At 67.5% G+C, this 225895-nt stretch carries 221 protein-coding genes, 7 tRNA genes and 4 pseudogenes (2 of these 232 only partly in view); 121 read left to right on the top strand and 111 right to left on the bottom strand.

The annotated features are described in order from the left end of the window. Positions 1-172: the 5' portion of a glutaredoxin family protein gene (locus tag KHB019_RS07815; RefSeq protein ID WP_230101617.1), read on the bottom strand. The gene continues 92 nt to the left of window position 1, outside the view; 172 of the gene's 264 nt are visible here — the first part of the coding sequence; the start codon lies at positions 170-172; the stop codon falls past the left edge of the window. 73 nt (positions 173-245) lie between these two features. On the opposite strand from KHB019_RS07815, the gene KHB019_RS07810 reads away from it, so the two are divergent. The 8 genes from KHB019_RS07810 (at position 246) to KHB019_RS07775 (ending at position 6190) form a co-directional block, all read left to right on the top strand. Then, the gene (locus KHB019_RS07810; RefSeq protein WP_337458587.1) at positions 246-647 is read left to right on the top strand and encodes an SIP domain-containing protein; all 402 of its coding nucleotides are present in this window, start codon (positions 246-248) and stop codon (positions 645-647) included. 58 nt (positions 648-705) lie between these two features. After that, on the top strand, positions 706-1926 hold the full coding sequence (locus KHB019_RS07805) for a glycosyltransferase (protein ID WP_443193198.1): 1221 nt from the start codon (positions 706-708) through the stop codon (positions 1924-1926). 126 nt (positions 1927-2052) lie between these two features. Then, a complete protein-coding gene (locus KHB019_RS07800) occupies positions 2053-3051 on the top strand; it encodes an intradiol ring-cleavage dioxygenase (protein WP_337458586.1) in 999 nt (332 codons plus the stop codon). Positions 3052-3082: 31 nt separating this feature from the next. Next, entirely contained in the window at positions 3083-3298 is a 216-nt protein-coding gene (gene tatA, locus KHB019_RS07795; protein ID WP_337458585.1) for a twin-arginine translocase TatA/TatE family subunit, read from the top strand. Further along, positions 3295-4071, top strand: a complete 777-nt coding sequence (gene tatC / locus KHB019_RS07790; protein WP_230101613.1) for a twin-arginine translocase subunit TatC — start codon at positions 3295-3297, stop codon at positions 4069-4071. The genes tatA and tatC overlap by 4 nt, the downstream gene beginning before the upstream one ends. Before the next feature lies 1 nt (position 4072). After that, complete coding sequence (locus KHB019_RS07785; RefSeq protein ID WP_230101612.1) at positions 4073-4471, top strand: Sec-independent protein translocase subunit TatA/TatB; 399 nt, start codon at positions 4073-4075, stop codon at positions 4469-4471. Positions 4472-4683: 212 nt separating this feature from the next. Further along, the gene (locus KHB019_RS07780) at positions 4684-4953 is read left to right on the top strand and encodes a hypothetical protein (RefSeq protein ID WP_230101611.1); all 270 of its coding nucleotides are present in this window, start codon (positions 4684-4686) and stop codon (positions 4951-4953) included. A gap of 208 nt (positions 4954-5161) precedes the next feature. Further along, the gene (locus KHB019_RS07775; protein WP_414684090.1) at positions 5162-6190 is read left to right on the top strand and encodes a fatty acid desaturase family protein; all 1029 of its coding nucleotides are present in this window, start codon (positions 5162-5164) and stop codon (positions 6188-6190) included. Between the two features lie 13 nt (positions 6191-6203). Here KHB019_RS07775 and KHB019_RS07770 read toward each other — a convergent pair whose 3' ends face one another. Beyond that, positions 6204-6689, bottom strand: coding sequence for a hypothetical protein (locus KHB019_RS07770; RefSeq protein ID WP_337458584.1), 486 nt, complete (start codon positions 6687-6689; stop codon positions 6204-6206). Positions 6690-6760: 71 nt separating this feature from the next. Here KHB019_RS07770 and KHB019_RS07765 point away from each other — a divergent pair, with 71 nt between their 5' ends. Continuing rightward, positions 6761-8170, top strand: coding sequence for an amidase (locus tag KHB019_RS07765; protein WP_337458583.1), 1410 nt, complete (start codon positions 6761-6763; stop codon positions 8168-8170). A 36-nt stretch (positions 8171-8206) separates the two neighbouring features. On the opposite strand, the gene KHB019_RS07760 is transcribed toward KHB019_RS07765, so the two are convergent. From KHB019_RS07760 to KHB019_RS07745, 4 genes are all read right to left on the bottom strand, one after another. Next, positions 8207-9607, bottom strand: a complete 1401-nt coding sequence (locus tag KHB019_RS07760; RefSeq protein ID WP_325472323.1) for a threonine/serine ThrE exporter family protein — start codon at positions 9605-9607, stop codon at positions 8207-8209. A gap of 59 nt (positions 9608-9666) precedes the next feature. Beyond that, positions 9667-10083 carry a DUF1631 domain-containing protein gene (locus tag KHB019_RS07755; protein ID WP_230101607.1) on the bottom strand — a complete coding sequence of 139 codons (417 nt, stop codon included), beginning with the start codon at positions 10081-10083 and terminating at the stop codon, positions 9667-9669. A 64-nt stretch (positions 10084-10147) separates the two neighbouring features. After that, complete coding sequence (locus KHB019_RS07750) at positions 10148-11191, bottom strand: hypothetical protein (RefSeq protein ID WP_337458582.1); 1044 nt, start codon at positions 11189-11191, stop codon at positions 10148-10150. Positions 11192-11289: 98 nt separating this feature from the next. Beyond that, positions 11290-12099 carry a class II glutamine amidotransferase gene (locus tag KHB019_RS07745; RefSeq protein WP_290368234.1) on the bottom strand — a complete coding sequence of 270 codons (810 nt, stop codon included), beginning with the start codon at positions 12097-12099 and terminating at the stop codon, positions 11290-11292. Between the two features lie 128 nt (positions 12100-12227). Between KHB019_RS07745 and KHB019_RS07740 the strand changes: the two genes are divergently transcribed. Beyond that, on the top strand, positions 12228-13412 hold the full coding sequence (locus KHB019_RS07740; RefSeq protein WP_337458581.1) for a carboxylate-amine ligase: 1185 nt from the start codon (positions 12228-12230) through the stop codon (positions 13410-13412). Between the two features lie 78 nt (positions 13413-13490). Here the strand turns inward: KHB019_RS07740 and KHB019_RS07735 are convergent. The 3 genes from KHB019_RS07735 to KHB019_RS07725 form a co-directional block, all read right to left on the bottom strand. Continuing rightward, a tRNA-Phe gene (locus KHB019_RS07735) sits at positions 13491-13563 on the bottom strand. A 72-nt stretch (positions 13564-13635) separates the two neighbouring features. Further along, positions 13636-13709, bottom strand: a tRNA-Asp gene (locus KHB019_RS07730). A gap of 26 nt (positions 13710-13735) precedes the next feature. Then, a tRNA-Glu gene (locus KHB019_RS07725) sits at positions 13736-13808 on the bottom strand. A 231-nt stretch (positions 13809-14039) separates the two neighbouring features. Here KHB019_RS07725 and KHB019_RS07720 point away from each other — a divergent pair. After that, the gene (locus KHB019_RS07720; RefSeq protein ID WP_443193207.1) at positions 14040-15401 is read left to right on the top strand and encodes a M23 family metallopeptidase; all 1362 of its coding nucleotides are present in this window, start codon (positions 14040-14042) and stop codon (positions 15399-15401) included. Between the two features lie 78 nt (positions 15402-15479). On the opposite strand, the gene KHB019_RS07715 is transcribed toward KHB019_RS07720, so the two are convergent. Genes KHB019_RS07715 through KHB019_RS07705 form a run of 3 tightly spaced genes read right to left on the bottom strand, consistent with a single transcriptional unit; the run spans position 15480 to position 17639 of the window. Continuing rightward, positions 15480-15971: an inorganic diphosphatase gene (locus KHB019_RS07715; protein ID WP_230101602.1), complete on the bottom strand. Its 492-nt coding sequence runs from the start codon at positions 15969-15971 to the stop codon at positions 15480-15482. A 42-nt stretch (positions 15972-16013) separates the two neighbouring features. Then, the gene (locus KHB019_RS07710; RefSeq protein ID WP_337458579.1) at positions 16014-16646 is read right to left on the bottom strand and encodes a TMEM175 family protein; all 633 of its coding nucleotides are present in this window, start codon (positions 16644-16646) and stop codon (positions 16014-16016) included. 9 nt (positions 16647-16655) lie between these two features. After that, on the bottom strand, positions 16656-17639 hold the full coding sequence (locus KHB019_RS07705; RefSeq protein WP_337458578.1) for a LysR family transcriptional regulator: 984 nt from the start codon (positions 17637-17639) through the stop codon (positions 16656-16658). A 145-nt stretch (positions 17640-17784) separates the two neighbouring features. Between KHB019_RS07705 and KHB019_RS07700 the strand changes: the two genes are divergently transcribed. Both KHB019_RS07700 and tilS read left to right on the top strand, forming a co-directional pair. Then, positions 17785-19155 (top strand): MFS transporter, encoded by a 1371-nt coding sequence (locus KHB019_RS07700; RefSeq protein WP_230101599.1) that lies wholly within the window; start codon positions 17785-17787, stop codon positions 19153-19155. A 23-nt stretch (positions 19156-19178) separates the two neighbouring features. Next, positions 19179-20171 (top strand): tRNA lysidine(34) synthetase TilS, encoded by a 993-nt coding sequence (gene tilS / locus KHB019_RS07695; protein ID WP_337458577.1) that lies wholly within the window; start codon positions 19179-19181, stop codon positions 20169-20171. 86 nt (positions 20172-20257) lie between these two features. Here the strand turns inward: tilS and KHB019_RS07690 are convergent, their stop codons facing one another. Next, entirely contained in the window at positions 20258-20860 is a 603-nt protein-coding gene (locus KHB019_RS07690) for a DUF937 domain-containing protein (protein WP_230101597.1), read from the bottom strand. Positions 20861-20944: 84 nt separating this feature from the next. Between KHB019_RS07690 and hpt the strand changes: the two genes are divergently transcribed. The 10 genes from hpt (at position 20945) to KHB019_RS07640 (ending at position 29353) form a co-directional block, all read left to right on the top strand. Next, the gene (hpt, locus tag KHB019_RS07685; RefSeq protein WP_230101596.1) at positions 20945-21496 is read left to right on the top strand and encodes a hypoxanthine phosphoribosyltransferase; all 552 of its coding nucleotides are present in this window, start codon (positions 20945-20947) and stop codon (positions 21494-21496) included. A 66-nt stretch (positions 21497-21562) separates the two neighbouring features. After that, positions 21563-23578 carry an ATP-dependent zinc metalloprotease FtsH gene (gene ftsH / locus KHB019_RS07680; RefSeq protein ID WP_337458576.1) on the top strand — a complete coding sequence of 672 codons (2016 nt, stop codon included), beginning with the start codon at positions 21563-21565 and terminating at the stop codon, positions 23576-23578. A gap of 2 nt (positions 23579-23580) precedes the next feature. After that, complete coding sequence (gene folE, locus KHB019_RS07675; RefSeq protein ID WP_337458575.1) at positions 23581-24174, top strand: GTP cyclohydrolase I; 594 nt, start codon at positions 23581-23583, stop codon at positions 24172-24174. Beyond that, a complete protein-coding gene (folP, locus tag KHB019_RS07670) occupies positions 24171-24965 on the top strand; it encodes a dihydropteroate synthase (protein WP_337458574.1) in 795 nt (264 codons plus the stop codon). Before folE ends, folP begins: the two co-directional genes overlap by 4 nt. Further along, on the top strand, positions 24966-25331 hold the full coding sequence (folB, locus tag KHB019_RS07665) for a dihydroneopterin aldolase (RefSeq protein ID WP_230101592.1): 366 nt from the start codon (positions 24966-24968) through the stop codon (positions 25329-25331). It begins immediately after the preceding gene. Positions 25332-25342: 11 nt separating this feature from the next. Then, positions 25343-25855, top strand: a complete 513-nt coding sequence (folK, locus tag KHB019_RS07660; protein WP_337458573.1) for a 2-amino-4-hydroxy-6-hydroxymethyldihydropteridine diphosphokinase — start codon at positions 25343-25345, stop codon at positions 25853-25855. Then, positions 25852-26334, top strand: a complete 483-nt coding sequence (locus KHB019_RS07655; protein WP_337458572.1) for a DUF3180 domain-containing protein — start codon at positions 25852-25854, stop codon at positions 26332-26334. The genes folK and KHB019_RS07655 overlap by 4 nt, the downstream gene beginning before the upstream one ends. Next, the gene (locus KHB019_RS07650; protein ID WP_443193197.1) at positions 26291-26875 is read left to right on the top strand and encodes a PH domain-containing protein; all 585 of its coding nucleotides are present in this window, start codon (positions 26291-26293) and stop codon (positions 26873-26875) included. The genes KHB019_RS07655 and KHB019_RS07650 overlap by 44 nt, the downstream gene beginning before the upstream one ends. After that, on the top strand, positions 26872-28674 hold the full coding sequence (locus KHB019_RS07645) for a PH domain-containing protein (RefSeq protein WP_337458571.1): 1803 nt from the start codon (positions 26872-26874) through the stop codon (positions 28672-28674). The genes KHB019_RS07650 and KHB019_RS07645 overlap by 4 nt, the downstream gene beginning before the upstream one ends. Beyond that, complete coding sequence (locus KHB019_RS07640) at positions 28664-29353, top strand: DUF2520 domain-containing protein (RefSeq protein ID WP_337458570.1); 690 nt, start codon at positions 28664-28666, stop codon at positions 29351-29353. Before KHB019_RS07645 ends, KHB019_RS07640 begins: the two co-directional genes overlap by 11 nt. A gap of 4 nt (positions 29354-29357) precedes the next feature. On the opposite strand, the gene KHB019_RS07635 is transcribed toward KHB019_RS07640, so the two are convergent. After that, on the bottom strand, positions 29358-31154 hold the full coding sequence (locus tag KHB019_RS07635) for a DUF2207 domain-containing protein (RefSeq protein WP_337458569.1): 1797 nt from the start codon (positions 31152-31154) through the stop codon (positions 29358-29360). 106 nt (positions 31155-31260) lie between these two features. Between KHB019_RS07635 and lysS the strand changes: the two genes are divergently transcribed. After that, a complete protein-coding gene (lysS, locus tag KHB019_RS07630; protein ID WP_337458568.1) occupies positions 31261-32814 on the top strand; it encodes a lysine--tRNA ligase in 1554 nt (517 codons plus the stop codon). Between the two features lie 3 nt (positions 32815-32817). Here the strand turns inward: lysS and KHB019_RS07625 are convergent, their stop codons facing one another. Next, a complete protein-coding gene (locus tag KHB019_RS07625; RefSeq protein WP_337458567.1) occupies positions 32818-33936 on the bottom strand; it encodes a DUF4192 family protein in 1119 nt (372 codons plus the stop codon). A 118-nt stretch (positions 33937-34054) separates the two neighbouring features. Between KHB019_RS07625 and KHB019_RS07620 the strand changes: the two genes are divergently transcribed. From KHB019_RS07620 to KHB019_RS07610, 3 genes are all read left to right on the top strand, one after another. Then, a complete protein-coding gene (locus KHB019_RS07620; RefSeq protein WP_337458566.1) occupies positions 34055-34228 on the top strand; it encodes a hypothetical protein in 174 nt (57 codons plus the stop codon). Positions 34229-34308: 80 nt separating this feature from the next. Further along, on the top strand, positions 34309-35763 hold the full coding sequence (cls, locus tag KHB019_RS07615; RefSeq protein WP_325470982.1) for a cardiolipin synthase: 1455 nt from the start codon (positions 34309-34311) through the stop codon (positions 35761-35763). Between the two features lie 21 nt (positions 35764-35784). After that, positions 35785-36528: a hypothetical protein gene (locus tag KHB019_RS07610; protein ID WP_230101582.1), complete on the top strand. Its 744-nt coding sequence runs from the start codon at positions 35785-35787 to the stop codon at positions 36526-36528. 23 nt (positions 36529-36551) lie between these two features. Here KHB019_RS07610 and KHB019_RS07605 read toward each other — a convergent pair whose 3' ends face one another. Continuing rightward, positions 36552-37550 (bottom strand): diacylglycerol/lipid kinase family protein, encoded by a 999-nt coding sequence (locus tag KHB019_RS07605; RefSeq protein ID WP_337458565.1) that lies wholly within the window; start codon positions 37548-37550, stop codon positions 36552-36554. Positions 37551-37609: 59 nt separating this feature from the next. On the opposite strand from KHB019_RS07605, the gene serS reads away from it, so the two are divergent. The 4 genes from serS (at position 37610) to KHB019_RS07585 (ending at position 41119) form a co-directional block, all read left to right on the top strand. Further along, positions 37610-38890, top strand: a complete 1281-nt coding sequence (gene serS / locus KHB019_RS07600; RefSeq protein WP_337458564.1) for a serine--tRNA ligase — start codon at positions 37610-37612, stop codon at positions 38888-38890. Next, positions 38887-39714 carry an HAD family hydrolase gene (locus tag KHB019_RS07595; RefSeq protein WP_230101579.1) on the top strand — a complete coding sequence of 276 codons (828 nt, stop codon included), beginning with the start codon at positions 38887-38889 and terminating at the stop codon, positions 39712-39714. The genes serS and KHB019_RS07595 overlap by 4 nt, the downstream gene beginning before the upstream one ends. Before the next feature lie 47 nt (positions 39715-39761). Then, positions 39762-39846: transfer RNA gene (locus KHB019_RS07590), tRNA-Ser, on the top strand. A gap of 19 nt (positions 39847-39865) precedes the next feature. Next, positions 39866-41119, top strand: coding sequence for an LCP family protein (locus tag KHB019_RS07585; RefSeq protein WP_337458563.1), 1254 nt, complete (start codon positions 39866-39868; stop codon positions 41117-41119). Between the two features lie 36 nt (positions 41120-41155). On the opposite strand, the gene nagE is transcribed toward KHB019_RS07585, so the two are convergent. Next, positions 41156-43075: an N-acetylglucosamine-specific PTS transporter subunit IIBC gene (gene nagE, locus KHB019_RS07580; RefSeq protein WP_337458562.1), complete on the bottom strand. Its 1920-nt coding sequence runs from the start codon at positions 43073-43075 to the stop codon at positions 41156-41158. A 145-nt stretch (positions 43076-43220) separates the two neighbouring features. On the opposite strand from nagE, the gene KHB019_RS07575 reads away from it, so the two are divergent. The 7 genes from KHB019_RS07575 (at position 43221) to KHB019_RS07545 (ending at position 50034) form a co-directional block, all read left to right on the top strand. Continuing rightward, positions 43221-44225, top strand: coding sequence for a LacI family DNA-binding transcriptional regulator (locus KHB019_RS07575; RefSeq protein WP_337458561.1), 1005 nt, complete (start codon positions 43221-43223; stop codon positions 44223-44225). Positions 44226-44397: 172 nt separating this feature from the next. Continuing rightward, entirely contained in the window at positions 44398-46032 is a 1635-nt protein-coding gene (locus tag KHB019_RS07570) for a glycoside hydrolase family 13 protein (protein ID WP_337458990.1), read from the top strand. Positions 46033-46105: 73 nt separating this feature from the next. Beyond that, the gene (locus KHB019_RS07565; protein ID WP_337458560.1) at positions 46106-47470 is read left to right on the top strand and encodes an extracellular solute-binding protein; all 1365 of its coding nucleotides are present in this window, start codon (positions 46106-46108) and stop codon (positions 47468-47470) included. 7 nt (positions 47471-47477) lie between these two features. Continuing rightward, positions 47478-48461, top strand: a complete 984-nt coding sequence (locus KHB019_RS07560) for a carbohydrate ABC transporter permease (protein WP_337458559.1) — start codon at positions 47478-47480, stop codon at positions 48459-48461. Further along, a complete protein-coding gene (locus tag KHB019_RS07555; protein WP_337458558.1) occupies positions 48458-49339 on the top strand; it encodes a carbohydrate ABC transporter permease in 882 nt (293 codons plus the stop codon). Before KHB019_RS07560 ends, KHB019_RS07555 begins: the two co-directional genes overlap by 4 nt. A 73-nt stretch (positions 49340-49412) precedes the next feature. Next, positions 49413-49504: transfer RNA gene (locus KHB019_RS07550), tRNA-Ser, on the top strand. A 404-nt stretch (positions 49505-49908) separates the two neighbouring features. Further along, positions 49909-50034 carry a hypothetical protein gene (locus KHB019_RS07545; RefSeq protein ID WP_337458557.1) on the top strand — a complete coding sequence of 42 codons (126 nt, stop codon included), beginning with the start codon at positions 49909-49911 and terminating at the stop codon, positions 50032-50034. 63 nt (positions 50035-50097) lie between these two features. Here KHB019_RS07545 and KHB019_RS07540 read toward each other — a convergent pair whose 3' ends face one another. Genes KHB019_RS07540 through KHB019_RS07530 form a run of 3 tightly spaced genes read right to left on the bottom strand, consistent with a single transcriptional unit; the run spans position 50098 to position 52047 of the window. Beyond that, positions 50098-51249: a tyrosine-type recombinase/integrase gene (locus tag KHB019_RS07540; protein WP_337458556.1), complete on the bottom strand. Its 1152-nt coding sequence runs from the start codon at positions 51247-51249 to the stop codon at positions 50098-50100. Beyond that, on the bottom strand, positions 51246-51464 hold the full coding sequence (locus KHB019_RS07535) for a hypothetical protein (RefSeq protein ID WP_337458555.1): 219 nt from the start codon (positions 51462-51464) through the stop codon (positions 51246-51248). Before KHB019_RS07535 ends, KHB019_RS07540 begins: the two co-directional genes overlap by 4 nt. After that, entirely contained in the window at positions 51457-52047 is a 591-nt protein-coding gene (locus tag KHB019_RS07530; RefSeq protein ID WP_337458554.1) for a hypothetical protein, read from the bottom strand. Before KHB019_RS07530 ends, KHB019_RS07535 begins: the two co-directional genes overlap by 8 nt. A 134-nt stretch (positions 52048-52181) precedes the next feature. Here KHB019_RS07530 and KHB019_RS07525 point away from each other — a divergent pair, with 134 nt between their 5' ends. Beyond that, entirely contained in the window at positions 52182-52451 is a 270-nt protein-coding gene (locus tag KHB019_RS07525) for a glutaredoxin family protein (RefSeq protein WP_337458553.1), read from the top strand. Between the two features lie 183 nt (positions 52452-52634). On the opposite strand, the gene KHB019_RS07520 is transcribed toward KHB019_RS07525, so the two are convergent. Next, positions 52635-53855, bottom strand: coding sequence for a zeta toxin family protein (locus KHB019_RS07520; protein ID WP_337458552.1), 1221 nt, complete (start codon positions 53853-53855; stop codon positions 52635-52637). A gap of 187 nt (positions 53856-54042) precedes the next feature. On the opposite strand from KHB019_RS07520, the gene KHB019_RS07515 reads away from it, so the two are divergent. The 6 genes from KHB019_RS07515 to KHB019_RS07490 all read left to right on the top strand — a co-directional run bounded on the left by KHB019_RS07515 (position 54043) and on the right by KHB019_RS07490 (position 63934). Next, positions 54043-55611, top strand: a complete 1569-nt coding sequence (locus KHB019_RS07515; RefSeq protein ID WP_337458989.1) for a type I restriction-modification system subunit M — start codon at positions 54043-54045, stop codon at positions 55609-55611. Beyond that, positions 55608-56867, top strand: coding sequence for a restriction endonuclease subunit S (locus tag KHB019_RS07510; RefSeq protein ID WP_337458551.1), 1260 nt, complete (start codon positions 55608-55610; stop codon positions 56865-56867). Before KHB019_RS07515 ends, KHB019_RS07510 begins: the two co-directional genes overlap by 4 nt. Next, positions 56864-59974, top strand: a complete 3111-nt coding sequence (locus KHB019_RS07505; RefSeq protein WP_337458550.1) for a type I restriction endonuclease subunit R — start codon at positions 56864-56866, stop codon at positions 59972-59974. Before KHB019_RS07510 ends, KHB019_RS07505 begins: the two co-directional genes overlap by 4 nt. Positions 59975-60217: 243 nt before the next feature. Next, complete coding sequence (locus KHB019_RS07500) at positions 60218-61132, top strand: phosphoribosyltransferase-like protein (RefSeq protein ID WP_337458549.1); 915 nt, start codon at positions 60218-60220, stop codon at positions 61130-61132. Further along, on the top strand, positions 61132-63012 hold the full coding sequence (locus KHB019_RS07495; protein ID WP_337458548.1) for an ORC-CDC6 family AAA ATPase: 1881 nt from the start codon (positions 61132-61134) through the stop codon (positions 63010-63012). The genes KHB019_RS07500 and KHB019_RS07495 overlap by 1 nt, the downstream gene beginning before the upstream one ends. Beyond that, positions 63002-63934 (top strand): hypothetical protein, encoded by a 933-nt coding sequence (locus KHB019_RS07490; RefSeq protein ID WP_337458547.1) that lies wholly within the window; start codon positions 63002-63004, stop codon positions 63932-63934. Before KHB019_RS07495 ends, KHB019_RS07490 begins: the two co-directional genes overlap by 11 nt. Positions 63935-65297: 1363 nt before the next feature. Here the strand turns inward: KHB019_RS07490 and KHB019_RS07485 are convergent. Continuing rightward, positions 65298-65471, bottom strand: a pseudogene (locus KHB019_RS07485) (transposase); the annotation flags it as partial. Positions 65472-65943: 472 nt separating this feature from the next. On the opposite strand from KHB019_RS07485, the gene KHB019_RS07480 reads away from it, so the two are divergent. From KHB019_RS07480 to KHB019_RS07470, 3 genes are read left to right on the top strand one after another with little or no spacing between them, the layout of a single operon-like run. Then, on the top strand, positions 65944-69024 hold the full coding sequence (locus tag KHB019_RS07480) for an AAA family ATPase (RefSeq protein WP_337458546.1): 3081 nt from the start codon (positions 65944-65946) through the stop codon (positions 69022-69024). After that, positions 69024-69284, top strand: a complete 261-nt coding sequence (locus tag KHB019_RS07475; RefSeq protein WP_337458545.1) for a hypothetical protein — start codon at positions 69024-69026, stop codon at positions 69282-69284. The genes KHB019_RS07480 and KHB019_RS07475 overlap by 1 nt, the downstream gene beginning before the upstream one ends. 6 nt (positions 69285-69290) lie before the next feature. Further along, positions 69291-70550 (top strand): hypothetical protein, encoded by a 1260-nt coding sequence (locus KHB019_RS07470; RefSeq protein ID WP_337458544.1) that lies wholly within the window; start codon positions 69291-69293, stop codon positions 70548-70550. On the opposite strand, the gene KHB019_RS07465 is transcribed toward KHB019_RS07470, so the two are convergent. The 14 genes from KHB019_RS07465 to KHB019_RS07400 form a co-directional block, all read right to left on the bottom strand. Beyond that, entirely contained in the window at positions 70527-70880 is a 354-nt protein-coding gene (locus tag KHB019_RS07465) for a hypothetical protein (RefSeq protein WP_337458543.1), read from the bottom strand. The genes KHB019_RS07470 and KHB019_RS07465 overlap by 24 nt on opposite strands. Before the next feature lie 196 nt (positions 70881-71076). Beyond that, entirely contained in the window at positions 71077-71337 is a 261-nt protein-coding gene (locus KHB019_RS07460; RefSeq protein ID WP_337458542.1) for a hypothetical protein, read from the bottom strand. An 84-nt stretch (positions 71338-71421) separates the two neighbouring features. Beyond that, on the bottom strand, positions 71422-72522 hold the full coding sequence (locus KHB019_RS07455; RefSeq protein WP_337458541.1) for an ATP-binding protein: 1101 nt from the start codon (positions 72520-72522) through the stop codon (positions 71422-71424). A 174-nt stretch (positions 72523-72696) separates the two neighbouring features. Then, entirely contained in the window at positions 72697-73143 is a 447-nt protein-coding gene (locus tag KHB019_RS07450; RefSeq protein ID WP_337458540.1) for a single-stranded DNA-binding protein, read from the bottom strand. A 38-nt stretch (positions 73144-73181) separates the two neighbouring features. Then, on the bottom strand, positions 73182-73661 hold the full coding sequence (locus KHB019_RS07445) for a hypothetical protein (protein WP_337458539.1): 480 nt from the start codon (positions 73659-73661) through the stop codon (positions 73182-73184). Continuing rightward, entirely contained in the window at positions 73658-74047 is a 390-nt protein-coding gene (locus KHB019_RS07440) for an HNH endonuclease signature motif containing protein (protein WP_337458538.1), read from the bottom strand. Before KHB019_RS07440 ends, KHB019_RS07445 begins: the two co-directional genes overlap by 4 nt. Continuing rightward, positions 74044-75894: a type IV secretory system conjugative DNA transfer family protein gene (locus KHB019_RS07435; RefSeq protein WP_337458537.1), complete on the bottom strand. Its 1851-nt coding sequence runs from the start codon at positions 75892-75894 to the stop codon at positions 74044-74046. Before KHB019_RS07435 ends, KHB019_RS07440 begins: the two co-directional genes overlap by 4 nt. Positions 75895-75908: 14 nt before the next feature. Next, a complete protein-coding gene (locus KHB019_RS07430) occupies positions 75909-77213 on the bottom strand; it encodes a MinD/ParA family ATP-binding protein (protein WP_337458536.1) in 1305 nt (434 codons plus the stop codon). Continuing rightward, a complete protein-coding gene (locus KHB019_RS07425; protein ID WP_337458535.1) occupies positions 77210-78835 on the bottom strand; it encodes a hypothetical protein in 1626 nt (541 codons plus the stop codon). The genes KHB019_RS07430 and KHB019_RS07425 overlap by 4 nt, the downstream gene beginning before the upstream one ends. Then, the gene (locus KHB019_RS07420) at positions 78835-80328 is read right to left on the bottom strand and encodes an SCO6880 family protein (RefSeq protein WP_337458534.1); all 1494 of its coding nucleotides are present in this window, start codon (positions 80326-80328) and stop codon (positions 78835-78837) included. The genes KHB019_RS07425 and KHB019_RS07420 overlap by 1 nt, the downstream gene beginning before the upstream one ends. Beyond that, on the bottom strand, positions 80325-81788 hold the full coding sequence (locus KHB019_RS07415; protein ID WP_337458533.1) for a hypothetical protein: 1464 nt from the start codon (positions 81786-81788) through the stop codon (positions 80325-80327). Before KHB019_RS07415 ends, KHB019_RS07420 begins: the two co-directional genes overlap by 4 nt. Further along, positions 81788-82075, bottom strand: a complete 288-nt coding sequence (locus KHB019_RS07410; protein WP_337458532.1) for a hypothetical protein — start codon at positions 82073-82075, stop codon at positions 81788-81790. Before KHB019_RS07410 ends, KHB019_RS07415 begins: the two co-directional genes overlap by 1 nt. Before the next feature lie 33 nt (positions 82076-82108). Next, a complete protein-coding gene (locus KHB019_RS07405; protein WP_337458531.1) occupies positions 82109-82729 on the bottom strand; it encodes a M23 family metallopeptidase in 621 nt (206 codons plus the stop codon). Further along, on the bottom strand, positions 82729-83463 hold the full coding sequence (locus KHB019_RS07400; RefSeq protein WP_337458530.1) for a hypothetical protein: 735 nt from the start codon (positions 83461-83463) through the stop codon (positions 82729-82731). Before KHB019_RS07400 ends, KHB019_RS07405 begins: the two co-directional genes overlap by 1 nt. Positions 83464-83742: 279 nt before the next feature. Between KHB019_RS07400 and KHB019_RS07395 the strand changes: the two genes are divergently transcribed. Next, on the top strand, positions 83743-84060 hold the full coding sequence (locus KHB019_RS07395; RefSeq protein WP_337458529.1) for an ArsR/SmtB family transcription factor: 318 nt from the start codon (positions 83743-83745) through the stop codon (positions 84058-84060). A gap of 69 nt (positions 84061-84129) precedes the next feature. On the opposite strand, the gene KHB019_RS07390 is transcribed toward KHB019_RS07395, so the two are convergent. From KHB019_RS07390 to KHB019_RS07350, 9 genes are all read right to left on the bottom strand, one after another. Beyond that, entirely contained in the window at positions 84130-84876 is a 747-nt protein-coding gene (locus KHB019_RS07390) for an SDR family NAD(P)-dependent oxidoreductase (RefSeq protein WP_337458528.1), read from the bottom strand. Then, positions 84873-86216 (bottom strand): histidinol dehydrogenase, encoded by a 1344-nt coding sequence (gene hisD, locus KHB019_RS07385; RefSeq protein ID WP_337458527.1) that lies wholly within the window; start codon positions 86214-86216, stop codon positions 84873-84875. Before hisD ends, KHB019_RS07390 begins: the two co-directional genes overlap by 4 nt. Positions 86217-86260: 44 nt before the next feature. After that, on the bottom strand, positions 86261-87238 hold the full coding sequence (locus KHB019_RS07380) for an NAD(P)H-dependent flavin oxidoreductase (protein ID WP_337458526.1): 978 nt from the start codon (positions 87236-87238) through the stop codon (positions 86261-86263). A 126-nt stretch (positions 87239-87364) separates the two neighbouring features. Further along, positions 87365-88192, bottom strand: coding sequence for an ABC transporter ATP-binding protein (locus KHB019_RS07375; protein ID WP_337458525.1), 828 nt, complete (start codon positions 88190-88192; stop codon positions 87365-87367). Next, a complete protein-coding gene (locus tag KHB019_RS07370) occupies positions 88182-88991 on the bottom strand; it encodes an ABC transporter ATP-binding protein (protein WP_337458524.1) in 810 nt (269 codons plus the stop codon). Before KHB019_RS07370 ends, KHB019_RS07375 begins: the two co-directional genes overlap by 11 nt. Continuing rightward, positions 88988-90106, bottom strand: coding sequence for a branched-chain amino acid ABC transporter permease (locus tag KHB019_RS07365; RefSeq protein WP_337458523.1), 1119 nt, complete (start codon positions 90104-90106; stop codon positions 88988-88990). The genes KHB019_RS07370 and KHB019_RS07365 overlap by 4 nt, the downstream gene beginning before the upstream one ends. After that, positions 90099-90977, bottom strand: a complete 879-nt coding sequence (locus KHB019_RS07360; protein WP_337458522.1) for a branched-chain amino acid ABC transporter permease — start codon at positions 90975-90977, stop codon at positions 90099-90101. The genes KHB019_RS07365 and KHB019_RS07360 overlap by 8 nt, the downstream gene beginning before the upstream one ends. Positions 90978-91062: 85 nt before the next feature. Continuing rightward, complete coding sequence (locus KHB019_RS07355; protein WP_337458521.1) at positions 91063-92286, bottom strand: ABC transporter substrate-binding protein; 1224 nt, start codon at positions 92284-92286, stop codon at positions 91063-91065. A 241-nt stretch (positions 92287-92527) separates the two neighbouring features. Then, a complete protein-coding gene (locus KHB019_RS07350; protein ID WP_337458520.1) occupies positions 92528-93193 on the bottom strand; it encodes a TetR/AcrR family transcriptional regulator in 666 nt (221 codons plus the stop codon). Between the two features lie 181 nt (positions 93194-93374). On the opposite strand from KHB019_RS07350, the gene KHB019_RS07345 reads away from it, so the two are divergent. Together KHB019_RS07345 and KHB019_RS07340 are read left to right on the top strand one after the other, a co-directional pair. Beyond that, on the top strand, positions 93375-95351 hold the full coding sequence (locus KHB019_RS07345; RefSeq protein WP_337458519.1) for a flavin-containing monooxygenase: 1977 nt from the start codon (positions 93375-93377) through the stop codon (positions 95349-95351). A 6-nt stretch (positions 95352-95357) separates the two neighbouring features. Beyond that, positions 95358-96119 carry an SDR family oxidoreductase gene (locus KHB019_RS07340; protein ID WP_337458518.1) on the top strand — a complete coding sequence of 254 codons (762 nt, stop codon included), beginning with the start codon at positions 95358-95360 and terminating at the stop codon, positions 96117-96119. 72 nt (positions 96120-96191) lie between these two features. On the opposite strand, the gene KHB019_RS07335 is transcribed toward KHB019_RS07340, so the two are convergent. The 4 genes from KHB019_RS07335 to KHB019_RS07320 form a co-directional block, all read right to left on the bottom strand. Continuing rightward, positions 96192-96968 (bottom strand): enoyl-CoA hydratase-related protein, encoded by a 777-nt coding sequence (locus KHB019_RS07335; protein WP_337458517.1) that lies wholly within the window; start codon positions 96966-96968, stop codon positions 96192-96194. A gap of 2 nt (positions 96969-96970) precedes the next feature. After that, positions 96971-97477 carry a nuclear transport factor 2 family protein gene (locus KHB019_RS07330; protein ID WP_337458516.1) on the bottom strand — a complete coding sequence of 169 codons (507 nt, stop codon included), beginning with the start codon at positions 97475-97477 and terminating at the stop codon, positions 96971-96973. 83 nt (positions 97478-97560) lie between these two features. Further along, positions 97561-100680 (bottom strand): carboxyl transferase domain-containing protein, encoded by a 3120-nt coding sequence (locus tag KHB019_RS07325; protein WP_337458515.1) that lies wholly within the window; start codon positions 100678-100680, stop codon positions 97561-97563. 28 nt (positions 100681-100708) lie between these two features. Beyond that, entirely contained in the window at positions 100709-102250 is a 1542-nt protein-coding gene (locus KHB019_RS07320; protein WP_337458514.1) for a class I adenylate-forming enzyme family protein, read from the bottom strand. 117 nt (positions 102251-102367) lie between these two features. On the opposite strand from KHB019_RS07320, the gene KHB019_RS07315 reads away from it, so the two are divergent. The 4 genes from KHB019_RS07315 (at position 102368) to KHB019_RS07300 (ending at position 106007) form a co-directional block, all read left to right on the top strand. After that, a complete protein-coding gene (locus KHB019_RS07315) occupies positions 102368-103165 on the top strand; it encodes an enoyl-CoA hydratase/isomerase family protein (protein ID WP_337458513.1) in 798 nt (265 codons plus the stop codon). A 1-nt stretch (position 103166) separates the two neighbouring features. Further along, the gene (locus tag KHB019_RS07310) at positions 103167-103811 is read left to right on the top strand and encodes a carboxymuconolactone decarboxylase family protein (RefSeq protein WP_337458512.1); all 645 of its coding nucleotides are present in this window, start codon (positions 103167-103169) and stop codon (positions 103809-103811) included. After that, positions 103808-104269: a MaoC/PaaZ C-terminal domain-containing protein gene (locus KHB019_RS07305; protein WP_337458511.1), complete on the top strand. Its 462-nt coding sequence runs from the start codon at positions 103808-103810 to the stop codon at positions 104267-104269. The genes KHB019_RS07310 and KHB019_RS07305 overlap by 4 nt, the downstream gene beginning before the upstream one ends. A gap of 76 nt (positions 104270-104345) precedes the next feature. After that, positions 104346-106007 (top strand): class I adenylate-forming enzyme family protein, encoded by a 1662-nt coding sequence (locus KHB019_RS07300; RefSeq protein WP_337458510.1) that lies wholly within the window; start codon positions 104346-104348, stop codon positions 106005-106007. A gap of 41 nt (positions 106008-106048) precedes the next feature. Here the strand turns inward: KHB019_RS07300 and KHB019_RS07295 are convergent, their stop codons facing one another. Genes KHB019_RS07295 through KHB019_RS07285 form a run of 3 tightly spaced genes read right to left on the bottom strand, consistent with a single transcriptional unit; the run spans position 106049 to position 108521 of the window. Further along, on the bottom strand, positions 106049-106555 hold the full coding sequence (locus KHB019_RS07295) for a LeuD/DmdB family oxidoreductase small subunit (protein ID WP_337458509.1): 507 nt from the start codon (positions 106553-106555) through the stop codon (positions 106049-106051). Next, entirely contained in the window at positions 106552-107826 is a 1275-nt protein-coding gene (locus KHB019_RS07290; protein ID WP_337458508.1) for a 3-isopropylmalate dehydratase large subunit, read from the bottom strand. Before KHB019_RS07290 ends, KHB019_RS07295 begins: the two co-directional genes overlap by 4 nt. Then, positions 107823-108521 carry a carboxymuconolactone decarboxylase family protein gene (locus KHB019_RS07285; RefSeq protein ID WP_337458507.1) on the bottom strand — a complete coding sequence of 233 codons (699 nt, stop codon included), beginning with the start codon at positions 108519-108521 and terminating at the stop codon, positions 107823-107825. The genes KHB019_RS07290 and KHB019_RS07285 overlap by 4 nt, the downstream gene beginning before the upstream one ends. Before the next feature lie 138 nt (positions 108522-108659). Here KHB019_RS07285 and KHB019_RS07280 point away from each other — a divergent pair, with 138 nt between their 5' ends. Together KHB019_RS07280 and KHB019_RS07275 are read left to right on the top strand one after the other, a co-directional pair. Continuing rightward, entirely contained in the window at positions 108660-109634 is a 975-nt protein-coding gene (locus KHB019_RS07280; protein ID WP_337458506.1) for a cyclase family protein, read from the top strand. 10 nt (positions 109635-109644) lie between these two features. Then, entirely contained in the window at positions 109645-110658 is a 1014-nt protein-coding gene (locus tag KHB019_RS07275; protein WP_337458505.1) for a D-2-hydroxyacid dehydrogenase family protein, read from the top strand. Between the two features lie 12 nt (positions 110659-110670). On the opposite strand, the gene KHB019_RS07270 is transcribed toward KHB019_RS07275, so the two are convergent. Continuing rightward, positions 110671-111261, bottom strand: a complete 591-nt coding sequence (locus tag KHB019_RS07270) for a VOC family protein (protein ID WP_337458504.1) — start codon at positions 111259-111261, stop codon at positions 110671-110673. Between the two features lie 51 nt (positions 111262-111312). After that, entirely contained in the window at positions 111313-112365 is a 1053-nt protein-coding gene (locus KHB019_RS07265; RefSeq protein WP_337458503.1) for an MBL fold metallo-hydrolase, read from the bottom strand. A gap of 202 nt (positions 112366-112567) precedes the next feature. Between KHB019_RS07265 and KHB019_RS07260 the strand changes: the two genes are divergently transcribed. From KHB019_RS07260 to KHB019_RS07250, 3 genes and pseudogenes are all read left to right on the top strand, one after another. Beyond that, on the top strand, positions 112568-113404 hold the full coding sequence (locus KHB019_RS07260; RefSeq protein WP_337458502.1) for an enoyl-CoA hydratase-related protein: 837 nt from the start codon (positions 112568-112570) through the stop codon (positions 113402-113404). Next, positions 113401-115008, top strand: coding sequence for an AMP-binding protein (locus tag KHB019_RS07255; RefSeq protein ID WP_337458501.1), 1608 nt, complete (start codon positions 113401-113403; stop codon positions 115006-115008). Before KHB019_RS07260 ends, KHB019_RS07255 begins: the two co-directional genes overlap by 4 nt. Positions 115009-115079: 71 nt before the next feature. Further along, a pseudogene (locus KHB019_RS07250) lies at positions 115080-115421 on the top strand (NIPSNAP family protein); the annotation flags it as partial. Positions 115422-115430: 9 nt separating this feature from the next. Here the strand turns inward: KHB019_RS07250 and KHB019_RS07245 are convergent. From KHB019_RS07245 to KHB019_RS15120, 3 genes and pseudogenes are all read right to left on the bottom strand, one after another. Then, entirely contained in the window at positions 115431-116546 is a 1116-nt protein-coding gene (locus KHB019_RS07245) for a CaiB/BaiF CoA transferase family protein (protein WP_337458500.1), read from the bottom strand. Positions 116547-116613: 67 nt separating this feature from the next. Beyond that, positions 116614-116871: a hypothetical protein gene (locus tag KHB019_RS07240; protein WP_337458499.1), complete on the bottom strand. Its 258-nt coding sequence runs from the start codon at positions 116869-116871 to the stop codon at positions 116614-116616. A gap of 65 nt (positions 116872-116936) precedes the next feature. Further along, positions 116937-117200, bottom strand: a pseudogene (locus tag KHB019_RS15120) (aldolase/citrate lyase family protein); the annotation flags it as partial. Here KHB019_RS15120 and KHB019_RS15115 point away from each other — a divergent pair. Continuing rightward, complete coding sequence (locus KHB019_RS15115; RefSeq protein WP_443193196.1) at positions 117199-117321, top strand: hypothetical protein; 123 nt, start codon at positions 117199-117201, stop codon at positions 117319-117321. The pseudogene KHB019_RS15120 and the gene KHB019_RS15115 sit on opposite strands and share 2 nt — an antisense overlap. Before the next feature lie 338 nt (positions 117322-117659). Here the strand turns inward: KHB019_RS15115 and KHB019_RS07230 are convergent, their stop codons facing one another. From KHB019_RS07230 to KHB019_RS07215, 4 genes are all read right to left on the bottom strand, one after another. Continuing rightward, entirely contained in the window at positions 117660-118169 is a 510-nt protein-coding gene (locus KHB019_RS07230; protein ID WP_337458497.1) for a nuclear transport factor 2 family protein, read from the bottom strand. 94 nt (positions 118170-118263) lie between these two features. Then, on the bottom strand, positions 118264-119931 hold the full coding sequence (locus tag KHB019_RS07225; RefSeq protein ID WP_337458988.1) for an FAD-dependent oxidoreductase: 1668 nt from the start codon (positions 119929-119931) through the stop codon (positions 118264-118266). Positions 119932-120003: 72 nt separating this feature from the next. Next, entirely contained in the window at positions 120004-120996 is a 993-nt protein-coding gene (locus KHB019_RS07220; protein WP_337458496.1) for an aldo/keto reductase, read from the bottom strand. A gap of 42 nt (positions 120997-121038) precedes the next feature. Beyond that, on the bottom strand, positions 121039-121713 hold the full coding sequence (locus tag KHB019_RS07215; RefSeq protein ID WP_337458495.1) for a TetR/AcrR family transcriptional regulator: 675 nt from the start codon (positions 121711-121713) through the stop codon (positions 121039-121041). 109 nt (positions 121714-121822) lie between these two features. Between KHB019_RS07215 and KHB019_RS07210 the strand changes: the two genes are divergently transcribed. Further along, entirely contained in the window at positions 121823-123232 is a 1410-nt protein-coding gene (locus KHB019_RS07210; RefSeq protein ID WP_337458494.1) for an FAD-binding oxidoreductase, read from the top strand. A gap of 11 nt (positions 123233-123243) precedes the next feature. On the opposite strand, the gene KHB019_RS07205 is transcribed toward KHB019_RS07210, so the two are convergent. Then, positions 123244-123693 carry a hypothetical protein gene (locus tag KHB019_RS07205; protein ID WP_337458493.1) on the bottom strand — a complete coding sequence of 150 codons (450 nt, stop codon included), beginning with the start codon at positions 123691-123693 and terminating at the stop codon, positions 123244-123246. 60 nt (positions 123694-123753) lie between these two features. Next, complete coding sequence (locus KHB019_RS07200) at positions 123754-125109, bottom strand: MFS transporter (RefSeq protein ID WP_337458492.1); 1356 nt, start codon at positions 125107-125109, stop codon at positions 123754-123756. Between the two features lie 135 nt (positions 125110-125244). On the opposite strand from KHB019_RS07200, the gene KHB019_RS07195 reads away from it, so the two are divergent. Together KHB019_RS07195 and KHB019_RS07190 are read left to right on the top strand one after the other, a co-directional pair. Continuing rightward, complete coding sequence (locus tag KHB019_RS07195) at positions 125245-126009, top strand: SDR family NAD(P)-dependent oxidoreductase (RefSeq protein WP_337458491.1); 765 nt, start codon at positions 125245-125247, stop codon at positions 126007-126009. Further along, positions 126009-127592 (top strand): class I adenylate-forming enzyme family protein, encoded by a 1584-nt coding sequence (locus KHB019_RS07190; protein WP_337458490.1) that lies wholly within the window; start codon positions 126009-126011, stop codon positions 127590-127592. Before KHB019_RS07195 ends, KHB019_RS07190 begins: the two co-directional genes overlap by 1 nt. Positions 127593-127627: 35 nt before the next feature. Here KHB019_RS07190 and KHB019_RS07185 read toward each other — a convergent pair whose 3' ends face one another. Beyond that, on the bottom strand, positions 127628-128797 hold the full coding sequence (locus KHB019_RS07185) for an acetyl-CoA C-acetyltransferase (protein ID WP_337458489.1): 1170 nt from the start codon (positions 128795-128797) through the stop codon (positions 127628-127630). Positions 128798-129071: 274 nt separating this feature from the next. Between KHB019_RS07185 and KHB019_RS07180 the strand changes: the two genes are divergently transcribed. From KHB019_RS07180 to KHB019_RS07155, 6 genes are all read left to right on the top strand, one after another. Next, a complete protein-coding gene (locus KHB019_RS07180) occupies positions 129072-130259 on the top strand; it encodes an MFS transporter (RefSeq protein ID WP_337458488.1) in 1188 nt (395 codons plus the stop codon). A gap of 160 nt (positions 130260-130419) precedes the next feature. Then, a complete protein-coding gene (locus KHB019_RS07175; RefSeq protein WP_337458487.1) occupies positions 130420-131922 on the top strand; it encodes a CoA-acylating methylmalonate-semialdehyde dehydrogenase in 1503 nt (500 codons plus the stop codon). 2 nt (positions 131923-131924) lie between these two features. Further along, entirely contained in the window at positions 131925-133073 is a 1149-nt protein-coding gene (locus tag KHB019_RS07170; RefSeq protein ID WP_337458486.1) for an acyl-CoA dehydrogenase family protein, read from the top strand. Next, positions 133070-134137 carry an enoyl-CoA hydratase/isomerase family protein gene (locus tag KHB019_RS07165; protein WP_337458485.1) on the top strand — a complete coding sequence of 356 codons (1068 nt, stop codon included), beginning with the start codon at positions 133070-133072 and terminating at the stop codon, positions 134135-134137. Before KHB019_RS07170 ends, KHB019_RS07165 begins: the two co-directional genes overlap by 4 nt. 30 nt (positions 134138-134167) lie before the next feature. Next, entirely contained in the window at positions 134168-135082 is a 915-nt protein-coding gene (gene mmsB, locus KHB019_RS07160) for a 3-hydroxyisobutyrate dehydrogenase (protein WP_337458484.1), read from the top strand. 14 nt (positions 135083-135096) lie between these two features. Continuing rightward, positions 135097-135873, top strand: a complete 777-nt coding sequence (locus tag KHB019_RS07155; RefSeq protein WP_337458483.1) for an enoyl-CoA hydratase — start codon at positions 135097-135099, stop codon at positions 135871-135873. Between the two features lie 10 nt (positions 135874-135883). Here the strand turns inward: KHB019_RS07155 and KHB019_RS07150 are convergent, their stop codons facing one another. Next, positions 135884-136423: a MarR family winged helix-turn-helix transcriptional regulator gene (locus tag KHB019_RS07150; protein WP_337458482.1), complete on the bottom strand. Its 540-nt coding sequence runs from the start codon at positions 136421-136423 to the stop codon at positions 135884-135886. Between the two features lie 246 nt (positions 136424-136669). Between KHB019_RS07150 and KHB019_RS07145 the strand changes: the two genes are divergently transcribed. After that, a tRNA-Ser gene (locus KHB019_RS07145) sits at positions 136670-136783 on the top strand. A 50-nt stretch (positions 136784-136833) separates the two neighbouring features. On the opposite strand, the gene KHB019_RS07140 is transcribed toward KHB019_RS07145, so the two are convergent. Next, positions 136834-137997: an IS481 family transposase gene (locus KHB019_RS07140; RefSeq protein ID WP_337458481.1), complete on the bottom strand. Its 1164-nt coding sequence runs from the start codon at positions 137995-137997 to the stop codon at positions 136834-136836. 339 nt (positions 137998-138336) lie between these two features. Here KHB019_RS07140 and KHB019_RS07135 point away from each other — a divergent pair, with 339 nt between their 5' ends. Then, positions 138337-138765 carry a VOC family protein gene (locus KHB019_RS07135; RefSeq protein ID WP_337458480.1) on the top strand — a complete coding sequence of 143 codons (429 nt, stop codon included), beginning with the start codon at positions 138337-138339 and terminating at the stop codon, positions 138763-138765. A gap of 11 nt (positions 138766-138776) precedes the next feature. On the opposite strand, the gene KHB019_RS07130 is transcribed toward KHB019_RS07135, so the two are convergent. The 9 genes from KHB019_RS07130 to rhaI form a co-directional block, all read right to left on the bottom strand. Next, positions 138777-140195, bottom strand: coding sequence for a rhamnulokinase (locus KHB019_RS07130; protein WP_337458479.1), 1419 nt, complete (start codon positions 140193-140195; stop codon positions 138777-138779). After that, complete coding sequence (locus KHB019_RS07125; RefSeq protein ID WP_337458478.1) at positions 140192-142228, bottom strand: bifunctional aldolase/short-chain dehydrogenase; 2037 nt, start codon at positions 142226-142228, stop codon at positions 140192-140194. The genes KHB019_RS07130 and KHB019_RS07125 overlap by 4 nt, the downstream gene beginning before the upstream one ends. 27 nt (positions 142229-142255) lie before the next feature. Beyond that, positions 142256-142600 (bottom strand): L-rhamnose mutarotase, encoded by a 345-nt coding sequence (locus KHB019_RS07120; protein ID WP_325470767.1) that lies wholly within the window; start codon positions 142598-142600, stop codon positions 142256-142258. A 2-nt stretch (positions 142601-142602) separates the two neighbouring features. Continuing rightward, positions 142603-144048, bottom strand: a complete 1446-nt coding sequence (locus KHB019_RS07115) for an L-fucose/L-arabinose isomerase family protein (RefSeq protein WP_337458477.1) — start codon at positions 144046-144048, stop codon at positions 142603-142605. Between the two features lie 76 nt (positions 144049-144124). Further along, positions 144125-145183 (bottom strand): rhamnose ABC transporter substrate-binding protein, encoded by a 1059-nt coding sequence (rhaS, locus tag KHB019_RS07110; RefSeq protein ID WP_325470769.1) that lies wholly within the window; start codon positions 145181-145183, stop codon positions 144125-144127. 26 nt (positions 145184-145209) lie between these two features. After that, positions 145210-146313, bottom strand: a complete 1104-nt coding sequence (locus KHB019_RS07105) for an ABC transporter permease (RefSeq protein WP_337458476.1) — start codon at positions 146311-146313, stop codon at positions 145210-145212. Beyond that, positions 146306-147334, bottom strand: a complete 1029-nt coding sequence (locus tag KHB019_RS07100) for an ABC transporter permease (protein ID WP_337458475.1) — start codon at positions 147332-147334, stop codon at positions 146306-146308. The genes KHB019_RS07105 and KHB019_RS07100 overlap by 8 nt, the downstream gene beginning before the upstream one ends. Beyond that, a complete protein-coding gene (locus tag KHB019_RS07095; protein WP_325470772.1) occupies positions 147331-148866 on the bottom strand; it encodes a sugar ABC transporter ATP-binding protein in 1536 nt (511 codons plus the stop codon). Before KHB019_RS07095 ends, KHB019_RS07100 begins: the two co-directional genes overlap by 4 nt. After that, positions 148863-150026, bottom strand: a complete 1164-nt coding sequence (gene rhaI, locus KHB019_RS07090; RefSeq protein ID WP_325470773.1) for an L-rhamnose isomerase — start codon at positions 150024-150026, stop codon at positions 148863-148865. The genes KHB019_RS07095 and rhaI overlap by 4 nt, the downstream gene beginning before the upstream one ends. A gap of 149 nt (positions 150027-150175) precedes the next feature. Between rhaI and KHB019_RS07085 the strand changes: the two genes are divergently transcribed. Then, a complete protein-coding gene (locus tag KHB019_RS07085) occupies positions 150176-151168 on the top strand; it encodes a LacI family DNA-binding transcriptional regulator (protein WP_325470774.1) in 993 nt (330 codons plus the stop codon). Positions 151169-151199: 31 nt separating this feature from the next. Here KHB019_RS07085 and KHB019_RS07080 read toward each other — a convergent pair whose 3' ends face one another. Continuing rightward, positions 151200-152582, bottom strand: coding sequence for an FAD-binding oxidoreductase (locus KHB019_RS07080; RefSeq protein ID WP_337458474.1), 1383 nt, complete (start codon positions 152580-152582; stop codon positions 151200-151202). A 70-nt stretch (positions 152583-152652) separates the two neighbouring features. Here KHB019_RS07080 and KHB019_RS07075 point away from each other — a divergent pair, with 70 nt between their 5' ends. The 4 genes from KHB019_RS07075 to KHB019_RS07060 all read left to right on the top strand — a co-directional run bounded on the left by KHB019_RS07075 (position 152653) and on the right by KHB019_RS07060 (position 155765). Continuing rightward, positions 152653-154281: a sodium-dependent transporter gene (locus tag KHB019_RS07075; RefSeq protein WP_337458473.1), complete on the top strand. Its 1629-nt coding sequence runs from the start codon at positions 152653-152655 to the stop codon at positions 154279-154281. Then, complete coding sequence (locus KHB019_RS07070; RefSeq protein WP_337458472.1) at positions 154278-154412, top strand: methionine/alanine import family NSS transporter small subunit; 135 nt, start codon at positions 154278-154280, stop codon at positions 154410-154412. The genes KHB019_RS07075 and KHB019_RS07070 overlap by 4 nt, the downstream gene beginning before the upstream one ends. Before the next feature lie 144 nt (positions 154413-154556). Next, positions 154557-155183, top strand: a complete 627-nt coding sequence (locus tag KHB019_RS07065) for a flavodoxin family protein (protein ID WP_337458471.1) — start codon at positions 154557-154559, stop codon at positions 155181-155183. A gap of 15 nt (positions 155184-155198) precedes the next feature. Continuing rightward, the gene (locus tag KHB019_RS07060; RefSeq protein ID WP_337458470.1) at positions 155199-155765 is read left to right on the top strand and encodes an NADPH-dependent FMN reductase; all 567 of its coding nucleotides are present in this window, start codon (positions 155199-155201) and stop codon (positions 155763-155765) included. Positions 155766-155771: 6 nt separating this feature from the next. Here KHB019_RS07060 and KHB019_RS07055 read toward each other — a convergent pair whose 3' ends face one another. From KHB019_RS07055 to KHB019_RS07045, 3 genes are read right to left on the bottom strand one after another with little or no spacing between them, the layout of a single operon-like run. Further along, positions 155772-156044 (bottom strand): DUF7218 family protein, encoded by a 273-nt coding sequence (locus tag KHB019_RS07055; RefSeq protein WP_230101559.1) that lies wholly within the window; start codon positions 156042-156044, stop codon positions 155772-155774. 15 nt (positions 156045-156059) lie between these two features. Then, complete coding sequence (locus KHB019_RS07050) at positions 156060-156551, bottom strand: CinA family protein (protein WP_337458469.1); 492 nt, start codon at positions 156549-156551, stop codon at positions 156060-156062. Continuing rightward, positions 156548-156973: a CBS domain-containing protein gene (locus KHB019_RS07045; protein ID WP_337458468.1), complete on the bottom strand. Its 426-nt coding sequence runs from the start codon at positions 156971-156973 to the stop codon at positions 156548-156550. The genes KHB019_RS07050 and KHB019_RS07045 overlap by 4 nt, the downstream gene beginning before the upstream one ends. A gap of 270 nt (positions 156974-157243) precedes the next feature. Between KHB019_RS07045 and KHB019_RS07040 the strand changes: the two genes are divergently transcribed. After that, the gene (locus tag KHB019_RS07040; RefSeq protein WP_230101557.1) at positions 157244-157921 is read left to right on the top strand and encodes a DUF6766 family protein; all 678 of its coding nucleotides are present in this window, start codon (positions 157244-157246) and stop codon (positions 157919-157921) included. A gap of 12 nt (positions 157922-157933) precedes the next feature. On the opposite strand, the gene KHB019_RS07035 is transcribed toward KHB019_RS07040, so the two are convergent. Next, a complete protein-coding gene (locus tag KHB019_RS07035; RefSeq protein ID WP_337458467.1) occupies positions 157934-158455 on the bottom strand; it encodes an FHA domain-containing protein in 522 nt (173 codons plus the stop codon). 75 nt (positions 158456-158530) lie between these two features. Continuing rightward, a complete protein-coding gene (locus tag KHB019_RS07030; RefSeq protein ID WP_230101555.1) occupies positions 158531-158854 on the bottom strand; it encodes a DUF7882 family protein in 324 nt (107 codons plus the stop codon). 18 nt (positions 158855-158872) lie between these two features. Between KHB019_RS07030 and KHB019_RS07025 the strand changes: the two genes are divergently transcribed. Beyond that, positions 158873-159208, top strand: coding sequence for a DUF7882 family protein (locus KHB019_RS07025; RefSeq protein ID WP_230101554.1), 336 nt, complete (start codon positions 158873-158875; stop codon positions 159206-159208). A gap of 18 nt (positions 159209-159226) precedes the next feature. Here the strand turns inward: KHB019_RS07025 and surE are convergent, their stop codons facing one another. Continuing rightward, complete coding sequence (gene surE, locus KHB019_RS07020; protein WP_230101553.1) at positions 159227-159973, bottom strand: 5'/3'-nucleotidase SurE; 747 nt, start codon at positions 159971-159973, stop codon at positions 159227-159229. Then, positions 159970-160968, bottom strand: a complete 999-nt coding sequence (locus tag KHB019_RS07015) for a 1-phosphofructokinase family hexose kinase (protein ID WP_337458466.1) — start codon at positions 160966-160968, stop codon at positions 159970-159972. The genes surE and KHB019_RS07015 overlap by 4 nt, the downstream gene beginning before the upstream one ends. Positions 160969-161093: 125 nt before the next feature. Between KHB019_RS07015 and KHB019_RS07010 the strand changes: the two genes are divergently transcribed. Both KHB019_RS07010 and KHB019_RS07005 read left to right on the top strand, forming a co-directional pair. After that, positions 161094-161978 (top strand): SDR family oxidoreductase, encoded by an 885-nt coding sequence (locus tag KHB019_RS07010; protein WP_230101551.1) that lies wholly within the window; start codon positions 161094-161096, stop codon positions 161976-161978. Further along, positions 161975-162298, top strand: coding sequence for a hypothetical protein (locus tag KHB019_RS07005; protein ID WP_337458465.1), 324 nt, complete (start codon positions 161975-161977; stop codon positions 162296-162298). The genes KHB019_RS07010 and KHB019_RS07005 overlap by 4 nt, the downstream gene beginning before the upstream one ends. Here KHB019_RS07005 and helR read toward each other — a convergent pair. Continuing rightward, positions 162291-164429, bottom strand: a complete 2139-nt coding sequence (gene helR, locus KHB019_RS07000; RefSeq protein WP_337458464.1) for an RNA polymerase recycling motor ATPase HelR — start codon at positions 164427-164429, stop codon at positions 162291-162293. The genes KHB019_RS07005 and helR overlap by 8 nt on opposite strands. Before the next feature lie 126 nt (positions 164430-164555). Between helR and KHB019_RS06995 the strand changes: the two genes are divergently transcribed. The 6 genes from KHB019_RS06995 (at position 164556) to KHB019_RS06970 (ending at position 168866) form a co-directional block, all read left to right on the top strand. Beyond that, positions 164556-164894, top strand: coding sequence for a DUF6804 family protein (locus KHB019_RS06995; RefSeq protein WP_230101548.1), 339 nt, complete (start codon positions 164556-164558; stop codon positions 164892-164894). 130 nt (positions 164895-165024) lie between these two features. Next, complete coding sequence (locus tag KHB019_RS06990) at positions 165025-166017, top strand: endonuclease domain-containing protein (RefSeq protein ID WP_337458463.1); 993 nt, start codon at positions 165025-165027, stop codon at positions 166015-166017. Positions 166018-166161: 144 nt separating this feature from the next. Next, complete coding sequence (locus KHB019_RS06985; RefSeq protein WP_230101546.1) at positions 166162-166347, top strand: hypothetical protein; 186 nt, start codon at positions 166162-166164, stop codon at positions 166345-166347. Between the two features lie 52 nt (positions 166348-166399). Then, complete coding sequence (locus KHB019_RS06980; RefSeq protein ID WP_337458462.1) at positions 166400-167749, top strand: aminotransferase class V-fold PLP-dependent enzyme; 1350 nt, start codon at positions 166400-166402, stop codon at positions 167747-167749. Further along, positions 167746-168189, top strand: coding sequence for a Fe-S cluster assembly sulfur transfer protein SufU (gene sufU, locus KHB019_RS06975; RefSeq protein ID WP_230101544.1), 444 nt, complete (start codon positions 167746-167748; stop codon positions 168187-168189). Before KHB019_RS06980 ends, sufU begins: the two co-directional genes overlap by 4 nt. A 35-nt stretch (positions 168190-168224) precedes the next feature. Then, a complete protein-coding gene (locus KHB019_RS06970) occupies positions 168225-168866 on the top strand; it encodes an NADPH-dependent F420 reductase (protein WP_337458461.1) in 642 nt (213 codons plus the stop codon). Positions 168867-168914: 48 nt separating this feature from the next. Here KHB019_RS06970 and KHB019_RS06965 read toward each other — a convergent pair whose 3' ends face one another. After that, positions 168915-169751 carry an SDR family NAD(P)-dependent oxidoreductase gene (locus KHB019_RS06965; protein ID WP_325470785.1) on the bottom strand — a complete coding sequence of 279 codons (837 nt, stop codon included), beginning with the start codon at positions 169749-169751 and terminating at the stop codon, positions 168915-168917. A gap of 126 nt (positions 169752-169877) precedes the next feature. Between KHB019_RS06965 and KHB019_RS06960 the strand changes: the two genes are divergently transcribed. The 6 genes from KHB019_RS06960 (at position 169878) to KHB019_RS06935 (ending at position 174400) form a co-directional block, all read left to right on the top strand. Further along, complete coding sequence (locus KHB019_RS06960) at positions 169878-170438, top strand: asparagine synthase (RefSeq protein WP_230101541.1); 561 nt, start codon at positions 169878-169880, stop codon at positions 170436-170438. A 72-nt stretch (positions 170439-170510) separates the two neighbouring features. Further along, positions 170511-170583, top strand: a tRNA-Arg gene (locus KHB019_RS06955). 77 nt (positions 170584-170660) lie between these two features. Beyond that, a complete protein-coding gene (locus tag KHB019_RS06950) occupies positions 170661-172214 on the top strand; it encodes an L-serine ammonia-lyase, iron-sulfur-dependent, subunit alpha (RefSeq protein WP_337458460.1) in 1554 nt (517 codons plus the stop codon). Between the two features lie 19 nt (positions 172215-172233). Next, positions 172234-172821, top strand: coding sequence for a TetR/AcrR family transcriptional regulator (locus KHB019_RS06945; RefSeq protein ID WP_325470787.1), 588 nt, complete (start codon positions 172234-172236; stop codon positions 172819-172821). 41 nt (positions 172822-172862) lie between these two features. Then, positions 172863-173669, top strand: coding sequence for an ABC transporter ATP-binding protein (locus tag KHB019_RS06940; RefSeq protein ID WP_325470788.1), 807 nt, complete (start codon positions 172863-172865; stop codon positions 173667-173669). Beyond that, the gene (locus KHB019_RS06935; protein ID WP_325470789.1) at positions 173666-174400 is read left to right on the top strand and encodes an ABC transporter permease; all 735 of its coding nucleotides are present in this window, start codon (positions 173666-173668) and stop codon (positions 174398-174400) included. The genes KHB019_RS06940 and KHB019_RS06935 overlap by 4 nt, the downstream gene beginning before the upstream one ends. 37 nt (positions 174401-174437) lie before the next feature. On the opposite strand, the pseudogene hrpB reads toward KHB019_RS06935, so the two are convergent. From hrpB to KHB019_RS06910, 5 genes and pseudogenes are all read right to left on the bottom strand, one after another. Then, positions 174438-177022, bottom strand: a pseudogene (gene hrpB, locus KHB019_RS06930) (ATP-dependent helicase HrpB). A gap of 96 nt (positions 177023-177118) precedes the next feature. Then, positions 177119-178765: an SPFH domain-containing protein gene (locus KHB019_RS06925; protein ID WP_337458459.1), complete on the bottom strand. Its 1647-nt coding sequence runs from the start codon at positions 178763-178765 to the stop codon at positions 177119-177121. A gap of 97 nt (positions 178766-178862) precedes the next feature. Next, entirely contained in the window at positions 178863-179291 is a 429-nt protein-coding gene (locus KHB019_RS06920; protein ID WP_325470791.1) for a MarR family winged helix-turn-helix transcriptional regulator, read from the bottom strand. A 212-nt stretch (positions 179292-179503) separates the two neighbouring features. Then, on the bottom strand, positions 179504-180469 hold the full coding sequence (locus KHB019_RS06915) for a VOC family protein (RefSeq protein ID WP_337458458.1): 966 nt from the start codon (positions 180467-180469) through the stop codon (positions 179504-179506). 61 nt (positions 180470-180530) lie between these two features. Next, positions 180531-181355: a phospholipase gene (locus KHB019_RS06910; RefSeq protein ID WP_230101532.1), complete on the bottom strand. Its 825-nt coding sequence runs from the start codon at positions 181353-181355 to the stop codon at positions 180531-180533. 234 nt (positions 181356-181589) lie between these two features. Here KHB019_RS06910 and KHB019_RS06905 point away from each other — a divergent pair, with 234 nt between their 5' ends. The 5 genes from KHB019_RS06905 (at position 181590) to KHB019_RS06885 (ending at position 184698) form a co-directional block, all read left to right on the top strand. Beyond that, complete coding sequence (locus KHB019_RS06905) at positions 181590-181937, top strand: PadR family transcriptional regulator (protein ID WP_230101531.1); 348 nt, start codon at positions 181590-181592, stop codon at positions 181935-181937. A gap of 2 nt (positions 181938-181939) precedes the next feature. Beyond that, complete coding sequence (locus tag KHB019_RS06900) at positions 181940-182317, top strand: DUF1048 domain-containing protein (protein ID WP_230101530.1); 378 nt, start codon at positions 181940-181942, stop codon at positions 182315-182317. Further along, on the top strand, positions 182314-183072 hold the full coding sequence (locus tag KHB019_RS06895) for an ABC transporter ATP-binding protein (protein WP_337458457.1): 759 nt from the start codon (positions 182314-182316) through the stop codon (positions 183070-183072). The genes KHB019_RS06900 and KHB019_RS06895 overlap by 4 nt, the downstream gene beginning before the upstream one ends. A gap of 1 nt (position 183073) precedes the next feature. Continuing rightward, the gene (locus KHB019_RS06890; RefSeq protein ID WP_230101528.1) at positions 183074-183838 is read left to right on the top strand and encodes an ABC transporter permease; all 765 of its coding nucleotides are present in this window, start codon (positions 183074-183076) and stop codon (positions 183836-183838) included. 62 nt (positions 183839-183900) lie between these two features. Next, positions 183901-184698, top strand: coding sequence for an alpha/beta fold hydrolase (locus KHB019_RS06885; RefSeq protein ID WP_230101527.1), 798 nt, complete (start codon positions 183901-183903; stop codon positions 184696-184698). A 65-nt stretch (positions 184699-184763) separates the two neighbouring features. Here the strand turns inward: KHB019_RS06885 and KHB019_RS06880 are convergent, their stop codons facing one another. Further along, positions 184764-185186, bottom strand: a complete 423-nt coding sequence (locus KHB019_RS06880; RefSeq protein WP_414684007.1) for a VOC family protein — start codon at positions 185184-185186, stop codon at positions 184764-184766. A gap of 103 nt (positions 185187-185289) precedes the next feature. Beyond that, positions 185290-187020 carry an L-aspartate oxidase gene (locus KHB019_RS06875; RefSeq protein ID WP_337458456.1) on the bottom strand — a complete coding sequence of 577 codons (1731 nt, stop codon included), beginning with the start codon at positions 187018-187020 and terminating at the stop codon, positions 185290-185292. Between the two features lie 71 nt (positions 187021-187091). On the opposite strand from KHB019_RS06875, the gene KHB019_RS06870 reads away from it, so the two are divergent. Continuing rightward, positions 187092-188030, top strand: coding sequence for a LysR family transcriptional regulator (locus KHB019_RS06870; RefSeq protein WP_230101525.1), 939 nt, complete (start codon positions 187092-187094; stop codon positions 188028-188030). Here KHB019_RS06870 and KHB019_RS06865 read toward each other — a convergent pair. The 4 genes from KHB019_RS06865 to KHB019_RS06850 are packed head-to-tail and all read right to left on the bottom strand — an operon-like array spanning position 188014 to position 190717. Continuing rightward, positions 188014-188418, bottom strand: coding sequence for a hypothetical protein (locus KHB019_RS06865; protein ID WP_230101524.1), 405 nt, complete (start codon positions 188416-188418; stop codon positions 188014-188016). The genes KHB019_RS06870 and KHB019_RS06865 overlap by 17 nt on opposite strands. 39 nt (positions 188419-188457) lie before the next feature. Beyond that, the gene (locus KHB019_RS06860) at positions 188458-189474 is read right to left on the bottom strand and encodes an FUSC family protein (RefSeq protein WP_337458455.1); all 1017 of its coding nucleotides are present in this window, start codon (positions 189472-189474) and stop codon (positions 188458-188460) included. Between the two features lie 47 nt (positions 189475-189521). Continuing rightward, a complete protein-coding gene (locus KHB019_RS06855) occupies positions 189522-190268 on the bottom strand; it encodes an SDR family oxidoreductase (RefSeq protein WP_337458454.1) in 747 nt (248 codons plus the stop codon). Further along, positions 190265-190717 (bottom strand): hypothetical protein, encoded by a 453-nt coding sequence (locus KHB019_RS06850; protein ID WP_337458453.1) that lies wholly within the window; start codon positions 190715-190717, stop codon positions 190265-190267. Before KHB019_RS06850 ends, KHB019_RS06855 begins: the two co-directional genes overlap by 4 nt. Before the next feature lie 106 nt (positions 190718-190823). Between KHB019_RS06850 and sigJ the strand changes: the two genes are divergently transcribed. Genes sigJ through KHB019_RS06835 form a run of 3 tightly spaced genes read left to right on the top strand, consistent with a single transcriptional unit; the run spans position 190824 to position 194558 of the window. Then, a complete protein-coding gene (gene sigJ, locus KHB019_RS06845; protein WP_337458452.1) occupies positions 190824-191705 on the top strand; it encodes an RNA polymerase sigma factor SigJ in 882 nt (293 codons plus the stop codon). A 32-nt stretch (positions 191706-191737) separates the two neighbouring features. Then, positions 191738-193072 carry a M20/M25/M40 family metallo-hydrolase gene (locus KHB019_RS06840; RefSeq protein ID WP_337458451.1) on the top strand — a complete coding sequence of 445 codons (1335 nt, stop codon included), beginning with the start codon at positions 191738-191740 and terminating at the stop codon, positions 193070-193072. Positions 193073-193097: 25 nt separating this feature from the next. Further along, a complete protein-coding gene (locus tag KHB019_RS06835) occupies positions 193098-194558 on the top strand; it encodes an MFS transporter (protein ID WP_230101916.1) in 1461 nt (486 codons plus the stop codon). Between the two features lie 87 nt (positions 194559-194645). Here the strand turns inward: KHB019_RS06835 and KHB019_RS06830 are convergent, their stop codons facing one another. Continuing rightward, complete coding sequence (locus KHB019_RS06830; RefSeq protein ID WP_230101518.1) at positions 194646-195410, bottom strand: siderophore-interacting protein; 765 nt, start codon at positions 195408-195410, stop codon at positions 194646-194648. An 85-nt stretch (positions 195411-195495) separates the two neighbouring features. On the opposite strand from KHB019_RS06830, the gene KHB019_RS06825 reads away from it, so the two are divergent. From KHB019_RS06825 to KHB019_RS06810, 4 genes are all read left to right on the top strand, one after another. Next, positions 195496-196482: an ABC transporter substrate-binding protein gene (locus KHB019_RS06825; protein WP_337458450.1), complete on the top strand. Its 987-nt coding sequence runs from the start codon at positions 195496-195498 to the stop codon at positions 196480-196482. Between the two features lie 70 nt (positions 196483-196552). Then, entirely contained in the window at positions 196553-197593 is a 1041-nt protein-coding gene (locus KHB019_RS06820; RefSeq protein WP_337458449.1) for an ABC transporter permease, read from the top strand. Further along, a complete protein-coding gene (locus KHB019_RS06815; RefSeq protein WP_337458448.1) occupies positions 197583-198632 on the top strand; it encodes an iron chelate uptake ABC transporter family permease subunit in 1050 nt (349 codons plus the stop codon). Before KHB019_RS06820 ends, KHB019_RS06815 begins: the two co-directional genes overlap by 11 nt. After that, positions 198629-199384 (top strand): iron ABC transporter ATP-binding protein, encoded by a 756-nt coding sequence (locus tag KHB019_RS06810; RefSeq protein ID WP_337458447.1) that lies wholly within the window; start codon positions 198629-198631, stop codon positions 199382-199384. The genes KHB019_RS06815 and KHB019_RS06810 overlap by 4 nt, the downstream gene beginning before the upstream one ends. Before the next feature lie 6 nt (positions 199385-199390). On the opposite strand, the gene KHB019_RS06805 is transcribed toward KHB019_RS06810, so the two are convergent. From KHB019_RS06805 to KHB019_RS06790, 4 genes are all read right to left on the bottom strand, one after another. Continuing rightward, on the bottom strand, positions 199391-199600 hold the full coding sequence (locus KHB019_RS06805; protein ID WP_337458446.1) for a hypothetical protein: 210 nt from the start codon (positions 199598-199600) through the stop codon (positions 199391-199393). A 35-nt stretch (positions 199601-199635) separates the two neighbouring features. Further along, entirely contained in the window at positions 199636-200046 is a 411-nt protein-coding gene (locus tag KHB019_RS06800; protein ID WP_230101512.1) for a VOC family protein, read from the bottom strand. A 21-nt stretch (positions 200047-200067) separates the two neighbouring features. Next, positions 200068-201054: a DNA-3-methyladenine glycosylase family protein gene (locus KHB019_RS06795; protein ID WP_337458445.1), complete on the bottom strand. Its 987-nt coding sequence runs from the start codon at positions 201052-201054 to the stop codon at positions 200068-200070. An 83-nt stretch (positions 201055-201137) separates the two neighbouring features. Beyond that, a complete protein-coding gene (locus KHB019_RS06790) occupies positions 201138-201869 on the bottom strand; it encodes a winged helix family transcriptional regulator (RefSeq protein ID WP_230101510.1) in 732 nt (243 codons plus the stop codon). A gap of 326 nt (positions 201870-202195) precedes the next feature. Between KHB019_RS06790 and KHB019_RS06785 the strand changes: the two genes are divergently transcribed. From KHB019_RS06785 to KHB019_RS06770, 4 genes are all read left to right on the top strand, one after another. Next, on the top strand, positions 202196-202504 hold the full coding sequence (locus KHB019_RS06785; protein ID WP_230101509.1) for a GNAT family N-acetyltransferase: 309 nt from the start codon (positions 202196-202198) through the stop codon (positions 202502-202504). Positions 202505-202648: 144 nt separating this feature from the next. After that, the gene (locus tag KHB019_RS06780; RefSeq protein WP_337458444.1) at positions 202649-204115 is read left to right on the top strand and encodes an MFS transporter; all 1467 of its coding nucleotides are present in this window, start codon (positions 202649-202651) and stop codon (positions 204113-204115) included. Between the two features lie 81 nt (positions 204116-204196). Then, positions 204197-205351 (top strand): exonuclease SbcCD subunit D, encoded by a 1155-nt coding sequence (locus tag KHB019_RS06775; protein ID WP_337458443.1) that lies wholly within the window; start codon positions 204197-204199, stop codon positions 205349-205351. After that, entirely contained in the window at positions 205351-208329 is a 2979-nt protein-coding gene (locus KHB019_RS06770) for an SMC family ATPase (protein ID WP_337458442.1), read from the top strand. Before KHB019_RS06775 ends, KHB019_RS06770 begins: the two co-directional genes overlap by 1 nt. 38 nt (positions 208330-208367) lie before the next feature. On the opposite strand, the gene KHB019_RS06765 is transcribed toward KHB019_RS06770, so the two are convergent. Further along, on the bottom strand, positions 208368-209318 hold the full coding sequence (locus KHB019_RS06765; RefSeq protein WP_337458441.1) for an aldo/keto reductase: 951 nt from the start codon (positions 209316-209318) through the stop codon (positions 208368-208370). 107 nt (positions 209319-209425) lie between these two features. Here KHB019_RS06765 and nadE point away from each other — a divergent pair, with 107 nt between their 5' ends. Together nadE and KHB019_RS06755 are read left to right on the top strand one after the other, a co-directional pair. Further along, the gene (gene nadE, locus KHB019_RS06760; protein WP_325470814.1) at positions 209426-210244 is read left to right on the top strand and encodes an ammonia-dependent NAD(+) synthetase; all 819 of its coding nucleotides are present in this window, start codon (positions 209426-209428) and stop codon (positions 210242-210244) included. Positions 210245-210402: 158 nt separating this feature from the next. Further along, the gene (locus KHB019_RS06755; protein ID WP_337458440.1) at positions 210403-213870 is read left to right on the top strand and encodes a TM0106 family RecB-like putative nuclease; all 3468 of its coding nucleotides are present in this window, start codon (positions 210403-210405) and stop codon (positions 213868-213870) included. Between the two features lie 6 nt (positions 213871-213876). Here the strand turns inward: KHB019_RS06755 and upp are convergent, their stop codons facing one another. Further along, on the bottom strand, positions 213877-214509 hold the full coding sequence (gene upp, locus KHB019_RS06750; protein ID WP_230101502.1) for a uracil phosphoribosyltransferase: 633 nt from the start codon (positions 214507-214509) through the stop codon (positions 213877-213879). 42 nt (positions 214510-214551) lie between these two features. Between upp and tadA the strand changes: the two genes are divergently transcribed. Continuing rightward, on the top strand, positions 214552-215007 hold the full coding sequence (gene tadA / locus KHB019_RS06745) for a tRNA adenosine(34) deaminase TadA (RefSeq protein WP_414684008.1): 456 nt from the start codon (positions 214552-214554) through the stop codon (positions 215005-215007). 5 nt (positions 215008-215012) lie between these two features. Here tadA and KHB019_RS06740 read toward each other — a convergent pair whose 3' ends face one another. Then, positions 215013-215324 carry a hypothetical protein gene (locus tag KHB019_RS06740; RefSeq protein WP_230101501.1) on the bottom strand — a complete coding sequence of 104 codons (312 nt, stop codon included), beginning with the start codon at positions 215322-215324 and terminating at the stop codon, positions 215013-215015. 79 nt (positions 215325-215403) lie between these two features. On the opposite strand from KHB019_RS06740, the gene proC reads away from it, so the two are divergent. Next, on the top strand, positions 215404-216243 hold the full coding sequence (gene proC, locus KHB019_RS06735; protein WP_337458439.1) for a pyrroline-5-carboxylate reductase: 840 nt from the start codon (positions 215404-215406) through the stop codon (positions 216241-216243). Here proC and KHB019_RS06730 read toward each other — a convergent pair. The 3 genes from KHB019_RS06730 to KHB019_RS06720 form a co-directional block, all read right to left on the bottom strand. Further along, entirely contained in the window at positions 216240-217313 is a 1074-nt protein-coding gene (locus tag KHB019_RS06730; protein WP_337458438.1) for an alpha/beta hydrolase, read from the bottom strand. The genes proC and KHB019_RS06730 overlap by 4 nt on opposite strands. Positions 217314-217427: 114 nt before the next feature. Then, complete coding sequence (locus KHB019_RS06725; RefSeq protein WP_230101498.1) at positions 217428-218099, bottom strand: potassium channel family protein; 672 nt, start codon at positions 218097-218099, stop codon at positions 217428-217430. Beyond that, positions 218092-219522, bottom strand: a complete 1431-nt coding sequence (locus KHB019_RS06720) for a TrkH family potassium uptake protein (protein WP_230101914.1) — start codon at positions 219520-219522, stop codon at positions 218092-218094. Before KHB019_RS06720 ends, KHB019_RS06725 begins: the two co-directional genes overlap by 8 nt. Positions 219523-219616: 94 nt before the next feature. Between KHB019_RS06720 and KHB019_RS06715 the strand changes: the two genes are divergently transcribed. Further along, positions 219617-220033, top strand: a complete 417-nt coding sequence (locus KHB019_RS06715; protein WP_230101497.1) for an ArsR/SmtB family transcription factor — start codon at positions 219617-219619, stop codon at positions 220031-220033. Between the two features lie 203 nt (positions 220034-220236). On the opposite strand, the gene KHB019_RS06710 is transcribed toward KHB019_RS06715, so the two are convergent. Together KHB019_RS06710 and KHB019_RS06705 are read right to left on the bottom strand one after the other, a co-directional pair. Further along, positions 220237-221049, bottom strand: a complete 813-nt coding sequence (locus KHB019_RS06710) for an ABC transporter permease (RefSeq protein ID WP_230101496.1) — start codon at positions 221047-221049, stop codon at positions 220237-220239. After that, complete coding sequence (locus tag KHB019_RS06705; RefSeq protein ID WP_337458437.1) at positions 221046-221942, bottom strand: ATP-binding cassette domain-containing protein; 897 nt, start codon at positions 221940-221942, stop codon at positions 221046-221048. The genes KHB019_RS06710 and KHB019_RS06705 overlap by 4 nt, the downstream gene beginning before the upstream one ends. Before the next feature lie 102 nt (positions 221943-222044). Between KHB019_RS06705 and KHB019_RS06700 the strand changes: the two genes are divergently transcribed. The 6 genes from KHB019_RS06700 to KHB019_RS06675 all read left to right on the top strand — a co-directional run bounded on the left by KHB019_RS06700 (position 222045) and on the right by KHB019_RS06675 (position 224446). Beyond that, positions 222045-222962, top strand: coding sequence for a TetR/AcrR family transcriptional regulator (locus tag KHB019_RS06700; RefSeq protein ID WP_337458436.1), 918 nt, complete (start codon positions 222045-222047; stop codon positions 222960-222962). A gap of 103 nt (positions 222963-223065) precedes the next feature. Continuing rightward, a complete protein-coding gene (locus tag KHB019_RS06695) occupies positions 223066-223257 on the top strand; it encodes a helix-turn-helix domain-containing protein (protein WP_230101493.1) in 192 nt (63 codons plus the stop codon). Positions 223258-223390: 133 nt separating this feature from the next. Next, positions 223391-223489, top strand: a complete 99-nt coding sequence (locus tag KHB019_RS06690; RefSeq protein WP_003792170.1) for a 30S ribosomal protein bS22 — start codon at positions 223391-223393, stop codon at positions 223487-223489. A 98-nt stretch (positions 223490-223587) separates the two neighbouring features. Beyond that, entirely contained in the window at positions 223588-223890 is a 303-nt protein-coding gene (locus tag KHB019_RS06685) for a rhodanese-like domain-containing protein (protein WP_230101492.1), read from the top strand. Further along, the gene (locus KHB019_RS06680) at positions 223887-224150 is read left to right on the top strand and encodes a glutaredoxin family protein (RefSeq protein ID WP_230101491.1); all 264 of its coding nucleotides are present in this window, start codon (positions 223887-223889) and stop codon (positions 224148-224150) included. Before KHB019_RS06685 ends, KHB019_RS06680 begins: the two co-directional genes overlap by 4 nt. Beyond that, a complete protein-coding gene (locus KHB019_RS06675) occupies positions 224147-224446 on the top strand; it encodes a Dabb family protein (protein WP_230101490.1) in 300 nt (99 codons plus the stop codon). Before KHB019_RS06680 ends, KHB019_RS06675 begins: the two co-directional genes overlap by 4 nt. Position 224447: 1 nt before the next feature. On the opposite strand, the gene KHB019_RS06670 is transcribed toward KHB019_RS06675, so the two are convergent. Further along, positions 224448-225623: an exo-beta-N-acetylmuramidase NamZ family protein gene (locus KHB019_RS06670; protein ID WP_230101489.1), complete on the bottom strand. Its 1176-nt coding sequence runs from the start codon at positions 225621-225623 to the stop codon at positions 224448-224450. 3 nt (positions 225624-225626) lie between these two features. Then, positions 225627-225895, bottom strand: partial view of a MurR/RpiR family transcriptional regulator gene (locus tag KHB019_RS06665; RefSeq protein ID WP_230101488.1) — the 3' end only. Its footprint extends 598 nt past the window's final position; 269 of the gene's 867 nt are visible here — the last part of the coding sequence; the start codon falls outside the window, past its right edge; it ends in the stop codon at positions 225627-225629.

Genomic DNA, 225895 nt, shown 5'->3' with positions numbered 1-225895 from the left:
TGTTCGTGCGGCCCGAGATCTCCTTCGCCACGTCGGCGGCGGCAGGCTCCTCGACCAGGTTGATGTAGGTGTACTCGATTCCGAGTTCGTCGAGCTGCTTCTTCGTGCGGAGGCAGTCGCGGCACCAGTCGGCGCCGAACATCGTGATGGTGTCAGGAGCGGTTGAAGTCATGCATCCAGGATATTCGTCCCCAGCTGGATGGGCTTCGTTGCTTAGTTAGGTAAGCCTTACCTATAGTGGAAGGGTGACTTCTGCGTTTGAACATCTGCACGATCCGGATTGGCCCAACCTCGACGGCCCCGTGCTCATCGCGGGCGATGCGCGTGACGTCCCCGCGATCATCGAGGTGTGTCGGCAACTGCCGTGGGATGCGATGGGCACGGTGCTGCTCGAGGCGGTGGCGCCGATCCAGATGTGCCGCATCGATGCTCCGGACGGGGTGTCGGTGCGGTGGCTCTTCCGAGGGGATGGCGTTCAGGCGCGTGTGCGAGGCGAGCGTCTGGGGCTGGCCGTCCATGCGTGGTGCCTGGAGTGGGCGTGCGCCGAACCCCACGTGCAATGGACGGTCTGGCTCGGCGCCCATACCCCGCCCCGTGTCGCCCAGTCGGCGCGCAGCCTCCTCGGCGTGCACGGCCCGCCTTCCTGATCCGTCCCGTATCGCCGGGATCCGGCGCGCGTGAACACAGCTGAGCATGGGACGATGGATGCCGTCATTTCAGCGTGTACGGAAGGGGACGCACGTGGGCATCGCCGTCACGGTCATCGTCCCCACCTTCAACGAGCGGGGCAACGTCGCCGAGCTTGTCGAGCGCACCGCCGCCGCGCTCGCCGGACGCGATGCCGAGATCCTCTTCGTGGATGACAGCGCCGATGACACGGCAGCCGAGGTCGAGCGCGTCGCGGTCGGAGCGACGCTGCCCGTGCGAGCCATCCACCGCACGGCGAACACCGGTGGTCTCGGGGGAGCCGTGGTCGTCGGGCTCGCGGCGGCCCAGGGAGACATCTGCGTGGTCATGGACGGCGATCTGCAGCATCCGCCCGAACTCATCCCTGCCATGCTCGACCGCTTCGCGCAGGGCGACGCGGATGTCGTCGCGGCATCCCGCTATGTCGGCGGCGGCGACTCGGCCGGCCTCGGAACCACGCTGCGGTTCGGCGTCTCGCGCGGGTCGACCTGGCTGACCAAGGCCATGTTCCCTCGGCGCCTCGCGGGGGCCACCGACCCGATGACCGGCTTCTTCCTCGTCGACCGCACCCGTCTCGACCTCGCGGCGCTGCGCCCGCAGGGGTTCAAGATCCTGCTCGAGATCCTCGCCCGCACCGACATCCGCATCGCCGAGGTGCCGATGGAGTTCTCCGAGCGTCGCAGCGGCACCTCGAAGGCGTCGCTGCGGCAGGGGGCGACCTTCATCGCCCACCTCGCCCGGCTGCGATTCGGCAAGATGTCGCTGTTCGCACTGATCGGCGCGATCGGCGCCCTGGCGAACCTCGGCATCATGTGGCTGCTGACGACCGCCGGGATGCCGTACGTGTGGGCGGCGATCATCGGCGCCGAGGTCACGATCATCGGGAACTTCCTGCTGCAGGAGCGGTTCGTCTTCGGCGACATGCGTCGGGATGCCCGGGGGGTCTGGGCGCGGTTCGCGGCCTCCTTCACGTTCAACAACGTCGAGGCCGCCCTGCGCATCCCGATCATGGTGCTCATGGTGGAGAGCTGGCACATCTCGAGTGTGCTCGCGACGGCCATCTCGCTCGTGGTCGCGTTCTTCGCACGGTTCCTGTTCCATTCGCTGTTCGTCTACGCCCCGCGCGGTGATCGACGGCGCGCAGGTGTGCGGGATGCTGCCGAACCGAAGGCGGATACGACGGCCGGGCGCATCATCCGTGCGATCGACGCCGAGGCGATGCGGCCGGGCGAGCTCTGAGTGTCGACGGTCATAGAGAGTCGATAGCTGCTCGACAGCAACGCCATCGAGCAGGCACAGGTTCCACTCGAACCCGCCGGTCATTCTGGGTTCACCACCGAACCAGATCGACCGAAGGGCCAGAGCATGAGCCGCATTCCCGAACCCCAGATCACCCCCGACGGTCCCGCGTACGAGGGCCGCCTGCTCGACCGACCCGAGGAGGAGGTCGTCGACCAGGGCGCGCCGTTCGACATCGGCACGCTCTTCACCCGCCGCGGCGTCATCAGCATCGCCGCGCTCGGCGTCGGTGCCGCCGTCCTCGCCGCCTGCGCACCGGCCACGAGCTCCGACGGCACGAGTACCGGAGGCTCCGGAACCAGTGGCGGCGAGACCTCCGGATCATCCGACGGCGGATCCGCCACCGCGACTGCGGACGGCGAGATCCCCGACGAGACGGCGGGGCCGTACCCCGGCGACGGCTCGAACGGGCCGGACGTGCTGGAGGAGTCGGGCATCGTACGACAGGACATCCGCTCGTCCATCGACGGCTCGGCGACGGCCGACGGCGTCCCGCTCACGTTCCGGCTCGAGGTGCTCGACATGGCGAACGGCGATGCACCCTTCGCGGGCGTCGCCGTGTACGCCTGGCACTGCACCGCCGACGGCGAGTACTCGATGTACTCGTCGGGGCTCGAAGACGTCACGTACCTGCGGGGCGTCCAGATCGCGGATGCCGACGGCTCGGTGTCGTTCACCTCGATCTTCCCCGGATGCTATTCGGGCCGCTGGCCGCACATCCACTTCGAGGTGTACCCCGATGAGGGCTCCATCAGCGACTCGGCGAACACCATCGCCACCTCGCAGATCGCTCTGCCCGAGGACGTCTGCAGTGCCGTCTACGCGGACTCCCGCTACAGCGGATCGACGAAGAACCTCGCCGGGGTGAGTCTCGACAGCGACAACGTCTTCGGCGACGACGCAGGCTCCCTGCAACTGGCGACCGTCACGGGCGATGCGACCAACGGCTACACGGCCACGCTTCAAGTGCGCATCGACACGACCACCACGCCGTCCGCCGGCTCCTCGCCCTCGGGCGACGGACCGGGCGACGGCGGAGGGCCCGGCGACCGCCCCGGCTCCTGAACCCACATCCTCGACAAGGAAGAGACCCATCATGTTCCAGAACCTCACCGGATGGCATGCGCTGATCATCCTCGGCGTCATCCTGCTCATCTTCGGGGCGGCCAAGCTGCCCGCCCTCGCCCGCAGCGTCGGCCAGTCCATGCGCATCCTCAAGACGGAGGCCCGAACCGTCGAGTCGGAGGCGGCGCAGTCCGTCGACGCGGTCGCACCCCGCACTGTCGCATCCGAAGCAAGGGCTGACACGTGACCACCGCGGCTGTCGCTCCGCGCGCAGCTCCCATGCCGCTGTCCTCGCACCTGCGAGAGGCGCGGCGGCGGGCCGCCAGGGCGATGGTCGCGGCCATCGTCGCCCTCGTCTTCGGGTACATCGCGGCACCGCAGGTGCTCGACGTCCTGCGTGCTCCCATCGAGGAGCTCGCGGCCTCGCGAGACGCGAGCCTGAACTACGACAGCATCACCGGCGCGTTCGATCTGCGGCTGAAAGTCGCGCTCTATGCCGGGATCGTGCTGTCGAGCCCGGTCTGGCTGTACGAGGTCTTCGCGTACCTCGCACCCGGCCTCACCGGCCGTGAGAAGAAGCATGTGTTCGGGTTCCTCGGCGCAGCCGTGCCGCTGTTCGCGGCGGGGTGCGCGGCCGGGGCGCTGCTGTTCCCGCGCATGGTGGAACTGCTGGTGGGTTTCGCCGACGCCGAGGACAGCACGTTGCTGCAGGCATCCGACTACGTCGACTTCGTGCTCAAGATCGTCGTGGCGACCGGCATCGCCTTCGTCCTCCCCGTGCTCCTGGTGGCACTGAACATGCTCGGAGCTCTTCCCGCCGCGACCATCGCACGCAGCTGGCGGATCGTCCTCGTCGCGATCGTCGTGTTCAGCGCCGTGGTGACGCCCGCGGCGGATGTACTCTCCATGTTCCTCATCGCAGTGCCGATGGCGCTGCTGTTCGCTGCGGCCCTGGCCGTCGCCTGGCTGCGCGAGCGGTCGATGCGACGACGTGAGCGGGCGCTGGACGAAGAGGTGTGACATGCTCGGCCTGAGCATCGAGAAGCTCGTCCTGGTGGCGATCTGCGCCGCCGTGATCATCGGTCCGCACCGGCTGCCGGATTATGCGCAGCGGTTGTCCGCCGCCGTTCGCCGCCTGACGCTCGCGGCGTCGGAGGCGCGCAGGCGCACGGTGGACGAAACAGGGGTCGCGCTCATGCGCGAGGACTGGCGTACGCTCGATCCCCGGCAGTACGACCCGCGGCGGATCATCCGGGACGCGCTGCGCGATGCGGATGCCGATGCCGGAGCAACGGTCTCCGAGCAGGAGACCCCGGCGTTCACGCCGTCTGCAGGGCGCTGGGTGCTGTCAGGATCCTCCGCTCATCCGCGACGCGTCTGGGTGCCTGACGAGGAGACGATCGCAGCGGCCTCGAGCTGACTATCGAGCCGATGTCGCCATCACTGCTACAATGGGTGATGCAACGTGAATGATTCGCCGCGATTTCGGCGCGCACGATGCCACTGATCAGGGCCCATCCAAGGACCGCGCACACCGACGCGCGCGGCATCCGCTCTCGATCTCCAGAAATTCTGGATGCGCTTCGAGCGCGTCCGCACAGCAATGTGTGACACCAGGCAATGAGCATGACCATGAGCAACACCACCACCACCCATCCATCAGTACCCCTTACCTGGAAGCAGGCCGACGACGACGTTCACGTCGCAACGCGAGCCGGCGAATACGCCGGATTCGTCGAGCTCGACGTCGAAGGTCACGTCGTCCGTGACAACCACGGCACCGAGCTCGGATCGTTCGCGACCCTCGCCGACGCGCGCCGCGCTCTCGAGGGATCGACCCAGCGTCGCACCCGTTCGTTCGTGCAGACCGTGCGCCGGCACCTGAGCATGGTGCGCGGCTGACCATCGACTGAGCATCCTCGATGTATACGTTGTCTCGTATACGGCCGGGGTTAGCCTGGGACGAAGCGATCGGCAACTGCCCTTGGCTTCACAGCTCAAGGGCTCCGATCGACAGGAGAGCACCATCTCCATTGCACAGGTCGAACAGACCACAAGCACTCTCGGCCGCGTACGTCAGACCTACGCCGGCAACGCCGACTTCCCTCCGATGGCCAAGGCGTATCAGAACGTCTCGCAGGTCGTCCGCGAGATGGGGTTGCTGCAGCGCGCGCCCCGTTTCTACAGCTTCGTCGCCGCCGGAATCGCCCTCGCCCTCGGCGGGGCGATCACCGGCTTCATCCTGCTCGGAGACAGTTGGTTCCAGCTGCTCATCGCGGGCGCGCTCGGGCTCATCTTCACGCAGATCGCCTTCCTCGCTCACGAGGCGGCGCATCGCCAGATCCTGTCGTCCGGGCCCGCGAACTTCCGCCTCGCCCGGATCCTCGCCGGTTCGATCGGCATGAGCTATTCCTGGTGGGACTCCAAGCACACCAAGCATCACGGCAACCCGAACATGGTGGGCCGCGACCCCGACATCGAGGTCGACACCATCTCGTTCCTCGAAGAGGATGCGGCCAAGTCGCGCGGAATCATCCGCCTGATCACCCGCAAGCAGGGCTGGCTGTTCTTCCCGCTGCTCACGCTCGAGGGCCTCAACCTCCACTACCTCAGCATCAAGTACCTCCTCACCGAGAAGAAGGTCAAGGGTCGCTGGATCGAGCTTGGCATCATCGCGCTGCGTTTCGCTCTGCTGCTGACCCCGATCTTCCTGTTCCTTCCGCTGGGGATGGCTTTCGCCTTCGTAGGCGTGCAGATGGCCGTCTTCGGCGTCTACATGGGCGCCTCGTTCGCCCCCAACCACAAGGGCATGCCGATCATCGAGCCCGGCGCACGGCTGGACTTCTTCACGAAGCAGGTGCGCACCTCGCGCAACATCTCCGGCGGATGGTGGGCGACCTGGCTGATGGGCGGCCTGAATTACCAGGTCGAGCACCACCTGTTCCCGAGCATGCCTCGCCTGCACCTGTCGCAGGCCCGCGGCATCGTCCGCGACTACTGCGCGGCGAACGACGTGCCGTACACCGAGACCTCGCTCATCCGCTCCTACGGAATCGTCATCGAGTACCTCAACAGGGTGGGACTCGCCGCCGGCGATCCGTTCGACTGCCCTGCGGTCGCGCAGTTCCAGCGGGCCTGACGCGCGCTTCTGGTCAGTCGTAGAGATCGTCCGGCCAGACCGCGGGGTAGCCGCCGTCCTCAGCGGGAAGCACCTGCTGCCACGGCGTGATGCCCTCCCACCCGTCGTCGGTGCTGCGCAGGAACACGACCACCTGATCCTCTGGCGAGAATGCCTTCATGCTGTCGTCGGCGTCGCCGCAGCTGCGGGGGAGCGAGACGACGTCGACGGTGTCGTCGCCCTCGCCCTTCAGCCATTGGTCGACCTCGACGGTCCAGACGTTCGCCGTCATTCCCTCGTACGACGTCGACCCGCTCTGCCCGGTGATCGACCCGAGTACGACCGCCTCGGCATCGGCTGCGGCATCCGCCGGAGACTCGAAGTACACCCAGTCGATGCAGCTCGAACTCGTCACGAGCCCGGGGGCCGCGCAACCGACGAGTGCCAGCAACGAGGCCATCGCGGTCACGGCCATCCCCGCGATCGTCGCGCGGCGCACGCACGCACCGTGATCGGTCATGCGCTCGATCATCGCACCCGCCAGCGGTCTGCGGGCGGATCGTTACCGCAAAGCGGCCATAGGCTCGAAGCATGCCCGAACTGCATGAGCTCACCGCGATCGACCAGCTCGCCGCTCTCCGCAGCCGCGAGATCAGCCCGGTCGAGCTGACCCGGCACTACCTCGACCGGATCGCGCGCATCGATGACGGGCTCGGCGCCTTCGTCGAGGTGACGGCGGATGCTGCGCTCGCACACGCAACCGCGCTTGAGGATGCAGAGCCGACCGGAGTGCTGTGGGGACTGCCGTTCGGCGACAAGGACCTCGTGCCGCGCGCCGGGGTGCCGACCAGGTTCGGCTCGCGGCTGCATCAGGGTTTCATTCCGGATACCACGGCCGATCAGGCCGCCGTGCTCGATGAGGCCGGGGGCATCAGCCTCGGCAAGACGAACACCCCGGAGTTCGGACTCACCGGCTATACCGAGACGCAGATCGGTCCCCCGGCCCGTGACCCGTGGAATCCCGCGAACGGCGCAGGCGGATCGAGCGGCGGGGCCGCCGTTGCCGTCGCCGCCGGGCTCCTGCCTCTTGCCCCGGCATCCGACGGCGGAGGGTCGATCCGCATCCCGGCCGCGACCGTCGGGGTCGTCGGCATCAAGCCGTCCCGCGGGCGCGTGCCCTTCGCATCAGGACTCGACAGCCCTGGCGGGCTTCCCGTCGCAGGGCCCATCGCCCGCACCGTCGCGGACGCGGCGCTGCTGCTCGATGTGCAGGTCGCCGGTCGCCCGCATCCGTACGCGACGACCGCGCTGGGTTCCGGCCCGTTCCTCGATGCCGCGACGACGACCGGCCCGGCATCCGCCCGCGTCGGCGTGACGACGGTCTCGCCGTGGGATGACGCCGACGACATCCGGCTCGATCCGGAGGCGGCGCGCGCCGTGCGCGTCGCAGCGGATCTGCTCGCGGATGCGGGCGCGGCCGTCGACGCGTTCGACTGGCGCCCTCGTGGCTACGCCGAGCTTTTCACGACGATCTGGCGCACGAGCGCTGCACGCATGGCGCTCACGGATGCCGACCTCGAGCTGGTCGAGCCCATCACGGCGTGGCTGGTGCGCGAGGGCCGTCGGCTCACGGGAGCACAGGTGCTCGAGGCTCTCGCCGCGGCGACGGTGTTCGAGCGCGAGACGATCACGGCGTTCGCGCCGTTCGATGCGGTGCTGACACCGGCACTGGCGCTGCCGCCGCAGCCGATCGGCTGGTTCGATGCCGAGGATGCGGCGCGGAACTTCTCGCAGCAGGTGCAGTACGCGCCGTACTCGAGCTTCGTGAATGTCGCCGGGCTGCCCGCGATCGTCGTGCCGGTGACGCGGGATGCCTCCGGCCACCCGGTGAGCGTGCAGCTGATCGGGCGGCCGGGCGGAGAGGCGGCGATCATCGCGCTCGCCGCGATGTTGGAGCAGCGGGCCGGGCCCCTGCCGCACCCGTCCGCCTGGCGCGCTTAGCCCGCTCACTCCCTCCCGGCGTGGTCGGCGCGGGGCTCAGCGCCTGAGGCGGGCGCGCGACTTCGAGACGCTCGTGAGCGTGGCGCGCAGCGGCGTGCCGAGGTAGAGGCCGAGCGAGGCGCCGGCGGCGAGACCGATGCCGATGGAGCCTGCGAGCACGAGCGGGCCGATGCCGTCCAGCATCCCCTGGGCCGTTCCGTCCGAGTCGACCACGCCGAGCAGGCCGCGGAAGACCGCGGTACCGGGGACGAGGGGAACGATAGCGGCCGTCGTGACGGCGACGGACGGCACGTGCACACCGCGGGCGGTGAGGATTCCGACGAAGCTCGCCAGCAGCGCGCCGATCGCGCTGGCGGCGCCGGCCTGGATGCCGAGCGTGAGGCTGAAGCTGTAGAAGACGATGGCGATCGTGCTGAGGACGGCGCTGACGAGGATGATGCGGAGTCCTGCGCCGTTGAACAGCGCGACGGCGACCGAGATGATGATCGCGCCGCCGATCTGGGCCGGCAGCGATCCGAACGGGATGGCATCGGTGGGCAGCGGGATGCTGACGCCGACGAGACGCGAGAGCTCGAGGCCGATGAGGATTCCGAGCACGACGCCGAGCGTCTGCATCGTCAGGTCGAGGATGCGTCCGCCGGCGGTCAGTGCGAACCCGTCGATCGCATCCTGCGCTGCACCGACGACGGTGAGCCCCGAGAGCATGAGGACGATTCCGGATGCCACGATGATGGAGGGCTCGACGTCGATGAACGGCGCGATGCCTGCGGCGCCGAGCGCCGAGACCCCGGTCGTGACCGCGGTGATGACGAATCCTCCGGCGATCTGGCTGAAGAACAGCGGCACCTGCAGGCGGGCGAGCCCCGCCTGGGTGTAGGCAGCACCGAGGGCCGCGAGGAAGCTCAGCAGGATGATCAGGGGCGACGCGTCGTAGAGGATCGCGACGCCGACGGCCAGCAGTGCCCTGGCGAAGATCGTGACGGTGGGCCGGTAGAGGAACGGTGTGCGGCGGATGACGCGGAACGCCAGACGGGCCTCGTCGAGGTCCATGCCGTCGCTGATGTCGACGAGCAGCGCTTGAAGTCGCTGCAGCTTGGCGTGATCGGGCGACACCGCACGAACGACGCGGATCATCGTGGTCGGCCAGTCCTCTTCGCCGCGGTGGTACGAGACGCTGATGGCGTTGAAGGTGACGTCCACGTGCACGCCGGTGAGGCCGTAGACCTTGGCCACGCGGATGATCGCGAACGTGGCGTCGTGAGCCGAGGCTCCGACCGCGAACATCGACTCGCCGATGCGCAGAGCGAGGTCGAGGATCTTGACGATGACCGTCTCGTTCAGGACGGTGTACGCCTCGGTGAGGGCGATCTGGCCCGGGTCGGTCCGGATCACCCGGCGCACGGAGTTCAGCAGTCGTGAGCGTCGTTCGGTGGCCATGTCTCCATTGTCTCGAGTCGTGGCGGCGGGGCCGGCATCCGATCGGGGGAGGCCGCGGATCAGGGCGTCAGGCGGCCGATCAGGGCCTGGATCTCGTCGACGTTCGCGGCGAGGACGGCGACCAGAGGGTGCGCGTCCTCGTCTTCGGGGTCTTCGATGTGGATGAGGCGCAGGAGGTGCGACGCGAGGAGCTCGTTCGCCTTCGCGATCGCGGCATCCAGGTCGTCGACGTCGCCGACCTCGTCAAGTTCGACATCGGCGCGGAAGACGCGGGGCAGTGCCGCCAGGGCATCGACGAGCTCGACGCCCGTGTCGCCGCGGTCGAGATAGGCGAGGGCGCCGGCGTCATCGAGCGCATCGATGAGAGCATCCCAGGGGTCGTCGCCGTGTTCGATGGCGTCGCGGACGGCGGGCGCGAGTTCCGGGTCGTCATCCAGCAGGTCGCAGAGGCGGGTCCAGTCTTCGATCGTGCTCATCGCGTTGCTCCTTCGGGAATCACGGATGGGGAGTGGCCAGCGTATCGCGGGTCGCCTCGCCGCGTCAGACGCGGGGGCGGTTCGCGGCGGTCGTGACACCGCCGTTCGAGCCGTCCTGGCGGGTCCATTCGTCGGCGTTCTGCGGCCGAGCCCAATGCTGGCGCGGCTCATCCCATTCCCGGGCGCCGTCGGTGAGCCAGATGGTCGAGTCGGGCGCCCAGCCGCCGATCACGGAGGCGTACTCGTCGTCGATCTCGATCAGGGTCGTGGCGCAGCGCAGGTACGCGAGCGTGCTCAGGTGCACGGCATCCCAGCCCCCGGCCACGCGGGCCCAGTCGGGGATCAGCCAGCGTCCGTCGCGTCCCGTGACGCGGAACCAGTCCTGGCGAGTGGATGCCGTCACCTCCAGCGGATACTGACGGCACAGCTGCGCCCAGTCCTCGTCCGTACGGATCTCGAGAGTGCGGCCGGATCCGCGTACCGGGATGATCGTCGCCTCCTCCCATCCCATGGAGTCCTCGACGAGCTCCAGGGCGTCGGCGATGACGCCGCGGGTGAGGAGGAGCTCCGTCGGCACGGACCACCAGGTGCCGGACCATCTCGCGTACGGATCGGCGGGGCGCTCGAGCCCGGCTCGAACCTCTTCGGCGCGTCGCTGCTCGCTCCATGCGGTGAGGAGCGCGCGGGAGTCAGAGGGGAGCGGCGCGCGGTCGTCGGGAGAGCGCCAGTCGACGGCCCACTGCTCAGCCCCTCGCGGGGCGTCCCATCCGCGGGTGGCCTCGGATGCCATGATCAGCTCGGCGATGGGGTCAAGGACGGCGATGACATCGGGGTGGGATGCGATGACATCCGTGCCGTCTGGCTCCTGCCAGTACATGGCGGTGTCGACGGAAGCTTGAAGCGCTGCGCGGAGCGCTGCCGCGTCGATCGTGGCCGTGTCGACGGTGCGAAGCCGCGCGACGAGGTCGGCTGTCGAAGGATCGGGGTCTTCGTACTCGGCATCCTCATCGCCCTCATCGCCGTCCGAAGTGAACCGTATGAGCGTGCCCGGACTCGGGTCGGCGCGGTGGGCGAGCCAGAACAGCGGCTCATGGACGTCCGACGACATCTGTCGCGCGTATTCAAGACACAGCCGTCGGCCACGCGGACCGACGAGAAGCGGACTCGCAGCATCGTCGGTCATACGTCCATCATGCCTGCCGGACGTCACCGCGCGAGCGGCACCGGATGCAATCGTGTGATCTCACGAGTCGCGAGGTCGATCATCACCGCGGTGTCCTCTGGGATCCGGGTCCAGCCATCAGCGTCGACGCCGCTCGACATGACATGCACCGCATCGTCGGTGATGCGGTAATCCATGGCGTAGTACTCGGTCGCATGGCTCGCCGGCATCGCCTCCTCCGATTCGAAGAGCTCGCGCAGGGACTCGACAGGGGAATCCACTCGGCTGTTGATGTGGACGGCGAACATCTTGCCGGGCGTCAGGAGCAGAGCATTCAGGCTCGAGTTCGGGAACTCGCGCACGAGGATCTCGAGCGCGCGCGTGACGCCTGCTGCCTCGTCGCCGGCAGCATCCTCGATGCACTGCATGATCAGGCGGAAGTAGCGCTCGCTGTCGGTGTCGCCGACGAGTTTCGCTCGCGAGGAAGCGCTGAGCTGAGCGTCGAGGTGGTCGATCGGCGCGATGTGGCCGTTGTGAGCGAACGCGTACCCCGCATCGGTGAACGGGTGGGTGTTCGCCGGCGACACCGGCAGGCCGCCGGTCGCCCAGCGCAGGTGCACGAGCCCGCAGCATCCGAGCGCCTGTTCCGAGAGTTCGACGTACAGCGGATCGATCGACGCGTTTCGCGGTGACGAGATCGCCTCGGTCTCGTCACCGAGCGACCGGTGCCACGCCATGCCCCATCCGTCACTGTGCACCTCGGTGAGCGCTGTGAACGTATCGAAGTCGTCGCGTCCGAGTACGTCGACGACCGAGGTCGGGCGGGTGGTCACATAGCCAAGCAAGCGGCACACTGGGTGGTCTCCTCTCGTTGTCACCACGAGCCTTCTCTCTTCGGCGCGCGCGGGCAACCTCCTACGCGAGCTTGCGCTCTGCGCGCAATCCCTTTCTCCGGTTTCGCGGCGACTGACACACTGGGCGCATGCGTACCGTCGGTGTGGAAGAAGAACTCCTGCTCGTGGATGCCGAGAGCGGACGACCGCGATCGGTGGCTGCGCGGACGCTCCGATACGCGGCGGAGATCGCGACGCCGGCCGAGTCAGGCGGCGACAGCGCGTCCGTCTCCTCCGTGGAGAAACGTGCGGAGACGCCGCAGTCCGACGCAGCCGATGACGTGCCGGGCGGATCGCTAGAGCATGAACTGCAACAGCAGCAGATCGAGACCGACACTGTTCCGCACACCGACATGGTCGCGCTCGGCGAGGGCGTGCGCGCGTGGCGCGATCACGCGATCACGGCTGCCCGCCGTGCGGGAGCCCGGGTCATCGCGTCGGGAACGTCGCCGCTGCCGGTCGGGTCGGCGATCGTCGGCAAACCCCGATACCTGCAGATGGTCGAGCACTTCGGGCTGACCACCACAGAACAGCTCACCGGGGCGTGCCATGTGCACGTCTCGGTGGAATCCGACGATGAGGGCGTCGGCGTCCTCGATCGCATTCGTGGCTGGTTGTCGGTTCTTCTCGCGCTGAGCGCGAACTCCCCGTTCTGGCAGGGGGAGGACACGAAGTACGCGAGCTTCCGCTCTCAGGCTCTGGTGCGATGGCCGACGGCCGGGCCGACCGAGGCCTTCGGAACCGCTGAGGGTTATCGCTCGACCGTCGCCGCGATGATCGCCTCCGGCGCCATCCTCGACGAGGGAATGGTCTATTTCGATGCCCGCCTGTCGCACCACTACCCGACTGTCGAGATCCGTGTCGCCGATGTCTGCGCCGATGCCGCGGACACCGTGCTGATCGCAGCGCTCTGCCGTGGGCTCGTGGATACGGCTGCCGCTGAGTGGCGCGCAGGGGATGAGCCGTCGCCCGTCTCGGTTTCGATGCTTCGGCTCATGAACTGGCAGGCCGGCCGGTTCGGCATCGAGGGCGATCTCATCGACCCGCGAACCCTCAAACCACGTGCTGCGCGCGAGATCGTCGCTGAGCTCGTCGACCATGTTCGAGCGGCACTGCGTGAGAACCGCGACGAGGCGCTGGTCGACGAGCAGATCGAGCTGATCTTCGATCGGGGCAACGGCGCGATGCGTCAGCGAGCGACGCTCGAGAAGACCGGGCAGCTGAGCGATGTCGTCGCAGACCTGGCCGCGGTGACTGCTGGGCTCGAGGGCTGACGCGGGAAGCCGTGACTGAGAGGCCTGATCACGGGCATAAAGAAACCCCCGTGAGTAGAAGCCTCACGAGGGTCTCAGTGGCTCCGACGGGCGTCGATCCCGTGACCTCACGATTTTCAGTCGTGCGCTCTACCAACTGAGCTACAGAGCCATGCGGCACATCGTAAATCCGCCGCATCCTAGACGAAAGGCCCTCTTCGAAAAAAGGGCCCGTCGCATAGAGCGACCCTGACGGGACTTGAACCCGCGACCTCCGCCGTGACAGGGCGGCACGCTAACCAACTGCGCTACAGGGCCATACTTTTAAATTGTATCGGATGGAGTGACCCCAACGGGATTCGAACCCGTGCTACCGCCGTGAAAGGGCGGCGTCCTAGGCCGCTAAACGATGGGGCCGAAGGGCGTCCTGCGGGACTTCCTTGCCGACGCTCAAGCATAAGGGATGATCTGGCGAAAACACCAATCGAGGGCGAGCCTGCCGGCAGCCCGGGCGTTTCGGGGTGACGATGGAGCGCACGTGATCGAAGCAGGCAACCGAGTCCGACCTGGTGCGGATGTTAAAGATGTTGTTAGTGTGTCATGTGTGAATCCGGCGGAAGGGGCCGTGTGAACGTCGAGCAGTCCCCGATGGATGCTGCGCTGGAAGCAGGCGACTCCTGCAACTGCGCACCCAGCATCGCCGAGCAGCGCACCCTCTGGAGCAAGAGCGCGCTCACCCGCCGCAATGCCCTGGGGCTCGGCGCCATCGGTGCCGTCGCGCTCAGCGCCTTCGGCGTCGGCGCGGGCGTGAGCGCCGCATACGCCGCGTCGTACCCGAGCTGGGACGATGTTCAGCGCGCCAAGAAGAGCGAAGCGGCCAAGGCGACCGAAGTCTCCCGCATCCAGAACCTCATCCAGTCGCTCACGCAGCGCGTCGCCGAGACGCAGGCCGCCGCCGAAGCGGCAGGCAACGAGTTCTACGAGGCTCAGCAGGCGTACTTCGGCGCGATCGCCGAGGCTGAGGCGCTCCAGGCGCAGGCCGATGAGCAGGCGAAGATCGCCGACGACTCCGTGCGCAAGGCCGGACAGGTCGCTGCGCAGATGTACCGCAACGGCGGCGACGACACCGCCCTCGAGCTGTTCTTCACCGACTCCGCCGCCAACGCCGACGAGCTCCTCTCGCGCCTGGGCACGATGGACAAGCTCTTCAGCTACAACCAGTCGGTCTACGACAAGGCCGTCGCGGCACGCAACTCCGCGCAGCTGCTGAGCGACCAGGCCGTCGTCGCTCGCACCGAGCGCGACCGGCTGCAGAAGATCGCCGAGCAGAAGATGATCGCGGCCCAGCAGGCGGCGGAAGCCGCCCAAGCCGCTCTGGACGAGCAGACGGAGAATCTCGGAACCCTGCAGGCTCAGCTCGCCGCCCTCAAGGACACGACGGCCAAGACCGTTGCCGACTACCAAGAGGGAGAACGCGTCCGCAAGGCTGCGGAGGAAGCGCGCAGGCGCGCCGCCGCAGAGGCTGCGCGCAAGGCCGCCGAGGAAGCTGCCAAGAACAACAACGGCGGCGGAGGCGGCGGAGGCGGAGGATCTGCCGGAACAGGGGGATGGGTGCGTCCCCACGGCGGCTTCCGCAGCGCCGGATTCGGTTGGCGTCCGAGGCCGTGCCCCAACTGTTCCAACTACCACTACGGCGTCGACCTCGCCAACGGCTGCGGTTCACCGATCTTCGCCGCCCACGCGGGAACCGTCGACTACGCGGGCCCCAACGGCAACTACGGCAACTACATCCGCATCCAGCACGGAGGCGGGGTCGCCACGGGTTATGCGCACATCGTGAACGGCGGCTTCGCGGTTCGCAGCGGTGCCAGGGTCGGCGCCGGACAGGTCATCGCGTACGCCGGCAACACCGGTGCATCCGTCGGCTGCCACCTGCACTTCGAGGTCTACATCAACGGCGGCTACACGAACCCGATCAGCTTCATGGCAGCACGAGGCATCTCGGTCTGACGCTGACGCTGACGCTGAACACGAAGAAACCCCCGGCCGCGCGGCCGGGGGTTTCTGACGTTGTCGAGGATCGACGGCTCAGTGACCGTTCTCGCCGAAACGAGCGATCGCCTCGTCGAGGATGCGCTGCGCCTCTGCGGCGTCGCCCCACTCGTCGACCTTGACCCACTTGTTCGGCTCGAGGTCCTTGTAGTGCTCGAAGAAGTGTGCGATCTCCTTCTTCGTGTACTCGGCGATGTCGCCGATGTCCTGGATGTGCGACCAGCGAGGGTCCTTGCTCAGCACGGCGACGAGCTTGTCGTCTCCGCCGGCCTCATCGCTCATCTTCAGGACGGCGACCGGACGCACCTCGACGACGACGCCGGGATAGATGGCGTGGTCGAGCAGCACGAGCACGTCGAGCGGGTCACCGTCCTCGCCGAGCGTGTTGTCGAAGTAGCCGTAGTCGGCCGGGTAGCCGAAGGTCGTGTACAGAACGCGATCCAGGTGGACGCGCCCGGTCTCGTGGTCGACCTCGTACTTGACGCGGCTGCCGCGCGGAATCTCGATGACGGCGTCGTGTGCGCCCATGCGTGTGCTCCTCAGGAAAGACGGTTGGATGCCGGAGCAAGCTTACCCGCGCGCTCCGAACAGCTTGTTCAGCGGCCGCGCGAGCACGCCGGTCAACGCGAGCAGGAACAGCGCGTAGTACCCCTGTGAGCCGAAGAGGATCACGATCAGCAGCGCGATCCCGAACAGCACGGCCGAAGCGATGTCGGCTGCCGCGCCGAAGCGGAGCTCCGCCGGCCCTGCGGTCGTGTAGCTCGGGTTCCGCAACAGGTACAGACGCCCGGCGAGAGTCGTGATCTGCGTGAGGATGAGAGTGCCGATGTAGAGGACGGCCTGCAGCGGGTCGCCCTCCATCTGCCCGAGCATCGCCGTCGGAACCGGAAGCCACACGACCGTGACCATCCACGCGACATTGATCCACAGCAGCGGCCGAGTGATGACGTCGACGTCGTTGTACTGCCGGTGATGGCCGATCCACGAGTTCGCGATCAGAACGAAGCTCAGCAGGAAGCTGACGATCTGACCGCCGTGCTCGGTCAGGAACTCCGCCGTGGTGAGCTCGCCCGAGGCGGCATCCGACACCGACTCCATGAGCGGCAGGATCAGCAATGTCATCGCGATCGCCACGACCGCGTCGACGAACGCCTTGAAGCGTTCGCTGGAGAACTGCCGGGTCGCGTCCGTCTGCTCCGTCACGCGCCCAGACTACGACCGTGACGGATGCCGGTGGGGGACGCGCGCGGCATCCGCACTGTCAGCGCCGGGGAGGCCGAGCAACTCGCTCTGCACGGCGGCCGTCCGACGACGCAGCGCATCCGCCACCGCTGCGACGGCCGGTTGACGCAGCGAATCCGGCCGCAGAACCAGCCAGTACGGCAAACGTTCGGCGAACTCCTCCGGCAGCAGGCGCACCAGGTCGGGATGCCGGTCGGCCAGGAAGCACGGCAGGAACCCGATGCCCGCCCCGGCGCGCGTGGCCTCGACATGGACGAACACGTTCGTCGAGCTCAGCGAATCCTGCATACCGGGGACGAGTCGGCGTGGAGCATCGAGATCGTCGACCTGCAGCATCGAATCCACGAAGTACACGAGCGGGTGCGAGCGCATCTCGGCGATGCCGACCGGCTCGCCGAACTCAGCCATGTAATCACGTGAGGCGTACATCCCGAGCGTGTAGTGCCCGAGCCTGATCGCCTCGGCGCGATGCACCTGCGGTTCGCCGACCACGACCTCCATGTCCAATCCCGATCGGTATTGGAGCGCGCGTCGGGTGACGTTGACGATCTCGACGCTGAGCTGGGGATGCTCGCGCCGCAGCTCGGCGACGGCCGGGGCTATGACGAACGCGCTGAACCCATCGGTCGCAGAGATGCGCACGACCCCGGCGATCTGATCGATCCGTCCAGCGCTCTCGCGGATCGTCGACATCGCCGCCTCCACGTCCTCGGCTGCGCGTACGGCGCGACGGCCGAGATCCGTGAGCTCCCATCCGCCCTCGCCCTTGGCCAGCGTCCGGCCGCCGAGGACGGTCTCGAGCGCTGCGATCCGGCGTGACACCGTCGTGTGGTTCAGCCCGAGCGTCTCGCCGGCGGCCGTGAAGCGCCCGGTGCGCGATACGGCGAGCAGGACGAGCAGGTCGTCGGGGCTCGGCCTTGCAGCGGGGCCGTCCGTGATCTCTGCACTCTGCAATTCTGCACAGGTTGTCTGCTCCCCTGGTCATTGCCGCACAGGGAGTGTCGTGCCCATACTTGGCGAGGCCCCGGCGCGCGCATGAGCGGCGCTGGACGCGGTGGATGTCGACGTGGACGTCCCCGAGACACGAAGGAGTGCATGCATGAGCGCAAGAGACGCCGTCGTCCCCGAGACGAAGACATCGGGATTGAAGAGGATCGTCGCCGCCTCGATGGTCGGCACGGTCGTGGAGTGGTACGAGTTCTTCCTGTACGCGACCGCGGCCTCGCTGGTGTTCGGCGTGTACTTCTTCCCGGATGCCGGCACGGAGCTCGACGGCATCATCGCCGCGTTCCTCACCTACGCGGTCGGCTTCATCGCCCGACCCCTCGGCGGAATCGTATTCGGTCAGATCGGCGACCGCCTCGGCCGCAAGCACACGCTGCAGGTCACCATCATCCTCGTCGGCGTCGCCACGTTCCTCATGGGCTGCCTGCCCGGCTTCAACTCCATCGGCTATTGGGCGCCCGCGCTCCTCGTCGCCCTCCGCTTCATCCAGGGCTTCGCGGTCGGCGGGGAGTGGGGCGGCGCCGTGCTGCTCGTCGCCGAGCACAGCCCGAACAAGTCCCGCGGCTTCTGGTCGAGCTGGCCGCAGGCCGCCGTGCCCGTCGGCAACCTGCTGGCGACCCTCATCCTGCTCGGGATGTCGTGGCTGCTCTCGGCGGACCAGTTCCTCAGCTGGGGCTGGCGCGTGGCCTTCTGGGCCTCGGCGATCGTCGTCGTCATCGGCTACTACATCCGCCGCCACGTCAGCGAGGCGCCGATCTTCCTCGAGGCCCGCGAGCAGGTCGAGGCCGACAAGGCCGCCGGCTACGGCATCCTCGAAGTCGTGCGCAAGTACCCGCGCGGCATCTTCGGTGCGATGGGCCTGCGCTTCGCCGAGAACATCCTGTACTACATCATCGTGTCCTTCACGATCGTCTACCTGAAGACGGTGCACGACTACGACACGAGCAAGCTGCTGCTCGCGCTGCTGGTGGCGCACGTCATCCACTTCCTCGTCATCCCGCAGGTCGGGCGCCTCTCCGACGCATTCGGCCGCAAACCGGTCTACCTGGCCGGCGCCATCCTCGGCGCGACCTGGGCGTTCTTCGCCTTCCCGATGTTCGACACCCTGAACGAGTTCGTGATCATCGCCGCGGTCGCGATCGGTCTGTGCTTCCACGCCCTCATGTACGCGGGCCAGCCGGCGATCATGGCCGAGATGTTCCCGACCCGGATGCGCTACTCGGGCGTCTCGCTCGGCTACCAGGTCACCTCGATCGTCGCCGGATCGCTGGCCCCGATCATCGCAAGCGCGCTACTGCAGGACTTCGGGTCCTGGATGCCGGTGGCCATCTACGTGGCCGTCGCCTGTGCGATCACGGCCTTCGCGGTGATCACCCTGAAGGAGACCAGCGGCGCATCGCTGGTCGAGATCGATGAGGCCGATGCGCGCAAGCACGGTCTCGCCCCGGTGCAGACCGCCGGCTGAGGGGCAGCGGCTAGCGTGGTGCTGTGCCCTCACTGAACCCCGCAGTCGCTGAGATCCGCCTCGCCGTGCGCACCGCGCTCGCGAGTCTTCCCGAGAGGGCGACGGTGGTCGTCGCCCTCTCGGGTGGTGCCGACTCCCTCGCGCTGACGGCCGCGACCGTCTTCGAGGGCCACGCCCGCGGGATGCGCGTGCTGAGCCTGACCGTCGATCATCAACTGCAGACGGGGTCGGATCTCGTCGCCGCTTCAGCGGCTGTCGCCGCTGAAGGCGTCGGCGTCGATGAGGCCCTGCAGACCAAGGTCGACGTCGCCGGTGCTGCCGACGGGCCGGAAGCCGCAGCCCGCGGCGCGCGATACGCGGCCCTGCGCGGCGTCGGCGCAAGCGAGGGCGCGGATGCCGTCCTGCTCGGCCACACGCTCGACGACCAGGCCGAGACCGTCCTGCTCGGCCTCGCACGGGGTTCGGGCGCCGCGAGCCTGCAGGGCATGGCCCCGCGGAGAGAGGATGCCGACGGCACGGTCTGGCTGCGCCCGCTTCTGGCCGTGCGGCGGGGGACGACCGAAGCGTTCTGCGCGGCATCCGATCTCGAAGCGTGGCACGACCCGCACAACCGCGAGCGGCGGTTCGCCCGCGTGCGAGTGCGCGAGAACGTGCTCCCCGTGCTCGAGTCCGAACTCGGCCCCGGCATCGCCGAGGCGCTGGCGCGCACGGCAGAGCAGCTGCGCGAGGACGCCGACGCGTTCGACGAGATGATCCACGAGACGATCGAGGACATCGTCGAGCACGCCGAGGCCGGCATCTCGGTCAGCGTCGCCGCACTCGCCGCGAACCCGGCTGCGCTGCGCAACCGGATCATCCGCCTCGTCGTCGACAGCGAGTTCGGCGTGAGTCTCACGCGCACCCAGACCCTCGAGGTGGCGCGCCTGGTCACGGACTGGTCGGGTCAGGGTCCGATCGACCTGCCGGGGTGCTCGGCTGCACGCCGCGGAGCGCGGATCGTCTTCACGGCGAAGTAGGCGGCTTCGACTCGCTCCGCTCGCTCAGCCCGTTTCGTCCGCGGCGGCTGTGCCGCCTTCGCTCGACGACAAGCGGGACGCGATCGCTACTTCTTGCCGCCGAACAGGCCACCCAGGATGTCGCCGATCCCGCCCCCGCCGGACGACGAACCGCCGCCGAGGATCCCGCCCAGGATGTCGCCGATCCCGCCTCCGCCGGACGACGAGTTCCCGCCACCGAGGATCCCGCCGATGATGTCGCCGAGGCCGCCGCCACCGGACTGTGCACCCTCGGACTGTGCGCCCTCGGCGGAGGCCGACTTGTTCTTGGTCGCGTTCGCGATCAGGCCCATGACGATCGGGGCGAGGATCGGAAGCAGCTTGCCGAAGTCGATCCCCGGCGTCTTCTCGGAGGCGTTCAGCTGAGCGGCGACCTGGTCGGCGTCATCGCCGAGCACATGCTTGACGATCTTGCCGCCGTCGTTCTGGTCGACGTCATCGACGCGCTGCACCGGCGTCGCGCCCTCGTGGCGCCGAAGTGCCTCCTGGATCGCCGCAGAGCCCTCGTCGGTCTGCGCGTTCTTGGCCAGTCCGCTCAGCAGCACCGCGCCGCCCTGCTCGACGGCCGTCTTCGCCTCGTCGGAGGACACGCCGAGTTTCGCGGCGATGTCGTCGATCGGAACCTGCTTGAGGATGTCGTCAAGAGCCATGGGAGATCCTTCCGTCGTGGGCATCCGCCCGCTCGATGATCACAGTATGCCGAACCCACAGCATCCGTCACCTAAAATCGATTCATGCGCGCGGCTGAGATTCAGGACGACCTTGCAGACATCCTCGTCACAGAGGAGCAGATCAAAGCGAAGCTCGAAGAGCTCGCGGCTCGGGTTGCGAGCGACTACGACGGCAAGGACCTGCTCCTGGTCGGCGTGCTGAAGGGCGCGGTCATGGTGATGGCCGACTTCGCCCGTGCACTGCCAGTGCACGCGCCGATGGACTGGATGGCGGTCTCCAGTTACGGCTCCAGCACGAAGTCGAGCGGTGTCGTCCAGATCCGCAAGGACCTCGACACCGATCTGCACGGCAAGCACGTGCTCATCGTCGAGGACATCATCGACTCCGGGCTCACGCTGAGCTGGCTGCTCGAGAACTTCGAGTCCCGCGGGCCGGAGTCGATTGAGGTCCTCGCACTGCTGCGCAAGCCGGAGGCCGCCAAGGTCGAGATCGACTGCAAGTACGTCGGCTTCGACATCCCCACGGACTTCGTCGTCGGCTACGGCCTCGACTACGACGAGCGGTACCGCAACCTGCGCGACGTCGCGGTGCTCGCGCCGCACGTGTACTCCTGATCACGCCGTACGCCGTGGGCGAATCACAGCGGGGGCCAAGGGTGCTCGCGATACGCTGAACGGACCATGGACGTGAAGAAGATCACCCGCAACCCACTGATGTACGTGGTGCTGATCGGTGTGCTGCTGTTCGGCGGGTTCCTGCTGATCTCCAACCTCGGCGCACCCAAGCAGATCACCACGCAGGAGGGTCTCGACCTGCTGGCAGGCTCCACCGTCACCGAGGTCACCACGACCGACGGCGACCAGCGCGTCGACATGACGCTGTCGAAGGCCTTCGAGGGCTCGGAGCAGGTGCAGTTCTACTACGTCACGGCCCGCGCCGATGAGGTCGTCAAGGCCGTCAACGCCGCCGAGCCCAAGGACGGCTTCAACGACGTCGTGCCTCGCGCCACCTGGTTCGACGGGTTCCTGTCGCTTCTGCTTCCGCTCGTCCTGCTCGGTCTGCTGTTCTGGTGGCTGCTGTCGTCCATGCAGGGCGGTGGCGGCAAGGTCATGCAGTTCGGCAAGTCCAAGGCCAAGCTCGTCAACAAGGAGACTCCGACGGTCACCTTCGCCGACGTCGCCGGCGCCGACGAGGGCATCGAGGAACTCGAGGAGATCAAGGAGTTCCTCCAGGATCCTGCGAAGTTCCAGGCCATCGGCGCCCGCATCCCGAAGGGCGTGCTCCTGTACGGCCCTCCAGGAACCGGAAAGACACTGCTCGCCCGCGCCGTCGCCGGCGAGGCAGGCGCCCCGTTCTACTCGATCTCCGGTTCTGACTTCGTCGAGATGTTCGTCGGTGTCGGAGCGTCCCGCGTGCGCGACCTGTTCAACCAGGCCAAGGAGAACGCGCCGGCCATCATCTTCATCGACGAGATCGACGCCGTCGGACGCCACCGCGGTGCCGGCATGGGCGGCGGCAACGACGAGCGCGAGCAGACGCTGAACCAGATGCTCGTCGAGATGGACGGCTTCGACCCGAACGCGAACGTCATCGTGATCGCGGCCACCAACCGCCCAGACATCCTCGACCCTGCGCTCCTGCGCCCCGGCCGTTTCGACCGCCAGATCGGTGTGGACGCCCCGGATCTCAAGGGCCGCCTGCACATCCTGCAGGTGCATGCGAAGGGCAAGCCGCTCGCCAAGAGCGTCGACCTCGAGGTCGTCGCCCGCAAGACCCCCGGATTCACCGGTGCCGATCTCGCGAACGTCCTCAACGAGGCAGCGCTGCTGACCGCGCGGTCGAACGCGCAGCTCGTCGACAACCGCGCGCTCGACGAGGCCATCGACCGCGTGATCGCCGGACCCCAGCGTCGCACCCGTGTCATGAAGGACCGCGAGAAGCTCATCACCGCGTACCACGAGGGCGGCCACGCGCTCGCTGCGGCGGCCATGAACTACACCGACCCGGTGACGAAGATCACCATCCTGCCGCGCGGCAAGGCGCTCGGCTACACGATGGTCATGCCGGTCGACGACAAGTACTCCGTGACGCGCAACGAGCTGCAGGACCAGCTCACCTACGCGATGGGCGGCCGTGTCGCGGAGGAACTCGTCTTCCACGACCCGACCACCGGTGCGTCGAACGACATCGAGAAGGCCACCGGCATCGCCCGCAAGATGGTCATCGAGTACGGCATGACCACCGAGCTCGGCCCTGTGAAGCTCGGCTCCGAGGGCGGGGAGCCGTTCGCCGGACGCGACTACGGCCGCGGACGCGAATACTCCGAGTCCGTCGCCGAGCGCGTCGATGTCGAGGTCCGCGGGCTGATCGAGCAGGCGCACGACGAGGCCTACCAGGTGATCAGCGACAACCGCGACATCCTCGATCGTCTCGCCCTCGCCCTGCTCGAGGAGGAGACCCTCGACCACAACCAGATCGCCGAGATCTTCAAGGACGTGCGCAAGCTGCCCGAGCGTCCGCTGTGGCTCTCCAGTGACGACCGCCCGGTCTCGGAACGCCCGCCGATCGAGATGCCCAAGCGCGTCATCCCGGCGGATGCCGCTGCCTCGGTCGAGGGCACGGCGGATGCCGCGACAGCCCGTGGCGCGGCAGGCGGCGCTCCCGCTTCTGGGCACACGCGCCCGGCGACGGCCTGATCGTGGCCGTCGACCGGGAACGGATCGAGCGGCTGACCCGAGAGCTGCTGGAGGCGATCGGCGAGGACCCCGACCGCCCTGGGCTCAAGCAGACCCCGACGCGCGTCGCCGAGCTGTACGACGAGTTCTTCGCAGGAGTCGGCGCGGACGCAGCCGCCCCGCTCGCCCACACGATCAGCGTGTCCAGGGGCCCCGCGCCCGAGACTCTTCCGTCCGGAGCCGTGCTGCTGCGCGACATCCGCTTCCGCTCGGTCTGCGAGCACCACCTGCTGCCTTTCGCCGGTCACGCGCACATCGCGTATCTGCCCGGTGAGCAGGTCGTCGGCCTCGGCGCTCTCGTGAAGGTCGTCGAGACTCTCGCATCCCGCCCGCAGGTGCAGGAGCGCCTCGGCGAGCAGATCGCCGACACCATCGACGAGAACCTCGACACCCGCGGCGTGCTCGTCGTGATGGATGCCGTGCACGGCTGCGTGACGATGCGCGGAGGCCGCCAGGCGGATGCCTCCACCCTCACGATCGCAGCGCGCGGGGAGTACACCGAGTCCACAGCACGGGCCGAGCTGATCGCACTCATCGGGGGAGGCGACCGCGCATGACCGACATCTGGGGCATCGTCAACGTCACCACCGATTCGTTCAGCGACGGCGGCCGGTACATCGATCCGGAGCGCGCGGTCGCGCACGGCCTCGCGCTACAGGATGCCGGCGCCGACGTGCTCGACATCGGAGGCGAATCCACCAGGCCCGGCGCCGAGCGCGTCGACCCGGCGGTCGAGGAGCAGCGCGTCCTCCCCGTGATCCAGGCGCTGGCGGCGCGCGGCATCGTCGTGAGCATCGACACCCTCAATGCGTCGACGGCAGCGGCCGCCGTCCGGGCAGGAGCGCGCATCGTGAACGATGTCTCCGGAGGACTCGCCGATCCTGGCATGCTCGCTGCGGTGGCGGCATCCGGCGCCGACTACGCGATCGGGCACTGGCGCGGTCCGTCCTCCGACATGTACGCCCGCGCCGAGTACCTGCGTCCTTCGCGCGACGTCGCCGGCGAGCTGCGCAAGCGCGTCGCCGAGGCGGCGGGTGCCGGCATCGCCCCGTCGCGCATCATCCTCGACCCTGGTATCGGCTTCGCCAAGGCCGGCAGCCAGAACTGGGACGTGCTGCGCGGGCTCGACGACATCGTCGGTCTCGGACACCGCGTGCTCATCGGGACGTCGCGCAAGCGGTTCCTCGCCGAAACGCTCGGCGACGACGGTGCGTCCGAGGAGCGCCGCGACCTCGCCACCGCCGTCACGAGCGCTCTGGCCGCTCGAGCCGGTGCGTGGGCGGTTCGCGTGCACAACGTCGCTGCGACGCGCGACGCACTCGCCATCGCGCACGCCTGGGAGGGGTGAATGGACGAGATCGCCCTCACCGGACTCACGGTCTTCGGTCGCCACGGCGTGTTCGAGCACGAGCGCGAGAACGGCCAGGAGTTCACGATCGACCTGCGGCTGCACCTGGATCTGTCCGCGGCCGCCGCATCCGACGACGTCAGCGACACCGTGCACTACGGCGAACTCGCCGAGAAGGTGGCGGCCGTCGTCGCCGGCGAACCCGTCGATCTCATCGAGACCCTCGCGCAGCGGATCGCCGACACCGTCCTCGCCGACGTGCGAGTGCAGGACGTTCAGGTCACCGTGCACAAGCCGCATGCGCCGATCGCGCTGACGTTCACCGACGTCGCCGTCACCATCCGCCGCGACCGGAACGGAGCCTGACCATGGTTCGGATGCCGCCGATCACGCCGCCGGATCCTCGCCCCGGTCGGGATGCCGTGACCGCCGTCGTCGCGCTGGGAGCCAACCTCGGCGACCGTGCGCAGACGATCCGGAAGGCGGTCGAGCGCATCTCCCGCCTCCCGCTCGTGGACGACGTGCGCCTGTCGGACCTGCACGAGACTGTCGCGCTGCGGCCGGACGGTCCTGATCCGGATGCCCCGGCCTACGTGAACGCGGTGGCCCTGGTGACCACGCGGCTGGCACCGCAGGTGCTGCTCGGTCTTCTGCACGCCATCGAGGAGGAGCACGGCCGTGAGCGGCACGCGCGCTGGGGCGATCGCACGCTCGACCTCGATCTCATCACGTTCGGGGAGCTGCGCTCCGACGACCAGCACATTCTCCTGCCGCATCCGCGCGCAGCCGAGAGACTGTTCGTCCTGGAGCCGTGGCTGAGCCTCGACCCCGACGCCGAACTCCCGGGCCACGGCCGAGTCGCGGACCTCGTCGAGACGCTGCGCGCATGAGGCGCACATCCCCGCTCGTCCTCATCGTCCTCGCGCTCATCGGGGGCGGGATCGGCTACCTCGTCGATCACCTCCTGACGGCCGGCGGGCGGGCGACGTTCGCACCATCCGGGTTCCTCCCGCTGCTGCTCCTGCTGCTCGCGGCCGCCACGCTGGGGCTCGCCTGGCCGGTGCGCCGCAGCGTCCGAGGGAAGTCCCGCACCAGGATCGACCCGTTCAGCGCGATGCGTGCGGCGACTCTGGCCAGAGCTTCCAGCCTGCTCGGGGCGATCGTCGCGGGCTTCGGGGCGGGGCTGCTCATCTTCCTCCTGTCGCGTCCGGTGGCACCCCAGGTAGGGTCGACTGTGGCGATGGCAGCGCTTGTCGCGAGTGCGGTCGTGCTCGTGGTCGCAGCCCTCGTCGCCGAACAGTTCTGCACTCTGCCGAAGGATCCTGATGACCGACAATCCGATGACCCCGCCACCGACGACGGGCGCTGATCGGCCCGAGAATCCGGTGCTGGACGATGGCACTTACGAGAAGCTGCGCGAACCCCGCGGGGCAGGACGCCTCGACCTCGACGGCGAGTGGCACCAGATCTCACCGCGATACGTCACCTCGCAGTTCGTCCAGAACGGCATCCTGCTGGCGCTGCTGGTCGTCGTCGCGCTCGTCCTCGCACTCGTGCTCCACCAGACCTGGGTGTGGATCCCGGCCGGCATCCTCGCGGCGGTCACTCTCATCACCCTCGCGATCCTGCCTCGGCAGGCCAGGGCGATCGGCTACATGCTCCGAGCGGATGACATCGTCTTCCGCAAGGGCATCCTCTGGCAGCGGATCATCGCAGTGCCGTACGGACGCATGCAGCTCGTCGACATCACGCACGGCCCTCTCGACCGCGCGTTCGGCGTATCGCAGCTGAAGATGGTCACCGCCGCCGCCACCACGGGCGTGCAGATCCCCGGACTCACCCAGGCCGCAGCCGAGGCGTTGCGAGACACCCTCATCGACGTCGCAGAGACCCGCCGGACCGGCCTGTGAGCATCCCAGAGCAGCCGCTTCCGACCCTCCCCACGCCCCCGCCGGCGGAGGAATCACTCGCCGACGGCGAGTGGCACCGGCTGCACCCGCTGACCCCGCTGTTCAAGGGCGGGCTGGTTCTCATCATCGTGGCCGGCATCGTGCTCAACAGCTTCCGTGACCGCATCATCTACTGGGGTGTGAACCTGTTCGCACCAGATGCGCACGTCGAGGACTTCTCCGGCGGCGACCCGGTCGACTGGGTGCTGTCGAACAACCTCATCCTCATCGCGCTCGGGTCCGTGCTGGGCGTGCTCATCGTTCTGATCGCCGTGTTCTGGGTCGTCTGGCGGTTCCAGCAGTTCCGGATCTCGGAGGAGCACGTCGAGGTTCGCAAGGGCATAATCTTCCGCTCGCAGCGGCGTGCGCCGCTGGACCGCGTGCAGGGCGTGAACCTGACGCGTCCGTTCCCCGCGCGGCTGATCGGCATGGCCAAGCTCGAGGTCGTCGGAGCGGGAACCGACGCGAACGTGCCGCTGGAGTACCTCACCACCGTCAAGGCCGAGGGCGTGCGCGCGGACATCCTGCGACTGGCATCCGGAGCGCGTGCCGCACGTGCCGCCCGTCAGGCCGGTGGGGCCCCCGCCGCACCAGGGCACCTGCGCACGCAGCTCGTCGGATCGATGAACCACGGTGTGACCGGGCTCATCGAGGGCGTCGACCTCGCGGACATCGCTCCGGAGAGCGTCGTGAAGATCCCCACCGGGCGACTCGTCGGGGCGCAACTGCTCTCCGGCGTGCTGTGGCTGCTGTTCTTCCTCGTGCTGTTCGGCATCACGATGGCATTCACGGTCCCCGCGATCCTGTCCGACGGCGGCCCGGATGCCTGGTTCGGCGTCCTCGGGATCTCGCTCGGCATCGGCATCCCGTTCGTGATCGCCGCGGTCGCGATCACCTGGGCGCAGATCTCGAAGTCGCTCCGCTACTCGATCGCCCCGACCCCGGACGGCGTGCGGATCACCTACGGTCTGTTCACGACGATCACCGAGACGATCCCACCGGGCCGCATCTTCGCCGCGGAGGTCACGCAGTCGCTGCTGTGGCGGCCGTTCGGCTGGTGGGCGATCAAGATCAATCGCATGAGCGGCAAGAGCCTGTCCCAGCAGCAGTCCAGCACCGCGCAGCAGTTCAACATCGTGCTGCCAGTCGGCGTCGCGGCCGACGTGCAGCGGGTGATGGAGCTCATCCTTCCCGACCTCCCCGTCGAGGACCGGCCGCTCGTCTGGGAGCACGGCATCCAGGGCCCGCAGCAGAACGACCCGTACCAGGTCATGGCCCGGCGCGCCTGGTGGCGTCGACCCTTCTCCTGGAAGCGCCACGGATTCGTCGTGACCGACTTCGCCCTGATGCTGCGCCGCGGCGTCATGTGGCGGAAGCTCGCGGTGTTCCCCCTCGCGCGGCTGCAGGGGATCTCCGCTCAGCAGGGGCCGATCGACCGCCTCCAGAGGGTCGGATATCTGAAGGCGCACAATGTCACAGGTCCCGTGCTCGGCGAGGTCGTCGGCATCGAGAGCGCGGTCATCAACGGGTCGCTGGGCGACATCGCGCATCGCGCGTCCGCTGCCGTGCAGCGCGATCACGGCCACCGCTGGGCGTCGGAGGAGTACGTGGTGGACGCCTCCGCAGTGAACGCCTCTGCAATGAACGCCTCTGCGATGAACGACGGAGTCGTGGACGGCACCGTGGACCCAGGGCACCGCTTCTCGGCCGATATCGGCGGCTCTGGTCCTGCCGGCGGCGAGGAGTCGCGTGAGGCGTGACGGCCGTCTCGGCGTCGGCATCATCGGCGCCGGTCGCGTCGGTCCGGTGGTCGGCGCCGCGCTCGGCGGCGCCGGGCACGCCATCACGGGGATCACGAGCGGATCGGACGACGATCGGGTCGCCGGCATCCTTCCGGGCGTTCCCGTGCTGGATGCCGAGGAGATCCTCCGGCGCAGCGAGCTGGTGATACTGGCAGTGCCGCACGACGAGCTGCCCGGACTCGTGAACGGACTATCGGAGCTCGGGGCGTGGCAGCCGGGGCAGCTCGTGCTGCACACCGACCCGGCGTACGGAATCGGCGTGCTCGAGTCGGCGCAGCGTTCGGGCGCCATACCTCTCGCGGTGCATCCGGCGATCGCCTTCACCGGCACGTCGATCGATCTGCGCCAGCTGCAGGCGAGCTTCGCCGCAGTGACCGCTCCGGCGCCGGTGCTGCCGATCGCGCAGGCGCTCGCGGTCGAGCTCGGCTGCGAGCCGGTCGTGATCGACGAGGACGACCGCGCCGCGTACGCGGAGGCCATCGCCACAGCATCCGAGTTCTCGCGCGCGATCATCGGACAGTCGACGTCGCTGCTGCGCGGCGTCGGCGTCGAGAACCCCGGCGGCTACCTGTCGGCGCTCGTGCAGTCGACCATCGAGACGGCACTGCGCGAAGCATCCGACCCGCCGGCCATCTGAGTCTTCAGCGGCCGCCGGAGAAGCCTCCGCCGCCTCCCCCGCCGGAGAACCCGCCGCCGGCGGATCCGCCGAACCCGGATGAACTACCGCTCGACGGCGAGGAGTACACCGACGACGTGCGAGCGGCGGACGAGATGAGTGCGAGACGCGTGCCGATGGCGAAACCCGAGCCGTCGATCCAGCCCGGATGCTGCCCCGCCCCTGTGTACGCGTTCTCGAGCACGGTGCCCCACTCGCGTTCCTGCCCGAACAGGATCGCGTACGGCAGCAGGCGCTCGTACAGGTGGATGACGTCGATGCTCCCGTCGCTGCGGCGCTCGGCGCCGGAGTACGACTGCAGCATCCGCAGCCGGTCCTCCTCGGCGACGCGGATGAACTCCCGCACGCCCTCGAGGTACTCGAGCTGCAGCGCGCCCTCGCGCGTGAGGACGGTGTGGGCGGAGAACGTGACGATGCTCGAGGTGATGAGCAGCGCCGCGCACGCCACCGTCGCGAACAGCACGGGACCAGCCGAGTCGCGCCCGGCAGCGAGGCTCCAGATCAGCAGCGCGAGCATGACGGCGAAGGCCAGGAGGGCGAGCACCTGCACGACGCGCGCGATCGTGCTGCGGGCATTCGTCGTGAGGCCGCGCTTCTCCGATTCGCGTGCGGCGAAAGTCAGCAGCCCCTGGATGCGGGTCGCGAACGACTTGCTGTTCTTCGGCAGCTTCATCACGACGCCTGCTTCGTCATTGCCGAAGAGCGCCTTCAACGCGCGGCCGTCGAGAGGGTCGGGAATCGGAGCATCCAGCCGGCGCAGCCGCGGCCGACGCTTCTTCTGACCCTCCTCCGGCACGTCCTCCAGCCGCAGCATTCCTCGCACGGCGAGATGGATGATCTGCGCCGTGAGGGGATTCTTCGTCGAGGGGATGATGGTGCTCGCGAGCAGCGGCGGCATGGCGTCCGGCACGTCGTACTGCGCCACCACGATTCCGGTGCCGCGCCGCCGCCGCCGGATCATGAGGTGCGTCGCCAGCCATCCGCCGGCCGACAGCAGCGCAGCGCCGCCTCCGACCGCGTAGGGGACGACATCGGTCGCCGCGTTGGGCAGACGGGCCGGCGGCTGCGCGATCGTGCCCGGCTCGAGCGCGATGGCGACCGTGAGGCCTTCGCCGGCCGACAGCCCATCGGCCGAGACCGTGAAGGTGTCGCCGGAGCGGACCAGGTCGCATGTCGCCGTCGATCCCTCTGCGCCCTGGTAGCACGACGCGTCGCCGGTCAGCTGCTCGCCGAGGGTCTCGTCGAAGCGGACGGTCGCGTCGAACCGGCCGATGTCCTGCGTGCTGTCGAGGGGGAGCAGATCCCAGTAGAACTCGTCGACCTTCGTCCCGGATGCGGCGAGGACGACGTCGCGCATCTCGTACTCGATGACATAGGTCGTCGGGCCGTGGACGTACTCGTCGTCGCCGGTCAGGACGTACAGGACGCCGTCGTCTTCGTCGGTCTCGTACGCGACATCTTGGCCGTTCTCGTTGCGCACCGAGAGGATCGTCGTGCTCAGGCTCGCCCCCTGGTAGCGCTCGGGGAAGCCGGCGACGATGCCCTTGTTCTGGTCGGACTCGGGGAACTCGGCGACCCGCGTCTCGGTCACGTGGAGCGTCGCCCGACCCTCGTCGTCGATCCCGACGTCGAAGGTCGCGTCCCACGACGAGAAGTCGAAGTCGTCCACGTCCGCGTGCGCAAGTGCGGCCGATGCTGCGGCAGAGCCCGCGAGCAGCGCACCCGCTGCGACGGCCGCGACGATCAGGGAGCGGAGGCGCATGCTTCGAGCGTACTTGCCGGGTTGAGAGCACAGGGCAGGTTGGGAACGCCGGGCAGGGCGCTCAGCCCCGCCCGGTAAACTCGAACGCGACTTCCAAGGAGCCGCCATGACCACCGCGCCCGACGCGCCCACGCCCGCCCCCGACGACGCCGACGGCGAAGACATCCGCCGTGCTGAGCTTGCCGAAGTGCACGAGCAGAAGGCCGTCCGTCTCGCCAAGCGCGAGCGCCTCATCGAACAGCGGACGGATGCCGGCGGCGGCGCATTCCCGGTCGGCGTGCCCGTCACGCACGCGATCCCCGCGCTGCGCGCGGAGTACGGCGAGCTCGAGGCCGGCGCCGAGACGGGCGTCGTGGTCGGCATCGCCGGCCGCGTCGTCTTCAGCCGCAACACCGGCAAGCTCTGCTTCGCCACGCTGCAGGCCGGCGACGGCTCGCGCATCCAGGCGATGATCTCGCTCGCCGAGGTGGGCGAGGACTCGCTCGCGCGCTGGAAGGAGTTCGTCGACCTCGGCGATCACGTCTTCGTCCACGGACAGGTCATCTCCAGCCGCCGCGGCGAGCTGTCGATCATGGCCGACGACTGGGCGATCGCCGCCAAGGCGATCCTTCCGCTGCCGAACGCCTACGCCGAGCTCAACGAGGAGGGCCGCGTCCGCAGCCGCTACCTCGATCTCATCGTGCGCGAGCAGGCGCGCACCACCGTTCGCGCCCGCGCCGCGGTGAACGCCAGCCTGCGCGCGACCTTCGGTTCGCACGACTACCTCGAGGTCGAGACGCCGATGCTGCAGGTGCAGCACGGCGGGGCATCCGCTCGTCCGTTCATCACCCACTCGAACGCGTTCGACACCGAGCTCTACCTGCGCATCGCGCCTGAGCTCTACCTCAAGCGCGCCGTCGTCGGCGGCATCGAGCGCGTCTACGAGATCAACCGCAACTTTCGCAATGAGGGCGCGGACTCCACACACAGCCCCGAGTTCGCGATGCTCGAGGCGTACCAGGCCTATGGCGACTACAACCAGATGGCCGAGCTCACGCAGGAGCTCGTGCAGCAGGCGGCCGTTGCCGTCTCCGGTTCGACCACTGTCACCTGGGCCGATGGCACCGAGTACGACCTCGGCGGCGAGTGGGACCGCATTTCGATGTACGAGTCGCTGTCCGAGGCTGCGGGGCGCACGTTCACCCCGCAGGACGACGTCGCCGACCTCATCGCGTTCGCCGAGGAGAGCGGCGTCGACATCCCGCCGCACGCCATCCACGGCAAGCTCATCGAGGAGCTGTGGGAGCACTTCGTGAAGGGCGACCTCGTGCGCCCCACGTTCGTCATGGACTTCCCCGTCGACACGTCGCCTCTGGTGCGCGAGCACCGCTCGATCGCTGGTGTCGTGGAGAAGTGGGACCTGTACATCCGCGGGTTCGAGCTGGCGACCGGATACTCCGAGCTCGTCGACCCCGTCATCCAGCGCGAGCGGTTCGTCGAGCAGGCGAAGCTCGCAGCGAAGGGCGATGTCGAGGCCATGCGCGTGGATGAGGAGTTCCTGCGTGCGCTCGAGCACGGCATGCCGCCGTCCGGTGGCATGGGCATGGGCATCGATCGTCTGCTCATGGCGATCACTGGACTCGGCATCCGCGAGACGATCCTCTTCCCGCTCGTCAAGTAGCCCTCATTCGGCGTCGTGTCTGCGCCGGAACGTCCATTCCGGCAGGACCGCGGCGTCGATGAGGGTGCACAGCAGTCGCGCGAGCGAGTAGTCGGGATCGATCTCGCCCACCGCGTTCAGGTAGTGCTGCGCGTGCGTCGCGCGCCCGAGTGCCCAGGAGATCCAGGCGGCCAGTGTCAGCGGCGCAGATCGTGATGCTCGAGGCGCACTGGCGGCAGCGCGCCGGAGCACGTCGAGGGCGACCATGAGGCGCTCAGCGTCCGGCGCTTCGCCCTGCCCGATGAACATCTGCCCGAGGTCGTCGGGTACGACCCGACCCGTCGTCGAGAATGCGAGCTGTGCGTCGAAGGCACGGATGCCGGTCGGCAGATCGGTCGCCCATTGCAGCAGCGCGGCATCCCGCAGGGCCGGGCGCTCCAGGCACCACAGGAGCGCACCGGTCACGAACGGCGGCAGCTCATCGGGGCGCGCGATCACGGTCTCGAAGAACATCGGGAGGTCGTCGAGCAGCAGCGCGGCGGCGAGAGCCTGCGGGTTCTCGCGTTCGTCGTGATGGCCGCCGTCGTGTGCGAGCACCTCCGACAGCTCGCGCAGCGCGCGCCCGACCCGCTCCTTCTCGGCGAGGCCGACGACGGGGAGTTCGACCCCGGCATCCTGATCGCCGGACACGTCCGGGACGCCGGGGATCTCCGAACCCCGCTCGATCTCGTCCAGCGGGTTCAGCTCGGGGTCGTCGTCGAAGTAGCTCGACCAGCCGCACGGCATGACGCACAGCGCGTCGACGATGTGGAGGCCGGTGTCGACCGCGACGGCCAGCAGCTCCTCCATGGCGACCGTCTGCGGCAGGATCATGCCGTCAGGCGTGTGCAGCGGCAGATCATCCGTGTAGACGACGGCGGCGACGGCATCCATCCCGCTCACGCGGGACACGAGCCCGATCGCGGTATCGGCGTAGTCACCGAGTTCGACGTCGTCGCGCGGCAGGTCGACGCGCATCGCGCCGTGCGCACGGGACCGCTGAAACGGCACGAGAACGATGCTCTGCCGCGGGGTGAAGCCGGCCAGCGCCGGGACGAGGCCGAGGAAGTCGGCGGAATCAGTTGCTCGGAGGACTGTGTTCATGCCGCGAGTGTGGCCGGTCGCGCGTCGCGGAAACCGGCACTCACAGCCCTCAGCCCGAATCGCCCGCTGTGCAGGGCGAGTGGGATCCGCGTGCACGGCGACCGCGTACCATTGAGTCATGGACACGTTCTGGGCTGCCGTCGCTTGGTCGCTTCTGCCGACCGTCGCCGTCAGCGTGGTGTTCTTCTTCGTGGTGCGGGGCATCATCCGGTTCGACCGGACAGAGCGCAAGGTGCACGCTCGGATCGAAGCCGAGGAGCGCGCAGCGCGCGGTCTGCCGCCGCGCGCCTGATCGCGCGTCAGCAGCACCCAGTACGCTGAGTCAGATGCGCCGTACTCGGCGCCCGACACCGGATGCCGGGGGTGAAGCCGTTGGACCAGTGGCCGTGGTGGGTGCTCGCGATCGCCCTCGTGATCGACATCGCCATCCGCGTCACTGCGATCATCATCATCCCGCGCAATCGGCGCCCGACCGCGGCGATGGCCTGGTTGCTCGCGGTCTTCTTCATCCCCTACATCGGGGTGCTGCTCTTCCTGGTCATCGGGAACCCGCGACTGCCGCGTGCGCGTCGACGCAAGCAGGAGCAGATCAACCAGTACATCGCCGAGACGAGCGACCAGCTGCACTTCGGCACGCTGCGTCCGCACGCCCCGCAGTGGCTGCGCTCGGTCGTCGCCATGAACCAGCATCTCGGAGCCCTGCCCATCTCGGGCGACAACGGCGCGCACCTGATCAGCGACTATCAGGAGTCACTGGATGCCATGGCGGAGGCGATCCGTGCGGCCGAAGAGTACGTGCACGTCGAGTTCTACATCCTGCAGTCCGACACCGCGACGGACAACTTCTTCCGCGCCATGGAAGAGGTCGCGGCCCGCGGCATCCCGGTCCGCGTGCTGCTCGACCACTGGGCGAACCGCTGGAAACCGCGCTATCGGGCCACGATCAAGCGCCTCGACGCGATGGGGGCGAGCTGGCACCTGCTGCTGCCGATGCAGCCCCTGAAGGGCCGGATGCAGCGCCCCGATCTGCGCAATCACCGCAAGCTCCTCGTGGTCGACGGCAAGGTCGGCTACCTCGGCTCGCAGAACGTGACCGACTCGACATACAACCTGCCCAAGAACATCAAGCGCGGTCTGCACTGGGTCGACCTCATGGTGCGCGTCGACGGACCCATCGTGCTCAGCCTCAACGCGATCTTCCTCAGCGACTGGTACAGCGAGACCGACGAGATCCTCAGCGAGATCGACATCACGACGCCGGAGATCGGCACGGGCGACCTCGACTGCCAGATCGTGCCGTCCGGCCCGGGGTACGAGGTCGAGAACAACCTGCGGCTCTTCCTCGCGCTGCTGTACGGCGCGCAGGAGAAGATCATGATCGTCAGCCCGTACTTCGTTCCCGATGAGGCGCTGCTGCTCGCGGTGAGCTCGGCCAGCGATCGCGGAGTGCAGGTCGAGCTGTTCGTCTCCGAAGAGGGCGACCAGGCGGTCGTGTATCACGCGCAGCGCAGCTACTACGAGGCGCTGCTGCGCGCCGGCGTCCGGATCTGGATGTACCGCAAGCCCTACATCCTGCACACCAAGAGCCTGACGATCGACGACGAGATCGCCGTGATCGGTTCGAGCAACATGGACATGCGCTCGTTCGGCCTCAACCTCGAGGTGTCGATGCTCGTCCGCGGTGAGGAGTTCGTCGCCGAGGTGAGGGCCGTCGAAGACCAGTACCGCGCGCTCAGTCGGGAGCTGACGCTCGAGGAGTGGATGCAGCAGCCGCTGCGCTCCACCGTGCTCGACAACCTCGCCAGATTGACCTCTGCGCTGCAGTAGAGCGCGGGGTAACCTGAACGCATGATCACCTCGTCGCGCCTGGCCCTGTCCGCTGCCGCCGCGCTCGCCGCTGCCCTGCTGCTGGCCGGCTGTGCATCGTCGCCCGGCGAGCAGTCGCCGACGAGCAGCGGCACTCCTGACGACTCCGGGGCGTCCACCGCTCCGATCTCGGACGATGACCTGGAGGCGGCCTGGCTGGACGACGGGCGCATGTTCGCGATCGTGACCTGGGGGTCGTCGACCTGTGTTCCGGTCGTCGAGGAGGCATCCGCCGAAGGGCAGCGGGTCGCTGTGACGCTCGTGGATGCTCCGAGCGCCGACGGCGCGGAGCAGGCGTGCACCTCCGATCTCGCCCCGCGGGCGAGCATCGGCGCGCTGCCCGAGGGAGTCGATCCGACGAAGGACGTCGAGTTCACCGTGACGCTTGCGGATTTCACGGACGACGTCGACCTCGACGGCAACGCCGCGCTGACCGGCGTCCCCGGGCAGTCGACCGAGTTCGCACCCAGCGCGGGCTGGTTCGACGACGAGGGGATCGTGCTGCTGACGTGGGGCTCCTCCAGCTGCCCGCCGATCGTCGAGGGCGTCGAGGAGGCGTCGGGCGGCGCCACGGTCACCTTCACGACGGAAGACCGCGTCTGCACCATGGACATGGCGCCTCGGGCCACCGTTCTCGGTGTGAGCGAGACCGACGACGACGCGGACTTCACCCTGACCCTCGTCGGGGACAACCTTGACGGCACCGTGAGCGTGCTGCGCGGCTGAATCGACGACAGCACGCGCGGCCGTCAGAGCCCGTCGACGGGGTGCCCGTCCGGGAGCGCGAGCAGTAGGGCGCCCTGCGCGACGCGGCAGCGGATGCGCACGGCGAGGCCGAACTCGTCGCCGTCCAGCTCGATCGCCGTCGGCTCGATCGGGGCGACCTCGGCGGCCTGCCCGCGGAGGTACCGCACCGAGGCGTCCTTTCCTCGGCGCTGCAGTACGAGGCGCCCGGCGCGGAACCGCCGCAGCACCGAGTTGTCCCACCAGATCTTGCGCCAGACGCCGAGCCAGCCGAGTGGGCCCGTCGGCTGGATGATCGCGACATCCATCACCCCGTCGGCGATCGACGCCGAGGGGATCAGGGCGATCCCGGCGGGAAGCGTGCCGCAGTTGGCGAACAGCACGCTGTGCACCTTGGTCGAGTGCAGCCGCGATTCGTCGACCTGGTAGACGATGCGGAACGGCTTCGCGTTCGGCAGGGAGCGCGCGGCGCCGTCGACGTACGCGACCCAGCCGACGGACTTCTTCAGGTCGGGTCGGGTGTTGGCGATCATGTCGGCATCCAGCCCCATGCCGGCGAGCACGACGAAGGCGTGCTCGCTCGTCCCGCCGTCCTCGCGGGTGAGCTCGGCCCAGCCGATGTCGATCGGATGCCGGAAATCGCCGAGCGCGGCGCGGATCATGCGATCAGGACCCAGCAGTGGCAGGCCGAGATTGCGGGCGAGGAGATTCCCGGTCCCGCTCGGCACGATGGCGAGCGGCACATCGGTGCCCGCCATGGCCTCCGCGACGGCGCGGACGGTGCCGTCGCCCCCGGCGACCAGCACCACATCGGCGCCGGCGGCGATCGCATCGTGTGTCGCCTGCTGACCGGCATCCTCGATCGTCGTCGGATAGAACATCGGAGCCGCCCAGTCGGCATCCTTCGAGTGGTGGCGCAGAGCGGTGCGCAGACGCTTCTCGTCGACCTTGATGGGGTTGTAGACGAGGGCCGCCTGGCGCTGCAGCGGCGTGGTCTTCGTCATGGCGTTCACTCTACGGCTCACGCCCGGAATGGAGCGCGAGCGCTGGCTAGACTTGAGGAATGATCGACCTCGCAATCCTTCGCGACCAGCCCGAGATCGTCCGCCGCTCGCAGGCAGCGCGCGGCAACGACGCCTCGACCGTCGACGCTGCGATCGAGGCGGATCGATCGCGCAGGGCCGCCCTGACCGCTTTCGAAGACCTCAGGGCCGAGCAGAACGCGTTCGGCAAGCAGGTCGCGAAGGCGCCCAAGGATGAGAAGGCGGCGCTCGTCGCCCAGGCCAAAGAACTCGCCGACCGCGTCAAGCAGGCGCAGCAGGCATCGAACGAGGCAGCGGATGCCGCGGCATCCGCCCTCGCACTCATCGAGAACGTCGTGATCGACGGCGTCCCCGCCGGCGGCGAGGAGAACTTCGTCGAGCTGCGCCGGGTCGGCGAGACGCCCGTCTTCGCCTTCGAGCCGCGCGACCACCTAGAACTCGGCGAGAAGCTCGGCGCGATCGACATGGAGCGCGGGGCGAAGGTGTCCGGTGCGCGGTTCTACTTCCTCAAGGGCATCGGTGCGCGGCTCGAGATCGCACTGATGAACCTCGCGCTCGACAAGGCGCTGCAGAACGGCTTCACGCCGATGATCGTGCCGACGCTGGTGCGCCCGGAGATCATGCAGGGCACCGGCTTCCTCGGTGAGCACTCGGACGAGGTCTACCACCTCGACAAGGACGACGATCTGTATCTCGTCGGCACCAGCGAGGTCGCGCTCGCGGGCTACCACAAGGACGAGATCGTCGATCTGCAGGGCGGCCCTCTTCGCTACGCCGGCTGGTCGACGTGCTACCGCCGTGAGGCGGGGTCGTACGGCAAGGACACCCGAGGCATCATCCGCGTGCACCAGTTCAACAAGCTGGAGATGTTCGTCTACACCACCCCGGAAGCCGCGGAGGAGGAGCACCTGCGCCTGGTCGCACTCCAGGAGGAGATGCTCACAGCGCTCGGGCTGTCGTACCGCGTCATCGACGTGGCCGCAGGAGATCTGGGGTCGAGCGCCGCGCGCAAGTACGACATCGAGGCATGGGTGCCGACGCAGAAGGCGTTCCGCGAGCTGACGTCGACCTCGAACTGCACGACGTTCCAGGCCCGCCGGCTCGATGTGCGGCACCGCCCCGCGACCGACGGCGCCGCGGGGAAGACGGAGCACGTCGCGACTCTGAACGGCACGCTCGCCACCACGCGGTGGATCGTCGCACTGCTCGAGACGCACCAGCAGGAGGACGGCTCGGTGGGCGTGCCGGAGGTGCTGCGCCCCTACCTGGGCGGACTCGAGGTTCTGGAGCCGCTGGCGTGACTTCTCCCTGGCTCGTCGGGCTCGACGTCGACGGCACGATCATCCTGCAGGATGAGTCGATGAGTCCCGGCGTCCCCGAGGCCGTCGCACGGGTTCGGGATGCCGGGCACGTCGTGACCATCGCCACCGGACGCAGCTGGGCTGCGACCGAGCGCTGGGTGGACGAGCTGCAGATCGTGGCCGACTTCGTGGTGTGCTCGAACGGCGCCGTCACGATGCGCCGCGTCGACGGCGGTTGGGAGCGGTGGCACGTCGAGACGTTCGACCCGAGCGCGGTGCTCTCGCTGCTCACCGAGCGGCTGCCGGAGGCCCACTACATGGTCGAACTCGATGACGGCACCCGCCTGTTCACCGGCGAGCTGGCCGACTGGACGCTCGACGGCGGCCGCAAGGTGGCGATCGACGAGCTGGCCGGTGAACCGGTGTCGCGCGTCGTCGTGGTGTCGCCCGGTCACGATGAGGACGACTTCCACCGCATCGTCGAGGAGACGGGTCTCAACGAGGTTTCGTACGCGATCGGGTGGACGGCGTGGCTCGACATCGCACCGCAGGGCGTCGACAAGGGCAGCGCCTTGGCGCGGGTCCACACCGAGCTCGGCTTGGCCGATGGTCGGGTGTTCGTCGCCGGTGACGGCCGCAACGACATCGGGATGTTCGGATGGGCACGGGAGCACGGTGGCCGTGCGATCGCGATGGGCCAGGCGCCGGACGAGGTCAAGGATGCTGCGACAGAGGTGACCGGCGACGTCGAGGAGGGCGGGCTCGCGCATGCGCTGGACTCGCTGCTGGTGCATCCAGGGCGTGCCCAGGTCAGGCCGCGATAATGAAAGCGGCTAGACTCGACCACTGATCGGCGGATTCGTCCGTCGATGGAGGGCTGTCCGAGCGGCCGATGGAGCTGGTCTTGAAAACCAGTGGGCAGAAATGTCTCGTGGGTTCGAATCCCACGCCCTCCGCAGATGTGAAAGGCACCGAGTGAGCGCGAAGATCCGTCGCCGCAAGACCGTGGCGCGCCACGGTCAGCTGCGGACCCCTGGTCCGCTCGGCCAGATTCTGAAGATCATCGGCATCGCCATGGCGGTCGCGCTCGTCAGCGGCGTGAGCGTCGCTGCCTTCGTCGCGAGCGACCTGCTCAACACGGCCACCGCCGACGCCGTGGAACTCGAGGGGCAGAAGCCCGTTCCGCCGGACCTCGGCGAGTACGAGGGCGGGTTCGACCTGCTGCTCGTCGGCACGGACAACTGCGAGCAGAAGTACGCGCACCTGTTCGGCGACCGCTGCTCGGGGCCCGACTCCGAGGGCACCCTCAACGACGTGAACATCCTCATGCACGTCTCGGAGGAACCGCGCCGCATCACCGCGGTGAGCTTCCCCCGCGACCTGATGCTCCCGATTCCGGAGTGCACCAGGGAGGACGGCGGCACCACGTACGCGATGAGCAAGCAGCCGCTCAACAGCGCGTACATGGACGCCGGCCTGAACTGCGTGGCCAAGACCATCTCCGAGCTCACCGGCCAGGACATCGAGTTCGCGGCATCCGTCACCTTCGGCGGCGTCATCGAGATCACCGATGCCATCGGCGGCGTCGACGTGTGCCTCGCGACCCCGATCAAGGACCGCTACACGGGCCTCGACATGGAGGCGGGAACGCACACCGTCAAGGGCCTGGAGGCGCTGCAGTTCCTGCGCACGAGGCACGGCGTCGGCGACGGCAGCGATCTCGGCCGCATCGGCAACCAGCAGCAGTACATGTCGAGCCTTGCTCGCAAGCTCATCAGCGGCGAGGTGCTCGGCAACGTGCCCGTCATGCTGCGTCTGGCGCACACCGCGCTGAGCAACCTCGAGGCCAGCACGTCGCTCACGAACCCGACGACGCTCGTGCAGATCGGTCTCGCCGTCAAGGACGTCCCGTTCGAGGACATCGTCTTCCTGCAGTACCCGACGTTCGAGGACCCGGCCGACGTCAACAAGGTCGTCCCCGACTACGACTCCTCCACGATCATGTGGGACGCGATCAACGCGAACAAGCAGCTGCAGGTCACGCACCAGAACACGTCGAACGACGGCGTTGTGATCGAGGATCAGCCCTCTGCCGAAGAGCCGGGCGAGACGGCGACGCCCACGCCGACCGAGACGGCCACGCCGAGCGATGGCGTCGAGGCTCTTCCGGACAACATCAAGGGCAACTCGGCCGCTCAGCAGACCTGCTCCAACGGAAACATCCGCTGACGGGTGCGGTCCGGGCGCGACCATGGCCGCGAACCCTCAGCCTGAGAACTCGATCTCGGCGTTCTCGTCGTTCAGTACGATCACGGGCGTGACCGGCGAGAGTCCGGCTGCGACGATCTTCGCCGTGTCGAAGCGCAGCAGTGGCGTACCCGCCTTGACGTGCGCGTCCTTCGCGACCAGCGTCTCGAAGCCGGCGCCGTCCATCTTCACGGTGTCGACGCCGACGTGGATGAGCAGTTCGGTGCCGTCGTCCAGCCGCAGGGCCACCGCGTGGCTGGTCGGGAAGACGCCCTCGACGACGCCGTCGGCCGGCGCGATCACGAGATCCCCGCTCGGACGGATCGCCAGCCCAGGGCCCATGATCTCTTCCGCGAACGTGGGATCGGGAACCTCGGAGAGCGGCACCACCTGGCCCTGCAGCGGCTGACGCAGGACGAGCTTTCGGCCGGTGGTCGGGCGTGCGTCCGTGAGCACGGATCCGGCCGGGCCGGCCGGGGGAGCCGCCACGGGTTCGGCTTCGCCGGAGATCAGCCGGTCCATGGCATCCTTCACGAACTGCACGTTCAGGCCGTAGACGACCTGCACCGCCCGCCCGCCGGACTTCATCGTGCCGGCAGCGCCCGCGCGCTTCAGGGCCGCAGCATCCACCTTGTCGACGTCGGCGAGCTCCAGACGCAGCCGTGTCGTGCAGTTCTCCAACTGCGTGATGTTCTGCTTGCCGCCGAGCGCGTCGAGGAATCGGCTGGCCGTCGCCAGGTAGCCGTCGTCGGATGCGCCGGTCGTGGCGGTCGTCTCGTCGATGTCGTCGTCCTCGCGACCGGGGGTCTTCAGGTTGAAGCGCTTGATCACGAAGTAGAACACGACGAAGTAGATGACGAACCAGAAGGCTCCGAGCACGATGATCAACCAGGGATTCTGCGCCATCGGATTGGCCCACCCGAGCACGAGGTCGATGAAACCTCCGGAGAATCCGAAGCCCATCCGCACCGGCAGGATCGCGGCGATCGCCATCGAGATGCCCATGAAGATCGCGTGGATCAGGTACAGCAGGGGAGCGAGGAACATGAAGGCGAATTCGAGGGGCTCCGTCACGCCGACGAAGAACGACGAGATCGCGCCGGAGAGCAGGATTCCGTACGCGATCTTCTTGCGCTTGGTCTTGGCGGTCAGGTACATCGCCAGTGCGGCACCCGGCAGGCCGAACATCATGACGGGGAAGAACCCGGTCATGTACTGGCCGGTCACACCGTAGGTGCCTTCACCTGCCAGGAAGTTGTTCAGATCGTTGATGCCGGCGACATCGAACCAGAACACCGAGTTCAAGGCGTGATGCAGGCCGACCGGGATCAGCAGCCGGTTGAGGAAGCCGTAGATGCCCGTGCCCACGGGGCCGAGCGTGACGATCCACTCGCCGAACATGACCAGGCCGCCGTACACGAACGGCCAGATGAAGAACAGGGCGATGGCGAGCACGAGCGAGACACCGGCTGTGACGATCGCGACGGAGCGCTTGCCCGAGAAGAACGACAGCGCGTCCGGCAGCTTGGTGTCTTTGAACCGGTCGTAGCACCACGCGCCGATGAGACCGCAGATGATGCCGACGAACACGTTCTGCACCTTCAGGAACGCGGGGTCGACCTCGTTCACGTCTCCTGAGCCGGTCAGCAGCATGACGGTCTCCGGCTTCAGCAGCGTCGTGACCGTGAGCCACGACACCAGGCCGGCGAGCGCTGATGTGCCATCGGATTTGCTCGCCATCCCCAGCGAGATGCCGATCGCGAACAGCAGGGCCATGTTGTCGAGCAGTGCGCCGCCCGCCGCGCTGAGGAAGGCGGAGACGATGTTGTCGCCGGCGGCGGATTTGATCCAGTACCCGATTCCGGAGAGGATCGCGGCCACCGGCAGCACGGCCACCGGGAGCATGATCGACCGGCCGAGCCGTTGCATGAACTTCATCTGACATCTCCTCATCGAGCGCGGATACCGCTGGGTCACGATACTCCCCGAGGCGCGCGTGCGGTGAGGTGGTGGGTGATCTGTGGATGATTCGCCGTACGCAATCATTTGCATGTTCATGCAAGTTCTTGCGTACACTTGCCCCATGTCCAAGCGACTGGCAGAGGTGGCGCGCAAGGTCGGCGTGAGTGAGGCGACGGTCAGTCGCGTCCTCAACGACAAGCCGGGGGTGTCGGAGGGCACCAGGCAGGCGGTGCTCACGGCGCTCGACGTGCTCGGCTACGAAAGGCCGACGAAGCTGCGCGGTGAACGAGCGCGCCTGGTCGGGCTCGTTCTGCCCGAACTGCAGAACCCGATCTTCCCCGCGCTCGCCGAGATCATCGGCGGCGGCCTGACGCAGAACGGGTACACGCCGTTGCTGTGCACGCAGAACGCGGGCGGAGTGACCGAGTCCGACTATGTGGATCTGCTCCTGGCGCAGCAGGTGTCCGGCGTCATCTTCCTCGGGGGCAACTACACGCAGGGCGACGCGCCGCACGCGCACTACGAGCGGCTCCGCAAGGTTAATCTGCCGACTGTGCTCGTCAACGCCCGGATCCCCGAGCTCTCGTTCCCGACGGTGTCGACGGATGACGCCGCAGCCGCGGAGCAGGCCGTGCTCCACGTGCACCAGCTCGGCCATCGACGGATCGGCATGCTGCTCGGCCCGGCCGACCACATCCCCTCGCAGCGCAAGCTCGACGCCGCGCGCCCGCTGCTGAAGAAGCTCGGTGCGCCGCTCGAGGACGACATGGTCGTTCGGGGGCTGTACTCCCTGGAGTCGGGTCAGGCCGGCGCCACGCGCCTCATCGCCGCCGGAGCCACGGCCGTGGTCTGCGCCAGCGATCCGATAGCGCTCGGGGCGATCAGGGCGGCACGCCGAGCGGGGCTGCGGGTGCCGGAGGACGTCAGCGTCGTCGGCTTCGACGACTCCGCACTGATGAGCTGCACCGAGCCGCCGCTGACGACGGTGCGCCAGCCGATCGAGTCCATGGGGCGCACAGTGATCGAGCTGCTGCTGTCGCAGATCGCCGGCACCACGGAGGCGCCCGATGAGCTGCTCTTCGAGCCTGAACTGGTGCTGCGCTCGTCGACGGCGCCGGCCGGCTGACTCCGCACGCATCCTCCGCGGGTCGCACGACGGGTGGATGCAGCATGTGCTCTTCTCGTCGCAAAATTGCGTAATTAACATTACTTCTTGCAAAACGTGATCGGGGAAGCTACATTTCAAATCACCGAACGCACTGACGCCGAGGAGAGATGTGGACACCGAAGCCCTGACGATGCCGGACATCGCGCGCCCCGCTGACGCCGGGGAGGATGCCGGCTGGTGGCGCGACGCCGTGATCTACCAGGTGTACATCCGCAGCTTCGCCGACGGGAACGGCGACGGCACCGGCGATCTCGCCGGGGTCCGGGCCCGACTGGGCTATCTCAAGGAGCTGGGTGTCGACGCCCTCTGGTTCACGCCGTGGTACCCGAGTCCGCTCGCCGACGGCGGCTACGACGTCCAGGACTACCGCGACATCGATCCCCGGTTCGGCACGCTGGCCGAGGCAGAGGAGTTCATCCGGGATGCCGGCGATCTCGGCATCCGGGTCATCATCGACGTCGTGCCCAATCACATCTCCGACCAGCACGAGTGGTTCCAGCAGGCGCTCGCCGCAGGCCCCGGCAGCCCGGAGCGGGAGCGCTTCTGGTTCCACCCGGGCCGAGGGGCGAACGGCGAGGAGATCCCGACGAGCTGGGTCTCGAGCTTCCAGGGGCAGACGTGGACCCGCACCGTGAACGAGGACGGGACGCCGGGCGAGTGGTACCTGCACCTGTTCACGCCGGAGCAGCCCGATCTGAACTGGAACCATCCAGACGTCCGACGCGAGCACGAGGAGATCCTGCGGTTCTGGTTCGACCGCGGCGTCGCCGGCGTGCGCATCGACTCCGCCGCTCTGCCGGTGAAGGATCCTGCGCTTCCCGAACTGCCCGCAGGTCGAGTCGCGGCGGGGGAGCATCCGCACCTCGATCGCGACGGGTTGCACGACATCTACCGCGGGTGGCGCGCAGTCGCGAACGAGTACGACGGCGAACGCGTGCTGGTCGGCGAGGTGTGGCTCGATGACGCCGAGCGGTTCGCGCGGTACCTGCGCTCCGATGAGATGCACACCGCATTCAACTTCGATCTGATGACGCAGCCGTGGAGCGCAACCGCGATGCGCGCGTCGATCACCCGCACGCTCGCCGAGCACGAACCTGTCGGGGCGCCCGCCACATGGGTGCTCTCCAACCATGACATCACGCGCCCTGTCACCCGGTACGGCCGTGCGGACTCCGGTTTCGCATTCGACCGCAAGCGGTTCGGCACCCCCAGCGATCTGGCCCGCGGAACCCGGCGTGCGCGCGCCGCCGCACTGCTGGTCGCAGCGCTGCCGGGGAGCCTCTACATCTACCAGGGCGACGAGCTCGGGCTGCCGGAGGTCGAACTGCCGCGCGAGGTCATCCAGGACCCGATGCACTTCCGATCGGACGGCGTCGACCCCGGTCGCGATGGATGCCGGGTGCCGCTGCCCTGGTCGGGCGACGCAGCCCCGTACGGGTGGGGCGGTACACCGTGGCTGCCTCAGCCGGAGGACTGGGCGGGGCTCACCGCCGACGCGCAGGCCGCGGATCCGGCATCCATGCTCAACCTCTACCGGGATGCGCTGCGCCTCCGTCGGGAGCGGGACGACCTGCGCGGCGATTTCGCGTGGCTCGATCTCGGCGCCGACGTGCTCGCGTTCCGCCGTGGCGAGACGACCGTCAGCATCACGAATCTCGGCGCCGTCGCCGTGCCGCTGCCCGCGCACACCTCGGTGCTCCTCTCCAGCGTCCCGCTCGACGGCGGGACGCTGCCCCCAGACTCCACCGTCTGGCTCGAACTGTGAGCCAGCAGCACCCGGAGAGCGGTCGCGCCGCGGCCGCGGATACACAGCACGAAAGGACCAGACAATGACGTCCATGATCCGACGCACCGCCTTCGGCGCGGTCGCGATGACATCCGCAGTGGCGCTCCTCGCCGGCTGTGCGGGTGGCGGTGGGAACGCCGACGACGCCGCCGACGGGCCGGTGACGATCCAGGTCGCCATCGACGCCGGGCTCGAACCCGAGGCGCGGGAGACGTTCGATTCCCGGGTGGCCGAGTTCGAAGACGCGAACCCGGACATCACCATCGAGGCTCAGGAGTACACCTGGACGGGAACGACGTTCGCCGCCGAGCTCGCCGGCGGGACGCTTCCCGACGTGTTCCCCATTCCGTTCACCGACGGCCGCGGGCTGATCGAGCGCAAGCAGATCGCCGACATCAGCGAGCTCGTGGCGAAGCTGCCGTACGCCGATCAGTTCAACCCCAACGTCGCCCAGGCCGGCGAGGATGCCGACGGAAACATGTGGGCCGTGCCGATCGCCGCCTACGGCCAGGGGCTGCACTACAACCGCACCCTGTTCGAGGAGGCAGGGCTCGACCCGGACAAGCCGCCGACGAGCTGGGACGAGGTCCGCGAGTACGCGAAGACGATCTCGGATGCCACCGGTCAGGCCGGATACGCGACGATGACCTCGGCGAACACCGGCGGGTGGATCCTCGCCACGACCGTGAACGCGTTCGGCGGTCGCACCGAGAACGCCGACAGCACGGCGCCCACGGTCGACTCCGACGAGGTGGCCGAGGCGCTGGAGTACCTGCACGACCTGCGCTGGGATGACAACTCGATGGGGTCGAACTTCCTCTACGACTGGGGGACGATCAACCAGGACTTCGCGGCAGGGCGCATCGGCATGTACATCTCCGGCGGCGGCAACTACCCGAACCTCGTCACCCAGAACGCGCTGAACCCGGACGACTACGGACTCACGGTGCTGCCGCTCGATGGCGCGGATCCCGGTGTGCTCGGGGGCGGGACCCTGGCCGCCGTGAACCCGAAGGCCGGGGATGCCGAGCAGGCCGCTGCCGTGAAGTGGATCGACTTCTACTACATGGGCAAGATCACGAACGAGGATGCCGCTGTCGCCTCGGCGGAGCTGTCGGCGTCGCTCGACCAGCCGGTCGGGGCTCCGGAACTGCCGGTGTTCGATCAGGAGCTCTTCGATCAGAACCGCGAGTGGATCGCCGACTACATCAACGTCCCGGTCGAGCAGATGGCCCCGTACACGGACCAGATCTTCGACCAGCCGATCATCCCGGAGCCCCGCGTCGCGACGCAGGAGGTCTACGCGCTGCTCGACACCGTCGTGCAGGCCGTGCTGACCGATGAGGATGCCGACATCGCCGCTCTCCTCTCGGACGTGCAAGCGCAGGCCGAGTCCGTCTACGATCAGGCTCAGTGATCGATCGATGACTCAGATCTCGCCGTCCACGGCCCCTCCACGCACCGCTGACGCTGCGGCCACGATCGACCGCGCAGTCCGTGCGCCGAGGCCGGGACGGCGAGTTCGAGACTGGTTCAGCAGGGGTGGTGTGAGCACCTTCGTGTTCCTGCTGCCCCTGCTGTTCAGTTTCGTCTTCTTCTCGTGGAAGCCCATCGTCGACTCGGCGGTGATGGCCTTCCAGGAGACCAATCTGCTGACCGTGCCGGAGTGGGTGGGATTCGAGAACTTCAACCGCGTGCTGCAGGACCCGCTGCTGGGCACGGCCGTCGTCAACACGCTCTACTTCGCGCTGCTCGCCCTGCTGCTCGGGTATCCGGTGCCGCTCGTCGTCGCCGTCCTCATGAGCGAGGTCAAGCGTGCGCGGGGCCTGTACAGCGCCCTGGCCTACCTGCCGGTCGTCGTGCCGCCGGTGGTCTCGGCACTGCTGTGGAAGTTCTTCTACGACGCCTCGCCGACCGGGGTGTTCAATACGATCCTCGGATGGTTCGGCGCCGGGCCTCTGCCGTGGCTGCAGGATCAGGCGAGTGCGATGCCGTCTCTCGTGCTGTTCGCCACCTGGTCGGCCGCCGGCGGCACGATCATCATCTATCTGGCCGCTCTCGTCGGCGTTGCGCCCGAGTTGTATGACGCCGCCGAAGTCGACGGCGCGGGTGTCTGGCGGAAGGTGTGGCACGTGACGATGCCGCAGCTGCGCGGCGTGCTGCTGGTCACGTTCATCCTGCAGATCATCGGCACCGCTCAGGTGTTCCTCGAACCGTTCCTGTTCACCGGGGGAGGGCCGGCGAACTCGACCATGACGGTGCTGCTGCTGATCTACAAGTACGCGTTCCAGAACAGCCTCGGCGGCGATTACGGGGCGGCGACGGCTCTCAGCATCATGCTCGCGATCGTGCTGGCGATCTTCTCGATCATCTACTTCCGCCTGACTCGCAGTTGGAGCACGTCATGAGTGCGGACCGCGGCATCCTGTCCACTGCCGACTGGCGGCGCCCCCGTGTGCGGATCGCGGCTCGGGCGAGCCACGTCATCCTCCTCGTCTCGCTGTTCGTCGTCGGGCTCGGGCCCATTCTGTGGTTGGCGAAGTCGGCGATCACGCCGACGCAGGACACGCTGCGGGCGCCGCTCGCGCTGTGGCCGAACGGCATCGACTGGGAGAACCTCATCACCGCGTGGACGCGGGTCGAGATCGACAAGTTCTTCCTGAATACGATCGTCATCGCTGCCGGCGTCTGGGCCGTGCAGGTCATTGTGGCGACCACGGCCGGATACGCGCTCTCGGTGCTGCGCCCTCGGTACGGCAAGATCGTCGTGGCGCTCGTGCTGGCGACGCTGTTCGTCCCGAGCATCGTGTTGCTCGTGCCGCTCTATCTGACGATCGTGAACCCGCCGCTGCTCGGCCAGTCGCTCATCAACACCTTCTGGGCGGTGTGGTTGCCTGCCGGAGCGAACGCCTTCAACGTGCTGCTGGTCATGCGCTTCTTCGACTCGCTGCCCCGGGAGGTGTTCGAGGCGGCGCGGATGGACGGCGCGGGCAATTACCGGATGTTCTGGTCGATCGTGCTGCCGATGTCGAAGCCGATCATCGGCGTCGTGTCAGTGTTCGCCGTCATCGGGGCGTGGAAGGACTTCCTCTGGCCCATGCTCGTGCTGCCCGACCCGGCGGTGCAGCCGCTGTCGGTGCGGCTGCCCGCGCTGCAGCAGTTCATCGAGCTCGATGTGTTCCTCGCGGCGCTGGCGATCTCGACGGTGATCCCCATCGTGCTCTTCCTCGTGTTCCAGCGACTGTTCCTCAACGGCGCAGGAATGGGCGGGGCAGTGAAGGGGTGAATGCCCGGTTCGTGCCATCGCGCGCGAGCCGTTATGATTGCTGAGTGCGTCCGCTCTTCCGAGCCGGATGCATGGAGACGTCGCATAGTCAGGCCTAGTGCACCACCCTGCTAAGGTGGAGTCCCCTCACGGGGACCGAGGGTTCAAATCCCTCCGTCTCCGCCAAAAGATCCCTGGTCAGGGGCTAAATCTCGCAACGGGTTTGCTCGGTTATTGAGCGATTCTGCGCGTCACTTGCGCCAAAAGTGTACGTGGAGTGTACGCGATTTTGAAAAGTGTCACGTGCAGGGGAAGGGCAGGCGGTCAAGCCGCCGAGTACATCTTCGTCTACGGCTTCACTCTCGTTGGTGATTCGAACTGCGCACTGGAAGCGCCTCCTGCATGCTTCTTTGTGCACGCTCAGCGCTTGTGGGCCCACGGCCGGTCGCGCTTCATTCAGCGCGACGGGTGTGGCGCTACCGTATGATCCACTCATCATTCGAGCGGAACGGAGATTGGAAGAGATGGGCAGAAGGCGCAATAATCCTGACCTCGTTCAAGAGCTGATCGACCGTCGGTGGGACCCGACAATGGGCGAAGACGAGTACAACGAGAAGTACCACTCGTTGAGCTCGGGGGACATGTCCAAAGTGTCGGCAGCCATTTCCGGTATGGAGGACGAGTTCATGGCGGATGACGATGAGGACGATTACTGATCCCGAACGGGCGTCCTCCAGGGTCTCCTGCGAGTGCGAGTACGGCGACCCCGTTCTCGTCGCTTACATTCCAAGCGAGCCTCGATCGGGGCCCAATGAGTGTGGCGCGTTGCGTACCGCGGGATCGTGTGTGAGGTCCATGGCATGAAGGGGACTGCCCTCGGCCGCCGCCAATCGGCGCACGAAATCGTGGCGTTGCCCTTCACCGAGGATGTGGGCATACACAGTGAGTACCGTGCGCGGATCGTCGCCCAGGTACTCGGCAACTTCGTTGATCGGTGTACCGAGCCGCAGCCAGGTGGATGCGGCGAAGTGTCTGAGCGCGTGACGACGGAATCCGAGGGGGAACTTGCGCACGACGCCAACTTTGAGCTGATCGCCGGCCTGGTTCGTGAAGAGATAGTCGCCGGGACGTTTCCCCGCCGCGTGCGCGCGAAAGATCTCGATAGCGCGCGGCGAGAGCGGGATGGATCGTGTGCCGCGCCACGACTTCGGGGCCTTCTCTGAGTACCGGTCGGAGTGCGAGCGCTCGACGTTGAGCTGAGGGAGGCTGTTCTCGCTGAGCCAGCGAACGCGGATGGCGCGCGTTTCTCCCCAGCGCACTCCGGTCAGCGCCATGAACTCGAACACATCGGCGATGTCCGCACGGCGGTCGCGCAAAGCGGTGATCGCGCCGGCGACCTCCCTGGGTGTCGGGATCTCACCGAGACTGAGGGAGCGCTGCGCGACGGTGCCGAGCTCGGGAATCTTCTTCATGGAGCGGACCGGATGCGGTTGCTGGAGCAATCCTTGCTCTTCCGCGTAGGTGAACAGCGCGCTCAGCGTCGTCTTCGCCCGCGCGACAGTGGACGGCGCCTTCCCCGATCGCAGCTCGGCGAGGAGGTGATCGCGGATCTCGTCAGCCTGAATGGAGCCGAGTGGCCGAACCAGAAGCCGCTTCGGTAGCGCGGCGAGGTTGTTGTTGTCCGTCTCGATCGTGTGCGGGTTCCCACTCGCCCGCGCCCGCTGGAACATCGCGATGAGCTCGCTGAGCGAGTGCTTCTTCGTCGATGGCAGCGGACGTCCCGTCGACAGAAGGTGCTTCTGCTCGCGCTCCCACGCTTCCGCGTCGCTCTTGCGTGCGAAGGTCTTGGTCGCGATCTGCACGTTGCCGATCTTTACCCGGGCCAGGTAGCGCGTCTTCCCGGCTTTCGTCTTGCGGGCCTCGACGCTCATGGTGTCACGCCGGCGAGTCGTTCGACGTCGATGCGTCGGTAGATGCGCTTGTGCTCGGTGATGTGGATCGCAGGCACGGGCGCTTCGTCGTGCATGGCGAGCGTACGCAGTGTGGTGCGGTGGATGCCGAGGAGGAAGGCTGCTTCCTCTTCGGAGTAGAACAGCGGGGTCAGTTGGTGCGTGTCGGTCGGGGGGAGTGTGGTGACGTCATCCATCTGCCTGGCGGCCGACGTTGTACGTCATGCCGTCCAGGCGCCCCTGCGCTCGTGCCTTCTTGATCCAGTCCGATGCCGTTCGGTGCGGGATGTCGAGTTCGACCTGCAACGCTCGCACCGGCGGGTTGCCGGAGAGTGCGGCGGCGCCGTAGACGATCTCGACGACCTCCATGCGATCGTCCTTCGTGCCGCGCTTGACGGCGGCGGCGGCCATCCACGGCGGGATGATCCGCCCCTCTGTAGAAGTGAGGTCCGCGATGGATGTCCACCCCGCGTCTGGGTCATCGGCGAGGCGGACGGCGATGCAGTGCGGGATCGCGGCCTGCAGGATCGCAACGGATGCCGTGCGCCGCAGCGCCTGCTGATCGAAGTCGTCTCGCGTTGCCCGGTTGATGATCGTCGTCACGATGTAGCGGCCCTCGTCGGTGCTGTACCGCGCTTCGATCGTCGTCTCCACACCCGTCTCCTCATCCGTGGTGGATGCGACGAATGCGGGAGCAATGCGCAGCGCGGACCCGACTGGCTCTGTGGCGGAGCGCCACGTCATGGGCTTGCCATCGAGATTCTTCACGTCGACCTTCACCTCCTCAGTTTGCCTTACCGCGCTGCTGTTTCGCAGAAGCTCTTGACTAAGTGTACGGCTTAGTCATCTACTTATGTCAATAGGCAATTCAGATTCGCAAATAATGGATTGGCGTTGAGCACGGGAGGGCAGCAATGACTGAGGTGACGGTGTACTCGACCGGGCCGGCATGCCAGAGATGTCGGCTCACATGCCGGCGACTCGACGAGCTCGGCATCCGATACGACCTCATCGAGATCCATGAAGAACACAACGCAGCCCTGCGCGCCTATCTCGTCGACGAACTCGGCTACGCGGAAGCTCCTGTGGTGGTCGTCGGCGACGGGCCTGAGAGCTCGTGGGCGGGGTTCCGTCCGGATCGCATCGACGCGCTGGCAACCCGCCCGGGAACCGTCGGCAGGTGAGGGGTGGCGTCAAGCCCGCCGGCGACAAGATCGTAGCGCCCGGCGTGCTGCTCCGTTCCGCGCTTTCGCGGCATATCCTCCCTCGCTCACGCTCGGTCCGGTATTCCACGACGCGGCACTCCGCACCACACCGACCGCTTCACATGCGCAGCTATCCGGCGGATGGCAGAGACCGCGGATGACTCACCGACCGAGCCCGTCACTCGACGGACCGGACGGGGTGAACGTCGGGGCCGCGAGATCCTCACGCTCAGCGCGGGTAAGGCCTGCGCGCAGGCTGGCCAGCTCCGCAGTCAGACGCTCCTGCTGAAGCCGAACGACTTCCGATCCGACAGGGACGGGCAGCTCGGGCAGAACACCACGCAGCGCCATCTCGTGCAACTCGACAAGCGACTCAGTAATCGGCGGAGGCATCGTCCGGAACGTTCTCACGTACTCGGTGATACGCCGCAGCTCGCTCAACCACTGCACGGACTCGAGCGAGGACATCCGCTCGGCTTGTGCGGTGTGCAACCCTGTGAGCGCGCCCGAGTCGCCGTGTTCGGTGTCGAAGCTCCACGCTCCGTGACGATCGACCACCGAGACGCGACGGATGCTGGCGTCCAGCTCGGCCGCATCCACCAGCTCCGACAACGCCATCACCGAGCGTCCGTGCGCATCGGTGGTGATGAACCTGCCCGGTCGGCCGCTCCGCAACTGCTGCAGGTAGTGCGACGTCGTCGCCAACAAGCTCTCATCCGGGCGGACACCCACAGTCACGAGACGAACCCGGTAGCCGGCATCCGCGAACCGGTGGGCGACACCGAGCGCCGTCTCGGGCGCAAGGAACGGCCCCTCGAGGAGGGCCGAGAAACGGTGCTCGCGAGCGTGCACGATCGCGGCCTGCAACCAGTCCGCAGTCGCTGGGACATCCGTGTGGTCCGCGTCTGACGACTGTCGCACGTGGCGAGATGCGGGTTGGAACGCGGCAATGACGTCGGATGTGAGGGGAGCGAGACGGTCGGCATGCTGCTGTTGAACGGTCTGGATCGTGCGTCCAGCTGTAGCACCATGCTGCCCCGCAAGCAGAACCAACGCCGGCTCGGTCTGGGGGACCGATCGGAAGAACAACGACGGGAGCACGCGCTCGTCCAAGACCTCGTGCTCGTCGCTCGGGGAACTGCGAGAGTCCGCTTCAATCGAAGCGTTGCGGTGCTGAGCGATCTGAACTGAGAGCTCATCGATCGCGGACCGCGATGCGCCGTCGACATTCCATAGCAGGTCGAGAAGGTCGCTGGCCTCAGCCGTCGCTTCCGAGGCGTTCGCATTGCCCGTCAACGACGCAATCGCATCACTCGCTCGGCCGCGGGCGACCCGGTATGCGACCGCATCGCTCGTGCGCCAGGATGAGGGCGTGCTCGACATTCGGACTCCTTGCGCCGAGCCTAGCAAGCACCGTGGCGCTGACGTTGAGAGTCGGATTCATCGCCGGATGCCGGCGGCGCCTTTGGCGCGCTCGGGCAGGATGTCCGCGCCGACAGATAGCGTAGGAGCAGCAGTGGTTAGCAGTGGTTGTAACTGGAGAGCGCCGTTGATGCGCGGGAGACGAGACATGGCACCGACGACCAAAGAAGGACAGCGCGCCGAACTGCACAAGACGATCTGGCGCATCGCGAACGACCTTCGCGGCAGCGTGGATGGTTGGGACTTCAAGTCCTACGTGCTGGGTATGCTCTTCTACCGCTTCATCTCTGAGAACCTCACCGCGTACATCAACAAGGGAGAGCGGGACGCTGGCGACGGGTCCTTCGACTACGCCCAGCTCCACGACGACCAGGCGGAGTTCGGCCGCACCGAAACGGTCGCTGAGAAGGGCTTCTACATCCTGCCGTCGGAGCTGTTCGTCAACGTCCGCAAGCACGCGGCGAACGACGAAAACCTCAACGAGACGCTCGAGCGGGTGTTCAAGAACATCGAGGGCTCGGCGCTTGGGACGGACAGCGAGGACGACCTGAAGGGTTTGTTCGATGACCTCGATGTGAACAGCAACAAGCTCGGCAGCACGGTCGCCAAGCGCAACGAGAAGCTCGTGAAGCTCCTTGAGGCAATCGGCGACCTCCCGCTCGGGGACCTGCAGGACAATTCCATCGACCTCTTCGGCGACGCATACGAGTACCTGATGCAGATGTACGCGGCGAACGCGGGCAAGTCTGGTGGCGAGTACTACACGCCGCAGGAAGTCTCCGAACTTCTCGTGCACATCGCTGTCGCGGGTAAGACCGCGGTCAATAAGGTCTACGACCCCGCCGCCGGTTCAGGTTCGCTGCTGCTGAAGTTCGCCAAGGTGCTCGGTAAGGACAACGTCCGCCAAGGCTTCTACGGCCAGGAAATTAACCTGACCACCTACAACCTCGCGCGGATCAACATGTTCCTGCACGACGTGAACTACGAGAAGTTCAATCTGGCCCACGGCGATACCCTGCTCGATCCGGCGCACTGGGACGAGGAGCCATTCGAGGCGATCGTCTCCAACCCGCCCTACTCCATCAAGTGGGACGGCGACGCCAATCCGCTGCTGATCAACGATGCACGGTTCGCGCCCGCCGGTGTGCTGGCACCGAAGTCGAAGGCGGACTTGGCCTTCACCATGCACATCCTCAGTTGGCTGGCTGTGAACGGCACCGCCGCTATCGTCGAGTTCCCTGGTGTGCTGTACCGCGGGGGAGCGGAAGCGAAGATCCGCAAGTACCTCATCGACAACAACTACGTCGACGCGGTCATCCAGCTACCTGCCGACCTCTTCTTCGGAACCACCATCGCGACCTGCATCATCGTGCTCAAGAAGTCCAAGACCGACAACGCGGTGCTGTTCATCGACGGCTCGACCGAGTTCAAGCGCGTCGGCAACAAGAACAAGCTCACGCCCGACAACCAGCAGACCATCCTCCTCGGGTTCGAGAACCGTATCGACGTTGACCACTTCACCAAGCTCGTACCGAACGAAGACATCGCCGCCAACAGCTACAACATCGCCGTGTCTTCGTATGTCGAGCAGGAAGACACCCGCGAGGTTGTCGACATCAATCAGCTGAACGCTGAGATCGAGCGTATCGTCGCGCGCCAGGCTGAGCTCCGTAGGTCGATTGATGAGATCGTCGCTGACCTGGAGGGCTCAAGGTGAGTCGGATTGAGGAGCTGATTGCAGAGCTGGCTCCTGACGGCGTCCGACACCTTGACGTCGCCGAGCTCTTCGACGTGAAGAATGGCTACACTCCTTCGAAGTCGAATCCTTCGTTCTGGACAGACGGAAGCATTCCGTGGTTCAGAATGGAAGACCTCCGCGCAAATGGGGGCGTGCTGAGTAGCGCGTTGCAGCAGATCCCAGAGGCCGCAGTCAAGGGCGGGCGGCTGTTTCCCGCTAACTCCCTGCTCTTTGCGACGTCGGCGACAATCGGCGAGCACGCGCTCATCACAGTGCCGCATCTCTCTAATCAGAGGTTCACTTCGCTCGCAGTCAAGAAGGAATACGCTGAGCAAGTCGATATCAAGTTTCTCTATTACTACGGTTTCATTCTCGACGAATGGTGTCGCAGCAACACCACGACATCAAGCTTCGCATCAGTCGATATGGTTGGTTTCAGGAGGTTCCGCTTCCCCGTCCCGCCTCTCGAGGTGCAGCGCGAGGTCGTGAGAATATTGGATCAGTTCACTCAGCTGGAGGCGGAGCTGGAGGCGGAGCTGGAGGCGGAGCTGGAGGCTCGGCGGCGCCAGTACGAGCATTATCGTGACGAACTGTTGACCTTCCGTGAAGCGGGGGGGGTCCGGTGGATTCCAATGGGTGAGCTTGGTGTTATCTTCGGTGGGCTCAGCGGGAAGTCGAAAGCGGACTTCAGTGATGGGAACGCACGATTCGCGAGCTATAAGAATGTGTTTAGCAATATCGCGCTTGATGCGAATACTAATGACTACGTTCGAGTTGCTCCAGGGGAGCGGCAACGCCCACTTGCCTACGGCGACATCATATTTACTGGCTCGTCTGAGTCGTTGGCTGAGGTCGGTATGAGCTCGGCGGTCACGACGTGGTTAACTGAGCCGATGTACCTCAATAGCTTCTGCATCGGCTTCCGACCTCACGTGGCCGAGGGGCTAAATCCGGAGTTCGCCAAGCACCTATTCCGATCAACGGCGATGCGCAAGCAGATTATCAAGACTGCAAGCGGTGTAACCCGCATCAACGTTTCCAAGGCGCGGCTCGCGAAGGTCAATGTACCGATCCCGAGTGCCGATGAACAGTCGAGAATCGCTACCGTCCTAGATCAATTCGAGTCGCTCACCAACAGCCTCAGTATCGGGCTTCCTGCCGAGCTGGCAGCACGTCGTCAGCAGTACGAGTACTACCGTGACAATCTCCTCACCTTCGAGGAGGCTGCATCATGAGTGACTCATCTCCTCGCAAGTACGAGCCAATCGCTGTCTCCGCCGAGAGCACGGTCGTCGCAGAGTACATTCCGGATGCGCACCAGGCCACGGCCTATCAGTCGGAGGCTGACCTCGAGCGCGAGATGATTCGCCTACTCGAGTCGCAAGCCTACGAACGTCTCACCATCACCTCCGAGACGGATCTGGTCGCGAACCTGCGCACCCAGCTGGAGGCGCTTAATGGGATTACGTTCAGCGATACGGAGTGGGAGTCGTTCTTCACGACCAAGGTGGCGGGCCAGAACGACGGCATCGTCGAGAAGACCGTCCGTATTCAAGAGGATCACATGCAGATCCTCAAGCGTGATGATGGTTCGACGAAGAACATCATGCTGCTGGATAAGGCGAACATCCATAACAACCGGCTTCAGGTGATCAACCAGTACGAGCTCGGCCAGGGCGAAGGCGGCGCGAACTACGCCAACCGCTACGACGTGACCGTGCTGGTGAACGGCCTGCCGATGGTACACATCGAGCTCAAGCGCCGCGGCGTTGACATCCGTGAGGCGTTCAACCAGATCAACCGCTACCAGCGCGACAGTTTCTGGGCGGGGTCCGGTCTCTTCGAGTACGTCCAGCTGTTCGTGATCTCCAACGGGACACTGACCAAGTACTACTCGAACACGACGCGCAACCGTCACATCGATGAGGGTAAGAAGACCGCGGGTAGCGGCAAGAAGAAGACCAGCAATAGTTTCGAGTTCACGTCGTGGTGGGCCGATGCGCAGAACAAGCCGATCCAGGAGCTGACTGCGTTCGTGAAGACGTTCTTCGCGAAGCACTCGCTGCTGAACGTGCTGACGAAGTACTGCGTGCTCACCGCCGACCGGGATCTGCTGGTGATGCGTCCGTATCAGATCGTTGCTACGGAGCGGATTCTGCAGCGCATCGACATTGCCACCAACTACAAAAAGCTCGGCACGGTCGAGGCCGGCGGCTATGTCTGGCACACGACCGGATCCGGCAAGACGCTGACCTCCTTCAAGACGGCCCAGTTGGCGTCGAAGCTGCCGAGCGTCGACAAGGTGCTGTTCGTGGTGGACCGTAAGGACCTCGACTACCAGACGATGCGAGAGTATGACCGGTTCGAGAAGGGCGCCGCGAACTCCAACGCATCGACAGCGGTGTTGAAGAAGCAGCTCGAGGACAGCAGTTCGCGGATCATCATCACGACGATTCAGAAGCTGTCGAACTTCATCCGCGCCAACAAGGGCCACGAGGTCTACTCGGGCCACATGGTCATCATTTTCGACGAGTGTCACCGTTCCCAGTTCGGGGACATGCACACCGACATCACCCGGGCATTCAAGCGCTACAACCTGTTCGGCTTCACCGGCACGCCGATCTTCGCCGCCAACGCGGGCCGCGGCGGCAACCCTCAGCTCAAGACCACGGAGCAGGCGTTCGGCGAGAGGCTGCACACCTACACGATCGTCGACGCCATCACGGACAAGAACGTCCTTCCCTTCCGGATCGACTACGTCAACACGGTCAAGGTCGGCAACCCGGACGATAAGCAGGTTTCGGCCATCGACGCCGAGAAGGCGCTACTCGATCCGCGGCGGATCAGCGAGATCGTGAAGTACACCCTCGAGCACTTCGACCAGAAGACCAAGCGCGCCTCCAGCTACGAGCACTCCGTCGTCACCAACGTCACCGAGTCCGTCCGCACCCGCAAGCGGGCCGAAGCGCTACGGAACAAGAAGCGCGTCCGCGGCTTCAACGCTCTGTTCGCCACCGCCTCCATCGATGCCGCCCGCCGCTACTACAACCACTTCCAGATCCAACAGGACGAGCTCACTCCGGATCGCCGGTTGAAGGTCGGCATCATCTTCTCGTACGGCGCCAACGAGGCAACCGACGACGGCATCCTCGACGACGAAGCCTTTGACACCGATGCGCTGTCGTCGGACAACCGAGGCTTCCTGGAAGATGCGATCCAGGACTACAACGACATGTTCGGCACCAGCTACGACACCAGCGCCGACAAGTTCCAGAACTACTACAAGGACCTCTCGCAGCGGCTGAAGAACCGCGAGCTCGACCTGGTCATCGTGGTCAGCATGTTCCTCACCGGGTTCGACGCCACCACGCTGAATACGTTGTTCGTCGATAAGAACCTGCGCTCACATGGGCTCATCCAGGCGTACTCGCGCACCAACCGCATCCTGAACTCCGTCAAGACCTACGGCAACATCGTCGCCTTCCGAAACCTCGAAGACGAGACCAACGCCGCCCTGGAACTGTTCGGCAACAAGGACGCCCGCGGTGTCGTGCTGATGAAACCCTACGGCGAGTACTACAGCGAGTACGCCGAGAAGGTCATCCACCTGCTGCAACGGTTCCCGCTCGGCCACCAGATCCTCGGCGACGAGGCGCAGAAGGACTTCATCGGCCTGTTCGGTGCGATCCTGCGGCTGCAGAACATCCTCACCTCGTTCGATGACTTCGACGGCCAGGATCCGCTCACCGAACGCCAGGCCCAGGACTACCGCAGCGTCTACCTCAACCTGTATGCCGAGTTCCGCAAGGACCAGGACGCGGATAAGGAAACGATCAACGACGACGTCGTCTTCGAGATCGAGCTGATCAAACAGGTCGAGATCAACGTCGACTACATCCTCATGCTCGTAGAAAAGCTCCGCGCCGAACGCGGCGACGGCGACGACAAAGAGATCCGCGCCCAGATCTCCCGCGCCGTCGACGCCAGCCCGACCTTGCGCAATAAGCGCGACCTTGTCGAAGACTTCGTCGACAACATCACCATGGACGGTGCGGTCGACGCCCAGTGGCAGGCCTACATCGCCGCCAAGCGCGAAGCGGAACTCGAAACGATCATCACCGAGCAGAAGCTCCGCCCCGAACAGGCCCGCGCCTTCGTCGAATCTGCCTTCCGTGACGGGCGGCTCATCACCACGGGCACCGCGATCACCAAGATCCTGCCACCCGTCTCACGCTTCGCATCCAACGACGGTCACGCGGACAAGAAGAAGAGCGTTGTCGAAGCATTGACACGATTCTTCGAGCGGTTTTTCGGACTTGGAACGAGGATCTCCGACGAATGACTGGGCTCATGGAGCAAGAGGATCTTGATGCTGGTCGTCCGACACGTCGGCGCAGACAGCGGCTGTCTCGGCGACTTCAGCTATCGAACTCGACCAGGTCGTCGACTCCCCTGCGGTCGATCGAGCTCCTCCGTGCTAACGAAAAGGCACGCGAATCGTCGGCGAGCGGTCATGCAGTCGCGCCCTTCTCGATTATCCGCATGCGTTCACGACTGGCAGCGACCGGTGCGCCATGATGAAGGTGTGGAAATAGCGACGGATGACGAGGTGCGACTTGGCGATCTGAAGTTCCTCGGAAATGTTGGTGCGTGGCCACGGATCCCAGCCGACATCAACCCACGAGGTTGGCTGCGCAACTTTACGGGTGACGAGCTGGAGGTGGCGCGCTCCTTGCTCCGATCCGTGATCTACATCGGATCCCGCGAGTTCCGACAGGCGCTGGCCGTTGGGATCAAGCGCCTTTCTACAACACAGCTTGAACAGGGGCGGCTCACGGGTCAAGTGGGAGAGCTTTGGCGGGAATGGCTTGGGCGTTCGATCGTCACTGTTCCACTGGGTTCTCACGACGACGTGACGTCCTCAGGGATCATGTGCCTACGAATCCTCAAAGAGATGGGATTCCCGGAGGATCGAATGGCGGTCGGCGAACGCATGTACAAGGTCATCGCCGAACAGGACACACCGCCAGAGCTAGTAATGCTCGACGACCTGGCGGGTACGGGAAACCAGTTTGCTCGGTACTGGAACGCTGAACCGCACATAAACGGCCGAACCTTCCCCTCCCCTGCGGCCCTGCAAGTTTCCGGAGCCATCGCTTCAGCCACATACCTGCCAGTGGTCGCCACGCAGATTGCGCTCAGCAAGTTCAGCGACGAGTTGCCCAACCTGTCAGTCAGCCCGACGCACACACTCGGACTTGACTATCGCGCCCAGGACGAGAACTCGAGACTAGTGCCGGAAGACCAGCGTGCCGCGCTCCTTGACCTGCTCCGGAGCAGCCATTCCAGGCTGGGATCCAAGCACGGCCCGCTTGGTTACGAAGAGTCCGGGTTAGCCATCACCTTCGAGCACGGCACCCCGAATAACACACTCCCGATCCTCGCCCCACATACGACAGTCGGCGATGCGACCGGCTGGACATTCCTCAGGAGCAAGTAATGTTCGAAGATCGCGACGAGACGCTCACTGCACTGAGTACGACACTCGGGCAGCTGAGAGCTGAGTTCAGCTCGGATCAAGAGATCTTGAGCATGTTCTCGCAGCCGATGTACTGGTCCGAACTGGTCGCCTCACGCCCCTGCTTTCTGGTCGGGGGGAGAGGGACAGGTAAGACAACCACGTTACGCGCCCTTGGATACCGACGCCAGGCGAGAACCGCGGGTTTTGACCCCGGGAGCTGGAACCTGGTGGGTGCCTATTGGCGGGTCGAAACGAACCTGACCGCTGCGTTCACCGGGCCTCGGATCGGTGACGACCGGTGGATCGCGGTCTTCTCGCATTATGTTAATCTCCGGCTGTGCATGGCTGTGCTGGACTACCTTGCGTGGGCGGAGTCCGAACATAGTGTTCGCGCCGTATCCCCGGCGGCACTTGAACCCTTCTTCGCCTCGCTGAATCTTGAGCGACAGTTGGAGGTGTCGGCAATCCAGCGACACATCCGGGTCCTGACGGCTGAGCTGGAGGCGAACCTGAACGGCAGTCCGCAGGATCTCGACCGGATGCCACTCTCGCTACTCGGGCGCCCCGTCCAGCTTCTGTTGGAGGCTGCGACCGAGGAGGTGCTTCCGCTTGGCACGTTCTTCGCGTTCTGTATCGATGAGTACGAGAATCTACTGCCATATCAGCAGCGAGTCGTGAACACGTTGATTAAACACGTCGGCGACGCCCGCTATACCTTCAAGGTCGGGGTGCGGAGTACAACTCCCGGGGAGCGGTCAACTCTCGCGCGCGATCAACCGCTTCACGATCCCGCTGACTACACAACCGTGCGCATCGTGGATCACCTCAAGGAGCAATCATTCCAAGACTTTGCCACAGCGGTGTGTGCCAAGCGGCTCGCCAGCGGATTGGGGTGGCATGGTGATGTAGCAGAACTCTTTCCCGCCCTTTCCATCGAGTCAGAAGCTACGATCCTCGGCGTTGAGTCTCGCCTCGAGCAGCTGCGTCACCAACTTGCGTCAGAAGGCGCCACTAAGGCCGAGCTGTGCGAGCTGAGCACCCTCACACCCATGAGTCAGTACATCGTCGAATACTGGGCGACCGCCCAACAGGAGTCGCGCCTGGAGGTCCTGAAGGCTGCGCTCGCGGATCCGGTACGTTGGAGGACACGGGTGGGCAACTATTCGTATGCCGCTCTATTTACGATCCGTTCGGGCAAGCGCGGAACAAGGAAGCACTACACCGGCTGGTCCACGATCTGCCTGTTAGCAGAGGGAAACATACGAATCCTTCTTCGTCTTGTTCACGAAGCGTTGCGGATCCATCTCTCATCTTCCGACGCCCTGGCACCAGTTTCGCCTGAGGATCAGACGGCGGCGGCCGTCCGTATTGGCGAGACGATCCTTCGCGAACTTCAGGCGCAGACAGTTCACGGCGCGGGCGTCACCAGGTTGACGCTCAGTTTGGGTCGTGTCTTCGGTGCGCTTGCAGCCGCACCTGAGGGCAGAACCCCTGAGGTGAATGAGTTCAGGGTGAAGTTCGGCGCGAAGCAGGCGGCCGTTGGCGACGCGGAGACCCTTCTCGCTGCAGCGGTTGCTTCGGGAGCGCTTGACGCTTTCGACGGGAACAAGGAGGGGAGGTCCACGGGCGGGACTAAGCGGCCAGACTACCGATTGATGCCCATCTTTGCGCCTTACTTTGTGTACAGCCATCGCAAGAAGCGGCGGCTTACACTTACGTCCGAACAGATCGCTTCCCTGGCATCGAACAATCCTGGGCGCACAATCACGAAGCTCCTTCAGAAGGGCTCCTCTCCTGCGCCAGCGGTCGAACTGCCCGATCAGCTGCTCTTCTACGAGGACTTCTTTGATGAGGCTTGAGCGTCCGAGTTTCACTGTCGAATACCCGATCGGCGCCTTTGAAGTTCCGCCTGGGACAGCGTTCGTTCACGGCACCGTTGGGTTTGAGCCAAGAAACAGCATCGCGCGGCTCGAGAGTAGCGGGCCGGTGTACTCGGTAACGCAGATCGGCGTCGCATCTATCCAGCTCTCGTTGGCCGATGACGAGATCGGAGTTGCGGACCTGTTCGATCAATCTGCTCTGCGGCAACTACTCTCCGTGATCGATTCACCTCTCCTCATGGACATTACTTCCATGGATCACATTGTCTGGGCGCCGCTAGTAAAGACGCTCGTGCAGAATCGGTGGGACTTCCGCGTGATGTACCTGAAGCCCGACGACTACAGGCGAACGACCTCGCTGGGCCGTGAGTTCTGGGAGTTGTCGGACGAGATCGAGGGTCTTGCGCCGCTTCCTGGATTCATCTCCATCAGCCCAGACGACGGCCGTGACTTCCAGTTTGTGCCGCTGCTGGGCTTCGAAGGTCATCGATTCGATCACGTCCTTGTGGCGAGAGAAGTCGACTCTGAGCGTGTCATCCCTGTCATCGGCTCTCCAGGATTCCGCCCGGAGTACGCCACGGAGACGGTTCTTGCAAATCGCGCGGCGCTGGAGCGTGACTTTATTTTCGCCAGGCAGGAGTTCGCCGCAGCTGCCTGCCCGTTCGATCTCTTCTTTCTGATCGAGCACCTTCGCTCACGTCACCCGGAGGATTGGTTCGTCATCGCTCCGATCGGCACCAAGCCGCACGCCCTCGGCGCCGTGCTTCAGGCAATCCGACACCCGGCTGACACAGAGCTCGTATACGACCATCCGAAGCGTCGAAAGGATCGCTCCTCTGGCGGCGGGCGAATCTGCGTCTATGACCTCACGGCCTTCGCCCGTGAATACCTGAACGCATGATGGCTAGCTTCGACGCGATATACACGCCTCGGCCCTTGGCCGATGAACTCCTGAGTTACGCCGAAAAGTACCGGGGCGGAATGATTGTTGACCCGTGCGCGGGAGAGGGCGCATTGCTAGAGGCGGCGCAACGAAGGTTCGGCGCAACTGTCGAGATCGGCGCCCTCGACATTCGTGCATCTGTCGGTCGCCACCTGCGGCGCGTCCACCCGGGCTGGACCGTTAGTACGGCAGATCTGCTCAACCCGCTTGCTGTTCGCTCGAGCGCGGTGGCCCGCGCAGCGCGGGGACGGACCGAGCTGCTCCTTCTAAACCCGCCATTCTCCTATCGCGGGCTTGGGGGAATCCAAACCGAGATCGCCGGCCGATCGGTAACCACAAGTCCGGCTCTCGCATTCGTACTTCACGCGCTCGCGCAGTTCGGACCGTCATCAGGTGCGCTCTGCATTCTTCCGATGGGGAGTGTATTTGGAGAGCGGAACGCCGGAATCTGGGGTCATCTGCATGGAAAATACAGCATCGACGTCCTGCGCGAATTGCCCGCCGATACGTTTCCAGGACGCCGCGCGCGAACGGTTCTGGCACGAGTAGGTGCGAGCACGACTCCACGACCGTTGGGACTTGGATCCCTGATCCACGGGTCCACATCGCCCTGGGACGGATGCACCTGCGTTGACCTTGTTCGTGGGCGTGTACCCCGACATCTGCTCGCAGACGCACGCGAGGGTGTCACGCGATATGTCCACACGACGGATCTCAGCCTCATTGAGCAGGATGAAGTCTTCGAGTGGCAGACTTTCGCCCCGACACGACTAGCCACGGCCGGGCCGATGATTGTGATTGCACGGGTTGGTAAGTACCGTTCGCCCGTACGACTCGCCTTCTCCGAGGCCGTCTTGTCTGACTGTGTAATCGGACTGAGGCCCCTAGATCCCGTCGCTGAGCCAACGCTGTTTGGCGCTCTCAACAACAGTGGGGCCGCTCTGGCGTCACTCTACATTGGAACGGGGGCGCCGTACGTCACCGTGAAGCGACTGCTGGATAAGCTCCGCGGGCTTGGCTGGAATCCTCGCCACGTCTCAGCCTCCGCGCCAGCGCCGGACTGCACGTGCCGTGCGGACGTAGCGTCTGCGGCCGAGCGCGCCATCGCAGTGTGATCGGCCCCTGAGTCACCGGCCCCACGGCCGACCCGCAATCCGCTCCCAGTCGACAGACGTTTGACATCGGTTTCATGCCGTGAAGCGCCCCGGGTTTCGTGGAGGCTCGGTTATCTGGAACCGGCTCCGACGGGAACCTGTTCTCCAACGTAGCTGACGGGCTCATGGGATGCCCAGTGGGCGGCCTCGAGCTCGGCGGGAGGGGGCTCCGCCGCGGCGAAGAACGCCGATGCCGTCTTCAGGATCTCGTTCGCCCGGCCGCAGCTCTCTCACCTCGGCCTCAAGGTCCTTGATCCGCTGCGCCTCCGCGGTCGTCACCCCGGGCGCCTGCCCGGCGTCGATCTCGGCCCGTTCACCCACTCGCGTAGCGTCTCCGGATTGATCCCGAGCTGCTCGCCGATGCGCCGAAGCGCACCGGCCTTCCGCGCGGAGTCCTGTCGTGCCTCAACGGCGAGCCGCGTCGCGCGCTCACGCAACTCGTCCGGGTATTTCTTCGGTGCTGCCATGACTCTCATCCTCCGTGAGTTGAGAACCTCCACCGAACCCGGGGCGCTTCAGTTCCCCGAGCAGCTCGAGGAGGGCAGACTGGTCTAGAGCCATCGTGCTTTGTGTCTTCCTGTGAGAGAGAACTTTGATCGGTACTTCTCACTGACCATCGCACGATGGCTCACCCACGTCTACGACGCGGGCGACCCTGCCGGAACCTCCACCACTCCACGGGACGTCACCACACTCCGAGCACCTACCGACGTGACGAAGTCAAGAACGCAATGAACGCAATGAACGCAATGCACGCAGGCACTTTCTGTGAATAGTCTGGCGCAATAGGCAAATGCGGCGTACTCTGAGGGCGTGCGTGGAGGTCTGGAGCGCTGGAAGCGTGGCGTTGGCTCGCGAGGAGTCCGCCAGGCGATGGACTACGCGCTGCGGGGAATATGCGACTCCCACCTGCGCTCATCGGGTGCTGTCGCGCTGGACGCATACAGCGGTGTCGATGGCGCGACGGTCACACGGTTCGTCGCTGCACGGGACGGCATCACTCACGACGAGCTGGATGCGCATCAGCTGGCGAGCTGGGTTGACGGGGCCGATCCGTTGTCGGGTGCGCACAGGGGGCGCCGGCTGGAGTCACCGCATGCGGATCTGGTGCTGGACAGTACGGTCAACGCGCCGAAGTCGTTCAGCATCGCGGCGCTGATCACCCCGGAGCTTGCCGGCGAGTTTGAGGCGTTGCAGGACCGGTTGCGGGATCGGATCATCTCTACGTGGCTGGTTGAGCTGAATGCACGCCGGGGGATGGGCGGCCGGATCCGCGAGGACTTAGCCCGGATCGAAGTCGTCGAGCTGCAGCATCGCCGGTCTCGCGCACTGGACCCGCACATCCACCGGCACCTGTGGCTCGGGGTGAAGGTTCAAGGTCTCGATACCCGGTGGTCGAACGTTGACTCGCGGGTCGCGATGCGCGTGCAGAATCTGATCAACGCCGAGGGGGACCTCGCCGCCCGCACGGACCCGGAGTGGCTCGCCGCTCTCGCCCGCCACGGATACTCCCTGAACGAGAACGGGGAGATCGCGGAGCTCGCCCACGTGGTGCGACCGCTGTCACGCAGATCCAACCAGATCGAAGCGAACCGTGCCGTGCACCTCGCCCGCTGGCGGACAGAACATCCAGGTGAGGAACCGAGCCACGATGTCCTGCAACGCATCGACCGGTACGCCTGGGCGGCCGGCCGCCCCGACAAGCCCCATGATCTGGACGAGGCCGCCTGGGCTGACCTTGTCCGCGACGAACTCACCGACCTCGACCCGGACGTGTTGAACGTACGGGCCGCGGTGGCGCTGCGGCCGCGGCATCCCGACGCTGTCGATCGGGCCCTGCTCGCACGGAGGGCGGTGGTCGACGCCGACGAACGGTCCAGGTCGAGCAACGGTCGGTTCAGCGTCCTTGATGTTCGTGCCGGCGCCACCCGGGCTGTCGCCGCATCGGGTGTCAGTGGAGCCCGCGACGAGTTGCAACGACTGATCGATGACGTCACCTGGCGGGCTCTGGCGCACACCCGTGATCTGCTGCCCGACGCGCAAGGCAAGCCGGCCCACGTGAAGGCGCTGGTCACCCACGAGTTCGCCGACCTGAAGACCCGGCTCGGCGAACGCCTGACCTGCCTCAGCATCGCCGGCTGGAATCCCTCCGAACAACAACAAGACCACGTGGCGGCGGATCATTCACTGGAGTCGCGGATCCGATTGGATCCGACCCAGGCGGCAGCAGCCGTCGCCGTCGCCAGCGGGGAGCGACTGGTCACGGTGACGGGGCCGGCCGGCACAGGAAAGACCACCCTGCTCCGAGCGGCGCGGTCGATGCTCGAAGCAAACCGCCGGCGGATGCTGATTGTCGCGCCGACTCGAAAGGCCGCCGCGGTCGCCAGCCGGGAGGTCGGGGCGACGGGGACCAGTGTGCACGCGCTGCTCGCCGATCACGGATGGCGGTGGCGGAACGATGACGCCGGCGCGCAGGTGTGGTGGCGGCTCCGTCCCGGGCAACGGGACCCCGCGACCGGGGTGATCTTCCGCGGTCCGCGACACATGCGCCTGGGCCCGGGGATGCGCATCGTCGTCGACGAAGCAGGGATGCTCGACCTCCACGCCGCAGACGCCCTCACCACCCTGGCGCTGGAGACGGGCGCGGGAGTCGCGCTCGTGGGCGACCCGCATCAGGCAACGCCCGTGGGCCATGCCGGAGCGATGGCCCTCGCCCAACGGCGGGCGGGACGCGCGATCGAGTTGTCCGGCGTGCACCGGTTCGATGACCCGCTCTATGCCGCCCTGACGCTGTGCCTGCGCTCTCCGCGCTCTGCCGAGGACGCGGCGAACATTGCCGCGGAGCTGCAACGGACCGGGCATGTGCGCCACGTCGCCGACACGGATGCTGCCCGTGCCGCCCTCGTGGACGGGTATTTCCACCGGCAAGCGCTGTCGCGGACGGTGGCTATCGTCACCGCCACCAACGATGACGCAGCCCAGGTGAATGAAGCGATCCAGCAGCAACGTGTGGAACGCGGCCAGCTCGATCTGGGCCGGATGGCGATCGGCAGCGAGGAACAGCGCATCCTCGAGGGCGACGTCGTGCAGACCCGCCGCAACGACCGTGCAGCCGGGATCGAGAACCGGGCGATCTGGACCGTCACCCGGATCGGCCCGGCTGCCGTCGAGTTGCAACGTATGGACGATTCCGGTGACGCGCGCACCATCACCCGCGAGTACGCGGCCGACCACGTCCACCTCGCATATGCGACGACGGTGCACGGCATCCAGGGCGAGACCACCGACACGTCCCTGGTCGGCCCCGGCGTCGACGCGTCCGGCCTGTATGTCGGGCTCACCCGTGGGCGTCGCCACAACGAGGCGATCGTGATCGCGACCACCGACGCCGGCGCCCGCAAGGTCATCGCCGACGAGATGATGCGCGGCCTCCCCGAACCCGATCTCGACGACGCCACCCATGCGGCGCACCGTGACCTTGCGCGCACGGCTGTTGAGCCCGAGACCCCCCCCGCCGCTGAAGCTCCAGGGCCCGTCGCCCGGCGTGACGACGGAGATGTGTCGGGCGCGTCGGCGTATCGGCGGTGGATGACCGAGCTCACCGCCTGGTTGATGGCCGCACGGACAGCACTGCTCGAGGCGAATGTCGCCACAGCCGCCAACGACGCCACACTCCATGCGCGTCCCCACAGCGCCGGTATCCGTCGGCGGGCGGACCTCCCGCCGGAGGTGCGTGCGCGCCTGGAAGGGCGCATCGAGGAATATGAGCAGCTCGCCGGCGCGGAGCCGAACAGCGACGGCATCCTGCCGCACATGCTCAGACGCGACCTGCTCGATGATCCAGCGATCACGCCGCGTATGTCGTATGAACCGTCAACAGGAAGAGGAATCTGATGAAACTGGAAGACGCCGACGTGCTGCTGCAGAGGGTCGGCACGATCGCGATCATGTACTACCCGGGCCTGGCCGCGGACTCACCCGAGTACAAACTCAACGAGGACATCGACTGGTGTCTGGACGACACCGCCCCCGGCGACGTATCGGACCAGTTGCGGGAGCTCGTCGGCCGCACCGTGCTGGATCCGACCGCGCACCGGGAAGCGCTCACGGCGCTCGTGTACGGCATGGTGCCGGACGCGGACGACCCGGACTGATGAGCCATGTCTGCAGCAGACGAGCACACCGAACCGCAGCGGGCTCAGGACGCCGCCTCATCGGCTGCGCGACGGGCTGAGTCTGGGAAACGGAAACAGTACCGCGAAGCGAATCGGGAGAGGATCGCCGCGTGGCGGGATGCGAACAAGGAGCGGATCGCGCGGGAGCGGAAGGCGGCACGCCTGGCGGACCCCGAGGGCACTCGTGCCGCCGAGCGGGCGCAGCGAGAACGCAAGCGCACACGTGATGCCCAACGGCTGAAGCACAACACGTACACCCGGCACGTCCGCAACCGGGACCCAGAGGCTGCCCGTGAGCGGAGCCGCCGGTTCCGTCAGGAGAATCCGGACAAGGTCCGTGAGTATCAGCGCCGCTACAAGGAGCGCCACCCGGAGCGTGCACGGCAGAGCCAAGCAGCGGCGGCGCAGCGGTACCGCGACGCGAACGCCGAGGCGATCCGCGAACGCCAACGCCTCATCGCCGCCGAGCACCGGCGTGAGCGCCCCGACGCGTACCGCGAGTGGTACGAGCGCAACCTCGAGGCGCAGCGCGCACGGGGCCGGCAAGCATCCCGGTTGCGCAGCCGACTGAAGAAAGCAGGCCTCCCGCCGCGCACCGTCCGGCGGGTCTACGCGTCCGACCGGCGGACGAACGAGGCCGCGGCTGATGAGTACTTCGCCCGGGAACGGTCGGTCGAGGAGCTGGCGGTCATCTCGACCGAGTATGAGCGGCGCAGTGCGTTGGACCTTCCCCGGGAGGTCAGAGCGCTCCGCGTCCAACTGCTCGACGGGAAACTTCCGGCCGCGGTCTACCTGCAGCGTTCGGTGGACAGTCGTGATCCCGAATCGGATGCCGTGGAGTTCACGACGAAGCAGTATGCGACGGCGTTGAGGCGGATGCGGGATCGGGAGCTGGAGCAGCTTCGGAAGGTCCACGAGCAGCGGGTGGAGAACGTCCGCGCGTCCCGTCCACAGATCTTTGAACACCATTTCTACCGGCGTCGCGCGGAGATGCGCGACGAGATCATGATGGATTCGGCCGCGCGCGTGCAGCGCGGCCTCGAACCGTATGACCTTGATGCGGAGATGCGCAGGCGCGTGGAGGAGGAAGTGATCCCGATCGTGAACGCGAAGCTCGCCGCGGCGAAAGAGGCCGCGCTGGGACGAGTCGATGAGATCCTCGCCCGCTACGGGCGCGACGTCGATCCGGCCGCGCCCTTCCAGCCGCCAGGATCACCACCGTCATCGGGGCCAGGGTTGAACTGACGGTCGCTGATTCGCGTTCAGTGCGTGAAAGCGGGCGAGTTGCTCTCCCCTCAGCCCGGTGGCCGGGTCAACGCCAGGCCGACGATTCGCCGCGGCTCGCGCTGATATCTCCAGTTCGGCGGCGCACCATTTTCGCGCGTCCATCTCGCCGTCGCAGACGACCAGCAGATGCCGCGATTCGGGGATGTGGTTCCACCGCTCCACACGATGCACGACGTGCGTCTCCCCGGTGGGCTTGTGGACCATCGGCGCACGCACGATCAAGAACTGGGGACGCGCGTTGTCGTTGAGCACGAGCCACGATTTCAACGACAGCTGGATGACGCGCATGAGTTGAGCGTGTCACCGACTGCCGACATCGCTCACATATGCGGCGTTGCAGGGTATACAGACGTAGCCGGATTTCACGTTGCGCAGCACCGTCCCGCACACCGGGCACTTCGGCTGCACGAAAATCTCGTCCATCTGGACACAGTATGACCGTGGCGGGCGGGGCGCCAGAGGTCAGCTTGCATGACCACTCCTCTCAGGGGCCGGGCACGCGCAGCACGAGGCCGGCCGCGACGAGCTCGTCGATCGCGGTGTGGATGTCCGCGGCGTCCTCGAACGCGTCGTCGTAGGGGTCGACGGGTTGCCCCTGTTTCATGAGAACCAGCGCGTAGAGACCCTTTGCGGCGAGCGAGAGCGCAGGATCATCGAGTACCGCGTCCGGGATCGCGGTGTCATTCGGATCGGAGCTCACAGGGCGGGGACCGGTTGCGGCGATCCACTCGTCGGGTGCGGACATGAATCTCACGCTACTGGTCGGGTCGGCAGGTGCGGCCAGCCACGATCGGCGCTGGCCATGAGGGATCGAGGCGGCATTGCGGGGTCAGCCGTGGCGGAGGTGTTCGCGGAGGCCGGGGATGGCGAAGTCCAGTCGGCCGTACCCGGCTGGCTGGATGAGGCCCGCGTCGATGAGCTTGGCACGGTAGTTGCCGATGGTGTTGCTCCGATCGCCGAGTCGTCGGCCGATGTCCGCGGTCGTCGCCGGGCCGTCGTCTTGGGCCATTGCGCGGAGGAAGTCGAGGTCTTTGCGTGTTGCGGTGGAGAGCGCGGCATCGATCACGACGCGCGTGTTGCGGCGGTGAGCCGTGGCGATCGCAAGGTCGACGTCTTCGGCCGTCAGCGGGGCATCGTTGGCTTCTGCCAGTTGCCAGAGGTGATACCCGACGAGCTGGATCAGGAACGGGTAGCCGCCGGTCGAGACCGCCGCCGTGCGGATGAGGTCAGGGTCGAGCGGATGTGCGAGCGCCGCGAAAGTCTCACGGTAGGAAGATTCGACCTCGTCGATGGCAGCAGCGTGCAAGTCGATGCGGTCGGCGCGGCGCAGGAAGGTTGCCACGCCTTCGTTGAGCAGGTCGGAGACCGCAGCGGGTAGGCCCGCGAAAACCAGCGCGATCGGGAGGCCATCGCGGATGAAGTGTTGGACGGATGCGGCCAGCTGGGCCAGTTCGTCCCGGTCTGCGCCGTGGATCTCATCCAGCGTGATGACCAGCCCGGTCTTCTTCTCATCCAGCAGGCGCAGCAGCTTCTCGCCCACCTGCCGCCATCCCGCTTGCTCGGCCGGGGGAAGCTCGGTCGTGATCGAGAACCCGGCGGCGCCGATCCCCGTGATCCTCCGCCCGGCGGGGCCCTCTCCGAGTTCCTCGGCGGCGGTGCGCATGGCCTCGCCGATCCGACCCATGAACCCGCGCGTCGCGGTCTCCGAGACGACAACCCAGCCCTGCGCGCGGGCCGCATCCTCAGCCTCACCCAGCATGACGGTCTTGCCGATGCCCCGGGCTCCGGTGAAGATGGTCAGCAGGCCAGGCGCCCCGGAACGGATGCGCAGACCGTAGACGAACTCGTCCAGCACCCCGGCACGGCCGATCAGCTGAGGAGGTTCCGCACCCGCGGTGGGACGGAACGGATTCTGTGCCTGTTCGATCATCGCCCCATCCTCCGGTGAATTCTCGTGTACCCAGTGTATCTCGGTGTATCTAGTGCATCCCGGTGAGTCTAGTGAATCTTAGTGTATCTTTCGGAGTGGTCTGGGCGCCGTAATGGTCGGGATGTCATGTCTGAGCGGACGGGAGTACGATGACTCCCGTCCGCTCGTGATTGTTCAGCGGGTGACTCCGGTTCCGGCGTACGAGGCCGGTTCCACTACCGGCCCCGAAGCGTCTGCTACGGGGCCGCTAGCTTTTGGGGCGCGGTTGATGACCGCGCCTGCGAACTTCAGGGACGCGCCGACGTTGTCGGCGATGACGTCGCGGGTCTCGCGGGTCTGGCCGGTGTCCTTGTCGGTGTAGGTGCCGAAGCGGAGGTCTCCGACGACGATCGCGGCGTCACCCTTGTGGAGCGAGTCGGTCACGTGGCGGGCCTGCTGACTGAACACGACGACGCGGTGAAAGACCGTGCCGGCGTCCTCCCACCGTCCGGTGTCCTCGTTGAGGCGGCGGTCGTTGACCGCGAGCGAGAACCGGGCGTACTCGTTGCCCGATTCGCCGGTGCCGTGCTCCGGGTCGGCTGTGAGGTTGCCCTCCAGCGTGACCGGGATCTTGGTAGTCATATTCTTCTTCCTTTCCTTCGAGGACGCCGGAGCATCCTTCACTGTGCGTGGGCCTGGCTGGTCCACGCCGTCCATTCCTGCTCGTCCGTTACTCCTGCCCAGGAGCGTGGCTTCGGAGGCTTGTGCCCGTTGTTGCATCCCCCGCCATACGCCCTCGAGAGGCGGGGCACGGCGATGGCGAGGCGTTCGTGCCAGCCGATGGGTCCGAATCCGGCGTCGCTGGCATCGAACGCGACGACGTGCGCGGTGTGCAGGGCGGAGAGTTCTTCGACGATGTTCCCGTGCTGCCACCAGCAGTTCGGCACGACACTGACGGGGATGTTGTAGCGGGTGGTCCACCACTGCACCCAGTCCCGCAGCGCCGTCCATCGTTCGGTGGCCTCAGCGCCTGTGAGTTCGCGCCAGTTGGTGACGAGCCCGCCGATCGGGGACGAGTTGCCGTACCGGCTCGCGGGGTCGAAGCCGGAGAGCTCCCGGGCAAGGAGCGCATCCACATCGTTCGGGTCGAGTTCGCTCATGAAGCGTCCTTCACGGGGCGCAGCTTCACCTGCAACACCTGGAGGGCGTGGGCGGATGCTTGCCGGCGGGTGCGGTGCGTGGCGAGGATGATGTCGCGGTCGATGAGGCGGTGCAGCAGGTCGTGGCAGTACGGGTGCAGGGCGATGAGGTCACCGTCGTCTTCCCAGGCCTGCCACTGCCCGCGGATGATCCGCACACCCCGGTAGTCCAGGTGATGCAACTCCAGATCCGCTCTCGTGCCGCGAACGCCGCACGCGGCGCAAGGCACATCACCGGCGCGGGTGTGGGCGCGGAACCAGCGTTCCCGCCGCGCGAACCAGGCCCGTGAGCGGAGGAACTCGTCGCGGTACAGATTCTTCAGCCCGGTGCGGCGCCGGTTGCTCATTCCTCACTCACCGCCTCCGCGGACTCGGTCGGCTCGGGAACGACTGCCTCCGGTGCGGTGGGCTCCGGTGTGAGGGGCGTGGTCGTGGCGGCGCCGAATACGGCTCGTTGTTCTTGCTCGGTGCTGCGTTTGCCGTGCTGGATCTGACGGGCGTCGCGCCGTTCGTCCCAGCCGGCGAGGTCGAGGAGCACGCCGCGCCGGTTGCGGTAGGCGAGCAGCCCCAGGGTTTCCGGCATCCGCCGGATCTCATCGACCGACATCAGCGGCAGCCGGTCTTGGCGTTCACTGGTGTGGTGGCCGGCTTCGGTGCTGTTCCAGGAGCGCTCGGTGCGCCGGGCGTCGCGGGTCCCGAGGAGCGCTTCGACGTCGCGCAGGTGCGCGACATGGGATGCCCCGCCGAGGAGGACTTTCGCGGTCGCAGCAGCCCAGATGGTGTCGGCTTCGGCCCGCGACCACGCGGTTTCCGCTTGGGAGAGGGCCTGGAGGACGACGAACGTGCAGATGCCGCGGCCGCCGCCGTCGGCCATCACGCGGGGCAGGGCGCCCCAGCGGAACATGTTCGCGATCTCGTCGAGGATCAGCCCGAGCGGGTGCGCGAGGCGGGAGCCGGGGGAGGCGAGAGCGCGGTTGCGGGCGACTTCGACAATGTCGTCGAGCAGAGCGCCGAGGAACCCGCCCATCGCGGATGCCCCGGACGAGGAGCCGATCAGGTACAGGGTATTGGCGGCGTCGAGGAACTCGTTCGGGTCAAACACTGGGTCACCGCGGCTGGGCATGAGGGCGGCGCGGATCTGCGGGACGGCGAGCGGTGCGACGGCGCCTTGGACGCCGAACCAGATCGAGGAGACGATCTTCTCGTCCCCGCTGATCGTCGCCTCGAGGTTGTCGCCCCATCCGGGTGCCCCGTCGGAGCGGAGCACATCGACCGCGGTACGGGCCAGGGCCGGACTGGAGCCCCAATCGTAGATGTCTGCGATGGTGCGATCTCCCACGGCCGCGGCGTGGAGGAGCCGCCCGAGGACGACACCAGATGCTTGCGCCCACTCCCCGTTCGCGGTCGACGCCCCCAGCGCGGTGCCGGTGATGATCGCGGTGCCGCGCTGCATCGCGATGAGGGGGTCTTCGCACCCGGCGAGAGGGCTGACACGGAGCGGGTTGCGGATCCCGGAGAGTCCTTGCGGGTCGAAGACGTGCGTTTGCCCGCGGTGCTGGCGCATGTGCATGGTCGCGGTGAGGTTGTCGTTCGTCGTCGACGTCGTGATCAGGGGACCGGACCAGTCGAGGATCGCGGAGATCAGCACCCGATACCCCTTACCGGACCGGGGCGGGCCTTCCAGCGCCACGGAGTCCTCGATCGACACATACACGTCTCGGCCGCGGGAACGCCCGATCCGCCACCCCACGTCGGTGGGCTTTGGATGCTGCAGGTCGGGGCGCAGCTGCTTGGCGCGGCGCAGCACCGCCTTGGCGGACAGATGCTGACGGATCTCGGACGCCGCCGCGAACCCCGGCCGGGTGCGCAGGTCGGTGATGAACGCACGATCCGATTCCCGATACCGGCGGTAGAGGGCAAACACCGCGACAGCGAGTGCGACCAGGAGCAGCACGGCGACGAGGTCGGCGATGCGGATCTGCCACACGGGCAGCGCGCATGTCCCGTGGACCTGGTACTGGGTGGGGTCGCCGGTGATGGCGAGGATGAGCCCGGAGAACAGACTGGTCGCTTGCGGGCGTGCGCCGCAGATGACCGCGGTGATGGATTCGGCGATGAAGGTGAATGCGAGGCTCAGCAGAAACGTGGCCGCGACGAGGACGGCGAGAGCCTTACCGAACCAGCTGTTGTTCATGACCCGTTCCTCCCCTAGCTGAGGCCTGCGGCGATGGCGGCGGCGACGCGGATCCACGCGTCCTGTGTGGTGCGGCGGAGGGCATCGAACCGGAGCGGGCCGGACTTGAGTGCCGGATCGAAGGGCACTGTCTCGACGACCCGGACCTGGTCGGTGAACCCGGCGGCGATCGTGTCGATGTCACGGCGGGATCCGGCCTCGGGTTGGGTGACGATGACGACGGCGTTCGTGGCGAGGGCTGCGGAGTGCCGGTCGCGTTGCCTCAGGGCTTCGAGGAGGAGGGAGGCGGATTCGGCGGATTCGGGGGATGGGAGGGTGGGGATGACGAGTTGGTGGGAGGAGTCGATCATGCGCAGCCACCGGTCGGCGGATTCGTCGTTGCCGGAGTCGAAAATAATGATCCGGTAGTAGTGCATCGCGACCTGCATGAGCAGGTCGAATTCGCCGTGCTCGATCCGCTGGTGGGTGGCCAGCAGCTCGGGGTTGGAGCGGAGCACGTCGTACCGGTCCGCGGACTGGTGGTGCACGAACCGGGAAATGTCCGACACCGAGGCGGTCGCGGCGAGGAGGTCTTCGGCTGCGGGGAGGAGGTCGCGGATGGTGGTGTCGTAGAGGCCTTGTTCGGTGCGCCAGCCGAGGGTGCCGCGGGTGTCGTTGTTGTCCCAGGCGAGGACGTTCCCGCCCCCGTGGCGGGCGAACACTGCGGCGAGCATCGCCGAGGTCATCGTCTTCCCAACTCCGCCCTTCCCGTTCGCGACAGCGATGTTCCGATACCCGGCCCAGTGTCGCGACACCAGAGCGACCGCCTCACGCCTCGCACCTTGCGCCTCGGTCTCGGGGAAACGGATGCCGGCACGGGCGACCAGGCGACGCCATCCACTGTCCGCAGCGTGGCTCTCGTTGGCGGTGATGAACGAGTGACGTGAAGCGGGCTCGGTATCCTCGACGCTGCCGTCGTCTTGGGGATCGGTATCGGCGTCCGGGGTGAAGAGGTCATCGGGAGGCTCCGCTTCGTGCGGAGCAGCCACCGTCACGTCGGATGAGGGAGCGTGGCGAGGCTCGGTTGTATCCGTGGGGGCGGTGGTGATCTCGCCGGTGGGGCTGATCAGGAGCCGGTGTTCCCCACGGTCTCCGGAGGTCACGAGCTCGAGGGCAGTGCCGGTGCGGCGAGCATGGTCGGTCGCCCGCCGCACCACAACACGGCGGATATCTTCGTCTCCGGTTGCGCTGATCGGCTCGGGCTGCCCGTCCGGGCCGACGAATGTTGCATGGGGGCCGGTGACTGTGGCGTATGCGCGGGGTGTCGTGTCGGTGGTCATTGCAGTTCCTTCGGGGTCAGCCATCCATCAACGGATGCGTCGCCGCCTGATGGGCCGGCGGATGTGTCGCCGTATGTTGAATCTCCCGGCCAGAGCGATTCGAGAACGGGGCCGTCGAGGGTGCGGAACTCGTCGTCGTACCGGCTGTCGAGTTCCATCGCGTCGTCGGTCTTGAACAGGTCGTACTCCCACGGGGTCGAGGTCGCGAACGCGTCGACCAGGTAGGAGAACTGGCCGACGTACGCGAGGAACTCGCCCTTGCGAAGCTGCCGGGCCATGGTCACGTGGGCGGATGGGATCGCGAGACGCAGGTGGATACTCGCACCTTCTTGCTGGTTGATGCGGAAGATGAACTTGTTCTCGATGTCCCCGGCGATCGAGTACGCGAGGTTCCGCTCCTGGGAATCGGCTTCGCCGACGGCATCCAGATCGCCCATCTTGTGCAGGATGACGATGTTGCTGATCCCGTAGTGGCGGGACAGTTTCAACCACTGCTGATACATCTGCAAAGAGGCGAGCGAAGTCATATCGCGCCAGCCCTCTTCACGGATCACATACCGGGTGCGGTGCGCGCCCCGGTCGGAGATCACCGCCTGATTCCACGCGGTGGTGCAGATCTGCGATAGCTGCGCCACGAGATCCCCGCGCGCGAACAGCTCGGACGTGTCGACGACCACGATGGGGGCTGCGTCGTCGAAACTGACGGTCGATTCGTCTTCGAACAGCCCGGACAGGTCGCCGCTGACGAACCGGCGGAGGACGAAGCTGGGCTGGATCGCACCCTGCGCGAGATGCCGATCCTCCTCGACCTCCCGCGTGAGCCCGGTGAGCTCCGCGTGGACGCCGCGGAGGGTGGGGTGGTCGTCGGTGGTGCGGATGCACCGCTCGAGGGCTTCGAGGAGCGCGGCGTGTTCGACGGCGGTGAGGTGGGAGCCGGGGAGGGCGGCCCCGACGAGGGAGGTGAGGACGGTGATGCGGCGCTGCTTGACCATCTGCTCGTGCTGCTCATTCGTCACCCCCGTGCGCCTGGGTCCGCGGTCCAGCGGGTTGAGCCTCGTGTCGTACGCGCCGCCGAGGCGGATGACGTTCCCGCCGGGGATGGCTTCGGCGACCGCGACCCATTCGCCTTTCGGGTCGGACGGGACGACAGTCTGATGCCCGAACGCCATGGACCGGGTGACGAGGGTCTTGATGACGGCGCTCTTCCCGGCCCGGTATGCGCCGAGGACGAGGACGTTGGTGGAGAACGAACCGCGATCGGTGCTGTCCGCATAGGTCTCCCAGGGGGAGAAGTGCCATAGGGCGTCGGCGTTGAGATCGACACCGACGATGGGGCCGCGGTGTCCGAGGCCGGCGTCGGCGACGAACGGGTAGATCCCGGCGATGTGCTGCGAGGTCGCCTGGTGAGGCGGAACATGCACCGGCGCGAGATTCCAATACCCGCCCTGTGTCAACCCCGGTCCGAACGGTCCGGGCACGGCCGCCTCCGGGAGTCCTCGCTCACGTCGTGACGTCCGAGGGGCGGCTGCGGCACGGTCCTGGTGGTGCTGTTCGCGGCGGCGGCGACGTCGTTCCCGGCGGGGGAGACCGTCGGGTTCGAAGCTGAACGTGCGCCGGGTCATCACTTCATCCCCAGCCCGATCGGGAGTGCGTTGACCATGAGCGCTTCGGCCTGCTGGCAGTAGAGGATCTGTGCTTCCATCTCGGCTTGCGCGAGCGCGTTCCGCATCCCCGCGAGAGCCTGGTCGAGCTGCTCCTCATCGGGGGCGGTGACGGTGAGGTAGCCGCCGTATCGGAACTCGCCGTGACCGGCGACGAGCTCCTGCTCCTCCTTCTCGAGGGCGAGCCAGTCGGCGTCATCGGCGGCGTTCCCGTCGGTGCCGCGTTTGGCGCGGAGCTTCTCGTTGCCTCGCCACACCTTCTTCTCATCCCGCACGCGTTTGAGGGCCCGCTTCAGCGGCACCGGGGTGAGGACGAGGGACAGGATGTGGGTGACGGCGTCGCCGGTGTGCGGATGCCGGGCGAACACCAGCGGGGCGATGAACCCCACGTGCGCATCGGAGCGCGGCCATTCGTGGATCCACATGGTCGTGTGCACGCCGGAGTCGGTGCGGACGAGGCGGTTCGATCCGCGCGGCTCTTCGAGATACATGGGGCCGATGGCGAGCGGATCCACCCCGGTGTGCTCGTCCGTGCGGTTCTGGATGTTGGGCGCGAACTCGGGGTCGAACGCGATCCGGGCAAGAGCGGCGATCTCCCGCGGCGACAGCCAGGTGCGGGCGTTGATCTTCGCATTGGCGAGGGCGTCGGCGAGGGTGCGGGTTTCGATCAGCGCCAGCGCTTGAGCGCCGGTCTGTCCGCCGCCGAGGGCCTTCACCTGGGTGTTCAGGGTGATGAGGTCGAGGGTGAAGGTGAGGTAGTTGCGGTGCGCGACCGCGAACCGCTCGGACCCGTTCATGACGTGCTCGTAGTTCGCGGCGATCGGGGACGTGCGGTCAAGCTCCCGATGCTCGGTGATGGTGTCGTAGTGCTCCCGGGCGGCGCGGATTGTCGTCGGCAACGTCCGCTCCTGCAATGTGATCCGCTTCACCCCGGGACGCTGGGTGAATGACGCCAGCACGCGGGACCACTGCTGCGCAAGGTCGAGCCGTTCGGGGGCGTCGTGCATGAGGAATCCCTGGACTTCGAGCTCCGCGGTGACCGACACGGTGCGGTTCCTCGGGTCGTACACGCAGGCGATCCCGTCGACCTCCCACAGCTGCACCGATGCCCGTACACCGGGAAGGTTGAGGGTGCCGACGACCTGGACGTGCTCGGGGCGGAACAACTGCTTCGTCGCACCGGCCGCATGCCGGGTCTGCTTCATGACCCACAGGCCGGCCATCTTCGGTGCCGACAGTCCGTGGATGGTGATCACGGCGGTGATGCCGAGGGTGAGGTAGAGGGGTGCTGCGTAGAGGAGCCCGACGGGGCCGAACCGGTTGGTGAAGATCAGCACGATGATCGCGGCGGCGGCGATGCATCCGAGTTGCCACCCATCCATTCCGAGGACGATTCCCTGCCGGGACCGGCCGGGAAGCCGAACCGGACGTTCATCACTCGACGTGGCGGTCATGACGACTTCCTTCCCGGGGTAACAGGTGCAGGGGGTGTGGGCGGCGCCGGACGCGACGGCGTTGGGGCGGCCGCAGTCGACGTCGGTTTTGCGGCAGGGGTGGTGTTCCGGCCTCGGGCGGGAGCGGCGGCACCGGCCGGGGCGTGCGTGTTGCGTCTGCCCGGTCTTGCTGCCGCGGTCGCGACGCCTCGGGAGGCTCCGAAGGCGGGGATGCCGGCCGGCATCCCGGCCAGGCGTGAGGGCATCCGACCGACGGATCGTGCCGCGCTGCTGGCCATCCGGCCCGCGGTGTGGCCGATGCCGGATCCGATGCTGTCGGTGGCGGAGGCGCCGATGAAGGTGAACAGGCTGAACACGGCCAGCGGGGCGAACGCGGCGAGCACTAGACCCACCAGTAACGGCCAGGACTGTGGATCCCAGATGGTGTCGACATCCGCGAGCCCGTTGATGATCAGCGCGACGAACCCGTTCGTCAATGGCCCCGCGAGGAGGAGCGCGACAACGGCGGAGACGTAACGGACGACCCAATGCGGGCCGACGCCGCGCACCGGGAACAGCATCCATGCCACCGGGCCGACGGCGATGAGGGCGGCGAGGGCGATGTTCCGGAACGCGAAGACCAGCATGAGCAGCAGCATCGATAGCAGGAGGAGTCCGTGAATGAGGAACGCGAAGAAGTAGTTCGCCTGTCCGCCGGCCCACATCACCTTCTGCAGATTCTGGAACAGGGTGATCGGGCCGTCGCGATTCATCACGTACCACGTGAGGTCGTCGATCGCGTTGAGCAGGTGACCGGTGCCCCAGAGGGTGAGGGGGACGGCGGGGATGGCGATGAACGTGCGCACGATCGCCTCGACCAGCTCATCCCGGCTGCCGGAGACGATGGCGGCGGCGATCGCCCAGACCATCGCACCGAACAGGACGGCGAGGACCGCCCACTGCCAGAACGACCATTCGCCGACCGCGGCCGTCCACAGCACCGTGGAGGTGTCGAACCGCATGTTCGCGGCCACCAGCAGCATCACGGCGGTGGTCGCGATCGCCATGCCGCGTCCGGCGTTCTCGAACGTCACGCACACGACGTCGCCGACGCTGCAGCCGTACTCGATGACGAGTTCTCGACCACCTGCGCCTTCGATCGTGGGAACGTGCTGTTCATACGTGGTGCATACCGTGACACGCGCCCCATTCATCAAGACGTTGACGAAACACTGCTGGGGCTTGACGTCGCTCCCCTTCGTCGGGGTGCATGAGACTTGGCCCGAAGCGTGGTTGCACAGCACGGGGTAGGCGGGCGATGACCACGGCTGCCCGGTGATGGGAGTCAGCGGCGCAGTCGCTGCCGTCTCCACGACGGTGCCGGCAGGACCGGAGCTGGATGCGTGAGCCGGGGTGAGCACGCACAGCGCCGCAAGGAGCCCGAGGAGGACTCCGGCGATGGCTGCGCGTGGCCCGAACATCAGAACCCGAAGTCGAAGTTGACGAACCAGGCGAATAGCCCGTTGGCCGCTCCCAGGACGGCGGCGGCGATGAAGATCCACAGGATGTTCTCGCCCGCCCAGGTTCGCACCCGGTCCGAGGCGAGGCCGCGGAAGCTAAGTGCGGCGCCGGCGACGACCAGCATGATGAAGACGACGATCATCGCGCCGGCCAGCACGTAGGAGGCGATGACTTGGAGGCCCTGGAAGAAAGGGGCCGAGAAATCTGGGTTGATGTCGGGGACGTCGACGTCGAATGGCAGGTTCACGATGCTCTCTCTTTCGGTCTCACTTCTTCGGTCTCACTTCAGAGGCAGGTCGAGTGCTGCCATGAAAGGCTCCGGGTCGATGGCGACGCCGGCGCGCTGGACTTCGTAGTGCAGATGGCAGCCGAAGGACCTGCCCGTGTTCCCCTCGGCCCCGACAGGGGTGCCAGCCGTGACGGCGTCGCCGACGGAGACGCGCAGCGACCCCCACTGCATGTGCCCGTACAGGGTCACGAGGCCGCCCCCGTGGTCGATGCGGACGGTGTTTCCCCACCCGGAGAAGGATCCGGCCGTGATGACCGTTCCGGAACCGGCGGCGTGGATGCTGCTTCCGCAGCCTTGGGACATGTCGTATCCCTGGTGGTCGGTGGAGCAGTATGAGCATCCGCCTACGGGGTTGTATCCGAAGCCGCGACCCTTGAAGTAGTCTCCGGCGAGCGGGTATCCCCAATCGCCGCGCGCGGCGGGAGTCGGGTCGTCGCCGGCGGCCGCCGCGGGTGCTGCCAGGGAAGTGCCGGCGAGAGCCATGGGGATGATCGCGAGCGGGGCGAGAGCGACGAGGATGAGGATGGTCACGCCGGCGAGCAGCATGATCACTATCCGACGTGCGGTCCTCGAGCGGGCGAGGGCCGTGACGACGAAGGCGGGGACACCCATCAGGGCTCCATGGGCTCCGGGAAGTAGCGGACGACCTTGCAGTCGCCAGCCGGCTGCGACGAATCAGGGGTCGGGACGGAACCCGCACCGCACAACACCTGCACGCTGACGCGCACCATCTCCTCATAACTGCTCTCGGCGCCGTCGTCCGATGTGCGCGTGAAGGTCAGCGTGACATCCGCGGTGCCGATCCGCATGTCGCCGCTCGGGTCCTCGGGCACATCGACGTAGTCGATGTCACCGGTGACGGATGCCGTCACTCGGCCGTCCTCCTGGGCGAGCGAGTCCCATTCGGCTTCGGGAAGCACGACGGACTGGCGGAGCTCGAGCTGCGATCCCTCCATGACCTCGGTTCGGTCGGTCTCAGAGGTGTAGCGCGTGTCCGGGGTGAACCAGGTGTCGAGGTAGGTGAGCCACTCGTCACGCTCGCCGAGCTGCGTATCGAAGGTGGATGCCGCTTCCAGCGCGCGACGGATGTAGAGGTCGGGATCCGTCGTGATCGGCTCAGGAACCCACCCCCGATCCTGGGCGCTCGGGTCGACGACATTACCATCCGGCGCGGGCGGTGTGGTCGGCGGCGGGGATGCCGGCGTGGATGCCGGGGGAGTCGTCGGGGTGACGTCCGGCTGATTGAGCGCGGCGTTGACGAAGATCGCAATGAGGCCGGCGAGCAGGATCGCTCCGCCGATCAGGGCCCACATCAGACCCCGTTGGTTCTTGCGCTCACTGGCCATGATGGTCAGCCCTCCCGAAGCTTCAGGACGGCGGCGCGGCCGGTGGTGCACTGAACCGGCGAGAGCCGCAGTGACGAACTGGACGCTACTCCCATTCGCTTGCGGGTGTCTGTAGGCCGTTTGGGGGACAAGGCGCATTCGTAACCCCCGAAACGGGAGGAGTTCGACTGCGTCGGCCTCAACATGATGTGAACGGTACACCCATCCACTTGCAAAGTAAACGGGTAATCCATCCGGTTTCTGCTCGACTCATCGACCAGCTCGGCCCATGATGGATCCATGCCCAAATACGCGCGCCCGGTAGACGGCGAAGGAGCCGAAGGGCCTCTGGCCATCCTGGGGAACATGGTCAAGGCTGGGATCATCCGACAAGTGCGCCGCACGCCTAACGTTGGACGCAAGACCGTCGCGGACGCGTTGGAGGTAGCCCCCTCAACGATCGTTCCGTATCTCGGCGAGCTCGAGGCGGCCGGGCTGCTGATCGCGGACCCGCCCAAGGCGGAGCGCAAGCGCGGGGAGTGGGTCGTCTACCGCGTGAACGACGAGATGGTGACGGAGTTGTACCTGAGGTTGGGGCAGGAGATCGGGGAAATCTAGACGGAGCGGATGTCAGTTTTTCCCGTCGATTGAGAGCGGCGCCATTGCCGTGCGTTGTCGAAACTCGCGTCAGTGGATGGTGAATCCGCCGTCGATCACCAGGGTGTGCCCGGTGATGAGGGATGCCGCCGGCCCCAGCAGGAAGGCGACGGGACCGGCGATCTCGGAAGCCTCCCCGAACCTGCCGATGGGCATGTCCGCGAGCAGTGCTCGGCTCCGGACGGGATCATCTAGTGTCGACCGGGTCAATTCGGTGTATACGAACGTGGGCGCGACGGCGTTTACCCGGATGCCGAAACCGGCCCATTCGAAGGCAAGATTTCTGGTGAGCTGCTCGATCGCAGCCTTGCTCGAGCCGTACACGGCACGATCCGCGATCGCGACCCGGCCCGCTTGGGACCCGATCATGACGACGGAGCCCTTGATCCCAAGCCGGATCCAGTGGCGGGCGAGGGCCTGGGTGAGGAAGAACGCCCCGCGCACGTTCGAGCTGTAGACGCGATCCCACGATTCCCGATCAACGTCGAGGGCGGGTTGAGGCGCGTTCATGCCGGCATTGTTCACGAGCAGGTCGGGCAGCGTCCCTCTGTCGATCAGGCTCTCGATGGCGGCGCTCGCCGCCTCCGTGTCGTCGACATCGAGCACGAGGGGCGGTGTGTCGAACCGCTCGGCGATGCGTTCGGCGCCGGCGCGGGTGCGCGAGGTCCCGATCACCGTCGCTCCGAGCGCGAGCAAAGTGTCGCCGATTGCTTCGCCGAGCCCGCGACCGGCGCCGGTGACCAACGCGGTGCGGCCGTCGAGGCGGAAGTCCGTCACGGCTCGACCAGCGCGTCCTGCGGGATCCACTCGTGCTGCCTGCCTCCGAAGCGCGCGGCACGCAGGTCGCCGCTGCGCGCGTGGCCCTCGAAGCGCTCGGCGCGTGCGGCGCGGCCGGTCACCTCGCCCAGGAGCGTACTCGACGCCCCATCTGACACTTCCTGGTAAGTCACCGTCCGCAGGTACTTCCCGACCCAGAGCCCGCCCGTGTACCGTGCGGCCCCGCGAGTGGGCAGAACGTGATTCGTCCCGATCGTCTTGTCGCCGTACGAAACGCACGTGCCCTCGCCGAGGAACAGTGCGCCGTAGTGCTGCATCGTCGTGAGCGCCTCCCGCGGCTCGCGGGTGAGGACCTGCACGTGCTCGAACGCGTACCGGTCAGCGAGCGTGTACGCCGCGGCCAGAGTGGGGACGACATGCACTTCGCCGTGGTCCGCCCACGCCCTGCCCGCGAAGTCCTTCGTCGGCATTCCCGGGAGGAGCTCGGCGACCAGATCGAGTACGCGCCGTGCCACTGATTCGGAGGTGGTGATGAGCACCGCGGGGGAGTCCGGGCCGTGCTCCGCCTGGGAAAGGAGGTCCACGGCGATCGTGAGCGGATCGGCCCACTCGTCCGCCACGATGAGGACCTCGGTCGGACCGGCGAAGAGATCGATGCCCACCTCGCCGTACAGCTGACGCTTCGCTTCGGCGACGAAGGCGTTGCCCGGACCGGCGATGAGGTCCACCCGCTCGATGCTCTCCGTCCCGAGCGCGAGCGCGGCGACCGCCTGCACGCCCCCGAGGATGCGGATCTCGTCGGCTCCCGCCCGGTGCATCGCGGCGATCGTCGCATCGGGAAGCGTGCCGTCGATCGGCGGGGTGGCGGCGCTCACCCGATCGACGCCCGCGATCTTGGCTGTGACGATAGTCATGTGCGCGGAGGCGAGGAGCGGGTATCGTCCGCCGGGCACGTATGCCCCGCTCGAGGAGATGGGGATGTTCTTCTGCCCGAGGCGCACACCGGGAAACGTCTCGATCTCGAAGTCCTGCAGCGACTCCCGCTGTCGCTGGGCCATCGTGCGGACCTGGTCCTGCACGAAGTCGATGTCGGCGAGCGTCTGCTCCGTAACCCGGGAGATCGCCTGGGCGATCTGGTCGGGCGTGAGGAGGAAGGCGTCTGGAGTCCAGGCGTCGAAGCGCTCCGAATACCGGCGAACGGCGTCGTCGCCGTTCTCGCGGATGTCGGCGATCACGTCCGCGACGATGTCGCGAACCCGCGGATCGGCGCCGGGTGCCGTCAGGGTGTCCGTCGACTTGACGTGAACGGTCCCGGTCGGGAATCGGTCGGGCGTGGGCATGGGGTCTCCTTCTCTCGGGTGCGGTTTGCCGGGCGCGGGCTCTGTCAGAAGCGGGTGAGCGCGGAGAGTCGTCCATCGATGAGTGCTTCGGCGTCTTCGACGATGCTCTCGACTATCTGCGCGCAGGTGAGTGTCCGGTCGATGAGTCCCTGGGCTTGCCCGGCCCACCAGATGCCGTCGTCGATGTGTCCGTCCCGCAGGACGCGTTCGCGTCCGCGTGCGCCGGAGGCGAGCGCGGCGATGTCGTCGAACGTCGAGCCGTCCTCCGCCTCGATTTCGAGAATGCGTTCCGATATCGCGTTGCGTGCAACGCGCGCGGTGTTGCGGAACTTGCGGAATACAAGCCGGGTGTCGCGCTCGGTGTTGGCGACGATCTGCTCCTTGACGTTCTCATGCACTGCTGCCTCGGCGCTGGCGACGAAACGGGTCCCCATGTTGACGGCGTCCGCGCCCAGGGCCAGAGCAGCCACGAGCCCGCCGCCGGTCGCGAATCCGCCCGACGCGATCAACGGGAGATCCACCTGGCGCGCGACCGCCGGCACGAGGACAAGTCCGGGGATGTCCTCTTCGCCTGGGTGCCCCGCGCACTCGAATCCGTCGACGCTGAGCGCGTCCACGCCGAGTCTCTCCGCCGTGATCGCATGACGCACCGCGACGACCTTGTGGACGACGAGGATGCCGGCGTCCCGAAGCGCGGGCAGGTGCTCCGCCGGACTCGAGCCGGCGGTCTCGACGACCGGGATCCCGTTGGCGATGATTACGTCGCGGTACTCCGCGTAGGGCACGGGGCGGATCGTCGGCAGCAGTGTGAGATTGACGCCGAAGGGCTTGTCGGTCAGGTCGCGCGTGCGTCGTATCTCCGCATCGAGGGCCTCCGGGTCCGGCTGCGTGAGCGCCGACAGGAAGCCGAGTGCTCCGGCCTCGGCGACCGCAGCGATGAGCGGAGCGGTACCCACGCCCATCATCCCGCCGCAGACGATCGGATGCTCGATGCCCAGCAGCTCAGTGATACGGGTTCTCAACGTCGATCCCCTTCCCTCGGCGCGCATCAACGCACGACCGGTGTCCCTCCACCATTTTGGTCAACGCTGGCGTGAACTGTCAACACAAACGTAGACGCATAGTCGGCGTGCCCGAGCCGCGCTCGGTCAGTCGGAGAGCGACTCCATCAGAGTCTCGACCAGGTTCCCTGACGCGCCGAGGTACGCCTCGACGACCCGGGGGTTCTCGAGCACTTCGTCGGGCGTTCCCAGGGCGATGAGCTTGCCGAAGTCCAGCACGGCCACCCGATCCGTGATGCCGCGTATGAAGCCGGTGTCGTGCTCGATGAGCACGAGCGTGACATCGGTCGACGCCGAGATCTTGCGCAGCTGCCTGCCGACGTCGGCACGCTCTTCGCCCGTCATCCCGGCGGTCGGCTCGTCCAGCAGCAGCAGGTCGGGCTCGGTGACGAGTGCGCGGGCGAGCTCCACGAGCTTCTGACGCCCGTAGGGCAGATCCGATACCGGATGATCGCGGAACTCCCCGAGACCGAGGAGGTCGAGGATCCCCTCGCAGTACTCCCGGCTCGTCCGCTCCTGGCGGGCGGCACCGGGGAGGTGGAGCATCTCGGTGAATGCGTTGCTGCGGATCTTGAGGTGACGCCCGAGCATCACGTTGCCGATGACGGTCGCCTCGGGGGAGAGCTCGATGTTCTGGAACGTGCGTCCCACACCGAGGCGGGCGACCTGGTGCGGGCGCACGGACGTGAGGTCGCGATCCTTGAATAGGATGCGGCCGCTCTTGGGCTTGTAGTAGCCGTTCACGCAGTTGAGCAGGCTGCTCTTCCCTGCGCCGTTGGGGCCGATGATCCCGAAGACCTCTCCGCGTCGAACGTCGAACGTGACGTCGTCGAGTGCGTGCGTGCCGCCGAACCAGAGGTCGACGCCCTCGATCGACAGGAGCGTCTTCGGTCCGTTGATGATCTCAGAGCTCATGCGATGCTCCTTCCGGGTAAGGGCTCGACGTCAGTGGTGCGTCTCCGACCTCGGCCGACTCCTCGGTCAGGCCAAAATAGGCGGAGAAGAAGTCCTCGCGACCCAGGAGCTCCTTGGGCGTGCCGTCCAGGACCACCCGGCCGTGCTCGAGCACATACGCCCGGTCGGCGACGCGCAGAGCTGCGGCGGCATTCTGCTCCACAAGGAGGATCGCGGTGTTCTGCTCCTGGTTGATCCGGCGCAGCGTGTCCAGCAACTGCACGACCAGCCCGGGAGCGATTCCCAGGGAGATTTCGTCGGCCAGCAGCAGGTCCGGACCGGTCATGAGTGCACGGCCGATCGCGAGCATCTGCCTCTCTCCACCGCTCAGGAATCCCGCCGACACTCCGCGGCGCTCGTGCAGCGGCGGGAACAGTTCGTAGATGAGCGCCATTGTCTGGGCGGCGTCGTGACCGCGACGCGAGCTCGCGCACACCTTGAGGTTCTCCTCGACGGTGAGCAGACGGAACACCTTCTCCCGCTCCGGCACGATCCCCATTCCCGCGCGCGTGCGCTTGTGCGGTGCCTGGTGTCCGACACTGCGCCCCTTGAAGTACACCTTCCCCGCGCTGAGTCGTGCGACCTCGCCGGGCAGGAAGCCGCTCACCGCGCGCAACGTGGTGGTCTTGCCGGCGCCATTCGCGCCGAGCATGGCGACGATCTCGCCGGGAGCCACCTCGAGGTCCAACCCCTGAACGCCGAGGCCGGCGCCGCGGTACGAGACCTGCACGCCTTCGAGTCTCAGGATGGGCTCGGTCATCGTGCGCCTCCTTGGGTGGGGGACTTCGTGATCGTCCGACGCGCGAGCGCGGCGATCGAGCGGCCGAGCCGCGCAAATCCGTACGACATGCCTCGTGGCACTCGGAGGATGAAGATGATGATCACGAGGCCGTAGATCACCAGCTGGACTGAGAACAGGTTGCGCTCAATGAGGTCGGAGAACGGGAACCAGGAGGGGAGCGCAGGGACGATCGCCTCGACGATATATGGGAGTGCGATGACGAAGATCGCGCCGAGGATCGAACCGCTCACGGTCGCGATCCCACCGATCATGATCATTGCGATGTACTGCACCGCCACGTCTAGGTGGAACGCTTCGTATGTGACCACCCCGACGTAGTAGGCGAATAGCGATCCCTGGAATCCGATGATCATCGACGTCACGATGAACGCGATCATCTTCGTCCGTGTGACGTTCACCCCGAGGATGGCGGCAGCGATGTCGCGGTCCTTGACAGCCCGGAATGACCGGCCGGTCCGCCCACGCATCAGGTTGTGCGCGCCGATGGCGATCAGCGTGAGGATCACCACGAGGACGGGATACCAGTCGGTCGCCCGCACTAGACCGAATCCGAAGACGTCCGCGGACGGCATCAGATATCCGGTGATCCCGACTGTGCCCTCTTGAATCCGCTGGAACACGAAGATCACGATGTAGTGAAGCGCGATGGTCGCGAGCGCCAGGTAGAAGCCGCGGATGCGGAGGGCGATGAAGCCGACGAACACCGCGGCGATGCCGCCCGCGACAGCGCCGACCAAGAGCGTGAGGAGAAAAGGAAGCTCGACGAACTGCGTCGTGATGATGGAAGCGGTGAACGAGCCGATCGCCATGAATGCAGCCGACCCCATCGAGAACTGCCCGGCCACGCCGATCAGGATGTTGAGCGCGATCGCGCCGACGGCGGCGATCATCACCATATTGGCGGCGTCGATCCATCGGCTGGCGGGTGCCAGGAGTGGGTAGAGCACGACGACCACGGCGAGCACGGCGAATCCGATGAGGCGCGCGCGCCGGCCCGGTCCGAACCAGCCAGACGCCCGTGCGTCGGACGGCCGGATCTCGACCTGAGGAAGGGTGCTGCGGATGTTAGACACGGGCAGCCTCCGCTCGACCGAAGAGTCCCTGCGGTCTCAGTGCGAGGACCACGAGCAGGATCGCGAAGACCACCAGGTTGCTCCAGTCCGCGCCGAGATAGAGCACGACCATGCTCTCGACGATCGCGACGATGAGCGCGCCGACTGCGGCACCGCCCACGCTGCTGAGCCCGCCCAGCATCGCTGGGACGAGACCCTTCAACCCGAGCGGAATGGCGGAGAGAGCGACGAGCGAACGCTGTCCGCTGGCGATGCCCGCGAGCGCGAGGGCCCCGAAGGCGATTGCGAATGCAAGTCCGAACAGAAGCCAGACGTTCATTCCGCTCTGGCTTGCCAGGATCGTGCTCTCGTTGGCGGCACGCATCTGCCCACCCACTTTGGTCCAACGCAGGAATGCGAGCAGGCCGACCCACACGGTGAAGGCCAGGATCGGGATGATGAGGTCGTTGACGGTCAGCGTGATGCCGAACGGCAGCCCGAGCGTCGCCGAGGGGAACGGTGCGGGCAGCGGCAGGTTATTGGGTCCCCAGATCATGGGGATCAGACCCTGGATGACGATGCCGACACCGAGAGTGACGATGAACGGCGCGTACATCTCCTGGCCGGTGAGGGGCCGTAGCAGGAACCGATACATCAGCACGCCGCACGCCGCCATGACGACGACGACGACCAGTGACGCCACCCAATAGTTGACGCCCCACGCGATAAGAGTGGCGGCCATGAACCCTGCGAGGACGAGAAACTGGCCCGTTGCGAAGTTCCAGAGCTTCGACGCCCGGTAGATGATCACCCACGACAGGGCGATCAGGAGATAGATCCCGGCGAGCACGATCGACCCAGCGATCACGTCGGGAAGGAGGGAGATGTTCATCAAGGGCACGCCTCTTTCGACTACGGAATTCGGGAAGAAGTCCTCAGGTGCGGACCGACATGGCCCGCACCCGAGGATTCGTCGATCAGCGGCCGGGGACGGTGAGCCAGTCGGTGACGGGTACGGACTTGCCCTCGGCGTCATCCCACCGGTACGCACGCGACTGCGGGGTCGTGTGACCCAGATCCCCCGTGGTGAATCCGAGGCCGGGGCCGGCGATGTCGCCGGTGTCGACGTCTGTCAGGCCCTCAAGGGCGTCCCGGACCGCGGTGCCGGTGCAGTCGTCGCCGCACGCGTTCAGCGCGGTTACCGCGAGGATTGCCGCGATGTAGCCGTCCGTCGAGTAGGCCCCGAGTTGACTGGCTGTGCCGAACTGCTCGGCGCGGCTCGCCATGTCCACGATGCCTGGGACGCTGTCGTCCTCCCACCAACTGAAGTTGCGCAGGCCGATCCAGTTCGGGCTCTTCAGCGTCGCGTATGTGTTCTCGGTCGCGCTGGAGACGGTGTTGAACACCTGACCGGCGAAGCCGCGCTGCTCGAGCTGCTGAAAGCAGATGATGTCCTCGCCGACGCTCGTCACGTTCGACATGATGATGTCGGCACCCGACGCGGCGAGCTTCGCGGCCTGCGCGGTGCAGTCCGTCGCGCCGATCGCGACGAGTTGCGTCTCGACGACTTCCCAGCCGTGCTCCTTGGCGATCTCGTTCACCGCGTCGATGTGGACAGGGCCGCTCGCGGTGTCGGACGCGAGGATGCCGACCTTCAGACCGTCCACATCGTCGCGCACCTGTTCGACCGTCTGGGCGAGGAGTTCGGCCTGTTGGGTTCCGACGAGCCCGTTCTTGAACAGCCACGGGTAATACGTCGTGAAGAAGTCGTCCGCGTTTCCGAACCCGATCATGGGGACTTCGTACTGCTCGCCGAGAGGACCGGTGGCCGCGTACGCCGACGATGCCGAGTTGCCCAGGACCACGAGAGCACCCTCATCCTCGACGAGCTGCTTGTAGTTTGAAACTGACGTGGCACCGTCGGCCCGGGAGTCGAGCTTGACCAGATCGATCTGATGGCCATTCACGCCGCCCTGGTCATTGATGTAGTCGATGTAGGTCTCGACACCAGCGAGGTTGGTCAGACCGGCGAACGAGATCGGACCGCTCAGGTCGTCGTTGTACCCGATCACATACGGGTCCTTGTCGCCTCCGTCGGAGGCCGTCCCTCCGCCACTGTCGCCGGAACAAGCGGCGAGCGAGAAGAGGGTCGCGACGGCGATCGCGCCGACGCCGGTCGTGAATGCTGGATTACGCCTCATTGCATCTCCTGTGATTCAACGCACGGGGCGACTCTGCTACCCGCGCTGGCTGTCACATGAGATTGACACCCGATCTCGACGCTGTCAACCACTATGTTGACGTTGACGACCAGAGTGTTATGAATTCGTCACACCGACCACGTCCGGGCGTCGGAATGAAGAGATCCAGGAAAGACGACGTTCCGGTTCCGGAAGATGAGGCGCCAGAAGACGAGGCGCCAGTCGTGAAGAACTCTTCGGATCAGTCGGCCGGGTGGTTGTCGATTCCCTGGAAGAGGATCGTCGAGAAGATCCGGATCAGATCCTCTGGATCGTACTTGCTCTTCCCTGGGACGAACCAGCGGTGGGTCCACTGCGTCATGCCGAACAGGCTGTTCGCGATGAGGGTGTTGGACAGATCGGAGCGGAAGCTGCCGTCCGCGACGCCCTCGGCGATGACGTCGAGAAACTGTTTCTCAAGTTGATGGGTCTGCTCGACCATCTCCTGCGCCCAGAGGGCGTCCTGAGACGCGACCTGCCGCATGTCCTCCTGGATGTACACGTACATGTAGGGGTAGTGCTCGACCTGGGAGTGGATGATGAGGGCGATCAGCTGCTCGAGTTTCTCCCGCGCCGTCAGGGGTTCGGCGACGATCTCCCCGGCGCGCTCGATGTTGGTGCGCACCGCGTCCGCAATGCACGCCTGGAACAGCTCTTCCTTGCTGCCGACGTAGTAATAGAGCGACGCGCGGTCGGTGCCGAACACCGCGGCGATGTCATTGAGCGTCGAGGCGGCGTACCCCTTCTCGCGGAAGACGTCTGCCGCGGCCCGGATCAATTCTGCGCGCTTCGCGCTGTAATCCGCTCCGCCCTCGAGGAGCGCCGCGCTGCGCCTCTGAGCGATTCGACTGTTCGTGGGCTGAGCCATGGAACCACCTCTCTGGACCAAGTATAGGCAAGCCGTCCGGGCCGACTTGTCGCCGTCGCTAGTCAACCTTCGCGTTGACAGCCGTGGTCAGTGGTGATTACATGGTGAGTCAACGGTGTCGTTGGCTGAACGGCGCCCTCCCGTCTTCGCCGACGGGGCATCGCATCGAAGGAGTGCTCACGTGAAGGATGCCGGCAACTCGACACTGGACGAGCAAGAAGTGAAGGACGCCGTCGCGGGCGCCAATGTCCCCGCGCTGCTGATGACCGTGTATCAGTTCACCGGCGACCGGAAGTGGCTCGGGGAACGATACCGGCCGACGCGTGGCAAAGGCCTCGGGACCCACGAGTCCGGCGGCCTGCCGGAGGACGTGCAAGCGGAGATCCGTGAAGCGGCCATCCCGGTCATCCGCAGCCTGCAGGCGGGCGAGAAGGCCGCTCTTCCGACCCTCACGGCGGATGAGACTGTCGAGCTGGTCACCTTCTTCCTCGGCGAGCATGTCGACCCGCGCTACGGCCCGATGATCCAGGGCGAGCTGACGCGGCGATCGGCCCCGAACGACGGACCGGACACCGAGCTCCTCGAGAACGCCCCCGAGGGATTCCGCGTCATCGTCATCGGTCTCGGCATCGCCGGGATCGTCGGCGCGCACTACCTCAACGAGATGGGTCTGGACTACCAGATCTTCGAGCGGAATCCGGAAGCGGGCGGAGTCTGGTTCAGCAACACGTATCCCGGCGCGGGCGTCGACACCCCGAGCCATCTCTACTCGTTCTCGTTCCTCGATCGCGACTGGCGTAAGCACTTCGAGCTCCAGGGTGAGCTCCACCAGTATTTCGTGGACGCGCTGGACGAGCTCGCGATCCGGGACCGCGTGAAATTCGGGACGACTGTGCTGAGCGCCACATTCGACGACGTGAGCCTCGTGTGGAACGTCATCGTGCGCAACCCCGACGGCACCGAGACCACTCACACCGCTGACATGGTCATCAGCGCTGTCGGCTCGCTCAACAAGCCGCGACTGCCCCAGATTCCTGGAATGGACGACTTCACGGGGTTGCAGTTCCACTCCGCGCAGTGGCCCGAGGGACTCGACCTCACCGGCAGGCGGGTCGCGATCGTCGGCGCGGGGGCCAGCTCGATGCAGATCACGCCCCGTATCGCGGGCCAGGTCGAGCACCTGACGATCATCCAGCGATCGCCGCAATGGGTGGCGCCGTTCGAGCAATTCGGCAAAGAGTTGCCCACGGCGGACCGGAAGCTCCTCACCATCCGCCTCTACCGCTCGTGGTACTGGACGCGGCTGTTCTGGAACTTCGGCGACAAGGTGATCGAGGCGCTCCGCGTCGATCCGGAGTGGACGCATCCCGACCGATCGGTGAACGCCCGCAACGACGCCCATCGCAAGATGTTCACGCGTTACATCGAGGAGCAGCTCGGCGACCGGCAGGATCTCCTGCCCAAGGTGCTGCCGGACTACCCGCCTTTCGGCAAGCGCATCCTGCTGGACAACGGCTGGTACCAGGCGCTCAAGCGCCCGAACGTGTCCCTCGTCACGGAGGGCGTGCAGGAGGTGACGCCCGACGGCCCGCGAACCAGCTCGGGTGAGGTCCACCCCGTGGACGTCATCATCTGGGCGACCGGTTTCGAGGCCTCGCAGTTCCTGGACTCGTATGACGTGATCGGGACGGGTGGCGTGCGACTGCGCGAGGCCTGGGAAGGCGACGACCCGCGAGCCTACCTCGGAGTCTCGATCCCCGAGTTCCCGAACTTCTTCATGCTCGGCGGTCCGCACTCGTTCCCCGGCAGCGGGAGCTTCATGTACTTCATGGAGGTCCAGGGCCGGTATCTCCGCGATCTCGTTGCCGGGATGTTCGATCTCGGCGTCACGGCGATCGACGCGCGTGGCGACATCACCGAGGCCTACAACGAACTGGTCGACGAAGTGCACAAGCGCACCGTATGGACCCACCCCGGATTCAGCACCTACTACCGCAACTCGAAGGGGCGCGTGATCTTCGTGATGCCGTTCCTGAACCTCGAGTACTGGGAGTTCACGCGCAGGCCGGACCTGGAGAACTACACGTTCCATTACGGGGACGGCACCGTCGTGTCCGGTGCCGAGGTCGTGGGCGCAGCGCTCGAGGCGAGCGCGTAGGACACGGTGACCGGAACCGAACGGGTAGCGCTCGTCACGGGGGCCTCCCAGGGCCTTGGTGCGGCGATCGCCCACCGCCTGGCCGCCGACGGTCACCCGGTGGCGCTCCTCGCCCGCCGCGTCCCCGAACTCGACGCAGTGGCGCGGGCGATCCGGGACGAGGGCGGGCGCGCGATCTCCGTAGTGGCGGACGTCACCCGCGCCGATCAGATGGAGTCCGCCGTTGAGCGGGTGGTTTCGGAGTGGGGATCACTCGACATCCTCGTGAGCAACGCCGGCGTCACCCGTGATGCCCTCATCCACCGGATGACGGACGAGGCGTGGTTCACGGTCGTCAACACGCACCTCACCGGTGCGTTCTTCGCCGCCCGCGCCGCCCAGCGCCCGATGGTCGAGCGGAGATACGGGCGCATCGTGTTCATCGGCTCGACGTCGTCTGCCGGATGGCGGGGGCAGACGAACTACTCGGCAGCGAAGGCCGGGCTGCAGGGCATGACCCGCACTCTCGCGGTGGAACTCGGCCGTTTCGGCATCACCGTCAACCTCGTCTCGCCGGGGCACATCGACAGCGAGCTGACTCGGGGAACCGCGGAGCGCCTCGGCGTCGACTACGCGGAGATCGCCGCCGAGCGGATCGCGTCGAACGCGATCAAGCGAGTGGGCCGCCCCGCCGACGTCGCCAACGCCGTGTCGTTCTTCGCCGGCGAGGAGGCCAGCTACGTCACCGGTCAGATCCTCAACGTCTCGGGCAAACCCTCGATCGTGTGATCGTCTCCGCGTGTCGGACCGCGAAAGGCGGGTGGATCTCGGATCCACCCGCCTTTCGCGGTACCGGCCGGATCAGCGGCCGCTCCACTGCGGAGCGCGCTTCTCCTGGAAGGCGAGACGACCCTCGGCGACGTCCGCCGAGTTCGCATACGCTTCGATCGGCTCGTACTTGGTCGCGAGCGCGATCTCGAGCGGTCCGCCGAGGCGCGACAGGACGGCATGCTTGGCCGCCTGCTGAGCGAGGGGCGAGGCGGCGGTCAGCTTCGCCGCCCAACGGGCCGCAGCATCCGCCAGCTCGTCGTACGGGACGACTTCGTTGACGAGGCCGTACTGGAGGGCCTGCGCGGCCGGCATGCGCTCGCCCGTAAGGATGAGCGACATCGCCACGCGGTAGGGGAGCTGTCGGATGGCGCGATGCATGACGCCGGACTCGCCGATGATGCCCGCTTTGACCTCCGGGAGGCCGAACTGGGTGGTGTCGGCCGCGACGATGATGTCCGCGCACATCGCGAGCTCGAAACCGCCGCCCAGCGCGTATCCCTGCACGGCTGCGATGAGCGGCTTCTTGAGGACGCGCAGGGGCCCGCCGATCCCGGTGAGACCGCCGCCCAGCGCCATGCGCTCCGGGTTGGCCTCGGTGCCGCCGCTGATGTCGGCGCCGGCGCAGAACGCCCGCTCACCCGACGCGCCCAGGACGGCGACCCAGATGTCCGGGTTCGCGTCGATCTCGTCCCACTTCTCGGCGAGCTCCCGGTCGAGCGAGAACGAGATCGAGTTCATGGCCTTCGGACGATTGAGCGTGAGGTGGGCGACGTGGTCCTTGACCTCGTAGAGGAGTTCGTCGGACATCCTCAGGCCTGCTTGCTGTTGCGCGGGATCGGGTTCAGTGCGGCGCCCTTGGCGTGGTACGTCTCGGTGCCGGCGTGCTTGAGCTCGCGGCGCTTGATCCTCCACCCCTCGGGGGTGCGCACGAAGATGTCGTGGTACTGGCCGTAGACGATGCCGTCGGGGCGCTCCCGGTTGTACTTGTGGTAGGCGTACAGCACGGAACGCACGTTCGCGGTGTCGGCGTCGACGAAGTCGATCACGACGTTGGACACGTGGTGGCTGGTGCCCGCGAAGAACGCGGCGATGCCGGTGTTCTCGTTGGACAGCGTCTCGAGGTACGCCTCGGCGCCTTCGGCTCCGTGCTCAGGACCGTAGGCGATGTAGAGGTCCGGCGTGAACAGCGGGATCATCTTGTCGGGGTCGGCCGCGTCGAGATGGAACGCGTAGTCGAAGAGTACGCGCTGGATCTCGTTCTCGTCGACGAGTCTCTGCACGGTGGCGATCAGGTTGTCATCGGTGACGTTCGTCATGGTTCTCTCAATCATCGAGGGGTCGGCGGCATCGCCGACACGTTCAGTCTACGTGAGTGTTGACGCCTCAGTCAACGTGTGTGTTACCAGGTGTCGATGGGGCCGCGCCGGCGTGGGGCGCCGCCCTCGTGGCGGATGGACGCAGTTATCCAGGTCCGGGTGTCCACCGGATCGATCACGTCGTCGATCTCGAACACCGAGGCGGCGCGATGCCCCTTGCCGTCGGCGACGTACTCGTCCACCCTGCGGCGGAATTCCTGTTCCCGCTCCGCCGGATCCTCGATCGCTTCGAGCTCGCGGCGGTATCCGAGCCGGACGGCGCCCTCCGGGCCCATAGCGCCGAACTCCGCGGTCGGCCAGGCGACGATCGCGTCCGGGACGCGGAAGCTCCCTCCGGCCATCGCCTGACCGCCCAGTCCCCATGCACGCCGGACGACGACCGTGCAGAGCGGGACGGTCAGGTTGGGTGCGGTCACGAAGAGGCGCCCGATATGCCTGACGGCGGCGGCGTCCTCCGACTCCGGGCCGACGAGGAATCCCGGGGTGTCGCACAGCGTCACGATCGGGATGCCGTACCCGTCGCACAGGCGGAGGAACCGTGTCATCTTGTCGGCAGCCGAGCCGTCGATCGCCCCGCCCAGGTGGGCGCCGTCGTTCGCGACGATACCCACGGGTGCCCCGTCGATACGGGCGAGCGCTGTCACGACGCCCGGGGCGAATCCGGCCCGGAGCTCGAGCACGGAGTCGAAATCCGCGAGGGTCCGAATGATGCTGCGCATGTCGAACACGCGCGCCCTGTTCTCAGGAACGATGTCGCGGAGGAGGGTCTGGTCCGGAGCGGACCACGCGGTTCGTGCGCCCGAGAAGTAGGACAGGTAGCGGCGGGCGACGGCGGTGGCCTCGGCCTCGTCGGCCACCAGGACGTCGACCGAGCCGTTCGCATACTGGGTGCGTGCGGGGCCGATCTCCTCGGCCGTGACCCGGCCGAGCCCCGCTCCCTCGATCATCGCCGGACCGCCCATGCCGATGTTCGCATCGAGGGTCGCGATGACCAGGTCGCTGGCGCCGACGAGGGCCGCGGTCCCGGCGAAGCACCGGCCCGACGCGATCGCCACCGTGGGCACCACGCCGCTCAGTCGGCCGTACGCCACGAACGTCCCGAGGTCCATTCCGGTCGCCTTGGCGTCGTTGTCGGTGTCGCCGGGCCTGCCACCCCCGCCCTCGGCATAGACGACTACGGGAGTCCCGCGCCGTCGTGCGAGCTCGAAGAGCCGCTCCGACTTCTTGTGGCTCTGGATGCCCTGGGTGCCGGCGAGCACGGAGTAGTCGTAGGCCAGGACTGCCGTCTGCCCCACGTGCTCGATGTCCCCGAAACCGGCGACGACGCCGTCTGCAGGCGTGTTCTGCTCGAGATCCTCGAGACTGCGTCGTCGCCGTTGCGCAGCGATGACCAGCGCGCCGTGCTCGACGAACTCTCCGTCGAACAGGTCGGCGACGTTCTCGCGCGCCGTGCGCTTACCGGCGGCGTGACGACGGTCGACCGCGTCGGGCCGGGCCGCGTCCAACGTGCGTTCGTGCCTCGCGTGGTTGTCGCGCAGGTCGTCGCGCTCGCCCTGCGTCGCGCGCGCGACCGTCACGGCGTCCTCCACCTCGTGCGCCTCCGCGCGCACGAGGACCCCGAGCAGCTGACCCGCCTCGACCCGGTCGCCTACGACGACATCGATCGCCTCGATCCGCGCAGCGCCGGATGCAGCGACCTCGTGCTGCATCTTCATCGCCTCGACCACGACGACGACCGCACCGGCCCGCACGACGTCGCCGACGCGCCCGGGCACCTCGATGACCGTGCCGGCGGTGGCCGCTCGGAGCTCTGGCGCGGCGGGGGAGGATGCGGGTGCCACGACGGCGAGATCGTCGGCGAGCGAGGTCGTGAGCCGCCGTTCCGACACGCGGGGGTCATCGAGGAGACGCATCACCTCGTCGACATTCGTCTCCACGCCGTCGATCTCGAACCGCGACACCGCGTCCCGCAGCCCGGACACGGCATCCGACCACCGGCTCGCGGTGACCAGCACCTTCGCGAGGAGGGGGTCGAATCCGGGGACGATCGCGGCGCCCTCCTCGGCGGAGGTGTCGATGCGCGGGCCCTCGGGAGGGCGGAACCGCACGAGGGTCCCGCTGCCTGACGCGATGCGCGCCTCAGCCGCCACTCCGCGGATCTCGGGCGACCTGGTGACGCCGAGCTCGTCCAACTGCTCGCCGCGGGCGAGACGCAGTTGCAGCGCTACCAGGTCGGTGCCGGTCACCAGCTCTGTCACCCCGTGCTCGACCTGGAGCCGCGGATTGAGCTCCATGAAGGAGAAGCTGCCGGTGTCCACGGACAGCAGGAACTCGACAGTGCCGAGCCCACGGTATCCGACCGCGCGTGCGATCTCCAGGGCGGCCGAGGTCATCGCGGCCTCCGTCTTGGCTGGCAGGTCGGGAGCGGGCGCGAACTCGAGCACCTTCTGATGGCGCCGCTGGATGCTGCAATCGCGCGTACCGAGGTCGCGCACGTCGTGGCCGTCGCCCACGATCTGCACCTCGATGTGCCGCGCTCGGGGAATGTACGACTCGATGTAGACGGTGTCGTCGCCGAAACCGTTCTCGGCCTCGGATGCCGCGCGCGCCAGCAGGTCTTCCAGCTGCGCCGGATCGCGGACCACGCGGATGCCGCGGCCACCGCCGCCCGCTGCGGCCTTCACGATGACGGGCCCGGGATGGGCGGCGAGGAAACGCTCCGCGTCGGCGAACGATCGGATCGGACCGCTGTCTGCGAGGACGGGCACCCCGAGCCCGCGCGCGAGCTCGATCGCGCGTATCTTGTCGCCGAACAGTGACAGGGTCTCGGCGTCGGGTCCGACGAACGCGATCCCGGCCACGGAGAGTGCGCGGGCGAACTCGGCGTTCTCGCTCAGGAATCCGTACCCGGGATGGACGAAGTCGGCGTCGACGTCCCGAGCGGCGGCAACGAGCGCATGAACGTCGAGGTACGCCGCGGGCCCCTCGCCTGGCAGCAGGACGGCATGGTCCGCCGCGCGCGCGGGAACCGAGTCGCGCTCGTCTGCGGTGTACGTCGTGATCGAGCGCAGGCCGACGGCAGCGCACGCGCGGATGATGCGCAGGGCGACCTCGCCACGATTGGCGATGAGGACGCCGCTCACGCGATGCCCGCTACGTGATCGGGGTGCCTCATCCGAGCTCCCGTGCGATGACGCGGCCGCTCGGAGTGCGCGGGAAGTCGGCGTGCTCGCGGATGTGGTCTGGAACCCCGCGCTTGCCGAGGTTGTCGCGACACCAGCGCAAGAAGGCGTCCTCGCTGTATCCCTCGCCGGGGATGACGTGCGCGACGACCGTCGCATCCAGGACGTCGTCCTCGCGGGCGGTGACGGCGACGTCGGCGACCAGCGGACACGCCTGCAGGTCGATCTCCAGTGCGTATGTCGAGAGGTTCTCGCCGCCGCGCCGGATGATGTGGAGCTGGCGACCGCGGAATTCGAATCTCCCGTCGGGATGGCGCACCATGACGTCCCCCGTGCGCAACCAGCGACCGTCGACCAGTGACTTCGCCGTCGCCTCGGGCGCGTCGTGGTAACCGCGCATGAGCGTGGAGCCCGGAGTCCCCTCGACCCAGAGCTCGCCGGGCTCGCCGTCCGGGACGTCCGCGCCGTCGTCGCCGACGAGCCGCACGGCCGGCACACCGATGAAGGGCCGCCCGATCGTCACGCGGTCGTCGGCCTCCCACGGTGAACCGCCGAGAACGCCGGTGACCGACTCCGTCTGGCCGTATATCTGCCGCATGGCGATCTGCGGGACCAGTCGATCCCAGTCGGCCCAGTCCGCCGCGCTCATCGTCATGCCGTATTGGATGAGGCGGAGGTCGCCGGGATCGACCGTCTCGCCGGACTCGGCGGCCCGCCGGAGCGCCATCCGCATCGGCGGCGCGACCATCGAGCTCACCGTCGCCCCGAGTTCCCGGGCCGACCGGAAATATCCGCTCGCGCTGAACTTCGGCACGAGCGCCAGCGATCCGCCGGTGATGAATGGCGGGACGACGAGGTACAGCTGACCGTTGGTGTGGAAAAAAGGCGTGCAGAGGAAGTGCCGGTCGCTCGTGAGGAACCCGCTGTTCCTGGCGAGCCGCTCGCCCGCCATGACATAGTTCCGGTTGGTGAGCTCGACGAGCTTCGGCGCCCCGGATGTCCCCGAGGTCGGCAGCATCCCTGCGAGGGATTCCGGCGTGCTCTCGCCCGGGGTCGCTCGTGCCGTGCCGAGCCCCGCGATGACCCCGTCGTCGATCACGAGGAGATGCGCGGAGCTCTCGACCGCAGACAGCGCGGTGCGCGCCGCCTCAGCGTTCTCGGGCGCCGCGAGCACCGCGACCGGGTCGGTGGAGCGCAGGGACCGCTCGAACACGATGGCGCCGGAGTCGGCGTCGATCGCCTGGATGACTGCTCCATTGGCGATCGTGGCGAGCCACAGCTCGACGGCGGTCGGCGAGTTCGGCAGCGCCATCACGACGGTGCGCTGCTGGCCGACGCCGATCGCGGCGAGCCTCTCGCGCAGGAGGGCGCATTCCTCGACGAAGCGCTGCCAAGTGAGCTGGGAAGCCGAGCCTTCGGGCGTCGCGAAGGTCAGGAAGGTCTCGAGCGACCGTGTCGACGACCAGTGCTCGGCCAGGTTCCAGAGGGTGCGCCCGGAGGCGGTGTCAGCGGTGACTGCGTTCATATCCATTCGGACATTACGCGCGCAGCCAGGGTCTGGTCAACTATGGTGTTGATACCTGACGTACAATTGACTCGTTCTCGCCCGGATGCGTTCGGGGGACCGAGCAGATCGGATCGAGCTGCCATGACCGACATCGATGTCGAACTGACCGTGGATCGTCGCGACGACGGAATCGTCGTCGCGACCCTCAATCGGCCGGACAAACTCAATGCCCTGACCGATGGGCTCTTCCGCGACCTGGCGCGCCTCCAGGCCGAGCTCGCCGAAGACTCGTCGGTTCGCGCGCTCATCCTCACCGGTGCGGGGCGCGGCTTCTGCGCCGGGCTGGACCTCGACCTCGCCGAACGGCTGCCGGGGATGACCGCGGTGGACTTCCTCGCCACCCAGGAGAGGTGGGCCGCCTCGATCGTCGGGTTCCACCGGTTGTCGGTCCCCGTCATCGCTGCGATCTCGGGGCCGGCGGCAGGAGCTGGGTTCGCCCTCGCGCTTGCGGCCGACATCCGGATCGTGTCGCGGTCGGCGCGGTTCAACGCGGCGTTCGTCCGTGTCGGCCTGTCGGCGGGCGACTGCGGCGCGTCCTGGTTCCTGCCCCGCATCGTGGGACACGGCCGCGCCGCGGAGATCCTCCTGACGGGACGGTTCGTGCCGTCCGATGAAGCCCTCGCGATCGGCCTCGTCTCGGACGTCGTGGACGACGGGGCGCAGTTGGATCGGGCGATCGAGGTCGCCGCCGCCATCCGCGCCAACAGTCCGTTCGGCATGCGGATGACCAAACAGATCCTCGCCTCGGCCCCGACGTCGCTGGAGGCGGCGCTCGCGGTCGAGAACCGCACGCAGGTGCTCGCCACCCGCACCTCCGACATGGCAGAGGCGGTTTCCGCCTTCCGCGAGAAGCGCACGCCCCGATTCGAGAACGCCTGAGATGTACGACGAAGAACTGATCCGGGCTGAGGTCGCACGCCTGCTCCAGGATGCGCCCGACGGTGAGGAGCTCGAAGGTGCGCAGGCGACGCTGATCGATCTCGCGCTGTACGCGTCGCCCATGGCTCTGGACTCCGAGGGCTCCCGCGAGCGGATGGAGCGGGCTCTCGCGTCGGGGGTCACCCCGGCGCAGATCCAGGAGATCATCACGCTCGTGTCGGGAATGGGCTCGCACGCCTACTTCGACAACGCGAGATCGCTTGCCGCTCTCACCGCGCCGCCCGGCGGACGCGGACCCTTCGATCCGGAGCGGCAGGAGATCTGGGATCGGCGAATCGGCGACGCGTCCTTCTGGGACACGATGCACGAGGAGATCCCGGGGTTCCTCGAGGCGCTGCTGTGGCTCTCGCCGACGGGGTTCGAGGCGTTCCTCGACTACGTGGGCGCGCCCTTCCGCACCCGCGAAGTGCCCCTGCTCACGAAGGAGCTCATCGGCATGGTGGCTGACGCGTGCCCGGCGCACCAGTACATCCCGGGGATGCGTATGCACCTGCGCAATTCGCTGAAACTCGGAGCCGGCCGTCTCGCCATCGAGCATGCGATGCGGATCGCCGCGGCATCGCCGCCGATGGTCGGTGTACGGTGATCGATCCCGTCTTCGCGGACGACCTCATCCTCGACGTCCCCTACGAGGCGGGGAGCCATCACGTGAGCGATGAGGAGATCATCGATTTCGCGCGCCGCTGGGATCCGCTCCCGATGCACACCGATCTCGCGGCGGCGGCGGCGAGCCCGTTCGGCGGCCTCATCGCGAGCGGCATCCACAGCTTCGGGATCTACCAGCGGCTCACGGTGCTCAATGTCTACCGCGGGTGGCAGATCATCGCGGGCCGGAGGATCCATGAGCTCGAATTCCCCAAGCCCGTGTTCGCCGGAACCACCCTCCGGGCATTTGTCCGCATCGATCGCATCGTCCCCCGCGGAGACGGCCGGAGCGTCGTCCACAAGACGGGGACTCTCGTCGACGACGAGGGCGATCTGGTGCTCCGGATCCACCCGCAGGTGTACATGTGGGATCGCACTTCGCTCCTTGGTTCAACATAGTTGTTGACGATGGGGTATCGTGTTTGCACGACGACGATGTCGTACTAGCCGCCTCCACGATGATGAGGAGTAGCAAATGTCAAGTGGGGTCTTCACGGAGTCGCTGCCTCTGGGCGATCTGCTCGTGCGCTCAGCGCTGCGCCATCCGGACCGCGTCGCGCTGGCCTTCCCGGATCGCGAATACACCTATCGGGAACTGCTGGATTCCGCCGTCGAGACGGCGCGAGGACTCATCGCCCTCGGGATCCGTCCCGGTGACCATGTCGGACTGCTGATGCCCAACTCGCCGGAGTTCGTCGAGGGCTACTTCGCCGCGGCACTGGTCGGCGCCGTCCTGGTGCCGCTCAATGCGCGTTTTCGCAGCGCCGAACTCTCCTACGTCGTCGACCACGCCGAGATCGCGGTGCTGCTGACGACCGACAGCATCGCCGGTCGGACGGACTTCCGCGCGATCCTGACCGACGGGTTCCCCTCGATCAAGGGCTCCGAACGGCGCGGAGAGCCGCTCGAGCTCCCCGAAGCCGAACACCTGCGCCACATCGTCATGCTCCGCGGCGAGAGCAGCGCCGGATTCGTCGGCGCGCAGGAGTTCGCCGCAGCCGGTCGGACGGTCGAGACTGACGAAGTGTGGCGTCGCCGCGAACGCATCCGCGTCCGTGACATCGCGATGATCCTCTACACCTCCGGCACGACGGCCCACCCGAAGGGGTGCCTTATCACGCACGAGTCGATCACCCGCGGGTCGGTCGGACGAGCAGCCGAGAACATCCCGTTCGTCGAACCGCTGGAGGATCGGGCCATCTGGTGCCCGCTCCCGCTCTTCCACATCGCCTCGATGCAGTCGTTCCTGTCGAGCATCGCCCAGGGCGCCACGTTCCTCACCGACGTGTTCTTCGACGGCGATCGCGCGATCGCCCAGATCACGCGCTACCGTGCGACCTCGATCTGGCCGTGGTTCATGGCCACGATGAACGGCGTGCTGAACCATCCCGACTTTGACGCGGCCGCACTCGCGCACGTGACCAGCATCATCCTTGTCGGGCCGCCCAGCGAGTTGCGGCGTGTCCAGGGGCTCTTCCCGCAAGCGGCGCTCATCAACGGGTCGGGCATGTCGGAGATGGCGGGGTACTACTGCATGTCCCCGCTCGAGGACACCGCCGAGCAGCGGGCCACGAACGCGGGCAAGGCCGTGTCCGGAACGGAGTCGCGCGTGATCGACCCGGAGACCGGACTTGATGCTGAACCGGGTGAGCTCGGCGAGCTGCTGCTTCGCGGGTACTCGATGATGGTCGGGTACTTCAAGGATCCGGAGCGCACGGCCGAGGCTGTGGACACCGAGGGCTGGCTGCACACCGGCGACCTCTTCCGCCGTGAGGCGGACGGACACCTCGTCTACGAGGGTCGCCTGAAGGACATGCTCAAGGTCGGCGGCGAGAACGTCCCCGCCGTCGAGGTGGAGGCGTTCCTGTGCACGCATCCCGCCGTGCTCCTCGCCGAGGTCGTGGCCCGGCCGGACGACCGATTGGACGAGGTGCCGGTCGCGTTCGTCGAGCTGGTGGAAGGCGCGATGGTCACGGACGAGGAGATCATCGAGTACTGCCGGGGGAAGATCTCGAGCTTCAAGGTCCCGCGTGCGGTGTTCTTCAAGACATCGACGGAGTGGCCGATGTCGTCGACGAAGGTCGACAAGGTGTCGTTGCGCCGCGAAGCGCTTGAGCGCTCGATGCAGAACGTCTGAAGGCTGAGGCCCCCGGCGGTGTCCGCCGGCGGGGGACCGTCTCAACGCGAGGTGCTCAGCTCGTTCCTCAGGAAGGGCAACAGGCCTCCGCGTCCGACGATGTCAGCGGCGATCCCGCCAGGCACCGTCGCGCTGACCGGCCGCCCGGTGGTGTCATTGCGGCCTTCGCCAGTCGCGAAGTCCATCGTCAGGACGTCGCCCGGCCCGACCAAGTCGAGGATACCGGGGCACTCCGCGACGGGGAGGCCGTGCACGATGGCGTGCCGGAAGAACTGGGGCGCGAACGAGTGCGCCACGACCCCCGCGACGCCCGCCTCGCGGATAGCGAGAATCGCGTGGTCGTGCCCCGGACCCTGGCCGAAGTGGGAACCGGCGACGATGAGGTCGCCGTTCTTCTCGGCAGCCGCGAACTCCCTGTCGAGATACTTCAGGCATGCCGTGCCCCGGCCCTCGGGCTGGAACATGTACCGCAGCGGCGAAATGTACTCCACGCTCACGCGGTCGCCGAAGGTCCACACGCGACCCGTGGTCGGGGCGGACGCGGTCACGATGCCACTCCGGTCGCGAGGAGGCGGGCATCCGTGATCTCCCCGGCGAGCGCCGAGGCGGCGACGGTCAGCGCGCTGCCGAGGAAGATCGATGCGGACATGCTCCCCATGCGGCCCTGGAAGTTCTCGGTCGACGTCGAGATGCACACCTCGTCGCCGGTGAGCACGCCGGCGCCGCCATAGCAGGCGCCGCACGTGGATCCGGTGACCAGGACGCCGGCGGCCGACAGGTCGCGCAGGAGCCCCTCTTCCTCGGCGACGCGCCAGGTCTCCTGCGAGCCCGGCGAGGCGATCATCCGCACGCCGGGTGCCACATGCCTTCCGCGCAGGACGCTCGCCGCCGCGCGGAAGTCCTCGATGCTCCCTCCGGCGCATGAGCCGAGGAAGGCCTGGTGGATGCGTGTGCCCGCCACCTCGGAGACCGCTCGGGTGTCGAGCGGATCGCCCGGTGCGGCGACGACCGGCTCGACTGCGCCCACGTCGTACGTGCGATGCGCGACGTACTGCGCTCCCGGATCGCTCCGCAGGATCTCGAACGGAATGTCGGTGCGCGACCGCACGTATTCTACGGTGCGTGCGGAGGGATTCACGATCCCCGCGACAGCCTCGGTCTTGCGCGACCAGTTGCACAGAGTCATGAGCGCGGGGATGCTCGCGCGGTCGACGAAGTCGCCGACGAACTCCAGCGCCTTCCCGCTGCCGAGGTCCTGGCCGATGTCGCTCATGACGTGCTGGGCGACGTCCCGCATCGTCACGCCCGGACCCATCTGCCCGACGAGCTCGATGCGGATGCTCTGCGGCACGGAGTACCAGTTCCACCCTGCAGCGAGGTCGGACACGATGTCGGTGCCCATCGCCATCGACAGGCATCCCACCGCGCCGCACGTGTTGGCGTGGGTGTCGACGTTGATGAGCAGGGTGCCGGGGCGGGCATAGCCCTTCTGCACTGACAGCACGTGGCTGATGCCTTGATCCCCGATGTCGTGGATGCGGGCGATGCCCTGGCGCCGGCAGAACTCCCGCCACGTCCGGTGCAGCTCCGCCGCGTACTCGGTCTCGGCGGGTGCGGTGTGGTCGAACGTGATGACGAGGCGTTCCGGGTCGACCACGGGCGTGTCGAGCGACTCGAAGAGCGGGCCGATGGAGGGCCATCCCAGATCGCAGATGACCACGGTGTCAGCCCGTGCTGTGATGTAGTCTCCCGCGGAGACCTCGGCGCGTCCGGCGGCGCGGGCGAGGATTTTCTCGGTGATGGTCTTCGAGTCCGTCACCACAGCCCCCTGTGCTGCGGGGCGGCGGCCGAGATCGACAGCACGTCCTCGATCTGCCGACGGCCCGCGCCGAGATCGAGCGCGCGCCCGACGTGCATGCGAAGCGTCGGCATGAACCGATGCGAAGGCATCGTGTCGACCGCGATGCCGATGAACTCCATCTGGAGGGGAGTGAGCGTCTCGCTGAACCAGGGTGCCGCGCGGAAGTCGAGCACGGCCTTCACCATGGGCTCGGGCACCAGCCGCACGAGGTTGGGCAGGAAGTCCGGCGAGACGCGCGCGACGCGGGCCTCACGGGCGTCTCCACCGCCCAGCCGCTCCCACACGACCTCCTGCTCCGGGGTGAGCGTGTCGCCGACCGCGGGATGCCCGTGCTCGCGGAGCGCGCGGGCGACGACCGACGCCGTCCCGATCAGGCCGTGGATGCCGATGCCCGATATGAGCACCATCATCTCCTCGATCTGCTCGCCGCTTCCGCCCGCGTCCAGGACCCGCCCGATGTGCTCGCGCGTTCCCTCGAGATCGAGGGTCGTCCCGCAGGCGCGCGTGGCCAGGCCCACGAGTGCGGCGGTCACGTCGTCGAGCGGTTCCCCGGGCGGCGCGTCGACCAGGAGCGCGCGCACGGCCGCCCCGACTTTCTCGACCGTCAGGTCCTCCGACTGATCGTCAGCGACCTCGAGCAGGAACTCGACCATCGGATGCTCCTTCGCATCGGGCGCCGCCACCCCTGGCTCTCGCGGGGATCAGTGAGCGGCGCCGAGGATCAACAGCATAGTTGACGATGACGGGTGCGCACCATAGATTGAACGGACGCCGAGTCGAGGAGGACTGCGATGTCACGGGAGAATCCCCCCAGCCGCGAGGAGGTCCTCGAGTACTTCGGGAGCCTGTCCAACCGCGGGCGATGGGGCGACGACGACGAACTGGGGACGCTGAACCTCATCACCCCCGCGCATCGCGTCGCCGCGGCCGCATCGGTCGAGGAGGGTACGGTCGTCGCGCTCGGGATGGATCTGGATCCGCGCGACCCCGACCCGCTGTCCCGAGGCACCGAGGTGGCCCTCGAGCCGATCACCTACCGGATGGGGCGGATGACGGCGGCCCGCGAGCGTTTCACGCTCGTCGCGCACGGCTCGCTCACGCACCTGGACTCGCTCGCCCACATCGGGTGGGACGGCGAGTTCTACAACGGGAACGCGACGGACGACGTGCTCGGGCCGAACGGAGTCACGCGGCTCTCGGTCGCCGCCGCGCGCGACGGGATCGTCACCCGTGGCGTGCTCCTGGACATCGCCGCCGCACGCGGGCAGGAGTGGATCGAGAACGGCGACGGGATCTACCCGGAGGACATCCTCGCGGCCGAGGAGCGCCAGGGCGTCTGTCTCGGGCAGGGCGACGCCGTGATCTGCCGGACCGGGTATCTGGCCCGCGCCCTCGCCGGAATCGCCGATTCGCACTACGGCGGGGTCGGCTACCACGTCTCGTGCCTTCCGCTCCTGCACGAGCGCGGGGTGGCCGTGATCGGGTCCGATGCACTGAACGATATGAACCCGTCGGGCTATGCGCTCGACGTGCCCGCCACGCCGGCGATGTTCGACCGCCTCGACGAGGAGACCGCGAGCCTCGCCTTCCCCGTGCACGCCGTCGCGCTCGCCGCGATGGGAGCCTGGCTGCTCGACCATATCGAGGTGGAGGAACTGGCCGAGACCTGCCGCCGGCTGGATCGGTGGTCGTTCCTCCTCACGATCGAGCCCCTCCGGCTCCTCGGCTCCACCGGTTCCCACGTCAACCCTCTCGCCATCTTCTAGGAGCAGTCCCATGCCGAACGTCGCGGTCCTCAACGACTACCAGCGCGTCGCCCTCTCATCCGCGGACTGGACCCCCGTCACCGATCTCGCCGACGTCACGGTGTTCGACGACGCGATGGGGGAGGCTGAGGCCATCGGGCGTCTTCGCGGCTTCGATGTCCTCTGCATCATGCGGGAGCGCCTGCCGATCACCCGGACGCTGATCGAGGCCCTACCCGATCTGCGCTGCATCGTCACGACCGGGGCCGCGAACCGGGCGATCGACCTGGAGGCGGCGGACGATCACGGGATCGTCGTGAGCGGCACGACGAACGGACTCGGCCGGCTCGCGACCGCGGAACTCACATGGGGGCTCGTACTGGCTGCCGCGCGTCACATCCCGCTGGAGGACCGGCTCGTGCGGGAAGGAAGGTGGCAGGCCACTCTCGGGCGAACCCTGCGAGGGCTCACCCTCGGGATCATCGGGCTGGGCGGGGTCGGGCGCTACATCGCGCGGTACGCAACGGCGTTCGACATGGAGGTGATCGCCTGGAGCCGCAATCTGACAGAGGAGCGCGCGCTCGAGAGCGCCGTCACCGCAGTCGGCTCGAAGGAGGAGCTTCTCGAGCGCAGCGACGTCGTCACGATCCACACCGTGATGAGTCCCGAGTCGATCGGGCTCATCGACGCCGCCGCGATCGAACGGATGCGACCGGGGGCGATACTCATCAACACCTCGCGCGGACCGATCGTGGACGAGGCCGCACTGGTCGCGGCGTTGCAGGACGGCCGCATCGGCGGTGCCGCGTTGGATGCCTTCGACGTCGAGCCGCTACCGGCGGCTCACCCGTATCGCGCGCTCGACAACGTCATCCTCTCGCCGCACCTTGGATATGTCACCGAGGACGTCTACGGCGAGTTCTTCACCGAGACGGTCCGCGCTGCGGCGGCCTTCCTGCAGGGTAGTCCGATCAACGTGCTCGCCGGGCCGGGCGCCGCAACAATCGCGGCGCCCGGCGAGCGTCGGTACGAAGACGTGCGCTGAGCGCGCACCGGGTCATGAGCCGGACGGCGCGTACCCCGGGGTCGCCCGTCCGAGCGTCTCCTGCATGAACCCGATGTAGTCGCGCACCGGCTCCGATCCGTCCCACGAGTCGCACACTTCGCGCATCTTGGTGATCATGGTGAGCACGTCCTCATTCTGCGAGATCACCTCGACGTAGCAGCCGAGCGTGTCGCGGGCGTCGACGTACGCGACATCGCGGTCGCCCGGTGCCTTGGCCCGCAGCCCCTCGCGCGCGCCGTTGTCGACGAGCTGGCGGCAGGTGCCCTCGAAGTCGTCCGTGTCGATGCGGAAATGGTGGAACAGGCCCCCTCGCGGAACCGGTCCGCGGGTCCGGATCCACTCGGTGTAGATCTCTGCGTCCGGGGCCGTGGCGGCGATGATCTCCACTTGACCGTCGCCCATCATCGTGAGCGCCACTCGGCCGGCCGATCGCGACGGCTCCCCGCGGAAGGTGGCCTCGAGGAGGTCGACGGCGAAAACGTAGAACGGGCCGGCTCCGAGCGCCTCGGTCCAGTACTCGAGTGTCGCGTCGAAGTCCTCGGGGCGGGTGATGTAGCAGATCTGTCGCAGTGCACGCGTCATTCGTTCGTCTTCCTGTCGATGAGATGCGGGCGTTCGATGTGGGGGAGGGGATCAGGAGGCGGCTGCGAAGCGCTGCGCGCCGTCGCCGTCGAGCGGCGGCCGGACGAGGTCGCCCTGCTCGGTGAGGTAGTCGAGGTGCGCGCCCGTTTCCGACAGCGCGGCCCGCAGGTTGATCCCGTCGAATGACTCCCACGGGCGGGACCAGGACATCCGCTCCGCGGCCTGCCAGACGGACAGAGGGCCCTCGGCGACGACGATTTCACGAACCTCGCGGGAGCGCGCGCGGTGGTGCTCGGCGATCTCCTCGGCCCGCGCGGCGATGCCGCGGAAGCGGTACTCGTGTGCTGGCGCGGCTTCGTAGGCGTCCCACGCGGAGATCCTCGCCAGGGACCGGAAGTAGTCCGCGAGGGCCCCCGCACTCGATGTGCCCGAGGTCATCCCGATGTTGGGCGTGATCCGCGGCAGCACGTGATCCCCGGTGAACACGAGCCCCTGGTCCTCGTCGACCAGGCACACGTGGCCGGGAGTGTGACCGGGCGTCGTGACGATCCTGACGGTGCGGCCTTCGAGCGGGAGCAGTTCGCCGTCCTCGAGGTGCCGGGTGGGCCTCGCCAGCGCATCGAGCGTCGCGACGTCGGACACGGCCATCCGCATCGCACGGATGCGGTCGTCCGGCATCCCGAGCGCCGTGAGCAGGGCAACGTCCGCCCTGATTGCCGCTTCGTAGTCATTCCACTCGGCGAGCATCGTGGCATCTCGCTGGTGCATCGCGACCCACGCGCCCGTCGCGGCCCGCAGATACGCCACCATACCGAGGTGGTCGGCGTGGCGGTGGGTGGAGACGATCCCGATGACGGATTCCAGGGAAACGCCAGCGCTCTCCAGCCCCCGCAGGAGCTGCGACCGCCCGAGCGGGCTGTCGCCGCCCGGGTCGACGAGTACGGCTCGGCCCTGCGCATTCGCGAGCAGATAGCAGAACGTGTAGCGGATCGGCGCATGCCCGAAGTCGATCGGGATCGACCACACACCGTCGCGGACCCGCTCGACCGGCGGGAGGTCTCGGGCCCGCCACGCGTGATACTGATCCGTGCCGGTGATCTGCATGAGATTCCCATTCCCCTCGGCGGCCGCGTCGATGCGCCGCCTTGACCGTTTGTCAACTCTGGAGTTGACAATACATCGGCCGGTTGACAACGGGAACCCGAGCCGCCTACGGTGACTTGAGTCAACGTTCTGGTTGACTCCGCGCCTGCATGAGCCCGCAGCGCGAGCCGATCGATGAGGATACGGGAAGGCACCACTGCTCATGACAACTCCGGAGACCGAGCCGACGTACGAGCACATCCGCATCGAGCACGAGGAGAACCTCAGCTGGATCGTGTTCGATCGCCCGGGGGCCGCGAACGCCCTGTCGAACGAACTCCTGGGCGAGTTCAGCGCGGCGCTCGAGTACCTGAAGACGCACGGCGGGCCCGTCCTGGCCATCCGCGGGGAGGGCAAGGGCTTCTCGGCCGGGTACGACATCAGCGCTCCGAAGCAGCTCGATCCGGTCGCCGACCGCGACCGGCTGCAGCGGAACCTCCACCGCTACGTAGCGATCTGGGATCACCCCAAGCCCGTCATCGCCGCTGTCCACGGCTATGCGATCGCGGGTGCCACGCAGCTCATCATCTTCACCGACATCACGATCGTCGCCGAGGACGCGAAGCTCGGCGAGCCCACCGTTCCGATCGGCGGGGGATTCATCGCGCCCCTCTGGGCGATCCTCGCGGGGCCCAAGCGCGCGAAGGAGCTCGCGTTCGTCCCCGGCAACTACATCGACGGCAAGACCGCCGTGGAGTGGGGCCTGGCCAACCACGCCGTGCCTGCGGACGAGGTCATCGAGGCCACCCGGTCGCTCGCAAGCCGGATGGCGCTCGTCTCACCCGACCTCCTCCACATGAAGAAGGTCTCGATCAACCGCGCGATGGAGTGGATGGGCATGCGCCAGGCGATCGAGGGCACCGCCGAGATCGACGCGCTGCTGCACCTCGTGCCCGATGTCATCGCGCTCAGGACCCGCGTCCGCGAAGAGGGCCTGAAGGTGATCATCGACGAGTTCCGCGTCCCGCCGACCAGCGACATCTCGAAAAGGAAGGCGTGAGCGCGGTCTCGGCCAGCAGTCCGGTCGCCACCGCGAGGCTCGAGTGGTGCGCCGAGAACATCGGTGACCGGGAATTCCTGCGCTGGACGGCGAACGGCGAGTCCACGTCCTACGCGGACATGTACGACGTGGCCTCGCGATGGGCGGGACTCCTGCGCTCCCGCGGAGTAGCCCGCGGCGACCGCGTCCTGATCATGCTCCACAACTGCCTGGACTTCCTGGGCGCGCATTTCGGGGCGCAGTTCCTCGGAGCGGTCCCGGTGCCGGTCAACACCGAACTGAGGGGCGAGACCCTGCGGCATCCGCTTACCCTCTTCGCACCCGCCGCCGTCGTCGTCGGTGCCGATCTCGCCGAGACCCTCGCGCAGGCCGCGTCGGAGGCGACCTGCGATTTCGCGGTGCTCGAGGTGGGCGCCGGAGCTTCCTCCGAGCTCGACGGGCTCCTGCGGGCAGCCGAGCCGGTCGCACCGCTGGAGCTCACCGCGTCGGATCCGAGTCTCATCATGTCGACGTCGGGGACGACCGGACCGTCCAAGGGCACGGTCTGGAACTACGGCACCCTGAACCTCTGGGCGAACCTCTACCGCGATCACCTCGGCCGCGATGAGACGGACCGCATCTACTGCTGCACGCCTCTCTTCCACGCCAACTCGCTGTGCACCTCCGTGATGGCGGCACTGAACGCCGGCGGCAGCGCCGTGATCGCCGAGCGCTTCAGCGTCTCCGGCTTCTGGTCCGACATCGCCGACAACGGGGCCACCTCGACGCCGCTGATCGGAGCGATGATCGAGATGCTCCTGCGGACGGAGACCCCGCAGATGGCGGCCGATCGCGCGCGCAGCTCGATCCGCTGCATCCTCGGCGCATGCCCGCCAGCCACTCACCTCGAAGTCGAACGGTCGTGGGGGATCACGCCGGTCTCGGCGTACGGGCTCACGGACTTCGGCTCGATCACCCACACGAGCCCCGGAGACGGGGCGCCGGCGGGCACGGTCGGCAAAGTCGTCTCGGCGTACGAGGTCCGTCTGATCGACGCCGACGGGGCAGACGTGCCGGACGGCGTCGCCGGCGAGCTCATCGCCCGGCCCCGCGATCCCGCCACGATCCCGGACGGGTACTTCCGGATGCCGGAGGCGACGCTCGAGAGCCGGAAGGACCTGTGGTTCCATACGGGCGATCTGCTCAAGCGCGACGCGGAGGGCTGGTTCTACTTCGCAGGACGCGTGAAGGACAGCATGCGCCGCCGCGGCGAGAACGTATCGGCGTACGACGTGGAGACGGCGATCCTCGGCTCCGGACAGGTCGCCGAAGTTGCGGCTTACCCTCTCCCGTCCAGTGAAGGCGACGATGAGATCGCGGTCGCCGTGGTCGTCAATCCCGGAACCGAACTGGACCGCGCCGAGCTCATCGAGGCCGCGGCGCGCGAACTGCCCTACTTCGCCGTCCCCCGCTACGTGCGGGTGGTCGACCGCTTGCCGAAGACGCCCACCCAGAAGGTCCAGAAAGCGCCGCTGCGCGATGCCGGCATCACGACGGACATGTGGGACCGGGTCGCCGCCGGGGTGGAAGTGACGCGCAACCGCGACCGCGTATCGGCTCGGTGACGGCCGTCCGGATCGTTCCGCCGGGCCTCGAACAAGGAGATGGGATGCTCGTCGAGTAGAGGACCTATGAGCTCTATCCGCACGTCCCCACGATGGAGTTCCTCGATCCGTACGAGACCGTGGGGCTCCCGGTCGCCAAGCCGATCCTCGGCGGCTTCTTCGGATACTTCGTCTCGGAGTTCGGGACGATGAACGAGGTCGTCCACCTGTGGGCGTACACCGATCTGGAGGATCGGAAGTTCCGTCGCGCCGCTCTGGCCGCCGATCCCGAGTGGCAGCGGTGCATCTCGATCGTGCGCCCGATGATCAAGAGCTGGAGGAGCAAGATCCTGTACCCGACCAGCTTCTCGCCGGTGCGCGCGCTGCCGATCGCCAGCTCGGAGCCGGACACGGCCTTCACCTACGGCGGCTGAGGCCCCGCGTCATCCGGCGATGCCCCGCGCGAGGAGATCGCGTGCATCCCGCTCGCCGACGCCGAGGACTGCGAGCGTGGAGACGGCATCCGCGGCGGCGGGCGGCCGCGGCCGGCTCGGAGTCCGGTCGAACCGCGGGGCCGGCGCGGGCTGGAGAACTCCGTCCAGCTCCACGAACGTCTCGCGCTCGACGTGGTAGGGATGCGTGTGCGCCTCCGCCATCGTGAGGACGGGGGCGAAGCTCGTCTCGACGCCGTCGAAGCGCGCGACCCAGGACGCGCGATCCCGCGCGGCGAAGGTCTCCTCCAAGCGCCGGGACAGCGCAGGCCACTGGGTGCGGTCGTACTGATCGGGGGCGGGATCGATTCCGCACACCCGCATGAGCTCAACGTAGTGACCGGGGTCGAGGGCCCCGACGCTGACGAACCCTCCGTCCGCCGTCTCGTACGCCCGGTAGAACGGGGCCGACCCGTCGGTCGCATTCCCGCCGCGCTCATCCGACCAGTCTCCGTGCGCGCGTGCCGCATACGCCCACGCCATGAGCTGCGCGGATCCGTCGGTCATGGCGGCATCGACGACCTGGCCGCGGCCCGACGCGCCACGCTCGACGAGCGCGCCCAGGACGCCGGTGACCAGCAGCATCCCGCCGCCCCCGAAATCGCCGACGAGGTTGAGCGGGACGACCGGCGGTCCTTCGCGAGGGCCGACGTGCGCGAGGGCGGAGCTCATCGCGATGAAGTTGACGTCGTGGCCGGGGGCGCGCGACCATGGGCCGTCCTGGCCGTAACCGGTCATCCGTCCGTACACGACGCGGGGGTTCACCGCGTGGACGTCTGCCGGGCCGAGCCCCAGCCGCTCGGCCACGCCCGGGCGGAACCCCTCGATCACCACGTCGATCCCTGACATCGCTGCGTGGAGGAGCCCCCGCGCCTCCGGCGACTTCAGATCGAGTCGGAGGCGGTGCTTGCCGCGTCCGAACACCGAGAGGTCGTCCGGGGTCACGGCGCCGGCTCTGTCGACGGCGACGACCTCTGCTCCCATGTCGGCGAGCATCATGCCGGCGAACGGCGTCGGTCCTTTGCCGCCGAGCTCGAGCACGCGGATGCCGCTCAGGACTCCGCTCACGGGAACATCACCGGGCCAGCGTAGTGCGCACGCCGGATGCGCGGCGTGTGCAGAGTCCCGGCGCGGCTCAGAACCACCGGTGGCCGATGGGCGTGTTGCCGAGTGCGGACCTGATGCCGCGGACCTCGCGGATCAGGAGACCCGTGTCCGATCCGAGGCACACCATGCCGAAGCCCTGATCGCGGCGCTGGAGGATCTCGTCGGTGCTCCGCGCCACCACGCCGGACCGGATGTCGGCCGCGTCCGCGCGGACGAGGATGTCGAGGTCGATCTCCGCGACTCCGGGTCCCTCCCACTCGCCGACGAAGCCGTAGCTGGCCGACATGTCGCCGGGTCCAGGAAGATCGCCTCGGTCCCCTCGACCGCGAGAATCTCGTCGATGTTCTCACCGGCGCGCTTCGTCTCGATCATCGGAATGAGGAGCAGCTCGTCGTTGGCCGACCGCACGTACTTCTCCAAGGCGAGACCCCAGGTGACGTTGCGCTCGCCTCCGATCCCGCGCCGTCCCTTCGGCGGGTACCAGATGTTCTGCTGCGCGGCCCTGACCTCGTCGACGGTCTCGACGAGCGGGAGGATGATGCCGTGGGCGCCGAGATCGATGACCCGCTTCGTCGGCTCGAGATCGTGGGTGGGCGGGCGCACGAGGATCGACATGTCGGACCCGCGCGGCCGTCAGGTGATTGGCGACGTGCTGCAGGCTGAGGTAGCCGTGCTCGAGGTCGATGCAGACCCAATCGAGTCCGAGTTCCGCCGCGACCTCGACGACCGCCGGTGACTCGGATGTAACCCACAGTCCGTATCCGGTGCCCTTCGACGTGAAGATCTCTCTGAGCTTCTCGTTCACTGTCGTCTTCTCCTCGGTGACTTTCATGTGGTGCCGTCGTGCCAGTCGAAACAGGTCGACCTGTCGATATTGACGGCGAAGACCGCCGCGCGAGGTCGCCGCCGTCGGCGTGAAGCTCGGCGTCCGTCCCCATGTTTCGATCGCCATTGATGCCATTGATGCCATTCATGCCGTGCCCATTCCTGCGCGTGGGCGTCCCGTCGCGGGGATCTGCACCTCTCACGAGCGCGAGCCAGTCATCTCCCCCGCCACGCGCCGCGCGCCAGGCCTCAGACGCCGCGCGGATAGCTGGACGGCGCCGGTTCGCCCCCGGGCCAGCGGATGGGCAGCTCCGCGGTGAGCGAGGTGGCCACATCCTCCCAGGGCTGCGCGTGGACCGTCCGCATGTTGCGGCTGCGGAAGCGCCATTCCCCGTTCTGCCGGACGTACACGTCCTCGTAGCGCACAGCGGCGAAGACTGTCTTGCCGCCGACCGCGATCTCCAGGTGCGCGCCGACGAGTCCCGTGGCGTTGTCGTCGTCGAGGAAGTCGACGAGCACGTAGTGGGGCGTGTGGATGGTGATTCCGAAGTGTGAGCGCGAATCGCGGATCGATGCCGCGATCGCCTCGTTGCCGACGTTCGCGGGGAAGCCGTCTGCAGCGAACGAGTCGTCGGCCGTGAAGTAGCGGGCGATTGCTTCATAGTCGTCGAAGTCTGATGCGAGGAAGTATCTCGTCGCGAGATCGGTGAGTTCGACCCGGTCTTCGAGTCGGCGGATCCGGGCTTCCACGTCTCTCATGTTGTGCTCATTTCCATAGCGTCATTGCCTATCTACATGGTCGTTGATTCGCAACTGGCGTCGTTGCTCGAGCAAGGGTCGGCCCCCGCAGTTCCTACCGGGTGACCACGGACGCGCCGACTGCGTGACGTGCCGCGACGTAACCGAAGGTCAATGCCGCACCGAGGGTGCCCCCTGCTCCCGGATACGACTGCGCATAGGGGGAAGCGATGCAGTTGCCCGCGCCGTAGAGGCCCGGGATGGGTCTGCCGGCGTGGTCGATGACGCGTCCGTTCGCGTCGATGCGCGGACCGCCCTTCGTATCGAGCGCGCCGGCCACGAGCACGATGGCGTGATACGGCCCCCGATCGGAGATCGGGGCCATGGTGGGGTTGGGGCAGCCCTCGCGTGCGGTCCCCTGGATCTGCTGCTGGATCGGGCTCTCCCCGCGATGGAAGTCGAGATCGACCCCGGTGCGGGCGAAGTCGTTGAATCGGGCGATGGTCCCTCGCAGCGCGTCGACGAAGTCGTCGGCGAGCCGCGCGCCGCCGATCAGCGGCGCATAATCCAGCAACTTGTCGTCCAGCGCTGCGGCGAGCTCCTCCAGTGTGTCGGCGGTGACGATGTACTCCGCCTGCTCGCCCGGCATCGGCGTCAAGCCGCGATAGGCCCACTGGAGCGGATTCTGCGCGACCGCGTCGTCCCAGATCTGGAACATCACGAGGTTTGAGTACTCGACCTCGCTCGCATTCCAGTGGAAGTGGACTTGGGCGCGCTCGCTGTACGGCTGCTTCTCGTTGACGACCCGGACGCCGTACTTGTTCACCTGGACGACGCTGTCGCCGAAGGGATAGAAGATGTCCTGCGCCGTCGGCTCGCCGGTCGCCACCATGTCCAGCACCGCCTGGGTCCACCAGGCCTGCGTCATGTTGCCCAGCTGTGCGCCCGCGCGCGTGCCGATCTCGATGAAGTCCCCGGTGCTGGTGCCCGCGGCCGCCCCGCCGTACACGGGTCCTCTGAGGAATTCCGAGCGCATGCGTGCATTGTGGAGGAACCCGCCGGACGCGAACACGACCCCGTCCGCCGCTCCGAACCACCGCGTGCCGCTCGGAGTGTCCGCTTCGACTCCGCACACGCGGCCATCCTCGTCCTGCACGAGCCGGCGGACGCGATGCTCGGTGCGGACGTCCACGCCGAGACGGCCGGCGGCATCGCTCAGCGTCGCGATCATGATCTTGCCGCCGATGCCCACGTGCATGCCCGGTGGCACCTCGAAGTCCGGCTCGAATCCGGGCGGAAGGGCGGGTGCGAGCATCCGGGCCCCGATCCCCTCGTCCTCGGGCAGGTGCGCCTGGTAGTCGGGATACGGCTTCATCGGGGTGCCGTCGGGATAGGTGCGGTCGGCGAAGTACAGGGCGCCGACGCCGACGAGCGCCTCGACGGCCTCCGAGCCGCGGTCGTACAGGGTCTCGAGCAGCCGGTAGTCGTCGGCCGAGAGCCCGAGCGTCGGACCGGTGGGGTGGAATCTGTACGGATAGGCGAGCCGGGCGATGTACCGCAGGGCCGCCGATCGATCGTCGACCTGGCCCTGCGCCGCCATCCGGCTGTTGTTGGGCACCCAGGTCGAGCCTCCGGACTTCGCGGTCGTTCCGCCCGGCGCGCTCGCCTTCTCCAGCAGAAGGACGCGTGCTCCGGCCGCCGCCGCCGTGACGGCGGCGCTGTAGCCTGCGGCACCAGCCCCGACCACCACGAGATCCGTGGTCTCCGACCAATCCGTTCGCATCACAGGGGCCTCCTGACCGTGCGCATCGTCGCGCATGCCACACGATACGAGCCTCGGGCGGACTAGTCAATATCAACGTTGACGATGCTCGGGTTCGCCGGTGGACGCCTCGTCGAGGCGGGCAAGGTCCTCCGCGTCCAGATCCACCCCATCCGCCGCAAGCAGTTCTCCCACCTGCGCGGGAGAGGTGCCGCTCGCGACCACCGACATCACGGTCGGCCGTGACAGTAGCCAGGCGAGCGAGACCGCCGCGACCGACGTGCCATGTCGCTCCGCGGCGGCGTCGAGAGCGGACAGGATCCGCAGACCCCGCTCGTCGAGATACCTCGCGGCCGCGCCGGAGCGCGGGCTCTTCACCGTCATCCCCGGCCGGTACTTCCCGGTCAGGAAGCCGGACGCGAGCGAGAAGTAGGGGACGCACGCGATGCCGGCACGCTCGCACACGCTCTCGAGTGCCCCCTCGTACGATCGGCGCCGCACGAGGTTGTAATGGGGCTGCAGCACCGAGTAGGTCGCCCATCCGTGCTCGCGTGACACGTCGACCGCCTGCTGAAGGCGCTCGGCACTGTAGTTCGATGCGGCGGCGAAGCGGATCTTCCCCTCCTTCATCAGCGCGTCGAAGGTCTCGAGCGTCTCGGTCAGGGGCACGCTCTGGTCGTCCTCGTGCGCATAGTAGACGTCGATGTGATCCGTGCGAAGGCGGCGGAGGGATGCCTCGACCGACGTGCGGATGGCGCCTGACGACAGGCCGCGCGCGTCCGGTCCCTTGCCGACCTTCGTGCCGACGACCATGTGCTCGCGATTGCCGCGGGCGGCCATCCACTCGCCGATGATCGCTTCGGACTCGCCGCCCGTTCCGCCGGGGACCCAGTCGACGTACTGGTCGGCGGTGTCCAGGAATGTCCCGCCGCCCTCAGCGAACGCGTCGAGCACCGCGTAGGCGTCCTGGGCGCCCACGGTCCATCCGAACACGTTGCCTCCGAGGCAGAGGGAGGACGCATCCAGTCCGTCGATCGTCGCCGCCATGCTCCACCCCGTCCACGAGCGCTCCGCTGCGCTGCGCATTGTCAACGGTAACGTAAATCCACAGCGGTGTGGAACCCCTCGTCAGGAGGTCGCGCTCTCCAGGAAGATCCCGACGATGGATGCGGCGACCTCCTGCGGGGAGAACGGATCGCCGGGCCGGAACCAGCGGTGGGTCCAGCTCATGAGGCCGAAAAGGCCCGCACCGAGAAGGCGGACGTCGATGTCCGAGCGGATCGAGCCCTCGCGCACGCCGTCGAGGAGGATCTGCCGCACGATCCGTTCATACCGGGAGGTCTGCGCGGACATTCGGCGGGCCCATTCGCTCTGACGATCACGCACCGCCCGCATCCCGTCCTGGATGTAGACGTACATGTGCGGATAATTGCGGGCCTGGGTCTCGATCTGATCCTCGATGAGCAGGCGGAGTTTCGCGGGGGCATCGTCGTCGGAGGCGAGGATCCGCTCCGCTTCGGTGACGTTGCCGTCCAGGATGCCGCCGACGATCTCTTCGAACAGCTCCTGCTTGCTCGTGACGTAGTAGTACAGCGAGGCGCGATCGGTCCCGAACTCCCGCGCGATGTCGGCGAACGTCGTCGTGTCGTAGCCCTTCTCTCGGAAGAGTCGGGCGGCGATGTCGACTACTTCGCGTCGCCGATCCCGGTACGCGGTCTGGTCGTCGGCGCGGGCGATCGCCCGGCGCCCACGGAGGGTGCGGGGATTCGGGGCGACGGGTTCGTCGGATCGTTCGGCGCTCAAGGCAGCGGACTCCGTCCGGGAGGGGGCACGTCGATCATACGGGAGGCCGGGGCCCGGCATTCCACGCTCCCGTTGACGATCGTTCCACACCGGTGTAGATTCCCGTATCATGACGATCACCGCAGATCACACGACGTTTCCCTCCACGGCCCTGGCTGAACTGAGACGCACGTTCGACGGTCCCCTCCTCGAGCCTGGCGTCGACGAATACGACCTCGCCCGCAATATCTGGAACGGCAGCGGTGACCGCCGGCCGGCGCTCATCGCCCGCTGCACGGGCGTCGAAGACGTGCGCGCCGCGGTGCGCTTCGCACGCGCCCACGACGTGCTCACCTCGGTCCGCGGCGGAGGACACAGCATCCCCGGCCACTCCGTGTGCGAGGGCGGGTTGATGATCGACCTCTCGCTCATGAAGGGGGTGCGCGTCGACGCCGGCCGCGCAGTCGCGCGCGCACAGCCCGGCGTGAAATGGGGCGAGTTCGACCGTGAGACGGCACGCGCGGATCTCGCGACGCCCGGGGGCTACGTGTCCAGCACCGGGATCGCCGGACTCACCCTCGGCGGTGGCATCGGCTGGCTCAGCCGCCTGCACGGACTCACGTGCGACAACCTCCTTGCCGCGGACGTGGTCAACGCCGATGGGGAGTTCGTGCGGGCGAGCGCCGAAGAGAACGCGGAGCTCTTCTGGGGCCTGCGCGGCGGAGGCGGTAACTTCGGGATCGTAACGTCGTTCGAGTACCGGTTGCACCCGCTGAGCGCCGTCCTCGGGGGAGCGCTCGTCTACGACGGTCGCCGCACCGAGGAGATCCTCGCCCAGTTCGCCGAGTTCGCGCTCGCCGCGCCGGACGAGCTCACGATGCTCGGACTGCTGATCACCGGCCCCCGCGTCAATTCGTACCCCGAGCACATGCGCGGAATGCCCGTGGTCTTCATCGGCGTGTGCTACGCCGGGGATCCCGTGACCGGCGCCGCGCTACTCGACGGATTCCGCGCGCAGACGCGCCCCGACCTCGACTTCGTGCGCGAGATGTCGTATGCGAAGCTGCAACGGATGCTGGACAACGATGCGACCTGGGGCGTCCCCTGGTATGAGAAGGCGACGTACGCACAGGAGATCACGCCGGCGGCCATCGCCACGTTCTCCGAGCACTGGACGCACCGGGTGTCCGAGCGCGATCAGATGTACATGCAGCAGATGGGCGGGCAGATCTCCCGCGTGCCCGAGGACGCGACGCCGTTCGGAAACCGCGGGACCCAGTTCGTCTACATGATCATGAGCGGCTGGAAGCGCGGCCAGGATCCGGCGCCGCACGTGCAGTGGGCTCGTTCGGGCTGGGCGGCGATGCAGCCGTACGGATCGGGCCAGGGCGTCTACGTGAACTTCGACAGCGAGGACGACCCGACACGCGTGCGCGCGACCTACGGGCCCAAGTATGAGCGGCTCGGACGCCTCAAAGGGCAGTACGACCCGACGAACCTCTTCCGGCTCAACCAGAACATCGAGCCGATCCCGAACTGACGGCGGATCGATCAGAGGAGCGGCGGCATGTGCCTGCCGATATCGGATCCCGTCGCCTCGCCGGCGACGAGGCAGTACATCGCGATCGCGCCCTCGGGGCCGGACTCCCACGCGTGAGCCACGCCGGGCAGGATCGCGCAGTCGCCCACGGTGAGCTCGACGGACTCCTCCTCGAGGTGCATCGTGAGCGACCCCTGGATCACGACATCGATGTCGGTGGTGACCGTCCGGTGCATCGGCGTGCGCTGCCCGGCACGCCACGGGTAGATGTTCACGATCAGTCCGCCGGGGACCGTGGGGGCCGCGAACAGGGCGACCTCAGGGCTGGACGAAGTGATCGCCGTGACCGGGTCGGCCAGGCGGAGAGCCTCGAACCAGCGGCCGTCCGGGTCGATCTCGCGTCGTTCTGCGATGCGTGATCGGCCGTCGGCGCTCAGCCCGGTGATGTACAGAGTCGGCATGGTGGTTCCTCTTGTCATGCGGAGGATGCGGGCACGATGTGCCCGCATCCTCCGACTGCGTCAGTCCGCGAGCGGGCGATCGAAGGCGTCGCCCTGCGCGCGCTCGCTCTTCGCGAACCGCCAGGCCAGAAGTGCGACCGTGCTGATGGCCGCGCACAGCAGCGTGTAGATTGCCGCGGCATACGGGTTGTTCGTGATCTGGAAGATCCACGTGATGACGTACGGAGCCGATCCGCCGAACACGGCGACCGAGATAGCGTAGATCACCGAGACGCCGGTTCCGCGGTTGCGCGTGGCGAACCGCTCGGAGAGGAAGGCCGGCATCGGACCGCCGACGACGCCGATGAGCAGGCCGGCGACGAACAGGGCGACGACGCCGCCCGCGAAGCCGGTGCCCATCAGCAGGTAGAGCGGATACGACAGGACGAGCGTGGCGATCGTTCCGGTCGCCAGGACCGGCCAGCGACCCACGCGGTCGGACAGCAGCCCGAACAGCGGCATCGTCAGACCGCCCACGAGGCCCGTGATGAGGGTGAGGAAGTACGCGGATGCCGGGGGCAGGCCGAATGCGGTCGTGAGGTAGGTCGGCATGCCGACCATGAACGTGTTGCCGATCGCGTTGTACACGACCAGCACGCCGATGGTCACGAGAAGGTACGCCGCGGTCAGCTTGATCGCGGACGGCGGAAGCGCGGCGTTCGACCCCACCTCGGTGCGCTCGCGCTGAACGCGCTTGAAGTGCGGGGTCTCGTCGATGCGGAGGCGGATGTAGAGCGCGACCGCGCCCATGGGGAGCGCGAGCAGGAACGGGATGCGCCAGCCCCAGTCGGCCATGGCGTCGGCCGGCAGGAGAGCGGCGAGGATCGTCGCGACGGTGCCACCGAGGACGAAGCCGATCGTGGTGCCCGCGAACGACCACGAGCCGTAGAGCCCGCGGCGGTTGGCGGGTGCGTTCTCGACCATGAGCGACACGGCGCCGCCCATCTCACCGCCGCCGGACAGGCCCTGGGCGATGCGGGCGACGACCAGGAGGAGTGGCGCGAGCAGGCCGATCTGTGCCGCCGTGGGCAGAACGCCGATCACGGCGGTGGCGAGGCTCATCATGATGATGATCGTCGCGAGGATCGGGCGCCGGCCGTAGCGGTCGGTGAGGCGCCCGAAGATGATCGCTCCGATCGGTCGCATGAAGAAGGCGAGCGCGAACACCATGAAGGTCGACAGGATCGCGACGCCGGGGATCTCGCTCGCGAAGAACTGCGTGGCGATGTATGGCGCCATGTAGCCGTACACGGCGAACTCGTACCACTCGATCAGGTTGCCGAGCGTGCCGGCGACGAGGGCCTTCCTCGAGGCCTGGACATCGAGGACTTCGACGGTGTCGCCGAATTCCTCCGTCGATGGGTTGGTCTGAACCACAGTCAACTCCTTTGTTGTGACGATTCTCATCGCAATTCGGCCCCCCGGCGGATTGCGTGTATCCCGACATCGTGGCATGTTGAAGACCAGGCGTCAACGTCAACGTGGACGCGGATGAGAGTGAGGATTCTGGATATGGACATTGCGGGAAAGACGGCGCTGATCACCGGTGGATCGTCCGGCCTGGGACTTGCGACCGCGCGCCGGCTGATCGAGCGGGGCGCCTCTGTGGCCGTCGTCGACCTCGCCGGGGAGGCGAACGAGGCGGCTGTGGCCGACCTGGGCGAGCGCGCTGTGTTCCTGCCCGCCGATGTCACCTCCGAGGCCGACGTCGCGGCTGCCGTCGACCGCGTCATCGAGCTCACGGGCAGCATCGACATCGTGGTCAACTGCGCGGGGATCGTCCGTTCCGCGCGCGTCGTCGGGCACCGTGGTCCGTTCCCGCTCGAGGTGTTCCGTTCGGTGATCGAGGTCAACCTCATCGGCACCTTCAACGTCATCCGCCTCGCCGCTGAGGCCATGGCGAAATCGCTCACCGGCGCAGAAGAACGCGGGGTCATCGTGTGCACGGCGTCCGTCGCCGCGTTCGAGGGTCAGATCGGGCAGGCCGCGTACTCGGCGTCGAAGGCGGGCGTAGCGGGGATGACTCTCCCGATCGCCCGCGAACTCGCAGAGTCGAAGATCCGGGTCGTGACGATCGCCCCCGGGCTGTTCCACACTCCGATGTTCGAGTCGCTCCCAGCCGAGGCGGTCGCGTCCCTCGGGGCGCAGACCCCGCATCCGTCGCGCCTGGGGAAGCCCGAGGAGTACGCCGCGCTCGTGCAGCACATCGTCGAGAACCCGATGCTGAACGGCGAGACGATCCGCCTCGACGGAGCGGTCCGCATGGCGGCGAAGTAATGGAGAGGAGCGCCCCCTCGCTGTCGTCCGGCGGCGGATACGGATGGGCATCGCTCGTGCGTGCGCACCGCTTGTCGAACCGGATCGCGCTCACGGCGGGCCCCGATCAGCTCACGTACGCCGACTGGTGCCGGCGCGGCGACGAGTTGGCCGCCGCGCTCCTGGCCTCCGGACTGAGACGCGGTGCCAGGGTCGGGATGTTGCTGCCGAACGGCATCGACTTCGTCGTGACGCTCTACGCGTGCGCGCGGGCGGGCCTCACCGCGGTGCCGATCTCCACGTGGGCGGCGCCCGGAGAGCTCGCGCGGATCGTGGCGGCGGCTCAGCCCGACCTGATGATCGCGTCGGACGCGTTCGTCGAACCCGTCGCCGCCCTGGCGAAGCTGGCCGCTCAGGGCATCGGTCCGGGGGAGGAGGCGCTGTTCGTGATCGGCGAGGAGCGTGCCGGGACCGCCCACTGGAGCGCGCTCATCGCGCGCGGCGCGGAGTGCGATCCGCGGGTGTGGGTGAGTGAGACCGGCGCCGACCATGACGACGCCGACTTCGTCATCCTGTTCACGTCGGGCAGCACGGGAGACCCGAAGGGCGTTGTTCTGACCCAGGGCGCCGTGCGCCGGAACGCCGTGCACATCAGCGATCGCATGGGGCTCGGCAGCGCCGACCGGGTCTACTCGTACTTCCCGATGTTCTTCAGCGGGGGACTCTGCAACGTGCTGAGCGGCGCTGCGGCCGCGGGGGCGGAGATCGTCACGCAGGCGCGCTACGAACCGACGACCGCCGCGGGGCTCATCCGCGCCCGTGGATGCACGGCGCACAACGTCTGGCACGACGGGCTGTCCGCGATCGCCGGGTCTGCGGGCTTCACGACGGCCGACCTGCGGCGGATGCGGAGGGGCCTCGTCCTCGATCCCGACCTTTTCGAGCGCTTCGGCCTGCCGTTCGACCAGGGTGTGAACATGTATGGATCGACGGAGACGGCGACCGCGTTCACGTGCCACGACTGGCAGGATCACGCGGATATCCGCAGGTCGACACACGGTTCGCCCCTGCCGGGTAACCGACTACGTATCGTGGACCCCGACACGCGGACAATCCTGCGCGACGGCGAGGTGGGGGAAATCGTCGTGCGAGGTCCGAATCTGATGCGCGGGTACACAGACGGCAGCCACCTGGGACTGCTCGACGACGGTTGGTTCAGCACGGGAGACCTGGGAAGCTGGAGCGGGGGACAGCTACTGTACAGCGGACGGCTCAAGACGCTCATCAAGGTGAAGGGTCTCACCGTCCAGCCTGAGGAGGTGGAGTCTGCCCTGCGCCGCCACGAGGCGGTGGCGCAGGTGGTCGTGGTGGGAGTCGGAGGCGACGAATCGACCTCTCTGCGCGCACTCGTGTCGATCGACGCGACGTGGTCGGCGGGCTCCGACGCACGCAAGATCGGCGAGATCCTCGACGCGCACTGCCGTCGCGAACTGTCCTCATACAAGATCCCGCGCATCCACATCGTGCCCGACGCCGACATCCCGCTGGCGGGCAGTCACAAGCTGGATCGCGTGAGCGCCGCCCGTCTCGCGGCTCGGCTCTGACGAGGAGCCGCGCATCGAGCACGACCCCTCTCGACTCAGACCCGGATGATCAGAGCATCGCCCTGCCCGCCCCCTCCGCAGAGCGCTGCCACGCCGACGCCGCCGCCGCGGCGCCGCAGCTCGTACGCGAGCGTCGCGATCAGCCGGGCGCCCGACATCCCGACCGGGTGTCCGATCGCGATGGCGCCGCCGTTGACGTTCACCCGTTCCGGGTCGAGCGACAGGTCCCGCATCGAGGCCAGCGCCACGCTCGCGAACGCCTCGTTGATCTCGATGAGATCGAGGTCGGAGATATCGAGACCGGCGCGGGCGACGGCCTTTTCGATCGCCCGCGCCGGCTGGTGCAGGAGCGACGGGTCGGGCCCGGCGACCGTCGCGTACGACACGATCTCGGCGAGCCACGGGATGCTGCGGCGCTCGGCCTCGGACTTGTCCATGACGACGAGCGCGGCGGCGCCGTCGGACAGCTGTGACGCCGAGCCGGCGGTGATTGTCCCCGAGGCCGAGAACGCCGGGCGCAGCTGTGCGAGCGTCTCCGCCGTGGTGTCCGGGCGGATGCCCTCGTCGGCGGCGACGACGGTGTCGCCCCGCCGGGACGGGATCGTGACGGGCACGAGCTCGTCCGCGAGGCGCCCCTCGGCGGTCGCCGCCGCGGCACGCTGGTGCGAACGGGCCGCCCACGCGTCCTGCTCCTCGCGAGACAGGCCCAGCCCGGACTGGTGCTTCTCCGTTCCGGCGCCCATGGCCTCGTGCTCGATACCGCATACGAGCGCGTCCTGATCGAGCGCGTCGGCGAGCTGCGTGGACCCGTACTTCACGCCCCCGCGCACGTGGGTCAGGTGGGGCGCATTCGTCATCGATTCCGTGCCGCCCGCGATGGCGATCGATGCCAGACCGCCGCGGATCGCGAGGTCGGCGTGCCCGACCGCGGTCAGCCCCGAGAGGCACAGTTTATTGATCGTGGTCGCGGGCACGCTGAGCGGGACGCCCGCCGCCACCGCCGACAGACGCGCAGTGTTCGGACCCACGCCCGCCTGGACGACGTTGCCGAAGTACACCGCCTCCGCCTCGTCCGGACTCAGACCCGAACGCCGTACGGCCTCGCGGATCGCGAGGCCTCCGAGATCCGCCGCCGTGAGTCCAGAAAGAGAGCCGAGGAGGCGGCCGACGGGCGTCCGCGCAGCGGACACGATTACAGATGTCATGGTTCTCTCCTTCGTGCGCAGATCGCGCTCGCGACGTTTGGTGGCAACATTACTGTTGATTGGGTGATCTACGATATAGCTGGATGACCTGCTAAGTATGCGCCCGTTGATTGACGCTCATGCGGCTGTTGTGCTGACAACAGGAGAAGCCGTGTGCGAGCGGACCCGTTCCATCAGCCGTTCCTGTCACACCCGAGTTCGATATCAACGAGAGCCGGTCAAGAGAAAAATGTCGGCCGAATCCCCGTCACCGCCGTCGCGTCCTCAGGCTGCGATGGTCGTCGTCGCGGTGTTGTTGTTCGGCTTTTCACTGCGCACCGCCGTTACGTCCTTGTCTCCGATTCTGGACGACATAGGTCGGGAGATCGCCATATCGGAAGTAGTGGTGGGGGCGATCGGGGCGGCACCCCTTATCTGCTACGGCGCCTTTGGCCTAGTGACACCCCTCCTGACGCGACTGCTGGGCCTTGAGCGCATGGTGGTCGTGTCAGCGGGCGTGGTGGCCGTAGGCCTCATGCTTCGGGGGCTGGCATTCGATGGCACCGGACTTCTTCTCTCGACGCTGCTGACTTTCGCAGCGGTTGGAGCAGGCAATGTCCTTCTGCCACCGCTGGTCAAGAAGTACTTCCCCGCACAGGTCGGGACGATGACCGGGGTGTACACAACCATCATGGCGGTGGCGACATTCGTGCCGGCGCTGGTCGCCGTACCCATCACCATCGCGGCAGGCTGGCGAATGTCGTTGGCATGGTGGTCGGTCTTCGCGATCCTCGCGATGATGCCTTGGATCCGGATCTTGGGACTGGATCGCGCGACGTGGTCAGGGCAGGCCGCAGAACACGCTGATCCCCGCGTGCTGCGTCGTCTGTGGTCGAGTCCTCTCGCTTGGGCGCTGACGGTCGCCTTTGCGGCGACCTCGGTCGCCGCCTACACGTCGTTCGCATGGCTGCCACGGATCCTTGTCGACATCGCAGACGTCACTCCGGTGACTGCTGGAGCGCTCCTGTCGCTTTTCGCGGCGATGAGCCTCCCGATCTCTTTTCTGGTTCCAATGATCATCGATCGAGTCGGCGGCATCGGCGTACTGTTCGCGGTAGCGATCGCCGCCGGGGTGTCGGGTTCACTCGGAATGTTGCTTGTGCCCCAAAGCGCGATATGGCTTTGGGTGGCTCTTCTCGGCCTCGCGCCGATTCTGTTCCCCTTGGTGGTGGTGCAGCTGAGCCTGCGCAGCCGTACGCACCAGACGACCGTGGCGCTCAGCGCGATGGTGCAGAGCGCGGGGTATTCAATCGCGGCGCTCGGACCTCTCGCGGTTGGCCTTCTGCATGATGCGTTCGGAGACTGGAAGGCATCATTGGCTTTGCTGGTGCTCGTGCTGCTTGCGGCCATCCCTGCAGGTGTGGTGATGGTTCGCGGGGGTGTTGTCGAATCCGATTGGGAGCGTCGCCACGGCGCGTGGTGATCTCAAGCCGCTGGAGCCGTTCATAACCCCGCTGGACGTTGCGGCTACGGAGCCCATCGATGTTGACAACGAAAATCACTTGAACGACCTAGTATTTACAATGAATTCAAAGTACTCTCGGAACGAGCGCTGAATCGATGCGCCGAAGGGATACCTCGAAATGACTCGTGAACTCACCCACTTCATCGGCGGCGAGCATGTCGCCGGCACGTCCGGTCGCTTCAGCGACGTCTTCGATCCGTCGACCGGCGCAGTCCAGGCACGCGTTCCACTGGCTACGACCGCCGAGGTCGAGGCTGCGATCGCGAATGCGGAGGAGGCGCAAGTCGCATGGGGTGCGACGAACCCGCAGAAGCGTGCGCGTGTGCTGTTGAAGTTCCTCGACCTGATCGCCAAGGACGCTCCGGAGCTCGCCAAGACGCTGAGCCGCGAGCACGGCAAGACCTACGAGGACTCGCTCGGTGACATTCAGCGCGGCGTCGAGGTGATCGAGTTCGCGGCGGGAGCCCCGCACCTGCTGAAGGGCGAGTACTCGACCGGAGCCGGCACCGGGATCGATGTGTATTCGATGCGGCAGCCGCTCGGCGTCGTCGCCGGCATCACCCCGTTCAACTTCCCCGCGATGATCCCGCTGTGGAAGATGGGGCCGGCGCTCGCGGCGGGCAACGCGTTCATCCTCAAGCCCAGCGAGCGCGACCCCTCTGTGCCGCTGCGCATCGCCGAATTGTTCCTCGAGGCTGGGCTGCCCGCGGGCGTCCTGAACGTCGTCAACGGCGACAAGGAGTCCGTCGATGCGATCCTGAACGACAACCGTGTCAAGGCCGTCGGCTTCGTCGGATCAACGCCCATCGCGCAGTACATCTACGAGACCGCCGCGCAGAACGGCAAGCGCGCGCAGTGCTTCGGCGGCGCGAAGAACCACATGATCGTGATGCCTGATGCCGATCTCGACCAGGTAGCCGACGCCCTCATCGGCGCGGGTTACGGCTCGGCCGGTGAGCGCTGCATGGCGATCTCCGTCGCCGTCCCGGTCGGCAAGGAGACCGGCGATGCGCTGGCCGCGAAGCTCAGCGAGCGCGTCAAGGCGCTGAAGGTCGGCCCGGCGCTCGCCGAGGGCGTCGACTACGGTCCCCTCGTCACGGCGGACGCGCTCAAGCGTGTGGAGGGCTACATTCAGACCGGCATCGACGAGGGCGCCACCCTTCTCGCCGACGGCCGCGGCTACACGGTGGAGGGATACGAGAACGGCTTCTACCTCGGCCCGACGCTGTTCGACCACGTCACCACCGATATGACCGTCTACAAGGAAGAGGTCTTCGGTCCTGTGCTGTTCATCGCCCGTGCCGACGATTACGAGCGGGCCCTCGCGATGGCCACCGACCACGAGTACGGCAACGGGGTGTCGATCTTCACCCGCGACGGCGACGCCGCCCGTGACTTCGCCGCCCGCGTCGAGGTCGGCATGGTCGGCGTGAACGTCCCGATTCCCGTGCCGATCGCGTACCACACATTCGGCGGCTGGAAGAAGTCCGGCTTCGGTGACCTCAACCAGCACGGTCCCGACGCGTTCCGCTTCTACACGAAGACCAAGACGGTCACCAGCCGTTGGCTCTCGCACGATCTCAAGGAAGGCGCGAGCTTCGTCATCCCGACGATGCACTGATCATGTACGCGACACTGACTGACGAGGATCGCGCGGCGCTCACGGGCGCGGTAAGGGATTTCGCGACGGCACGGCTGGCGCCGAACGCGGGGCAGTGGGATGCCGAGAAGCACTTCCCGATCGACACACTGCAGGAAGCCGGGGAGCTCGGTCTCGGCGGCATCTACGTCCGCGAGGACGTCGGCGGCGCAGGCCTGTCGCGCCTCGACGCGGCGGCGATCTTCGAGGAGCTCGCGAAGGGTGACACGACGATCGCCGCGTACATCTCCATCCACAACATGGTCGCCTGGATGATCGACGAGTTCGGTGACCAGGAGCAGCGCGAGCGCTGGCTGCCGGGTCTGGTCGCGATGACCGATCTCGGCAGCTACTGCCTCACCGAACCCGGTGCCGGGTCCGACGCCGCGGCGATCACGACCTCGGCCAGACGCGAAGGCGACGAGTACGTCCTCAACGGTACGAAGCAGTTCATCTCCGGCGCCGGGTCGTCCGCCGTGTACGTCGTGATGGCGCGCACCGGAGCCCCTGGGTCGAGGGGGATCAGTGCGATCGTCGTTCCCGCCGAAACGCCGGGGCTGACCTTCGGTCCGAACGAGAAGAAGATGGGTTGGAATGCGCAGCCCACCCGCCAGGTCATCTTCGAGGACGTCCGGGTGCCCGTCGGAAACCGCCTCGGTGAGGAGGGCGACGGCTTCGGGATCGCCATGAAGGGCCTCAACGGCGGACGTGTGAACATGGGTGCCTGTTCTCTCGGCGGCGCCCAGTGGGCCCTCGACAAAGCCACCGCCTACGTGCATGAGCGGGAGACGTTCGGTGCCCCGCTGGCCTCCAATCAGTCGATCGTCTTCGCGCTCGCCGACATGGAGACCGACCTCCAGGCGGCCCGCGCGCTCCTGCAGCGCGCGGCGACGAAGATGGACGAGAAAGCTGCGGACGTGGCATCCGCCTGCGCCCTGGCGAAACGCTTCGCGACGGATGCCGGATTCCGGGTCGCGAACGAGGCCCTACAGCTCCACGGTGGGTACGGGTACCTCCACGAATACGGGATCGAACGCGTCGTCCGCGATCTGCGCGTGCACCAGATCCTTGAGGGCACCAACGAGATCATGAAGCTCATCGTCGGCCGAGAACTGCTGGCAGGTGCCCGATGACGGATGCCGGAGAGCCCGAGGTGCTGCTCGAACACCGCGGCGTCCTCGGTCTGATCACGCTCAACCGCCCACGGGCGATCAACGCCCTCACCCACGCCATGGTGCGCCAGATGGCCGATGCACTCACGCGCTGGGCTGACGATGACACGATCAAGACGGTAGCGATCGTCGGAGCGGGGGAGCGGGGGCTGTGCGCCGGCGGCGACATCGTCAGCCTCTACCACGATGCGGTGTCCGGCGACGGTACCGCGTCGGCGGAATTCTGGTTCGACGAATACCACCTCAACGCGCAGATCGCCCGCTACCCGAAGCCGATCGTCGCGATCCAGGACGGAATCGTGCTGGGCGGCGGGATCGGCATCTCCGCGCACGCCTCGCACCGGGTCGTCACCGAGCGCAGCAGGCTCGGTCTGCCCGAGGTCGGCATCGGATTCATCCCCGATGTCGGCGCCACCTGGCTCCTTTCGCACGCTCCCGGAGAGCTCGGCACGTTCGTCGCACTCACCGCCGCGAACCTCGGCGCAGCGGACGCGATCGCGATCGGGCTCAGCGACACGTTCGTGTCGTCCGACAGCGTCTCGAAGCTACTCGGGGCGCTCGAGAACATGGAGGCCGGCGAGGCCATCATGCTGCTCGCGTCGGATGCCGGCGAAGCGCCGCTGCTCGCCGCACGCGGCTGGATCGACGATGCGTTCTCGGCCGGCTCTGTCGCCGAGATCATCGGCCGCCTGCGCACCGCCGGTGAAGCGGACGCCGACAAGGCAGCCGACGCGATGATGGGGAAGTCTCCGGCCGCACTCGCCCTCACGCTGGAGTCCCTGCGTCGCGCCGCACAGCTCGACAGCCTCGAGCAGGCCCTCGACCAGGAGTACCGCGTCTCGCGTCGCGCACATGCCGCACCCGACTTCGCAGAAGGCGTGCGCGCACAGGTCATCGATAAGGACCGCAACCCGCAGTGGCAGCCCATCGGCGACCTGGATGCCGCGGCGATCGACGCGTACTTCCAGCCGCTGGGCGACGACGAACTCGGCCTGGCCGAACGAGTGAACACGACAGCCCGTTGAGAGACAGCAGTCCAATGAAGGAGAGCAACCATGTCTGACATCGCATTCCTCGGCCTCGGCCACATGGGTGGACCGATGGCCGCCAATCTCGTGAAGGCGGGTCACCGCGTCATCGGCTTCGACCCGATGCCCGCGGCGCTGGATGCAGGCCGCGAGAACGGCGTCGAGATCGCCGCCGCCGCGAACTCCGCGGTCGCAGAAGCCGACATCGTCATCACGATGCTGCCCAGCGGTCGCCACGTGATCGCCGCCTACCAAGGCGACGAGAACACGCCGGGGCTGCTCGCCTCCGCGAAGCCCGACACGTTGTTCCTGGACTGCTCGACCATCGCCGTCGACGAAGCGCGACAGGCGCACGACCTCGCCCTCACCGCAGGCCACCGCGCCGCTGATGCCCCGGTCTCTGGCGGAGTGGTCGGCGCGGAGAACGGTACGCTCGCATTCATGGTCGGCGCCAGTGACGAGGACTTCGCCACAGCTCAGCCGATCCTCGACGTCATGGGCGGGCGGATCGTGCACTGCGGCGGTTCCGGGCTCGGCCAGGCCGCGAAGGTCTGCAACAACATGATCCTCGGCATCTCTCAGATCGCGGTCGCCGAGGCATTCGTCCTCGGCGAGCGACTCGGGCTCAGCCACCAGGCACTGTTCGACGTGGCATCCAACGCCTCCGGGCAATGCTGGGCACTGACCACCAACTGCCCCGTCCCCGGCCCCGTGCCCACGAGCCCGGCCAACCGCGACTACCAGCCGGGCTTCGCCGGTGCCCTCATGTCGAAGGACCTCGGCCTTGCCGAGTCCGCGATCGATCTTACGGGGGTCGACGCGCAACTCGGTCGTCACGCCCGCGAGATCTATAAGGCGTTCGCCGACGGCGACGGAGCCGGTCAGGACTTCTCCGGCATCATCAACACCATCCGTGCCCAGAGCGCGGCGACCGACGCCTGAATGGAGCGGGACACATGACCGAGTACGAGAGCATCCTCACCGAGACCCAGGGCCGGGTCGGCTGGATCACACTGAATCGTCCCGAGGCGTTGAACGCCCTGAACTCCACGCTCATCCGCGAGATCGTCGCGGCGGGCAAGGAGTTCGACGCGAACCCCGAGATCGGGGCGATCGTGATCACCGGTTCGGCCAAGGCGTTCGCTGCCGGCGCCGACATCAAGGAGATGGCGGACAAGGGGTACATCGACATGTACTTGAACGATCCGTTCGCGAGCTGGGGCGACTTCGGGCGCCTGCGCACTCCGGTGATCGCTGCGGTCGCCGGGTATGCCCTCGGTGGCGGGTGCGAGCTCGCGATGATGGCCGACATCATCCTCGCTGCCGACACCGCGAAGTTCGGCCAGCCCGAGATCAATCTCGGCGTCATCCCCGGCATCGGCGGCACGCAGCGGCTGCCGCGTGCGATCGGCAAGTACAAGGCAGCAGAGCTCATCCTCACCGGCCGCACGATGGGCGCCGAAGAAGCAGAGCGTGCAGGTCTCGTCTCACGCATCGTGCCAGCCGACGACCTGCTGACCGAGGCGGGCAAGGTCGCCGACACGATCGCGTCGAAGTCGCTGCCGGTGGTCTATGCGGCGAAGGATGCGCTGCAGTCCGCTCAGGAGACATCGCTCGCGGAAGGGATGCGTTTCGAGAAGCAGGCGTTCGCCGCGACGTTCGCGCTCGATGACCAAACCGAGGGGATGGCGGCATTCCGAGACAAAAGGGAACCTGCCTTCAATCACCGTTGAGTCAGGTGCCTCACAGCGGCTCGGGCTGCGGGGGAGGGTCGGCGAAATCGCCGGCGCTCTTCCGGAACCGCGCGAGAATCCGCACGAGCTCGACCGTTTCCTCGGACGGCATCCCGACATCGATGAAGACCTCATTGAGAGCCAAGGTCGCGTTCTCGATCAATTCGCGTCCGTCCGGGGTGAGACTGACCAGCGCGGCCCGACCATCCTCGGGATGCGGTTCGCGCTGCACGAGGCCGTCCCGGGTGAGACGGTTCACCGTATTGGTGACACTCGTGGGGTGCACCTGCAAGCGTGCGATCGCGCTCGCTAACGGCATCCGCCCCTCCCGTGTGAACGCGAGCAGGCGCAGCATCTCAAACCGTGCGAACGACAGATTGAACGGCTTCAGGGCGCGGTCCACCCGGGCGAGCATCAATTGCTGAGTACGAATCACCGACGTCACCGCCGACATGCCCGTGGCCGCATCTTCCCAGCCGTGCGACGCCCACTGTCGCTTGGCCTCGGCAATCGGGTCGACATACAGTGGGACACTTCGAGTCACAGGCATACTCCTTCTCAATCGACCACACTATCGGGCGACCGCCGGAGCGGCGTGAGGTCACTCCTTCGGCGGCACGACCGATCGCAGCCGGCAGTCGAGTCGGGAACCCGTCGTCAGCAGAACCAAGTGTCCGAAAAGTGTCCGGAGCATCCCGAGATGTGCGATTCTGACGGGTTTTTACCGTGCCGAGAGTGTGTGGCGAGTCGCGCTTCCACAGGCTCGAGATCCTCGGAATCACGCGGATCTCAGCGGGGAGTAGGGGAGTCGGGCCGCTATGCACCGGAACGACCTCGACGTCACGCGCGACCCTGCTAAGGTGGAGACCTCGCAAGGGGTCCAGGGGTTCAAATCCCCTCGTCTCCGCCACTGTGATGTCTCAGGACATCGTGAACGGCTGAACCCCCGGTTTTGGGGGTTCAGCCGTTTTTGCGTTGGTAGTTCTTTTCGGGGTTGAGGGTGAATTCGGCGAGGAGTTCGCCGGTGTTCAGGGCGATGACGGTGGCGTTGTTGTTGTGGACGAGGCAGATGATCTCGGTGCGGGTATGGGCTCGGCCAATGCCGAGGTGGAGGAGCCGCCCGGTGTGGCGGAGGGTGATCTTGCCGTCGTTGTCGATGGTGTCGTAGCGGACTCGCCAGACGTTCTTGTCGGTGGGTTTCGTCGGTGTGGCTTTCGGGAGCGTGTAGGCGAAGTCGGGTGTTTTCCGGCCGATGCCGCGGTGGGGTCTGACGGTGTTGTAGTAGTCCCGGAACGTGTCGAGCGTGCTCTGCAGTTCGGGCAGGGATTCGGCGGGATGTGCGTCGAGGTATTTCTTCAGCGTCTGCCAGAAGCGTTCGATCTTGCCTTGGGTGGTGGGTTTGAAGGGTTTGCCGTTCTTCTGGGTGATGCCGAGGTCGGCGAGGAGGGTTTCGAAGCCGTTGCCTGCGCCGTCACCGCGTCCGCGTCCTCCGCGGGCGAGTCGGGTGGTGTAGACCATGCCGTTGTCGGTCAGCGTTGCTGCCGGGTGGCCGTGTTCGGCTGCGGTGGTGGTGAATGTGTCGGTCACGACCCGGCCGGTGACGCGGCGGTGGGCGGTGAGGTGCAGCATCTTGCGGGAGTTGTCGTCGATCCATCCGATGACTTCGGTGTCGGTGCCGTCGGTGAGTGGGACGTGTGTGAAGTCGGATTGCCAGAGCTCGTTCGGGCGGTCGGCGGTGAAGCGTCGCCAGGAGGAGCGGGGGCGTTTCTGCGGTTGCGCGGTGACTTTGTCGTTCGCGGTGAGGATGCGCCAGATCGTCGTTCGCGACAGAGTGATTCGTTCGCGGGCGAGGTGCTCGGCGATGGTGTCTGCGCCGGCATCCAGACCGTGTGTGGTGAGTTCTTCACGCAACTCGATCACGCGTTCGCGGATCGGATCGGGGGTGCGGTTCGGTGTCGTCGTGGGGCGTCGGGAGCGGGGCTCGAATGCGGCGTCGCCCTCTTCCAGCCACCGGTGGTGGAGTTTGTGGACGAGTGTCTTCGAGACGCCGTAATGGGCCGCTGCTTCCCCGTACGTCATGCCCTGGACAATGACGGCTTTGATCAGGATCTCGTATTTGGCCACCCGTTCACGATGTCCTGAGACATCCCGGCGCGCAGACCACGGCCGTTCACGATGACCCGAGACATGCGTTCACGATGTCCCGAAACCAGACACGTCCGTCTCCGCAGAAAATCCCTGGTCAGGCTGCTTCGGACCGCGTTTCGAATCTGAGCGCTTGTGTTGCATCCCGCGACTCGGACACACGTGTGCGCAGCGTCCACGAGGGCCCATCGCGATAGCTCTTACGCCGCCGCCGACCCGGCAGTACACTGCCGTCGAGGGCCACACCCGAGCGCCCGAATCGCCGTGGCGTCGCCAGGCCGGCGCGCAGATGACAACGCCCTCGAACAGAGGTGCATCATGTTCGAGAATCTTATGGCGACCGCCGTGCTTCCTGCGGCGGATCTCGACCGTGCGCGGCGCTGGTGGCACGACGTTCTGGGCCGGGATCCGGTATACGCCGAGTCCGAGTCGGGCAGCCTCTTCTACGCCATCGGTGACATGACCGTGCTGGTGTACCGTACCGACTTCGCCGGCACGGCGCAGAACACGGCATTCAACCTCGTCACCGATGACCTCGACCGTGACACGACGGCCCTGCGGACCAACGGCGTCGTCTTCCACGATTACGACCTCCCCGGGCTGAAGACCGTGGACGGCGTCGCCGATCTCGGCGGTCTCCGCAGCGCATGGTTCAGCGACAGCGAAGGAAACATCATCGCGATCGGCGAGCCAGCACCCGAGATGGTCGAGATGATGACGAAGCGGAGCACAGGAACAGCGGGCTGAGCACGTCGGCTCTACAACGTGAGCTGCCTGGGGTCGTATCGGACAGGCCGTTCGGACCGGGCGACCAGTGCTCGCAACGCTTCACGGTCGTTGCTGACGACCCCGAGCGCTCGCGCTTGCACGAGCACATTCCCGAGCGCGGTCGCCTCGACGGGCCCGGCGAGCACCGGCAGGCCGGAGCGATCGGCAGTCGCCTGGCAGAGAGGCCGGTTGAGCGAACCGCCCCCGACGACGTGGATGCTGTCGACCGCACGCCCTGCCAGCTTCCCGGCTGTCCGCACGGCATCCGCGAAAGCATCCGCGATCGACTCGAGGATCGTCCGCACGAACGCTGCCCGATCGCCGGGGATCTCCGCGCCCGAGGCGTCGAGCAGCGCGGCGATCCGCCCCGGCATGTCGCCGGGGGCGCTGAGCGACGCATCGTTCGCGTCGAACAGCGGCACCTCGCCCGTCACCTCGGTCGCGTCGGCGAGCAACTCGGGCAGGTCGACGGTGGCCCCGTCGTCTTCGCCCCACGCGCGGATCGTCTCGCTCAGCAGCCACAGCCCGGTGACGTTGTGGAGGAATCGGATGCGACCGTCGACGCCCAGCTCGTTGGTGAAGTTCGCCGCGCGCGCGGCATCCGTCAGCGCCGGTTCATCGAGTTCGAGTCCGACCAGACCCCAGGTTCCGCACGAGATGTACGCGGCGTGCGGCGACGACAGCGGAGCGGCCGCCACGGCGGATGCGGTGTCATGCGAGCCGACGGCGATGACGGGCAGGTCCGCGCCGATGCGCGAGGCGACCTCGGGGCGCAGCCGCGCGATCGTCTCTCCGGGGCTCACGAGCTCCGGGAGGATGCGGGACGGGATGCCGAGACGCTCGGCGAGCTCGAGGTCCCACTCCGACGTGCGCACGTCGAGAAGCCCGGTGGTCGACGCGTTCGTGCGCTCGGCGACGCGCCTCCCGGTCAGCAGGTAAGCGATGAGGTCCGGGATCAGGAGCGCGGCATCCGCGTCGTCGAGATCGCGATCGACGCGGTACTGGTACAGCGTGTTGAATGACAGGAACTGCAGTCCGTTGCGCCGGTACAGCTCTTCGACGGGGACGATCTCGTGCACCTCGGCGACCCCGCGCTCGGTGCGCGCGTCACGGTAGTGGAAGGGCTCGCCCACGAGCTCGCCGTCGCGCAGCAACCCGTAGTCGACGGCCCACGAATCGATGCCGATGCTCTCGATCGCCGGCTCACGGCGCACCGCCTCCGCGAGCCCCGCGATCACGTTCTCGTACAGGGCGTCGAAGTCCCAGTGCAGTCCGTCCTCTCGTTCGACGGGGCCGTTCGGGAACCGCGAGACCAGTTCGAGCTCCACCGCGTCAGCGCTCACACGCCCGATGACCACGCGCCCGCTCGTGGCGCCCAGGTCGACCGCCGCGACGGCGCGGGCGGTCATCGCAGGAACGCCGCGGCGACGCCGGAGTCGACGGGGATGTGCAGTCCGGTCGTGCGGGACAGTTCGGGGCCGGTCAGCACGAACACGGCATCCGCCACGTTCTCGGGCACGACCTCGCGCTTGAGGATCGTGCGGTTCGCGTAGAACTGCCCGAGGTCCTCTTCCGCGACGCCGTAGGTGGCTGCGCGGTTCGCGCCCCAGCCGGAGGCGAAGATGCCGGAGCCTCGGACGACGCCGTCGGGGTTGATGCCGTTCACGCGGATGCCGTGCTCGCCGAGCTCGACCGCGAGCAGCCGCACCTGGTGCGCCTGATCGGCCTTCGTCGCCGAGTAGGCGATGTTGTTCGGCCCGGCGAAGACGGAGTTCTTCGACGAGATGTAGATGATGTCGCCGCCGAGCTTCTGATCGATGAGGATGTGAGCTGCGGCCTTCGACACGAGGAACGAACCCTTCGCCATGACATCGTGCTGCAGGTCCCAGTCCTTCTCGGTGGTCTCCAGCAGCGGCTTCGACAGCGAGAGCCCGGCGTTGTTCACGACGAGGTCGACACCGCCGAACGCGAGGACGGCTTCGTTCAGCGCGGCCTGCACGGCGCCGGCATCCGCGACGTTCGCGGCGACGCCGATCGCGACGTCGCTGTTGCCGAGCTCGGCCGCCGAGGCCTGTGCCTTCTCAAGATCGAGGTCGGCGATCACGACGCAGGCGCCCTCTGCTGCGAGGCGGGTCGCGATGGCCTTTCCGATTCCGGATGCCGCGCCCGTGACGAACGCGATGCGTCCCTGGTGGGACTTCGGTTTCGGCATCCGCTGCAGCTTCGCCTCCTCGAGCGCCCAGTACTCGATGCGGAACTTCTCGGCGTCCGATATCGGCTCGTAGGTCGAGAGCGCCTCGGCGCCGCGCATGACGTTGATCGCGTTGACGTAGAACTCGCCGGCGACCCGCGCGGTCTGCTTGTTCGCGCCGTAGCTGAACATGCCGACACCGGGGATGAGCACGATGAGCGGGTCGGCGCCACGGATCGCGGGGGAGTCCTCGGTCGCATGCTCGTCGTAGTAGGCCCGGTAGTCGGCGCGGTACTCGCTGTGCAGTTCGAGTAGACGTGCGATCTGGTCTTCGACGGATGCCGTCGCCGGCAGGTCGAGGATCAGCGGCTTGACCTTGGTGCGCAGGAAATGGTCGGGGCAGCTCGTGCCGAGCGCGGCGAGACGGGGCGCGTTCTCGGATGCCAGGAAGTCCGTCACGACGTCGGCGTCGGTGAAGTGGCCGACCATCGGCCTGTCCGTGGACGCGATGCCGCGAACGGTGCCGGCCAGGGCTGCTGCGCGCTCACGACGTTCGCCCTCCGGCAGCGCCTCGAACCCGGAGCGGACGCCGCCGAACGGCTCGGCCTTGCCCTCCGCTGCGATGTACGCCGCCGCCGTGTCGATGATCCAGAGCGAGTTCGCCTCAGCTTCGTCTGATGTGTCGCCCCAGGCAGTTATGCCGTGGCCGCCGAGGATGCAGCCGATCGCCTGCGGGTTCTGCTTCTTGATCTCGGCGATGTCCAGGCCGAGCTGGAATCCTGGACGCCGCCACGGCACCCAGACGACCTTCTCGCCGAAGATCTTCGTCGTCAGCGCCGGCCCGTCGGCAGCGGTCGCGATCGCGATGCCGCTGTCGGGATGCAGGTGATCGACGTGCGCGGCATCCACGAGTCCGTGCATCGCGGTGTCGATCGACGGAGCGGCCCCGCCCTTGCCGTGCAGGCAGTAGTCGAACGCCGCGACCATCTCGTCCTCACGCTCGACACCGGGATAGACGTCGACCAGGGCGCGCATGCGGTCGAGGCGCAGCACGGCGAGGCCCTGCTCGGTGAGCGTACCCAGGTCTCCGCCCGAGCCCTTCACCCACAGCAGCTCGACAGGCTGCCCTGTTACAGGGTCGGTTTCGGTGCCCTTGGCGGAAGTGTTGCCGCCGGCGTAGTTGGTGTTCTTCGGGTCGGCGCCCAGCCGGTTCGAGCGCTCTATGAGGGCTGCGGCTGCGGGGTTGGTCATGAGGATCCTTCGGATGGAGAGAGGGCTTCAGTCTGCGAGGTCTGTGAGCTGATCTTCCAGATGGAAGACCTCGAGGTAGCGCCGGAGGCCGCCGCCGGCACGGTTGTCGAAGAACTCCGCCATCTCGGCCTGCCAGCGGGCGTCGACCTCGGTCTCGGCCATCGCCGCCATGGCGCGTTCGGCGGATTCAGCCTCGAAGTAGCCGATGAGCAGGCCGTCCTCGCGCAGGAACAGCGAGTAATTTCGCCATCCGGTGTCGCGCAGCGCGCGGAGCATGTCGGGCCAGACCGCGGCGTGGCGCGCGCGGTACTCGTCGATCCGTTCGGGACGCACGCGCAGCTCGAAGCACACGCGCTCGAGAGAGGAGCTCACGATCAGACCTCCCGGAAGTCGATGCCCAGCAGCGACGCCGCAGCGCGGTAGTCGCCGATCCGGTCTCCGACCGACAGCGACCAGTGGTGCCCGACGCCGGTGGCCGACCACGCATCGACCCACTCGCCGGGGTCGCGGGCGAAGTCGACGCGGCTCGTGGTGTTGCCGATTGCGAGCAGGGGGCCGGGGACGACGGTCCCCGTGGATGCCACGAACGACAGTGAGCCGTCGCGATCCTGACCGAGCCCGAGGAGGGTCACCGGTCCGTGCTGCACGTCGAACTCCACCGAGACGCCCCATCCGCGCTTTCCGTGGTAAACGCCGAGGCCGCGCAGCAGCGGTTCGCGGCTGGAGACCGCGAGATGAGCGGGCCCATCGTGCCCCATCTCGACGACGCCGTCCTCGAAGTTCAGCGCCTGGATCTCGCAGAACGACCCCCCGGCTCCGACGACCTGTGTCGCGAGCTGCGCCACGGTCGTGCGCAGCTCGTACTCGCCGGTGGTGGGGATGCCGCGCCCGGTGAGGAGCGACGCCCCGAGGATCATGCCGGCGCCGAGACGCTCGTGGAGTTCGCCGTCGAGGCCCCGGTGGTAATAGGCCAGGGTGTCGAGGCCGAAGTCGTCGACGAGCCGGTCGAGTCCTACGGAGACGCGGGCGCCCCATGCGAAGTCCTCGTCGTTGACCGAGTCGTCGAGGGTGAAGATCTCGCGCGCGAGGGCGGTGCGGTCCTTCACCTCGGCTTCGGTGACCGCATCCACGCGCACCCGCAGGTCGTCGAACTCCAAGACCTCCACGTGGGATCCGAAGGTCGTCGGCAGCAGGGTGAGGTCGGTGGAGACGTCGAGCATGCCGGGGTACAGGTGCCCCATCAGTCCGTGGCGGGCGTGGCGCAGCGCGGCGCGGATGTGCGCGGCATGGATCCACTGCTCGATCCGCGCCCATGCCGACTCCTGCCGGAGCCAGCCCGAGACCGAGCGGAACTCGATACCGGCGCGACGGAACACATTGCCCACCTCCGGCACCGGGCACTGACCGCAGTACGCGAGCCAGGCGCCGGTGTCGAAGGACGCGTGATCCATCTTCTCCGTCGGCTGCAGGTCGATGACGAGCACCGGCGCACCGGCGCGCTGCGCGATCGGGAGCACCATCGAGGCGGTGAGGTAGGTGGTCAGGAACAGCACGATCAGGTCGCAGTCGGCGCGGCGCAGGGTCTCCGCCGCAACGGCGCCCTCCTGCGCGTCCGAGATGAACCCGACGTCGGTGACCTCGGCATCCATCGCCCGGAAGCGCTCGGACACGTAACGTGCCGATTCCTCGAGCTGGGGACGCAGCGCCGGGAACTGCGGCCAGTAGGTTCCCAGGCCCCCGGCGACGAGGCCGATGCGCGGCTTGCGGCGGGAGTGCGCGGGCAGGAGCTCGGCGAACCCCGAGGAGGTGGACGGCGTCATGATCGTTCCTTCGTTGGGTGGTGACTTCGATCGCGCGGACTGCGACCCCTGATCGCGGGGCCGCAGTCCGTGACGATCAGAAGTCGTACTCGTCGATGTTGTCGGCGTTGAACACCGTCGGCGGGCCGACGATGACGATGCCGCCCTCGCCGACCTCGCGCTCGCCGAGGTCGCCGGCTTCGAACGTGTCGCCCGCGGCGCCGGTGATGTCGCCGTCGGCGAGCGCCTTGCCCGCGAAGGCCGCGACGTAGCCGAGCTGTGCCGGATCCCACAGGGCGAACTCGGTCACGGTGCCATCCTTGACGAACGGACGCATCTCATTGGGCAGACCCAGACCGGTCAGCGCGACCTTGCCCTTGTACTCCGACGTCGACAGGTAGCGAGCCGTGGCGGCGATGCCGACCGTCGTGGGCGAGATGATGCCCTTGAGGTTCGGGTGCGCCTGCATGAGACCCTGGGCCTCCTGGAACGACTTCGTGTCGTCGTCGTCGCCGTAGACCTTCGCGACCAGCTCGATGTCGGCGTAGTCGGGGTTGGAGTCGAGCTCTTCCTCGATGTACTTGATCCACTCGTTCTGGTTCGTCGCGTTCGCCGTCGCCGAGAGGATGGCGATCTCACCCGAGCCGCCGATCTGCTCGGCGATCAGCTCGACCTGGATCAGCGCGACGTCCTTCGCGACGACCTGGCTGATGAACACGTCGCGGCAGTCCGGATTGGTGTCCGAGTCGAAGGCGACGATCTTCGCGCCGCCCGTGCGGGCCTCTTCCAGCGCAGGGCAGACGGCATCCGGGTCGTTCGCCGCGATGACGATGACGTTCGTGCCCGCCTGCGTCTCGGCGTTGATGAACGAGACCTGGCTGGAAGCGCTGGCGTCGAGCGGGCCGACGACCTGGCTGGAGGCGAAGCCCGCGGACTCGGCGCCGTCCTCACCGCCCCCGAGCACCACATCCGTGTACGGGTTGTTCAGCTGCTTCGGGATGAACGTGATGGTCTGATCGCCATCCTGCCCGGAGCCTTCGCCGTCTCCGTCGCCTCCGCCGCCGGCGGCGCAGCCGGTCGCGATGAGCGCGACGGAAGCGAGCGCGGCGATCGCCGAGAGGCGGCGCCGTCCTCGTCGTGTGCGGATCCACTCCATTGTTTTTCCTTTCGTCTGCGCCGGTGCTAGGCGCGTGGTCGACCCGAGGCGGTGGCCTGGGGAAGTTCTCTGCGGACTCGTCTGTCGTGACGCCAGCGGCCGATCGACTGCCCGACGCTCGGGGCGACGACGGATGCGATGAGCAGCGACCCGGTGACGATGATGAGGATCACCTCGGAGACGCGGCCGAGCCGCAGGCCGTAGTTGATGACGCCGATGAGCAGCACGCCGGCGACGACGCCGGGGATCGAACCCCGCCCGCCGAAGATGGACACGCCGCCGAGGAGCACGGCGGCGATCACCGCGAGCTCGAGGCCGCTGGCGTTGTCGGACCGCGCGCTCGAGTAGCGCAGTGTCCAGAAGATGCCGGCGAGCGCCGAGACGGATCCGGTTCCCACGAACAGCCAGAACTTGGCGCGGGCGACGTCGATTCCGACGAACCGTGCCGCCTCCTTGCTGAATCCGATCGCGGGGAGGCCGCGACCGAACGGCGTGAAGTGCAACAGGATCGCGAAGAACGCGATCACGAGCGCGACCCCGATCATGACGGTCGGGATGCCGGTCGCACCGAGTTTCGACGTGAAGAAGGCGGTGAGCTCCGGGGGGAAGTTCGCCACGGCGTTGTCGCCGATCACGACGAGAGCGAGACCGCGGAAGAGCGCGAGCGTTCCGATGGTGACTGCGAGGGACGGGAGCCCGACGACGGCGATGAGCAAGCCGTTGACGGCGCCGGCGACCGCCCCGACGACGAGCCCGATCATCAGCACCAGGCCGATGTCGAGTCCTGCCTGCCAGAGGACGCCGATGACGGCGCTGGTGAGACCCGCGATGCTCGCCACGGACAGGTCGATCTCGCCGGTGATGATCACCAGGGTCATGGGCATGGCGATGAGCAGGATGGGGATGACGTCGAGAAGCAGGAAGCCGGTCGTCACGGGGGACGCGAACCGCGGGATGCTGATCGCGGCGATGATGAGCGCGGCGATGAGTGCGTAGATCATCACGGCGTCGCGGCCGAGGAGGATGCGCGTCCACCCCGTGCGTCCTCGCGGCTCCGTCTCGAGGACGCCGGCGGCGATGACCGCGGTCGTGGTGGGGTCCGCGCTCGAAGTGCGGGCGGTTTCAGACATCGCGGGCCTCCGTGAGTCGCAGCTTGCGGGCGGTGCGGACGCTCGCGATCCGGTCGACGAGGATCGCGGCGATGATGAGGATGCCGACGACGGCCTGCTGCCAGAACTTGTCGACGCGCAGCGCCGTCAGGGCACTGGTGATCGTGGTCAGAAGGACCGCCCCGATCGCCGCGCCGGCGACGGATCCGCTTCCGCCGAAGATGGCGACACCGCCGACCACGGCCGCGGCGACGACGTCGAGTTCCATCCCCGTTCCCGTGGTGGCTCCGACGGAGTTGAACCGTGCGGCGTAGAGAATACCGGCGAGCCCCGCGAGCAGGCCGTTCACGACGAACGCGGTCATCACGCGTCGTGCGACCGGGATTCCGAAGACCCTGGCGGCTTCCGGATCGGAGCCGATCGCATACAGGTCGCGTCCGGAGCGGGCCCCGGAGAGGTAGATGCCGACGATCACGACGACCGCGATCGCCAGCAGCGTGATGATGGGGAAGCCGAGCACGGTGTCGACGGCCAGGGCGCCGAACTCGTCCGGCCGGTCCCCGGCGAAGTACTGGGTGCCGCCCGCCCAGGCGTTGTTGATGCCGCGGTACACGTACAGCGTGCCGAGCGTGATGACCAGGGCCGGCACGTGGGCGACGGTCACGAGCAGGCCGTTGATCGCGCCGAGCAGAGCTCCCAGGGCGAGACCGGCGAGGAAGACGACGGGGATGGGGATGCCCGGCGCATCCGCGAACAGCGTTCCGGTGAGGAACGCGACGAGCCCGAGGATCGAGCCGACCGAGAGATCGACGTTGCGCGTGAAGATGACCATCGCCTGCCCGACGGCGAGGATGATCATGATCGTCGCGTTGAGCATCAGGTCCTTGACGCCCTGCTGGCTCAGGAAGAGCGGGTTCGCCGCGTAGGTCACCAGGACGAGGACGATGAGCGCCGCGGCGACCGGGATCTCCCGTCGGCGGAGGATGCCGCTCAGGGGCGATGTTCTCTCGGTGCGCGGAGCGCTCCGCGTTGCAACGGTCACTTCGTGTCCTCCAGCATCGGTGCGGGCTCGGCCGTGGCCGCGAGCATGACGTTCTCCGGTGTCGCATCCGCACGGTCGAGGCGCGCGGTCACGCGGCCTTCGCGCATGACGACGACGCGATCCGCCATCCCCAGCACCTCCGGCAGCTCGGACGAGATCATGAGGATCGCGATGCCGCGGGCGGCGAGATCGGAGATCAGGCGGTGCACCTCGGCCTTCGTCCCGACATCGATGCCGCGCGTCGGCTCGTCGACGATGAGCAGCCGGGGCTCGGTCGCGAGCCATTTCGCCAGCACGACCTTCTGCTGATTGCCGCCGGACAGGGTGGAGACCGCGAACTCCGCAGAGCCCGTCTTCACCTGCAGGCGCTGCGACCATGTGTCGGCCGCCCGTCGTTCGGCCGCGGTGTCGATGATGCCTGCGCGGCTGAGGCTGTTGCGCAGTGTGAGGGTGAGGTTCCGCCCGACGGAGAGGTCCATCACGAGCCCCTGCTTGCGGCGATCCTCCGGGACGAATCCGATGCCGGCGTCGATCGCCGCCTGCGGGTTGCCCGGTTTCAGGCGCGCCCCGCTCAGCGTGACGGAGCCCGAGTCATAGGGGTCGATGCCGAAGATCGCGCGGGCGACCTCGGTCCGCCCTGCTCCGACGAGCCCGGCGAGGCCGACGATCTCGCCGGCGCGCACCTGCAGGTCGACGTCACGGAAGACGCCTCGACGAGACAGGCCGCTCACATCGAGCACGACCTCCCCGATCGCCGCGTCCTGCTTGGGGAAGAGCTGATCGATGTCGCGTCCGACCATCTCCCGGACGATTCCGTCGACGGTGGCGTCATCGGTGTCGTGCGTGCCGATGTACCGGCCGTCGCGCATGACGGTGATGCGGTCGGTCAGGGCGAAGATCTCGTCGAAGCGGTGCGAGATGAACAGGATCCCGGCGCCGATGTCGCGAAGTGAGCGTGCGACCGTGAACAGGCGTTCGACCTCGACGCCGGAGAGCGCGGCGGTGGGCTCGTCCATGATGAGGATCCGGGCGTCGATCGAGATGGCCTTGGCGATCTCGATGATCTGCTGATCGGCGATCGAGAGTCCCTCGGCAGGGCGGTCGGGGTCGATCGGCACGCCCAGGCGTTCGAAGAGCGCCATGGCTTCGCGGCGCATGGCGGAGCGGCTGATCAGCCCGAGTCGGCCGCGCGGCTGTCGACCGATGAAGATGTTCTCCGCGACCGTCAGGTCGGGGAACAGGGTCGGCTCCTGGTAGATCACCGAGATCCCCGCGGCCTTGCTGTCGGCGACCGTGCGGAAGGCGACGGGCGCGCCGTCGACGAGGAAGTCGCCCGCGTCGGGGTGGTGGAGCCCGGCGAGGATCTTCACCAGCGTCGATTTTCCGGCGCCGTTCTCGCCGACGAGTGCATGGATCTCGCCGGGGAGGAGCTCGATCGTCCCGTCTGCGAGTGCCACGACGGGGCCGAACGTCTTCGCGGCGCCGCGGAGCGACAGCAGCGGAGCCGGGGTGTTCGATGAAGCGATGCTCATGCGCCCCACCCGGCCTGGACGCCGCCGACGCGATCGTCGGCGATCTTCTGTTGATACCCGGATGCCGTGTAGGCGCCCATCGGGTCGGCATCCATGCCGCGGGACTCACGCCACTCGGCCAGCGCCGGGCGGACGTCCGTGTAGAAGGCGTCCATGAAGACGGCGTTCGCCGCGAGCACATCACCCGACTTCTGTGCTGCGGTGAGGGCATCCCGATCGACGAGCAGCGCCCGTGCCGTCATCTCCTGCACGTTGAGCACCGAGCGGATCTGGCCGGGGATCTTGTCCTCGACGTTGTGGCACTGATCGAGCATGAACGCGACATCGGGGTTGTTCAGGCCGCCGCCGCGGATCACCTCGAAGACGATGCGGAACAACTGGAACGGGTCTGCTGCCCCGACGATGAGGTCGTCGTCGGCGTAGAAGCGCGAGTTGAAGTCGAACGAGCCGAGCTTGCCCAGGCGCAGCAGCTGCATGACGATGAACTCGATGTTCGTGCCCGGCGCGTGGTGGCCGGTGTCCAGGCACACCATCGCCTTCTCGCCCAGGGCGCTGACCTGCGCGTAGGACGTACCCCAGTCCGGAACGTCGGTGTGATAGAACGCCGGCTCGAAGAACTTGTACTCCAGCACGAGACGCTGACCGCCACCGAGGCGGGCGTAGATCGTCTGCAGCGACTCGTGCAGCCGGTCCTGACGGCCGCGGAGGTCTGCCTGGCCGGGGTAGTTCGAGCCCTCGGCGAGCCAGATCTTCAGATCGCGGCTGCCGGTGGCATCCATCACGTCGATGCACTCGAGGTGGTGATCGATCGCCTTCTGACGGATCGCGGCATCCTCATGGGTCAGCGCGCCGAACTTGTAGTCGTCGTCCTGGAAGGTGTTCGAGTTGATCGTGCCGAGCTCGACGCCGAGGTCCTCGGCGTGCTTGCGCAGGTCGCCGAAGTCGCACATGTCCCACGGGATGTGCAGCGCGACGGTCGGCGCCAAGGCCGTGTGCTTGTGCACCTGCGCGGCGTCCGCGATCTTCTCGAACGGGTCGCGCGGTGTGCCCGGCGTGCCGAACACCTTGAACCGGGTGCCCGAGTTGCCGAAGGCCCAGCTGGGCAGCTCGATCGACTGCTTCTCGAGCTCTGCGAGGACCGTGGGGGTGAGGATGCTCATGGGCGCGGTGCTTTCGTTGTCTTCGTTGACTCGGACGTCAGAGAATGAATCGTTTCATTCGTTGTGTGATCGAACATAGACTGTGCTTTGATTGCATGTCAAGAAGCGGATGAGTCCGCAACTGATTCGTTTCATTCCGGAGGATCGCCATGGTGAGCGTTCGTGACGTCGCAGCCGACGCCCGCGTGTCGGTGGGCACCGTCTCGAACGTGCTCAACCGCCCGGAGCGGGTCGCCCCCGAGACCGTCGAGAAGGTGCACGCGTCGATCGCCCGGCTCGGTTTCGTCCGCAATGACGCCGCGCGGCAGCTGCGGGCCGGGCGCAGCAAGTCGATCGGCCTGGTCGTGCTCGACATCCGCAACCCCTTCTTCGCCGAGGTGGCGCGCGGGGCGGAGGAGCGCGCGGCGGAACACGGCTACTCGGTGCTCGTGGCCAACAGCGACGAGAAGCACCAGCGCGAGTCGACGCACCTCGACCTGTTCGAGGAGCAGCGGGTCGCTGGCGTGCTCATCACACCCGTCGAGGAAGCCCTGCCCCGCCTGGAGCGAATGCGCGAGCACGGCATCCCCTCGGTTCTGGTCGACCGCGAATCGCACGATTCCCGATTCTGCTCGGTCGCCGTCGACGACGTCATGGGCGGCCGGATCGCCGCCGCGCACCTGCTCGACCAGGGACGACGTCGTCTGGCGCTGGTCGGCGGTCCCGCGGCGCTCCGTCAGGTCTCCGACCGACTTCGCGGTGCCCAGGATGCCGCGGCAGAGCGCGGCGTGGGCGTCGAGTTCATCGGCACCGACGCGCTCAGCGTCGAGGAGGGGCGCCGCGCAGGCGAGCGCATTCTCGCCCGGGATCCGGCGGATCGGCCGGATGCGATCTTCGCCGCCAACGATCTTCTCGCGCTGGGACTGCTGCAGAGTCTGGTGATGACCGGCGACGTGCGCGTCCCCGACGACATCGCGCTGATCGGCTACGACGACATCGACTACGCCGCTGCCGCCGTCATCCCGCTCAGCTCCGTCCGCCAGCCCGCTGCGCTGATCGGCTCGACGGCCGTCGATCTGCTGCTCGGCACGGAGCACCCGGCCGATGAGCACGTGCTCTTCGAACCGGAGCTGGTGGCCAGGGACTCGACGCGAGGGGCATGATCCACTCGAGTCATCCGCCCTACGAGTCTGATCAGCCGGCGAACACAGCACCCGGGTTCATGATCCCCTGCGGGTCGAGCGCCTGCTTGATGCGCTCGTTGAGCTCGAGCACATCCTCGCCGAGGTAGTCGCCGAGCCACGGCTGCTTGAGCCGGCCGACACCGTGCTCACCGGTGATCGTGCCTCCCAGTGAGATAGCGAGCGCCATCACCTCGCCGTACGCGACGTGCGCGCGCTCGCGCTGTGCATCATCGGCCGGGTCGAACACGAGTACCGGGTGCGTGTTGCCGTCGCCGGCGTGCGCCAGCACGGCGATCGTCAGCTCGTTCCGCGCGGCGATCTCGGCGATCCCGAGCACGAGATCACCTAGCCGCGGAATCGGCACGCCGACATCCTCGAGCAGGATCGTGCCCATCCGCTCGATCGCCGGGATCGCCATCCGCCGCGCCTGCACGAAAGCCTCGCCCTCGTCGGGGTCCGAAGTGGCGAAGCACTCCGTCGCGCCCTGCGCCAGGCAGATCGCCTCGATCGTCGCGATCTCCTCGGCTGCGGCATCCGCGTGACTGTCCGACTGGATCACGAGCATCGCCGCGGCATCCACGTCCAGACCCATCCGGGTGGCGGCCTCGACCGCGCGGATCGTCGGGCGATCCATGAATTCGAGCATCGACGGTCGTGTCGACTTCGTCATCTCGATGACCGCACCCGTGGCGCCCTCGAGCGTGGGGAAGACGGCGACGAGCGTCGTCGGCGGCAGCTGCGCCGGTACGAGCCGCAGGATGACCTCGGTGATCACGCCGAGCGTCCCCTCGCTCCCGACGAACAGTTTCGTCAGGGAGAGCCCTGCGACATCCTTCACACGGGGCCCGCCGAGGCGCACGGCGCGACCGTCAGCGAGCACGACGGTCATTCCCAGCACGTAGTCGGTCGTGACGCCGTACTTGACGCAGCACAGGCCGCCGGCGTTGGTCGCGACGTTCCCGCCGATCGAGCAGAACTCGAACGACGACGGGTCCGGCGGGTACCAGAGGCCGTGCGCGGATGCCGCGGCCTTCACCTCCGCGTTGAACGCCCCCGGCTGCACGACAGCCATGCGCGTGTCCGCATCGATCGCAATCGAGCGCATCCGATCCAGAGACAGCACGATCGCGCCGTCGACGGCCGAGCTTCCACCGGACAGCCCGGAGCCCGCTCCGCGCGGGATCACCGCCGTCCCGGCCTCCGCGGCGAGCCGCACGACGGCCTGCACATCCTCCGTCGACGTCGCGCGCACGACGGCCAGCGGCACTCCGGCCGATGGATCGTTCGCACGATCCCACCGGTAGGCATCCATCGACGCGGGGTCGGTGATCACCGCACCATCGGGGAGAGCGTTGATCAGCCTGTCGGTCACGGGCAGCGTTGTCTCTGGCATGCATGTCCTTCCTGCCAGCGATCACCCTACGCGACACGCGCTCCGACCCGTTCGGGTAAGGTCTGCTGTCATGAGCACGGCAACGACGCAGGCACCGAAACGCGAGGCATTCGGCTCGCGCAACGTCTTCATCCTCTCGGCGATCGGCTCGGCGGTCGGCCTGGGAAACATCTGGCGTTTCCCGTATGTGGCCTACGAGGGCGGCGGGGGAGCATTCCTCATCCCCTACCTGTGCGCGCTGCTGACCGCCGGCATCCCGCTGCTGTTCTTCGACTACGCGATCGGACACCGCTTCCGCGGATCCGCACCTCTCGCGTTCCGCCGCATGCACCGCGCCGCCGAGCCCCTCGGCTGGTGGCAGGTGCTCATCTGCGTCGTGATCTCGGTCTACTACGCCGTGATCATCGCGTGGGCGGCGATGTACACCTGGTTCTCGTCGCAGCTCACCTGGGGAGCGGGCAACGAGAACGACTTCTTCTTCACCGACTTCCTGCAGATGGGTGACCCCGCAGAGGGCGTCTCGACGCAGTTCGTCCCGCAGGTCGGGATCCCGCTGCTCATCGTCTGGGTCGTGACCATCGTGATCATGGGGCTGGGCGTCAAGCGCGGCATCGGCGCCGCGAACACGGTGCTTCTTCCGCTGCTGACGCTGATGTTCGCCGTCCTCGTGGTGCAGTCGCTGTTCCTCCCCGGTGCCATGGACGGCCTCAACGCGTTCTTCACCCCCAATTGGGAAGCCCTCGGCGACCCGGCCGTCTGGGCGAGCGCGTACGGACACATCTTCTTCTCGCTGTCCGTCGCGTTCGGCATCATGGTGACCTACTCGTCCTACCTCAAGCGCAAGACCGACCTGACCGGCTCCGGTCTCGTCGTGGCCTTCGCGAACTCGGGCTTCGAGATCCTCGCCGGTATCGGCGTGTTCGCGGCCCTCGGGTTCATGGCACAGGCGCAGTCCACCGAGGTCTCCGACGTGGCATCCGCCGGCATCGGTCTCGCGTTCGTCGCGTTCCCGACGATCGTGTCGCAGGCAACCGGCGGCTCCATCATCGGGGTGCTGTTCTTCGGCGCGTTGGTGTTCGCGGGCCTCACCTCGCTGATCTCGATCCTCGAGGTGATCGTCGCAGCCCTCCAGGACAAGCTCGGCTGGGGTCGTGTCCGCACGACGCTGACGGTGACGATCCCGCTCGCGGTGATCTCGACCGCGCTGTTCTCCACGACCACGGCGCTGGTGGTGCTCGACACGACCGACGCCTTCGTCAACGCCTTCGGCATCATGGCGGTCGCGCTCGTGGCCGTCATCGTGGTCGCCTGGCTGCTGCACAAGCTCCCCGCGCTCAACGAGCACCTGAACCGTCGGTCGAGCTTCCGCGTCGGGCTGATCTGGAAGCTGCTGGTCGGCGCCCTCGCGCCGATCGTGCTCGGATACCTGTTCGTCAGCGAGCTGATCGCGAAGATCAACACTCCGTACGGGGGCTACCCCGACTGGTTCCTGTCGATCTTCGGCTGGGGCATGGTGATCTCCCTCGTGATCCTCGCCGTGGTGCTGTCGCTCATTCCGTGGAGCAGGCGCTCGCACGCCAAGGACGACCCCGAGTACGACGAGTTCCTCGTCGAGGAGAGCTACGAGCCGGATGCTGAGACCGGAACGATCCGGACGACGCAGGACGCGGCATCCGGCCGGAAGGGAGCGGGAGCATGACGACGCCGGCAATCATCTTCATGATCATCGCGATGGTCACGGTCTGGGGCGGACTCATCGCCGCGATCGTGAACCTCACGCGTCATCCCGAAGAGGCCGAGAGCGAGCCGGCGCCGCCGGTCGAACTCTGACCGCGCTCACGGCGAGGGTGTTCTGAGCCCGCCGATGGACGCGTCGACGCCACGGCGCATAGCGCTGGAACGTGCTGCGGTCAACCCGATCGGAATCGACCGGCCTCGGACGTAGCGTGTGGGCATCCGACGAAAGGATTCCCTATGTCAGAAGCCACCGCCGATGGACAGCTGAAAGCGCTCATCATCACCTGCACGCTCAAGCCCTCGCCTGCCGAGTCGAGCTCCGAAGTGCTCGGCGGCCAGCTCTCGGACTTCCTCGCGGAACACGATGTCGCGTGCGAGAGCGTACGGGCGGTCGACCATGACATCCTGCCCGGAGTGCAGAAGGAAATGGGCGACGGTGACGAGTGGCCGGTCCTGCGCGAGAAGGTTCTCGGCGCCGACATCCTCGTGTTCGTGACCCCGACCTGGCTCGGGCAGCACTCGAGCGTCGCTCAGCGGGTGCTCGAGCGTCTCGACGCCGAACTGAGCGAGACGGATGCCGCCGGGCGCCCGATCCTCTTCGACAAGGTGGCCGTCGCCGGTGTCGTCGGCAATGAGGACGGCGCGCACCACATCACCGCCGTGCTGTTCCAAGCGCTGAACGACGTCGGCTTCACCGTGCCGGCCCAAGGCTCCGTCTACTGGAACGGCGAGGCGATGCACACCACAGATTACAAGGATCTGGAACAGACGCCGGAGAAGGTCAGCGCGTCGATCACGACGTCGCTCACCAACGCCGTCCACCTGGCTCGAGCGCTGCGCGTGTCGAGCTATCCGAAGTCCTGAGTCCGAGGAGCGAACATGTCGTACAAGGTCGGATACTTCGTCGGAAGCCTGTCGTCCACATCCATCAACCGGGTGCTCTCGAAGGCTCTCATCCGGGTCGCCCCCGACGATCTCGAGTTCACTGAGATCCCCATCGGCAACCTGCCGCTGTACAGTCCCGATCACGACGCCGACTACCCGGCCGAGGCTCGCGCTCTGAAGACGGCCATCGAGTCCAGCGACGCCGTGCTGTTCGTCACCCCCGAGTACAACCGCTCGATACCCGGCGCGCTGAAGAACGCGATCGACTGGGCCTCGCGGCCGTGGGGGCAGAACTCGTTCGACCATCTGCCAGCAGCGGTGATCGGCGCATCGATCGGTGTGATCGGCACGGCGGTCGCCCAGCAGAGTCTTCGCGCTGTCCTGGCGTTCTGCAACGCCCGGCAGATGACCGCTCCCGAGGCGTACATCCACTTCACGAAGGACGTGTTCGCCGACGACGGGTCGATCGGCAAGCCCGCGACCGAAGAGTTCCTGCGCGCCTACATGATGGAGTTCCGCGAGCACATCGCCCGCGTGCTGACGGTTCTGCCGCGGCCGTGACCGCGGTCAGTGGTTGCGCAGCATCTTGATGATCTCGGCCTTCTTCTTGCCGGAGTATCCCGAGATCCCGAGTTCCTTCGCGCGCTTTCGGAGGTCGTCGACCGTCCAGTCGTCGTAGTCGCCGGCTTCGCCGCCGCGCCGACCGACCTCTGAGCGGCCTTTCTTGGTGCCGCCGGTCGCGTTCGAGATGCGGGCGGCCTTCTCTTTGGATGCTCCGTCATCCCGCAGCTCTTCGTAGAGCTCTGGATCCTTGAGTCGTGAATTCGCGCCGCGAGGCATGAGGTCTCCTTGTCGTCAGTGCGAGTCGACGACTCGCATCGTGGTGGCGATCAGATCGGTCGCCGCTGTGGTCGTGGTGTCCATCACCGTCTCGGGAGAGCCCTGCAGTTCGAGGAGTCGGTGACCCACCTTCTCTGCGGTCGCCCAGCCGAGGTACACCGTTCCGGGTGGATGACCTCCTTCGGCATCCGGTCCGCCCACCCCGGTCGTCGCGACGCACACGTCGGCCGAGAGCAACGTGAGTCCTCCGACGGCCAGCTGCTCTGCGCACGAGGCCGAACACGGATCGGTTCCAGGGGTGACGCCCAGCACGTTCTCTTTGACGTCCTGCATGTAGGCCACGACGCCGCCGAGGAACCACTTCGAGGCATTCTCCCCGGCGCCGATGGCGTGCGCGAGTTCTCCTGACGTGAGCGATTCGACGACGGCGACTCGCAGACCGCGCTCGCGCGCCAGCGCGCTGATCGCGTCGACTGCTCCGTCGGTGTCAGCGACGACATGGCTCATGGAGTGTCCGCGCGTGAGATGTGCTCGACGGTTACGCCGGTCGACTCGGGGCTGAGAGCGAGCGCGATATCGGCCTGGCTGATGATGCCGACGAGCTTGCGGTTCTCGAGCACGGGAAGCCGGCGAACCTGGTTCTCGCGCATCCGATCCAGCGCGACATGGACCTCGTCGTCCGCATCGACCGTGACGGGGACTCCCGCAGCCAGAGTGCGCGAGGGTGTCGTCTCGGGGTCCATCCCGTACGCCAGCGCCTTCACGACGATGTCGCGGTCGGTCAGCATCCCCTTCAGCTTGCGATCCTCGCCGCAGATCGGCAGGGCTCCGACATCGAGTTCCGACATGACGGATGCGGCGATGCTCAAGGCATCGTTCTCGCCGATGCATCGGGGAGCGGGTGTCATGATGTCGCGCGTCAGAGTCACGTCCTGATCCTTTCGGTTGAGTCCGGATGCCCTGACGATAGGTGGCGGCTCGTGCACCGCAAGGGGCCTTGACAGGCGACGCCCAGCGCGTCAAGCCCCCTCCGGCCGGAACCCGCCGGTGACACATTGGTCATCACGAGATGGAGGTGCGGGTTGAGTGAGCCGACGCGAGACACCGCGGGAATGCGAGTGGTCTTCTGGACGTGGATGGTGATCATCTCCGGCGGCCTCGCCTTCATGGCGATCACCGCGCTGGGAGGACGGTGAATCATGCGCAGGATGCTGCGGGACAACGGGCTCAGCCTGGTCTTCCTGGCCCTGTTCGTGCTGGCGCTCGCCGGACAGTCCATCGCCGGATTCCTTCGCGAGAACGAGGAGCTGGCCGAGCACGGGCAGTCGGCCGTCGATTTCTTCTCATTCGTCACCTCCAGCGAGTTCCTCGTGGACGTCGCGGAGAACTGGCAGTCCGAGTTCCTCCAGTTCTTCGTGTTCATCGCCGCCACCGTGTGGTTCATCCAACGCGGGTCACCCGAGTCGAAGAAGCCGGGCGACGAGGGGCTCGGCAGCGATGAGGACCAACTCGTCGGCGCTCACGGCCGCCCGGATTCGCCGAACTGGGCCCGCCGGGGTGGTTGGCGCACGGCGATATACGGAAACTCATTGCTGATCGTGATGGGTTCGATCTTCGTGTTCTCGTGGCTCGCACAATCACTCGCCGGCCTCGTCGTCGCGAACGAGGAGAACGCGATGCACGCGCAGCCGTCGATCACCTGGGCCGATTACGTGGTCAGCCCCGACTTCTGGGACCGCACCCTGCAGAACTGGCAATCCGAGTTCCTCGCAGTGGGCGCGATGGTCGCGTTCGCCATCTATCTCCGTCAGCGCGGGTCGGCCGAATCTAAGCCCGTCGGACTGCCGCATCGCATCGCGGCAGAGGAATCCGACTGACGATCAGCCCTCTCAGCCGTCCTTGACCTCGTAGCCCTCGCCCTCCGGAGCGCGGGCTACATCCGATTCGCGGCGGAAGCCTTCGCTGTAGTCGGGTCTGGCCGGCTGCGGGGGCTGGTCGGACAACTCTCCTCCAGTGCGGCCGCCGTACGGCCGGCCGTGATCGGCGAACTCCTCCCGGCCGAAGACCAGGGTCCACGGGCCGGCAGTGAACCGTGCTCCGGTGCGCAGGATCTCCGATCGTCCGCTGACGCCGGTCTCTGCGGCGCTCGCGCTCGCGTTCATCTCTCCGGCGCCGTGCAGGGTCAACACGTATTCGTCCTGATCATCGTGATTGATCTCTGCGTGGACGGGATCGGTTTCGGGCAGTCGCAACTCATTCCCCTCCGCGGATCCGATGCGCACAGCGTCCGAAGTCAGCGCGAATTCGAAACGGTCATCGTCGCGCGTGATCTTGAGATGCGGATTGCCGGCACCCCACTCGGCGTGGGTCGTGGTCGGCTCGGGCGGGTGCGGTGCATCGTGAGAATTCATGGTGCTCTCCTCTTCGATCGGTCCATTTCACGCTAGGTCGTCCGCGTCATCGCCACGAGGGGGTTGACCGCCCGGTCAGGGCTGTGCAGGTTCTTGCTGATCCGGGTCGACATTCTCTGGCACGAGCGAGATGCCTCCGCTGGTGTTCGCCGAGTGCGCCATTGCCGTGATCCACTCCGGCGACAGCGTCGGCGGCCCGGGCTCGTCGAAGACGAACCGCAGCGGAATCGCCGGGTGCAGCCAGATCGTCGAACGCCCCGACCCATCGGGATGACGCCATGACAGCGTGAAGCTCTCATTGCGGCGGAGCTTCGTCGCGATCACCACCTTCAGATGCGCGAGCGCCCGATCTTCGACGAAGATCGGGTCTGCCGTTGCGCCGTAGAACATCGAGCCCATGGCGCTACGCTATCGAGTGTGGGCAGATTCATCTATGAGGGTGGCGTCAAGGTCGAGATCGAGGACCGCGCGCTGACGCACCTCCAGCTCGTCATCAGTGCGAAGCTGCGCCGGGGTGAGCCCTTCGCGTTCAGCTGGCGCGAGGATGCCAGCGTCGGCGGCGGCCGGACCACGGTGTGGGTGCACCCGGGCAGCTCCATCGTGTACAAGTACTACGGCGGGCGGCAGCCGTCCATCAACCGCGCCTGGGTCGACGCCCTCGCCTTCACCTCCAACGCTCCGACCGGTCTGTACCTCGTGCCGGAGCCGCCGGAGTCCGGCGAGGAGCCGGCGTCGACCGAGCTCCCCGGCTGAGGTCGCTCCGCCGCGAGATCACTCCACCGCGAGATCGAGTCGTCGTTCGGTGATGGAGTCGATGCCGGTGACGGTGATCCACCCGTCAGCCAGGTGCGCTGCGTCGCTCTCGGCGGTGGGGACGTTCGGCAGCTCCTCCACGGCGAGTCGCAGATAGCTGTCGTCGCTCTCGGCCACAGTCATCTGGACGATGCCGAACGGCGCCAGGGTAGATTCGCGGACACCACGAGGATGATCGTCGTTCGGCACATTCACGTTCATCACCGTGCCGGCGGCACGCGCCATGAGCTCGGGCAGGAGTGCGACCGCAGCATCCGCTGCCGTCGTCCAGTGGAACTCGTCGGGGTTCATTCCGACATCCAATGACACGGCCATCGCGCGCGCTCCGTTCAGGCCGCCGGTGAGAGCAGCGCCCACCGTGCCGGAATGCAGGATCGCACGACCGACGTTCGCGCCGTGGTTGACACCCGACAGCACCACCTCGGCCGGGTCGCCGAAGGCCCCTCTGGCAGCGATCAACGCGATGAGCCCCGGGCCGCCGTGCACCGCGAACGCCTGCACATCGGGTATCGGCGTCAACGTGCGTCGTTCCATCGCTATCCGTCCGTCGGCTTCTGTCGCCATGATCGACGCGCTCGACCCGCTGGACTGCTTGGCCGGAGCCGCGACGGTGACGTCGAATCCGGCGCGGACAGCGGCCTCGGCGAGTGCGCACAGGCCCGGCGCGTCGATCCCGTCGTCGTTCGTGATGAGAACCCGGGTCATGATGACGCCTCCGGCTCCGCGAGTGCGGCGAGGCCGTCGGGGCTCACCCGGCCCTCAGGTTCACGATCACCGGCACCCGTCGCCGGAACTTCTCGGACGGTGACCTTCTCTCGAAGGCTCTCGATCAGTTCCGCGTCTCCCGTTCCCAGCCCGTGCCGCGTGACATTGAGTGCGCCGGCAGCGGCGCCGAGGGTGATGGCGTCCCGCAGGTTCTCGCTCCGCGTGAGCGCGGCGATCAGGCCTGCAGTCAGGGAGTCACCGGCACCGCGGGTCTCGGTCTCCTCGAACGGCGGAGGAGTCACCTCGAGCACGCCCTGAGCATCAGCGAGCAGCAACGGGTCGCCTGCTCGCGTGACGATCACGGCGCCGGCGCCGTCCGCCCGAAGCCGGTGCATCGCGGTGATGATCTCGTCGTCGGTGACCGCGCTCACCAGACCGTCGGCCTTGAGTTCCTCATGACTCACCTTCAGGATGTCGACTCCGCCGGTCACGACTGCCTCCAACCGCTCGCCGGCGAGGTCGGCGACCACCGTCTTGCCGGCCGCGCGGAGGTCGATCGTGAGTCGCCGGTAGAAATCCGCGGGGATCGTGTCGTCGCCGGCCGGGCCGCTCAGCACCACGACCGAAGAGGGGTCGCTGCTGCGAAGCATGGCACTGTACAGATCGTCGAGGTCGTGTCTTCCGATCGGATCGCCGTCCTCCTCGTCGACCACGATGCGTTCGCCTCCCCGGCGATCGTGCACGTAGGCGGAACCCCGTCCGTCGCGCGTCAGAGCGTGGACCGTGACATCCTCGTCCTCCATGAGATGCCTCAGCGTCCGGCCGACCTCCCCGGTCAGTAGACAGCACATCGTCACCGGCACCTGCAGCCGGCGCAGCATCCTGGCCTGCCACACGCCCTGCCCGCCCGCATGCACATGGATCTCAGAACCCTGCGGATGGTCCTCCACCGTTACCGTCAGCGTCGGTGACGGAGCCAGGATCGTGACGCTCATGACGACTCCTTCCGTTCGGTGTTCTCAGTGTCTGCAGTCGCGACCCGGAAGTGTCAACCCCCTTGGCCGGTGCGCAGTGCACGTGGAAGGTGAGTACAACACTCGACTCTCGAAGGAGCGCTCAGATGACTGACAGCACCCCCGACCCACGACATGCGCACCACGATGACGAGTTCCCGGCTCAGGCGCAGAGCCAGCCGGGTCACACCGAGCGCATGCGACCGGAGCCAGACCACGGCGAGACCAGCTACGTCGGCCACGGGCGACTGGACGGTCGCCGCGCCCTGATCACCGGCGGCGACTCGGGGATCGGACGCGCGGTCTCGATCGCCTTCGCCAGAGAAGGCGCTGACGTCGCGATCGCGCACATGGTGGAGGAGCAGCAGGATGCCGACGCCACGCTCGCCCTCGTGCGGGATGCCGGGCGCGCCGGACTCAGCCTGGCCGGCGACTTGCGCAATGAGGACTTCGCGTCCGAGGCCGTCCACAAGACGCGCGAGGGCCTCGGCGGACTCGACATCCTCGTGCTGAACGCCGGTTACCAGCACGACATCGATGGCTTCGAGAACCTCCGCACCGATGAGATGCAGCGCGTGTTCCAGACCAACCTCGAGGGGCTGCTGTTCTCCGCGCGGGCCGCGTTCCCGAGCCTGGACGCCGGTGCGAGCATCATCGTCACGGCATCCATCCAGTCCTTCAATCCGTCCCCCGGACTCATCGACTACGCCATGACGAAGGCGGCGCAGGTCGCGTTCGTGAAGGCGCTCGCCGAAGAAGCCGGCCCGCGCGGCATCCGCGTGAACGCCGTCGCACCCGGCCCGATCTGGACGCCGTTGATCCCCGGAACAGGCTGGGACGACGAGAAGGTTCGTTCGTTCGGCGCCGACACACCGCTCGGCCGAGCGGGTCAACCGGCCGAACTCGCCGGCGCGTACGTGTATCTCGCCTCCGCCGAGTCGTCGTACACGTCGGGCGCGGTTCTCGCCGTGACCGGAGGGAAGGCGCTATGACCATGACAGCCCCGGAGCCTCCGCGACCGGCATCCGTCTGGGAAGTCATCCCGATCGCCCGAACCGCCTGGCGGATCTGCGACGCATCCCTCACCGAATCGGATGCCTCGCGCCTGGTCGCCTACGTCGACAAGAACGAGACGGGAACGTATGACGTTCTCTGGCTGCGCAGCCCCTGCCCGACCAGGTCGCGTTATCGAAACCTGGACGAGCTGCTCGCCGATCTGGATGCCGCGGACGCAGGCGGACCGGCGTCGCGTGCCACGCGTCCGAACAGGATTCCGCACTTCCCCCCGCGGAGCGAGCCGAACATCACGTGAGGACGATGAGCTCCCGGGTCGAGCGGGTCATCGCGACGTAGCGATCGACAGCGCCCTCGACGCCGTCGCCGAAGCGTTCGGGGGCCACGAGCACGACAAGGTCGAACTCCAGCCCCTTCGCCGTCTCGGGAGTCAGCGACCTCACCCGATCCGATCCGGTGAAGGTCTCGTCGCCGATCACGACGCCGGTTCCTTCGTCGTTGTCGGCCAGCCAGGCATCCACGATCGCCTCACGGTCCGCGACCGATCCGTGTCGAACGGGGATCCCGCTCGAGCGCACGGAGGTCGGCACGTTCGCATCAGGGAGCGCCGCGCGGATGACCGGCTCAGCCTCGGCCATGATCTCCTCCGGCGTTCGGTAGTTGACGGAGAGCGAGGCGAGGCGCACGTCACGGAGTCCCGCGTCCGTGAGCCTGTCCTCCCACGTCTGCGCGAACCCGTGCCTGGCCTGGGCCCGGTCGCCGACCGCGGTGAAGCTGCGCGAAGGGCAGCGGCTGCGCAGCATCGCCCACTCCGCATCCGTGAGCTCCTGCGCCTCGTCGACGATGATGTGCGCGAACGGTCCGGCGAGCGCGTCATGACTGAACGTCGGGAGCGCGTCATCGTCGTCCAGGCTGTTCAGCACGTCCTCGCCGCGGAGCATCGACATGAGGCCGAGGTCATCGTCGGACGTGTCCATCAGGTAGTCGGCGACGCTCGCACGGTACTCCCGCTCTGAGGCGCGCAGCCGTTCGCGCTCGCGGCGGATTCGGCCCGCGTCCGGATCGCCGACGGCGCGGCGGGCGGCATCCAGCAGCGGAAGGTCGGATGCCGTCCACATCGCGGCATCCTCGCGCTGCAGCATCCGCACCTCGTCGTCCGTCAGCCACGGCGCGCAGCGGCGCAGGAATCCCGGGTTGCTCCACAGAGCCGCGACGAGCGCTGCGGGGTCGAGCAGCGGCCAGGCGCGGTTGAACGCTGCGGTGAGTGCCTCGCTCTGCGCGAGCGCGCGACGCAGCTGTGAGCGGGGGACGCGCCCGGCGAATCGGTCGGAGATGATGTCGACCAGCGCCTCCCAGACCTCGTCACGCGCCTCGTTGTGCGCGGACCCGGTGTCGGTGCTGAACGCCTCTTCCCAGTCGGCTTCGCTCACGCGCAGCTCCACCCACGGCGTTTCGACGACCGTGCCCCGCTCCGGCGGCTGCTCGTACAGACGCACGGCTGAGCCGACGGCGTCGATGAGTCGCGCCGAGGCCTTGAGGCGTGCGATATCGGGGTCGGATTCGGGCGGCGCGCTCCGGCCCTCGGGAACGAGGTCGCGGAGCGTGCAGGTCTGCACGCGGTCCTCCCCCAGGCTCGGCAGGACGTCGTCGACGTAGCCGAGGTACGGCTGCGAGGGGCCGACCACGAGCACCCCGCCGCCGCTGCCGCGCGAGATCCGGGTGTCGGAGTACAGCAGGTACGCGGCACGGTGCAGGGCGACGACGGTCTTGCCCGTTCCTGGTCCGCCGTCGACGACGAGCGTCCCCGCAGAGCCCGCCCGGATGATGGCATCCTGATCGGCCTGGATCGTCGCCAGCACATCGCGCATGCGGGAGGATCGCGAGGTGCCGAGGCTGGCGATGAACGATGACTGGTCGTCGAGCGCACCGCCCGTCTCGAGGGCGTCCGCGGTGAACGCCTCGTCCCAGTAGTCCGCGACGCGGGCACTCGCCCAGCGGTAGCGGCGGCGGCTGACGAGACCCATGGGGTCGGCGAGGGTGGCGCCGAAGAACGGTTCGGCGGCAGGCGCTCGCCAGTCGACGAGCAGCTGACGGCCGTCGTCGCCGGTGAGCCCCAGTCGTCCGATGTAGATGTGGTCGCCGGCATCCGTCACCATGCGACCGAGGCACATGTCGATGCCGTACCGGCGCAGCACGGTCAGGCGCGCGTTCAGACGGTGGATCTCGAGATCGCGTTCGACGGCCGCGCCGCCGACGCCGCTGGGGGCGGCGAGGGCGCTATCCAGACGAGCGGATGCCGTGGCCAGGCTGTCGCGCAGCGTGGCGGCGATCGCGTCGAACTGCTCATCGTCGCGAGCGATGAGGGCGGGGTCGGCCTTGTGGGCGAGTTCGTCAGAGAGGTGGAAGGCGCTGAGGGCAGGGGGGTTCACGATGCTCCGATTCCGGCGCGCAACTGCGGTTTTCGCTGCGCACGATCGACAAGTATGCGCCCTGCGGGGGCCCTTGCCGCAAGCCCCCACCTCAGCGGTAAACTGGAAGTGCGGGAAGATGGAGACATGGCTTCTCCCACCCCGCAGACGCAGCGCAATGCGCTCGCCCCAGGGCTCCTCGCCGCGATCGCCCTCTTCCTCTCGCCGCTGTTCACCGGTGACGACAACGTCGGTGCGACGATCATCTTCTACCTCGTCCCGATCCTCGCGCTCATCGTCGCGTGGTTCGCGTGGCAGGCGCGGCAGTGGTGGTGGACCATCGTCTTCGTCGCGATCGCGGTGATCTGGAACCCCGTGTTCCCGTTCGGCTTCACCGGCCAGGTGTGGACGGCCGCGCAGTTCGTCGCCGCGCTGCTCTTCATCGCAGCCGGCGTCCTGATCAAGAACGAGCGCGCCGTGGCCTGACGCGTCCGGCGCAGTCCCGCCGCACACCGATGCTGTATCACTTCGGTCGGTTCTGATCGCTCGTAACCGACCGAAGTGATACAGCATCGCGCCGGGATGCGGGGCGCGACTCGCACTGCACAGGCGGCGGATGCCGGGACTGGTGCCCATCGGCTGTGGAAAGTCCGAAGCTGCGCAGGGCATCGCCGAGGCTGTGGGCGTGCGCACTCGTAGCAAGCTCCCATCCCGTCTCGGCGATAGCTTCCGGGTGAGTGCGGCGCATGCTGCTGGGGTCGGCCGCTCGCGCGGGGATGCCGACGACCTGCATCGCCCATTCCGAGGAGTGCGGTCGACGACGGTCCCGTCGACGTTCAGCGCACTGGTCGACTGCTATCGACCGAGACTGGCTGCTGAGCACGCATTCGTCGGCCGTTCCGCTGCGCGCCTGTGGGGACTGCCGCTGCCGTGGATCTGGACTCCCGAGGAGGACCTCGAGATCGCCGTTCCCCTCCATCTCTCGGCTCCGAGGATCACCGGGGTGCGCGGTCGGCGACTTGCAGCACGCAAGATCCGATATTGGACGGTGCGCGGCGCCCGAACTGTGGACGCCGTCGCCGCACTGTTCACATGTGCGGCCGTGTTGACTCTGGTCGAGACGGTCGTGATCCTGGATGCTCTGGTGACCGAGGCCGACAACTACCCGGAACTGGGTCCCGGCCGCCCTCTCGCGAGCATCGACGAGATCGCGAATCGGCTGCAGGCGTGGGGGAGATTCCCCGGCAGCGGGACAGTCCGCAGGGCGATTCCACTTGTGCGCGAGCATGTCGAATCTCCGAAGGAGACCGAGACTCGACTGCTCATCCGGTCCGCCGGGATCGCGGAGCCCGTCGTTCAGTACGAGGTGTACGACGGCGGACGGTTCGTCGCCAGGCCGGACCTGTCATATCCCGAACTCAAGATCGCGATCGAGTACGAAGGCGACGGACATCGCCGAAGCAAGGAGCAGTGGCGAGTCGACATCCGCCGGCAGCGCGACCTGGAAGATCGAGGATGGATCGTGATCCGGCTCACCCAGGCCGATCTTGACGACGGCGGCGCCGCCCTGATCGCCCGCTTGCGTCGCGCGATCGCGAGCCGCGGATGAGGCGCCGATGCTGTATCACTTCGGTCGGTTCTGGGCGCGCTAAACCGACCGGAGTGATACAGCATCCCCGGATGCGGGACAGCGCGCAGCGCGCGTGCGGGGCGGCGCGTAGCGCGCGAGCGGGATCGGGCGTAGCGTGCGGGTATGGACGACCGCAGACCTGATCCCGCAGATGAAGCCCGACCCGAGAACACTGCAGAGACTGTTGCCGGGACAGCGGATGGCGCACCCCTCGGCGGCGACGAGACGACCGAAGAGCAGCTCGATGCCGACAACGCCGTCGAAGACGACATGCTGAAGACCCTGGACCCGGACGACTCGCCGGCCTGACCATCCGCCGGGACCTGCCCCGGTACGACCCGGCAGGTGAGAAGCTTGAAGGATGAGTTCTCCCACCATCGCCACTGCGGTGCCTGCGGATGCCCCGCTCAGCGAGGCTGAGGTCCGCAGCCTCCGCGAGGACTTCCCGATCCTGCAGACCGAGGTGAACGGGCATCCGCTCGTCTATCTCGACTCCGGTGCGACCTCGCAGCGCCCGCTGGCCGTGCTGGACGCCGAACGCGAATTCCTCACGACGCTGAACTCGGCCGTCCACCGCGGCGCGCACACGATCGCCGCAGAGGCCACCGAGGTGTTCGAGGACGCCCGAGCCGCCGTTGCGCGATTCGTCGGGGCGGACGATGACCAGCTCGTCTGGACCTCCAACGCGACAGAGGCGATCAACCTCGTCGCCTACGCGTTCTCCAACGCGACAGCAGGTCGCGGGGGAGCTGCGGCCGAACGGTTCCGGCTCGGCGACGGCGACGAGATCGTGACCACCGAGATGGAGCATCACGCCAACCTCATCCCGTGGCAGGAGCTCGCCGCGCGCACCGGCGCGACCCTGCGCGTCATCCCGCTCGACGACGACGGCGCGCTCCGCCCGGGCGACATCGAGACGCACATCACCGACCGCACGAAGATCGTCGCCGTCACCCATGTCTCCAACGTGCTCGGCGTCGTCAACCCCGTCGAACAGCTGATCGCCGCAGCCCGCAGGGTGGGCGCGCTCGTGCTGCTCGACGCGTGCCAGTCCGCGCCGCATCTGCCCCTCGACGTGAAGAAGCTCGACGTCGATTTCGCCGTGCTCTCCGGTCACAAGATGCTCGGGCCCACCGGGATCGGCGCTCTCTACGGCCGCCGCGAGCTGCTCGCTGCGATGCCGCCGTTCCTCACGGGCGGGTCCATGATCACCACCGTCACCACCACGCGCGCCGAGTACCTCCCGCCGCCGCAGCGGTTCGAGGCCGGCACGCAGCGGGTGTCGCAGGCCGTCGCGCTCGCCGCCGCTGTGCGCTACCTCGAGGACGTCGGGATGCCGCGCATCGCCGCGCACGAGGCGCAACTCGGACGCCGGCTCGTCGACGGACTCTCCGCGATCGACGGCGTGCGGGTGCTCGGCGCCGGCATCGATCTGCCGCGCGTGGGGCTGGCGAGCTTCGACATCCCCGGCATCCACTCCCACGACGTCGGGCAGTTCCTCGACGACCGCGGGATCGCCGTTCGGGTCGGCCATCACTGCGCCCAGCCGCTGCACCGCCGCCTCGGCGTCACGTCATCCACCAGGGCCAGCACCTACCTCTACTCGACAGACGCCGAGGTCGATGCCTTCCTCGACGGCGTCGCCGCCACCATCGACTTCTTCCTCGGCGGTGTCGCCGCCGGCACCGACTTTCCCGGAGTGCGCTCATGACTTCCAGCGACCTGCAGAACCTGTATCAGGAGCTGATCCTCGACCACTCGCGCACGCCGCACGGCTTCGGGCTGCGCGACGAGGTCAAGGCCCAGTCGCACCAGCTGAACCCCACCTGCGGCGACGAGATCACCCTGCAGGTGCACCGCGCGGATGACGGCACGATCGAGGCCATCGCGTGGGAGGGGCATGGATGCGCGATCTCGCAGGCATCGGCATCCCTGTTCGCCGACCTCGTCGAGGGGATGACGGTACCCGAGGTGCAGAAGAGGATCGACGTCTTCCGCGAAGCGATGCGATCGCGCGGCAAGATCGAGCCCGATGAGGAGCTGCTCGGAGACGCCGCCGTGCTCGGCAGCGTCTCGCGCTATGTCGCCAGAGTGAAGTGCGCCATGCTCGGCTGGGTCGCCGCGGAGGACGCGCTGCGCAAGCTCGACTGAAGGAATAACGGCTCCGCGCACCTGTTGTCCTTGAGATGACAACTTTGGGAATCATCGGAGCAGGACACATCGGCAGCCAGGTCGCACGGGCGGCGATCGCGAACGGATACGACGTCGTGATCTCCAACTCCCGGGGGCCAGAGACTCTGAGCTCCCTCGTCGCCGACCTCGGCCCGCAGGCGCGCGCGGCGACCGCCGCTGAAGCAGGGGCGGCCGGCGACGTGGTCGTGGTGACCGTGCCGCTGCACGCCCTCTCGCAGGTGCCGGTCGAGCCGCTGGCCGGCAAGATCGTGCTCGACACGAACAACTACTACTTCGAGCGCGACGGCCGCATCGACGCGCTCGACAAGGGCGAGACGACGACCTCGCAGATGCTGCAGGAGCACCTGCCGACCTCGAAGGTCGTGAAGGCGTTCAACCACATCGTCTCGGATGACATCACCACCGACGGCACGCCAGCAGGCACCGAGAACCGTCGCGCGCTCGCGACGTCCAGCGACTTCGAGGACGCGGCTGCCTGGGTCACGGAGTTCTACGACCAGGTCGGATTCGACACCGTGAACGTCGGCCCGCTCAGCGAGTCATGGCGCGTCGAGCGCGATCGCCCGGCGTACGTCGTCCGTCAGAATGCGCAAGAGCTGACTGCCAACCTCGCGAGGGCGAACCGCCTGCCCTGAACCGGCAGGCGTCGCGACGGCGTCAGGCCGGCGCGCGCCGCGGCGGCGTCAGGCCACCGGCGTCGTGGTGTCCGTCGCCTGCCGCAGGGTGCCGCGCATCGCGCGCCAGTACCGGCCCGGGGATACCCGGACGATTGTGTCGATGAGTCGCGCTTCGCGTCCGACCATGGTGCGGATGCGGCGGCGCTCGGTCGCGCGGATGATCTGCGCCGCGGCATCCTCGGGTTCGGTGTGATACATCGCGGCCTGCGCCGACGCAGCCCGTGCGGCCACAGCGGGGTCGATCGCGGCGGCGTACCGGCCGTGCAGGATGATCCCGGTGCGGACGCCCGCCGGGTACACGGCGCCGACCGTCACCCTGCTGTCCTCGAGTTCGTGACGGAGGGCCTCGGAGAACCCGCGCACCGCGAACTTGCTCATCGCGTACGGGATGCGCCCTGCCGGAGCGGCGAGGGCGTAGACGCTCGCGAGGTGCGTGATGTGCGCGGCGGGCTGCACGCGCAGCGTCGGCAGCAGCGCTTTGGTGATCGAGACCGTGCCCCAGAGATTCACGTCCATCAGCCAGCGCATCTCCTCCATGGTGAGCTGTTCGAGGCTGCCGAGCATCGATGACCCGGCGCAGGTGATCAGCGCGTTGACTCTCGGGTGCGCGCCGATGATGTCGGCCGAAGTGGCGAACGTGGCCTCGTCGTCGCGGAGGTCGACCACGTGGGTCGTGGTGCGTCCGGGAAGGTCAGCTGCGAGGGATGCCAGGGCTTCGGCGTTGTGGTCGATGAGGGCGAGGTCGACGCCGGCCGCTCCGAGCTGACGCGCGACCTGCGCGCCCATGCCGCTGGCGGCACCGGTGATCACCGTGGTGTTTCCGGCGAGGGTCAGCCGTCGCATCACATCCTCCTCCAGGCACTCGGGTCGTGCCGTTCGCTTCATCGCAGGTGGGGAGAACCTGTTGTGTTCTATTGTGGCCGAGAGTGGCGTCGGTGGGTGAGGATACGATCGGGAGAGGAGGTTCTGGTGGGAAAGACTGCGGATGCGATCGCTGAAGGTGTCGCGATCGCCACTGCCGCTGCACGTCTCACGGTGAAGAACCACATCCTGGTCGGAACGATCGCGAAGGGCGGGGTCTTCGACTCGGCCCAGTACCTCGACGAGGCGCGCCAAGCGCTGGAGGCGATGGCGCGGGAGTCCGAGCACGGGGCGGAGGCGATGGCGCGGTTGCGCAAGCGCGCCCGCGGCCGTTACTCGGATCCAGTCGGCACGCACGACTACCGCGACCGTGACGTCCGCAACCTTCGACGCCGAGCCAAGCAGTACGCAGGCGTCGCCGAGCGACTGAAGGCGATGGTCGAAGACCCCGAAGAGCTCGGGGCACTCGTCGAGAGCGCGCGTGAGGCGGCCTGGGCCGAGGTGCGTAGCAATCTCGATCGCCGGCTCAAGGTCGAAGGGATGCGCCCCGAGCAGGACCCCGACTACGCGACGATGCGCGAGGCGCGGATGCAGGCGCTACGTCTGGTCGATCTGCAGGCCCTGTCTTCGCATCAGCGTGCGAAGCGCAAGCGAGAAGCGGCGTCCTGACCGCTGGTTTCGCGTTCGCATGGTTCGTCATGTATTCTTGCTGAGGCCCGTTCTTCGGAGCGGATGCCCGATGCGCCACTAGCTCAATGGATAGAGCATCTGACTACGGATCAGAAGGTTAGGGGTTCGAGTCCCTTGTGGCGCACACTGTGTTGAGACAGTAGTCGAACCCCGTCGCGAAAGCGGCGGGGTTCTTTTCTTTCGCCAGCGTAGCCTGGAGGAGTGACTGCGTACGTCTCGGCTTTCGACCTGTTCTCCATCGGCGTGGGGCCCTCGAGCTCCCATACCGTCGGGCCGATGCGCGCCGCGCTGGACTTCGCGCAGCGCCTGCGCGCAGACGGCGCTCTCGCCGCCATCGCCAGGGTGACGTGCACGCTGTACGGATCTCTCGGCGCCACCGGCATCGGGCACGGAACCCCGGATGCGGTCGTGGCAGGGCTCCGCGGGCTCGCGCCGGAGAGCTGCGACCCGGCTGATGTCCGCGCGGCATGGTCGGCCTACCCCGAGGGGGTGGACCTGCTCCTCGCCGGCGAGCGCGCCGTGGCGTTCGACAAAGCCGATATCGAGTTCGCGCCGCGGACGAGGCTCCCAGGGCACCCGAACGCCATGACTCTGCGCGCGCACGCCGCCGACGGCGAGGTCCTGGTCGAGCAGATCTACTACTCGATCGGTGGGGGGTTCATCCGTCGCGACGGGGAGGAGGCGCAGATCGCCGTCGGCGGCTTCCCACTGGACTACACCGATGCGGCGTCGCTGCTCGCGCTGTGCGACGAACGGAACATCACCATCGCCGACGTGGCGCGCGAGAACGAGATGGCGCTGCGGTCGGAGGAGCAGGTCGCGGCTGGTCTCGACGCGATCTGGGATGCCATGGCGTCGTGCGTCGACGCCGGACTCCACGCAGACGGTGTGCTGCCAGGCATCCTCAAGGTGAAGCGGCGGGCCGGGGCGATCCGCGAGCAGCTCGACGCGATCGAGGCGGATGGCTCGCCGGCGATCCCCGGCGAGTGGCTCGGCGCTTTCGCGCTCGCCGTCAACGAGGAGAACGCCGCCGGTGGGCGCGTCGTCACGGCGCCGACGAATGGCGCCGCCGGCATCCTGCCCGCTGTCGCGATGTACTGGTGGCGGTTCCTCGCCGACTCCGGACTCGGGTCGGGCAACGCGGTCACCCCGTACGGTGAGCTCGTCGGAAGCGCCCTGCTCGGGTTCTCCGGAAGCGAGGGGCCGCCTCGGGGGTCGTTGAGCGAGGAGCGCAGCGACGAGACGAAGCGGCTTGAGCGACCGCAGGGAGTCGAAAGCGGACTCCCGGCTGATCGGATCGCCGAGGCGAACAGGCGGCGCGGCATCCGGCGCTTCCTGCTCACTGCCACAGCGCTCGGCTCCCTGTTCAAGGCGAACGCGTCGATCTCGGGAGCCGAAGGTGGCTGTCAGGCCGAGGTCGGCTCCGCCTGTGCGATGGCTGCGGGGGGACTGACCGCAGTGATGGGCGGCACGAACCGCCAGATCGAGAACGCCGCCGAGATCGCGATGGAGCATCACCTCGGCCTCACCTGCGACCCGATCGGCGGGCTCGTGCAGATCCCGTGCATCGAGCGCAATGCGATCGCAGCATCCACCGCCGTCACAGCCGCACGGCTCGCACTGCGCGGGGACGGCGAGCACTACGTGTCACTGGATGCCGTCGTCGAGACCATGCGTCAGACCGGCGCCGATATGTCGACGAAGTACAAGGAGACCAGCGAGGGCGGCCTCGCGGTCAACGTCATCGAGTGCTGACGGGTCGTAGGCTGTCCGCATGGTGAGCAGGCGGGGGCGGGGGCGGCCTCCTGGCGATTCCGATGCCCGCGAGCGCATCGCGGCAGCCGCGACGCATGAGTTCGGCGAGCACGGTTACGACGGGGCGACCGTGCGAGCGATTGCGGCGCGCGCCGACGTCGACCCTGCGCTCGTGCACCACTATTTCGGCGCCAAGGCCGATCTGTTCGCCGAGGTCGCCGGGTTCCCGGTGCGGCCGGACGTCGAGGTTCCGGCGATCCTGCGCGGCGGCCCTCACGGTGCAGGAGAGCGGATCGTCCGGTTCGTGCTGGAGGCGTTCGAGCGTCCCGACGTGCGCAAACGCGGCGTGATGGTGCTGCGCACCGCGATCAGCGGCAAGCTCACAGGACCCCTGGTCACGGGGTTCCTGACGCGTGAGCTGCTGCCGCGCATCGCGAACGAGTTGGATGCTCCGGATGCCGAGCTTCGGGCGACGCTGGTCGCCTCGCAGATCGCCGGTCTCATCATCGCCCGGTATGTGGTGAAGCTTCCCGCCATGCGGGATGCCGAGGTGGACGAGCTCGTCGCGCTGGTGGGGCCGACGATCCAGCGCTACCTGTTCGACTGAGTGCCTTGACGATCCCCGCCCGCGGGTCAATAATTCAACACATGGTGAATAACTCGGCTGTCGAGATCGCGCAGCTGCGCGTGCGCCGCGGATCCGTTCGCGTTTTCGACGGCGTGGATCTCGTGATCCCGAAGGGACAGATCACCGGTCTCCTCGGGCCGTCTGGCTGCGGGAAGACCACGCTCATGCGCTCGATCGTCGGAGTGCAGAAGATCGCATCCGGAGACGTGACCGTGCTCGGCGAACCGGGCGGGTCCAGCCGGCTTCGACACCGCGTCGCGTACGGAACGCAGGGGGCGGCCGTCTACGGCGATCTGAGTGTGAGACAGAACCTCGCCTACTTCGCATCCTTGCTCAGGGCGCCGAAGGGCGACGTCGACCGTGTGATCGACGAGGTGGGCCTGCGCGGTCAGGCCGGGCAGCTGGTCGACTCGCTCAGCGGTGGACAGAGCACTCGGGTATCGCTCGGCATGGCGCTGATCGGCTCGCCGGAGCTCGTCGTCCTCGACGAGCCGACGGTCGGACTCGACCCCGTGCTGCGATCCGAGCTATGGGGGCTGTTCCGCGGTCTCGCGGACCGCGGCGTCACGCTGATCGTCTCGAGCCACGTCATGGATGAGGCGCTGCGCTGCGATCGGCTGCTGCTGATGCGCGAGGGACGCATCATCGCCGACACCACGCCGTCGCAGCTGCTGGACGACACCGGCACTGCCGACCCTGAGGCGGCGTTCCTCGCGCTGATCGAGCGCGACCGCACCGGGGGAGAGACCCGCCGGTCGCGTAGAGAAGCCCGAGAGAGCGGTACGGAAGACAGTGCACCCGAGCGCGACGAGGAGGTCGGAGAATGAGCGGCCGTCGGACCTTCGCGACCGCCGGTCGAGTGCTCGCGCAGCTGCGACACGACCCGCGCTCGATCGCGTTGATGCTCATCGCACCGAGCCTCCTGGTCGGACTGTTCGCCTGGCTGTTCAGCGATAAGGAGGGGGTCTTCGATCAGTTCGGCGGTGCGATCCTCGCGCTGTTCCCGTTCATCGTGATGTTCCTGATCACATCGATCACCACGCTGCGCGAGCGTCGATCGGGAACACTCGAACGGCTCATGACGACGCCGCTCGGCAAGCCGGACTTCATCCTCGGGTACGCGCTCGCGTTCGGGTTGATGGCCCTGCTTCAGGCTGCGATCACGGTGACCTTCGCGGTGTGGGTGTGCGGCCTGGAGGTTGACGGTCCGCTGTGGCAGCTCGGCCTGGTGGCCATCGTCGACGCCCTGCTCGGCACGGCGCTCGGGCTGCTGGCGAGCGCGTTCGCGCAGACCGAGTTCCAGGCCGTGCAGTTCATGCCGCTGCTGGTGTTCCCGCAGATCATCCTCGGCGGACTGTTCATGCCGCGCGATCAGATGCCCGACGTGCTGCACGCGATCTCCGACTGGCTGCCGCTGAGCTACGCGATCGACACGATCAACGCGGTGGCCGCAGGGGATGAGGGGTGGGACGTGTTCGGGCCGCTGCTCATCGTGCTCGCGTTCGCGGTCGGCGCCCTGCTGCTGGCATCGCTCACGCTGCGTCGGCGAACGCGGTAGGAAGAACGCATCATCACCCAGCGTCGCTGGGCCAGCGTCAGCGAGCCGAAGCGTCTCGCCGTTTCGTGTGCCTGGTCGGTGCCGCCGCCCAAGGGTCCTCCGGCCAGGGGTGCTTCGGGTAGCGACCGCGCATCTCCGCGCGAACCTGCGCGTACGGGCCGGACCAGAACGAGGCGAGATCGTCGGTGACGGCGAGCGGCCTGCCGGCAGGCGAGAGCAGGTGGAAGAGCACGGGGACGCGACCGCCCGCCAGCCGCGGCGTCTCGGCCCAGCCGAAGCACTCCTGCAGCTTCACCGCCACGACCGGTCGCCCGGTCGGATCGTCGGCCGGCGGGTACGCGATGCGGACGCGCGAGCCGCTCGGCACCTCCAGCCGCTCCGGCGTCAGTGCACCGAGGTCCGCTGCCGCCGGCCACGGCAGCAGCCGCTGCAGCGCTGATGCGAGGTCGATCCGCGCCGCCGGAGTGCCCGTTGCCAGCGCATCGAGCTCCGGACCGAGCCACGCGTCGAGCTGATCGAGCAGGGCGGCATCGGACACGTCTGGCCACGGCATCCCGAGTTCGCGATGGAGCAGGGCGAGACGGCGGCGGAGTCCGTCCGCGGCATCCGACCACGTGAACACGTCGAGTCCGCGCTCGGTCAGGGCGCGGCGCACGGCGTCGCGGCCGCCGTCGTCGGCCTGTGCGCGCACAGGGACGGACGAGCGCACGATCGCCCCGATGCGGCGTTCGCGTCGGGCGATGACGCGACCGCCCACGAACTCGGCCTCGACGCGGTCGGTCATCAAGTGGTCTGCGGCCCGTTCGACCTGGCTCTCCGTGATCGCGGCGGCCGCTCGGATGAGCGCGCCTGTTCCCTCGGCGGCTCGTCCCTGGGCGCGAGCGACGTCGGCGACGGCCAGCCATTCGGCGTCCGCGAGCGGACCGCTGACGCCGGCACGGGTTCCGGATGCCAGCAGGAACGTCGCCCCGTACACCGAACGATCGACGCGCCTGGCGATCCTGCTCGGGAAGGCGAGGGCGACGATGAGTCCGACGTCGTCGGTGCTCGGCCGCGCTCGGCCGCGATTCGCCTGGGTCGTCGATCGCAGCAGACGTGCCACCTCCTGCGACCAGCGGCGGGACTCGGGAGCACGGCGATCGCGCAGTGCGACAAGGGCTGCGTCGATGTCGCCGCCGGTGATGCGGATCTCGCCGCTGATCAGTGCGACGACCTCGGCGGCGAATCGCGCGCCCACCAGAGGCGCCCCGTCGCGCAGGGCACGCGCGAGCCGGGGGTCGGTCGGGATGCGGGCGAGCTCCTGACCCTCTGGCGTCGCGCGCCCGTCGTCATCGATTGCTCCGAGTCCGTGGAGCACGGTGAGCGCGTCGCCGAGGCTGTCGACCGGCAGCGGGTCGAGGAGCTGCAGTCCGGTGCCGCCCGGCGCGCCCCAGCAGGCGAGCAGCAGAGCCGCATCGGCCAGGTCGGTCGTCGCGATCTCGGGTGCAGGGCGGGCAGGTGAGGCGGCGAACGTGCGCTCATCGACGCAGCGGATGACCGCGCCAGGGCCCTGGCGCGTCGCGCGGCCGGCGCGCTGGACGGCCGAAGCGCGTGACGTCGGCCCCGTGACGAGCCCGGTCATGCCACGCGCCGCGTCGCGTTGCGGGTAGCGCGACAGGCAGGTGTCGACCACGAGCCGCACACCGGGCACGGTGAGGGAGGACTCCGCGAGCGACGTCGTGACGACGATGCGCGGGGGCTCGTTCGCGCCCGACCTCGGATCACGGCATCCTGCTCGGCCGCCGGCAGCTGACCGTGCAACTCGCGGACGTCGACGCCCTGTGAGATCTGCGTGAGGCGTCGGGCGATCTCCGACACCTCGCGTGCACCGGGAGCGAAGACCAGGACGTCGGCCGCCGGGTCGGTGCGCAACAACTCCCGTGCAGCGGATGCCGCGATCGCAGCGACGTGATCGAGGAAGCTCCGAGTGACGCCGCGTTCGTCGAGTCTCTGCGCCGGGCTCGGAGCCCAGCGCTCCTCGAGCGGATGCGCCGGAATCATCTGGGTGACGATCGGGGCGGGGGAGTCGTCCGTTCCCAGCACGCCGGCGACCTTATCGGCATCGAGCGTCGCCGACATGGCCACGAGCACCAGGTCATCGCGGAGCTCCCTGACCTCCCCGAGGAGGCCGATCAGCAGGTCTGTCTCGAGCGCGCGCTCGTGCACCTCATCGATGATGACGGCGCCCACGCCGTCCAGGCCCGGTTCCGAGAGCAGCCGGCGCAAGAGAACGCCGGCGGTGACGAACTCGATGCGCGTGGAGGCATCGACCTGGCGCTCGCCCCGCACCGTGAAACCGACTCGAGTGCCCAGCGGTGATCCGTCGAGCTGTGCGAGGCGTCGAGCGGCTGCCCGTGCGGCGACCCGGCGGGGCTGCGTCACGATCACTCGGCCGGGGGTCCGGTTCGCGAGAACCGGCGGCACGAGGGTCGTCTTTCCCGTTCCCGGTGGGGCGCTCACGACGACGGCCGCGTTGCGATCGAGGGCTGCGCCGAGTTCGCCCAGCGCAGCAGCGAAAGCGAGACCGTCGCCGATGCGGGCGGGGTCGAACGAACCGGTCTTCACCGTTCCATCATCGAGCATCGCGGCCGGCTGGCGGCTGGGCTGGCCGCAGGTCGTTGAGCGGAGGGCGGAGCCCGAAGACGAAACGGGGTGAGCGAGCGTCAGCGAGTCGAAGCCCTACTCGCCGGCCGCAGAATCCTCAGCGCTGACGGCATCCGACGCATCCACCGTCTTCGTGCCCGGGCGCTTCGACGGTGCCGGGGCCGGCGCTGCTGCGGGAGCGGATGCCTGTGCTGACGCCTGCGTCTTCGCGATGCCCGCGCCGATGCCTTGTCCGACCGCCTGACCCTGGATGATCGCGGCGAGGTCGAGACCCGTGGCCGAGCTCACGCTGTCGAATACGGACTTCAGGGCCTTCGCACTGTCGGCGCCGACGACGTTCGACGCTCCGTCCTCGCCGGACCCGCCGATGATCGAGACGCTGCCGATCGTGGCGTAGCCCTTCGCGAACTCGCCCATGATCGTGGGGAGCACGTCGAGCACGCGCTGCGAGAGGAACGCCTCCTGGTTGGATGCGATGGCCTTCGCTTCGGCCTCAACGGCGGCCGCGCGAGCTTCACCCTCGGCGCGGATGGCGTCTGCCTCGGCGCTGGCGCGCAGGCGACGGGCTTCGGCCTCGGCGTCGGCGAGCGCACGCAGGGCGTTGGCCTCACCCGTGGCCTTCGCCTCGGCGGCGGCTGCCTCACCTGCCGCGCGGGCGCGGTCGGCCTCTGCCTGCTGCTCGGCGATGCGGGTGCGGGCCTCGGCCTGCTTGACCTGCTCGATCGCTGCAGCCTCTGCAGCGCGTTCGCGGGTGTAGAGGTCGGCCTGCGCGCGGGTCTCGGCCTCGTACTTCTGGGCGTCCGCGACGCGCTTGACGTCGGCATCCAGTTGGGCCTGGCGGTTCTCGGCGTTCTGCTGCAGAACGGCCTGCTCAGCCTGTGCGCGGGCCAGGTGCTCGGCCTGTTCGGCCTCGGCCCGTGCGCGACCGATGCCCGCGTTGGCGTTCGCGGTGTTGGTGTCGAGCGCGGTCTGTTCGACCAGGTTCGACTCCTGGTTGGCGATGTTCTTCTGGTTGATCGCGCGGTCGGCATTGGTCTGCGAGATCTCGGCCGCCTGGCGCTTCGACTGGATCTCTGGTGCACCCAGCGACTGGATGTAGCCGACCTTGTCGGTGATGCCCTTGATCTGGAACGAGTCCAGGATCAGGCCCTGCTCGGCCAGCTCCTGCGAGACGTCGGCGGCGATCTGGTCGGAGAACTTCTTGCGCTCGCGCATGAGCTCGACGACCGAGAGGGTCGCGACGATGCCGCGGAGAGCACCCTCGAGCTGCTCGGTGGTGAACTGTTCGATGGCCTTGTCCTGGGAGGCGAAGCGTTCGGCCGCACGGCGCACGTAGAGGGGATCGGAGCCGATCTTCACGATCGCAACGCCGTCGACGTTGAGAGTCACGCTGTCGAGCGACTGCGCCTCGGCGTTGAGCGAGACCTGGCGTGATCGCAGCGAGATGATCTCGTGGCGCTGGGTGATCGGGTTGACCAGGGACTTGCCGTTGACGATGACGGTGACGGGGGAGTCGACGATCTCCGAGCTGCTGCTGCCGTCCGCGTTGATGACCGCGCGCTGCACCTTCTGCTTGCGTCCGGAGATGACCAGCGCCTCATCGGCGCGAGCGACCTTGATCCAGCTGCGCGCGAACAGCAGCACCACCAGACCGATCACGATCAGGACGACGACAGCGATGCCGACGAGAACCAGAATGCCGACGAGTCCGGCGATCTCCATGTGACTACCCCCTGTGAGTCTGCTCCCGGTGGAGCATTCACAACCGACTATGCCAGAGATGGCATGTTCGCCGTCGGGTGGGGCGGATGCTGCGGGGTCAGCGCCCGCGGAGCTTGTCGGTGAGCGTGCGCAGCTGACGCAACTCGTCGTCATCGAGTGCGCGCATGTTCTCCACGATCGAGCGGCTGTGCGCGGTCGCGACCTCGCGGAAGGCCCGTGCACCGGCATCCGTCGCCCGGAGAATGGCACCGCGCCCGTCTGTCGGGTCTCCGGATTTCGTGATCAGGCCCCGGGCGACCATGCGGTCGACGAGCCGCGAGACGCTGGGCTGACTGATGAGCATGTGCGTGGTCACTTCGCGCAGTCGAGCGGTCATCTCCGGGGCGCGCGTGACCGTGAGCAGGACGTCGTACTCGGCCTGGGTGATCGGAGTGTTGTCGAAGTCCGCGCTCATGGCTGTGAACAGTTCGTGCTGGGCGCGGAACAGGCCCTCCCACGCTTCGAGCGCGAGCTTCCGGTCTGTCATGGATACAGAGTAACGGAACGGTGAAGGGCCGGTCGGAGAGGCTTCCGACCGGCCCTTGTCCCTTGCACCAAGAGTGTCCTGCAATCACATGCGGTGGATGCCACAGCAAACATTCACCGTGCGATAACTGTATAACGGCGAGGTAACGAATGCAACGGTTTGGTCACGGAAACTTTGCCAGGCTGCGCGATCGGGCCGTGCAAGGGCCGGTGTCAGCCCAACACGAACCGCACCGCGTTGCCCCACGGATCAGCCGTGATGACGTCGGCGTCCGACGCCGTGTGCTCGATCCCGGCATCCGTCAGGCGCGTCACGAGATCATTGAGGTCGGATGCCGAGGGGACGGCGACCGTGATCCCGCGCAGTCCAGCGCTCTCGGGCCGTTCTCCGGCTCCGGCGCTCTGCCACGTGTTCGTCGCGAGGTGGTGATGGTATCCGCCGGCCGAGTAGAAGACGGCGCCATCGGACTCGGCCGTGACGTCGAAACCGAGCACATCCGAGTAGAAGTCGCGTGCGCTGTCGAGGTCGCCCACGCGCAGGTGCACATGCCCCATCGTCGCGACACCTGAGGCGTCGCCCTCGAGGTTCTCGTTGATGAACTGATTCGGGTCGAGTATCGCGCTGCCCGTGACGACCCGGCCGTCCTCCCACACCCACTCGTCTCGCGGGCGATCGATGTACAGCTCGACACCATTGCCCTCCGGATCGCCCACGTAGAAGGCGAGGCTGACGGCATGGTCGGAGCTGCCCTGGAACGATTCGGGAGCGCGCTCTGCGACGTTCACCAGCGTCCGTGCCAGCGAGGCCGCATCCGCGTACAGGATCGCCGAGTGATACAGGCCCGCGCTGCGCGGATCATCGGATACGGCATCAGTGCTCTCCAGGCGGATCAGGGGATCCTCGAGCCCGAGGACGGCCAGGCCGTCGGACTCCTCGAGAACCGTCAGTCCGATGACGTCACGGTAGTACGTGGTCATGGTGTCGAGATCGCGCGCCGCGATCGTGACGACGCCCATCGCGGTGTCGGCCGGGAGGATGCCGGCATCCGGCGTCGATTCGGCGGAGCGGCCGGACATCGCCCACCAGATCCCGACGACGGCGACGATGAGCACGAGGGCTCCGGCGCCGATCGTCCAGCGGGCGGTCGTTGACAGAGAGCGGCGTGGAGATGAGGTCACACCACGGGAAACAGCCTTCAATTCATTTTTGTTCCCGCGGCAACAAAAATGAATCGCCGGATCAGTACCAGTTGACGGCCTGCGAGTGGCCCCACGCCGAGCACGGGGTGCCGTAGGCGCGCTGGATGTAGTCCAGGCCCCAGCGGATCTGCGTGGTGGCGTTGGTCTGCCAGTCGGATCCGGCGCTGGCCATCTTGCTGCCGGGGAGCGCCTGCGGGATGCCGGTCGCTCCACCGTTCGGGTTGTAGGCCTGGTAGTTCCAGCCCGACTCCTTGGTCCACAGCGAGTTCAGGCAGGAGAACTGGTCCGCACCCCAGCCGAAGTCCTCGGCGGCGATCAGAGCGGCGGCGTTCCGCGCGCCGTCAGGGGTGTTCGCCGCGGCGATGGCTGCTGCCTTCGCTGCGGCGGCCTCCTCGGCCTTCTTCTCGGCGACCGCGTCGTCCAGGCTCGCCTGGAGCGCCGTGGTCTGGGCCGTGACGAGCTTGCTCTGCACGGTGGTCGATTCGGTGAGCATCGAGCGGACGAAGCCGATCGCGTCCTCGTCCGACAGGGCGGCGACGGAGTTCTCGAGGCTGCTCGTATCGATGTCGGCGTCGATGTCGAAGCCGGAGTCCTCGACCTTGGCCGAGGTGTCAGCGGCCGTTGTCAGGGCGGCATCGGCCGACTCGAGGGCGCTCTCGGCTGCGGCCAGCTCGGCACGAAGCTCGCCCCGATCGATGACGGCTGCTCGTCCGGTCACGTCGGCGGTCGCGGGAGCTGCGGAGGTCAGTCCGGCCGTCGCGACGAGACCGAGAGCGGCCCCGGCGACGAGGGTGAGTGCGACGATGCGGCGGTGGGTGCGAACGGTTCGGCGGCGGGCACGGGTGGCGAGTCGGGTTTCAGGCATGACGAACGTAACGATCCTTTGACGTAGCTGAGCCGCTTCGGGGCGGCAGGTGCGCCCTCGGGTCGAGCGCACAAGGTAACGATTCTGTATCACGGAGCCTGTGCGAGACCTCCGTGGGGCCTGAATGCGCGGTGTGAGCGGGTTCCGCGAACTTCAGTACTCGGTGTTGCCAAGTACCAGTACCTAGTGTTACTTTCTACTGGTACTCAACAACACTGAGTAGAAGGAGGGGCGATGGCCAACCAGATGACCGAGATGCTCAAGGGCACGCTCGAGGGCATCGTGCTCGCGATCCTCGCCGATCGCCCTGCATACGGCTACGAGATCACGGCGCGACTGCGCGATGAGGGGTTCACCGACCTCGTCGAGGGCACCGTGTACGCGCTTCTCGTGCGGATCGAGCAGCGCGGGTTCGTGGACGTCAAGAAGGTTCCGTCTGAGAAGGGTCCGCCCCGCAAGGTGTACTCGCTGAACAGGCAGGGCCGCATTCAACTCGGCGAGTTCTGGAAGACGTGGAGCTTCCTCGCCGAGCGCATCGAACACCTCCACGGCACTCACAACCCCACCGACCAAGGAGACTGACAATGGCTGCAAAGTGGATCGAAGCGCTCACCGGATCGCTCGAGCAGAAGAAGAAGTACAAGCAGAGCATGGCGCGCATCGACGCCCTGCCCGCCCCCTATCGCGCCACGGCGATGGCGCTGCACCGCTACCTGATGGCATCCGGCGGAATCGTAGACGGCGAGACTCTGATCCACATGTTCGACGACTTCGCCGACCTGTGGGAGCAGGCGGCCGCCGACGGCACGCCGGTACGCGAGATCGTGGGGGACGACCCCTCCGAGTTCGCCGACACCTTCGCCCAGGCGTACGCGGGCAAGCACTGGGTCGACAAGGAGCGCAAGCGCCTCGCCGACGCCATCGACGCGGCCGTCGCCGAAGACCCGGAGCGAGAGCAATGATGATCACAGCACACGGCATCACGAAGTCGTTCAAGGACGTCCAGGTCCTGCGCGGCGTCGACTTCGAGGTCGAGGCGGGGTCGATCTTCGCTCTCCTCGGCTCGAACGGCGCCGGAAAGACGACACTCGTCCGTATTCTGTCGACCCTGCTCAAGGCGGATGGCGGCACCGCGACCGTCGACGGCCATGACGTCGCCGCAGCTCCTGGCGACGTCCGCGAGTCGATCAGCCTCACCGGGCAGTTCGCCGCGGTCGACGAGGTGCTCACCGGGCGTGAGAACCTCGTGCTCGTCGCGAAGCTGCGCCACCTCGCGGACCCGGGCGGGATCGCCGACGACATGCTCGCGCGCTTCTCGCTGACGGATGCCGGCGGCCGACGCGCCGGCACCTACTCCGGCGGTATGCGCCGCCGCCTCGACATCGCCATGAGCCTGGTCGGTCGTCCGTCGATCATCTTCCTGGATGAGCCGACCACGGGTCTTGACCCGCAGTCGCGCATCGAGGTGTGGCAGACGGTGCGGGACCTGGCGGATGCCGGCACCACGGTGCTGCTCACGACGCAGTACCTCGACGAGGCCGAACAACTCGCCGACCGGATCGCGATCCTCCACGAGGGCACGATCATTCAGAACGGCACGCTCGCAGAGCTCAAGAAGCTGCTGCCGGCCGCCGAAGTCGAATACATCGAGAAGCAACCGAGCCTCGAGGACGTCTTCCTCGCCCTGGTCGGCCCGTCTGCTGCAGAAGGGAACTGAGATGACCAGTCACGTCCTCAGCGACACCCGCGTTCTCACCGGGCGCTCGCTGCGCCACATCCTGCGCAGCCCCGACACGATCATCACCACCGCGATCACACCGATCGCCCTGCTCATGCTGTTCGTGTGGGTGTTCGGCGGCGCGATCGACACCGGGGGCAACGGCGCGTACATCGACTACATGCTCCCCGGCATCCTGCTCATCACGGTCGCCTCTGGCATCGCGTACACGGCCTACCGGCTGTTCCTCGACATGCAGGGTGGGATCTTCGAACGGTTCCAGTCGATGCCGATCGCGCGCTCGAGCGTGCTGTGGGCGCACGTGCTCACGTCGGCCGTGGCGAACATGCTGTCGGTCGCGATCGTGATCGGCGTGGCGTTCGCCATGGGGTTCCGCACAGGAGCGTCGTTCGGCGCATGGCTCGGCATCGCCGGCATCCTGCTGCTGTTCACGCTGGCACTGACCTGGCTGGCGGTGATCGCCGGGCTGTCGGCGAAGACCGTCGACGGCGCGAGCGCATTCAGCTACCCCCTCATCTTCCTGCCGTTCATCAGCTCGGCGTTCGTCCCGACGGCATCCATGCCGGGGCCGGTCGCCTGGTTCGCCGAGCACCAGCCGGTCACCTCGATCGTCAACACGATCCGCGCGCTGTTCGCCGGGCAGCCGGTGGGCGGCGACATCTGGATCGCGCTGGGCTGGCTCGTCGGCATCCTGGTCGTCGCCTATGCGTTCGCGGTGGCGGTGTATCGCAAGAAGCTGCGCTGAAGCGCGGGCGTCGCCCGCCCCACCCTTCTCGCATCGACGTATCAGGCCCGTAGGGTGGGCACGTGATCGTTCAGGAGATCGGCGATGGGGCGCCTCTAGTACTGGTCCACGGATTCGGCGTCGATCATCGGGTGGTGCTGCCGCTCGACGCGGCCGTGGCTTCCGCCGGGTGGCGCCGCATATATGTCGACCTTCCCTGGGTACCGCCCGTCGCTCCGGATGCTCCGGCCAGCACCCAGGCGGTGGCCGATGTGCTGGTCGCAGAGCTGCGAGGTCGGCTCGGCGACGAGCCCTTCGCAATCCTGGGGAACTCGTTCGGCGGGATGCTCGCCCGCTACGTCGCGCACGAGCTGCGCTCGCAGGTGCGCGGGCTCGCCACACTTGTCGGCGCTTTCGTTCCCTATGCCGCGGATCGGATGCTGCCTCCGCGGGAGATTCTGTTCGAGGATGACGAAGCGCGGCGTGCCGCAGGCGATGCCGCCGACGACTATGCCGAGATCGCCGTCGTGCAGTCCGTGGACTCTGCTCGTATTTTTGCTGAGTCGATCGCTCCGGCGGCTCGCGCTGCCGACGTGCGCCTTCTCGCCAAGATCGCGTCTTCGTACGCCCTCGATCGTGAGCCGGAGGCGGCGCATCCAGAGCCTTTCGACGCGCCGTCGCTGCATGTATTCGGCCGGCAGGATCAGGTCACCGGGTTCGAGGACGGACTCGCGCTTCGCGCGCATTACTCGCGGGGGACGTTCGCGATTGTGGATGCCGGTGGTCACAACGTGCCCCTTGAGCGGCCGGCGTTGGTCGCAGCGCTTGTCACGGACTGGCTCGCTCGCGTGGATGCCGCGCCCCGGGGCGATGCGAGATGATTCCGGTCGGTTCTGAGCGTCCAGAACCGACGAAAACAATCCCGCATCGGGACGCGGGGAAGTGTTCAGGCGAACGAGTCCTCGATCGCGACCATCCACGAGATGCCGAAGCGGTCGACGAGCATGCCGAACTCGCCGCCCCAGGGCGCGGCATCCAGCGGCATGACCGTTGTTCCGCCGTCGACGAGGCCGTCCCACGCGCGGTGCAGATAGTCCGTGTCGACCGATCCGCCGCTCAGCGAGACCGAGATGCCCTGCGGCGACTGGTACTCCATGCCGGTCGGGGTGTCGGATGCCATGAGCACCAGCCCGCCCGGAGCATTCAGCTGCGCATGCATGACCAGGTTCTCCTCGCCCGCGGCTGTGCCGCTGTCGGGCATCTCGCCGAACGTGCTGACGGCCAGGTCGCCGCCGAGCACGCTCTGATAGAACTCCATCGCCTCACGGGCGGAGTCGCGGAAGGACAGGTACGGGTTGAGGTTCGCCACGATCGCTCCTTGGTCGAGTGCTCGGATGCAACCAGTGTGCGCCCAGCATCCGCGATCCTCAATGGGTTCTGCGGCAACGTGATCGCGCCGCGATGCGTTCGCGCTACTCGACGAGCTTGCCCTCGGAGGACACCTCGCGGATGAGGTCCATGATCTCGGCGGGCACCGGCGGGATCTCCTCGCGCGTCACCCCCGTGCTCGGCGACCACACCAGGTTCACCCGCAGAGTCGGGTCCTCGTCGGGGAAGTCGCTGCGGTTGTGGCATCCACGTGTCTCGCGGCGCTCGAGAGCAGCTTCGAGGGTAGCCCGCGCGGCCAGCGCCGAGGCCTTCAGGTCGAACGCATGCGCGAGGTCCTGGAATCCGGCGATGTCCGGGTGGATGCCGACGTCGTGCATCCGGGCCTCGATCTCCTCGAGCTCCGCGAGCCCGGCGCGCAGACCCTCCTCCGAGCGCACGACGCCGGCGTGCTCGGTCATGGTGTTGCGGATCGCGCGCTGCAGCGCGCGGACGTTCTCGCGGCCATCGGCGGCCAGCAGGTCGTCGATCTCGGCGCGAGCCGCGGTCACGGCATCCGCAGATCGGTTCTGCGCCTCAAGACCCGCGGCGTGCGCCATCGCGGCCTGGCCGACGATCCGGCCGTACACGAGCAGCTCGATCAGCGAGTTGCCGCCGAGGCGGTTCGCGCCGTGCAGGCCGCTGGACGCCTCGCCGATCGCGTAGAGTCCGTCGACGTCGGTGCCGTGGTCGTCCGGCCTGACCCACACGCCGCCCATCGAGTAGTGCGCGGTCGGGGCGATCTCGATCGGGTCGACGGTGATGTCGAGCATCTGCAGCTCCATCATGGTCTGGTAGACCCGCGGCAGCCGGGTCATGATCGTCTCGCGCGGCAGGTGCGACACGTCGAGCCAGACGCCACCGTTCTCGGTTCCGCGCCCCTCCTTGATCTCGGTGTACGCGGCCAGCGCCACGCGGTCGCGGGTGGACAGCTCCATCCGCTCCGGGTCGTACTTCGCCATGAATCGCTCGCCGAGCGCGTTACGCAGGATGCCGCCCTCGCCGCGCGCGGCCTCGGAGATGAGCGTGCCCGCCGCGTTCTCCGGCTCGATGATGCCCGACGGATGGAACTGCACGAGCTCCGGGTCGCGCAGGCGGCCGCCTGCTTCGACCGCCAGACGGAACGAGTCGCCGGTGTTCTCGTCTCGGCGCGACGACGTGCGGCGCCAGATGCGGTTGTGTCCGCCGGCGGCGAGGATCACGGCATCCGCATGGATGAGGTAGCGCGTGCCGTCGGCCTGGTCGAAGCCGTAGGCGCCGAAGACGACGCCATCGCGCACGAGCAGGCGGGTGATGTAGGCGCCGTCGAGGATCGGCACATCGAGCTGCTCGGCGCGGCGCACGAGGGTGCGCTGGATCTCGAGACCGGTGTAGTCGCCGGCGAAAGCCGTGCGCCGGAACGTGTGCGCGCCGAAGAAGCGCTGCGAGATGCGTCCGTCGTCCTCGCGGGCGAAGTCCATGCCCCAGCGCTCGAGATCCCGGATGCCGCGCTCCGCGCCCTGCGTGACCACCTCGACCGTGTGCGGGTTCGCGAGGAAGTAGCTCTCCTTGATCGTGTCCGCGGCGTGCTGCTGCCACGTGTCGTCGGCGTCCATCGTGCCCAGCGCGGCGTTGATGCCGCCGGCGGCGAGCGAGGTGTGCGCGTCGTTCCGCGGCCGCTTCCCGACCGCGAGGACGTCGACGCCGTGCTCGGCGACCTCGATCGCGGCGCGGAGGCCCGAGCCGCCGGTGCCGATGACGAGGACGGTGGTGGAGATCTGGCGTTCGCGAGTGCTCATGAGATCAACGGTAAGAACCGGAAGCCGATAACTCCAATGCATTGTTCGCGTAGTCACGATAGACTGGTGGCATGAACTTGGAGCAGCTCAGGGGATTCGTCGCGGTCGCTGAACTCGGGCACTTCACGCGTGCGTCCGAGAAGCTGCACCTCGCCCAGCCATCGCTCAGTCGACAGATCTCGACCCTCGAGCAGGAGCTCGGTGCTGAGCTGTTCCATCGTGCGCGCGGCAATATCTCACTCACGGCCGCCGGCGAGACGCTGCTGCCCCGTGCGCGCCGGATGCTGGCGGATGCCGAGGCCATTCGCTCCGAGATGGCCGAGCTCGCCGGGCTCCAGCGCGGTCGCGTTCGGCTCGGCGCCACCCCGACGCTGTGCATCAGTCTCGTCGCCGAGGTGCTGCGGGCATTCCACGACGCGTACCCTGGCGTGGAGCTGCAGCTGGTCGAGGGCGGCTCGAACCTGCTGATCGAGCAGCTCGCCGGTGGGGCCGTCGACATGGCCCTGGTCACGATGTCGGACGGGCAGCCGGTCGCGGGCCCCGCGCTCGTGCGCACCCCGCTGCTCACCGAGGAGCTGGTCGTGGTCTCGTCGGCGGATGCGCAGCCGATCACCGACGGCTCGATCGACCTCGAGGGGCTGGCCCAGCTGCCGCTGGTCGCCCTGGCCGACAGTTACGACCTGCGCGGGGCGACGGATGCCGCGTTCGAGGCTGCGGGGCTGACGCCATCCCTCGTGGTCGAGGGCGCCGAGATGGATGCCGTGCTGCGATTCGTCGAACGAGGTCTCGGCGTCGCCGTCGTACCAGCAACCGTGCCCGTTGATCGGCCGACGCTGCGGTCAGCGCGGCTGACGGATCCGCAGTTGGAGCGCACCATCGTCCTCGCCCACCGGAGCGACGTGAACCCGACCCGCGCGGCCGCCGCGATGCGAGCGGTGATCGTGAGTACGGCCGACTACCTCGCGGCGCGCTCGCCGGAGACGCTGCATCCGGTCACGCCGATGTCGTGAGCGACGACGGCCGCACGGCGCGACGCACGAGCTCTCGCGTGAGCATCAGCGCGATGACGAGCACAGTGACCGACAGGAATCCGCCGAGGTGGACGGCGTCGCCGAGCACGAGGTCAGTGAGCCACAGGATCAAGAACTTGCTCGCACCGGCGGTGAGCATGAGAGCGGCCGTGCTGACGATCCGGCCACGTCGGTTCTGAGCTGCTCGGATCCGCTTGACGATGCGGGTCTTCGCTGCCACAGCGAGCTCGAGCACGAGCTTCAGCACGATGGCGGTCACGAACGACACGAGGAAGGACTCCGAGATGATGTCGGGTGCGAACTCCACGAACAGTGCGAGCACTGTCGTGTACGCGAACACGTCGACGACGTCGATCGCGCGTGGCATCCATCTCCGAATCGACGTCCTCACGATCGCAACCCTAAGTCAGTCCCGGCGCGTTGCGGGGACTTCTTTCGGATGCAGGACACCGGATGCCGTGCCGAGCGCCGCACCGATGATGGTGTCGATGACGCGCTCCAACGCCACGTCCATCGACCCGATCTGACCGGTCGCCGCGCCCGTGAGCAGCAGCACGAGGGGAGTGATGATCATCAGCGCCAGCGCGTAGTGGCGCACGACGACGAGCTCGACGGAGAACTGCATGATGCCGAGCAGCAGGGCGATCCAGAGTCCGTGCGGATGCAGTAGCGCCAGCAGCGCGTACACGCCGACGCCGAGCACGGTGCCCAACATCCGGTGCAGGCCGCGCTGGAAGGCCGCGCGGCGGTCGGCGGCGACGCCGATCACGGCGATCGCGGCGCCCACGATCCAGTAGCTGCGCGCGGGGTCGACGAAGAAGCCGATCAGCACGCCGAGCAGCGCGACGATGACCACCCGCAGCAGGCGCAGGCGTGACGCGTCATCGAGGGCCGGGCCGGGCAAGAGCTCGCGCAGCGGACGGGGAGGGTGGGCTCGCACGCGTCGGATCAGCAGCGGCGACATCGCGACCACGTACGAGAACAGACAGCCGGAGGCGATCGCGGCAGTGTACGTGAGCGGCGCGATCGCAGCGTGGCCGGTCACCTGGGCGGAGAGCCCGAACACGAGCACGAAGAAGAGCGGCCCCGGAGGGCCGAGCCGGAAGCCGAACGAGAGCCCGGCGGCGACGAGGGCGATCACGACGATGCCGATGGTCACCAGCCAGCTGCTGGCTCCGGCGAACGCGCCGAGCGCAGCACTCACGATGAGGGCGGCAGCGACGATCGGCAGCACGCGGGCACGATCGACGACAGGGGCCGCGCCTGCGAACAGCACGGTGAAGGCGCCGGAACCGGCGATGTAGCCGAGCGTCGGGTCGCCCAGCAGGGTCATCACGGCGATGGGAACAGCCATGCCGATCGCCGCCTGCAGGCCGAGCTGCCACCGCGGGCCGCTGGGTGGGGCGAAGGCGAACAGGCTCACCCGTCCATTCTCTCGCGACTCGCGACCTGGACGTCGGGACCTGGACGTCAGGGGTGCTGCGTGGCGACCCACTCCGCAAAGGTCTGCGTGCCGAGATCGGCAGCCGAGCCGGGCAGCGCCAGCCCAGCGCGCATCCCCTTCATCTGCTTGGTCGGGATGCTGATCGAGGGAACCCAGCCGCGATGGCCGATGGCGTTCGCATAAGCCTTGACCATGGCATCCAGGGCCTCCTCGCGCGGTCCGGCGATATCGCGGGCGCGTCCCTGCGGGGTTCCGGATGCCACGTCGGCGAGACGCTTGCCGACCTCAGCAGCCGCGATCGGCTGGGTGCGCGCCCGCGGAGCGAGGTGCAGAGGACCGGCCTTGGCGCCGGAGAACATCTGCGCCGCGAACTCGTGGAACTGCGTGGCGCGCTGGATGGTCCACGGCACCGGCGACGACTCCACGACCTGCTCCTGCGCTACCTTGCCCGCGTAGTAGTCGTACGGCATCCGGTCGATCCCCACGATCGAGAGCAGCACGAGGTGTCGCACACCGGCACGCTCTGAGGCTTGCACCAGGTTGCCCGTGGCTGTCGTGAAGAACTCGATCGCGGCATCCGCGTTCAGGGTCGAGACGTTCGCGGTGTCGATGACGGCGTCGACTCCGTCGAGGGCGGCATCCAGGCCGGCGCCGGTGAGGAGGTCGACGCCCTGGGAGCGCGTGAGGATGACAGCCTCATGCCCGGCGGCCCGCACCGCGTCGACGGTCGGTGCACCGACGACTCCTGTCCCGCCTGCGATAGCGATCTTCATGTGGTGGTCTCCTTCTCGTTGTCGATTCTCGTGGACTGGGGGTGTGCGGCGCGAGGGCCGGGGAGAATGAGCACGACGCCGAGCAGAAGGCTCCCGCCGAGCCCGATGATGTTGCCGATCACGTCGATGAGCGGCATGCCTCCGAATTGGGCGGCGTGGTAGATCAGGTGCGGCAGCCCGAAGACCGTCCACGCCACCCCGACGACTCGGCCCGACTCGGGGCTGCGGGTGAACGTCGCAGCGACGCTGGCTGCGGCCAAGGCGAGGTACAGCGCTCCGACGTCGCGGATCAGGTGCTCGTTGAACGGTCCGTCCACGGCGATCCACATGCGCCCGAGACCGGGGAACGCGTCGTAGAAGGATGCCGGCCACGCGGCGGCCCACAACCCGACGAACGTGCCGATCGCTGCGGTGACTCCCAGCAGGATGCGTCTCAGTTTGATGCTCATACCTCTTCGACGATGCAGGCGCCTCGAATGTGAGCCGCGACCTCACATTCGCCCTCGCTGCGTCGTCGTAGCCGTGGAAGCAGGAAGTGCGGAAGGATGTGACGGGATGGACGCGATCGACGACCTCGAGGCGGAGCGGCGGACGCTGCTCGCGCTCGGCTATCGGATGCTCGGCACGGTCGCCGACGCTGAGGATGCCGTGCAGGAGACCTACCTGCGCTGGTACCGGATGCCGGCGGAGGAGCGCGCCCGCATCGACAATCCAGCGGCCTGGCTGACCAGGGTCGCCGGGCGGGTGTGTCTCGATCTGCTCGGCTCCGCGCGAGCCCGACGCGAACGGTACGTCGGCGAGTGGCTGCCAGAGCCCGTGCCGGGGGAGTCGGCCATCGCGGCATCCGTTCCGGCCGACCCGCTCGACCGGGTGACGCTCGACGAATCGGTGAGCGTGGCGCTCTTGGTGGTTCTGGAGTCGCTCACCCCGGCCGAACGCGTCGCGTTCGTGCTGCACGACGTCTTCGCGGTGCCGTTCGCCGAGATAGCCGAGACCGTCGGACGCAGTCCCGACGCGACCAGGCAGCTCGCATCGCAGGCGCGTCGACGCATCCGCGAACGGCGCGCGGGCATCGCCTCGCGCGAGCAGCACGACGCCGTTGCGCGCGCCTTCGCCGAGGCGACGGCGACGGGCGACCTCGCCGCGCTCATCGGGATCCTGGATCCGGACGTCGTGCTGCGCTCGGACGGCGGCGGCAAGATCTCGGCTGCCCGTCGCCCGGTGTTCGGAGCCGACAGGGTGGCACGGTTCCTGCTCGGCGTTCCGCACCTCGAGCCGACGGCGGCCATCGAGCCGACGCTGACGCCAGAAGGATTGGCATTCCTCGTGCGTGTCGACGGCCGTGCCGACTCGGTCATCTCGGTCGATGTCGCGGGCGACAGGATCACCGAGATCTACCTCGTCCGCAACCCCGACAAGCTCACGCTCTGGCGCTGAGGGCGGCGACAGCGCGCCGATAGCATGAGCCCATGCACGCTGTCGTCGCACGCCCCGGCATCGCCGAACGCCTTTCACGCATGATCCAGCTGCCGACCGTGTCGGCCGAGCTCGAGCAGCGAGGGATGCAGCCGTTCGAGGACTTCGTCTCGCTCATCGCCGACCTCTACCCGCTCACGCACGAGCATCTCGAGCTCGAGCGTCACACGGACCTCGGGCTGCTGTTCCGCTGGAGGAGCGCATCGGATGCCGCGCCTCTCGTGCTCATGGCGCACTACGACGTCGTGCCCGTCGACGAGTCCGACCCGTGGACCCACCCGCCGTTCGCCGGCACGATCGCTGACGGTCGGGTCTACGGCCGCGGGACGCTCGACGACAAGGGTCCGCTGATCGTCGTGCTCGAAGCCGTCGAGAACCTGCTCGCCGCCGGGTTCACGCCGGCGCGCGACGTGTACCTGTCGTTCGGCGGGAACGAGGAGACGTTCGGGGCGGCAGCGGTCGAGATCGCGCGGGTCTTCCAGGAGCGTGGGCTCGTTCCGTGGCTCGTCGTCGATGAGGGCGGGGCGGTGGTGGATGCTCCGCTGTCGTTCGTGCAGGGACGAGCGGCGATGATCGGCGTGGGGGAGAAGGGCGTGCTGACGCTCCGCCTCAGTGCGCGGGGTGACGGCGGGCACGCGTCGGCACCGCCCGCTCTGACCGCGGTGCGCCGCATCGCACGGGCCGTGAATCGGTTGGGCCCCGGCACGTTCCGGCCCCACACGCCGAAGGCGATCTCGCGGATGCTGTCGCAGTTCTCCGAGCAGGCGACAGGGCCGTCGCGGCTGCTGCTGAAGGTGCTCGCGGCCGTGCCGCCGTTGAATGCCCGCATCTTCGCCGCGCTCGGCGGGGAGCCCGCGGCGATGGTCAGGACGACGGTCGCTCCCACGATGCAGTCAGGAGGAACCGCGGCCAACGTCATCCCCTCCCAGGCATCCGCCACCGTGAACCTGCGCATCGCACTCGGCGAGACCGTCGACGACGCCGTCGCACGTGTGCGGCGCCGTATCCGTGACCCGCTGGTCTCGATCGACGTCCTCGAGCGCAGCGAGCCGTCACCGGAGTCTCCGACCGACAACGAGCAGTTCGCGCTGCTCGGCCGCGCGCTGGAGGAGGCCTTCCCCGGCGTGCGGCCCGTCCCGTACGTGATGATGGCGGCGACCGACTCGCGTCACTTCCACCGGTTCTCGCCCGCGGTGTACCGGTTCGCGCCGCTGGAGATGTCGAACGCGCAGCGCGCGGCGATTCATGGCGTGGATGAGAGCGTCGAGATCGCTACGCTCGAGCGAGGCGAGATGTTCCACCGGGCTCTGCTCGAGCACCTCGACTGACCCGCCTGACCCGAATGGAGCAATGATGCCCCGTACCGCGACCCTGGGCGCGCTCGCCGCCGTCGTCGGATTCCTCGCGTTCGTCGAGTTCACCAGCGGCGTCCTGCAGGGCTATTACACGCCGATGCTGTCCGACATCGCGCGTAACCTGCAGATCCACGACGCCGACGTCAACTGGTTCGAGGGCACGCAGCTTATGCTCTCGGCGCTGGTCGTTCCGGCATTCGCGAAACTCGGCGACATGGTCGGCCACAAGCGGATGCTGCTTATCTCCACGGCCCTGACCGCAGCCGCTGCGCTGGCGCTGCCGTTCACGGATTCGTTCTGGGTGTTCCTGATCGCGTGGACGCTGATGGGGTTCTACGTCGTCTGGCTGCCTCTGGAGATCGCCCTGATCTGGTCGCGCTCGCGTCGGATGGAGGGGCGGTCTGTCATCACGGCGCGGGCGGCGGGACTCCTGGTCGCAGCGCTCGAGGGCGGGGCGATCCTCGGCGCGCTGCTGGGCGGCGCGCTCATCGATGTGCTGCCGTTGACGATCGTGCTGCTCATCCCGGCGCTGCTGGTCGTCGTGTGCTTCTTCGTGATCCTGTTCGGGGTGAAGGAGTCGCCGGAGCAGAATGGCGGCGTCCTCGACACCGTGGGGCTCGTGCTCATCTCGATGGCGCTGATCTGCTTCACCGGAGGCCTCAGCCTGCTTCGACTCGACGGGGGACTCGTGAACCCGTGGTCGTGGGCCGTCGTCGTGCTCGGGCTGCTGCTGATCGTGCCGTTCGTGCTGTGGGAGCTGCGCCACGACGACCCGCTGATCGATGTGCGGATGTTCCGCTCGCCGGCGCTCGGCCCTGTGTTCCTGACCGCTGGCCTGTTCGGCGTCAGCGTGCTCGGCGCACAGGCGCCGCTGTCGACGTTCGCGCGGACCGACCCCGAGGTGTACGGCTACGGGTTGGGAACGACGGGGTTCGCGACCTCGCTGATCATCGGCATCTACCTGATCGGCATGATCGCCGGCGCGCTGCTTTTCCCCGTGATCGCGCGGCCCGCGACACCCCGGGTCACCCTGATCGGAGCATCCGCGCTGGTCGCGATCGGGTTCCTGCTGTTCCTGCCGTTCCACGATGCGTATCTGCAGGTCATCGTCAACATGGTGATCGTCGGGCTCGGATCCGGTGCGCTGGTCGCCGCTCTCCCGGCGGCCGCGGCGTCCGCCGCTCCCGAGACCCAGACCGGTGTCGCGACGGGACTGACCAACTCGGTGAAGACGGTCGGTGGCGCGATCGCCTCGTGCGTGTTCGGCATCGCGCTGCTGCACGGGGTTGCCTCGACCTCAGGCGGTGCCGAGGGGACAGCGGGTTCGCTGGCGGGCTACTTCACCGTCTGGATCGTCTGCGGCGTGACAGCGCTGCTCGCCGCGGTGCTGCTGCTGTTCGTTCCGAAGCAGGCGTTCACCGACCGGGTCGCCGAGGTGGACGTGACGCCCGTCGTGTGATGCGAGGCGGGGCGTCGAGCGAACGGAGCGGGACGACACGCGCTGAGCGAGCGGAGCGAGTCGAAGTCGGCTGCGGAATCTCAGCACTCAGTGCGGTGCGTGGTACTCGGCCTCGCCGCGCTTCCAGTAGCCCTTCACGACGGCGTGGGCGGTGTCGACGCCCCAGCGCGCGAGGAGGGCGCGGCCAGGCTTGACCACCGACTGCTCGGCCGCGATGAACACGAACGAGTCCGAGCCGACAGCATCCGCTTCACCCAGTCCCTCGAGGAAGGCGATCAGGGCGGAGCCGGCCGGCTCGTCACCGCGGTGCAGCCATTCGGGCTTCACCGGAGCGTCGATCTCGATCTCGTCCTCCGCGCCGTGCACCTCGATGACGACGCGTGCCGGCTGCTCTCCGATCAGCGCCGCGAACCGGCGAATCGCGGGGATCGCCGTCTCGTCGCCGGCGAGGAACCACGACCCTGGTGTCCCGGTGATCACAGCGGAGCCTCGTGGCCCACCGACGCCGATCCGGGATCCGATCGGAGCCGTCGCGGCCCAGCGCGCGGCGATTCCCTCGTCGCCGTGAACGGCGAACTCCACCTCGAGCCAGTTCTCGTCCCAGACCAGCGGCGTGTACTCGCGGCTCGGGGCGGCGCGAAGCTCCTCGATGGAATCCGGCATCCGATCAGGGAAGAACAGCCGCATGTGGTCGTCGCTGCCGAGTGAAGCGAAGCCGAAGAGGTCGTCGCCTTCGAGCCGCACGCGCACATAGTTCGGGGCGAGCTGCTCGCGTGCGACGAGGGCGACCTCGCGGAACTGGAGGGCGAGCATCTTGCGCTCGAGCGAGAACGACGATTTCGGATCGGCCATGATTTCAGGCTAGCCTGATTCCGGATCCCTTCAGGTAAGCCTTACCTTACTAACCTCGACACGCAGCAGAACAGGAGTCCCTTCCATGTCCATGCCCAGAACTCTCGCAGTGGCCGCTCTCGGTGCCGTCTCACTCCTCGCTCTCGCTGGGTGCAGCGCACCCGCGGATGCCGAAACCCCCGAGAACGCAGCCGAGGACTATTACCCGATCACGGTCACCGACCTCGCAGGCAACGAGGTGACGATCGAGAGCGCGGACAGCGTCGCCGTCACGGACAACCGCTTCTTCCAGCTCGCAGCGGACTGGGACCTTCCGGTCTCCGTCGCCCCGCGCGACCTCATGAGCCCCGAGAACCCGCTCGCCGCCGATGAGGAGATCCTGAACATCGGCACGCACGGTGAGCCCGACTTCGAGCAGATCGTGGCGGCAGACCCCGATCTCATCATCAACGGCTACCGCTTCAGCGCGGAGGAGAACGCACAGGGCGTGAAGGATGCCGCACCAGACGCCGCGTTCGTCGACATGACCGGCCCCGAGGATCAGTCGGTCGACGAGTACGTCACCGAGAGCATCACGCTGATGGGCGAGGTCTTCAACCGGGAGGCCGAGGCGGAGGCGCTGATCGAGGAGTTCCACACCGCGGTCGACGGCGCCAAGAACGCCTATGACCCCGAGTCCACCGTCATGGGGTTGATCACGTCGGGCGGAGAGATCAACTACGCCAACCCGATCGACGGCCGTGGATCGAGCATCTTCTTCGATCTGCTCGGCCTCACCCCGGCGCTCGACGCCGAGGGGTCGGAGAACCACACCGGCGACAGCGTCTCGCTCGAGGCGCTCGCCGGCGCGAACGCCGATTTCTTCACGGTGCTCGACCGTGACGCCGCCGTCGGCGAGGGCGAGGTCACCCCGGCACTCGACCTGATCAACAGTTCCGCGGCGCTGGCGAATGTGCCCGCCGTGAAGAACGAAGCGATCTATGTCTTCCCCGCGGACTACTACCTCACCGAGGACGTGTTCGCCTACATCACTGTTCTGAACGGCCTCGCCGACCTCTTCGGAGAGAATTGACCCGCTGAGTACTTCAGACGCGTCGCCGCCGAGAGCCTCGGCGGCGACGCGTCTCGCAGAACGGTGCACCATGGCCTCTCCGGCGACCCCTACACCGCGCGTCACCAACATCGACGCGCTCTCCACGTCCAGACCCCGTTCGCGCACCCGGTCGCGCTGGCGCAGGACGTGGCCGCTGCTCCTCGCGATCGCGCTGACGATCGGCCTGATCACGCTGTCGATCTTCGTCGGGGTCGCCGACATCACCGCTGTCCCTGGTGAGGGAGCGGAGTTCCTCTGGATCACCCGCATCCCGCGAACAGCATCCCTCGTGCTCGCCGGCGCCAGCATGGCGATGGCGGGCCTGATCATGCAGCTGATGACCCAGAACCGCTTCGTCGAGCCGACGACCGTCGGCACCACGGAGTGGGCCGGTCTCGGGCTCCTCGTGACCTACATCGTGCTCCCGTCCTCCGGGATCTTCGTCAAGATGGTCGTGGCGATCGTCTTCGCCTTCATCGGCACACTGATCTTCTTCGCGTTCCTGCGCCGGGTCACGCTGAAGTCGTCCCTCATCGTGCCGATCGTCGGCATCATGTTCGGCGCGGTGGTCAGCGCGATCACGACGTTTCTCGCCCTCCGGTTCAACCTGCTGCAGGTCCTCGGCGGCTGGTTCATGGGCCGATTCACCGGCATCGAGATCGGCCGCTACGAACTGCTCTGGATCGTACTGGTCGTCGCGGTGATCGTGATGATCGTCGCCGACCGTTTCACCGTCGCGGGCCTCGGCAAGGACGTCGCGACGAACGTGGGCCTCGACTACGAGCGCGTCATGCTGCTCGGAGTCGGCCTGATCTCCCTCACCACCGGAGTCGTCACCGTCGTGATCGGCATGCTGCCGTTCCTCGGCCTGATCGTCCCGAACCTGGTCTCGATGGTTCGCGGTGACGATCTGCGATCCAACCTGCCCTGGGTGTTCCTGACCGGCATCTGGATCGTCACGATGTGCGACATCATCGGCCGCGTCGTCATCATGCCGTTCGAAGTGCCCGTGTCACTGGTGCTCGGCGTCGTCGGCTCGGCAGTCTTCATCTTCATGCTGCTTCGCACGAGGAGGAACGGTGTCCGCTGACACGTCTCCCCTCACCGCATCCGCGCAGTCGGCGCCCGGACGAGACTTCGGACCCTACGCGAGCAGCGCGCACCGCATCCGGTATCTGCTCATCCTGGGCGCTCTCATCGTCGGCGCGGTGGCCATCACGATCCTGCTGCTGACCTGGGGGAATCAGTTCGAGCCGTTCAGTGAGAAGTGGTGGCGCATCTTCCGGATGCGGGTCACCACCCTCGTCGTCATCGCGGTGGTCACGTTCTGCCAGGCGATCGCGACCGTCACCTTCCAGACGGTGACGAACAACCGGATCATCACCCCGTCGATCATGGGCTTCGAATCGCTCTACGTGCTCATGCAGACCATGATCGTGTTCTTCTTCGGCACGACGGGGATCGCGGAGATCAGCCCGTTCGGCCGCTTCCTTCTGCAGAGCGCGATGATGGTGCTCTTCGCCGTGCTGCTGTACTCATGGCTGCTCTCGGGCCGATTCGGGAACCTGCACGTGATGCTCCTGATCGGCATCATCATCGGGGCCGGCATGGGCTCGCTGGCCACATTCATGCAGCAGATGCTCGACCCGAGCGAGTTCGATGTGCTGGTCGCGCGCCTGTTCGGCAGCGTCGGCAACGCGAACACCGACTTCCTGTGGTTCGTCATCCCGGTCGTCCTGGCGACAGGCGGCACGATCTGGTTCCTCGCGCGACGCCTGAACGTGATCTCGCTCGGGAGCGAGATCAGCGCGAACCTCGGACTGAACCACAAGCGTCAGATCATGCTCATGCTGACCCTGGTCTCGGTGCTGATGGCGATGACCACGTCCCTCGTGGGCCCGATGACCTTCCTCGGATTCCTCATGGCGACCCTCGCGTACTCGATCACGAGCACCTACGATCACCGTCGCATCCTGCCCGTGGCCTGGCTGCTGGGCTACGTCATCCTCACGGCCGCGTACTTCCTCCTGCGGCACGTCTTCCCGCTCGTCGACGCCGTGACCATCGTCGTCGAGCTCATCGGCGGTCTGCTGTTCTTGTTCGTCATCCTTCGGAAGGGGCGTCTGTGATACGTCTCAGCAATGTCACCAAGCGCTACGGCAACGACGTCGAGATCGGTCCGATCTCGGTCGACATCCCCGCCGGCGGGATCATCGCGCTGGTCGGGCCGAACGGCGCAGGCAAGTCCACCGTTCTCACGATGATCGGGCGGCTGCTCACGCCCGACGAGGGGACGGTGGAGGTCGCGGGCCTCGACGTGCATCGCACGGCGTCGAAGCAGGTCGCCAAGACCGTGTCGATCCTGCGCCAGGAGAACCACTTCGTGACGCGCCTCACCGTCCGCCAGCTGGTCGGCTTCGGGCGCTATCCGTACAGCGGAGGGCGGCTCACGCAGGTCGACGAGGACAAGATCTCCGAGACGATCGACTTCCTCGACCTCACCGATCTGGAACAGCGCTTCCTCGATCAGCTCTCCGGCGGTCAGCGGCAACGCGCCTACGTAGCGATGGTCCTCGCGCAGGACACCGACTACCTCCTGCTCGACGAGCCCCTCAACAACCTCGACGCGCAGCACTCGGTGCAGATGATGAGGCAGCTGCGCCGCGCCGCCGACGAGTTGGGACGCACGATCGTCATCGTGCTGCACGACATCAACTTCGCAGCCGCCTACAGCGACTACATCATCGCGATGGAGCACGGCCGGATCGCCGTGCACGGCACCCCGGACGAGATCATCACGGACGAGGTGCTCACGCGGGTGTTCCACACCCCGGTGACGGTCATCGACGGTCCGCGCGGGCGTCTCGCGGTCTACTACTGACGCCTTCTAGAGCTCGATGCCGTGCGATTCGTCGTTGACGCCGGTGTTGCCGCCCTTGCGCGACTCGGCGGAGATCAGCCACACGACGGACACGATCAGGGCGAGAACGAGGCCCAGCCACACGTTCTGCAGGATCAACCCGATCACGATGCCCAGGATGAAGAGCACGACCGTGCCGGCGAGCCAGGTCCAGCGCTGCTTCTTGGTGGCCGACATGGGCTCAGCCTAGAGGAGACACCTGTCACTACTGCTCAGAGCGTCTCGGGCTCGCGCGGCGGGTTGTGCATGAACTCGATGCGGATCCCGCTGCTGTCCTCGACGAAGGCCGCGTAGTAGCGGTCGCTGAATCGCGGGTACTCCTTCGGGGCGCGGACCGCAGACCAGCCCGCATCCATGGCGATGCCGTGCAGACGGTCGACCTCGTCGCGCGATTCCACCGCGAGAGCGAGATGCTGCCAGCCCACATGGCCGTGCCGGTGCGGACCGGTTCCCGCTTCCCGTGCGGGAAAGAGGATGAGCTCGGGCTCGCCGTCGCGTTGCCATGACACCGAGCCTTCGATGTCGTGCCGGGTGAAGCCGAGCGCGACCATCACCGGATCGAACTGCGCGATCGCGTGCGGAAGGTCGTCGACGGTGATGCCGAGGTGATCGAAGATGAGCATCTTCCCACCCTCGCAGACGGTTCAGCGGCGGCGATGATCCTCTGGGGCGAGGCGCGGTCCACGGCGGGGTTCGACGACACCGCTGGCCAGGATGAGGCGGATGACGCGGTGGCGGTGCCCGGCCCAGGGGGCGAGGAGCTCCAGCATTCCGTCGTCGTCGACGCGGGCGCCGGTGAGCGCGAAACCGACCTGGTGGGCGAGATGGTAATCCCCGACGCTCACTGCATCGGGATCGCCGAGCGCGCGGATGCGTGTCTCGGCGGATGTCCACGCGCCGATGCCGGGCAGGCTCGTGAGCACCCGGTCGCGGTCGTCGCCCGACTCGGCGGCGAGCACCGCGTCGGCGATGCGCCGACCGCGTTCGGCCGCGCGGACGATCGCGCGGGACTGCGGGGGCTCGACACCGGCTCGGTGCCAGGCCCATGAGGGGATGCCGCGCCAGCCGTCGACCGTCGGCGGAGCGAACATCGGCCGCGGTGTCGGCCCTGGGGCGCGCTCGCCGAAGCGGGTGATCAGCACTCGCCACGCGCCGAACGCCTGGTACGAGGTGACCTTCTGCTCGATCGTGGCGCTCGCGAGGGCGTCGAAGACGAGGTCGGTGCGGGTGAGGCGCGCGCCGGCGGTGCGGCGGGCGACCTCGGCGAGGAGCGGATGCCCGGCGGCGGTCAAGGAAGCCACGTCGAATCCGGTCGCATCGTCATCGCCGCCGCACAGCCGGGGGAGCTGCGTGAGCGCCCACCCGGCGCCTGGGCCCCAGGCGGTCGCGTGAACCTCGCCGGTCGCTTGGCGGAGGGCGAGCGTGGCGATGCCGTCAGGAGTGCGCGCTGCGCGCCAGAGCGTCGATCCGTCGACGAGCATCGTCGGATCCTTCGGACCGCGGATCAGGACGCCGACCGTGCGGAAGAGGTTCAGCGGGTGCGCGGGGCGGTAGACGGTGTGGAGCGGCTCACGCTGCGCCGACTGCGCGGGTGCGGCGGCTGAGGTTGCGGCATCCGCTGTCAAGGTCATGCGAACACCCTACGTCGCACCGCTGACAGTGGGTCGCGGCATCCCGCCGACTGACCCCCGACGGGGCGGCGAAGGCGCGAGCCTCAGAACCGGTCGGGCGAAGGCGTGCCGTGGCCGTACCGGATGACGACATCGGCGTGGCGGTCGAACCGGTAGCCGACGCCGCGCACGGTGCGGACGATGTCCTCGTAGCGACCGAGCTTGGCGCGCAGACGGCGAACGTGCACGTCGATCGTGCGCTCGCCCGGTGTCTCGTCCTCTGGAGACTGCCACAGGGCGCCGACGAGTTCTGAGCGCTCGATCGTGCGGCCCTCGCGGAGGACGAGGTACTGCAGCAGCTCGAACTCCTTGTAGGTGAACGCGGCGGACTCGCCATCGATCAGCACCCGCTTGCGCGAGATGTCGACGGTGACGCCGTAGTCCTCGTTCTTCTCCTCGGTCTCCGTTGCTGCCTTGGCGCGGGCGATCGCGCCCGGCTCCTGGAGGGCGAGGCGCACGACGTCGAGGTCGCGACCGCCGGAACCGTGCGGCGCGAGGGCGACGGTGGCGTGAGTCTCGGCGCCGGGAGCGAGCTCGGCGAGCGTGCGGCGCAGGGCGTCGACGAGCAGCGGCAGGCTGACGCCCGCCTCTGCGGCCTTGATCTCGTCGAGTCCGACGTAGAGGGCGAAGCCGCGCGGTGAGCGGGTGGCGGGAAGGTCAGCGGGTGTCGCCGGAGCCGCGGAAGTGGCGGGCGCCTCGGATTCGACGAAGCGGGGGACGGGACGCAGATGAGGGGCGCGGGTGGCTGGACGCTCGAGGAGTGCGATGTTCGACATGATGATGAAGTCCTTGGGAGGGTGAGTCGGTACGACTCGGATGTGTTGCGATGTTGACCCTGAAGGCCGAGAACAAGCACACGGGTAGGTGCTCGGGGCTCACGCTTCGCAGATGGCGTAGAACGGAGCCAGACAGGTCAGCTGAGTGATCAGCGACACATTCGGCAACACATGCCAACGCAACCGGGCATCATCATCCCGGCAGTCCCGTTCGCCTCCTGGGCGGACAAGGGGAGCGCGTTGGTGGTCATGGGGGGATTATGTCTGACCATGACGCCCGGTGTCAAAACGAGTCTCGGTGTGACGGGGTGCCCTAGCGTGGACGTATGACGGATTCCACGATGGTCGACGGGTTCCTCGTCACCGATGAGAAGGATGCTTCGCGCTACACGCTCACGCGAGACGGAGTGCTCGTCAGTGCCCTGGACTACCGCGATGACGGCAAGACGATCGCCCTCACCAGAGCCTTCACGATCCCGACTTTCCGCGGCCACGGGTACGCCGCCTGCGTCGTGAAGGGCGCCGTCGCCGACATCGAGAGCCGTGGCGATCGCAAGGTCGAGCCGGTCTGCTGGTACGTCGCGGAGTGGTTCGAGCAGAACCCGGAGCATCAGGGCCTGCTGCGCCGTCACTGACGCTCGGCTTACGTCAGTCGTAATCGATCCGATACAATGGAACTCTGCTCAGCACCGTTCGCTGAGGCGGTCAGCCTCTGAGAACGGAGGCTGGTCCGAGGCTTGAAACCTCCGGCATCCTCACCAGACACCGGAGGTTTTTCCATGTCGTCGTCCCTGCGTTCGAAGCCCCTGCGCGCCCATCCGAAAGCCAAGTGGTGGGCGCTGTTCGTCATCTCGCTCACGCAGCTCGTCGTCGTCCTCGACGGCACCATCGTCAACATCGCCCTCCCACAGGCCCAGGTCGCCCTGAACATGGACGACCACCTGCGTCAGTGGGTCGTCACTGCATACGCTCTCGCCTTCGGAGCGCTGCTGCTGCTCGGCGGTCGCATCGCCGACTACTGGGGGCGCAAGCGCACCTTCATGGTGGGCATGATCGGCTTCGGCCTCGCCTCCCTCTATGCCGGCATCGCGACCACCGGCTGGGAACTCATCCTCGGCCGCGGTCTGCAGGGCGTCTTCGCCGCCATGCTCGCTCCCGCCGCTCTCGCGCTGCTGACGACGCTGTTCCCCTCGGGCAAGGAGCGCAACACAGCGTTCGCTGTCTTCGGAACGGTCGCCGGTGCCGGAGCAGCCGTCGGGCTCGTGCTCGGCGGATTCCTCACCGAGTTCCTCGATTGGCGCTGGTGCCTGCTCGTCAACCTGTTCTTCGTGGCTGTCGGCCTGATCGGCGGTGGACTCTTCCTCACCGAGAGCAAGGCAGGCGGCGACAACCACTACGACATGTGGGGCGCGCTGCTGGTCACTCTCGGGCTCGGGTCGCTCGTCTACGGCTTCAGCCTGGCCGAGACCGGCTGGGGCAACCCGCTCACGATCGGCTTCCTCGCGCTCGGCGCTGTGCTGCTCGCGGCGTTCGTGTGGGTAGAGCTTCGCGTCAAGAACCCTCTGCTGCCGCTGCGCGTCGTCACGCACAGGGTGCGCGCTGGGGCCTTCCTCATCCAGGCCGTCGCCGGCAGCGTCATGATCGGCGCGACGCTTTACCTCACGTTTCATCTGCAGATCGTGCTCGGCCAGGGTGCGCTCGAGTCGGGCATCGCCAGCCTTCCGCTGCCGCTCGGCACGATGGTCATGGCACCCCTGGCGACTCGCCTGCTCGGGTCCATCGGCCCGCGTCCGATGCTCATCGGCGGTCCGCTCGTCGTCGCCGCCGGCCTGTTCTACATGTCGTTCATCACCCCCGGTGGGAACTACTTCGTGCAGGTCGCTCCGGCGCTCCTCGTGATGGGCTTCGGAATGGCGTTCGTCTTCATCCCGCTGCAGAACGTCGCCCTTGCCGGCGTCGCACCGCATGACGCGGGCGTGGCGTCGGCCGTGACCAACTCGGCCATGCAGATCGGTGGCTCGATCGGACTGTCGGTGTTCACGGCCGTGTATGCGGCTGTCGTCGGCGGGCACGCGCAGGTCGACCTCGATGTCCTCGCCGACGGATACAGCGCGACCTTCATCGCGGCTGCCGTCGGGATGCTGATCGCCTCCGCTATCGCGATCACGATGGTGCGCGGGCGCATGGACGACCTGCTGCCGCAGGGGGCGGCGGAGTCCGAGGCGGCCCCGGTTCTGGTGCACTGAGCCTCTTCTCTCCGGGGTGGGTCGGGCGTCGGCGCGGCACGCCTCTGTGGGAATGTCCGAGGCCGTCCGTACCGTGTGAGTATGCGAATCCTGCACACCTCCGACTGGCACATCGGCCGCACGTTCCATGGCAACTCGACCATGGATGCGCTGGCCGAGGTGTTCTCCGCGCTCGTGCAGCAGGTCCGCGACAATGCGGTCGACGTCGTCATCGTCGCCGGTGACGTGTTCGACTCCGCGACACCAGCCGGGCCCGCGTACACACTGCTCGGCGACACGCTGGTCGCGCTGCACGACACCGGCGCCCGAGTGATCGTCACCAGTGGCAACCACGACTCCGCCGCGCGGCTCGGCTTCCAGGCGCGCCTGCTGCGCGATGGCATCCACGTCGTCACCGATCCGCTGTCGATCGGCACGCCGGTGACGATCGACGACGCCGACGGCCCGGTGCACTTCTACGGTATCCCGTACCTCGAGCCGGCGATCGTGCGGCAGCACTGGGAGGGTGTCGCGCTCAAGACGCAGGCGCAGACCATGGCGCACGCGATGGGCCTCGTGCGCGCGGGGATGGCTGTGAACGAGGGGCGCTCGGTCGCGGTCGCGCACTGCTTCGCCGCTGGCGTCGATGCCACGGTCGGCCTCGAGCGCGAGGTGCGTCAGGGCGGGCTCGACGTCGTCCCGCTCGATGTCTTCGACGGGCCCGACTACGTCGCCCTCGGCCACATCCACGGGCGCCAGACGCTCAGCGACCGGGTTCGATACGCCGGCGCGCCGCTGCACTACAGCTTCGGTGAACAGCACAAGGAGCGCGGCTCCTGGCTGGTCGACCTCGACGCCGACGGCCTGGTATCGGTCGAATGGCTGGAGCTGCCGGTGCCGCGCCGGCTCGTCACACTGACCGGAGCGCTGGACGACATCCTCTCGGACGAGAACATCGCGGCACACGCCGACGACTGGGTGTGCGCCGTCTACACCGACACGCTCCCGCAGGCCGAGCCGATGCGCCGACTCAAAGAGCGCTTCCCGTACTGCGCCATGGTTCAGCACGCGCCGGCGATCGACGGCGAGCAGATGGAGCGTTCGTACTCGGCGCGGCTGAGGACCGCGGTCACCGACACCGAGCGCATCGAGGCGTTCCTCGAGCACGTTCGGGCGGGTCAGGGTCCGAGTGAGCGCGAGAGCGAACTCATCCGCGAGGTGCTCGACGAGCGCGTCATCGCGGAGGCCCTCGTCTAGTGCGCCTTCACCGACTCGAGATCGAGGGCTTCGGTCCGTTCCTCGCCCGGCAGACGGTCGATTTCGATTCATTCGCCGAGGACGGAATCTTCCTCATCGCCGGGCGAACAGGGGCAGGCAAGTCGAGCATCCTGGATGCCGTCTGCTTCGGTCTCTACGGCTCGGTGCCGCGTTACGAGAGCGGAGACAAGCGTCTGCGCAGCGACCACTGCGAGCCGGACGACCCGAGCGAGGTCGTCGTCGAGTTCAGCACGAGCGCCGGGAGATTCCGGGTCACGCGCTCGCCGGAGTACCTGCGGCCGGCGAAGCGCGGCGGTGGGCTGACCAAGCAGAGCTCCGCCGTGCAGCTCGACGTCCTCCGCGACGGCGCATGGGTGACGCTCGCAGCGAAGGAGAAGCGGGTCGCTGACGAACTGGAGGAGATCGTTCAGCTCAGCCGCGAGCAGTTCCTGCAGGTGATCCTTCTCGCCCAGAACCGGTTCGCGCGCTTCCTGCTCGCCGACAGCAAGGAGCGTCAGGGGCTGCTGCGTCGTCTGTTCGGCACAGAGCGCTTTGAAGAAGTCCAGGCGCGCTTCGACGATAGGCGCCGCGCATCCGAGCAGGCACTCGCAGGCGTCGTCACCACGGTCGATGCGCGAGTGTCCGAGGCGGAACGCGTCGTGTCCGAAGCGGAGCTCTGGGGCGATGCGGGTGCGGGGCCGGAGACAGCGTCGACGCAGGAGCGCATCGACGCTCTGCGCGCGGCGACCAGTCGCGCGGAGTATCGCGTCGAGCGCCGAGGAGCCGAGCGAGACGACGCCGAGAAGCGCCTGACGGCGGCGGATGCTGCGCTGACGGCCATCCGCGAAGAACAGAAGGCGCAGCAGGAGCGGGACCGTGCACGCGCCGAGATGGCACGACTGGACTCCGAGCAGACCGAGATCGACAGGGCGAAGTCCGAACTGCAGCGGGCGCGAGCCGCCGAGGCGCTTCGCTCCACTCTCGCGGCGACTGCCCGAGCGCGGTCGGCCCGCGAGACCGCGCAGGCGGCTGAGGTCGAGGCGCGCGAACGCTGGGACGCCGTCGGCGTCGAACTCGCCGAGGCCTCTGCCGAGGCACTCGAAGCGTGGGCGGCCGACCGAACCAGGGAGAGCGGCGCGTGGGCGCGCGCCGCGGAGCTCGAGCAGACCGCCGCAACGCTCGCCGCTGAACTCGCGACCGCACGAGAGCAGGTCGCCGCGGCATCCGCTCTGGTCGATGCCGGCGAAGCCGAGCGCGCGGAGCTGCCGGCACGCCTGAACGCCCTGAGGACGCAGCGCGATGAGGTCAGGCGGAACGCCGACCGGATCGAAGACCGCGAACGCGCGTTGAACGCGGCGGCCTCGCGTCGCGACGCCGCTGCTGCGGTGGCGTCGGTGAGCGCGCAGCGCGAAGCCGCCGAGCGGACACTTGCCGAGGCGAGCACGACGCTAGCCGATGCGCAGAGCGTGCTCGCGCTCCTTCGTCGCCGTCGCCTGGACGGTTTCGCGGGCGAGCTCGCCACCTCTCTGGTGCCGGGGGAGCCCTGCGCCGTGTGCGGGTCGACGGAGCATCCGGCCCCGGCAGCGCACACGGACCCGGTCTCCGCCGACGACATCGATGACGCCGAGGCGACGCGGGATGCCGCGCAGACCGTCGAACGTGCGGCTCAGGATCGAGTCACGACGCTCACCGCCGACCTCGCCGCTGCTTCGGCCGTCGCCGACGGCCGCACCATGGAGACCGCCGATGCCGAGCTGGCGACGGCGGAACGAGCGCACGCGGAAGCGGTGGCAGCGGCGGGTGAGCTCGCCGCACTCGAGGCGCAGGTCGAACAGGCCACGCAGGCCATTGCTGCTCTGGAACAGCGACGCACGGATGCGGCGGCGACCCTGGCCGCAGCGCGCGAAACGCTCGCCGTCATCGTGCAGCGCGAACAGGAGGCGGCGACGCAGATCGCCGAGGCGCGGGGCGAGTTCGACACCGTCGCCGACCGCGTCGCATCCGTCGTCGCACAGGCGTCCACCGCGCATGCGCTGGCGACGGCGATCTCCGAGCGCACCAGGGCGGAGGAAGCCTACACCGCGGCTTCGCAGGAGCAGGTCGCTGCGCTCGTGGCCTCCGACTTCGATGGCGTCGCAGCGGCGAGCGACGCCATGCGCTCCGCATCTGAGCAGGAAGTGCTCGACGCCAGGATCACGGCGCATCGCGTGCAGCGCGAGAAGGAACGCTCGACGCTGCTCCAACTCGAGCTGCGCACGCTCCCCGAGGAGCCCATCGATCTCGCACCGGCGGAAACGGCATCCGGCGAGGCGCGCACAGTCTGGAAGACGGCGATGGATGCCGCCGGGCGGGCCGAGTCCGTCGCGGCGCAGCTCGATCGCCTCGTCGAGTCCGCGGCATCCGAACACGCTCGCAGCGCGGAGCGGCAGGCCGAGCACGAGGTGCTCCGCGGGCTCGCCGACACCATCGCCGGCCGCGCAGGGAACACCCACAAGATGACGCTGGAGACCTTCGTGCTCGCCGCAGAGCTCGAAGAGATCGTGGAGGCTGCGAACCGCCGCCTGAGCGACATGTCGACCGGGCGCTACCAGCTGCAGCACTCCGATGCGCTGGCGGCGCGGGGCGCGGCATCCGGGCTCGGCATCGTCGTGTTCGATGCCTTCACCGGTCAGACGCGTCCTGCGCAGTCCCTCTCGGGCGGCGAGACGTTCCTCAGCTCACTGGCGCTCGCGCTCGGCCTCGCCGAGGTCGTGACAGCCAGGGCCGGCGGAATCCGGCTCGACACCCTCTTCATCGATGAGGGCTTCGGGTCTCTCGACGCCGACACCCTGGAGGTCGCGATGCGCACGCTCGACGAGCTGCGCTCCGGGGGCCGCACGGTCGGCATCATCAGTCACGTCGAGTCCATGCAGGAGCAGATCCCCGCCCAGCTCGTCGTCGAGCAGACCCCTGCCGGGCCCAGTCGCATCCGCTGCTGAGCTGCGGCGGCCGTGTCCGGGAAGACGCGGGTGCGCGCTCAGACCTTCGCCGGCACCCAGTCCGATACGGCGTTCAGCGCCCTCACCTCATCGGCCGTGAGCTCCAGCGTCGCGCTCGCGAGCAGGTCCGGGACCTGCTCGACCCGCGAGGCGCTCGCGATCGGCGCCGCCACAGTGGGCTGAGCGCGAAGCCACGCCAACGACACCGACGTGATCGAGGCATCGTGCTCGCCGGCGATGCGCTCCAGCTCGTCGATGATCCGCAGCCCGTGCTCCGTGGCGTACTTGGCGGCGCCACCGGCGCGCGGTGAGGTGCCCGAGGCATCCGTCGACCGGTACTTCCCGGTGAGGAAGCCGCTCGCCAGTGCGTAGTACGGCACCAGGCTCAGCCCGAACTCCTCGGCGACTGGGACGATGCTCTCTTCGACGTCGTTGCGGTGCACGAGGTTGTAGTGCGGCTGGATCGCGACGGGAAGGGCGGTGCCGGCATCCTGAGCGATCGAGATCCACGAACGGATGCGGTCGGCCGAGTAGTTCGAGACGGCGGTGTGGCGCACGAGGCCGTCGGTGACGAGTTGGCCGAAGGCGGCGACCGTCTCCTCCAACGGAGTCTCGGCGTCATCGAAGTGCGCGTAGTACAGGTCGATCGTGTCGACGCCGAGACGCTTCAGCGACGCCTCGGCGGCCGCGCGGATGTTCTTCGCCGATAGTCCCCTGAACTCCGGGTGGGTGCTGACCTTCGTGGCGATCGTGAGCCCTGCCGGATTGCGCGACGCGAGCCATTCGCCGATGATCGTCTCGCTCTCACCGCCGGAGTTTCCCTGCACCCACGCGCTGTATCCGTCCGCCGTGTCGATGAAGTTCCCGCCGCCTGCGGTGAACGCATCCAGGATCTCGAAGGACGCGTCGCGGTCGGCGGTCCAGCCGAACACGTTCCCGCCGAGGGAGAGGGGGAGGACATCGAGGTCGCTGCGGCCGAGGAGGGTCATGGTTCTCGCTTTCGTCAATCAGAGGTCTCTGGGCACAAGGCGGCCGGCGGCAGTGCTATTCCCGCCGCGTCATTCCCGCGTAACACTCGGGGGACGATACTGGAGGCATGACGCTTCAGCAGCAGATCGCTCAGACTCTGGGCGTGCAGCCCGAGATCGACCCGGCCGCCGAGATCGAACGCCGCGTGCAGTTCCTCGTCGACTATCTCGAGAGGACCGGCGCGAAGGGACTCGTGCTCGGCATCTCGGGCGGACAGGATTCAACGCTCGCCGGCCGCCTCGCTCAGCTCGCCGTCGAGCGCGTTCGTGGGAACGGGGGCACGGCCGACTTCATAGCGGTCCGCCTGCCGTACAAGGTGCAGCACGATGCGGATGACGCGGTCGCCGCGCTCGACTTCGTCGCGGCAGACCGCGTGGTCGAGGTGAACATCCAGCACGGTGTGGACGGCGTCGAGGCCGACATCGAGCAGGCCGCCGGCGCATCCATCTCGGACTTCAACCGCGGCAACATCAAGGCGCGCATCCGCATGGTCACCCAGTACGCACTTGCGGGCCACGACGGTCACCTCGTCATCGGAACCGATCACGCCGCAGAGGCGGTCACCGGCTTCTACACCAAGTTCGGCGATGGGGCCGCGGACATCCTGCCGCTCGCCGGGCTCAACAAACGCCAGGGCAAGCAGTTGCTGCGGGTGCTGCAGGCGCCCGATCGCCTCTGGATGAAGGTGCCGACGGCCGATCTGCTCGACGACCAGCCCGGCCGCTCAGATGAGGACGAACTCGGGATCACGTACGAGCAGATCGACGACTACCTCGAGGGCAGGCCGGTGGATGCTGACGCCGCCGCCCGCATCGAGCAGAAGTACCTGGCGACCGAGCACAAGCGCCACCTGCCCGTAGCCCCGGACGACGACTGGTGGCGCTGAACCCCTCGCTGACGCTCGCTCGACGACCAGAGGGAACAGTCCCTGCGGGGCGTTGAGCGGAGGGCGCAGCCCGCAGACGAAACGGGTTGAGCGAGCCGCGGGCGAGTCGAAACGGTCACCCGGCACCCGCTGTCGGTACCCCCGGATACGCTCGAATCATGCGGATCGACACTCAGGCGCAGCGCGTCATCTGGAGCGCCAGCGACCTGAAAGCGGCCGCCGAATGCGAGTTCGCCTGGGCGCGCGCGATCGACGCCAAGCTCGGCAGGGTTCCGGCCGTCGAAGAGCCGGAGGACGCGACTCTCGAACGAGCGGCGAGGCTCGGTGACGCGCACGAGCTCAAGGTCCTCGAGGCGTACCGCGAGCAGCTCGGGCCGAACGCCGTGCATGAGGTCGCCCGGATCAACTCGTCCGAGCCCGGCGCATTGGCCGCTGTCGTCGCCGAGACGCGCGAGGCCCTGCGGTCCGATGCCAAGCTGCTCTTCCAGGCGGCGTTCGCGACCGACGAGTTCGTCGGATTCGCCGACTTCCTGCTCCGCGACGACGACGGCAACTGGCGCGTCCAGGACTCCAAGCTCGCCCGTACGGCGCGCGTGACCGCGCTCATGCAGCTCGCGGCATACGTCGACCAGCTCGATGGCCTCGGCATCCCTCGGTCCACCGAGGTCGACCTCATCCTCGGTGACGGAACCATCAGCACGCATCAGGTCGATGATCTGCTGCCCCTGTTCCACGTTCGCCGTGCGCGCCTGCGCACACTGATCGCGGATCGCAACGTGGAGGTCGGCGCGTCCGGCTCGCCGCTCGCCTGGGGAGACGAGCGCGGCGATATCGGCATCGTCGCGTGCGGCAGATGCGAGACCTGCACCCAGCAGGTGGATGCCGCGCGCGACCTGCTCATGGTCGCGCGGATGCGCCCGGTGCAGCGCACCCGCCTGCGCGACGCCGGCATCCAGACGATCGATGCGCTGGCCGCTGCGACGGATGCACCGACGGGAATGAACGCCGACACGTTCGAGGCGCTTCGGGCGCAGGCGCGGCTGCAGCTCCGAGCCGACGCCGACCAGGCGCCCACCTACGACGTCTACCATCCGGCCGCGATCCACACGCTCCCGCGGCCGAGCCGTGGCGACATCTTCTTCGACTTCGAGGGTGATCCGCTCTACACCGAGCCCGCTCCTGACGGGCACGCTCAATGGGGGATCGACTACCTGTTCGGCTGGGTCGACAACGACGATCAGTACACCCCGTTGTGGGCGCACACGTTCGCCGACGAGAAGAAGGCCCTCGAGCGGTTCCTCGACTTCGTGAACCTGCGCCGGCAGTCGCACCCCGACATGCACATCTACCACTACGCCCCGTACGAGACCTCGCATCTGAGTGCGATGGCCGCGCGTCACGGCGTCCGCGAGGGCGAGGTGGACAAGCTCCTGCGCGAGGGGGTCTTCGTCGATCTGTATCCGCTCGTGCTGCGTACCGTGCGCGTCGGCTCCCGGTCGTACTCGATCAAGAAGCTCGAGCCGCTGTACATGGGTGCCGACGTCCGCACGAGCGACGTGCAGAAGGGCGACGACTCGATCGTGCAGTACGTCGCCGCCCGGCAGCTTGCAGCCGCCGGTGACGAGGCTGAAGCGGATGCCGTGCTCGCCGACCTCGCCGACTACAACCGCTACGACTGCGTCTCCACCCGTCGACTGCGCAACTGGCTGATCGAGATCGCCAGGCAGAAGGGCGTCAATCCGGCGCCGCCCGATGCGCCGGACGAGGTCGTCTACGAGCCCTCTCCTCGGTCGGTCGCTCTCCTCGCCGACGCCGAACGCGACGTCGAAGCAGGAGGCGACGGCGAGGCGCATCGGGTCGCGGCTGCCGCGATCGACTACTACCCGCGCGAGTCCGCGATCTTCTGGCGGGCGCACTACCAGCGGCTGCGCGAACCGGTCTCGATGTGGGACCAGACCCGCGACGTCGTGCGAGTGGATGCCGCCGCCACCGTGCTGCGCCGCGACTGGAGCATCGAAGAGGGCCGCCGAGTCATGTCGCGCGAGGTCGAGATCCGTGGCGAGATCTCACCAGGGACCACGCTCGGCGACGGTGCGGAGCCGTTCGCGCTGTACTCGTTCCCAGCCCCGTTCGTCAGCGATGCGCCATCGCGAGCGGTGCACGTGCCGCACGTCGTGAAGGTCATCGAGGTGCTCGACGACGGTTTCGTGGTCACCGAGAACGCCGTGGACGGCCAGACGTGGGACGAACTGCCGCTCGTACTCACCCCTGCTGCTCCGCCGCGGGTCGTGTCGCTGCAGGGCGCGATCGACGAGTGGGCCGACGCCGTGCACCAGGCTGCGCCCGCCTTCCCGCAGGATGCCGCCACCGACATCCTGCGCCGGGTTCCACCTCGCACGGTCTCGGGTGCCGGGCTGCCGCCAGCCGATGGCGACGTGATCGATGCGATCGTCCGCGCCGTGCGCGACCTCGACCGCAGCTACCTCGCCGTCCAGGGCCCTCCGGGGACGGGCAAGACCTACACCGGCTCGCACGTGATCGCCCGGCTGGTGAACGAGCACGGCTTCCGCATCGGTGTCGTCGCGCAGTCGCACGCGATCATCGAGACGCTGCTCGAGCGGATCGTCGACGCCGGCGTCCCGGCCGGGCAGGTGGCGAAGAGCCCGAAGGAGAAGGCGGGCGACCCGAAGTACACGTCGATCCCCAAGACCGGCATGGCGTCGTTCCTCGCCGAGCGCGAGGGGCAGGGCGTCGTCGTCGGCGGTACCGCGTGGGACTTCAGTCATACCGGCCGCGTCGAGCGCGGCGGTCTCGACCTCATCGTGATCGACGAGGCCGGCCAGTTCTCGCTCGCCTCGACGATCGCCGTCGCCGCCGGGGCGCAGCGTCTGCTGCTCCTCGGCGACCCGCAGCAGTTGCCGCAGGTGAGCCAGGGAGCGCACCCCGAGCCGGTCGACACCTCGGCGCTCGGGTGGGTCATGGACGGGGATTCGGTGGTCCGTCCGGAATACGGGTACTTCCTCGATCGCAGCTGGCGGATGCACCCGGCAGTCGCAGAACCGGTCTCACGGCTGTCATACGCGGGGCAGCTGGCGTCGGCATCCGGCACCGAACGGCGCGCGATCGAAGGCATCGAACCCGGCCTCCACGTGCAGCCGCTCCGTCACCGCGGCAATGCCACGCAGTCTCCGGAGGAGGCGGCCGAGGTCGTGCGCATCGTCCGCGACCTCATCGGCCGCTCGTTCAGCGAGCCCGATGCCGAACCGCGCTTGCTCGAGCAGCCCGACATCATCGTCGTCGCGCCGTACAACGCGCAGAAGAAACTGGTCCACGACGCACTGGCGGCGGCCGGGTTCGCCGATGTGCCCGTCGGGACGGTCGACAACTTCCAGGGCAAGGAGGCCGTGGTCTCGATCACGACGCTCGCGGCATCCAGCGGACGCGACGCGCCGCGCGGCCCCGAGTTCCTGCTGCTGCAGAACCGGCTCAACGTCGCGATCTCGCGCGCGCAGGTCGCGGCCTACCTGATCTATTCGCCGGCGCTGCTCGACGATCTTCCGCGCACGCCGGAGGGTGTGACGCGGCTCAGCGCGTTCGCCCGCCTGGTCGGCGCCGACCGGCCCTGAGCGAGCTCAGACGGTCCCGTAAAGCCGGTCTCCGGCGTCGCCGAGCCCTGGGACGATGTAGCCCTTCTCGTTCAGACGCTCGTCCAGAGCGCCGAGCACGAGCGTGACATCGCGGTCGCCGACGAGCTTCTCGATCGCGGCGACGCCCTCCGGAGTGCCGAGCAGGCAGATCGCTGTGACGTCCTTCGCGCCGCGATCGAAGAGGAACTGGATCGCAGCGCCCAGTGAACCGCCGGTGGCGAGCATCGGGTCGATCGCGAAGCACTGGCGGTCGCTCAGGTCGTCGGGGAGGCGCTCGGTGTACGTCGTCGGCTCGAACGTGGTCTCATCGCGCACCATGCCGAGGAACCCGACCTCCGCGGTCGGAAGCAGCTTGACCAGGCCCTCCAGCATTCCGAGACCGGCACGCAGGATGGGGACGACGATCGGACGCGGCTCGGAGATCTTCACGCCCATGGTGGTGGTCACCGGAGTCTGGATCTCGATCGGCGAGACCTTGACGTTCCGCGTCGCCTCGTACGCGAGGAGCGTGACCAGCTCTTCGGTCAGCTGGCGGAACACCGGCGACGGGGTGCGCTCATCGCGTAGAACCGTGAGCTTGTGAGTGACGAGAGGGTGGTCGGCGACGTGAACACGCATAGTCATAGGGTAGTGCGCCGCGCGTCCGGATACGCTCGGAACATGCTCCAGCCAGACCGCGACGGGATGCTTCGCGCTCTCGAACTCGCACGTGAGGCTGCTGACGCGGGGGAGGTTCCGGTCGGCGCCGTCGTGCTCGATGCGGCAGGACGCGTGATCGGCGAGGGCAGGAACACGCGTGAGGAGACCCACGATCCCACCGGGCATGCGGAGGTCGTCGCTCTGCGGGCGGCCGCGGCATCCATCGGATCATGGAATCTGGAGGGGCACACGCTCGTCGTCACGCTCGAACCGTGCGTGATGTGCGCAGGGGCGATCCTTCAGGCGCGCATCGGACGGGTCGTGTTCGGCGCGTGGGACGAGAAGGCCGGTGCGGCAGGGTCGATGTACGACGTGCTGCGCGACCGCCGGCTGCCGTATCGCGCCGAGGTCGTCGGCGGCGTCGTAGAGGATGCCTCGACCGCGCTGCTGCGCGATTTCTTCGAACAGCGGCGCTGAGCGCGTCAGTCCTCGGACTTCAGGACGAACACGTCGGTCGAGGGCTCGGGGTCGAGCGACGGACGGTAGATGTCGGGCTGGACGTACACCGCGCCGACCGTGGGAACGGTTCTCTCGATCTGCGCCTGGATCTCGGCGATGACGTCGGCGACATCGCGCACGGTCTTCTCCGCGGGGAGGGCGATCTTGATCACGACGAGGAGCTTGTCACTCTCGACGGGATACGTCTTCAGGCTGATGAGCTTCTCGACATCGGAGCATCCGAGGATCGCGTCCATGATCAGGTCGAGGTCGTGTTTGCTGGCAGATCCGCTCATGCCGCGAGTCTAGTTCGGGCGTCTGTGATCCGCAGGATGCACCGTCGGCGCTGTCTGATGCCGCGCATAGGATGGCCCAATGGCTGACTCTCTTCCGTCCCTCGCGTTCCTCGGTGCCGGATCCATGGGAGGCGCCATTCTGCATGGCGTCGTCGCAGCAGGCATCCCCGTCGACGGCGGCATCGTCGCGACCAACCGCACCGCCGAGAAGGCAGCGGCTCTCGAGGGACTCGAGAACGTCACGGCCGTCGCACTGGAGACGAACCCGAACGGCAACACGGATGCCGCGGCATCCGCTCGTGTCATCCTCGTCGGCGTGAAGCCGCACATGGTTCCGGATCTGCTGCGCGAGATCGCGCCCGTCCTCCGTGAGGACGCCATCGTCGTGAGTCTCGCCGCCGGCGTCACCCTCGCCACGTTCGCCGAGAATCTCGGTGATGGCGTTCGCGTCATCCGTTCGATGCCCAACACGCCGTCGACGGTCGGCAAGGGCGTCACGGGTCTCGCCGCCGGAACGTCAGCGACGCCTGAGGACCTGGCGCTCGTCCGCACGCTGTTCGAGCTCGTCGGCGCCGTGGTCGAGGTGTCGGAGGACAGGATCGACGCCCTGTCGACGATCTCCGGTTCGGGTCCGGCGTACGTGTTCCTGCTCATCGAAGAACTGACCAAGGCGGCGATCGGGAAGGGCTTCGATGAGGCCGATGCCCGGCTGATGGCCGAGCAGACGTTCATCGGCGCAACCGCGCTGCTCGAGGCATCCGGCGAGAGTCCCGCCGAGCTCCGGCGTCGTGTGACCAGCCCGAAGGGCACGACGGAGCGCGCGATCGCCGTCCTGCAGGACGCCCGGCTCGACGAGGTGTTCGGCCGGGCGACGGATGCTGCGCTGGAGCGGGCTAGGGAGATGGCCGCGGGGAACTAGCCCGCGTACCCGATCCGCTCGAGCAGCGCGGCGCGGAACTCCTCAGGGCGCTCGAGGTGCGGCGAGTGGCCGACGCCCTCCAAATTCAGCTCGACGACATCCCCGCCGGCTGCCGCATACGCCGACAGGACTGCTCGCGTCTGCGTCACCATCTGCTGCGCGGGGGCGACTTCCGCACCGGGCCAACCGGGAATCGCACCGACGGCACCGAGGTGATTGAGGTCGAAGAACGAGGCATCCGACACGATCGCGTCCGCGGTTCCGTGCACCCACAGGATCGGCGGCTTCACCTCGAGTTCGACGATGCGCGAGACGTTGAAGTGCTTGGGTGCCATGGTGTTCAGCACGCCGACGTCGCCGGCGCCGAATCCGGGCCAGTTCGCGCTCGCGACGCTGTCCCCCGGATAGTTCCCCTGCTCGGTCGAGGTCGTGTTCATCGACGCGACCCAGATGTTCTCGTGATCGGTCTCGTACCCCGGCGCGACGTAGCTGCCGCGGAACACGCTGCGCGGAGACGTCGGCGCATCGGCCGAGGTGTCTCCGGCGCGAAGCCGCTCGATGAAGTCGGGATTGCCGCCGCCGCCACCGCATCCGGCGTCATCGTCCGTCAGCCGCGTGCCGTCCGGGCGCGTGCCGCCGAACCCGTAGGGAGAGACCGGTGCCTGCAGCGTGAGGCTGAGCGCCGGGTGATCGAGCGCGTACTGCATCACAACGCCGCCGCCCATCGACCAGCCGACGAGGTGAGCGGTCGGGAGTCCGAGCGTTTCCAGCGTCGCGTGCACGTCGTTGCTGTAATCACCGAGGCCCCGAGTGGCATCCACGGGCAGCGCCTCACTGTCGCCGAATCCACGCAGGTCGACCGCGATCGCACGAATGCCGGCGGGAAGGCCGAGCATCGTCTCCTGCCAGAACAGAGCTGATGACACGTTTCCGTGCACGAGCACGACCGTGCGCTCCGGGGGAGTGCCCTGGTCGTCGGCTGTTCGCTCCAGCACGTTGACCCGCAGCCGCGCTGTGTCGATCGTCCGCGCTGCGATCCCGTCGAGAAGCGAATCCTGGATGCTGGTCATGGCCGGTCCCCGTCCTGATACGGCGCTGCGCCGTGACGCGGCGCCGATGCCGCGTGCGGATCGACTCTAGCGCTCCGCACCCACAAATGTGAACCGGGTTTCAGGTTTGCGAGGTCACCTGTCCAGCGCCGCGAACCTCTCGATGTCGCTGTTGGTGCCCGAGACGATGATCAGGTCGTGGTTCGTGACCACCGTGTTCGCCTCGGCGTACCGGAACGGCTTGCCGGGGCTCTTGACACCCACGACAGTGACTTTGTACTTGCTCCGCACGCCGGACTCGTTCAATCCGACGCCGCGGATGAACTTCGGCGGGTACATCTTCGCCAGTACGAAGTCGTCGTCGAAGCGGATGAAATCCAGCATCCGACCGCTCACGAGGTGCGCGACGCGCTCGCCGGCCTCGCGCTCGGGGTAGATGACGTGGTTCGCGCCGACACGGGCGAGGATCTTCCCGTGCGACTGCGAGACGGCCTTCGCCCAGATCTGCGGGACCTTGAGGTCGACGAGGTTCGCCGTGATGAGGACGGATGCCTCGATGAGCGAGCCGACGGCGACGACGGCGACCTGGAAGTCCTGCGCGCCGATCTGCTTCAGCGCGTCGATGTTCCGCGCGTCGCCCTGAACGGTGTGGGTGACCCGATCCGACCACTTCTGCACGAGCTCGAGGTTCTCGTCCATGGCGAGCACCTCGCGGTCGAGCCTGTCCAGCTCGCCGGCGCACGCGGCGCCGAAGCGTCCGAGTCCGATGACCAGCACTGGCGCATCGCTGCGCAGACCTTCAACCAACGATCGGCCTTTCGACGGGCAGCGAATAGAGCTGCGTTCTCGTCGTCGCGGCGACGGCCGCGGCGAGTGTCACTGTACCAACGCGTCCCATGAAGATCGTCAAGGCCATGACGTAGACGGCCGAATCCGGCAGGCTCGCCGTCAGTCCGGTGCTGAGCCCGACAGTGCCGAATGCGGAGATCACGTCGAAGAGCACGTCCTCCGTCGATGCTTTCGTGATCTGCCCGATGATGATGGTCGACAGCGCCACGATCGTGGAACCCCACGCGACGACGCTGAGGGCGACGCGCTGCACGTCGCTCGGGATCCGGCGACCGAACGCGTTGACCGACTGGCGACCGCGGGCCTCCGACCACACCGCGATCGCGAGCACGGCGAGCGTCGTCACCTTGATGCCGCCGGCGGTGGAGGCGGACCCGCCGCCGACGAACATGAGCATCGAGATCGCGAGTTTGGACGACCCGTTGAGGTCGGAGATGTCGATCGTGCTGAAGCCGCCGGACCGCGTCATCGCGGAGAGGAAGAACGACTGGAACGTCGTGTCCGTGGCATCCATCGACCCGAACGTCCGCGGGTTGTCGAACTCGAGGATGATGAACACCACGGCGCCGGCGACGAACAGGATCAGCGTGGTGATCAGGGTGAGCTTCGAGTGCAGCGACCAGCGCTTCACGTGGAAGTGGTGCTTGAGCAGCGTGTAGATGACAGGGAAGCCGATGCTGCCGAGGAACACGCCCACCATCAGCACCGTGAGGACGAAGTAGTCGTCGACGAACTCCACGACGCCGGTGGCGTTCGGCGCGAAGCCGGTGTTCGTGAACGCCATCGCCGAATAGAACGGCGCCTCCCACAGGGCGGTGAGCGGGTGGATGCCGGCCATCACCAGCCCCGGGTACAGCAGCACCGCCAGGACGAGCTCGATGACGATCAGCGACATCGCGACCGTGGTGAGCAGCTGGCCGACCTCGCCGAGGCGGACCGTCTGCCCCTCATTGACGACACCGCCGTGGGCGCGCAGCGGGTTGCTGTCGCCGGCGGCCAGCAGCTTCGCGCGCAGACCGAGCTTCTTCGAGATGACGAGTCCGAGGACGGATGCCAGCGTCAGCACGCCCATCCCGCCGATGTTCACGCCGAGGAAGATCAGCACGTGCCCGAACGGAGACCAGTGCGTCGCCATGTCGACCGTCGAGAGCCCGGTGACGCAGATCGTCGAGACGGCCGTGAACAGCGCATCGCTCAGCGGTGTCACCGTGCGGGATGCGGATGCGATCGGCAGGGAGAACAGCGCAGTGAACACCAGGATCAGCACGGCGAAGATGAGAATCGCGAACCGCGAGGGCGACGACGTGATGATGCGGCGGAAGAAGTGCCAGGTGTTCCGCGGATGCCTGCGGGTCGACGTCGACCAGCCGATGCTCGACATCGCTTCCCTCCAGTAGTCGTCGACTGCTCGACGCGCCTGTCGCACCGAGCCTTCGTCATGGTACTCCGGGCGCGGGACGACTACCCTGAACTTCATGACGGACATCTTCGACGTGATCGCAGACGGCACGAGGCGCGACATCCTCCAGCTCCTGCTGCGGCGGTCGACCGAAGGGGAAGCCGGCACGAGCGTCTCGCACATCGTCAGCGAACTCGGCATCAGCCAGCCGACCGTCTCCAAGCACCTCAAGGTGCTGCGCGATGCCGAGCTGGTCAGCGTCCGAGAAGACGGACAGCGCCGTTTCTACAGCATCGAGGTCGAGCCGCTCGAGGCGGTCGACGACTGGCTCGTGCCGTTCCTCGTCGACGCCTTCGGCGAGAACGCGCCCGACATCGACTTCTCCACGATCCCGCTGCCAGACGGCGCAGCGCACGCAGCCGAGGTGGTCGGTCGTGCCGCGGCATCCGCCAAGCATGTCGTCACGACCGCCCTCAAGCGGCTCGGCGCCTGAACGCCGTCGGTGCAACCAGGGGGTGCGCGAGGTGAGCTCGTCGTTCTTCGACGCTCTCCCGCCGGGGTCCGCGGCCTTCGACAGCGCGCTCGTGATGCGCGATCTGCCCGTGCGCTGGAGCTCGGTCAGCGCCTGAGGCCGGGCGTCGACGTCGGAGCGACGCCGCCCGACCCGATCAGCCCGACCCGATCAGCCCGACCCGATCAGCGCTGTCCGGCCTTGCGGCGGAACAGCCATGCGCCCCACGCCGCGGCGAAGACGAGGATCCCGACGCACCACACGACGGCCCACAGCGGCTGCGTGCCGCTGTCGGTCCCCATCAGCAGCGCACGGATCGTCTCGACGATCGGAGTGATCGGCTGGTACTGGGCGACCGGTTGCAGCCAGTCGGGCATGCTGGCGACGGGCACGAACGCGCTCGACAGGTACGGCAGGAACAACAGGATGAATCCGTAGCCGTTCGCGCCCTCCGGCGAGCCGGCCGCGAGGCCGATGGCGGCGAAGAGGTAGGTGATCGCCAGCAGATAGAGGGTGATGAACAGCGTCATCAGCACCCATTCGCCGAGCGTCGCGGTGGGGCGGAAACCGACCAGCACCCCGACGCCGATCACGATCGCGGTGGCGACGAGGTTGCGGACGAGGCTTGCGACGACATGGCCGGTGAGCACGGCGCCCGACCGGACGGGCATGGTGCGGAAGCGGTCGATGATCCCGGTGCGCATGTCGTTCGCGACGTACACGGCGGTGGATGACGCGCCGAAGCCGGCGCAGGTGAGGATGATGCCCGGTACGACGTAGTCGACGTATGCGCCTGATGGGTCGATCGCGCCGCCGAAGACCCACGTGAACATAAGCATGAGCATCACGGGGAGCATGATCGCCATGAGAAGCGATTCCCCATCGCGGATCGAGTGGGTGAGGCTGCGTCCGACGAACACGAGCTCGGCGGTCAGCCCGCGCAGGCGGGGTCGGACTGCGGGTGCGGATGCCGCGACAGCGGCGAGTGCGGTGGTCACTTCGACTCCTTCACGAGTTCAGGGGCTGCTTCGGGTGTGGTGACGGCGAGGAAGACATCGTCGAGGGTGGGGCGGCGGAGCGTGACGACACCGTCCGCTCCCCGGCTGTCCAGGTCGTCGAGCGCCCGACGCAGACCGGAGACCGTGCCGTCGGTGGGAATCTCGTGAAGCAGTGCACCGTGCTCGTCATGCAGTTCGACCGTGTCGCCGCCGATGCGGGCCTTGAGCTCGGCTGCGGTGCCGAGCGCCGCGACCCGGCCCTCGTGGAGAACGGCGATGCGATCAGCGAGCTGATCCGCCTCCTCGAGGTACTGCGTTGTGAGGAACACGGTCGTGCCGGCCGATGCGAGCGAACGGATGATGTCCCAGAGGTCGCGGCGGCTGCGGGTGTCGAGGCCGGTCGTCGGCTCGTCGAGGAAGAGCACCTCGGGCGTGATCACGAAGCTCAGTGCCAGGTCTAGCCGGCGGCGCATGCCGCCGGAGAACGTCGAGACGCGTCGAGACGCGGCATCCGTCAGAGAGAAGGCGTCGAGCAGCACGTCCGACCGGCGGCGACTGGCGCTTCGGGACAGGCCGGCGAGGCGGGCGAACATCACCACGTTCTCCGTTGCGGTGAGCCCGTCGTCCACGGCGGCGGACTGACCGGTGAGGCTGATGCGGCGCCGCACCTCGACGGGGGAGGACGCCACATCGAATCCGCTGACGGCGGCGGTGCCGGCATCAGGGTGGATGAGAGTGGTGAGGATGTTGATGATCGTGGTCTTCCCGGCGCCGTTCGGCCCGAGCAGGGCGAACACCTCACCGCGTGACACGGTGAGGTCCAGTCCGTCGATGACGGTCTGTGCGCCGAAGGTCTTGCGGAGTCCGCGGACCTCGATGACTGATGCGGTCATGGTCGCTTCCTTCTGAGTGAGTGGCAAACTGTGTACGTCGCATACAACTGTGTATGACCATAACACACTGTTTATTCAATACACAGAATTAGGATGGTCGACATGAGTGACGTGGAACCTCCTGAGCTGCCCCGGGGCATCGCGCTCGCCTGGGGCGTCGCGGCGAACCCGCAGCGCGGGCCCAAGCGCGAGATGAGCGTGGAGAAGATCGTCGAGGCCGCGATCGAGCTCGCGGATGCCGAGGGTCTCGGTGCCGTGTCGATGGCGGCGGTCGCCGCCCGTCTCGGATTCACGCCGATGTCTCTGTACCGGTATGTCAGTGCCAAGGACGATCTGCTGCTGCTCATGCAGGAAGAGGCGACCGGGTTGCCGCCGGAGGAGCATGCAGAGCAGGAAGGGTGGCGCGCCAAGCTGAGCGCGCTGTTCGAGGCGCAGACGACGGGCTACCTCGCCCATCCCTGGATCCTGTCGATCCCGATCACGGGCTCACCGATCACGCCGAACAGCTCGGCCTGGCTGGACGCCGGGCTAGCGAGCCTGAACGGCACCCCGCTGAGCGACGTCGAACGTCTTGCCGTGGTGCTCGCGGTCACGGGGTCGGCGCGCTGGTACGGCATCATCATCGCCGGGTACGCGGAGCAGGCCCGTTCGACGGGCATGACCCCGGAGGAGATCACCGTCCTCGAGGCCGGTCTGTTCGATCGGGTGATCTCGGCCGAGGAGTATCCGGCGCTGCGCACCGCGATCGACGCGGGCGTCTTCCTCTCGGAGGACGACCCCTTCCACTTCGGCATCGAGCGGGTGTTCGACGGCGTCGAGGCGTACATCGCCGGCCTCGAGCGGGGAGAACCGCACGTCTCCGTCGCCGATTGGGTCGGGACCGAGCCGTCGGGGATCACGGAGGACAAGCGTGTGCGCGAGGCGCGCAAGAGCGTACGCGCCGCCGAGAAGGCGCTGCGCGACGCGCGCAAATTCGAACGCCAAGCGGTGAAGGACGCGCGTGGGCGCCTGGATCGCTGACAGGAACTCCACGGCAGTCACATAGATCACATTCGTCCCATAGGTTTACACGGGCCCCGTCTTCCCCATAGAGTGATGCATCAGCAAGAAAGGGGTACGGGGGATGCCCGACGTTCCAGAAGTACGATTCCTGACGGTCGCAGAGGTCGCAGAGATCATGCGCGTGTCCAAGATGACCGTGTATCGGCTCGTGCACTCCGGCGAGCTGCCGGCGATCCGCTTCGGCCGCAGTTACCGTGTGCCGGAGACCGCAGTAACGGACGCGCTGCAACGTCCGATCAGCGACGTCGGCTGACGACGTCGCTGCGCGCTCGGCTCGTGTGCATCACGCCGCCGCGTGTTTGCTAAACTGATCCGAGGCATTTTCCGTGCCCGTACCCGGGTGTCCGATTTTCGAGACGCCCAGCCCCTGACTTAGTGAGGTTTCCGTGGGTTCAGTCATCAAGAAGCGCCGCAAGCGCATGGCGAAGAAGAAGCACCGCAAGCTGCTTCGCAAGACTCGCCACCAGCGCCGCAACAAGAAGTAAGCGGCCAGAACACCGAGCGCCCCAGGCCGGCTTTCGAGCCAGTCGACGGGGCGCTTCGTGTCTCTGCTGCGCACTCGTTCCAGTTGATTGAGGGAGCCATGAAGTCCATCACCATCGCCGATCTCGATGCTCGTGAGAACACGCCGCTCATCGATGTGCGCGAACGCGACGAGTTCGCCGCCGGGCACGTGCCAGGGGCGGTCAACATCCCGATGTCCGAGATCGGCAATCGTCTGGACGAGCTCCCAGCAGAGGCGTTCGACGTCATCTGCCAGGCCGGTGGACGATCGGCTCGCGTCGTGCAGGCGCTCGAGGAGCGCGGCTACGACGCCACCAACGTCGAAGGCGGCACCGGAGAATGGATCTCCGCGGGCAAGCCGGTCGAGAAGCCTGCCCCGTGACGACGACGATCACCGTCATCGGCAGAGACGGCTGCCATCTGTGCCCGACAGCTCTCGGCATCGTCGAGCAGGTCGTCGCCGATCTTCCCGATGAGATCGGAGACGACATCGAGATCGTCGAACGGTCGATCGAGGACGATCCTGCTCTGCACGAGCTGTGGTGGGAGAAGATCCCTGTCGTGCTGATCGACGATGAGGTGCACGCCTACTGGCGCGTGTCGGCCGACAAGCTGAGGCAGAGACTGGAGGAGTCGAAGTGATCCGTCATGTCGTCACGTGGAAGCTCGCAAGCGAGGATGCCGAGGAGCGTGCAGTGCAGGCCGCAGAAGTCGCGCGGCGTCTGAACAGCCTGGACGGCGTCGTGCCGCAGCTGCGATCGATCTCCGCCGGTGCGAACACGCTGTACGCCGATGTGAACTGGGATGTCACGCTCGTCGCCGACGTCGACTCGGTCGAGGCCCTCGAGCAGTACCAGGTGCACCCGGCGCACGAGGAGGCCGCCGGCTACATCCGCACCGTCGTCGCGTCCCGCGTCGCCGTCGACTTCGAAGTCTGACCTAGCGGTACAGCAGGTCGTCGGCGACCAGCTCGCTCCACTGCGGAACCGCGAACCTCTCCGGATCGTCCCAGTCTCCGGCGACGATCTGTGAGAACGCGCCCTCGACGCCGAACAGTTTCTCGAGGGGCGTCCACTGGGATTCGCCGGGCATCGGCATCAGCGACCGTTCTTCGAGTGCTCCGGGGTGGATCTGCTCGAGCAGCGACAGCAGGCGGACCCCGGTGTGCACAGGGCGCAGTGCTTCGGGATCGGTGACGTGCAGGATGACGCCTTCGCACGCTTCGCCGCTGTGGTCGCGGACGAGCGGCGTGAAGCCGTACGGAACCGCGGCGAGGCCGGGCAGTTCGGCGGCTGCGATGGCGGCGGCGTAGCGCTCGCCGTCGATGAACGGGGCCGCGATGACGCGGAACGGCACCGCGGTGCTGCGGCCCTCTGACACGTTCACGCCTTCGGCCAGACACGTGCCCGGGTACAGCAGCGTCGTCGCTGCCGACGGGAGGTTCGGCGACGGCGGCATCCAGGTGAGCTCCTGTCGGCCGATGGCCGTCTCATCCCGGCGCCACCCCGCTGCCTCGATGACGTGCAGGTCCACATCGATGCCGCGCGTTCGAACCCAGTGCCTCGCCAGCTCTCCGATCGTCAGCCCGTGGCGGATCGGCATCGCCCAGCGTCCGACGAGGGACTGCGCCCGCTCATCGAGCATGGGTCCCTCCGCCCGGTCCAGGCGTCCGCCGAGCGGATTGGGCCTGTCGAGGACGATGACCGTGACGCCCGCGTCGGCGCAGGCCTCGATCAGATGACTCATCGTCCAGATGTACGTGTAGAAGCGCGCCCCGACATCGGGCAGATCGACGAGCACGGCGTCCAGGTCGGCGAGGTCGGCGGCGGTCGGGCGGACGTCGGCCCCGTACAGGCTGCGAACCGGCACTCCCGTCACGGGGTCGGCATCGTCGCCCACGAGCTCGCCCTCGCGTGCCCGACCGCTGAGGCCGTGTTCGGGGCCGAAGAACAGCGAGAACGCCCAGCCCCCGGCAGCCAACGGCTCGCGGCCGCGCTTCAGGTCGGAGGTGAGGGCGAGGTCGTTCGTCAGCATCCCGAGCCGTGCGCTCCGCAACCGGGAGAGCAGAGCGTCGTCGAAGTCATGGCGGATGAGGCGGTCGATTCCGAGGAGCATGGATCAGTCGATTCTGTGTGCGGTGACGGCGTCGTAGGTGCGTTGCAGGTTGTCGGCGATGGTGTCGTAGTCCGCCTGCGCGATGCGGGTGTACAGGAAATCGAGCACGGCGAGCTGTGCGATCCGGCTGGACATGGCGCCCGAGCGGAACGTCGACTCGGAGACGGCCGTCACGAGTACGAGACCGCACACCCGGGCGAGCGGGGAACGCGGATTGTTCGTCAGGGCGATCGTCGTGGCGCCGGCCGCAGCCGCGACCTCGGCGGACTGCA

Source organism: Microbacterium sp. KHB019, from assembly GCF_037285405.1.
Lineage (GTDB): Bacteria > Actinomycetota > Actinomycetes > Actinomycetales > Microbacteriaceae > Microbacterium.
Note: the sequence above shows the minus strand (reverse complement) of the source record. Positions and strands in the feature narration are given on the sequence as shown.

Bases quoted from the DNA above. Each gene is read 5' to 3' on its own strand.
- KHB019_RS07395 (WP_337458529.1), top strand. From the start codon at position 83,743: ATGCCCAAATACGCGCGCCCGGTAGACGGCGAAGGAGCCGAAGGGCCT.
- KHB019_RS07230 (WP_337458497.1), bottom strand. From the start codon at position 118,169: ATGAGAGACGTGGAAGCCCGGATCCGCCGACTCGAAGACCGGGTCGAA.
- KHB019_RS07350 (WP_337458520.1), bottom strand. From the start codon at position 93,193: ATGGCTCAGCCCACGAACAGTCGAATCGCTCAGAGGCGCAGCGCGGCG.
- KHB019_RS06740 (WP_230101501.1), bottom strand. From the start codon at position 215,324: ATGAGCGGATCTGCCAGCAAACACGACCTCGACCTGATCATGGACGCG.
- KHB019_RS07065 (WP_337458471.1), top strand. From the start codon at position 154,557: ATGTCAGAAGCCACCGCCGATGGACAGCTGAAAGCGCTCATCATCACC.
- KHB019_RS07315 (WP_337458513.1), top strand. From the start codon at position 102,368: ATGACCGACATCGATGTCGAACTGACCGTGGATCGTCGCGACGACGGA.
- KHB019_RS06700 (WP_337458436.1), top strand. From the start codon at position 222,045: ATGAGTGACGTGGAACCTCCTGAGCTGCCCCGGGGCATCGCGCTCGCC.
- KHB019_RS07170 (WP_337458486.1), top strand. From the start codon at position 131,925: ATGTACGCGACACTGACTGACGAGGATCGCGCGGCGCTCACGGGCGCG.
- KHB019_RS06820 (WP_337458449.1), top strand. From the start codon at position 196,553: ATGGCCTCTCCGGCGACCCCTACACCGCGCGTCACCAACATCGACGCG.
- KHB019_RS07515 (WP_337458989.1), top strand. From the start codon at position 54,043: ATGGCACCGACGACCAAAGAAGGACAGCGCGCCGAACTGCACAAGACG.
- KHB019_RS07420 (WP_337458534.1), bottom strand. From the start codon at position 80,328: ATGACCGCCACGTCGAGTGATGAACGTCCGGTTCGGCTTCCCGGCCGG.
- KHB019_RS07800 (WP_337458586.1), top strand. From the start codon at position 2,053: ATGAGCCGCATTCCCGAACCCCAGATCACCCCCGACGGTCCCGCGTAC.
- KHB019_RS07240 (WP_337458499.1), bottom strand. From the start codon at position 116,871: ATGTCGGCCAGCTACGGCTTCGTCGGCGAGTGGGAGGGACCCGGAGTC.
- KHB019_RS06970 (WP_337458461.1), top strand. From the start codon at position 168,225: ATGACAACTTTGGGAATCATCGGAGCAGGACACATCGGCAGCCAGGTC.
- KHB019_RS07445 (WP_337458539.1), bottom strand. From the start codon at position 73,661: ATGAGCGAACTCGACCCGAACGATGTGGATGCGCTCCTTGCCCGGGAG.
- KHB019_RS06865 (WP_230101524.1), bottom strand. From the start codon at position 188,418: ATGCCACGCGCGATCGACGTCGTCGACGTGTTCGCGTACACGACAGTG.
- KHB019_RS07080 (WP_337458474.1), bottom strand. From the start codon at position 152,582: ATGCCAGAGACAACGCTGCCCGTGACCGACAGGCTGATCAACGCTCTC.
- rhaS (WP_325470769.1), bottom strand. From the start codon at position 145,183: ATGGAGTGGATCCGCACACGACGAGGACGGCGCCGCCTCTCGGCGATC.
- KHB019_RS07335 (WP_337458517.1), bottom strand. From the start codon at position 96,968: ATGTCCGACGAACTCCTCTACGAGGTCAAGGACCACGTCGCCCACCTC.
- sufU (WP_230101544.1), top strand. From the start codon at position 167,746: ATGACTTCCAGCGACCTGCAGAACCTGTATCAGGAGCTGATCCTCGAC.
- KHB019_RS06785 (WP_230101509.1), top strand. From the start codon at position 202,196: ATGACGGATTCCACGATGGTCGACGGGTTCCTCGTCACCGATGAGAAG.
- KHB019_RS07060 (WP_337458470.1), top strand. From the start codon at position 155,199: ATGTCGTACAAGGTCGGATACTTCGTCGGAAGCCTGTCGTCCACATCC.
- nagE (WP_337458562.1), bottom strand. From the start codon at position 43,075: ATGAAGTTCATGCAACGGCTCGGCCGGTCGATCATGCTCCCGGTGGCC.
- KHB019_RS06910 (WP_230101532.1), bottom strand. From the start codon at position 181,355: ATGCCTGAAACCCGACTCGCCACCCGTGCCCGCCGCCGAACCGTTCGC.
- KHB019_RS07440 (WP_337458538.1), bottom strand. From the start codon at position 74,047: ATGAGCAACCGGCGCCGCACCGGGCTGAAGAATCTGTACCGCGACGAG.
- KHB019_RS07330 (WP_337458516.1), bottom strand. From the start codon at position 97,477: ATGACGAACGTCACCGATGACAACCTGATCGCCACCGTGCAGAGACTC.
- KHB019_RS06715 (WP_230101497.1), top strand. From the start codon at position 219,617: ATGACGGACATCTTCGACGTGATCGCAGACGGCACGAGGCGCGACATC.
- KHB019_RS07475 (WP_337458545.1), top strand. From the start codon at position 69,024: ATGAAACTGGAAGACGCCGACGTGCTGCTGCAGAGGGTCGGCACGATC.
- KHB019_RS07135 (WP_337458480.1), top strand. From the start codon at position 138,337: ATGTTCGAGAATCTTATGGCGACCGCCGTGCTTCCTGCGGCGGATCTC.
- KHB019_RS07280 (WP_337458506.1), top strand. From the start codon at position 108,660: ATGTCACGGGAGAATCCCCCCAGCCGCGAGGAGGTCCTCGAGTACTTC.
- KHB019_RS07435 (WP_337458537.1), bottom strand. From the start codon at position 75,894: ATGAACAACAGCTGGTTCGGTAAGGCTCTCGCCGTCCTCGTCGCGGCC.
- KHB019_RS07565 (WP_337458560.1), top strand. From the start codon at position 46,106: ATGATCCGACGCACCGCCTTCGGCGCGGTCGCGATGACATCCGCAGTG.
- KHB019_RS07460 (WP_337458542.1), bottom strand. From the start codon at position 71,337: ATGTCCGCACCCGACGAGTGGATCGCCGCAACCGGTCCCCGCCCTGTG.
- KHB019_RS06795 (WP_337458445.1), bottom strand. From the start codon at position 201,054: ATGACCTTGACAGCGGATGCCGCAACCTCAGCCGCCGCACCCGCGCAG.
- KHB019_RS06805 (WP_337458446.1), bottom strand. From the start codon at position 199,600: ATGTCGGCCACCAAGAAGCAGCGCTGGACCTGGCTCGCCGGCACGGTC.
- KHB019_RS07740 (WP_337458581.1), top strand. From the start codon at position 12,228: ATGCGTACCGTCGGTGTGGAAGAAGAACTCCTGCTCGTGGATGCCGAG.
- KHB019_RS07270 (WP_337458504.1), bottom strand. From the start codon at position 111,261: ATGACGCGTGCACTGCGACAGATCTGCTACATCACCCGCCCCGAGGAC.
- KHB019_RS07635 (WP_337458569.1), bottom strand. From the start codon at position 31,154: ATGCGCCTCCGCTCCCTGATCGTCGCGGCCGTCGCAGCGGGTGCGCTG.
- hpt (WP_230101596.1), top strand. From the start codon at position 20,945: ATGCGCGCGGCTGAGATTCAGGACGACCTTGCAGACATCCTCGTCACA.
- KHB019_RS07430 (WP_337458536.1), bottom strand. From the start codon at position 77,213: ATGACCACCGACACGACACCCCGCGCATACGCCACAGTCACCGGCCCC.
- KHB019_RS07770 (WP_337458584.1), bottom strand. From the start codon at position 6,689: ATGACCGATCACGGTGCGTGCGTGCGCCGCGCGACGATCGCGGGGATG.
- lysS (WP_337458568.1), top strand. From the start codon at position 31,261: ATGACCACCGCGCCCGACGCGCCCACGCCCGCCCCCGACGACGCCGAC.
- KHB019_RS07095 (WP_325470772.1), bottom strand. From the start codon at position 148,866: ATGAGCATCGCTTCATCGAACACCCCGGCTCCGCTGCTGTCGCTCCGC.
- KHB019_RS07205 (WP_337458493.1), bottom strand. From the start codon at position 123,693: ATGCCGACTCTGTACATCACCGGGCTGAGCGCCGACGGCCGATCACGC.
- KHB019_RS06780 (WP_337458444.1), top strand. From the start codon at position 202,649: ATGTCGTCGTCCCTGCGTTCGAAGCCCCTGCGCGCCCATCCGAAAGCC.
- surE (WP_230101553.1), bottom strand. From the start codon at position 159,973: ATGACCCGGGTTCTCATCACGAACGACGACGGGATCGACGCGCCGGGC.
- KHB019_RS07105 (WP_337458476.1), bottom strand. From the start codon at position 146,313: ATGTCTGAAACCGCCCGCACTTCGAGCGCGGACCCCACCACGACCGCG.
- hisD (WP_337458527.1), bottom strand. From the start codon at position 86,216: ATGCCCACGCCCGACCGATTCCCGACCGGGACCGTTCACGTCAAGTCG.
- KHB019_RS07625 (WP_337458567.1), bottom strand. From the start codon at position 33,936: ATGAACACAGTCCTCCGAGCAACTGATTCCGCCGACTTCCTCGGCCTC.
- KHB019_RS07470 (WP_337458544.1), top strand. From the start codon at position 69,291: ATGTCTGCAGCAGACGAGCACACCGAACCGCAGCGGGCTCAGGACGCC.
- KHB019_RS07285 (WP_337458507.1), bottom strand. From the start codon at position 108,521: ATGGTCGAGTTCCTGCTCGAGGTCGCTGACGATCAGTCGGAGGACCTG.
- KHB019_RS07375 (WP_337458525.1), bottom strand. From the start codon at position 88,192: ATGAGCTCTGAGATCATCAACGGACCGAAGACGCTCCTGTCGATCGAG.
- tatA (WP_337458585.1), top strand. From the start codon at position 3,083: ATGTTCCAGAACCTCACCGGATGGCATGCGCTGATCATCCTCGGCGTC.
- KHB019_RS07225 (WP_337458988.1), bottom strand. From the start codon at position 119,931: ATGCGAACGGATTGGTCGGAGACCACGGATCTCGTGGTGGTCGGGGCT.
- KHB019_RS07525 (WP_337458553.1), top strand. From the start codon at position 52,182: ATGACTGAGGTGACGGTGTACTCGACCGGGCCGGCATGCCAGAGATGT.
- KHB019_RS07520 (WP_337458552.1), bottom strand. From the start codon at position 53,855: ATGTCGAGCACGCCCTCATCCTGGCGCACGAGCGATGCGGTCGCATAC.
- KHB019_RS06800 (WP_230101512.1), bottom strand. From the start codon at position 200,046: ATGCTCATCTTCGATCACCTCGGCATCACCGTCGACGACCTTCCGCAC.
- KHB019_RS07555 (WP_337458558.1), top strand. From the start codon at position 48,458: ATGAGTGCGGACCGCGGCATCCTGTCCACTGCCGACTGGCGGCGCCCC.
- KHB019_RS06790 (WP_230101510.1), bottom strand. From the start codon at position 201,869: ATGTCGAACATCGCACTCCTCGAGCGTCCAGCCACCCGCGCCCCTCAT.
- KHB019_RS07405 (WP_337458531.1), bottom strand. From the start codon at position 82,729: ATGGGTGTCCCCGCCTTCGTCGTCACGGCCCTCGCCCGCTCGAGGACC.
- KHB019_RS07650 (WP_443193197.1), top strand. From the start codon at position 26,291: ATGACCGACAATCCGATGACCCCGCCACCGACGACGGGCGCTGATCGG.
- KHB019_RS06935 (WP_325470789.1), top strand. From the start codon at position 173,666: ATGAGCGGCCGTCGGACCTTCGCGACCGCCGGTCGAGTGCTCGCGCAG.
- KHB019_RS07070 (WP_337458472.1), top strand. From the start codon at position 154,278: ATGACGACGCCGGCAATCATCTTCATGATCATCGCGATGGTCACGGTC.
- KHB019_RS06940 (WP_325470788.1), top strand. From the start codon at position 172,863: ATGGTGAATAACTCGGCTGTCGAGATCGCGCAGCTGCGCGTGCGCCGC.
- KHB019_RS07700 (WP_230101599.1), top strand. From the start codon at position 17,785: ATGAGCGCAAGAGACGCCGTCGTCCCCGAGACGAAGACATCGGGATTG.
- KHB019_RS15115 (WP_443193196.1), top strand. From the start codon at position 117,199: ATGTCGGACCCGCGCGGCCGTCAGGTGATTGGCGACGTGCTGCAGGCT.
- KHB019_RS07495 (WP_337458548.1), top strand. From the start codon at position 61,132: ATGTTCGAAGATCGCGACGAGACGCTCACTGCACTGAGTACGACACTC.
- KHB019_RS06755 (WP_337458440.1), top strand. From the start codon at position 210,403: ATGCGGATCGACACTCAGGCGCAGCGCGTCATCTGGAGCGCCAGCGAC.
- KHB019_RS06945 (WP_325470787.1), top strand. From the start codon at position 172,234: ATGGTGAGCAGGCGGGGGCGGGGGCGGCCTCCTGGCGATTCCGATGCC.
- KHB019_RS07505 (WP_337458550.1), top strand. From the start codon at position 56,864: ATGAGTGACTCATCTCCTCGCAAGTACGAGCCAATCGCTGTCTCCGCC.
- upp (WP_230101502.1), bottom strand. From the start codon at position 214,509: ATGCGTGTTCACGTCGCCGACCACCCTCTCGTCACTCACAAGCTCACG.
- KHB019_RS07015 (WP_337458466.1), bottom strand. From the start codon at position 160,968: ATGAGCGTCACGATCCTGGCTCCGTCACCGACGCTGACGGTAACGGTG.
- KHB019_RS07620 (WP_337458566.1), top strand. From the start codon at position 34,055: ATGGACACGTTCTGGGCTGCCGTCGCTTGGTCGCTTCTGCCGACCGTC.
- KHB019_RS06850 (WP_337458453.1), bottom strand. From the start codon at position 190,717: ATGAGCATCAAACTGAGACGCATCCTGCTGGGAGTCACCGCAGCGATC.
- KHB019_RS07165 (WP_337458485.1), top strand. From the start codon at position 133,070: ATGACGGATGCCGGAGAGCCCGAGGTGCTGCTCGAACACCGCGGCGTC.
- KHB019_RS07545 (WP_337458557.1), top strand. From the start codon at position 49,909: ATGGGCGAAGACGAGTACAACGAGAAGTACCACTCGTTGAGCTCGGGG.
- KHB019_RS07785 (WP_230101612.1), top strand. From the start codon at position 4,073: ATGCTCGGCCTGAGCATCGAGAAGCTCGTCCTGGTGGCGATCTGCGCC.
- KHB019_RS07030 (WP_230101555.1), bottom strand. From the start codon at position 158,854: ATGGGCTCGATGTTCTACGGCGCAACGGCAGACCCGATCTTCGTCGAA.
- KHB019_RS06855 (WP_337458454.1), bottom strand. From the start codon at position 190,268: ATGAAGATCGCTATCGCAGGCGGGACAGGAGTCGTCGGTGCACCGACC.
- KHB019_RS07655 (WP_337458572.1), top strand. From the start codon at position 25,852: ATGAGGCGCACATCCCCGCTCGTCCTCATCGTCCTCGCGCTCATCGGG.
- KHB019_RS06895 (WP_337458457.1), top strand. From the start codon at position 182,314: ATGATGATCACAGCACACGGCATCACGAAGTCGTTCAAGGACGTCCAG.
- KHB019_RS07370 (WP_337458524.1), bottom strand. From the start codon at position 88,991: ATGACCGAGCCCATCCTGAGACTCGAAGGCGTGCAGGTCTCGTACCGC.
- folK (WP_337458573.1), top strand. From the start codon at position 25,343: ATGCCGCCGATCACGCCGCCGGATCCTCGCCCCGGTCGGGATGCCGTG.
- KHB019_RS06670 (WP_230101489.1), bottom strand. From the start codon at position 225,623: ATGCTCCTCGGAATCGACCGCCTCATCCGCCATGACTTCGACGACGCT.
- KHB019_RS07690 (WP_230101597.1), bottom strand. From the start codon at position 20,860: ATGGCTCTTGACGACATCCTCAAGCAGGTTCCGATCGACGACATCGCC.
- KHB019_RS07150 (WP_337458482.1), bottom strand. From the start codon at position 136,423: ATGCCTGTGACTCGAAGTGTCCCACTGTATGTCGACCCGATTGCCGAG.
- KHB019_RS06825 (WP_337458450.1), top strand. From the start codon at position 195,496: ATGTCCATGCCCAGAACTCTCGCAGTGGCCGCTCTCGGTGCCGTCTCA.
- KHB019_RS07360 (WP_337458522.1), bottom strand. From the start codon at position 90,977: ATGAACATCTCCCTCCTTCCCGACGTGATCGCTGGGTCGATCGTGCTC.
- KHB019_RS07300 (WP_337458510.1), top strand. From the start codon at position 104,346: ATGTCAAGTGGGGTCTTCACGGAGTCGCTGCCTCTGGGCGATCTGCTC.
- KHB019_RS06905 (WP_230101531.1), top strand. From the start codon at position 181,590: ATGGCCAACCAGATGACCGAGATGCTCAAGGGCACGCTCGAGGGCATC.
- mmsB (WP_337458484.1), top strand. From the start codon at position 134,168: ATGTCTGACATCGCATTCCTCGGCCTCGGCCACATGGGTGGACCGATG.
- KHB019_RS07765 (WP_337458583.1), top strand. From the start codon at position 6,761: ATGCCCGAACTGCATGAGCTCACCGCGATCGACCAGCTCGCCGCTCTC.
- serS (WP_337458564.1), top strand. From the start codon at position 37,610: ATGATCGACCTCGCAATCCTTCGCGACCAGCCCGAGATCGTCCGCCGC.
- KHB019_RS06985 (WP_230101546.1), top strand. From the start codon at position 166,162: ATGGACGACCGCAGACCTGATCCCGCAGATGAAGCCCGACCCGAGAAC.
- KHB019_RS07085 (WP_325470774.1), top strand. From the start codon at position 150,176: ATGGTGAGCGTTCGTGACGTCGCAGCCGACGCCCGCGTGTCGGTGGGC.
- KHB019_RS07715 (WP_230101602.1), bottom strand. From the start codon at position 15,971: ATGGGCGCACACGACGCCGTCATCGAGATTCCGCGCGGCAGCCGCGTC.
- ftsH (WP_337458576.1), top strand. From the start codon at position 21,563: ATGGACGTGAAGAAGATCACCCGCAACCCACTGATGTACGTGGTGCTG.
- KHB019_RS06900 (WP_230101530.1), top strand. From the start codon at position 181,940: ATGGCTGCAAAGTGGATCGAAGCGCTCACCGGATCGCTCGAGCAGAAG.
- KHB019_RS06685 (WP_230101492.1), top strand. From the start codon at position 223,588: ATGAAGTCCATCACCATCGCCGATCTCGATGCTCGTGAGAACACGCCG.
- KHB019_RS07560 (WP_337458559.1), top strand. From the start codon at position 47,478: ATGACTCAGATCTCGCCGTCCACGGCCCCTCCACGCACCGCTGACGCT.
- KHB019_RS06870 (WP_230101525.1), top strand. From the start codon at position 187,092: ATGAACTTGGAGCAGCTCAGGGGATTCGTCGCGGTCGCTGAACTCGGG.
- KHB019_RS06775 (WP_337458443.1), top strand. From the start codon at position 204,197: ATGCGAATCCTGCACACCTCCGACTGGCACATCGGCCGCACGTTCCAT.
- KHB019_RS07775 (WP_414684090.1), top strand. From the start codon at position 5,162: ATGGCCAAGGCGTATCAGAACGTCTCGCAGGTCGTCCGCGAGATGGGG.
- KHB019_RS07310 (WP_337458512.1), top strand. From the start codon at position 103,167: ATGTACGACGAAGAACTGATCCGGGCTGAGGTCGCACGCCTGCTCCAG.
- KHB019_RS06730 (WP_337458438.1), bottom strand. From the start codon at position 217,313: ATGACCAGCATCCAGGATTCGCTTCTCGACGGGATCGCAGCGCGGACG.
- proC (WP_337458439.1), top strand. From the start codon at position 215,404: ATGGCTGACTCTCTTCCGTCCCTCGCGTTCCTCGGTGCCGGATCCATG.
- KHB019_RS06890 (WP_230101528.1), top strand. From the start codon at position 183,074: ATGACCAGTCACGTCCTCAGCGACACCCGCGTTCTCACCGGGCGCTCG.
- KHB019_RS07260 (WP_337458502.1), top strand. From the start codon at position 112,568: ATGACAACTCCGGAGACCGAGCCGACGTACGAGCACATCCGCATCGAG.
- KHB019_RS06875 (WP_337458456.1), bottom strand. From the start codon at position 187,020: ATGAGCACTCGCGAACGCCAGATCTCCACCACCGTCCTCGTCATCGGC.
- KHB019_RS06980 (WP_337458462.1), top strand. From the start codon at position 166,400: ATGAGTTCTCCCACCATCGCCACTGCGGTGCCTGCGGATGCCCCGCTC.
- KHB019_RS07540 (WP_337458556.1), bottom strand. From the start codon at position 51,249: ATGAGCGTCGAGGCCCGCAAGACGAAAGCCGGGAAGACGCGCTACCTG.
- KHB019_RS06920 (WP_325470791.1), bottom strand. From the start codon at position 179,291: ATGACAGACCGGAAGCTCGCGCTCGAAGCGTGGGAGGGCCTGTTCCGC.
- KHB019_RS07115 (WP_337458477.1), bottom strand. From the start codon at position 144,048: ATGACGCCGTCCACCTCCTCGGGGTTCGCCGAGCTCCTGCCCGCGCAC.
- nadE (WP_325470814.1), top strand. From the start codon at position 209,426: ATGACGCTTCAGCAGCAGATCGCTCAGACTCTGGGCGTGCAGCCCGAG.
- KHB019_RS07075 (WP_337458473.1), top strand. From the start codon at position 152,653: ATGAGCACGGCAACGACGCAGGCACCGAAACGCGAGGCATTCGGCTCG.
- KHB019_RS07220 (WP_337458496.1), bottom strand. From the start codon at position 120,996: ATGCGCAGCGCAGCGGAGCGCTCGTGGACGGGGTGGAGCATGGCGGCG.
- KHB019_RS07010 (WP_230101551.1), top strand. From the start codon at position 161,094: ATGACTGACAGCACCCCCGACCCACGACATGCGCACCACGATGACGAG.
- KHB019_RS07805 (WP_443193198.1), top strand. From the start codon at position 706: ATGCCGTCATTTCAGCGTGTACGGAAGGGGACGCACGTGGGCATCGCC.
- KHB019_RS06965 (WP_325470785.1), bottom strand. From the start codon at position 169,751: ATGCGACGGCTGACCCTCGCCGGAAACACCACGGTGATCACCGGTGCC.
- KHB019_RS07400 (WP_337458530.1), bottom strand. From the start codon at position 83,463: ATGGCCAGTGAGCGCAAGAACCAACGGGGTCTGATGTGGGCCCTGATC.
- KHB019_RS07415 (WP_337458533.1), bottom strand. From the start codon at position 81,788: ATGTTCGGGCCACGCGCAGCCATCGCCGGAGTCCTCCTCGGGCTCCTT.
- KHB019_RS07760 (WP_325472323.1), bottom strand. From the start codon at position 9,607: ATGGCCACCGAACGACGCTCACGACTGCTGAACTCCGTGCGCCGGGTG.
- KHB019_RS07185 (WP_337458489.1), bottom strand. From the start codon at position 128,797: ATGACATCTGTAATCGTGTCCGCTGCGCGGACGCCCGTCGGCCGCCTC.
- KHB019_RS07720 (WP_443193207.1), top strand. From the start codon at position 14,040: ATGGATGCTGCGCTGGAAGCAGGCGACTCCTGCAACTGCGCACCCAGC.
- KHB019_RS07355 (WP_337458521.1), bottom strand. From the start codon at position 92,286: ATGAGGCGTAATCCAGCATTCACGACCGGCGTCGGCGCGATCGCCGTC.
- KHB019_RS07490 (WP_337458547.1), top strand. From the start codon at position 63,002: ATGAGGCTTGAGCGTCCGAGTTTCACTGTCGAATACCCGATCGGCGCC.
- KHB019_RS07055 (WP_230101559.1), bottom strand. From the start codon at position 156,044: ATGCCTCGCGGCGCGAATTCACGACTCAAGGATCCAGAGCTCTACGAA.
- KHB019_RS07050 (WP_337458469.1), bottom strand. From the start codon at position 156,551: ATGAGCCATGTCGTCGCTGACACCGACGGAGCAGTCGACGCGATCAGC.
- KHB019_RS07320 (WP_337458514.1), bottom strand. From the start codon at position 102,250: ATGGATATGAACGCAGTCACCGCTGACACCGCCTCCGGGCGCACCCTC.
- KHB019_RS07755 (WP_230101607.1), bottom strand. From the start codon at position 10,083: ATGAGCACGATCGAAGACTGGACCCGCCTCTGCGACCTGCTGGATGAC.
- KHB019_RS07265 (WP_337458503.1), bottom strand. From the start codon at position 112,365: ATGCAGATCACCGGCACGGATCAGTATCACGCGTGGCGGGCCCGAGAC.
- KHB019_RS06695 (WP_230101493.1), top strand. From the start codon at position 223,066: ATGCCCGACGTTCCAGAAGTACGATTCCTGACGGTCGCAGAGGTCGCA.
- KHB019_RS07605 (WP_337458565.1), bottom strand. From the start codon at position 37,550: ATGACGAAGACCACGCCGCTGCAGCGCCAGGCGGCCCTCGTCTACAAC.
- KHB019_RS07450 (WP_337458540.1), bottom strand. From the start codon at position 73,143: ATGACTACCAAGATCCCGGTCACGCTGGAGGGCAACCTCACAGCCGAC.
- KHB019_RS07455 (WP_337458541.1), bottom strand. From the start codon at position 72,522: ATGATCGAACAGGCACAGAATCCGTTCCGTCCCACCGCGGGTGCGGAA.
- KHB019_RS07155 (WP_337458483.1), top strand. From the start codon at position 135,097: ATGACCGAGTACGAGAGCATCCTCACCGAGACCCAGGGCCGGGTCGGC.
- KHB019_RS06705 (WP_337458437.1), bottom strand. From the start codon at position 221,942: ATGACCGCATCAGTCATCGAGGTCCGCGGACTCCGCAAGACCTTCGGC.
- KHB019_RS07780 (WP_230101611.1), top strand. From the start codon at position 4,684: ATGAGCAACACCACCACCACCCATCCATCAGTACCCCTTACCTGGAAG.
- sigJ (WP_337458452.1), top strand. From the start codon at position 190,824: ATGGACGCGATCGACGACCTCGAGGCGGAGCGGCGGACGCTGCTCGCG.
- rhaI (WP_325470773.1), bottom strand. From the start codon at position 150,026: ATGAGCATCCTCACCCCCACGGTCCTCGCAGAGCTCGAGAAGCAGTCG.
- KHB019_RS07750 (WP_337458582.1), bottom strand. From the start codon at position 11,191: ATGTCGTCGGACGTCCATGAGCCGCTGTTCTGGCTCGCCCACCGCGCC.
- KHB019_RS07195 (WP_337458491.1), top strand. From the start codon at position 125,245: ATGGACATTGCGGGAAAGACGGCGCTGATCACCGGTGGATCGTCCGGC.
- KHB019_RS07275 (WP_337458505.1), top strand. From the start codon at position 109,645: ATGCCGAACGTCGCGGTCCTCAACGACTACCAGCGCGTCGCCCTCTCA.
- KHB019_RS07180 (WP_337458488.1), top strand. From the start codon at position 129,072: ATGGTCGTCGTCGCGGTGTTGTTGTTCGGCTTTTCACTGCGCACCGCC.
- KHB019_RS06830 (WP_230101518.1), bottom strand. From the start codon at position 195,410: ATGGCCGATCCGAAATCGTCGTTCTCGCTCGAGCGCAAGATGCTCGCC.
- KHB019_RS07210 (WP_337458494.1), top strand. From the start codon at position 121,823: ATGACGATCACCGCAGATCACACGACGTTTCCCTCCACGGCCCTGGCT.
- KHB019_RS07465 (WP_337458543.1), bottom strand. From the start codon at position 70,880: ATGCGCGTCATCCAGCTGTCGTTGAAATCGTGGCTCGTGCTCAACGAC.
- KHB019_RS06835 (WP_230101916.1), top strand. From the start codon at position 193,098: ATGCCCCGTACCGCGACCCTGGGCGCGCTCGCCGCCGTCGTCGGATTC.
- KHB019_RS07610 (WP_230101582.1), top strand. From the start codon at position 35,785: ATGATCACCTCGTCGCGCCTGGCCCTGTCCGCTGCCGCCGCGCTCGCC.
- KHB019_RS07535 (WP_337458555.1), bottom strand. From the start codon at position 51,464: ATGGATGACGTCACCACACTCCCCCCGACCGACACGCACCAACTGACC.
- KHB019_RS07575 (WP_337458561.1), top strand. From the start codon at position 43,221: ATGTCCAAGCGACTGGCAGAGGTGGCGCGCAAGGTCGGCGTGAGTGAG.
- KHB019_RS07175 (WP_337458487.1), top strand. From the start codon at position 130,420: ATGACTCGTGAACTCACCCACTTCATCGGCGGCGAGCATGTCGCCGGC.
- KHB019_RS07125 (WP_337458478.1), bottom strand. From the start codon at position 142,228: ATGACCAACCCCGCAGCCGCAGCCCTCATAGAGCGCTCGAACCGGCTG.
- KHB019_RS06990 (WP_337458463.1), top strand. From the start codon at position 165,025: ATGCCGGGACTGGTGCCCATCGGCTGTGGAAAGTCCGAAGCTGCGCAG.
- KHB019_RS06765 (WP_337458441.1), bottom strand. From the start codon at position 209,318: ATGACCCTCCTCGGCCGCAGCGACCTCGATGTCCTCCCCCTCTCCCTC.
- KHB019_RS07570 (WP_337458990.1), top strand. From the start codon at position 44,398: ATGCCGGACATCGCGCGCCCCGCTGACGCCGGGGAGGATGCCGGCTGG.
- KHB019_RS06995 (WP_230101548.1), top strand. From the start codon at position 164,556: ATGGCTTCTCCCACCCCGCAGACGCAGCGCAATGCGCTCGCCCCAGGG.
- KHB019_RS07040 (WP_230101557.1), top strand. From the start codon at position 157,244: ATGCGCAGGATGCTGCGGGACAACGGGCTCAGCCTGGTCTTCCTGGCC.
- KHB019_RS07190 (WP_337458490.1), top strand. From the start codon at position 126,009: ATGGAGAGGAGCGCCCCCTCGCTGTCGTCCGGCGGCGGATACGGATGG.
- folP (WP_337458574.1), top strand. From the start codon at position 24,171: ATGACCGACATCTGGGGCATCGTCAACGTCACCACCGATTCGTTCAGC.
- KHB019_RS06840 (WP_337458451.1), top strand. From the start codon at position 191,738: ATGCACGCTGTCGTCGCACGCCCCGGCATCGCCGAACGCCTTTCACGC.
- KHB019_RS07005 (WP_337458465.1), top strand. From the start codon at position 161,975: ATGACCATGACAGCCCCGGAGCCTCCGCGACCGGCATCCGTCTGGGAA.
- KHB019_RS07425 (WP_337458535.1), bottom strand. From the start codon at position 78,835: ATGACCCGGCGCACGTTCAGCTTCGAACCCGACGGTCTCCCCCGCCGG.
- KHB019_RS06925 (WP_337458459.1), bottom strand. From the start codon at position 178,765: ATGGAGATCGCCGGACTCGTCGGCATTCTGGTTCTCGTCGGCATCGCT.
- KHB019_RS07130 (WP_337458479.1), bottom strand. From the start codon at position 140,195: ATGACCGCCCGCGCCGTCGCGGCGGTCGACCTGGGCGCCACGAGCGGG.
- KHB019_RS06720 (WP_230101914.1), bottom strand. From the start codon at position 219,522: ATGTCGAGCATCGGCTGGTCGACGTCGACCCGCAGGCATCCGCGGAAC.
- folB (WP_230101592.1), top strand. From the start codon at position 24,966: ATGGACGAGATCGCCCTCACCGGACTCACGGTCTTCGGTCGCCACGGC.
- tadA (WP_414684008.1), top strand. From the start codon at position 214,552: ATGCTCCAGCCAGACCGCGACGGGATGCTTCGCGCTCTCGAACTCGCA.
- KHB019_RS07035 (WP_337458467.1), bottom strand. From the start codon at position 158,455: ATGAATTCTCACGATGCACCGCACCCGCCCGAGCCGACCACGACCCAC.